Origin of the sequence: Campylobacter sp. VBCF_06 NA8, from assembly GCF_027737825.1 — a bacterium.
In the GTDB taxonomy this organism is placed as follows: Bacteria; Campylobacterota; Campylobacteria; order Campylobacterales; family Campylobacteraceae; genus Campylobacter_B.
Genome location: NZ_JAOVUB010000003.1, coordinates 173,015 through 346,172 on the forward strand (window position 1 = coordinate 173,015; position 173,158 = coordinate 346,172).

Consider the following 173,158-nt stretch of genomic DNA (forward strand, 5'->3'; position numbering starts at 1 on the left):
ACTTCTTGAAATATATGATTTTGCCTTTACTTTACTCAATAAATCTTTTATATATGGTTTCTTACAATATAAATTCCATTGTGAAAATTTACTATAATCAAAATTTAATAAACTATATTTGTTTATAAAATTATCATTTTTATCATAAATATATTCCAATAAACTATTGACAAAATTATCACTATCAGCCAAAATCCCATTTTTTACATTATCGTCAATTATAGGAAAATCTTTTATTAATCTTGCTTCTTGTTTTGCTTTTTTGGAGAATTTTGGCTCTTTTAAATAAGAAATCATATGTTTAAAAAATTCTTTTTCCAATTCAAATTTTAATTTTTCATTTTTTTTATTTGTATCGGCTAAAATAACAGACTTAATGTAATTTATAAAAAGCTCTTTACTATCTTTTGGATTTCTAATTCTAGTTCTTGCATTTTCAAAATTACTTTCAAAATATGCTACAAAAGACGGAACTTTATATCTAGCGCTATAAACTAAATGATTATAAACTTGCAATGAAGTTGGCTCTCGTGTAGTGTCTTGTGATTCGTCTTTTCCAGAATAAAATGTTTGATAAATATAAGGAACCTTAATCCTTGAAGCACCGAGCTTTCTGCCTTCTCTTTGCCACTGTGAATTTCCGACAGAAGCAGTTTCTGTATTTTCACCAGCCAAAATTACTTTTTTACTATTTATAGAATATAAAATATAATCCGATAAATCAACAAATGATTTTATTTGATTTACTTGATCAGGCAAATTCCATTTATCATACGAACCACATATTTTGATAGAGTAAAAATTTTTATTTTCGTCGCAAAAAATATATATTGGTTGATCTATCGGCTCATAAACTACACCATAAAATTTCAAATAATCATCATTTTCTGTCAATAAATTTAATAAAGATATTCCCTCTAATATATTATCGGAATATAATAAAAATTCGCAATTTGGTTTTAACTCATCAAGATCAGACATTTTTATTTGTTTACTTTTTGATATTTTAGAATTTACTAGTAGCGTTTGCATTTTATTTCTCTTTTCTAAAAATTAAAATATGTTGATGAATAAGTGATGGAATATATGCAAATGGGTAACCATATATATGCAACATTTTTGAATCATCATGCCAAATAATATCTGATTTTAATCTAAAATCTCTTATTTGCGATATTGCATTTGCCAATTCAGCAGATAAAAAATGATATTCCTTTCCACGATACATATCGCCTATAAATACAGCCATATAAGCATTTTGTTTTAAGGTTGGAGCAATATTTTCAAATATAATTCTCATTTCATCAAGCCATTCTTTTTTTGTTTGTAAATTTTCATCATTAAATTTAGATAATTTAGAAATTCGCCCAGACTTATTTGAACGAGTATGCTCCAATTTATCCATGATCCAATATGGAACATCTGTCAAAACAAAATCTATACTTTCTTTTTCTATTTTTTTTAGTTCATTTACAGCATCTCCAACTATAACAGGAAATTTTTCTATATTTTCAAGCTTACAAACTTCTTTATAAATATTAACCCATTTTTCATTAATTTCTATACCAATAGCCCTTCTATTGCAACGAGCCGCACCAAGCAATGTCCCACCGACACCACAAAGCGGGTCTAATACCAATGCTCCAGATTTTGTAAAAATTTTAATCAAATCAGCACACAAATCAGGTGGTTTTTGTCCGCCATGCTGAGAACGAAGTTTGTGTTGCAAATTCGACGGATATTGTTTATAAATTACAGTTTTAGTGGAAAACTGCCACTGAGCACCATTTAAATCATTTAGTTTATTCCTAGGATCGTATTTCGGCTCTTTTTTTTGTCGTTTTGATTTAGCTCTATAATTTTTATCTAAAACTTCACTATCAGCACTACCGCCAATGTTATCAAAAGAAAAAAGATTCATAATTACCCCGTTGATTTCATAAAGAGTTTTAATTTTACAAAATTTTTGCTTTTAAGCTTCTTTATACGATGTTATATAATCTTTTAAAATTTCCTCCCAATTTTTTACAATAAATTTTAAACAATTCATAACTTAAAAATAACCAAAATCTTAAAATTTAAAACAAAACCCAACTTTAATATGATAAAATGCAAGTGTTTTTTTAATTTTTTTATAAGGATTGCTTATGAACGCATTTTTTGTTTTAGGCGACGATGTGCGCGATGTCACAGCCAAATTTGACGGCGCTGTGGCGCTAAATATCGTCCCAGATGTGGCGAGCGAGAGCGAAATCATATCGCTTTTAGAAAAAGGCGAGATTGCACAAATCTCAAAAATGGCAATAGCCAAATTTGACGCAGTCTCAAAAAACGCAAAATGCGTAATCGTCTATGGCGCAAAAGGCTTCGATGAGGTGCTAAATTTCGGCCTTAGCAAGGATTTATCTCTGCCTGTTGTAGGGCTATACAGCGACGAGAGCAAGGCGAAAATCGCCGAGAATTTCGCCAAAAAATGTGGCGCACAAGTTTTGCGCTTCACCACAAAAGATGTCTGCGCTGATTGCCTAGGCGAGGCGCTAAAAGGCGCGAAATGCGAAATTCTAACCCCAGTGAGATTTGAAAGCACACTTTATGCCAAAGCAGCTGCAAACAAAAAATCAGTCGTCCTACCAGAAGCCGATGATGAGAGAATTTTGCGCGCTAGTGAAATTTTACTAAAAAGTGGCGCGGTAAATTTAGTCTTGCTTGGCGATGAGGCAGAAATTAAGGCAAAAGCTGGAAATTTAGGGCTAAATTTAGACGGCGTCAAAATCATAAACCCAGCAAACAACGAATTCTCTGATGAGTTTGCAAACACCCTTTACGAACTTCGCAAAGCCAAAGGCATGGAATTAGAAAAAGCGCAAAAACTAGTGCGAGATCGCACATTTTTCGGCACTATGCTAGTGTATAGTGGCAAGGCCGACGCTATGGTCAGTGGCGCTAGCACGACCACAGCTGAGACTATCCGCCCAGCACTACAAACAATCAAAACAATGCCGGGCGTAAGCACGGTGAGTGGCTCATTTATCATGTGCCTAGATAGCCAAATCGTGATTTTCGCAGATTGCGCCGTCGTGCCAAACCCAGACGCAAACGCCCTTGCAAGTATTGCGATTAGCTCGGCAAATACTGCGCGCGCATTTGGACTAGAACCACGCGTAGCCATGCTAAGCTACTCTACCAAAGGAAGTGGCTCAGGACCAAGTGTAGAAATCGTCGAAGAAGCCACCAAACTAGTTGGCGAGCTAGCCCCTGATTTAGCAGTCGATGGACCATTGCAATTCGACGCAGCGTTTGATCCTACAACCGCAAGCAAAAAAGCCCCAGGCTCAGTGGTAGCTGGCAAGGCAAATGTCTTTGTTTTCCCTGATTTAAATGCAGGAAATATCGGCTATAAAGCAGTCCAACGCACATCTGGCGCAGTGGCAATCGGCCCAATCTTGCAAGGTCTTAAAAAGCCAGTTAATGATTTAAGCAGAGGTTGCAAGGTCGAGGATATCGTAAATACAGTGCTTATTAGCGCAATTCAAGCAGGAGTAAATTAATGGAAATTTTAGTTATAAACTCAGGTAGCAGTTCAATCAAATTTAAATTCCAAGATATGGATAACAAAACTTGCCTTGCAAGTGGCGTCATCGAAGAGATTGGCTCAGAGCATTCAAAAGCCAAAATCGAGGCAGGCGAGTTTGAAAAAGAGGTCAAAGAGCCGATTAAATCGCACGAAGAGGGCATTGAGATAATGTATCGCTTGCTAAAAGAAAGTGGCACGCTAAAAGACATCAACGATATCGAGGGTATCGGACACAGAATCGTCCAAGGCGCTGATTATTTCGACAAAGCAGCCTTCGTAGATAGCGATGTGCTAGCCAAAATCGAAGAGCTTTGCCCGCTTGCCCCTCTTCACAACCCAGCAGCAGTTGCTGGAATCAAATCATGTATGAGCGCGTCAAAAACCCCAAATGTGGCTGTTTTTGACACTACATTTCACCAAAGCATGCCGAAAGAAGCATATATGTATGCGCTTCCGTATGAATTCTACGAAAAAAACAAAGTCCGCAGATACGGCGCACACGGCACTTCTCACTGGTATGTATCACGCACAGCGGCTGAATTTTTAGGCGTGGATTATGATAAATTTAACTGCATTACGCTTCACCTTGGAAATGGTTCTAGTATCACCGCTATCAAAAATGGCAAATGCGTCGATACTTCAATGGGTATGACTCCATTAGAGGGCCTTATGATGGGCACTAGGTGCGGTTCGATAGATCCTGCGATTATCGCGTATATGGAGCGCGTGGCAGGTCATGGCGCACAAGAAATGGACGCGATAATGAACAAAAAAAGCGGACTTTTGGGCGTTTGTGGCACGAGCGACTTGCGCAAAGTCGAGGAAATGATGGAAGCAGGCGACGAAAAGGCAAAACTCGCCTATGATATGCTAGTCTATCAAATCGTCAAACTCGTAGGCGCATACTACGCAGTGCTTGGCAAAATCGACGCTATCGTCTTTACTGGCGGTATCGGAGAAAACGCAAATATCTTGCGCGAGAGAGTTTGCGAGAAGCTAGCGCATTTTGGTATCGCAATCGACAAGGCTGAAAACAATGTCCGCAGGAAAATCAACCGCGATCTAAGCACGAGCGAAGCAAAAATCAAAACTCTAATTATCCCTACAAACGAAGAGTTAGCGATCGCCGAGCAAGTAGTCGAGGTGCTAAAAGCCAAAAATTTGGCATAAATTCAGTGAATTTTAGGCGAGAAATCGCCTAAAATTTGCCTATTTTTCAAAATTTACGCTACAATACGCGCTTAAATTTTAAAATTTCACTTCCACACAAAATTTAAAATTTCACCGAATTTAAGGGTTTAAAATGAGTAAAATTTATTTTATCAGCGATTTGCATTTCGGACACGAAAACATTATGAAATACAGCCCAAAATACCGAAATTTTAAGAGCGTGGCCCAAATGGACGAGTATCTAATCGCCCTGTGGAACGACACTGTGAGCGATGATGACATCGTCTATAATCTAGGCGATTTCTCATTTCACAAAGACAGCGCCAAAACAGCGCGGATTTTAGAGCGGCTAAACGGCTCGCATAGGCTGATTTTGGGCAATCACGACAAACAAATCATCGCAAACGCCGATTTGCAGGGCTATTTCGACGAAATTTGCGATTATAAATATTTCAAAGCCCCCGGCGTGAAAAAGGGCTTCGTGCTATTTCACTACCCGATTTTGGAGTGGAACGGCGCGCATTATGGCTCGGTGCATTTATACGGTCATGTGCATGACAAAACCCCGCCGCTAAAAGGGCGCGCGATTAATGTTTGCTATGATTATAACGGCAGATTTTTGGAATTTAAAGAAATTTTAAAAATGGCTGAGAAGCTGGATTTTAGTGGGTTTATACATAATACTAGCGATGATGAGAGCGAGGAAGAATAAATTTGTCGCAGGGGCTACCCTGCGCTTAAAGTTGAAATTTATTCCAAAAACTCTTTTGGGACAAGCTCTTTTAGCGTTTTTTCATCGACATAAACAAAATCATACCAAAATTTGCCGTAATATCCTTGATAGGTTAGGCTAATATCGTATTTTCCGTCATCTGTTTTTGATACTTCGACATCTTCGATATGCATCATACCTCTTGCGTTTGGTTCTAAATTTTCAAGCAATTTCTTTTCTGCCTCGCTTTGGCAAACAGCGGTTATATTTTTATCCCAAGTGATAATATTTCTAAATGAATCTTTTTCACGCTGGACTTCGTATTTATATATCCCGCCATTTTGAAGTGCTTGTTCGCAAGGGGCTGAAATCTCTTTTTTTATACCAAATTGCTCGCCGTATCTGGCAAAATAAAACTTTGTTTTCTCTCTTTGTTCATCATTAAAAAAATCGCTAATATAAGTATCTTTAAGAAATATTGGATTTTTAGGGTCTTTTATGTCATACAAATCACAAAAATGCAAATTCATCGTCCCTTGCATAGCATTATCGCTATGGCAAATTTTCAGATATTTTTTATCGCCCAAATATGCAAATTCTTGCTCATAATCCCTAACGCCATAAGTAAATTTTGGATTTTGTGCAAATTCTTTCGTAATATCAGCTATATCGTCTTTGATAGCTTGGTGAATATCTTTTTTCTTCAAACACTCTTCTACTTGATCTTCGCGAACATAGGACAAACTATGGTGGCAAAAATCCTGCTCTAATTTTTTGTTAAGCTCTTTGTTGTTTGTTTGGACTATACGGGCTTTGTATTCGACCTTGTCGTTTGCGATTTTGCCGTCGTAGTAGAATACGACTTTGGCATCAAGGGGATTATCCTCCGCTGCAAAAGCATTAAAAGACAAAATAGATAGCGCCATAAATATGGTTTTTGTTTTCATAATATCTCCTTAAATTTACTCAATCACAAGTTGCATTAGATACAAATCTTCGCCGTCGGTTACCTTTAAATCTCTGCTTTCGCATTTTGGGCAGATGAAGTTGTTTTGCTCCAAAACGCCGTTATAACCGCATTTTTCGCACTCTATAACGACATCTTGGATATGGATTTTTAGCTCGGCATTTTCGCAGACCGTGCCCTGCCTAAACACATCGTAGCAACTCTGCAAATAATGCGCCTCCACGCCACTAAGCCTGCCTACTTTGACTACGATTTCTTTGATTTCTCCGCCGCCGTTTTCGTTTAAATTTTTCTCGCAAAGCTCAACTAAGCTTTGCACTATCGACATTTCGTGCATATTTTTCCTTTTTTTAAATTTTTAAAACCATAAAATACACAACTAATCGCATTTACAAGACAAAATACGCCAAAATAAAATGACGATTGTAAAAATCCAATAAATGTGTGTTGAAAGACCGAATTTATTAATATTTCTTTGTTTTTATAAAACACAGAAATCATTTTGCCAGTATATGTCGCTTCTGACATACCTTTACCAAGCATAAAAATACCAATAAGCAACAAAATACTTTTTGAAAAAAATCGAAAATTTTCAAAAACTTTATTAGCATAATCGGTTCGCATAAATATGCCAAACATACAAAATATTGTGATTACCCACGATACACTAGTAAAAAATGCTGTGAAATTCGGCATTGTGCTAAGACTTTGATAATATTCTATATTTGGAAAAAATTGTTTCATAAAATCTACAAATTTAAGCCCACTTTCGCCACTTCCAGCATCTTTTGGCAAAATAAACGGACAAATTATATTTATCACAAATACAAACGGGATAGAGTATCCATATATTATTTCTTTTATTTTTTTATTTTTCATTTTATTTTCCTACAAGATAAAATTTGTTCGTTTTTCTAATATTTGAAATTTCTAAATTTAATTTTTCTTTTAAAAAATTTTCAATTTTAAAAAAGTCATTTTTTCTCAATAAATAGCAATTTATAACCACATTTTTATTTGATATTATTACTAAATTAGAATATAAACATAGTTTATTATTTTTATTTAGTGCAAATATGGTTTTAATCCAAAAAACTACAAATTCAGAAATTATCGCTAAAAATACTGCTACCAATATCGGAAAAATTTTGATAAACATTGGTAAATTTAAATTTTTTCCAATAACTGGGCGTATTGATTTTTCAACGCTTTTTATATCAGTAAGATTTATATAAATATCCTTTTTATCATCATAAATTTTATCATTGTAAAAGTATATTTTTTCTGGCTTTTTCAGTTTTTTTATGAGATAAATTATCGCTTTGAAATGTTCAAAAATTACAAAGAAAAATAAAAATAAAAATTTTGGATTTCTAAAATAACTAATAAAAATTTCATCGCTTGTGCTAGCTTGCCACGCTGGATTCAAAAACAAGAAAATGTAAATCAAAATGCAATCTACAAATAATAAAAGTCCAAAATTTCTAGTTATAACTTGAAAATTATTGTTAATAACAAAAAGTAGTTGTTTATTTTCCAAATTTATCCTTTTGTTTTTGCTGTTCGGTCAGTATCGTTGATACTGAATTTTAAATTTCAGCAAATCCTAGGCAAAAGCTCACCCTTTGGAAGCTCCAAAAACCGCCCTGAGCCATACACATTTTGGATTATCACCCTATTTTGCGATTTTGCCGTGCCTGTTACTTCGCCGATGATTTGCGCATTTTTATCAAATTTACGCAACACTTCCAAAGCTTTTTCTTCATCGCCGTTAGCAACGACTGCGACAAAAGTGCCTTCGTTTGCCAGTTCATAAGGTTCAAAACCAAGCAACTCGCACACGCCCACGACTTCATCGCTCAGCGCGATTTTTTCTTCGAAAACCAAAATTTCATTGCCCGAAATCTCGGCAAATTCGTTCAAAACTGCGCTCAAACCCCCACGCGTGGCATCTCTCATAGCGCGGACTTTCACGCCACTTGCTAGCAACTCCCCTACTACGCCGTTTAGCGGTTTGCAGTCGCTTTTAAGCTCACTTTCAAGCGAAAGCTCATCTCTGGCGGCCAAAATCACAGCCCCGTGTCTGCCCACATCGCCACTAAGCAAAATTTTATCGCCGATTTTGATATTTTTTGCTTTGATATTTGGTGCGAGAATTTGCCCTATTCCGCTTGTATTTATGAAAATCTTGTCGCATTTGCCGTGCGGGACGACCTTAGTATCGCCACAGACGATTTTTACGCCACACTGCTTTGCCGTGTCGGCAATGGAAGCTAAAATTCGCTCAAATTCGGCGAATTCCAGCCCTTCTTCGATGATGAAGCCCACACTGATAAAAAGCGGTTTAGCGCCGACCATACAAAGGTCGTTTATCGTGCCACAAACTGCGATTTTACCGATGTCGCCACCGCTAAAAAATATCGGCGTAACGACATACGAATCAGTCGTAAAAGCTAACTCGCCACCGAAATTTGGCAAAATCGCGCTGTCGTTGCACTCACGCAAAATTTCATTATCAAACGCCCTAAAAATCGTATCATTGATGAGCTTATTCATCTCTTCGCCACCACCACCGTGGCTAAGCAAAATCGTTTTTTTCAAATTTTATCCTTATTTTGTAAAATTTTACGCAAAATTTTATGAATTTCGTGCGTATTTGAAATACGCAGCACATGCGCCTTCACTACTTACCATGCACGAGCCTATTGGATTTTGCGGAGTGCAGACCTTGCCAAAAACCTTGCAATCATAAGGTTTCGCCTTGCCGCGCAGTATCTCGCCACAAATACAGGCTTTGCTCTCGCCCTTACTTTGGATATTTTGCAAAATTTCAGCGAATTTTACTCTCGCGTCAAATTCGGCGAATTCGGCTTTTAGCTTCATACCACTTTTTGGGATTTCCCCTAAACCACGCCACGAAAAATCACAAATTTCAAAATATTTATCTATTAAATTTAACGCAGTTTTGTTGCCGTCAGCCTTAACCACGCGGTCGTATTCGTTATAGACTTCGTGTGTGCCAGCTTCAAACTGAGTTACCAAATTTAGCACACCTGCCATGATGTCAAGCGGCTCAAATCCGCTTACGGCGATTGGTTTTTTGTATTTTGTAGCAATATTTTCGTAAATTTTGCTTCCTGTGATGACACTGACATGGCTAGGTCCCAAAAATGCGTCGATTTTGGCTTCCTTGTCTTGCAAAATGGCTTCCACAGGAGCCGGGACGGTTACATGATTTATGTGAAAAAATAGATTTTTTAGCCCCAAATTTATCGCTTTATCCACCAAAACCGCACTCATCGGCGTGGTCGTCTCAAAGCCAATCGCAAAGAAAATGACATTTTTATCCGGGTTTTCTAGGGCGATTTTTAGGGCATCGAGCGGACTATAAAGTGCGCGTATATCGGCTCCGTCCGCGCGCAGTTTTTGTAGGCTCGTGGTGCTTCCAGGCACGCGCAACATATCAGCCAAAGTGCAAAAAATCACGCCCTCACTCGACGCAAGAGCGATTGCTTCATCAATGCGAGCTCGTGGCATTACGCACACAGGACAGCCCGGACCATGCACGAAATTTATATTTTCGCCTACCAAATTTGGCAGACCAAATTTCATAATGCTGTGCGTATGACCACCGCAAATTTCCATGATATTTATAGGCTTTGTGCTTTTTTGCTTTATCGCTTCTGATAGCCCTAAAATCAGCTTTTTATCTCTAAAATCTTTTATCAAATCCATTTTTACTTCTTTGTAAGTTTATAACTTTCTTCGATTAAATCGTATGTCGTCGCCTCGTCGCAAACGCCAAACACTACGCTAATCCAATGCTTTTTGTTCATGTGATACGCCTCTATGATACTCTTGCCGTCGCGCAAAATTTCGCCCAAATTCGGCTCGATTTTCAAATTTAAAATATCAAGCGTTTTCTCGCCCACAAACGCGCCGGGTTCGACGCCCAGAGTTTTTACGCTCACGCCCTTCATCAGCACAGCAAACCATTTTTTGTTTTTTCGTGGCGAAAAACGCAAAAGCCCGGCGCACTTTTCCACAAATACTCAGGCTTTGCGCGATACCTACGCCAGATTTCTTGGATTAGTGCTTCTGCTTCCACCGCGCGCCTTATTTTAAAATTTTCGCTTTCGCTGTCATCTCGTAAATTTTAAATTCATAAATTTTAGTATGACTTAACGCACCCAAAGCCACTGTCTCGAAAGCGTCCATAAATTTCGCGCAGTATTTAGCGCTAAGAATTCGCAAAGCCTCTAATTTGGCGTTTTTGTCTGTGATTTCGTAGGCTTTTGTCTTTGCAACAACGCTTTTGTATTCGGTCGTAAAAACCCTATTTCCAAGCTCTTTTGAATTATCTTTTATCGCTTCAAATTCGGCGTCGCTCAAATTTGGCACAGCGTTGAAACTGACGCAAACCACGCTTACATAGCGTCCGCCAGTGAAAAGCTCGGCTTTGCTTCCTTTTGTCGCGCCGTGGATAAAAATGCTGTCATTTTCACGCACGATTGAAAGCGGAATCGAAAAAATCTCGCCATTATCTCTCATGCACGAAAACACGGCGTATTCGGCATTATCGATTATTTCGTAAGCCTCACTAACGCTTAAAGCTCTATCAATTCTGCGCAAAATTTAACCCTTTAAATTCGCTAGCCCCATATCGCCCTCATCTGCCGAAATTTCGCCACTATTCATCTCTTCTGCGATTTGTTCGTAAATTTTCAAGCTCTCTAAGGCGACGGCTGTGTCGATTTTTTCCATCGCAAAGCCCACATGAATTAGCACAAAATCCCCAACGCTCACAGGCTCGGAGATTAAATCCAAGCTCACGCCACGCCTCACACCAAGCGTTTCGACGGTCGCGAAATTATTTTCATCTATTGAAATTACTTTTGACGGGATTGAAAGGCACATTATCTAAATTCCTTTTTAAATTCCAAAAATTTTAGCCACTTATCCACACCCTCGCCACTCTTGCTATCTAGGGCGATTACAGCGGCTTTTGGGTTTAGTTTTCGCACCTCTTTGACCACTTCATCGACGCTAAAATCAAAATGCTCGATTAGCGAGTGTTTGGTTACCACGACCAAATCCGCTGCGCGAAACATTACAGGATATTTTGCGACCTTATCGCTTCCTTCGGTTACGCTTAGAAGCACGACATTTGCATGTGCGCCGACATCGTAGCTTGCAGGGCAGACGAGATTTCCGACATTTTCTATGAAAACCAAATCAAGCCCGTCCATGCCTAGATGATGGAGCCCCTCATGCACCATAAAAGCGTCTAGGTGGCATGCTTGACCTGTGGTGATTTGGTGTGCTTTTGCACCTGCTTTGATGATACGATCTGCGTCGCGGTTGGTCTCCAAATCGCCCTCAATGACGCCTATGTTAAATTTACCGCTTTTAATCGTAGCTTCTAGTAGCGTTGTTTTGCCACTTCCTGGGCTACTCATTAAATTTACACACAAAATTCCGTCTTCGTCGAAATGCTCTCTGATATGCGCTGCTTCGGCGTCATTTGCAGAGAGAATTTTTGTGATGACTTCAACGGTTTTTTTATCATTTAGCACAGGGTGTGCGTGGTCGCCGTGAATTTCGCCATGCTCGTGCTCATGCGCATGCCCATGAGAGTGAGCGTGAGCGTGATTATGCTCGTGAGTGTGCGTAACTCCGTCAGAGTGCGTGTGGCTGTGAGTGTGTCCTGCGATAGAACATCCGCAATCTTTACACATTTTTTATCCTTTAATTTGAGATTAAATATACAAGAAAAATTAAAACCAAAGCCCACACCACCGACCAAATAACAAATTTTTTCCAAAATTTATTGCTACTTTGCTCGTGGATTGCGACTTTGTTTTGTGAGTTTTCGTAAAAATCTTTTGCCCTCATATCCGCGCTACTTAAAACCGCGCGCCTGACATCGACGAATTCGCCATTATAGCGCATTGCCCCGTCTGGTTCGATTCTGTAAGAATCTATTTTTTTAACGCTCCATAAAACTTTATTGGTTGCGCTTTGCATTTTGATTAGGGCTGAAATTTGCCCCTCGCTATCAAGGGCGTAAAATTTTAAAATTTTATCGTATGTAGCCTTGTCGATTTGCCCCAAATCCGCTAAATAATCTAATTTTTCTTTAATACTTTTTTGGTGAAAAGTATGTAAAAACATAAAAATTCCTAATCGTAAAATAACTTACGATTTTACCTAAATTTAATTATTTAACGCTGAAATTTAGCCTTTAATATAATCGCTGGCGTTGTATGCCTTGCCCGCGTCAAAATCCCGCAGTAAGCGCACCACAATCCCACTTAAAAGCAAAATCGCAATCAGGTTTGGAATCACCATAAGGCCATTGAAAAGATCGGCTAGCTCCCAAACAAGGTCGATTTTAAGCAGTGAGCCCATAAAAACAAAGCCAATAACCAAAAGCTGTAAAAATTTCACCCCTTTTGGTCCAAGCAGATAGCGGATATTTATCTCAGCGAAATAATACCAGCCCATAATCGTAGTAAATGCGAAAAACAAAAGACAAATCGCCACGAAGCTATATCCAAGCTCCCTGCCCAAAAAATTCGACGAAAACGCCTCTTGCACGAGTGCAATCCCGCTAAATACAGCCTTGCCATCAGCCCCAAACTCCACCACGCCCGAGGTCAGTATCACAAAAACCGTGATATTTAGCACGATAAATGTATCTATAAAAACGCTCATAATGCCTAGCATGGCTTGATCGACTGGGTGAGCGACATTGGCAGCGGCGTGAGCGTGAGGGGTAGAGCCCATACCAGCTTCGTTGCTAAATAATCCCCTAGCCACGCCATATCTCATAGCCATAGCGATACTCGCTCCCGTCGCACCGCCCCACGTAGCACTTGGATCAAAGGCAGCCTTGAAAATCAGCGAAATAGCGCCAGGAAGCTCGGAGATATTAGCGCAGATTATGCTAAATCCCACCAAAATGTATAAAATCGCCATAAGCGGGACGACCTTTTCGGCTACGCGCGCGATTGCCCTGACACCGCCGATAAAGATTATCGCACAAACCACAGCCAAAATTTCGCCGATATAGACCTTATCGATATTAAAAGCCTTGCTAAATCCGTCTGAAATGGCGTTTGCTTGCACCATATTTCCCATACAACCAAGCGCTAAGATTATCGCTATGGCAAAAACCACAGCCAAAATTTTGCCAAATTTCCCGCCAATACCGCGCGAAATATAAAACGCAGGTCCGCCGATAATATGACCACTTTTATCCTTTGAGCGATAAATTTGAGCTAGACAGATTTCGGCGAAATTTGTCGCCATACCAAAAAACGCAGCCAACCACATCCAAAAAATCGCCCCAGGTCCGCCCATAATCAGCGCAGTCGAGGCTCCTACTAGATTGCCCGTGCCAACCTGCGCCGCAATCGCAGTCGAAATCGCCTGAAACGAGCTCATACCGTGTTTGCCCGCCTTTTTGCCATGGAGCGAAAAATCGCCCAAAAGTCTATTTCCGGCAAGTTTGAATTTCAAAATTTGAACGAATTTTAATCTGATTGTAAAATAGACGCCAGTTCCGCAAAGAAGGGCTATGAGAAAGTATGGCCCCCAAATAAATGAGTTTATGTCGGTTACGATTTTGATAAAATTTTCCATTTTTGTCCGCCTTAATCTGCCTCGAATTTGTTAAAAATCGATTATTTTACTTTTTTCGCGCTTAATAAAACTTAAAATTTTATAAATTTCAGTTTTAATTTATAATTGTAAGAATTTATGGCGTCAAATTTTGCTAGAATTCGCGCCGTTTTTAAAAAATTTGAAATTCATCGAGGCTAAAATGAATCTAAAAAATGAAAATATCTCCAAACTCTCAAATTTCCCGATTATGTTTTTTGCCGTAACAATGGGGCTTGGCGGGCTTAGTATCGCTTATCGCGCCATTAGCGAGGCGTATGGTGCGCCACATTTTATATTTGAAATTTTGCGATTTTTCGCCCTTGGTGTGTTTGCGCTAATTTCGGCGTTTTACACGGCAAAAATCATCAAATTTCCACGCGCTGTGCAGGCAGAATTTACCCACCCAATCAAGCTAAGTTTTTTTGCCACATTTTCGATTAGCCTACTTTTACTAGCCATTGCATTTAACGATATTAGCGCGCTTCATAGCGCATTTTACGGCGTAGCGATGATATTTCATGCGTTTTTGACGCTTTATATCATTTCGTTTTGGATACAAAAAAATATGCTCATCACTCACTCCAATCCAGCGTGGTTTATCCCGATCGTAGGCAATCTCATCGTAGTCATCGCCGCAAGCGAAAAGGGCGAATATCTGTGGTATTTTTTTAGCATTGGGATTTTCTTTTGGATTGTGCTTTTTAGCATTGTTTTTTACCGCATTATTTTTCACGACCAGCTCGCCCAAAAATTCGTCCCAACGCTTTTTATAATGATTGCGCCCCCGTCTGTGGCGTTTCTGGGCTATATCAACATCGGCGGCGAGTTTGATATGCTCGCTAAAATTTTGATAAATTTGGTGCTATTTTTCACACTTTTGATATTTTTCATGGCAAAAAGCTTTTTTGGGCTTAAATTTTTCCTATCGTGGTGGGCTTTCACTTTCCCGACAGCGGCTGGGTGCATTGCCTTTATGAAGGCGTATTTTTTAAGCGCGGAAGTGTGGTTTGCGCGCCTTGGGCTTGGTATGTTCGCGCTTTTGTGCGTTTTGATAGCAGTCGTAGGATACCACACTATAAAGGGGCTAATCAACGGCGAAATCTGCGTGCAGGAGTGAAATTTAGCGCAAATTTCGACAAATATTGCAAAATTTACACTAGCAAAAACTACCAAAAATCTTAAATTTAGTATTAAACATTAACTTGCTATAATCGCCAAATTTAAATTTTAGAAATTTTAGGAGAAAAAATGGAAGGTTTCGCAGCTACCGTTGTGGTAATTTGTGCGCTAATCGCGCTGGTTTTGAAGCTTGGTGTCAAAATCGTATCGCAATCTGAGATTATGATTATCGAGCGACTTGGTAAATTTCACAAGGTTTTAGACGGCGGATTTCATGTAATTGTGCCGTTTTTTGACAGCGTGCGCGCTAAAATGAGTGTTCGCGAACAGCTAGTAGATATCACAAAACAGCAAGTCATCACCAAAGACAATGTCAATATCATGGTCGATGGAATCGTATTTTTAAAAATCGTAAATGGCAAAATGGCGCTTTATAATGTCGAGGATTATCGCAAAGCAATATCAAATTTGGCTATGACCACACTTCGTTCAGCAATCGGCGAAATGAGCCTAGATCAGACCCTATCAAGCCGAGATCAGTTAAACTCAAAACTTCAAATCGCTCTTGGGGACGCAGCAGATAATTGGGGCGTAAAAATCATGCGTGTCGAAATTTCAGAAATTTCAGTCCCAAAAGGCATAGAGGACGCGATGAATATGCAAATGAAAGCCGAGCGCGAAAAACGGGCAATCGAGCTAAAAGCCGAAGCCGAAAAAGCCGCTCTAATTCGCACAGCCGAAGCGCAAAAACAAGAAAAAGTGCTAGAAGCTGAGGCAATCGAGCGTATGGCAGACGCGAAAAAATACGAGCAAATCGCCCTAGCTGTGGGTCAAAAACACGCTATGGATAATATCAATATGGCTATGGCGGCGTCGAAATTCGCCGCTGAATACCTGCTTGCGCAAAGTCGCGTAAATGCCTTCAACGAGCTAGCAAAAAGCGCAAGCAAGGACAAGGTCATCATACCGTATGAAACCAGCGAAATCATCGGCTCACTCTCTGTGCTAAGCGAATTTTTAGGCAAGGCTGGGGATAAAAATTTAATCACGGAAAACAATCAATGAGCCCACTTATTTTTATCATAATTGGCGTTATTTTGGTGATTATCGAGCTCTTGGTGCTTGATTTCACCTTTGTGTTTTTTGGCGCAGGATTTTTGATCGTGGGGCTATTTAGCTTCGCGCTTCCGCTATCATGGGAGGTGCAAATCCTAGCCTCTTTCGTGCTATCTTTCGCGCTTTTGCTCGCCCTAAAAAAGCCACTAAAATCCAAATTTTTCAAGCCAACCGAAGAGATTAAAGACAATTTCTTAGACGAGAGTGGCGAGGGCTATGTCAAAGAGGGTATGGTCTATTTCAAGGGCACGCTATGGCAAAGCGATGAGGTAAAAAACATGGCAGAAGGCACGAAAGTGCGCGTGCGTGGCGTCAAAGACGGACAAATCATACTAGAAAAATAAATCAAAAAGAAGGTTAAATTTGAGTAGAATTACTAAATCACAGGCATTAAATTTGATAAAAAACGCCCCGCTTCACGAGCTTGGAGCTATGGCGTATGAAAAAAAATTAGAGCTTCACCCTGATAAAATCACGACTTTTGTAGTCGATCGCAACATTAACTACACAAATATCTGCTTTGTGGATTGCAAATTTTGCGCGTTTTGTCGCAAAATCAATGAAAAAGACGCTTATATTTTGAGCTTCGATGAAATCGACGCGAAAATCGATGAGCTAATCGCAATCGGCGGGACGCAAATCCTTTTCCAAGGTGGCGTTCATCCGAAACTAAAAATCGATTGGTATGAAAATTTAGTGGCTCACATAGCGCAAAAATACCCGCAAATCACGATTCACGGCTTTTCTGCAATCGAAATTGATTATATCGCTAAGATTTCAAATTTAACGCACAAAGAAGTTTTATCTAGGCTTCAAGCAAAGGGACTTTACTCAATCCCCGGAGCTGGAGCTGAGATTTTAAGCGATAGAGTTAGGGATATAATCTCGCCCAAAAAAATCGGCGCAGATGCTTGGCTGGGTGTCCATAAATCCGCCCACGAAATAGGCATGAAAACCACAGCCACAATGATGTTTGGCACGGTCGAAACTGACGAAGAAATCATCGAACACTGGGAAAAACTGCGAAATCTGCAAGATATTACGGGCGGTTTTAGAGCTTTTATCTCGTGGAGTTTTCAATCAGCAAACACAAAACTCATCGCCGAACACCCCCAAATCAAAAAAACAAGCTCAAATCGCTATTTAAGGCTTTTAGCCGTAGCAAGGCTGTTTCTGGATAATTTTAAAAATATCCAAAGCTCGTGGGTTACGCAAGGCAGCTACATAGGGCAACTCGCATTAAAATTTGGCGCAAATGATTTGGGATCAACCATGATGGAAGAAAATGTCGTAAAAGCTGCAGGAGCAAGCTTTCGCATGAGCGCAAACGAAATGATAAGCTTAATCAAAGACATCGGCGAAATCCCAGCCAAACGCAACACAAACTATGATATTTTGGAGATTTATAAATGATAAAAAGCGAAATTTTAGCAAAAAATACCAAAGTAGATTTTCTCACACAAATCGAAAATTCCCTGCCAGTGGCGAGTTTCAAGCTCGTTTTCAAAGCCAGTGGCGCAGTGAGCGAAAAGATAAATGGCCTAGCCAAACTCACCGCAAAAATGCTAAATGAGGGCACAAAGAGCCTAGGGGTAAATAAATTTTACGAAAAGCTCGATATCTATGCGATAAATTTCGATATCGACGCAGGGTTTGAGACCTTCGTAATCGAGGTAAATTCGCTTAAAGAACACTTCGAATTTGCCCTAGAAATGCTGGATAACTTGCTAAAAGAGCCAAATTTCACAGATGAAATTTTAGATAAAATCAAAACTCAAATTTTAGGCGAAATCGATATTTTAAAGAGCGAATTTGACTATATCGCAAACCAAGGCTTGCAAAACTGCCTTTATTCGGGCACCAAACTAGCCTCCCCACTAATCGGCGACGAGGATAGTATCGCGCAAATCAGCCTTGAAAATGTCAAGGAATTTTTCGCCTCGCTTGATCTTGCAAACGCCTATGTCCTCGTAGTAGGCGACGCGCAGGGCGCAAGCGATGAGGCTAGCCTTGTGTGCAAAAACATAACCAAAATTTTAGAGAATTTCGCCGCCACAAGCGCGCGCGAACTACCCGTTTTTGCGACAAATTCTACCCCCAAATCCCAAATCATCGCCCAAAAAAGCGAGCAAGCCTATATCTATTTTGGCGCACCATTTTACGCCGAAATCGCAGAAAAATATATCGCAAATGTGGCGCTTTTTATCCTCGGTTCAAGCGGATTTGGCTCACGCCTCATGGAAAACATCCGCGTCAAACACGGACTTGCATACTCTGTGTACGCCAGAGCGAATTTCGACCTGTCTAAGCGCGATTTTTGGGGATTTTTGCAGACCAAAAACGAAAATTTAGCCAAAGCCTACGAGCTAATCAAATCCGAAATCGCAAATTTCGTCCAAAACGGCGTCAGCGAGAGCGAGCTAGAAAGTGCGAAAAAATTTATCCTAGGAAGCGCAGTTTTGCAAAAAGAGACTATGTTTAAGCGCGCAAATATCAGTGCCAACGAATACTATCAAGGCTTCGAATTTGGCGAGTTTGAGCGAAATTTAGAGCGCACAAAAAACCTAGATTTGCGAACGCTAAATGAATTTATCGCCTCGCATGCTGAAATTTTAAATTTAAGCTTTTGCGTGGTTTGCTCAGAAGTCGCAAAGTCAAATTTTAAATTATGAAATTTAGCCCCAAAGACAGCGCAACGCTCGCTAAAATCGGCGTTTTTTCACTGCTTGATTTAGCCTTGGCACTTCCAAAAAGCTATGATGATTTAAGCGTCAAAGACGAGCCAAACACCGGCGAAAACACAGTTTTGATCGAGTGCAAAACAGCAAGCCGTCGCGCCAATGGCATGCTCATCATCAGCGCATTTTGCCTAAGCTGGGAGTGCGAGATCAAAATCGTCATCTTCAACGCCAAAAGCTGGCACCACAGCGTCTTTAAAATCGGCAAGCAGATGTTTATCCATGGCAAAAGCGACAACGCTTACGGCGCGTGGCAGTTCGTAAATCCCAAAATCGTCACCAAAGTAGGCGAAATTATCCCCAAATACAAAAACGCCCTCACGGACGCCGCGACGCAAAAGCTCATTTCAAGCTATATTTCCAAGCAGGCCTTGCTTGATGAGGGGCTTGGTGAAAATGAGGCTGAATTTTTAATGCAAATTCACCAAAACGACCAAAACAGCGTGTGTTTGGTGCAAAATTTAGAAGAAAACGAAAACGGGCTTGAAATTTTAAAATTCGTTGAAATTTATAATTATTTAAGAAAATTAAAAGCCAAAAAAATGGATTTTAAGGCGCAAATTTACCCTCTAAACGACATTTCCTCGTGGCTTAGCACCCTGCCTTTCGCTCCCACAAACGACCAAATAAAGGCACTTGATGATATCAGAGCCGACCTATCTAGCCCGTTTGCAAGGCGCAGAGTGGTAATGGGCGATGTAGGTTCGGGCAAGACGCTAATAATCCTTGGCGCAGCCTTGCTGAACTACCCTCGCACCAGCTATTTAATGGTGCCAACCTCGATTTTAGCCGATCAAATTTACGCAGAAGCGGTGCGACTTTTGCCAGAGTTTATGAATATTTTGGAGGTCAAAGGTGGCGAGAAATCGCTCAATTTAGATGGCGCGCACCTAGTCATCGGCACGCACGCCCTGCTCTATCATGATTTGACGCCCTCAAATCTCATCATGGTCGATGAACAGCACCGCTTCGGCTCAAATCAGCGCGAAAAAATCAACGCCCTCACCCAGTATGGCGAGTATCGCGCGCACTTCGTGCAATTTAGCGCCACACCGATCCCGCGCACACTCTCGCTAATCCAATCCGAGCTTGTAAATTTTAGCTTTTTAAAGCAAATGCCCTACGAAAAACATATCCACACGCTAATCTTACAAAACGCCGGATTTGAGGGCTTTATGAGCCATTTAAAGCGCGAAATCGACAAAGGAAATCAAGCAATCATCGTCTATCCGCTCGTCGAACAATCCGAAAAGCTGATTTACCAAAGCGTCGAGGAAGCCGCGCCGTTTTGGCAGGCGAAATTCTCTGGCGTATATGTTACGCACGGGCGCGACAAGGAAAAAGAGGAAATTTTGCTGAAATTCCGCGACAATGGCTCACTGCTAATCACCACAACCGTCGTGGAAGTGGGCATTTCGCTACCAAGACTCAGCATAATCTTAATCGTCGGAGCCGAGCGCATGGGGCTAGCCTCGCTTCACCAATTGCGCGGTCGCGTGGGGCGAAACGGCGGCGAAGGCTGGTGCTATCTCTACACAAAATTAAAGCAAGCACCAGAAAGGCTAAAAGAATTCGCGCAAACGCTAGATGGATTTAAGGTCGCAGGAATTGATCTGAAAAACCGCCAAGGCGGGGATTTGCTCGATGGCTCGGTTCAGCACGGAGCGACATTTTTGTGGTATGATTATGAAGAGGATATAACCGAACGAGCCAAAAGCAGAGCGCAAAATTTCGCCGATACGCAAACAAGTAGCGAGATTAAATTTTAAAATCGCCATAAATTTTACTAAATTGCCGCGGCTACTGCGTCGCCTCGCAATGACAGGTTATGCAAAATTTGCCCGCTATTGTCATTGCAAGCTAGTGGAGCAAATTCGCCCTGATTTGTCATTGCGAGCGTAGCGAAGCAATCCAGAGAAATTCCCTAGCCTCTGATTTGTCATTGCGAGCTTTCCGCTACCGAAAGTTTTTAAATACTGCCCCGATTTGTCATTGCGAGCTTTCGTAGAAAGCGAAGCAATCTACGAGTTTAAAATTCTTTGCGGTGAATTTGCAAAAATACTGACCTTAAATTTTTCACTCGTAGATTGCCACGAAACGGCTTACGCCGTTTCTCGCAATGACAAATTATGCAAAATTCGCCCGCTATTGTCATTGCGAGCGTAGCGAAGCAATCCAGGGAAATTCAGATAAATTTTGATTAATTTTGAAATTCTCTCTAAATTTTACTGGATTGCTTCGAAAACTTCGTTTTCTCGCAATGACATATTTTTTTGTCATTGCGAGCGTAGCGAAAATTCCTTTGCCTCTAATTTGTCATTGCGAGGAGCGAAGCGACGAAGCAATCTACGAGTTTAAAATTCTTTGCGGTGAATTTGCAAAAATACTGGCCTTAAATTTTTCACTCGTAGATTGCCACGAAACGGCTTACGCCGTTTCTCGCAATGACAATAAAAGGCGTAAAATTTTAAATTTTGAAATTCTCTCTAAATTTTACTGGATTGCTTCGTCGCTTCGCTCCTCGCAATGACAAATTTGGGCGAACTCTCGCGGTGGGGCAAAAGTGATTAAAAATGTGATTAAGGGTTAAAGGCACTCTTTAACCTTACATTTACATTTATAGATATCGAAATTTAGGGTTTTAAATTCCTCTAAATCGTGCCACATATTGTAAGTTAGATATCCGTTAGTCATTTTGGCTAAATTCCCGCCTTTGTTTTGGGTTTTCATCCGTATTTCACTGCGAATATAAAAATCACCAAATTCTATGTAGTCTATATAGTCATATTGTTTATCTCTACTCATAAAATCTAATATTTCTTTATAAGTCACGCTATCAGAGCCAAGCAAAACGCAGTTATTAGGTTTTTGCAAAAAAATGATATTTGGCGAATTTTCTACAAAAACGATAGTATTATTCGCCCTTGCGTCATCATAGCGAGAGCTTAAAATCTCTTTTTGCGAACAACCCCAAAACAAAAGAGCCATTAAAACCAAAGCCAAATTTTTCATAAAATTCAAATTTCACCCTTTATCTTTTTAAGCCACTCATCTAGCGTTTTTTCAAATCCGATTTGTTTGCTGTGATAAAATTTCACTCGCCCACTAGTGTATTCTTGCTCCACCCAGCCACCGAAATCATGCGGATAGCGATATTGTGCGATTTCAGGCGCGGAGTTTATCAAGTAGCGAGGAGTTGGCAAAATTTCCCCCTCTCGCACGAATTTCAAAGCCTCGTTTATGGCGTTGTAAGCGGAGTTTGATTTGGGCGAGTGTGCCAAATACACCGCGCATTGTCCTAGTATTATGCGAGCTTCTGGGTAGCCGATTTTGCTGACTGCCAAAAGTGTATTAACCGCCATATTTAGGGCATTTGGATTGGCGTTGCCGATATCTTCGCTAGCTAAAATCACCATGCGCCTAGCGATGAAATCCGCGCTCTCGCCAGCCTCGATTAGGCGCGCCACATAGTATAGTGCGGCGTCCGCGTCGCTTCCACGCAGGCTTTTTATCATCGCGCTTGCTAGCTCGTAGTGCGTATCGTCCGAGCTTACCCCCTGTGCTACGGCACTCGCGCGCAGTGTTTTTAGAGTATCGAGAGAGATTTTACTATCAGCCAAAATCGCAAATTCGAGCAAATTTAAAAGACTTCGCCCGTCCCCTGCGCTAGTGTGTATGAGATACTCTCTGGCATCATCATCACACGCGAAGCCCAGCTCGCCCTGCACCCGCTCAAAAAGCTCACTCATTTCCTGTGCCCCCAAAGGCTCAAACTCGAAAATCATCGAGCGAGAGCGAATCCCAGAGCTTATGACAAACTGCGGATTTTCCGTGGTCGCGCCGATGATAATCGCTTCGTAATTTTCCATTGGGATTAAGAGGACCTCTTGCTGGGTTTTGCTTAGGCGGTGGATTTCGTCGATGAAAATCAGCGGTTTGGCTAGCACGCCAGAGTGCGTAGATAGGATTTTGCGGATATCTTCGACTTTTAGGCTCGTGGCGTCAAGCTCGTAAAAATCGTAGTTCAGCTCGCTTGCGAGCACGCGCGCCATAGTGGTTTTACCACACCCTGCCGCGCCGAAAAATATACTGTGCGGAATTTTGCCAGAGGCGATAAATTTTTTAAAAAGCTCCACGATTTTTTTCTGACCTAGAATTTCATTTAAGCTTTTGGGACGAAATTTTAGCGCTAGACTTTGCATAACCTGCCTTTGAAATTTAATGCGTGATTGTAGCGAAGTAAGGATAAATTTTAAGTTACACGCCAAATTTACGAAGCGCAAAGGCTTCGTAAGCTAGCGTTTGATGAGCTTAAAAATAAATGAAATCGCAAAAAGCACAAGAAAGACAAAAAACAGGATTTTCGCAATCCCTGCGCTTGTGCCAGCGATCCCGCCAAAGCCGAAAATTCCAGCCACGATTGCGATGATTAAGAAGATTATGGCGTATCTTAGCATTTTAGCCTCCATTAAAAATTTCGCCAAAGCGATTGGGGAAATTTTAACTCTATTTGGTAATGAAATGATAAAAATTTATGAAATTTTGACAAATTTAGGTAAATTTTAAAATTCGCTACCGCAAGCGAGGCAGTATTTTGGGCTTGCGGCAGCGTGGGATTTGAAATATAAATTTTGTAAAATTTTGCGCTAAATTTTACGCAAAATTATTTCACAGGCAAGACATCATCGACATCGATTTCTACGCCGACTAAATCCTTATCCACCTCGCCGACTATGCGGATTTTGGTATCAGGGCTCACGACTAGACCGTTCCAGTCATCATCGTCGATATCGACGGTGACAGAGGCGCCACTTTTATCCACGAATAGATATTTATCGTCGTTATTTAGGCGTTTTTTGATATTTCCCACTAGGGTTACCTTCGTATCATCGCGCAAATCTTTCGCCTCTTTGACGCTAACTACGCGGTATGATTTGGCGCCGTATTCGACGAACTCGCCCTTGCTGCTGCCATCATTTCCGACAAAACCACCCTTTGCCAAGGCAAATGCGCAAACTGCGCTAAGGATTAGAAATTTTTTTACCATAATTCGCTCCTTTTAAGAAATTTTTTGTGTGATTTTACAATATTTGAATTAAATCTAAATTTAACGAATTTTTTTAATTTTAAAATTTGAAATTTTATACATTTTCGACGCAGTGCGCTCGCTAAATTTCTCATCTACGATGACATCTGCGATTTCGCGCGCATAATCCTCGTCGAATTTCTCGCCGTGCAAATTCGCCGAGCTCGAATACATCGCGCCAAATTGTCGCAGAAATTTCGCATGCTCACAGCCTTGCACATAGCGAAGTGAAATTTGATTTGGGTAGATGAAGGTCGATTTTTTCGCCCTTCGCACGAGGTTTTTAAATTTTTCTGGCACGCGCGCTAGGGTTTTTAGCTCGTTTAAATTCGCCGTGGTTAGCACGCATGGAGTGTTTTCAGGGCGCATTTTCGCGCGGTTAATCTGCGTGAAGTCTTTGCTTAAAAATCCGGCTGTGGTGTCTGTCTGGGCTAGGTAAATCATAGCGGAGGTGAAATTTCGCCCGAAATTTGGGCGAAATTATTATTTGTAGTTTGTGATTGCGCGAGATAGGATTGCCTCGGCCTTGCTAGCGTCCTCGAAATCCTTGACCTTCACCCATTTACCCGGCTCCAACGCTTTGTAAGTTTCAAAGAAATTTTTGATTCTATCAAGGGTGATTTTTGGCAAATCGCTTAGAGATTTGATATTGTCATATCTAGGGTCGATTTTGCTAACCGGCACGGCTAGGAGTTTTTCGTCCATTCCGCTCTCATCTTCCATAACCAAAACGCCGATTAAGCGGCATGGGATAACTGAGCCTGCTTGAAGCGGGTATTCATTTAGCACCAAAATGTCGGCAGGATCGCCGTCATCTGCTAGCGTATTTGGCACGAAGCCGTAGTTTGCAGGGTAAAACATCGCCGAATACATCACGCGATCGACGCACACTGCACCGCTTTCTTTGTCGATTTCATATTTTATGTTTGAGCCGTAAGGGATTTCGATTACAGCGTTGATTTTATCAGGGTTTGAACCTACTTTAATTTTAGAAATATCCATTTTTTATCCTTTGTTTAAATTTATTTTTACCACGCACTTATAGAAAATCCAGTGAAAACTCCGCCGCCGCCGCTGTTTCCTGCTGCGGTGACGGATTTTTTGGCTTCACAACCAGCGCAAAAAACCAAAACAGCGAAAACAGCGCAAATTCTAAGGCAAAATTTCAAGCCAAATTTGGGGCTAAATTTCACAAGAATTCCCTAAATTTCACTCTTAGCCGATGATTTTTTTCGCGATTATATCGTTGATATCTTCGACGATTTCTTCGATTGTGCGTTCGCCATCGACTGAGTAAAAAATCTCTTTTTTGCCGTAAAATTCGCGGATTGCGCCGATTGGTTCGTTGAAGACTTTCATGCGGTTATAAAAGACTTGCTCGTTATCATCAGCTCCCCTTGCACGACCCAAAACACGCTCTTTGGCTGTGTTTTCGCTAACTGCAACTTCGATTACTGCGCTAAGCTCGATCTCATCGTCGCTTTTTAAAACTTCGTCAAGTTTTGTCATTTGCTCCACGCTTCGTGGGTAGCCGTCGATGATGATAAAATCTTTTGGCGAGCTTTTAATCGCAGAAGTTATCGTGCCTACAACCACTTCAAGCGGGACTAAATTTCCAGCTGAGATAAAGCTGTCGATTGTTTTGCCTAGTTCGCTACCGCTTGCTACCTCTGCGCGAAGCAAATCGCCGGTAGAGTAGTGAGCGATACTCTCGTTGTTTTGCGCAATCAAGCTAGCGTCTGTGGTTTTGCCACTGCCCGGTGCGCCGATGATTAAAAATAGATTTTTCATTTTTTATCCTTTAAATTTATTCTAAGTCCTAATTCTTGGAGCTGGTCGCTACTAACCTCGCTTGGAGCCTTTGTCATAGGGCATTGCGCTCTTTGAGTTTTAGGGAAGGCGATGACATCTCTAATGCTACTTGATTTAGTTACTAGCATCATAAGTCTATCAAAACCAATCGCGATACCGCCGTGTGGTGGCGCACCAAAGCTAAGCGCGTCAAGCAAGAAACCAAATTTTTCTCTTTGCTCGTCTGGCTCGATTTTAAGTAGTTTGAAAACCTTTTCTTGGATATCAGCTTTGTGGATTCTGATACTTCCACCACCAAGCTCGACGCCATTTAGCACGACATCGTAAGCGATAGAGGTGATTTCTTCCATATCTGGCTCATCGACATTGTTTGGCATAGTAAATGGGTGGTGCATAGCCGAGTAGCTTCCGTCGTCGTTTTGCTCGAACATTGGGAAATTTACAACCCACAAAAATTCGAGTTTGTTCTCGTCGATAATGCCAAGCTCGTTTGCAAGGAAAAGTCTAAATCTACCCATATAATCAAGCACGATTTTTTTCTTTCCAGCACCGAAAAATACGACATCGCCGACTTTTAAATCGCAGCGTTTGACTAACTCAGCCACATCTGCTTCATCGAAAAATTTAACCAAAGGTCCTTTAAGGCCATCTTCTTTGACTTGGATAAATGCTAGGCCTTGTGCGCCAAATTTACGCACATATTCTTCAAATCTTTGCATTTGGCGTTTGCTAAATTTCAAATCCCCACCCTCGACGACAAGGGCTTTTACGCGGTTTTTCTTAGTCTCTTTTGCGATATTAGCGAAAATTTCATTATTTGATCTAGCGAAAATATCAGCCACATCGATAAATGGCATACCAAAGCGAAGATCTGGTTTATCGCTACCGTAATTCTCCATAGCGTCTTTGTATTCCATTACGCGAAATGGAGTTGGAATATCGTGACCACAAGCAGCGAAAATATCTTTTAAAAATGTCTCAGCGACCTTCATTACATCGTTTTGATCACAAAAACTCATCTCGACATCGATTTGGGTAAATTCTGGCTGGCGATCTGCGCGCAAATCCTCATCGCGGAAGCATTTTGCCACTTGGAAATATCTATCAAATCCAGAGCACATTAAAAGCTGTTTGAAAAGCTGTGGGCTTTGCGGAAGCGCATAAAAGCTACCCGGATAAACGCGGCTAGGCACCAAATAATCCCTAGCACCCTCTGGCGTAGCGCGAGTTAGCACAGGGGTTTCAACCTCGACAAAACCAAGTCTATCAAGCGCATTTCGTGCCGCAATGGCCGCTTTTGAACGCATTGCAAAGCGCTCAAATTTATCGTTTGTCCTTAAATCCAAAAATCTGTATTTTAGGCGAATTTCCTCATTTACGCTCTCATCTCCGATGACAAACGGTAGCGCACGGCTCGGATTTTCGATGATTAGCTCATCGACTACGATTTCAATCTCTCCGGTTTTTAAATTTGGATTTTCCAAACCCTCGCCTCTGGCGCGCACTTTTCCGTTTGCGCGCAAAACATATTCGTTTCTGACATCGTTTGCTATTTCGTAAGCGCTTTTGCTATCTTTTGGATCGCATACTAGCTGTAAAAGTCCGCTTCTATCGCGCAAATCGATGAAAATAACGCCACCATGGTCGCGGTAAGAATTCACCCAACCACAAACGCTAACATTTTCGCCGATATTTGCTTTGCTTAGATCGGTGCAATAATGACTTCGCAATGTGTTCTCCTTAAAAAAAATAATTAAAACCAATGATTATAGTTAAATTTTGCTTTTACAAAGCTAATTTTTTATAAAATCGCGCCATGGAAAATTTAATCGCATTACAAAAAAATTTAAAATTTGTCGGAATCATCGCCAAAACAGAGGCTGGAATTTTGCCTATTATGGAGGAAATTTCTAAAATTTTGCGCTTAGGGGGCATTGAAATTTTATGCGAAAAAACCTGCGCGCAGTATTTTGGCAAAACTGGATTTAGCATAGATGAGATTTTATCTCGCACCAAGGTTTTAATCAGCCTTGGAGGGGACGGCACGCTAATTGGCGTAGCTAGAAGCGTGCTAAAAAAAGGCGCATATATAATAGGTGTAAATGCTGGCACGCTAGGCTTTCTAACAGACATTAAAAATAGCGAATTTAACGCATTTTGGCGTGAATTTATGGCTGGGAAATTTAGGCTAGATAAGTTGCCAGTTTTGAGCGTGAGCTTGGAGCGCAAAAACGGCGAAAAGCTCGAAATCAGCGCATTTAACGATATGGTTATCACGCGCTCTCATATCTCGTCAATGGCAAAAATCGACGCGTTTTTGGACGATACGCACTTCAACACATACTATGGAGACGGCGTCATAATCAGCTCGCCAGCGGGCTCGACAGCGTATAATATGAGCGCAAACGGCGCGATAATCTACCCGCTTTGCGAAGTTTTCGCTATAACGCCGATTTGCTCTCACAGCCTGACCCAACGCCCGCTAATTTTGCCACAAAGATACAAACTAGGCTTCAAAAATAGCGGAAATTCCGAGCTTTGCGTAGTCATCGACGGGCAAAATTTTTACAATATGGACGAATTCAAAAGCGTGGAAGTAAAAATTTCAAAACACAAATCCCAAATAATCCGCGCTAGCTCATACGATTATTTCGCGGTTTTGAAGGAAAAATTGCGCTGGGGACATGCTGGATGTTAGAGAGAGTGTATATCAAAAATCACCTTAGCTTCAACGAAATCGAGCTAAATTTCGCCCCAGGGCTAAGCGTATTTACCGGTGTGAGCGGTGCTGGAAAATCTGTGCTAATGAACGCTATTTTGGCTGTGTTTGGGCTAAGGGAAGCAGAAGCAAAGATCATAGAAGCCGACATTAGCCACGAATTTGGGCTTGATGAGTTTGGCATAGAAAACGAAACGCCGAATAATTTCCGCATTTTACGGGATAAATCCGTGCGGTATTTCATAAACTCGCAACTAATTTCAAAGAAAAATTTGACCAAAATCGCGGGCGAATATGTGAAATTTCTAGGCGCAAAAAATGCCGATGAGATAAACTCTGCCTCGCTTTTGGAGTTGCTTGATTTTATGATTTGCAAAAACGATAGCGCTCATGGCTCAAATTTGGCGAATTTTAGGGCTAAATTTAGCGAATTTTTAAGAGTGCAAAAAGAGCTTAGAAAAATCGAAGAAGAAGAAAACAAAATCGAAGAACTTAAAGAATTTGCCAAATTTGAAATCGAAAAAATCGAGCAAATTTCGCCTAAAATCGGCGAATACGAAGAGCTTTTGGCAGTCAAAAAAAAGCTTAGCAAAAAGGATAAAATCGAAGAACTTTGGGCGAGAGCCGAAGGGATTTTTGAATTTGAGCGAAGCGTGATAGAAGCACTAAATCTAAGCGAAATGGATAGCGCATTTTTCGAAGATAGCATGAACGAACTGCGCATAAAAATGGAAAGCTTAAACCTCGATGAGCTAGGTGAAATCGATATCGAGGCAGTGTTAAACAGACTAGAAGCGCTTTCAGGCCTAAACAAACGCTACGGCGACATTGCCGGCGCGCTTGACACGCTTGAAAGGCGCAAAATAGAGCTAGCGCATTATGAGCAAATCAGCTTCGAAAAAAGGGATTTAACCGCGAAATTTGGCGCGCTAAATGTGGAAATTTCAAATTTAGCTACTCTTATCAGCGCGAAACGAAAAGCAAGTAAAAATGCGCTAGAAAGCCTGATAAATCGCTATTTGGACGATTTGTATATGCCTAGCGTGAGGTTGGAATTTTTAGAGCAGAGCTTGGAAGCAAACGGCAGCGACGAAGTGCGCGTAATGCTAAATAATACCGAATTTAAAAATTTAAGCTCAGGCGAGACAAACCGCCTGCGCCTCGCCTTCATCGGGGCAAATTTGGAGATTACAAACCAAGGAAGCGGGATTTTAATTCTCGATGAGATTGATTCGAATTTGAGCGGAAAAGAGGCGATGAGTATCGCAACCGTGCTAGAAAAAATCTCGAAATTTTACCAAATTTTCGCTATCTCGCACCAGCCACAACTCAGCTCCAAAGCTCACTCGCACTTTTTAATCACCAAAAATGGCGAAATTTCGAGCGTAAAACTGCTAAATGAGAGCGAAAAAATCACAGAACTAGCCAGAATGATTAGCGGCGAGACGATAAGCAAGGAAGCATTAGAATTCGCCAAAAAGCTAAAAAATTAGCTAAATTTAAGCCAAAAATGAAACTAGTTTGGTATATTTAATCTTTGTTTAATTTTAATTTGGCTATTTTGGCGTAAAATGTTTTGTTTATAAATTTTTAAGTGAGTTTTATGATTATTGATACACATTGCCATTTAGATGATAGTAGCTATTTTAGCGACCTTGACGCCGTAGTTCAAAGAGCAAGCGAGCACGATGTCGGCACTATCGTCATCCCTGGTGCTAGTATGTCGGATTTAGCGCGCGCTAGGGAGATTTCTCACACTTATGCAAATGTATTCTTCGCTGTGGGCGTGCATCCTTATGAAATAGATGAATTTGACATTAATACGCTAAAAGAGTTCGCAAACGACTCAAAATGCGTGGGTGTGGGCGAGTGCGGTTTGGATTATTACCGCTTAAATGGTCTTAGCGACGAGGAAAAATCCAGCGAAAAAGCACGCCAAAAAGAGATTTTTTTGGCACAAATTGAGCTCGCCAAAGAGCTAAATTTACCACTAATCGTGCATATTAGAGACGCGAACGAAGACGCTTATCAAATTTTAAAAACTCACGCAAACGGGCTAAATGGCGGTGTTTTGCACTGCTACAATGCAAGCCCACTACTCGCAAATTTAAGCGAATTTGGATTTTATTTTGGAATCGGCGGTGTTTTGACATTTAAAAACGCAAAAAATTTAGTCGAAATTTTACCAAAACTTCCACTTGATAAAATCGTCGTTGAAACAGACGCGCCATATCTTACCCCGCACCCTCACAGAGGCGAGCGCAACGAGCCAGCCTTCACGAGCCTTGTCGTGGATAAGATAGCCGAAATTTTGGATAAAGATGTAGAATTGATTAAAAGTATCACTACGCAAAATGCTTACAGACTTTTTGCAAATCAAATTAAAGGAGATTAATGAGAGTCATTAAAATCATTTTTTTGATGCTAATTTTCGCAGGTTTTGCGCACGCTAGCCAGTCAAAAATTTCACGGGTAAATCACGACTACATTATGAACGAATTTGGCATAGAAAACAACCTTTCAAGCCAAAAAGTCGTCGCTGACATTTACCGCTCTATCGATTCTTCGGATAAAAAATTATTCAAAGACATCATCACTTCGCAAGCTCACAATGCCTTTTTGGTAAAAACCGAAATCGAAAGCATTGAAGCGCCTGAGTTTTTGCTCTACCTTGCTATGGTAGAATCTCACCTCAAAAACACCGTTACTTCGCACGCCAAAGCAGGCGGTATGTGGCAACTCATGCCTACAACTGCCAAAAATTTCGGCCTGCGCATAGATACGCATGTAGATGAGCGCAGAGATCCCGCAGCCTCGACTGACGCGGCGTTTTCGTATATTTTGCATTTAAGACAAAATTTTGGCAAATGGTACACTGCCCTCATGGCGTATAATTGTGGCGAAGGCTGTATGAATAGAGCCATAAAAGCGGCTGGAAACGATGATTTAGGCACCCTACTTTCTAGCAATGCAGTGCCAAAAGAGACCAAAAATTTCATCAAGCGCATTATCAAATTCGCCTACATCGCCCAAAGCGATAGTATGCAAAAGGTGCTAAGATTCGAAAACGAGCCGTGGGCGTTAAAACGCATTGCCGTAGCCCCAGGCACGAAGCTAAGCGCGATCGCCAAACAAATCGGCATTTCGCAAACCCAAATGAATAGCTACAATGCACACATTACAAACGGCGTATCACCTAGCAACGGCAAGTATTTTTTCTATATCCCAGAGAGCAAATATACAGAATTTGTCCTAAGCAGAGGCGATTTTCAGGCGTATGAACCAAACCTTATCAAAAATCGTCCAAAGCTAAGTTTTGCGAAATTTAAGCCTCAGCACGAGCATATAATCAAGGTCGAACAGATCGAAAAAACCGCTCCGACATTTGCCTCTAAAACTGACGAAAAAATCCGCACAGTCGCAATGGCGTTTGATCTCAAATTTTAAATTCGGAGTAAATTTTGCATTTTAAAAAATCAATAATTTTTAGCGCGCTTGTCGTGCTAATCTTTGCTGGGTGTTTTTCATCACACAGAAATTATCCGTCATCTAGTTCAGGCTCAAAAGCCCCTAAAATCGGCAAAAACTCGCCTGCAACCATGCGCCCTTACAAGATAAATGGCAAAACCTACTACCCCGAGCAGGTCAGTATCGGCGATACACAAAGTGGCATTGCTAGCTGGTATGGACCGGGCTTTAACGGCAAAAAGACAAGCAATGGCGAGATTTACGATATGAACGCCATGACTGCCGCACACAAAACCTACCCGATGAACACCATGGTCAAGGTCACCAACCGCGACACTGGCGCAAGTGCAACTGTGCGCATAAACGACCGCGGGCCATTTGTGAGCGGGCGCGTAATCGACCTTAGTAAAAGCGCAGCTAATAAAGTCGGCGTCTTCGCCAAAGGCACGGCTCCTGTGAAGCTCGAAGTCGTGGGATTTTATGGTCAAACTATCAAAAAAGGCGCGCCAAATGCGACGATTGTGGGCGGAAATTTTATGGTGCAAATCGGAGCGTTTAGAAACCAATCTGGCGCGGCACGCTTCACGCGAGAAAACGACGCTCTGCACGGATATCCTAGCGTAATGCGCGAGTTCGACCTAGACGGCGCGCCGATTTATAGGGTATTTTTAAGCGGATTTAAAAGCGAGAGCGAGGCGCGCGATTTCATCGCCAGCGGCTCACTTCAAAACGCATTTTTCGTGCGTGAGTAAAATTTATGGCTAAATTTAGGCGAAATTTCGCCTAAATTTGGTTAAATTTATCCAAATTTTGATTTCATTTTTTCACACGCTAACGCAATTTTTAAACACTGCCTCGATTCGTTTAGTCTCATAAAAAGCGGAAATTTATTACCAAAAATTATTTGCAAGGCTTGGAATTTTAAGAATCTAAAAGACAAATTACGGGCGTATTGTGGGTAAATTTAATCAATAAAGAGAGATTGATTTCGTGGTGTTTTTTTATCAAAAATAATCAAAAATGATAAAATCAACCATTATTTTAACTATTGAAATTTTAGGATTTACCACCTATCATCGCTTCAAGAGATTATTAAAAACCCATCGACCACACTTCAAAATTTTATCTCTTTAATGAAATCTAACGCATCGTATAATGTGCCCTTAAAAGTAGTATTTTTATATGCGAAAATGCAAATTTCATCCTTAAAATATTTTAATCTCTCGTAATGCCACTCATCTATGTCGCCCGTATCGCAAAAGTAGCAAAACTCGCCATTACGCCCTAGCATTTCATCGCCACCATAGCCTTTTAGCTTGATTTGCCACTTTTTATTCGGACAAGATGAAATTTTAAATTTTCTAAATTTTTTTTGATTTTTTATTTTGTATTGTTTGCGCTTTTCATCTGCTCGCAAAACACAATCGCTAAAATCGCCTTTAAAAACCTCGCCATCTTCGAAAACAAAGCTTTTTCTGACCCCGTCATCCATATACTCGCAGACATAATCGGCGTAAATATCACCTATTTCACCACCGCACCAATCAAAAATTTTTTCGCATTTTTCATCAATTGCGATTACAAAAAATAATCCATCGTCAAAAACATAAAATTTCATATTTTCACCATTATAAATATTGTTTTTTCAAAGAGAATTGATAGAATGCGAGATTTTAGCATTTTTGGCTTTGGTTTTAAAATACCTATGAAATACTAAAAATTATCTTTCAAAATTTATGCTATTTTTGTGTTTGTTTATTGCTTGTTTATTTCAACTCACACGCCCCGTGTGGGGCTAAATTTATCCGAGTGTGATTTTGATGCTCAAAGCCCTGCAAACCATATCAAAAATTTCGATATCTAAATTTGGATTATATTCATCAAGTATAGCAAAAACCTCTGCCCTCATATCCTCGCTATGTCCTGGGTGAGCCTCGTCGTAGAGAGCCCCAACCAAATCAACAAGGCTAAAATTATCTATATTTTTCTGCCTCATTGCAGTTTTTAACTGCTTTGAAATTTGCCATTTGAAATTTTGCATTTAAGCTTGCTCGCCCTCTGGTTTTGCGAACCACTGCTTAATAAAAATCCCCACATAAATCGCCAAAGCAGCCCCATAGCAGATATATTCGCTACTGATGAAATCGAAATATCTCACGCACATATTTGGCACGAGCATTAGCGGCACGACGCATAGTAGCAATACACGCTCTAAGGCGTTGCATTTTTTCACAAACCAGCCTTGAAGCACGGAACTAAACGCAAACATACCAATGAGCGCGCTAGCAAAAATAAGCGCGATTTGGGCGGGATCTGAGATCCAAGTAATGCCCTTTGGATCCATTGGGGTGGTGATTGACTCGATTAAAAGAAGTTTGTTATTGAAAAAAAACGCAAACGGCAAAATCGCTGTTCGCAAATCATAAATAAATCCCTGCACGCCCACGATTACAGGGTTTGCCTTAGCAATACCTGCGGCGGCATACGCTGCAATTCCCACAGGCGGGGTGTCATCAGCTAAAATTCCGAAATAAAACACAAACAAATGCACCGCAATCGCAGGCACAAGCAAATCATTTCTATCAGCTAAAATCAAAATCACAGGCGCAATTAGGCTAGAAACCACGATATAATTCGCCGTAGTCGGAAGCCCCATGCCTAAAATCAAGCTCATTATCGCCGTCATTAGCAAAATCAACAAAATATTATCCCCAGCCACAGCCTCGACTAGATCAGATAGCACAGCTCCTAGACCAGTTAGCGAAATGGAGCCGATGATGACACCAGCAAGAGCGGTGGCAACTGCGACTGTTACCATGTTTTTCGACGCTGCGACCATAGCCCAAAAAATATCGCTAAAACCTTGGATAAAATCTTGCCTTAAAATTTGCTCTTTGTAGATTAGTTTGCGAACTGGCTCTTGCAAAACCATTATGATAAATAGCACGCCAATCGCGTTAAACGCCGCTGCAAAGGCACTTTGCTTCAAAATCAAAAGTGTGTATAAAAGCACCATAATCGGGATTAAAAAGTGAATTCCGCTCAAAATTAGTTTCAGTTTTGAAACTCTTTTGTAGTTTGAATTTCCTTTAAGCCCTAGCTTACAGCTCTCTAAATGCACGATAAAAAATAGCCCCGCATAGCACGCAAACGCAGGAATTAGCGCGGCAATCATAATGTGCGTGTATTCCATACCCAAAAACTGCGCTATGATAAAGGCAGCCGCACCCATGATAGGTGGCATGAGTTGGCCATTTACGCCAGCTGCGACCTCGATTGCGCCTGCTTTGACTGGGCTAAGGCCTGCTTTTTTCATAAGCGGAATCGTAAAGGTTCCCACGGTAACGACATTTGCAGTCGAGCTTCCGCTAACCATGCCAGTTAGCCCACTAGCAATAACGCTAGCCTTAGCTGGTCCGCCACGAAATCTACCCAAAAGCGCAAACGCTACATTTATGAAATACTGCCCCGCACCAGCGCGCTCTAAAAGCGAACCAAAAAGCACAAATAGATAAATATAATTTGTGCTAACTCCCACAGGCACGCCAAAAACGCCCTCTGTGGTAAGAAACATGTGGCCGGCTAACTTTTCGATACTTGCGCCACGATGCGCGATGACATCTGGCATATACTGCCCAAAATAGCAATACAGCAAAAACAAAAATGCAATTATCGGAAGTGCTAGACCCATCATACGGCGCCCAGCTTCGAATAAAACAAAAATTCCTAAAAACGCAATTACCACATCTCTTTGCAAATAATCGCCTGGTCTTTGCGCAATCCCGTAAAAATCAATCGCAGGATAAAGTATCGCAAATGTCCCCACAGCCAGCAAAATATAATCATAAAATGGTATGTAAAAATGCGCCTTAGAGTGCGAACGAGCAGGAAAAAGAGCGAAAATGATAAAAATCGCAAATCCTAAGTGGATAGATCTAGCGCGCGTGCCATTTATCGGAAAATACGCGATATAAAGCTGAAAAACAGCCCACGCGAAGCACACTAGCGTCACAAGCCAAAATAGCTTTTTCGACGAAAATTCTCTACTTTTTACCTCTAATACCTGCTCGTCTTTTTTCATCTACTGCCTTATTTTAAAATTCCAGCTTCTTTAAATACCGCCTCAGCCGCTGGGTGAAGTGGTGCGCTAAGACCTTCGATCAGGGATTCTTTGCTAACCAAATTTAGCGCAGGGTGAAGCTGTTTATACTCGTCAAAATTATCTAAAATAGCCTTTACGATCGCTCTTACAGCTGTATCGCTCTCGCTCTCATCAGCGACTAGCACAGCCTTTACGCCAATCGTCGTAGTATCGTAATCAATCCCCTCATAAAGCCCTTTTGGAATCACGCCTTTTGCGAAATATGGGTATTTTTCTACGATTTTATCAGCTGTGGCATCATCAATGCTAACCAAATCAACCGGCATAGATGTCGCTACATCGATGATGTTTGCAGTCGGGTGTCCCACCATAAAGAAATATCCGTCGATTTTCTTATCTTTTAGCGCCATTGGGCACTCTTGCACGGTTAGCACGCTTCGTTGCGCCATTTTAGCTAAATCAATGCCGTATTCATTAAAAATCAAAGTACTTGTTACTTCGTTTCCGCTACCTGGATTTCCTAAATTTATCTTTTTGCCATCTATATCAGCATAAGCCTTGATTCCGCTATCGCGCGCGACTACAAACGCCAAAAGCTCAGGATAAATCGAAATAACAGAGCGAAGTTTCGGATTTGGCTCGCCCTCGAATTTGCCCTTGCCATTATATTTGTCATAAACGACATCGCTTTGAACGAAGCCGAAATTTAGCTCTTTTTTAAGGACATTATTGACATTATATGTCGATCCGCCTGTGGATTGAACTGAGCATTTAAAATTTTTATCGGTATTTACAAGGCGACAAATCGCAGTGCCCACAGGATAATAAGTCCCTGTCATTCCACCTGTGCCGATATTGATAAATTCTTTCGCACTCAAACTACCTGCAAACATCGCTAACGCAGCGACACCAACACAAATTTTTCTCATATTCCCTCCTTGTGAAATTTAAGCTGATAAGTATTGCTAAATTTGGATAAAATTCTAATAAAATTTAGCCATTTTCACAACAAAATTTTATCATAAGCCGATTTTAAATCCAGCATTTGCCTGTGTTCTTTCACATCATGCACCCTGATGATACCTGCGCCATTTTGCACTGCTAGCAAATGCAAATACAAAGACCCAGGTAATCGCTCTTCCACGCTTGATTTGTGGTAAAAATCAATCACGCTTTTTCTGCTAGCCCCCACCAAAAGCGGTTTTTCGTGGTGCAAAAAATGCTCTAAATTTTTGATTAAAATCAAATTTTGCTCGGCCGTTTTGCCAAAGCCAATCCCCACATCCAAAATCACATCTTCCACGCCAAGCTGGACGATTTGCGCCAAATTTCGCGCGAAAAACTCATCAATCTCGCCTAGCAAATCATCGTAATGTGGCGAGTTTTGCATATTTTGGGGCGAGTTTTGCATGTGCATTAGGCAGTATTTCGCGCCGTAATTTTTGATAACACTGATTAAATTTAAATTTGCGCTAATGTCGTTTATAAGGCTAAATCCGTGATCTAGCGCGAAACGGGCGCAGTATTCATCAAAGCTATCAAGGCTAAATTTGACCTTTTTATGCAAATTTTGCCTATAAATTTCGCTTATTACGCCATTTATGCGCGCAAACTCTTCCTTCCCGCCACAATACACGCTCCCTGGCTTCGAGCTAACCCCGCCAATGTCGATATAATCGGCTCCATCTTCAATCATCTTTTCGATTTTTGCGATTGCTTCGGTTAAATTTTGGGTGCGAGAAGCGGGATTGAAACTATCGAAATTTAGATTTAAAACCCCCATAATCTCGCAAATTTTGGGTTTTTTGAAATTTTGCCCCAAAAACTGCGCCAAATTTTTTAGCCCAAAATCCTGCGCCTTTTCTTTTTTTGAGAGAATTTCAACCTGCTTATCGTTTGCAATCAAAAGCGCGTCTGAGTTTGCCCCGCCTGTGATCACATGCTCAGCCGTTACGAGCTCCGCGCCTATGCTAAGGGCATCTTGCTTTAAGATATTTGCCGCAGGGGCGCGCAAATCTTTGATATAAAAAAAGTTCAGAATTGATTTTTTGCGCATGATTTTCGCACCCTCTTTTGTGCAATTAATGCGCGCGCAAAGTGCCATAAAATCGGCACTATTTGAAATTTTAAAAATTTTCATTATTTGCCTTTGATTATCAAAAATAGCGACGGCAATACAGCATGTGATTTGGCGTTGTGTTCGACGAGATAGACGAGCTTGTTTATGTGTTCTAGCTCGCTAGCGCTAAATTTAATCCCAGCTTCGAAGCACTCGATGACAAGTTGCATGACAAGCGATTTTAGGGCAAATTTATCGAGCGAGCCGACGCGTTCTTTGTTTATGCACTCGTTAATAAACGCATCAATCTGCCTCAAATCGATTTTTCGCAAATTTAGCCCCGTGCGCTCGCGCTTTTTCTCGCCAAGCAAATTTTGCACCATTAGTCTAGATCTAATCGTCGGCAGTAGCAGTGTAATCGAGGGCGCAACGAGGAAAAATATGGTATTGCGCGGTGGCTCTTCTAGGATTTTTAAAAGCGCATTTTGCGCCTCGTCGCGAAATTTAACCGCGCTAATTACGATGATTTTGTTCTCTACCTCGGCGATATAGGCTTCGTCGATTATCTTCCTAGCTTCGTCGATTTTGAGCTCATCGCTTTCGAAAAAGCGCAAATTTTTAGGGGAAAATTCAGATAGAATTTTTGCTTTAAAACCCGCATAATCGTTCGTTATAAAAATTTGATTAATGAGTTTCAAAGCACAACTTCGCCAAAAAGCACCGCGTCGATACTTTTGTTTAAAATTTTAAAGAGTTGAAGCAGTTTGATATCTAGGCTCTCATCGTTTTCGCTTAGCTGAAAGCTGTTTGGCAATGCCTCATCGATGAGCCACAAATAGCTATCCTCATGGCTTTTGGCTATTTTGGCGTAAGTATGATCGCCCCTGCCTATGTAAAAATAAATGAAGCCGTTGCTAAATGAGAGCGAGAGCATATCATTTAGCAAAGCGACCTGTTCTTGGGAGGTAATCTCTTGGTTATAAAGCGATGAAAACTCGAAAAATGGCAGAAGCGGTCTGGTGTTTTTACTATCGTTTATCTTGCTGACGATATATTCGCCAAACCACCTTCTCTCATCATCGCACATCACCACAAACGAATACCCGCTATATAGCAGACGCATTTTTGTCGCTAATAGCGGTATCCAGTGCTCTTTGCGATTTTCGAGCCACTCCATATCTCGCTCGTTTTGCAGAGTTTTAGCGCTCCAAGTGTATAAATCTTGCATTATTTATCCAAATTATATGCTTTATGCAAGGCTCTAACTGCTAGCTCGCCGTATTTTTCAGCCACAATCATCGAAATTTTAATCTCGCTAGTTGAGATCATTTGGATATTGATACCCTCGGCTGCTAGTGTGCGAAACGCTAGCGAAGCGATACCGCTGTGGCTTTTCATACCCACGCCCACGATTGAGACCTTTACGACCTCATTATCGCTTTCGATTACGCATTTTGGATTAGAAATTACTGAGCGCATGATTTCTAGGGCTGGTTCCATTTCGTTTTGTGGAATCGTAAAGCCTAAATTTGTCGCTCCGTCAATGCCGATATTTTGGACTATCATATCTACATTTATCTCTTTTTGCGCCAAAGATGAAAAAATCTCAGCCGCAACGCCCGGTCTATCATCTACGCCTCTGATTGTGATTCTTGCTTGATTTCTATCTAATGCTATTCCGCTGATTACTGCGTCTTCCATATTTTCTTCTCCTGTTATTAGTGTTCCTTGGTTGTTATTAAAACTACTTCTAGTTACCAAATTTACTTTAAGCTTTTTGGCTAACTCTACGCTACGATTTTGCAAAACCTTAGCCCCCATGCTAGCAAGCTCTAACATCTCTTCATAGCTGATTTTATCGAGTTTTTTAGCCTTTGGTTCGATGCGTGGATCTGTGGTATAGACCCCATCGACATCTGTGTAGATTTCGCATGTATCAGCATTTATCGCCCCAGCTATCGCCACAGCAGATAGATCGCTTCCACCTCTGCCAAGAGTAGTGATATCGCCCTCTTCTGTAATGCCTTGAAATCCCGCTACCACGACGATTTTGCCCTCTTTTATGGCTTTATTCATATTAGTCGGATCGATAAAGCTAATGCGAGCTTTGGTGTGCATTGTATCGGTTACGATACCAGCCTGTCTGCCAGAAAACGCCACCGCAGGGTAGCCTTTTGCATTTAGCGCAAGGGCTAAAAGCGCGCTAGTAACCCTCTCACCAGCACTTAGCATCATATCCATTTCGCGAGTGTTTAGATCTTTTGTAAAATACTCTCCATACTCGACCAATCTATTTGTAACACCACTCATCGCAGATACAACTACGACTAAATCATGGCCTTCGTTTTTAGTCTTTATCACGCGCTCGACAACCGCTTCTATGCGCTCTAATGTGCCTACGCTAGTGCCACCGTATTTTTGAACTATAAGCATTAAAGGTATCCCTCCTCTTTAAAATATTTTAAAACAAGCGCATAAATCGGCTTTTTGAAGTGATTTACATGCTTTAAAACTTGATTTGCATTTACAAATTTAAAATCATCAAATTCAGGCTTATGCGTTTTGATATCAAGCCCTTTTAGGCTTTTTAATCTTAGTAAAAAATACTTTTGCATTTGCCCGTCCCATGGGCGCATTTTTTGCGCCACAGCCTCCGGAAAATCGTAGCTGTGCCACTGCGGACACTCGGCTATGATATCGACATCATCTGTGCCTATCTCTTCTTTTAACTCGCGTAAAATCGCCATTTTTGGCGTCTCGCCCTTGTCGATACCGCCTTGGGGAAACTGCCAAGCCCCGCGTATATCACTGCGCTGGGCGATAAGCACATCACAACTAAACGGATACGAAGGCGCAAGCACGATAGCTGCGACATTTGGTCTGTAATTTTTCTCCATATTAGCTCTTTGAAAAAAATTTGCAAAATATTAGCGAAAATAGGTATAAATTTGGCTAAAATTCAAAGAATTTTTGCTAAATTTCGCCCTTTAAATTTGGCTAGGAAGAAATTTTGCATATTTATATTCATATCCCGTTTTGCACCTCAAAGTGCCCGTATTGCGCGTTTGGCTCACGCATGGACGCATTTAAATTAGCTAAAAACTACTTTGACGCGCTAGATTTCGAAATTTCAAATTTCATTAAAAAAAATAAAAATTTCAAAATTTCAACCCTTTTTATCGGCGGTGGCACGCCAAGTGCGATTTCGGCGCAGTATTACGAAAAGATTTTTGAAAAACTCTCGCCAAATTTCGCCCCAGACGCCGAGATTACAACCGAGGCAAACCCAAATTCTGCCAAGCCCAAATGGATAGAGCAAATGCGAAAATTTGGCGTAAATCGCATAAGTTTTGGCGCGCAAAGTTTCAATGATGAAAAACTCAAATTTCTAGGTCGCGCACACGGAAAAAATGAAATTTTCGAGGCCGTGGATAACGCCAAAAACGCGGGAATTTCAAATATAAATTTGGATTTGATTTATGCTAGCAAATTTGATGATAAGCAAAATTTAGAATTTGAGCTTGCGCAGTTTGCGCGCGCGAAGGTAACGCATCTAAGCGCATACGCCCTTACATTGGAGCCTGGCACGCCATTTTTTGGGCGCGCAGAGTTTGCCAGAGATGATGAAAATTTGGCTAAATTTTTCTTTAACAAAGCTAGCGAGCTTGGCTTTACGCAATACGAAATTTCAAATTTCGCCCAGCCTGGCAGGCGTTGTGCGCACAATGTGGCGTATTGGAGTGGCGAGGATTACGCTGGATTTGGGGCGCACGCTGTGGGCACGAGCGGATTTGTGCGATACAGTGGCGCAGGTAGTATCGAGGAATACATACAAAATCCGCTTGCAAAAAGCGTGGAAAATTTAAGCTTAGAGGATAAAATTTTGGAAAAAATTTTCCTTGGATTTCGCTCGTTTTTGGGCGTGAGGGGCGAAATTTTGCGCGAAAAAGAGCTTAAAAACGCCCAAATTTTAAGCGCAGAGGGCAAGCTAGATTTCAAAAACGGCGTTTTTTACAATCCAAATTTCTTGCTAGCCGACGAAATCGCCCTATTTGTGAGCGAGCATTAAATTTAAGATTAATGAAGTTTTAGCTAAAATACGCAATCTTTTTGTTTAGGAATTTTAATGTTTGGTATCAGTTTCCCTGAAATTACGATAATTTTAATCGTCGCAGTCATCGCCCTAGGCCCTGAAAAGCTCCCTAGCGCGCTAGTTGAGATTGCAAAATACTTCAAAGTCATCAAAAAATCAATCAACGACGCAAAGGCCACTTTCGACCAAGAAGTCCGCATAGCCGAACTCAAAGAGGACGCCAAAAAATACAAAGAAAGCATTAGCAAAACCACAGAAACCATGCGCAAAAAGCTTACCTTCGAGGAGCTTGACGAGATAAAAAGCGGGCTAAATTCGGTCAAAGATACGCTAAATGCGGGTCTTAGCGATATAGAAAGCTCTGTTAATACCACGCTAAATGAGGCAGAAAATTCGCTAAATTCTAAGCAAAATTCTGCGCAAAATTTAGCGCAAAATTCTACGCCAAATTCGGCGCAAGCGCAGACGCAGCCACAATCAGAGGCGCAGTCAGAAGCGCACCCGCAGGCGCAAAATTCAAATCCAACACAAAATTCAAAAGAGTAAAATATGTTTGAAGAGTTAAAACCACACCTTGCCGAGCTTCGCAAACGCCTAGTTATCTGCGTAATCACGGTAATTCTTATGTTTGTCGTATGCTTTAATTATTGGGAAATAATCTTAGATTTTATGAAAGCCCCACTCGTCAAAGTCCTCCCAGATGACGGCAAAGTCGTATTCACCCAACTTGGCGAAACCTTTTTTACAGCGATGAAGGTTTCGTTTTTTACCTCGCTTTTGCTCTCTATGCCGATAATTTTCTGGCAAGCATGGCTTTTCGTCGCCCCAGGGCTGTATGATAACGAAAAAAAATATGTAATTCCATTTGTGCTAAGCGCTAGTGTGATGTTTTTTTTAGGGGCTGCGTTTTGTTATTATTTCGTAATTCCAGTAGCTTTTAACTTTTTGATAAATTTCGGTGGCGAGGCATACTCTGCCATGCTTAAAATCGGCGAATATGTTGGGTTTTTCACAAAATTAGTTGTGGCTTTTGGCATTAGTTTTGAGCTTCCAGTAGTTACATTTTTCCTAGCCAAACTAGGGCTTATTACAAACAAAAGCTTGACTAGTTTTTTCCGTTTTGCAATCGTTATAATCTTCGTTTTTGCGGCGATTATGACACCGCCTGATGTTTTGAGCCAATTCATGCTAGCTGGTCCGCTAATCGTGCTTTACGCCCTTTCAATCCTCATCGCAAAAATGGTAAATCCATACAAAACCGACGATGATGATGAGGACGAGGCAGACGAGGACGAAGAGAGCGAGAAAAGCGCACAAGGCGCAGTAAAAGAGGCGTAATGGATTTAAATTTAGTAGACAGCTATGATTACTACCTGCCGCCAAATTTAATCGCAAACGCCCCACTAATGCCAAAAGAGAGCGCAAGGCTTTTGGTTTATGAGAGAGAAAAAAATAAAATTTCACACCTTAAATTTGGCGATTTGGCCGAAATTTTGCCACCTTGCGAGATTATCTTTAACGATACCAAGGTTATAAAAGCGCGAATTTTCGGGGCTAAATCAAGTGGTGGCAAGATTGAGCTTTTGCTAAATTCGCCGTTAAATGATAATAAATTTAGCGCATATATCAGAGGGCGAGTAAGCGTGGGTAGCGAGCTAGTTTTTGATAAAAATTTGCGCGCGCGGGTCGTAGAGTGCTGTGAAGATGGGCTTAGAGTGGTGGAGTTTAGCCGTGATAATCGAGCGCTTGGCACACACGAAATTTTTGCTCTCACCGATGAAATCGGCCATGTCCCGCTACCGCCATATATCAAGCGCGAAGACACCAAAGATGATGAGAGCTGGTATCAAAGCATTTTCGCGCGCGAGGAAGGGGCTGTGGCAGCTCCGACTGCGAGCCTGCATTTTAGCGAGGAAATGCTTAGCTCTCTTAGAGCCAATCACGGGATTTACTACATTACCCTGCATGTGGGTGCTGGGACATTTAAGCCGGTTGAGGCAAGGGATTTAAGAGAGCATAAAATGCACTCCGAATTTTACAGCATTGCGCAAGATACGGCTGGTATTTTAAAAAGCGATAAAAAAATTTTAGGTGTAGGCACTACGGTTACTAGAACTGTGGAAAATTTCGCACGAAATGGCGCGAGATGTGGGGCTTGCGAGCTGTTTTTGCACCCAAATAATCCGCCTATTAGGCAAAATTATCTACTTACAAATTTTCACTTACCAAAATCTACTTTAATTATGCTGGTTGCTAGCTTCATCGGCCTTGAAAAGACCCTTGAAATTTACCGCGAAGCAGTGGAGCAAAAGTATAGATTTTATTCTTATGGCGACGGGATGATAATACTATGATTAAAGATTACGCGTTACTTGGGATTTTAGGGCTTTTGGCATTAGTTTTGGTGTATAGAATCGTATTTCGCAAGGCACTTAGGCGCAGGGCGTATAAGGGCGATATTTTCCCTAAAAAAGAGCCGGTCGAAATAAAACCTGTAAAAAAGAAAATTATCCCGATAAATCAAGTCGATATCTTAAAACCGCTTAAATTTCAAAGCGAAATTTTATTTGAAGAGTGTAGCAGATACGATAGCTCGGTCTTTATCAAATTCCCGCCAGACGCGCCACGCTATTATGACGGATATGTGATAAATCTCTCAAATGCGATTTATCATATTTGCCTATTTTTCTTACAAAATGCCAAAGACCCTACCCTTATAAAAATCGTATTTTCCGTGCGAGATGATAAGCCAGGACTATCAAGGATGCAACTCTTAGTCGATATCAGCGTCAAAAAAGAGATTCGCACTACATATATCCACAACCTAAAAACCGCCCTCATAAGCGGTAAAGTCATAAACGACCCATACATTTCCAAAGCCAAGCAAAGCATAGGCGATGTCGGCAAAATCGCAGAGCTAAGCAACGATAATGGCGGAACCCATATCAAATTGCACGCTCAGTGCTCGTATTTGGAGCAAGAAAACAGACTTAGAAGCAAAAAATACAATTATCAAATTTTAATCGCGCACAAAGATAAAGAAATTTTCGATGATTTGAAGGATTTTTTAGATAGCACGGGTTGTAATGTAGTGCCAAACAACACCTGGGAAAATCTCAAAACACACCTAGCAGACCGCATTTACAAGGCCGATATCGTGCTAATTGATAGCGAGATTTTGCGCACAGACTCAACTGCGATTGCTTATTTAAATTTAATCGACAAAGAAGAGGCACATTTCGTATTTTTGCGCAAAAATGCAAATTCGCAAAAAGCATTAAATGATTTGAAATTTAACTTTTTCAAGCTGGATATGCCGTATTTCCACGATGAAATTTACGCTATTTTGGATCTAGTAAAACAGCTAAAAATAGATAAAGACTTTTTGAAAGTAGAGTAAAAAAGAGAAAAAAATAGGCTAGGAAAAATCCTAGCCTAAGAAAAATTATAGATTTTCAAATGGGTTTGTAACGACTTCGTTGTGATCTACGACATAAGGGATAAGAGCTGCTTGGCGAGCGCGTTTGATTGCTTTCTCAACCATCTCTTGGTATTTTTTGCTAGTGCCAGTTAGGCGTCTTGGCATGATTTTAAAACGCTCTGAAAGGCAATATTTTAGTAACCCTGTGTCTTTGTAATCGATAAATTCGATTTTAGCCTCTGTAAATCTGCAATATTTTCTGCTATATTTTCTTTTTTCTGCCATTGTTTTTCCTTAATTAAAATGGAATTGTATCGTTGCCTTCGTCATATTTGTCCGAATCAACATCATATTCTGGAATTTGGCTCTCATAGCTCTCTTTTTTCGGTGCTTCATAGTGATTTTGTGCGGTTTGGTTCGCGCCATATCCACCAGAGCTTTGGCGATTTGGGTTAGAGTAGTTTGAGTGTTGGTTGTATCCGCCACCATAACTATTACCGCTATTTGCTCCGTAATTTCCACTATTTGCGCCGTAGCTATTGTTTCCGCCATTTCCACCTTGTGGAGCACTTAGCATTTCCATAGACTCTACCACTACGCTGTGTTTTGAGCGGTTTTGACCATTTTGGTCTTGCCATTGATCGAGCTTCAAACGCCCCTCAACTAGCACTTTTGAGCCTTTTCTTAAATATTGATTTGCGATTTCTGCTGTGCGTCCCCAAAAATCAATGTCAATAAAGCAAGTCTCTTCGCGTTTTTCGCCATTTCCGCTATTAAATTTACGAGTTACAGCAATGCCAGTTTTACCGATTGCGGTGCCAGTTTGTAAATATCTAAGCTCGATATCGCGAGTTAAATTTCCAACCAAAACTACTTTATTAAACATCTAAAATCCTTTTATTCAGCGGTTTGCTCTGCTTGCTCTTTTGCCTCAGGTGCTACGCGTGGTTCGCGCTCTTTTTTAGCTGGGCTAAGTTTAATGCCTTTGCTTAATTTTTCCCATGCCAAAACCTCGCGTTTTGTCTCGTATTTCACAGTCAAAAATCTAATGATATCCTCTGTGATACGCAAATTTCTAACTAGCTCAGCGATCAAGCTTGGCTCAGCAGTAAAGTAAATGACAAAATAAACACCGCGCTCATATTTATCGATTTTATAGGCAAGTTTGCGTGCGCCCATTTCGATGACAGAAGCGATATTTCCGCCATTTTTTGTAATGATTTCTTTAACGAAATCAACTTTTGTTTTTACTTCATCATCAGTCAGCGTAGGCTTGACAATGAATAAAACCTCGTAATTTCTCATAAATTCTCCTTATGGATTTTTAGCTCGCAAATGTAATCTGCGGGCAAGGATTTTGCAAAAAATGCAACCTGTATATTACAAAATTTTGACTTAATCTTTGCTTTTTAGCCTAGTTTTTCTTTGATAAAATTCTTTGCAATTCCAAAAGTGAGGCGAGCAAATACTCATCTTTGATTAAATTTTTCTCGCTTTTTAGCGCAAATTCGAGTTTATTTAAATGTATGAAAATTTTGCGAAATAAATTTTCATTTAAACTTTGGGCGTATGTTTTTAGCTTGTTTGCGATATTTGGCGGCGGAGTGTATCCGAAAATCACCTTAAAATCGGAATTATTCGCGGTTTTTATCGAGATATGAAGCCTAAAAATTCTATGCAAAAATCTGTAAAATTGATTTATCAGCTCCATATCGTTGTATCCGCCATTTTGAGCCAATCTGTAAAAATCTTTGCGAAAATCGCTAAGGGTGAAAATTTTATCGAAAAGCTCCTCGTAGCTTATCTCGCTTAGCCCATAGACCATATCATTTACATTTTCCAAATTTAGCTCAATCCCCAAATTTGCGAATTTTTCAATCTCGGCTGCGCTTAAATTTAGGTTTTCGTTGTGAATTTGATAAATTCTATTTAGCGCGGCGCTGTTTGCGAAAATCCCTACCATTTCGCACTTTTGCGCTAGCAACCCCATGGCTTCCTTCATACTGCTTGGGCGGAAAAACCTCACCTCATTTCCGCCAAACTCCCGCACAAAATCGCTACTTGCCGCACCCTCGCTCTCGTTTAATTCGTAGATTAAATGGTTGTTTTCGTCGTTTTTGCAATACTCAATCAAACGGCGAATTTCATCTTTTTTTATGCAAGAGTTTGTTTTTATATGAAGTGTGTTGCTCTCGCCAAAAAGCGATGGCTCCAAAAAGCTCTTTGCTACGCTAAATTCATACTCGCCAAAATACAAACTCATAAAATTTTCGGCCCCATAAATTTGCTTTAATCTCCAAGCATAAAGCTCGTTTTGAAAGTCATCTACACCTCGAAGCAAGATAAAATTCGCCACATTTCCAGAAGCAATCCTAGCGTCAAAATCTCTTTTATACATTATATTTTTTTCACCACTCTTCCCATAATCACGCCACTTGCGATATTTGCGTCTGTTATTTCGACCAAAACTGGCGTTAAAATATCGGCGGTAAAATTTGTAATAAAAATTTTCGCACCCTTAAATTTATCATCGAGCTTGGCAGTTACGACATTTGCATTTTCGTCGATATAACAGCGAAATTTAGCCCCCAAATTCTCTCTCGCCCAGCGCGCAAATTTACGATCCATAAAGTCAAATGCGACCTTATCAGCCTCTCTTTCTAGCTCATTTAGCCTCTCGCAAGTCGCGTCTATGTTTAAAAGCAGGTAATTATAAAATTTCTCATCGCCCCTGCTTTGCGCCTTTAAAAGCCTATGCAAAATCAGATCCGAATACCGCCTAATCGGGCTTGTAAAATGGGTGTATGTATCAAAACCAAGCCCAAAATGGCCGCGTGAAATCGAGCCGTATTCGGCGCGTTTTTGCGCTTTGATTATGAGTTTATCGACCTCTTCTCGCATGCCAAGCGCGTCAGCTTGGGCTTGGATTTCGCCTATCATTTTTGCCAAATTTGGCTTATAAATCGCATCTATTCCAAACAGCGCCAAATCGTCCAATAAAGCGAAAATTTTCTTTAATTCAGCTGCGCCGTGATTGCGGAAAACGCCCGTTTCTATGCGCTTTGCGGCGGCTTTGTTAGCTAGAAGCATACAATCTTCTATTAGCTTGTGCGAGGGTGTATCGCTCTCAAATCTAGTCGATTTCAAAAGCCCAGCCTCATCGATACTCATGCGAAGTTCTTTTGTGCGAAAGTCAAATCCGTGCTTTAATCTTTGCGCTCTAAGTTTTTCGCAAAGCTCATTTAGCGGGAGTAGCCAGTCTAGTATTTCGCTCTCGCAACCACTTTTTGTGCGCAAAATCTCATCGACCTCATCGTAGTTAAAACGCCTTTTTGATTTGATTATGCCTGAAAACAGTTCCTCGCTAATCACGCTCAAATTTTCATCAAGGCAAATTTTAAAAACAAATGCTAATCGCGGTAAATTCGGCATTAGCGAGCAGATATTTTCGCTAAGCTCGCGCGGAAGCATTGGGACGGATTTGTGCGGGAAATATATCGAAAACCCTCTTACCTTCGCTTCTTTGTCAATCGGTGAGTATTCGCTGACATACTCGCTCACATCGGCGATTGCGACATAGACTATGCGATTTTTTTTATCATAATAAATCGCGTCGTCAAAGTCCTTGGCGTCGATTGGATCAATCGTGCAAAAGCTCAAATTTTGCAAATCCACGCGATCTGGGTAGAGCGTGGGATCGACCGATGAGCCAAAGCTAAGGGCTTGTTCCTTGCAGGCTTCGTTAAATTCGTCGTTTTTGTTATAAATCGCAAGCGAAATTTTCTCATCGACCCACGGATCGTCTAAATTCCCTAAAACTTCGCAAATTTCATTGCTTAAATTATCAATTTTCAAAAGCGTGCCAGGTGGAAGCATTTTAAGCGATTTTTGCGTGGCTTTGAGCGGGTTTGCTAGGCCTGTTTTGACATTTACGCCCAAAATTTCGCGCCCGAAATTCTTCGTATAAACCACGCTTGATGAAAAGGCAGGTTTTACGCACATTAGCACTTTGGCGTGAATTCTAGATTTTTTTGAGTTGATAATTTTTGCTAGGATTATATCGCCTAAATGCACGCCATTTAGGTATTTGTTTTCGATTATCAAATCTTTTTTGTATCTATCATCGTAGCTTTGCAAATACCCAGTCCCATCGCGCGCGATATCGAGCCTGCCAAAAACATAGCTATTATTTAGATAAATTTTGCCTTTGTGAGAGCTCAATGCGCCTAAATTTAGCAAATTTCGCACTAGCTCTTTTTGGTCAGAATTTAGATTTTTTTCCACCACTCCAAGACTAAGCGAGCTTAAAAATTCCTTCATAATCCAGCCCTTATTTTAGCTTCGAAAAACGCCTCTTGCTCCAAACCAAATTCCACTAGCAAATTTAGCGCATTATCGATACTGCGCTCATCGAAGCAGTGATAGATCCCCATTACGGTTTTGGCTACTTTTAGCATTTCGTATCGCCTCGCACTCTCAAATGGCGCTTCATCGATTAAATCAGAAAAATATATGTCTTTGGCGATTTTTTCTAGCCCAAAATGCTTAAACAAAACCTCCCCCACGCTCTCTCTACTCATACCGGTAAATCGCATTTCCACATCGGTGAAATCCTGCGGAAAAAGGCAGTTTTTGATATGCAGATAAAACTCGCTGTTTTTATCGTGCTTAGCGATATACTCGCTGATAAAAACCCTACCAAAATCCATTAAAATCACGCTAGATAGGATATCGGGCGAAATCTCTGGATAAAATTTAATCCACTCTTTTAAAAACAAATGTCTTTTTAGCGAAATTTCATTAAATCTAGCGCGATCTGTCTTATAACACTCGAAATTTAGCTCAAATTTACCCTTAAAAATGCTAAACAAAAATAGCGCCCTAACCCCCTCTCGTCCGTAAAATTTAAAGGCGTTTGGAAGGGTTTTTTCCATGCTAATTTGCGCAAAAGTGCTAAATGCGTAGTCTAGTATCCTACTCTCAAATTCCGGGTTATTCATAATCTGAAAAATAATCTCATCATCGCTACTAGCATTGTCAAATGAGCTTAAAATTTTTAAAATTTTATCGTTAAATTTAGGCATTGAAGCGATTTTTTCGCTAATAAAGCTTTGCATATCTACATTTTCCGTTCATAAATTTTGCGTTTATAATATCACAAAAAAGCTACATAAAAGCATTTTTGCGCTAAAATCACGCAAATTTTTTTTTGAAAAGGATGGCTCATGGCAATTACCGTATATTACGACAAAGACTGCGATTTAAATTTAATTCGCTCAAAAAAAGTGGCTATGATTGGCTTTGGATCACAAGGTCACGCTCACGCTGAAAATTTACGCGATAGTGGCGTAGAAGTAGTAGTCGGACTAAAAAAAGGTGGCGCAAGCTGGAAAAAGGCCGAGGACAAGGGCTTTAAAGTATTAAGCGTAGCTGATGCGACAAAAGTGGCAGATGTCATAATGATACTAACCCCAGATGAATTTCAAGCCGAAATTTACAAAAACGAAATCGAGCCAAATTTAAAGGACGGCGCAGCAATCGCGTTTGCTCACGGATTTAATATCCACTTCGGACAAATCAAAGCTCCAAAAAACATAGATGTAATCATGATAGCTCCAAAAGCCCCAGGACACACTGTGCGCAATGAATTTGTAAATGGTGGTGGAATCCCTGATCTAATCGCAGTAGAGCAAAATGCAAGTGGTAAGGCAAAAGAGATCGCTCTAAGCTATGCTAGCGCGATTGGTGGTGGCAGAAGCGGTATTATCGAGACTACATTTAAAGACGAGACCGAAACAGACCTATTTGGCGAACAAGCAGTTTTGTGCGGCGGTCTATGCTCGCTAATAAATGCTGGTTTTGAGACCCTAGTAGAGGCTGGATATGCCCCAGAAATGGCGTATTTCGAGTGCTTACACGAAATGAAACTAATCGTAGATTTGATCTATCAAGGCGGTATGGCTGATATGAGATACTCTATCTCAAACACAGCTGAATTTGGCGATTATGTCAGCGGACCACGCGTCATCAACGAACAATCAAAAGCCGAAATGAAAAAAATCCTAAAAGAGATCCAAGACGGAACTTTTGCGAAAAACTTCATTTTAGAGCGCCAAGCCGGCTATGTCAAAATGAACGCAGAGCGCAATATGACCGCAAACGCGCTGATTACCAAAACAGGCGAAAGACTTCGTGGTATGATGCCATGGATCGCAAGCGGCAAAATCATTGACAAAGATAAAAACTAATCTTGGCTAAAAAACGCACCAAAGGGCGCAAAAATGCGCCCTTATTAAATTTCAATCCAAATTTCATAAAATACATTTTAATCGCAATTTTTTGCTTTACCTGCGCCGCTCTTTCGTATGCCGTGCTAAATAAATTTTTCAAAGACGAGCCAAAAATTGCGCTTAAACTCCCACGCGATGAGAACAAAAGCGAAATTTCAAAACCCATAATTCAAAAAGATAAAAATTTGAGCATGGCAAAACCTGCACCCCAAATTTCGCCTGAGATAAAAGAGCAAAATTTAACCCAAATTTCAAAAACAAAAGACGAAATCATAAAAGAAGAATTAGCCAAAATCGCAGCCCAAAGTATAGGCGAAATCACGCCAAAATCGCAGGAAAAAACAGAGCCAAAAATTTCAGCCCCTAGCAATAAACCAGCCAAAACCCTGCCAAAAGGCTCAAAACCAAAACTAGCTATCATAATGGACGATATCTCCACAAGCGCGCAAATAACGCGTATCAAGGCTCTGCCGATAAAGGTTACGCCATCAATTTTCCCGCCAGCGAAAAATTACAAAAACACCCCGGCTCTGGCTAAGAATTTACAAAATTTCGCAATTCACCTGCCAATGGAGGCAGAGGTCTTCGCTCACGATGTAAAGGCGCTAAAAGTGGGCGATAGCTACAAAGAAATCGAAAATTTTCTAGCGCAAATCAGAGCTGATTTCCCGCACGCTAAATTTATCAACAACCACACAGGCTCGAAATTTACGGCGAATTCAGCCTCAATGCGAAATTTAATCAAAGCTATGCAAAAATACGATTTTTATTTCGTCGATTCTCGCACGAGCGCGCAGACCAAGGCACCCGACGAGCTTAAAAGGCAAAATTTGCGCTATGTTTATAGAGATGTTTTTATCGACAACACTGACGAGGTAAAAGCTGTGCGCCAAATGCTGCAAAAAGCCGTGCAAATCGCGCAGAAAAGGGGCTTTGCCATAGCTATCGGCCACCCCAAAAAATCCACCTTCACCGCACTAGCAAATAGCGCAGATATTTTAAACGGCGTCGAAGTCATCTATCTAGGCGAAATTTATGAATACTACAAATGAGCTAAATTTCAAAATCCCTGCCCTATCCAGACTGGGCAAAACAGAGCCTAAAACCCTGTATTACAAGGGAAATTTAGAGCTTTTGGATATGCCAAAAATCGCAATCGTAGGCTCTCGCAAAATGAGCATTTACACCAAAAATTTAATCACAAAATTAGCCCAAAAGCTAAGTGGCGCTGGTATTTGCGTGGTCTCAGGGGCTGCGATTGGCTGTGATATCGCAGCGCATGAGGGCGCATTTTCGCGCACGATTGCTGTTTTTGCAAACGGGCTAGATGAAATTTACCCCAAACAAAACGAGGATATGATACGCAAAATTTACAAGGACGCTCTTGCACTGAGCGAATACGAAGACGGCACGCCTGCGCGAAATTTTCAGTTTTTAGAGCGCAACCGCATAGTTGTAGCCCTCTGCCAGGCCCTAATCGTAGCCCAAGCCGAGCCAAAATCAGGCTCGCTTCAAAGCGCGCGTATCGCAAGAGAGCTTGGAATCCCTGTCTTTGTCCTGCCACACAGAATCGACGAGAGTATCGGCACAAACGAGCTTTTAGCCAAAAAAGACGCCACGCTAATTAGCGATTTGGATAAATTTGTGGCTAAATTTAGCGGAAAAGAAAAACCCAAAAATCTCTTTTCGCACAGCGACGAAATTTTGGATTTTGTCGCGCTAAATTCAAGCCTTGATGAAGCATTGCTGAAATTTGGCGAGCGCATTTACGAATACGAATTAGAGGGAAAAATCATAATCGAAGCGACGAAAATTTCGCTTGCATAACCCAAAAAAAGGATTAAATTTGATAGTAGCTTTCGATGTGGGACTTAAACGAATCGGCGTAGCAATCAGCCCAAATGGCGCACTAGCCCTTCCTAGCGAGCCTATTTTGCGCAAAAACCGCAACCAAGCCGCCAGGGAAGCTAGCGAGTTTTTGCGCGAAAGGGGAGCGCAAAAGCTCGTCGTTGGCCTTCCCAAAGGCGGTGCTAGCGAAGAAGAAATGGAGCGTCGCATAAAGCATTTTGTCTCGCTTTTAGAATTTAATGGCGAAATTTGCTACCAAGACGAGAGCTTTTCTAGTGTCGAGGCGAAGGAATTCGCGCTAAAAAGCACGAAAAAAGGCGGTGTAAATGAGAAATTTGATAGCGTCGCAGCGATGATAATTTTAGAGCGATTTTTGGCGAAAAATGGCTAAATTTAGGTAAAATACCAAAATTTCAAAAGGCAAAAAATGAGAAAAAATCTACTAAAAAACACCAAACGAATCGTCATCAAAGTAGGCACCAGCACGCTAACTCACAGTGACGGCTCGCTAAATGAGGGCTTTATCAAATCGCTCGTGGCTCAAATTTGCGAACTCAAAAAACAAGGCTTTGGGGTCGTGCTAGTAACCTCTGGCGCGGTTGGGGCTGGTATGGGCATACTAAAAATCGAGCAAAAACCAAAAGAGCTAAGCGCCAAACAAGCCCTAGCCGCCGTGGGACAGGTCGCTTTAATGCACCTGTATGAGAGGCTTTTTTGGGCGCATGATGAGATTATCGCGCAACTTTTGCTGACGCGCATTGATTTTAGCGACCGCGCGCGCTACCTAAGTGCGCGAAATGTCGCTACCGCCCTGCTTTCGCAAGGCATTATCCCTATCATCAACGAAAATGACCCAGTCAGTGGCGATGAGCTCAAAATCGGCGATAACGACACAATGAGCGCGCTAGTAACTGGGCTAATCGACGCTGATTTGCTCGTGCTTTTAAGCGATATCGACGGGCTTTATGATAAAAACCCTAGCACGAACCCTGACGCAAAACTGATAAAAATCGTAAATTTTATCGACGAAAACACCCTTAAAATGGCAGGCGATGTGGGGTCGAAATTTGGCACTGGTGGTATGGCAACGAAGCTTGGTGCTGCTAAAATGGCTACTAAAATCGGCGCAAATATGATAATCGCAAATGGAAAAGAGAATAAAATTTTAGCCAAAATCATCGCTGGCGAGGAGGTTGGAACGATTTTTTGCAAAGAGGAAAAATCCATTAGCGCGAAAAAATACTGGCTCGCTTATGGTGCCAATGTGCGTGGCGCAATCAGCCTTGATGAGGGCGCATGCAAAGCCATAAAAAACGGCAAAAGCGTGCTAGGTGTGGGGATTGTGGGCGTGAGTGGCGATTTTGAGCGGGGCGATGTCATCGAAATACTGGGCGCGGATTCACAGCGTATCGCGCGCGGTATCGCAAACTACTGCGCTTCTGAAATTTCGCTGATTATGGGGAAAAAATCAAGCGAATATGAGAAAATTTTACCTAGCGTGAGCGATGATTATATCGTGCATGCAAACAATATTGTCTTAGGATAGATTATGGAAATTTTAGAATTAGCAAAACGCGCAAAACGCGCAAGCAACGAGGTCGCAAAGCTAAGTAGCAAGCAAAAAAATCAAATTTTACTTGGCGTGACTGATGAACTAATCGCTCAAAAAGAGCTTATCAAAGAGCAAAACCAAATCGACATAAAAAACGCGCGCGAAGATGGTATCTCCGAGGCTCTCATTGATAGACTCACGCTAAATGATAGCAGGATTAGCGCAATGAGCGTGGCTTTAAAAGAGTTAGCCAATTTTCCTGATCCAATCGGACAGATCGTGGGAGGCTGGCGACACCAAAACGGCATGAGTATCGCCAAAATGCGCGTGCCTCTTGGCGTAATCGCTATGATTTATGAAAGCAGGCCAAATGTCAGCATAGATGCCGCCGCACTCGCGCTAAAAGCGGGCAATGCGATAATCTTGCGAGGCTCAGCTAGCGCTCTTGCCTCAAACATCTGCCTAAGTGAAATTTTTTGCCGTGTGGGAGAGAAATTTGGCCTGCCTAGCGGCGCAGTATCACTCATAAAATCCAAAGAGCGCGAAGATGTGCTAAAACTAATCCAGCTAAAAGAGTGGATCGATGTGCTAATCCCTCGTGGTGGCAAAAATCTCAAAGACTTCATCACGCAAAATGCGCAAATCCCAGTCATCATCACAGGGGCTGGCGTCTGCCACACCTTCGTCGATGAGAGCGCAAATTTAAGCAAGGCAGTAGAGATTATCAAAAATGCAAAAACCCAACGCCCAAGCGTCTGCAACGCCCTAGAATGCTTAGTTTTGCACGAAAATATCGCAAAGCAAATTTTACCGATTTTATTAAAGGAAATGAACGAAGTAGAATTTCGCCTAGATGAGAAAATTTACGCGAAATTTACAAATTTCGCAAACACCAAAAAAGCGGATTCTAGCGACTTTGGCACGGAGTTTTTATCGCTAATAATGGCTGTTAAAATCGTAAAAAACACCGCCGAAGCGATTGAGTTTATCAACGAAAATTCCAGCGCGCACTCAGAAGCGATTTTAAGCCAAAATTCCGCCAATATCGAAAGATTTCTAAACGAAATCAATAGCGCAGTCGTCTATGCCAACGCTTCAACCAGATTTAGCGACGGGGGCGAGTTTGGATTCGGTGGCGAGATCGGCATAAGCACACAAAAACTTCACGCGCGCGGTCCAATGGGCGTGGAAGCACTCACTACGACGAAATACATCGTGCGTGGCGAGGGACAAATCAGATAAGGAAAATGCGATGAAAATAGGATTTATAGGCGCAGGAAATATGGGCGCAGCGATGATAGAGGCACTCGTGGGGACGGAATTTGAAAAGGATAAAATTTGCGTTTATGGCAGGGAAAAAGGCGAGAAGCTCTGCGCAAAACTAGGCATAAAATCCACTAAAAACGAGGCAGTGCTTGCAAATTTTGCCGATATTATTATTTTGGCAATCAAACCTGCCGTTTATGAGAGCGTCCTAGAAAAAATAAAATATAATTTAGAAAATAAAATTTTAATCTCGCTTGCGCCAAATTTTAGCATATCACGCATTGGCGAGCTTTGCGGGGCGCAAAAAATCGTTCGCGCCATGCCAAATACTCCTGCTAAAATTTCACTTGGAAATACTGCGCTGTGTTTTAGCGGAGTTAGCGAAGAGGAAAAAGCCAAAATCATGGAAATTTTTAGCGTATTTGGGCAGACTTACGAGATTGATGAGAGCAAATTTGCGATTTTCACAGCCATTAGCGGAAGCTTGCCAGCGATGATTTTTAACCTAATCGAAGCCGCTAGCGACGGGGCTGTGCGCGGTGGGATAGCGCGTGAAATGGCGCACGATATCATCGCTAATGCCGTGCTTGGCTCAGCTAGCTTGTGCGCTCGCACCAAAGCCCACCCACGCGCACTCAAAGACGAGGTCTGCTCGCCGGGAGGCACCACCATAGAAATGGTCGCAACACTCGAAAAAATGGGCTTTGCCACCGCTATCATCGAAGCGATAAAAGCTTGCGAAGAAAAGGCAAAAGGCTAAATTTGGCTTTTTGCAAAATTTAGCTCATCGCTCAAAATTCTCAAAATTTAAAAGCATAAAAAAAGCGCATCTAGCGGGGCTAGACGCGCTTTAAGACAAAATAAAAACTGAAATTATTTATCTCTTAAACCAAGTTCTGCAACTAGTTTTGAGTATGTAGCGTAATCTTTATTTTTTAGATATTTCATCATTCTTTTTCTTTGACCTACGATTTTAAGTAGTCCAAGGCGAGATGAGAAATCTTTTGGATTTGCTTTGATATGATCTGTAAGATATGCAATTTTTGCAGAAAGTAGCGCGATTTGCACCTCTGCTGAACCTGTATCTTTCTCTTTTCTAGCGAATTTCGCAACTATTTGTGCTTTTTGAGCCGTGTCTAAAGCCATAATGACCTCCTGATCGGTGAAATAAAATAAGCGGTAATTATACTAAATTTACCTAAATTTTTGCTTTTTTTGGGTAAAATAGTCGGATTTATCAGAAAAGGAGAGAAAATGCTCTTTACAAAAGCGTCAGAATACGCCCTACTTGCGATGATTTGCATAGCTCAAAATCAAAATAGCGAGTCTGTGGATGTCGATACGATATCTGAAAAACTTCAAATTTCACGCAGTTTTTTAGCCAAAATTTTGCAAAGCCTAGCTAGAAGCAAGCTTTTAAACTCATTTAAAGGCGCCAAAGGCGGATTTAGCCTAGCCAAAAAACCTAGCGAAATCACCCTGCTTGAAATCATCACAAGCGCCGAAAAACGCAAAGCTTCGATTTTTGATTGCACACAAGAAGGCACCAAAGGCTGCCCAAACGGACGGGCTTTGTGTCGCGTAAATCTCATGTTTAACGAGCTTCAAGACAAAGTCGATGAGTATATGCAAAATGTCACCTTGCAAGATATTATCAAAAAAGAGCGTTAATGAAAATTTACCACCTAAGCCACACCGATTTAGACGGATACTCTGCCCAGCTCGTAGTCGCGCACTACCTTAGTGGCGTGGAGTTTTTTAACGCAAATTATGGCAAAGAAATCGTCGAAAAATTTGACCAAATTTTGGGCAAAATCGATGAAAATTTGCAAACTAACCCGGACGCAAAATCACTTGTTTTGATAACTGATCTAAATTTACTCCCCGCTCAGTGTGAGAAATTTCAAACACAACTAGCGCAAAAAAACGCCAAAATTTTCTTGCTCGATCATCACCAAAGTGGCGCAGAGTGCGCGCAAAAGCACCCTTGGTATCTGCTAGATAATTCTCGTTGCGCTACCAAAATCACCTATGATTTTTTCAGCGCGATTTTTGACGAGGACGAGGAGCTAGCGAAATTTGTCAAAGTCGTAAATGCAGTCGATATCTGGCTAAAAGATGAGAGCGAATTCGAGCTTGGCAAGGTTTGCCTTGGTATGGTTTCAAATGCAAAAGAGATTAACAAAATCATGTTCGAAGAGCAAAGCAGAGAATATATAAATTTCTTGCTAAATAAAATTTTTGAATTTCAAAATTTAAACGAGCCTCACATCGCCCTAGATGACGCACTTCACGCTATCAAAAAAAGCTTTTTTAACGCCGATCGAAACGACACACTAAGCAACCTAATCTCGGATTATGTCGTAACTCTTCTTGACGCGCAAAAAGAGAGATTTAGTATCGAATACGAGGGCTTTAAGGGCATTTTGACCTACAATATCGGCAATGTCAGCGTCATCGGAAATGACTTTTTGACACGCAACCCTGATATGGACTTTTTCATCGATGTAACCTCGAAAAAAACGCTAAGTTTCCGTGCAAACGGCAAAGTCGATGTGAGCGCAATGGCGAAAAATCTACTTGGCGGTGGCGGACACGCGAACGCTAGTGGCGGGATTTTCATCGGCTTTAAGGACGCGAATTCATACGAAGCAATAAAATCCCAAATCGAACAACTCATAAATTTAAAAACCCAAAAGGCAGACAATGAAATCTGAAAACGAAAATTTAAGCAACGATGATTTAATCTACGAGCTAAATATCACACTCGAAGCCATGCTAATCTACGCTGGCGTCAAGCGCGACAAACTCCAAGCCGCCGCGCAAGCCTATATCGAAAATATAGACGCCGTCCTGCAAAACTCAGACGCGCAGGGCCCAGACGAGCCAATCGCTGTGGTTGAGTTTTTGCGCGCAAACAAACCTGAATTATTTAATTAAAATTTTAAAAAATTTATTGAAGGGAGATTTTTATGAAAAAATTTTTAGTTTTAGCATTTGTAATGCTTTTTTCGACACACTCTTTCGCAGCGGATAAAAAATACCGCTTGCGCCTAGCTAGCACCTGGGAGAGCACTATGCCTGTCCTTGGCGACGCGGCTAATGAGTTTAAAAAATACGCCGAAGAGCTAAGTGGCGGACGCTTAGAAATCCGTATCGACACTCCGTCAAAGCACAAAGCCAGCTTTGGTGTTTTTGATTTCGTCAAAAGCGGTCAGTATGATTTAGGCTATACTTCGTTATATTACTACAAAGGCAAGGACGCAAAGACCATGCTATGGACTGCCGTGCCGTTTGGTATGACTACTGATGAGCAACACGCTTGGTATTATTATGGTGGCGGAAAAGAGCTAAATGATAAAATGTTTAGCGCGTATGGCATGAAAACATTTCTAATGGGCTCAACTGGCATGCAAATGGGCGGTTGGTTCAAAAAAGAGATCAACTCGTTAGCCGATTTGCAAGGCATTAAATTTAGAATTCCTGGCTTTGGTGGCGAAGTAATGAGCAAACTAGGTGCTACGATAAACACTGTCCCAACTGGCGAACTATTTATGGCGCTAGAAATGGGCACAATCGACGCTGTGGAGTGGGTAAGCCCGGTGTATGATATGCCTCTTGGCTTCCACAAAGTGGCGAACTACTACTACACAGGCTGGCAAGAACCAGCTGGTGATTGCCAAATTTTGGTGAATTTAAAGGCTTTTGAGAAGCTTCCTGCTGATTTGCAAGCTATCATCGAAGCAGCAGCTCGTATGGCTGGCGAAAACTTCCAAAACAAGGGCTTTTATGAGAATTCTAAAATTTGGGCAGAGCTTAAAGCGCAGTTTCCAAATGTGCAAGTCCGCAATTTCCCAGCCGATGTAGTCGAGAAACTAAAAAGCGCGACAAATGAAATTTTAGATGAAGAAAGCGCGAAAGATCCGCTTTTCAAAGAGATTTTGGATAGCCAAAGAGCGTTTTTAAAAATCGGTCGCGAGTGGAACAAAATCAGCACAAACGCCTATATCAACAACACTTCAAGCGATTCAAATACTTCGAATTAATTTGTAGGGCAGGTTTGCCCTACTTTTAAATTTTAATTTTGTGGCAGTTTGCAACGATTCAAAAAATAACACGCAGGACAAAATCCACTCACCCCCACGACAAACGGCACTAGCCCCACTGCGCCCCACCAGCTGTGATAAAACGCCCCGACTACCATGATTATCGCACCGATTACTATACGAATCATACGGGTTTTTATGCTTTGCATACTCTCTCCTTTTTTCTAAATTTTACGAATTTGGCGCGATTATAGCATTTTAAGAGCGCGCACATAGTGATAAAATCACCGAAAATTTGTCAAATTTAAAAATTTTTGTGGCTAAATTTGACACAAAAGTGTCTGAAATTTTGAGTAAAATCCAATCGAAATTTAAAAGAAAGGATAGAAATATGTTAAATTTAGACAAATTCCCGCTAGAAATCGGTGCTTTAAAAAGAAAACAAGGCTCAAATGCGTTTGTTAATGATAGCCGTGGAATGGCCTGCCTTATCGATACGCAAGAGAACAAGATTAGTTTTGGACTTTTCAGACCGGCAGGTGCTCATTTTGGCACATTTAGTGTCAAAGACGAAGAAGAAGCTATACAAATAATCAAAGATTTCAAAGTTGGCGATAAAAAAATTACCGATTATTCGCAATACCACGATGATAGTTTAAAAAAAAGAGTATCGGATTTAAAAAACGATATAGAATTTGTAAAAGACACAATAATCGATGTGCAAGACAACGAGCGAAATTTAGAGAAAAAAATATCAAATTTAGAAGATAAAATAGCGGTTTTAGAAAATACAATAATCGATTTAGAGCACAGACTAGACAACCTAAACGATAGGCTTGAAGCTAGTTATTTGTAAATCGCACGATAAAGCAAAATTTGCAAGACTAACTTATCTCGCCTAGATACCCCGCGATTTCCGCTTTTATCTCATCATTTAGCCAGGCTGGTTCGACGACCTTGATATGTGGCAAAAACCGATAAATCAGCGGTTTGATCTCCATAGGATTGCTAAACCCAAACTCAATCTCGATCGAGCCGTCCTCGCACTCCTTTGTAAAATCGCAGTTGATATATGGTTTGCGCCTAAAATACTTCGCGATCACTTCATCTATCCACAGCCTCGCCCTATACTTGTCTTCTAGCTCGAACCACACAGAGCGCGCCTGTTTTATGCGCTTTTGCACCTGTGCGGATGTTTTGAAAACCTCGGGCGTGATTTTTATATTTTCGATATCTTTGAAATGAAATTTCTTAAACCTATCCCCTTCGCCGCAATCGAACACAAACAAATACCAAAACCCCTCCAAAAACGCGATTTTTAGGGGTTTTGCTTTGAATTCATGCTTGCCGTAAGTGCAATTGATAATATTTTTGTTTTTTATCGCTTTTTGGACAAGGCTAAATTTTTCTATTGATTTTTTATCCAGCTTTTCGTTGCCAAAAAACGCCAAAATCTGCTCGTCCATGCCCCCAAGTAGCCCAGAAATCAGCTCGCTATTTTTGAAATAAAAATCCGATGATATGTTTTCACACAAACTTGCTATCAGGCTTAGCACCAGCCTCTCTTCGTCGCTTAAATCCCGCATTTGCGCGCTAGGGTCGTATTTCCAGCTCCACCCCTCTTTTACCACGCCATAATCCCTTAAAATCTCCATATCTCTGATTATCGTCTTTGCATTGACACCGAAAATTTGGGCTAATTCTTGCGTTTTTGCAGGGCGGGATTTGATAAATTCAAAAATTTGATTTATTCTTTTATTTTTTTTATTTTCCACTTGTTTTAGCGGTAGCATGAAAAATCCTTGAAATTTAGTAAATTTTGCCCTATTTTATCAAAATTTTTGGCATAAAATTTTAATCTAATGCGATAAAATTTACGAAAAATTTTAAAGGGAAAATTATGAAATATATCATAGGAATTTTGGTTTTTATCGGATTGATTTTCGGCGGGGTTTTCGCGCTACTTTGGAGCGATTTTGGCAACTCTATCACTAAGCCATATATCGAGCGATACCTTTCGCAAAAAACAGGCTTTGATATTAGGCTAGATAAATTCGACCTTAACTGCGATGATTTCGACATTACGGCGCTAATTAATGGCGAAATTTCGGCTCATTTGGTGGGCAAATACGACATTTTCTCCAAAAGCTTCGACACAAACTACGAGCTAAATGCAAAAGATCTAAAAAGCTTTGGCGTAGCACTTGATGGAGAGGCGATTTCGCTAAATGGTCGCGTGCTAGGAAATATGCAAAAAATCAGCGCAAACGGCGCAGGACGGGCGTTTGATAGCGATGTGAAATTTCTAGCTAATCTCACAGATTTCATGCCCACAGACCTGCAAATCGTAGCGCCAAATTTAAATGTCGCCAAAATTTTAGCCGTGGCAGGTCAGCCACTTTACGCCACTGGAAATGTCGCTATCAACTCCAATATCATCGCCACAAACGGCGCACCAGAGGGCAGTGCAACCATAAAATCACAAAATTTATTGCTAAATGAAAAGGCACTAAAAGATCTAAATATAACTATCCCAAGTGGCGTTAAAATCGCGCTAAACTCCGATATCAGCGTGAGCAAGGGTATCGCCAAAGCCACGAGCGAAATCAGCTCAAATTTGGCAAATTTAAGCGCGAAACAAAGCGTTTTTGATATGCAAAAACGCACCCTTCAAAGTGATTTTACCCTAAGCGTGCCTGAGCTTAAAAATTTAGCCAAAATCATAAACTACGAAACCTCTGGCGATTTACTCGCTAGTGGCGAGCTAATCAGCGATTTTAAGGATTTCGCGCTAAAAAACACAAACATAAACGCCTTTAAAAATGGCCTAAAAGCCGTGATAAATGGCGCGTATAATGCGCCTAGCAAAAACGGCAAAGTTAGCGCAAATTTCGCTATTAGCGACTTTACCAAACTCTCTCACATCACAGGGCAGAAATTTTCAGGCTCAGGCAAGGGCGTGGCTGATATCACGCTAAAATCGGGCAAACTAGCTAACCTAGCCCTAAATCTCGACGCGCTTGGCGGAAATTTGATAGCTAGTGGCAACCTTAGCGCGCTAAGTGTGCGCGCAAAATCGCTAAATTTGGCAGTTATAACCTCGTTTTTGGGCATGGAAGCTATCGGAAATGGCGCGATAAACGGCGAAGCCAAGCTAAATCTAGATTCTGGAATAAACGGCGAACTTAGCGCAAATATCGCTAATGGCGTGCTTTATAAAAAATACCTTGACAAACTTAGTGGCAAATCTTTCCCAAGCGATACGAAATTTAGCCTAAATTTGGGCGCAAATATCAAAAACTCGCTTGCTAATTTTACCGCCAAACTTGGCTCAGATTTGGCGAATTTCGACAAAATAACAGGGACTTATAATCTCAAAACTAGCACTCTAAACGCCGATTATAGCGTTAATGTGCCAAATTTAAGCAAGATGAAATTTCTAACTGGTATTGAGCTGTTTGGCAAATTTAATGGAAACGGCAAAATTGATTACAAGCCTAAAAATTTCGCCGTTTCGTTTGCGTCAAATATCCTTGGCGGGGCGATGAACGGCAAAATGATAAACGATGATGTCAGCGTCAAACTCACGAAATTCGCAGTCAAAGACCTGACCGATATGCTCGGTGTGCGCCACATTTACGACGGCGTTGGGGACATGGATTTTAGCTACAACACAAAGGCAAAAAAGGGCAAATTCAACTCCCTCATAAATCAAGGACGCCTCAAAAGTAGCGATTTTATGGGCGTCGTAAGCAAAATTTTAGGTCGCGATTTGGCGAGCGAAGTTTATAATAATGTAACGCTTGATGGCACAATCGTGCAAAATTTAATCACTTTTAACACAAATATGAGCGCACAAAAAAGCAAGCTAAATGTAAGTGCGGGCAAATTTGACACCCAAAGCAAGCAAATCAATATCCCGGTTAAGGCAAATATCGAAAAAACGGATATTAGCGTCCAAATCACTGGCACCACGCAAAACCCAAAATATAGCGTCGATTCTGCGTATTTAAAGGAAAAATTAAACAAAGAAATCAGCAAAGGTATCGACAAACTCTTAGGCGATAAGGGGTCTAAATCAGGGCAAAACACTGGCGCGAATTCTAACGCGCAAAACAACGCCAAAGAAAAAAGCCGTGAAGACAAGGCAAAAGAGGCTGTTAAAGGGATTTTAAAGGGGCTGTTTTAACGCAAAATTTGGCTAAATTTTAAGATTTAGCCAAATTTTAAAATTTTTAAAATTTCAAAAAATTTCGGCGCAGTATTTTGCAAGCCAAAATTTAAACAAAACGCAAAATTTCAAAATTTCAAATCTCAATCACCACGACCTTGCCCCTGCTAAGGGCGATTTTGCCTGATTTTTCCATCTCTTTTAGCACGCGCGATACCGCCTCTCTGGCACTTCCGATATGATTGGCTATATCTTCGTGTGTCGCGCACACTTCGCCGTTTGCGCCCAAATTTTCGCGCAAAAAGCCCATTATGCGCTCGCTAAGTGGCGCGAAAATCGCCTGCTCGCTAGCCATTATGACTTGCGAAAAGCGTTTGGCTACGATTTCTAGGGCGAAATTTAGCACAGCAGGGTAGCGTTCTTTTAGGATTTTAAAAATGCTTGGCGGGATTACGATAAGCTCACACTCGCTTCTAGCCTCGACGCTAAGGCGGTTTTGGGCAAGGGCGAACTTGCAAGTATCGCAGATCATACAGCTCTCGCCGTTTTGTATGCTAAAAACGGTCAGTTCCTTGCCCCCAGTGCCGATAAATGCGCGCAAAAGCCCGCTACGAAGCAAAACATAGCCCAGACAATCCTCGCTAGCATAGATTATCTGCCCCGCTCTTAGGCGCTTTTTATACGCGTTTTTGTAAATCAAGCCCAAATCATCGCCCTCAAAATCAAATTTATCGCAAAAATTTCCCTTCAAAAACTCCCAGTCTTGCGCTTCTAGCATATTTCACCCCTAAAAATTTTATAAAGCTTTCATTTTACACTTTTAAACTACCATTTACTTTAAATTACTAATATTTTGAAAATTTTTAAGGAGATACAATGAAAAGCCTAACCCTGCCACTAATCGTATCGTGCGCGCTCTGTGGCGCAAACGAGCTAGAAAAACCAAAGCAAAATTTCATCGAAATTTATCAAAACGATAGTTTTTTGACCCAAACTTTTAGCCCGGGCACTGCGAAATTTAGCGTAGAAATCCCTGCCACGCTCGATTTAAGTCTGCTTGAAATCAAAAGCGAGTGCGAGCTAGAAAACCTTGAAGACAGCGGGATTTATGAGATAAAAAGCGATGAGAGAAAACGCCTAGAAGAAGCCCTTGCAAAGGTAGTAGCGCAAAAAAAGGCAATCCAGGCTAAGATTGAATTTAGCAAAAATTTGGCTAGTTCTGGTAGCGGAAATGCAGATGAATTTTATGCAAGCACGCTAAGAGATTTTGAAAATATCGCTAAGCTGGAAGCCGATGAGAGCGCGCTAAACGAGCAAATCGCACGCACACCTAGCGCGCAAATGAGGCATGCGAATTTAAGCTTTGCATGCGCGCCAAAGAGCGTTGCATTGCGATACGCGGCGTTTTTAAACGAGGGAGCGAGCGCGAAAATCAGCGCCGATACAGCAAAGCAAAAGCTTGCTATCACGCAATCAATCCGCGTGAAAAACCCGCTAAATTCGGCTCTTGACGCGCTTAGTGTGGCGATTTATCCGTATGCATATTCTGCCCTGCTTGCCCCAAGGCCGTTTCGGGCGCAGTATATCGGTGGGCAAACTTACGAAGCAGATGGCGTGTATATGCAAAAAGCCATGTTAAATGCCACGCCAAGGGCTGCGATGAGTAATCGCGCCGTGCAGGCGACAAATGCCCAGCTCACACTATCGAACTCATACATGATTGAAAATTTAAGCATTGCGCCAAATGAGAGCGCGAAAATCGACTTCGACAGCCAAATTTTAGAGGCCAAATTTAGCGTTTTTATCGACGCATACAGCCAAAATTTAGCGTTTTTGCAGGCCAAAACAAAGCTTGAAAAGCCACTCAACCACGCCCTTACGACAATCGAAATTGATGGGGTAAATGCGGGCCAGGACTGGCGCGAGGAAATACCTGCGGGTGTGGATACTAGCGTGTTTTTAGGACAAAATCGCCTAATCAAAGTCACCAAAAAAATCGATGAGAAAAACACCAAAGAAAACTTTTTTGGCACCAAAAAAACCACGATTTCTAGCTGGAATTACGAGGTGAAAAACACAAGTGAGCGGGCTTGGGATATCGAACTACTCGCCAAAATGCCACTAAGCGCGGACGAGAAAGTTAAAATCACTGATAAAAGTGGCACAAAAGCTGATAATATCGACACTGAGGGCCGAGTAAGCTGGAAATTCAGGCTAAATAACGGCGAGGCAAAAACGATAAATTTCGGATATGAAATCAGCGACGCTAGAAGCGAGTGAGATTTGGATTTCGCGCCCAAATTTGGGCGTTGTGGCACTTTTAATAAATTCCAAGCTATGAACGCCGTGCGAATTCGCCAAAATTTGGCATTTCACACGGCAAGTAAATTTACAAAATCTCTTTTCTAAGCTCGCTAGGGGTTTTTGGCGAGATTAGCGCTGGTGCGATGTCCAAAATGCTAAATGCACCACTTTTGCCAACGATGGCTAAAATTTCGCCTTTTTTAATATCGGCTGAAACACCTTTTATAATCTCGTTATTGCCAAAACTTTTATGCAAATTTTCGATTTTTATCACTAAATTTTCCTTTTAAATTTTCAATCCGATGATTTTAACTAAATTTGCATAAATAGTGAATAAAAGCTAATTTATAGCAAATTTCACATTTATATGAAATGGTGTATGAGTTTAAAAATTTTAGAAATCATGATTTTTAAGAAGTTAGTCATATATTCTATTTAATTAAAATAGAATTTTTTCAAATTTTGTATATCAATATTTTGTATTAAAAACCATTTTCTAATTTCGCCATATTCTTTGTCGCTAACGCAAATTAGATAATTTCTTAATTTAGGATAAAAAAATCCTTTTTCTCGTATTATTTGTGGCGTGTTGGCTAAAATGGCTGGGAAAAGCGTGAAATTTTTGAAGCTATGATTTATGTTAAAAAAATAAAATAACTTCAATATAAAATTACCTACAAAAATAAAAATCATAAACAAGAAAATTCTAATATCTGTAAAATAATCGGTAATTGTAATTAAAAAATATACTATGCCGATTACAGCATTCCAAGTTCTATCATTTAAACCACTACCCCAAAATGGCTTTATAATATTTTCTTTAATTGTAGAATTGTAAATTTGTCGTTCTTGCACACCATTTCTATAAAAAACAATAGAATTTTGATAAAAGCAAATTTTGTCATCAAATGCTGAGCAATGGCTAAAAATAACTCGCATAATAACAATAAAAATAAGAGCAAAAATAATTAAAAATCCAACGCTAACTTTATCGTTATTTGGTAAAAACAATGTCGCCACAGATACAAGATAAGCAGAAATCATTACAGATAAAACACAACCGCTTCTTATAAGTATTGTAAATAATCTTTCATAATTTTTGATAATTAAAGGCTCTTTATCATAATCTCGCAAAATTTTATTTTTATTAAAAACATTATTTTTTAAATTTTTGTTTTCTACCACGAAATTCCTTTTAATCTTCGCCGTGCGAATTAGCTAAAATTCGGCATTTCGCACGGCAAGTAAATTTACAAAATCTCTTTTCTGAGCTCGCTAGGGGTTTTTGGCGAGATGAGAGCCGGTGCGATGTCAAAAATGCTAAACGCACCACTTTTGCCATCTTTATGCAGTCGGTGCGCCGCTCTTGCGTAAGCCACTAGCACGCTAGCCGTAAATTCAGGGTTTGAATCAAGTTTTAGGCTAAATTCGATTAGGTGTTTTGTCTCGCCGTGCTCTCCTGTGCTACCGCTTCTTAGCACGAAGCCACCATGCGGAATTCCGCCGTGTTCGCGTTTTAGTGTTTCAAGGTCGATAAAATGCACGGTCGTATCGTAATCAGCGAAATAATTTGGCATTGTTTTGATTTCGTTTTCGATTTTTGCTTTATCAGCGCCATCTTCTACGACCACGAAGCACTCACGCAAATGCTTTTCTCTCGTGCTTAAATTTGGATTTTCTCCGGCTCTGACACTTGCTAACGCGCTTTCTATCGGCACGGTGTATTGTCTAGCATCGACTACGCCTTTGATTCGGCGGATAGCGTCAGAATGCCCTTGGCTCACGCCTTTGCCCCAAAATGTGTAGCTCTCGCCACTTTCTAGCACGCTTTCGCCCACAAGGCGATTTAGCGAAAATAGACCCGGATCCCAGCCAATAGCGATAATGCCGACATTTCCGCCACTTTTGGCTGCGTTATCGACATTTGCGAAGTGTTCAGGGATTTTGGCGTGTGTATCGAAGCTATCGACGACGCAGAAGTTTTTGGCAAACTCTGGCGTTTGAGTTGGCAAATCAGTCGCCGAGCCACCGCAAAGCACCAAAACATCGAATTTGCCTTTGAAATTTAATATTTCATCTATGCTAAATACACTCGCGCCGCAGGTTTTCACGCTAGCTGGCTCACGGCGAGAAAATACGCCGAAAACTTCCATATCGCTTGTGTTTCGCACGGCTAGTTCGACGCCACGACCTAAATTTCCATAACCTAAAATTCCTATTTTGATTTTACTCATTTTTTATCCTTTTTATTAAATTTTATTTCTGAATTTTGCCTATTTTTGGGCTTTCACGGCACCATTTCAAATCGCCAAAATCGTTTTGAAAAACCAAAAAATATCATAAAATTTCCTATTTTTTAAACATAAAATACACAGCCAAAACTAGGAAAACAAAGCTTATAATGTGGTTTATGCGAAAAGCTTCGCTTTTGAAAATCAGCAGTGCAAACACGCTAAAAACGCTAAGCGTGATGACTTCTTGCATGACTTTTAGCTGCCAAATGTCAAATGAACCGCCGTTGCCGATGTAGCCGTATTTGTTGGCTGGTATGAGCAGACAATACTCGAAAAACGCCACGCACCAGCCAAAGAGAATAATCCCAAAAAGCCCAAGGTTGCTAAAAAACGGAATTTTGGTAAATTTCAGGTGCGCATACCACGCAATCGTCATCAAAACATTTGAAAAAATCAGTAAAATTATGGTGTAGTATGGTTTCATTTTATCTGCCTAAATTTTTAATTTTATACTCTTTCGCATTTTTCACTTCACTCCCAAATTTGCAAGTTCCCCGCAAACTTTATTAAACTGCTCTTTTGCGTTTGCTAAGCCGTTGCGATTTGTTTCGATGACGCTAGCTGGGGCAGAAGCCATAAATTTCTCATTTCCTAGCATATTTTCTAGTTTTGCAATCTCTTTTTCAAGCTTTGTTTTTTGCGAATTCAAGCGATTTATGATAGGGTTTAAATCCACGCCTTCAAGCGCAACAAAGCTTTCTAAATTCGTGCTCACATCACGCACGGCATTTGCCACAGGAGCGCTTACAAACTCGATTTCATCGCATTTGGCAAGGGTTTTGATATAATCTTTCGCCCCGCTTAAATCAAATGAGCTCAGCACAAAAGCCTTTGCGATTTTAGCATTTCCTAAATCAATCGTCGCTTTTGCACGACGAATGCTCACAATCGCTTCAATCACACGCTCAAAAAGCTTTTCGATCCCTTCGTTTTGCGCCGAAGTTTTTGGGTATCTCATCATGGTTACAGATTCTCCGCTCTCCAACGAAGTCCCGCTAAGCTCGTGATATAAATACTCGCTGATAAACGGCATAAATGGGCTAAGAAGCTTTAAGGCTTCTTTAAAAATCATACCAAGCTCAGGGATTGCAGCCTTGTTTGCTTTGCTAAGCTCAATCCCCCAGTCGCAAAATTCGTCCCAGAAAAATTTATACAAATCAGTCGCAGCGTCGTTGAAGCGATACGCGTCGAGATTTGCCCTGACCGAATTTACACACGCCTTAAAACGGCTTAGCATATACTCTCCAAGCTTCGTTTGAACCAAATTTTCGTCCAAATCATCGAATTTAGACGAATTTAAAAGCAAAAATTTACTTGCGTTGTAAAGCTTATTTACGAAATTTCGATAAATCAAAAGTTTGTCGTCCGAAAGGCGTAGGTCGCGACCTTGCACGCACAAAACAGTCAGTGTAAATCGCAAAATGTCGGCTGAATACTCATCGATTTTATCGAGCGGATCGACGATATTTTTGCTTGATTTGCTCATTTTTTTGCCGTCTTTGTCCTTAACTAGGGCGTGAAGATAGACATCTTTAAACGGCAATTTAGAAGTAGCGTTTTCGCATTGGAAAAACATTCTTGCAACCCAAAAGAAAAGTATGTCAAAGCCCGTAATCAGCATAGTATTTGGGTAAAATTCTGCTAAATCGCTCTCATGCCATTTTTCATCTTTTAGCGCGTCGCCGTTGCCCCAGCCAAGTGTCGAAATCGGCCACAAGCCGCTTGAAAACCAAGTATCAAGGACATCCGGGTCTTGCGTAAATTTCGCACTTCCGCATTTTGGGCATTTGCTTGGGCTTTCATTTTCGTCCGCCCACTCATGTCCGCACTCGCAGTAAAACACAGGAATTCGGTGTCCCCACCAAAGCTGACGGCTAATGCACCAGTCTTTTAACTCTCTCATCCACGCATTAAAGCTGTTTATCCAGTGCGACGGGAAAAACTCAGCCCCGCCGTCATTTACCATTTTTATGGCATTTTTAGCGATGTCTGATTTGACAAACCACTGCTTTGAGATATAGGGCTCGACGACATTTTTACAGCGATAGCAATACCCGACTTGATTTTCGTAATCTTCGATTTTTTCGATAAAGCCTAGCTCATCAAGCTTTGCGACGATTTTATCTCTGGCTTCAAGGCGTTCAAGTCCTGCAAATTCGCCGCAATATTCGTTTAAAATTCCTTTTTCGTCAAAGATTGTGATGAATTCCAAATTGTGGCGATTGCCGACTTCGTAGTCGTTTTGATCGTGCGCAGGTGTTACTTTTACGCAACCTGTTCCAAACGCCATATCGACATGCTCGTCGGCGATGATTTTGATTTTTCGCCCTATAATGGGGAGTTCTACAAATTTTCCGATTAAATTTTTATATCGCTCGTCGGCTGGATTTACCATTACTGCGGTATCGCCAAAGTATGTTTCAGGTCTAGTCGTAGCCACTACGACATAACGGCTCGTCTCGCAGCACGCCTGCGAAAAAACTTCACTTGAACTGCACTGCGTTGCACGCTCAGTGCAACTCATTTGTTCTTCGCTCAGTTTTTCCACATTCGCACCACGATACTTCGCCGAATTTTCTGCGGAATTTTCGCTAGAATTTGCCAAATTTTCATCACATAAATAATATCTTATATAATAAAGTTTGCCTTTATTTGCTTTATGTTCGACTTCGACATCGCTAAGGGCGCCGTCGTGAGTGCACCAATTCACCATATAATTGCCACGCACGATTAAGCCCTTTTCGTATAAATTTACAAAGGCTTTTCGCACGGCATTTTTAAGCCCGTCGTCCATGGTAAATCTCTCTCTACTCCAAGCAGGACCCACGCCAAGACGGCGAATTTGTCGAACTATCGTGCCGCCGCTTTGCTCTTTCCACTTCCAAACATGTTTTAAAAACTCATCTCTGCCGATTTCTTCTTTTTTTATGCCTTTTGCTAGAAGTTCGCGTTCTACGACATTTTGAGTGGCGATTCCTGCGTGATCGAGTCCTGGTTGATACAGTGCTTTGTATCCGTCCATGCGTTTATAACGCGTCATAATGTCTTGCAGGGTGCAAGTCAGCGAGTGTCCTATGTGCAAAACGCCCGTTACATTTGGCGGTGGCATCATAATGCAAAATGTTTTGCCTTTTTCTTGGATATTTTTGTTGCCGTCGATCTCGAAATAACCGCGTTCTTCCCAAATTTTATAAAATTTTTCTTCAACTTCTTTTGGATTGTAAAAATCTGCCATTTTAACTGCCTTTTTATTTGATTTTAAAAACTGACGATTATAGTTAAATTTCACTAAAAACCAGTTAAAATTCGAAATTTTATCGCCAAATTTGCCCTAAATTTGCGATATTTTAAGCTAAATTTTAGTAAAATCAAAGATTTAAAATTTTCCCTAGAAAGGTTGCAAATGGATTTTGCTATCGAGCTATTTTTGACGATTACTGCACTTGCAATCGTTCTAAACATAGTTTTTAAAGTCTTTGAAATCCCTAGCATTATCGGATATATCGTCGCAGGTGTGTGTTTTACGCAGATTTATAGCCTCACACGCGACGAGAGTATGTATATGTCGCAAATCGCCGAATTTGGCGTAGTTTTTCTAATGTTTAGCATAGGATTGGAGTTTAGCTTCAAGCACCTAATGAGTATGAAAAAAGATGTCTTTTTCAACGGATTTTTGCAGGTTGCAGGCACTGGGCTGATACTCACTCTCATAATAGATCAAGTTTTAAGCGAAAATATCAAAACAGCCATTATTATCGGTCTTGCGCTATCTTTAAGTTCTACTGCAATAGTGCTAAAAAGCCTAAATGACTCTGGCGAAATAAATCGCAATCACGGAAGAAAAGTGCTTGGAATTTTGCTTTTCCAAGATTTGGCTGTAATTCCGATTTTGCTGATGATTGATATTTTTGCCTCCACCGATAGCACGCCTGTAAATGAGCTGATTTTGCACACCGCCATAAGCGCGGCGATTGTGATTATATCGCTTTTTTTAATCGGCAAATTCCTGCTAAACACCCTGCTAGGCTATGTTACAAAGCTAAATTCCAAAGAAATTTTCATCGCCACGGTTTTATTCGTGGTAATCGGTGCTAGCTTTTTGGCTCATGTGTTTGGATTTAGCTACACGCTGGGCGCATTTATCGCTGGCATGCTGATTGCCGAAACCGAATACAAGCGCGAAATTGCAGCCGGCATGAGTTCGCTCAGAGATATTTTGCTTGGTCTATTTTTTATCACAATCGGAATTCAGATTAAATTTGACATTATCGCCAACCACTACGGCGTGATTTTGTTAGGAATTATCATTATAATGGCGCTAAAAGCCGGCATTGTCTATGCGATACTCATCTTATCAACTCACAAAAGAATTGCGCTCAAATCAGCCCTATCTCTGGCGCAAATCGGCGAATTTGCCCTAGCGATTTTCGCACTTTTGATATCCAAAAATTTAATAAACAAAGAAAATGCGCAAATTCTAATTGCAATCGTTGTGGCGACGATGATTTTGACACCATTTATCCTAAAAAACCTAAACCGCATCGCAAACCGCTTCGAATCAAATGTCGAAAAACTCGAAGACGAGGTGCATAAGGTCAAAATTTCACCTATGAAAAACCATTTTGTCATCGTTGGATACGGCAGAGTAGGACAAGAAATACTGCTTAGACTGCGCGATAATGGCCTGCCATATATCGTGGCTGAAAGCGATTTGGAGCTTGTGGATCTTGGCAAATCGCGCGGAGAAAATGTGCATTTTGCCAATATGATGCAAAAGGGCGTCATCGACGAATTTAGCCTGCGTCAAGCCTCTGTAATAATACTAACAATCACAAACCAAGAAAAACTCGATATCGTTACAAATATGCTAAATAAGGAAAATTTAAGCGCAAAAATCATTGTGATGTATTCAGGGCCGTATCGCAAGGTCGAATTAGAGGGCGAATTCGGCGAGAATTTTATATTTATGAAGGAAGAGCGCATGCTGGCTGGCTCGCTTTTGCAAGAGGCGTTAAGACAAAAATTGCAAAGCTAAAATTTTGAAAATTTAAGTAAAATTATGGAAAAAAATAAAGGAAATTTAGTGATAAAAATCGAAAATTTGCATAAAAGTTTCGGAAAATCCGAAATCATAAAAGGTGTCAGCGCCGAGATCAAAAAAGGCGAAATTTTCGCTATCGTGGGACAAAGTGGCGCGGGCAAAAGCACCCTACTTCGCTGTATAAATGGGCTAGAAAATTACCAAAGCGGCAGTCTAAAAGTCGCTGGCAAAGAGGTGGCGGATTTAAAAGGCGATGAAGTGCGCGAATTTCGCAAAAATATCGGTATGATTTTTCAACATTTCGCGCTAATGAGCCGAAAAACGGTCGCCGAAAATGTCGCCACACCGCTTAGGTTTTGGAAATTTGAGGAAGGCTATATCAAAGAGCGCGTGGCCGAATTGCTCGTTCTAGTCGGCCTCAAAGACAAAGCAAACGCCTATCCTAGCGAGCTTAGTGGCGGTCAGAAGCAAAGAGTAGCCATTGCTAGGGCATTGGCACTAAAACCGCAAATTTTACTTAGCGACGAGGCGACCTCAGCGCTCGATCCAAACACAACGACGCAAATTTTAAATTTGCTTAAAGAAATAAACCGCTCGCTTGGCATTACGATAGTTTTGGTAACGCACGAAATGGAGGTCGTCAAAAGCATAGCCAACCGCGCTATGCTCCTAAAACACGGCGTCGTCGTGGGCTCTGGCGATATCGTGGAGCTGTTTTTGCACCCTGATGAGCATATGAAGGAATTCCTAGGCGAAGAGGAAGTGTTACCACCAAATAATATAAATGTAAGGCTGTTTTTCCCGCCAGATGTCGCGTTTGATAGCATTATCACGCACATGGCGCACGAGCTTGGCATAAATTTCAATATCGTCTGGGGTAAGTTAGAGCGCCTGGATAAAAGCGTCGTGGGCTCGCTCGTGATAAATGTCCTACCAACCCAGCTCGAAGCCGTGGAGAAATATATCAGCGAAAAGGGCGTGATTTACGAAGTCGTGGAGAGGAAATAATTTTTCCCAAAAAATTATAATTAAAATTAAAAAATAAAATCGGCGAAGTCGTTTGAAATTTGACTTCGCCAAGTGAAAATTTGGCAAAGCCTAAGCCCTGCCAAATTTGCCAATTTTAGCGGATTACTAGTCCTTGTGGGATACCGTTTCTAATAACCCAAACTAGTACTTTTTTGCCTTTGTAGGCTTTGATATATTTGTTAAAATCATCGATATTTTCGACATCGTTTTGACCGATTTGGATAATTATATCGCCCTTTCTAAACCCATACTCGCTCGCTTTTGAATCAGCTTTTACATTTGTTACGATTGCGCCTTTTAGATCTTTATTTAGCGCATATTTTGAGCGAATTTCATCATCTAGATTTTTAAGGCTTAGCCCCTCTAATGCGCCCTCATCGACATTTGAGCTGCCGGCGTTAGATGATTTATCCATACTATCTAGTTTGAGGGTTACTTTTTGGTTTTTGCCGTCGCGCTCAAACTCGATTTCGACCTTGCTACCCGGATTCATCGAGCCGACCAAATTTTTAAGCTCGTTTGCGTTTTTGACAGGTTTGTCATCGACTTTTATAATCAAATCACCCCTTTTAATGCCCGCTTTATCCGCTGGCAAGCCCTCTTCCACGCTCGAAATCAGCGCACCTTCTTTGCTATTGTAAATCTCTTTTTGCTCTTTTGACATATCGCTAATCGTTACGCCGATATATCCGCGCTCGATTTTGCCGTCGCTAATGAGCTTTTTGGCGATATCTTTGACCATATTTGACGGGATTGCAAATCCTATACCGTTGTTTCCGCCACTTCTGCTTAAAATCGCTGAGTTTATACCAATCAGCGCGCCACGGCTATCGACTAGCGCACCGCCTGAGTTGCCCGGATTTATCGAAGCGTCTGTTTGGATAAAATTTTCGTATTGATTAAGCCCGATATTGTTTTTATTTAGCGCAGAGACGATTCCTTGCGTAATCGTGCCACCCACGCCAAATGGATTTCCGATAGCAAACACTATATCGCCCTCCACAGCCTTTGACGAATCAGCAAATTTAATCGCAGATAGCCTTTTTTCCTCGATTTTGATAATCGCCAAATCGGTTTTTGAATCCGTTCCTACGACCTTGGCTTTATACTCTTTATCATTATCGAGCAGTGTAACTACGATTTCATCGGCATTTTCGACGACATGGTTGTTTGTGACGATGTATCCGTCATCTGAGATAATCACACCTGATCCCAAAGAGCTGACCTCGCGCTCTTGTCTAGGCAGGTTAAAATCGAAAAATTGCTTAAAAAACGGATCGTTAAACATCTCCGCCATTGGGTTGTTTGCGACTTTGTGTTTTGATTTGGTCGAGATATTTACGACAGATTTTTTCGCCTCGGCAATCGAGCTGTGGTATGAGAGAACGACATCCTTGCTAAACTCAGGATTTACACGATCAAATTTCGCGCCAGCCTCGCTGATATCGATATTCGCGCCAAAAAGCGAAGCACTAAGTGCCAAAGATAGCAAAATGGTTTTTTTCATTTAAATTCCTTTTGAATAAAATTTTCGTGCAATTATAAATTTCTAGGGCTAATATTTGTTTAATGTAATTACAAGATTTATAAACAAAATATATTAAACTTGATTGACATAGACTAAACTTTTATGATATAATCAATATAAAATTTAGACAAAAAAGGAAGGTAAAATGGCAAATTCTAGCCTTTATGAGACTCTCGGCATTAGCAAATCTGCCAGTGCTGACGAGATTAAAAAAGCCTATCGCAGGCTCGCTAGAAAGTATCACCCAGATATCAACAAAGACCCCGGCGCAGAGGAAAAATTCAAAGAAATCAACGCAGCGTATGAAATTTTAAGCGATGAGAAAAAACGCGCTCAGTATGACCAATACGGCGATTCTATGTTTGGCGGTCAAAATTTCCACGATTTCGCCAAAGGTTCGGCTGGCATGGGCGATTTAAACGACATTTTAAACAGCATTTTTGGCGGATTTTCTGGCGCGAAGGGCTCACGCGGGGGCTTTGATTTTGGTGGCGGGTTTAATCCGTTTGGATTCGGTGCTGGGTTTAGCGGCGGATTTGGCGCGGATTTAGACAAACACAGCGCGATCGAAATCCCCTTTGACACCGCGATAAATGGCGGAGAAATGAGCATAAATTTAGGCGGCGAAAATGTGAAATTTAAAATCCCAGCGGGGATTAATACAGGCGAGAAACTGCGCATTAGGGGCAAAGGCAACTCAAACGGCGAGCAAAGCGGAGATTTGATTTTAGAGATTAAAATTTCGCCAAGCGCTGAGTATGAGCGCAACGGCGATGATTTGAGCAAAAAAATCGATGTCCCGCTAAAAACTGCGCTTTTTGGTGGCAAAATCGAGGTCGCCACACCCAAAAAAACAGCCACGATTAAAATCAGCAAAAACACCAAAAACGGCCAAAAATACCGCCTCAAAGGCTATGGCGTGCAAAACCGCAAAACCAAAATTTTAGGCGACCTCTACGCCGTAGTAAATATCGTCTTGCCAGATGCCGATAGCCTAAGCGACGAGGTTCGCGAGGCATTAGAAAGCTTATAAGGAGAGAATATGCACGATTATGACGAGCCGGTTTATCTAATCTCAATCGTAGCCAAAGTCCTTGATATCCACCCCCAAACCCTGCGCCAATACGAGCGCGAAGGGCTAGTCAAGCCGGGCAGGACGGACGGGAAAATGAGGCTGTATTCGGCGCGCGATATGGATAAAATCCGTATGATAGTAAATCTCACAAAGGAGCTCGGCGTGAATTTAGCGGGCGTGGATGTGATTTTTAGACTGCAAGATCAAATCAGCGAATACGAAAAAGAGATCGAAATTTTGCGCGGGAAGATTTTAGAACTCGGCGGGGAGATTTGAAAATTTAGCGAAATTTGAAATTTTGAGCTATGAGCCAAATTTACTAAATTTCGATAAATTTCGCCAAATTTCCCCTGTAATTCGATAAATTCCCCAAATTTCCCAGCGATTAATTTGACAAATTTTAAATTCCACCCAAAACTACGAAGCCTTATCTACTAATTTGCAAAAATCTTTTTCTTCAAAACGATTAAAATTTTAAGTTTTTTTTATGGGGGGGGGGGGGTAAAATAAACGAATTTTTTAAAAAAGGAGTTTAAATGGGATTAATAGCATTTAAAGAAAATAGAAAAATTGGTTTTAAAAACGAAAAAGGCGATATTGTTATTTCTTGCAAATACGACGAAATTTGGGACAATAACAAAGAAAGCATGATTAAGGTTATGGCAAATAATAAATTTGGTTTTGTCGATAAAAAAAATGAATTTTCCATACCTTGCCAATACGATGATGTTGGTATTTTTAGTTGCGATATGGTTTCTGTATGTAAAAATCAAAAATGGGGAGTTATAGACAAAAAAAGGAAAAAAATAGTAGATTTTATTTATGATTTTATTGAATATTTTAGTGAAGACTTAGCACCAGTTTGCATAAACGACAAATGGAATTATATAAATAAGTCAGGTAAAGAAGTTATCAAGCATGATTTTGATTTTGCTGGACATTTCAATAACGGTATAGCCGAAGTAAAAAAAGATGGCAAAAAGTATTTTATAGATAAAAATGGAAAGGCGATTAATCATGTTTGATCCGATGACATGGGCTATTTTTGTTTTTATAGCAAAAGGCTTAGGAGTGATATTTTCTTCTGGCGAAAAAACGATAACCAGTTCATCGGGCAAAAACATTAAAATTAAGCCAGAAGATACACCAAAAATATTGTTAGACGGCAATCAAGAAAGCGGAAAAGATACTCTAATCCATATATTGCAAGGAAAAGGTTTTAGAGACAATTATGAAGCAACTACGATAAGTAAAGATGAATGGGTTGAAGCAAACAATTCATTGTATTTAATAAAAAATGTAGCTGGTTCAAAAGCTGCTCGCATGGCAAAAGAAGAAATAAGGCAAAAAGCTTTTGAAAAAAGCAGAGAACAAGATGGCGTAGTTACTTTTGTTTATGTTTTTGATGCTTCTAAATTTTTGAGCAATAAAAAAGCAGAAAAACAAATAATAGATGAAATAGATATTTTTAAAGAAGAAATTTTTGAAGAAAATCATAAGCATAAAAGAAAGCATAAAATAAGATTAAAAATATTGGGAACTCGTGGAGATCAAATCGAAACTACAAAAATTAACAATATAGAAAATACTATAAAAATAAAATCATTAGTTGATTGCAAAGTATTTGATATGACAAAAAATCCACAAAACGCATTAATGAATTTTATTATAGGAGATTAAAAATGATTAAGATAACAATACAAGGCAAAAACCAAGAAGAAAATCAATTGGCTTGGGAAAATGGAAAAACAGTGCAAGGCGAAATGGAGCTACAAAAAAATTATTATGAAATATCACAAGTCATGGAAAAATATGATTTTGTGCGTAATGGAGTTGAAGAAGCAAAACTTACACAAAATATAAATTTAATGTATATTTTTCACCCCGAAAAAGATGATATAGGACGAGTTAGAGTTGCTATGATTATTTGGGATAATAACTCTGACCAAAATGAAATAGAACAAACAGTAAAATTGGCAGGACTTGAATATCAAAGATTTTTGCAAATTAAAACAGAGGCAAAAACTAAAAATCGAAAACAAACTGCTAAATATATATTAATTGGTGGCGGAATAGGACTATTAGTCGGTGCTGTTGCGACCGATACAGCCCTAAAAGCTATAACTTACGGTGTAATTGGCTCTATCGGAGGTTATGCTGTAAAAACTTTTACAAAATAAAGGATAAAAAATGCAAGAAAAAAATGAGCTACTTCCTATTCCTACCAAAACAGAAATTTTGGTTTTAGACGATATGACAAAAGAAAAATATAGTATAAGTCCAAAAAGATCGGAACCACTAACAAAAGGATATGAAATGATTTTGGCAGAAGATGAACGATTTAGGGATTATTTTGTCAAAAAAGAAAATAAAGTTATATGTCCTATACAAAATTTAAACGAAAATTTATATTTAGTTCATTCTGGTATTAGGAATAATTTGTATTTTCCTTTAAAAGATTTTCAAATTTTATATAGAGATGAATTAAGAACAATTTTGAGCGATATTTCAAAGAGAATGGGTATAAAAAGATATGAATTTGAATATTTTGAACAAGAGATAAATTTAGAAAAATTTAGAAAAGATTTAAATATCGGAGCTGGTGGAGAATATAAAGCGATTAAAGCTTCGGCTAAATTTTCAAAAGAAGTTTCACGGAGCAAAGAAGCAAAAGCTTATGAAGGAAAATTTATAAAAGGGGAATTTCCAAATTCTGTTGCAGTTTCAAAAGAAGAGCTGCAAAAATTTATAGATAAAGAGCAAATAAATTTATCTGCTTTACCGCCTGAATTTGCTAGTGAGGTGAAGTATTATTTGGACTATGGCGTAATAAATGCAAAAGGTGGTTCGCTAGAACAAACGGAAGAAATGGCTACTTCTTTACAAAAATGCGCAAATTCTCTGGTAAATATGTCGCTAAATGTCGGCGTGGCTGGTTTTTTAAGAGCAGGTGTTGAAGCGAATTTTATAAACGAAAGCGAGACTTCTTACTCATTTTACAGCAAAATTCGCTGGAAATTGGAGTTTTAATTAAACAAAATTTTTAAATAAAAGGAACAAAAATGATAACCCTAGCGATAATAAAAGGCTCGACACTTTTTGTGTATAACGGCTCGAAGTTGCTTTTCAGTAGAAGTGCGGTTGGCGTTACGCTTCTTGGCTTTACAGCCAGTAGCGTAACACTAGCTAGCAAAACCAGCATTTACACTTACGATGAAAAAGGCAGACAGATAAGCATGCGACCAAGATAATCGTATGATTTTGTGATAGGCAAATATGTCCCAAGTAGAAAATTTAAGAATAACCCAAATAGATATTTGATAAAACCCCCTAAAAGGATTACAAATGAAACTAGCCAAATTTTACGGATTAAGAGATGAAAAAGGAGAATTAAATGCAAGATTTTAATCTAACAAAACTAAATTTGCCAAGCGATGAAGTCGGAATTTATTTAAAAATCGATGAAGTATTAAGCGGTGACATAGATACTCAGTTTTGCGGTATTCCCGATATTTATACCACAAGAGAAAAAATAAAATCTCAAATTTTTTCAAACTGGGTTAAGCTAAATTCGCAAAGAGATAAATTTGAAAAGTTATATCCAAATTTGTTTAAATTCGAAAAATATAATGACGGATATCAAAGCGCAAATACCGAAAGCCTAACACGCTGTATAGAACGATATTTTGATGAAGGGACACAATTTAATTTGGGCTTAAAATCGAGCTTCGGTCATATACAATGGTGGGTTGATTTGGAAAACAATAATTCTTGTAAGCTCGACATAAAAGAGATTTTATCTCAATATATCCAAAAAGCAAAAACAATATGCGAATTTGTTGATACTTTAAAAAATTTAACGAAAGATGAATTTTTGTCGCTAGATAGAAAATTGCCTCTTAAAGATAAATTTAAAATTTTAATTTTAAAAAAGAATAAATATTTGCAAAATAATCAAGAGCAATTCGATTTATTGTTAGATTTAGTTTTAAAGCGCGGAAAGGATTTTTCAGGCGTTTTAAGTAACAAAAATACTATAAAACTAGAAAATGAAAGCGAGAAATTAAAGCCTTTTTATGAAGCAATAGAAGATATGTTAAAAAATTTGCCGATAAACATTTCTAGCGACGAGCTTTCAGACGATATTAAAAATAAGCTAATGCAAGAAATATTACTAGATGAGACGGATTGTAGTTTTGTGGCATTGTATCAGCATTTGCATGTGTTTGCCAACCCAAATGTATTTTATATATACACACATTTTGCGGATACTACCTTGAAATTTCGAGCACTCGTTATACAAAATATTCTTGGTTTGCTAAAATTTTTGGCGGACGATACGCCTAGCCTATTTCCGTATATTTCTACAATGATTTTGCACCCAGTTTGGTGGATGAAATTATTAACGCCTAAACCAGATCTTATGAAAATCGCATTTCATGGTTTTGATGAAGAAGCACAAATAGTAAGTCTATTTCATTATGAAAATTGGCACTATATAACAGAAGAAAAAGATAGACAACAATTAAACAAAAACATAAAGTCTATAAACACAGAAAATTTGAAGCAAATCACAGAAATTTGCAAAAAATTGACAAAAGAAGAAGTTGAATTTTTGGTATGTGCGTTTAATAAGATTGAAAAATTTTACAAGGAAGAAAAATGATAACCCTAGCTACGATAAAAGGCTTGGTGCTGGTGGTGCATTTTGCTAGACACATGACAATGAATTTAACGCATTTTAAATACGAGAAATCACGCTCAAAATCAAAGCTCGTATTGCATGAAACAAAGGCTCATAAAATTTTCTAAATTTTAAAATTTATCTAAATCAAACCGGTGCGCGGGGTGCGCACCGATAATAGAAGAATTGCTTTTAAAGGATTATCAATCCATTTGTTTGCGCAAAAATGTCGGCTCTTCTAACTCATCATAAGTTTCATCGCCGTTGAAATCGCCACTAGCTACTTTTTGTTTAGCGAAAAATGATTTTCTAGCGTAGCTTTCTATGATAGCTTGTCTGCTATCAGCGACGCTTTGTTTAGTTACTTGCTTTTTTTCAGCGGCGCTCTTTTCGAAACCAGTAGCTATCAGAGTTACCTCTACACGGTTGTTTTCGATACTATCATCTGTTGTCGTTCCAAAGATTATGTCCGCGTCCTCGCTGACAGCCTCTCTGATGATATTCATAGCGCACTCGATTTCGATAAGCGAGCAATCAGGTGAAATTTTGAAATGAACCAAAACGCCTTGTGCGCCGTTGATTGAAACATTATCAAGTAGCGGTGATTGGATAGCTGCTTTTATCGCTTCCTCTGCTGCGTCCTCGCCGTCGCATACACCTGTGCCCATTAGCGCCATACCGCGGTGTTGCATTACCTTGCGAACATCAGCGTAATCCACATTCATATCGCTATCGCCTGATTCTAAAATCACAGAAATCATACCATTTACAGCTTGTGCTAGGACATTATCGACCTTTTTGTAAGCCTCTTTGATACCTGTTTTTTTATCAATGATTTTCAATAAATTTTGATTTGGGATTACGATTACAGAATCGCACTCTTTTTTAAGCTCTTCCAGGCCCTCTTGCGCTAGGCGCATGCGTTTTTTACCCTCGAAATCAAACGGAGTTGTAACGATACCGATTGTTAGGGCCTTTTTCTCCTTAGCAGCTTTTGCTACGATTGGAGCCGCACCAGTGCCTGTGCCACCACCAAAACCAGAGCCTACAAAGACCATATCAGCGTAATCTAGGCGATCTTTTAGATCCTCATAGCTCTCCTCAGCAGCGCCACGACCCATAGTAGGATCCATACCACAACCAAGCCCTCTGGTTAAATTTGGTCCAAGTTGAATTCTAGTTTTTGCGATTGATTTTTCCAGCGCTTGAACATCTGTGTTAGCTACCATAAGCTCGACATCAGCCTTAGTAAAACCCTCTCTAATCATATGATTAATCATATTACAACCGCCGCCGCCGACGCCGATTACTTTCATTTTGGCGCCATAAACACCTTTGTTTTCTTCCACAATAAATCCTTTCATTGCAATCTCCTCTATTAAATTTAAAAGCTATTTTTAATAAATGTCATAAATTTTTCCAACATATTTGGCTTCTTTTTCTCTGGAAGCCCAATGCCAAGCCCGCCGTTATTTGCCATAGTGTTAGTGTTAGCAACACTGCTTTTTACCTCTTCTGTTTCTATCGCTTGCGTTACTTCTTTTTCATAGTATGTCGAACTCTCTCTGCTTGTAGAGATTTTTATAGTTTCGTCTTTGTAACGAAGCTCGCCGTTAGAATCAATCTCATACGGCGTAAAATCGCCAAATCCATACATACAAAGCCCAACCGCACAAGCATTAGCGCTATCATAAGAAATCTCAGAAAGCCCACTAACGCTCTTTGGTCTAGCCACTCTAACAGATATGTTATCAAAAACCATAGTGCCTAGGTCTCTGACATCATCTAGCTTAGCCATACCACCAGTGATGACTACGCCAGCGCCAAGCCTGTCTTTGTAGCCACTTTTATCGATTTTATCGGCTAAAAGATCGAATATTTCCTTAACTCTTGCTAATATTACTTGCGAAATAATTTCAAGAGAAATCAACTTACTCTCATCTTCCCTTTCACCCATTATAGGCAAATTTACCTCGCTGTCGCCCTCGTTTATCAAATCATTATATGTGATTTTTATATTTTCTGCATAAGGTAGCGGTGTGTGAAGCGCGCGAGAAAGGTCGTTAGTGATGTTATTCGAACCTAACATAACAACATCGTTATAACGCAATGAATTGCCTAGGTGAATAACCACATCGCAAGTCGCTCCGCCCATATCTATAAGCACCACGCCTAACTCTTTTTCATCTTTTGTTAGCGTAGAAATTGATGAGGCATAGCCAGATAGGACTATATTGCTAACCTTTACCCCTGCCATTTCTACTGATTTTTTCAAATTTTGGATTGAGCTTTTTGGAGCGATTATGATATGAACTGATACTTCTAGCCTCGATCCACTCATGCCAAGAGGATCTTCTATATGCTCTTGCTCGTCGATTTTGAAATCATAAGGAAGCACATGCAAAATAGCATAGTCGTTCGGGACATTGGCTTGCGCTTGGGCTACCTTCATAGCGCGATCTATCTCATGGATACCGATCTCGCGCTCCATAGTGATTACGCCACGCGATTTGACACTTTTGGCATACGAACCAGATATCGAAACCACCGCTCTATCGTAGTTGCGACCAGCACTTTTGATAGCGCCTTTTACAGCTTGTTTGATTGAGCTAGCAGCCTGCTCGATGTTAGTAATCACACCCTTTTTTATACCCAAGGTATCAGCTACACCTACTCCGCTAATGCTCAACTCGCCATCATTTTTGGCTATTAAAGCACGAATTTTGTTAGACCCGATGTCTAAGCCTAAGATATACTCACTCACTATCTCTACCTTTATAATATCTTTCGAGTTTATAACGCTTTTCAAGAAGTTTTAACAAATCGCCTTGGAGATTTGAATTTATCATACCGTCGATTTTTTGCGCTACCATAGATTTGTTTTCGTTTATGCTAGTATCATCGCCTAAGCTTTGTTCTGTGATTTTATAAACCAAAGCCTTATCGTCAAAAAGCACAACGCCCTCTTTGGCAGGTTTAGAAAACATTTCGCTGATAAATTTATAAAATTCATCATCTCTAAGCGAAGTTGTATTTTGTGAATTTAGCGTAAATTTGCCAAATTCGGTTCCTTTAAAATCTTTAAGTGCGTTTTGCGCATTTTCGCTTAAAAGCTCGCTAGCCCTAACCACGCGGTAATCAGCCGCCGCTAACTCTTTTGCCTCTTCGAAACTAAGAGGTTTTGGCTCGTCTATGCTAGCGATTTTTACGATTAAATTTCCGTCATTGTAAGCAAAAGGTTTTAAAATTTCACCAACCTTAGCCTCTCCAAGCTCACCCACAGGAAATGTGCTAGGCGTGGCGATAATAGTTTCATTAGTATCAGCTTCGCCTTTTTTGATTTCCAAATATTTTTTTAGCGCTGTTTTTTTGGCTTGATCGATGCTAAAATCCTTTATCACACTATCTTTTGCTGCGGCGAAATCTAGCACCTTATCATCGCTCCCACGATACGCCGAGCGATTTTCGTTATAAAATTTTTCTAACTCAGCGTCGCTAACCTCTGCCATGTTAGTCGGCATAAAGTATGTGCTAAGGGTGTATTTTTTCTCACTCATATAGTGATCTTTTTCGCCCTCCCAAAATTTCTTTAACTCATCGTCGCTAAAACTGACATTATCATCGGCGTAAATCATCTGCGCTTGCACGCTATCTTGCACCAAACCAGAGGCTGTGATAGCCTCGACGATATCCATATTTGGCACGACTTTTATCGCGTCGCTAAGCTTTTCTAGCGTGATTGCTTTTTGCAAATTTCGCTCAAATTCTTTTTTGGTAAGACCTGAATTTTTGACGCTGTTATCATATAAAGTCTGATTAAAAACGCCATTTTCTTGGAAGGCTGGCGCATTTACCACAAACTCGGCCACATCTTTTTCCGTAGCCCTTAGCCCCAAATCGTTAGCGAAATTTAAAAAATACGCCTCTTTAATAAGCTCGTTTGCAGCGATTTCGTCTAGGCGCATTTGATCAGCTTGTTCCCTAGTAAATCTGCCGTCACTCATGCTATAAAGACGATTGTAAAGCTCAGAATATTTCGTATTTAGTTCTTGGTTAGTAACAGAAATTTGTCCTACTTTGGCGATAGAACCAGCTCTGTTTGCGTTCATATCATACGCGCCCCAGCCCACAAAACCAGCACCGACGAAAGCTATCGTGCTAATCCAGATAGTAGGTATGAGCGACTTTTTATGCTTTTGCATCCAATTGATCATAAATTATTTCCCTTTAATCAACTAACAAAATGTGTTAGTATTATACAGATAAAAACCTTATGTAACACTGAAAAATAGGCATTTTTGTCATTTTATAACGCGTTAGTAACATTTTTTTACAAAAAAGTTAATTATGGTTTAGTAAAAGCATTTTGCAACTATTTTCCAAAACAGCGATTTTTTTCGCAAGGCTCTGTGCGCTTCTGGCATACGCAAACACGCCATATCCCCTAACCACGATGATATCACTATTTTCACTCATCATATAATTGTAAATTTCGTGCGGTGCCCTATCGTGCCAATCATCGTAATTTTTCGGATCGTAAATTTCAAGCCGTTTGATGATAGTCGCACCATAATAATCGCGCGGTATGATAAAGTCGTGTTCTAAGGTATATGCAAGCAAATACGGCGGCATAGCGTAAGCAACGAATTTGGCTTCTTTAATATTTTTATATATATTTAAATGTATATCACTATCTATACTCGCCTCTTCCCAGCGATAGTCCTTTTTGGCAAACAACGCCACAAAATCGTCCAAGCCTAGGCTGTCAAAAATGGCATTTTTTTTGTTGATAATGAATTGATTATCCTTAACTTTGGCTGAAATCGAGCCGTGAAAAATGCCAAAAAGCTCCTTTCTAAACATCGAAAGCGAAATTCTACGCAAAATTTCGTAATAATACTCGTCCATTTTTTACCTTTTACCTAAAAAATGCGCTATTATACTAAACTAGAAATTTTAAAAGGATTAAGTTTGCAAATTCCTCATATTCCAGTTTTATTTAACGAAACACTTAGCGCATTTTCGGACACCCAGGGTGGCTACATACTTGATTGCACCCTAGGATACGCAGGACATAGCCAAGGTATCTTGCAAAGCCTACCAAATGTCCATTTAATCGCATGTGATAGGGATAATGAAGCGATAAATTTTTCGAGTAAAAGGCTAGAAAATTTCAAAGATCGCGTGCAAATCCATAAGGCAAAATTTAGTGAAATTTTAAAAATTTTGCCAGATGAAAAAATCAAAAACATAAGGGGAATTTTAGCCGATATCGGCGTTTCATCGCTTCAAATCGACAAAAACGAGCGCGGTTTTGGGCTAGGAAGCGACGAGCTAGATATGCGTATGGACAGCTCTTGCTCAAAAGACGCGAAATTTATAGTAAATAATTATACAAAAGATGAACTTACACGGATTTTGCGTGAATATGGCGAACTTCCAAACGCATATCAAATCGCTGAAAAAATTATCCAAGCACGCAAACTCTCACCTATTACCAGCGCGAAAGATTTAGCGCAAATCATCGGCACTAAACCTGCCAAAAACAGAAGCGTAAGCCCCGCAATCCTCGCATTTCAGGCAATCAGAATAGAGGTAAATAACGAACTTGGCGAACTTAATGAGCTTTTAAATTTAATCGAGCAAAAAGCAAAAAATAAAGTCTTAACTAATGCAAAAATTGCTATAATCTCCTTTCACTCGCTCGAAGATCGTATCGTAAAAACGCGTTTTAAAGAGTGGGAAAAAGCGTGTATTTGCCCAGAATTTGCACTAAAATGTGAGTGTGGAGCTGACCACAATCTAGGCAAAATCATAAGCAAAAAGCCAATCACCGCTAGCAGCGAAGAGCTAGCGCAAAATTCTCGCGCAAGCAGTGCTAAGCTGAGAATTTTTCAGATAAAATAGCCAAATTTAGGCTATTTTAGTAAAATTTTATTAAAAATTATAAGCAAAATTTTATGTAAAATATTATGCTAAATTTTACTTATAATTTTTCGAATTTTGAAAATTTTAAAATTTAAATGGAGAAAATTTTGAATAACGAATATGATTTTATCATAAATAATTCCGTCCCAAACAGGACCAAATCCACGCCCAAGACGAGCGAATATATCAGCGACGAACAAAACCAAATTTTGCAAAACTACCAAACCACAAATTTCAAAGAGGTAAATTTATCCTTAAACAAACTTTTGATGACCTATTTGGTGATGATGTTCGTGTTTTTGCTAACCGTGCCGGCGATTTTTATCCGAAACGAGATTTACTACATTTCGCGCGACATCGCAGAGCTTCGCACCAAACACGAGGTATTGCTCGAAGAAAACCGCGCGCTTAAAAACAATATCGAGTTTTTGCGCTTCAAAAAAGAGATCATCGACGCCGTCAATCTCGATGACAAACCAAACTAACGCCCATTTTGGCTAACTAACGCACTAACTAACAAAAAATTTATGTGATTATTTTAAATTTATTTCGCTACCGCAAGTTTGAAACACTGCCCCGAAATTTTGATTTGCCATTTTGAGAAGCTGTTTTGCTAGGCGTGCAATCCAGAAAAATTCCATAGCCTTTAATCTGTCATTGCGAGAATTTTGCGTTAGCAAAATTCGTGGCAATCCACGAGCTAAAATCACCGAACGATAAATTCGCAAATTTTATAAAATTCCATAAATTTCAAAATTTTAGCAAACAAACTAACCCTAAATTTTACACTCGTAGATTGCACGCTCATTTCACTCGCTCGCAATGACAAATTCAACTACATTTACTATTATTATTGTGGAAATTTTGCAAAAATAAATAAAAGGCGTGGCTATAAGCCGAGTTCTGTCTGTGCGATCATTTATCTACACTGGTTTTTGCAAACCAGTTCTAGCGAATAGTATCTCATAAGACCTTACCTTCTATTCTTGCTGCGAGTTGGGTTTGCACTGCCGCCCATGTCTCCATGCGCGCGGTGGGCTCTTACCCCGCCCTTTCACCCTTACCACAGCGCGAACGCTATGGCGGTTTGCTTTCTGTTGCACTTTCCCTATGGTTTCCCACGGCGTCCGTTAGACGCAACTCTGTCTTATTGCAGCTCGGACTTTCCTCTTGTTTATCACAAGCGACCGCTCGCCACGCCGAAGCGCAATTATAGCCTTTTATGCTTAAATTTCACAAACGCCAAATTTGGGCTATGCGCATAAAATTTTAAAATTCGAAATTCTGCGAAATTTTGCCATTTGCCTGACTTTTAATTTAAACTTTGTAGATTGCCACGAATTTTGCTACGCAAAATTCTCGCAATGACACTTAGGGGCAAATTTTGTTTGATTTGTCATTGCGAGGAGCGAAGTGACGAAGCAATCTACGAATTTAAACAACCAAAAAGCAAAATTTGCAGAATTTTAAAATTCAAAAAATCTGCGAAATTCTGCCATTTGCCCGACTTTTAATTTAAACTTTGTAGATTGCCACGAATTTTGCTAAGCAAAATTCTCGCAATGACACTTAGGGGCAAATTTTGCAAATTTTAAGTAATGAGCCCAAATTTTAAAATTTCGGCGCAGTGTTTAAGGATTGCGTCAGCGAGGATTTTGAAATTTTAATTCTATTTTTTCTTCAAATTTTGCGTAGAATTTGCCGTGGCGTTTGCGTCGATATAGCCCATATCCACGAGTTTTTCAAAGATTTTTTTCACCACAGGACCTGCCGCGCTTCCGCCACCGCCTCCGTGCTCGACTAGCACCGTGACGGCGTATTTTGGGTTTTCATACGGACCGAAGCTCGTCATCCACGCATGCGAGCGGTGGAAATAATCCATTTGCGACTCTTTTAGGCGTTTGTTTGTCTTTTGCGATAGTCCTACGACCTGCGCGGTGCCTGTTTTGACCGCGAGTGGGACGACAGCGTCTTTCATGATTTTATACGCAGTTCCGCCGTTTGGGTTGTTTCCCACCTCATACATACCGCGCCTTACAAGCGGGAGTTGGTTTTTTTCAGCTGGGGTGAAAAGCTCGCCCGGCTCGAAGCTAATCTCTTCGCCATCAATGCTCTTTAAAAAATGTGGAATTATCGCCTTGCCTGTGGCGATTTGGGCTGTATTTTTGGCTACTTGCATTGGGGTTACTAGCACGTCGCCTTGACCGATCGAGGCATTTACGGTCTCGCCTTGATACCAAGGGCGTTTAAATTTTTGCAATTTCCACGCCTTATTTGGCACGGTGCCGACAAATTCATTTGGCAAATCCACGCCAGTTTTTGTGCCAAATCCCATACGATTGAGATACGATGACATATAATCAATCCCCACAATCAAAGAACCCTCATAAAAATATATATCGCAACTGCCCTTTATCGCATCAACTAGGCTAAGCCTTCCATGACCACTGCCCTTCCAACAACGAAATTTGCGCCCTCCTAGCTCCATTGCGCCACCACAAAATGCACTCCAATTCTCATTTATCTTGCCACTGTTGATAAAACTCATTCCAACAGCCATTTTAATAACCGAACCTGGTGGATACAGACCATTTACAAGCTTGTTTGTAAATGGGTGGCGCGGATCTTTGATTAGCTCGTCCCACTGAGCTTGCGAAATTCCGCCCACAAAGGTGTTTAGATTATACTCAGGGAAGCTTCCAGCACCCAGTATCGCGCCGTCTTTGAGATCAATCACAATCGCCACGCCGTCTTTGTCTTTGAAAATTTCCTCTAAATATCTTTGGAATTCCAAATCAATCGTCAGCGAAATCTCGCTACTGCTTGGCTCCTCGTATGAAATCTCCTCGACAACCTCATTTAGCGCGGTTACCTTAGTCTTGCGCTCGCCCCTTTTGCCCTGCAAAATTTCATTATAATACCCCTCCACACCGCTTCTGCCATTATATCCAGTAAGGGCTGAGAGAGGGTTGGATTTGATATCTTTTTTATTCGCGCGTCCGACATAGCCGATGATATGCGAGGCGAGATGATTGTGCGGATAGTAGCGTTGCGAAGCAGGCTCGACACGGATATTTTCGTGCAGATTCAAATTCGCAAAATGCGTGATTGTTTCGTTGTAATCCAAAAATTTAACCACTTCGATAAAATTTTGGTTATAAACCGAGTTTTCGTCCTTGTAAATTTTGCGCATTTGCGTAGTGTTTAAATCCGCGAAATATTTGCTGATATTTGCTAGCTCAGCATCCAGCGCGCTATCTTTTAAATGTGGCGCAATCAAAAGCGAAAAACCGATATTATTAATCGCTAGCGGACGGTTTTTGGCGTCTAGTATCTGCCCCCTCACAGGCGGGATATACTCGGTCGAGACGACATTGTTTTTGGCGATTTGCTCGTAAAATTCGTTTGATTTGATAGCTAGATAATACACCCTAACCAAAAGCATGGTAAAAAACGCCAAAACAAAGAAAAAGACGAATTTTAATCTCATACAAATCGCCCCTTAAAAAAGAGCAAACTAAGCAGAATATCGACCACGATATAGCTTAAATACTCGCTTCCCACACTCATAGCGTCAGCTTTTTTGATATACGAAATCGCGCCATTTACCCCCAAAATCAGCGCATAAGCAATCAGCACATACAAAGCCAGCAAAAAGTTGCGGAATTTGATATTTCGCAGGCTAAATTCGTAGATAAAAGTGTAAAAAATAATGTAAGCTAGCGCAATGCTAAATAGGTTAAATCCGTAAATTTGCTCGGCGCAAAATAGATAAAAAATCGCAAAATAGTAAGCGAAATTGTATTTTTTAAATTTGTTTTCATGCTCGAATTTCAGCACCACCAAAGTCACGAAAAAAAACCCCAAAAGTGGCGGCAGTCCCCGATACATCACGCTTAAAAGCAGATAAAACGCGACGCCAAAGCTCAGGGCAAAATCGACTATAAGGTATAAATTACCGCGACTTCGTTGCATACTGGAAACTTTTTGCAAGATATACAATCTGCCCAAATTTTTTGGGCTGGAAGCTCGTCTTTGCTGATTTCTTTAAAGCCATTTTGCTCAAAAAAATGCTTTTGATAAGTTAGCGCAAAGACATTTTTTAAGCCATAAAATTTCGCTTCGTCTAATAAAGCTTTGACGATTTTCGAGCCGATTCCTCGCCTGCGAAATTTCGGCGAGACGACAAATGAGCGAATTTCTGCAAGATCTGCATTGAAAATTTTCAAAGACGCATATCCTGCAAGCTCGGCGTTTTGTGGTTTTTGGGCGAAATACTGCGTGTAAGAGGCGCAAATTTGGGAATTTTGATTTGAAATTTCACTAGAATTTGCCCCTAAATTTGCACTATCAAATTTCGGCTCAGTGTTTTCTGGCTTGGCGCACGCCTCATCGCAGACATACGCTAGCGTGTATGAGCGGATATATGTGGCGATCTCATCGTCGCTTCTAGGCAAAATCACGCCACTTTCAACCTCGGCTTTTATCATTTCTTGCATTGCGCCTATGTCGCACAGACGCGGTTTTTCTAGCACTATCATAGTCCAAACGCCCTTTTTATGATTAATTCGCGCGCTTTGGCTATGCCAGAACCTTTTAGCGTCGAGACAAAAAGTGCGCCAGGATCGCTTTTAAGCAATTTTGCGCGCCCAGCTTGATTTAGTTTGTCGGCTTTCGTGTAAAGGCGCAAAATTTGCTGATCGCCTCGCAAAAAGCTCTCCACATACTCGCGCAAATTTCTATCAATATCCAAATCAAATTGGCGCGAATCTATCAAATGGACAAAAAGCTTGATATTTAGGCGGTTTTTGATAAATTCGTCCAAATTTTTCTGCCAGATATAGTGCATTTTTTTCGACACTTTTGCATATCCAAAACCCGGCAAATCCACAAACATAAGCGAAAAATTCTCGCCTAAATTTGCCAAAACTTCATCAAATTTTTCATTTTCGCTAAATTTTTGCCCAAATTTTACCTCGAAATAATTCACAAGTTGCGTCTTGCCCGGCGTAGAGCTTGATTTGGCTAGCCCTTTGCGCTGAGTTAGAGCGTTTATCAGGCTGGATTTGCCCACATTTGAGCGCCCCAAAAACGCCACCTCGCTCATCGCAAACTCTGGGCTATCGACAATCCCTGCGGCGGAAGTTATAAATTTCGCGTCGTTTATGTTTATCATTTTTGCTGATCTTCTACTTGAAAGATTAATCTCACAGGTTTTTTGCCAGCACCGCCATTTGGCGCGGATTTGACCTCATAGGTGCCTTTGGTGCGATTGACCACAATCTGTTCGCCAAAGACCTCTTTTTTGGTCTCAGTTTCGTGCAAATGCGCGTTTCCTTCGAGCGTGTATGTCTCAGCGCCTGGGGTGTATGTCAGCACTGCGCCCTGTCCGTCGTAGTGTTTGTCATTTACTAGCACCTTAAATTTCGCATTTCCTGTGGCGACATATTTTGTGGGTTGCTTTTTGGCGTCGAAATAAATCGTAACCTTATCCGAAGTTAGCGTATCATAAGAGCCTTTTTTTATCTTTACATTGCCCGTTAGGGTGCTGATTTGTTTGACCTCGTCAGCGAAAAAATTATCCGCCGTAACCTCGACTAGCTCAGGTGCGCCAAATGCGCTCATACAAGCCAAAAGTGATGAAAAAATCGCTAATTTGATGAATTTTTGTCCTGCGTGTAATACCATGCGTGAATTCCTTTTGAGTTTGTTTTTTTATTTTTTGTATCGTAACTGATTTTTTCGCCAGTTACTTTGTTTTCGCCCTGAGTGAGGGTGTATGGCACATCTGAGCGAACGATTTTATTTTTGAGATTGTAGGTGATTTGCTCGGATTTATAATCCATTTCGTCGCTGTTGCGGTAATGCGCCGAACCGCTAAATTTGATATTATCGCCTTTTTTAACGGCTAAATTTGAGCTAATCGTGTGATTTATATCATCTAAAATCACAGCGTCAAATTCGTAAAATTCATCGCGATCTTTGTAGCGAATCCCATTTTTCGCCCTGAATTCGCCACTGATTTTCTCGCCCACTTGATAATCTCTCACGCCTTGCATTTCGAGATTTGAGACATTTAAATTTTCCTTAAACATCTCCTCAAAATACGGAGTTTGCACGCTTAGAAACACCATAGCGACGCTAAAAATCGCGATTACGACATAGAAAATTTTTATAACCATTTAGAGTTCCAAATCTCTCGCATATTGTTTTTATCGACCAAAATTTCAATCATCTCGCGCACCGCTCCGTGCCCGCCACGCGCATTTAGCGTGTAATCTGCGCTTAGCGAATTTAGCGCGTCGCTTGGCTTGAAGCTCATGCCAACAGCATTTAGCAGTTTCGCGTCGTTTAAATCATCGCCAATCGCCGCAGCCTCGCTAAAATCGAGCCCAAGCTCCGCAAGTATTTCGCTAGCTCTGCCAAATTTGTCCTTTTCGCCCTGAAAAACAAAAGGAATTTTAAGCTCTTTTGCCCTATTTGCCACGATTTGCGAGCTTTTACCCGTGATTATAGCCACATGCAGACCGCACCTTTGCCACTCTTGGATCCCAAAGCCGTCTTTGACATCGAATCTCTTCATCGTCTCGCCACTCTCTGCGTGATACAGCGCGCCGTCAGTGAGCGAACCATCGACATCTAAAAAAATAATTTTTATCATAAATTTTCCCATAATTCGTAAATTCAAAAGCTAATGATTTTAGCCAAATTTTGCTTATAAAACAGCCATTTTAAAGTAAAATTTTAAAGCTTTGGTTAATAAATAAAAATCGAAAAAATATAAACCAAACAAAACAAAATCGGCAAGATTATCGCAAAAATGCAAAGCGAACTTTTTATGCGCCTTTTGTAATACACTCTTTGGTCGCTAAAATTCGGCGTGCGCGAAAATTTTATGATATAAAAAATCACAAAACAGAGCGAAATCAACCACAAAAGTGGCAAAAATCCAAGCAATGACCAAACAAGAATTAATTGCATTTTAATCCTTTAAATTTCGCTAAATTTTAACGCAAAATTCGCTAAATCCGTCATTGCGAGGCGTGGCAATCTACGAAATCAAAATTCCAAATTTGTAAATTCTCTGTCATTGCGAGCTTTCGCAGAAAGCGAAGCAATCCAGAAAAATTTAGAGTTAAATTCAACCTAAATTTAGCATTGAATTATTTTTTGAATTTAACCTGCGCCGTGAAATTCCGTGAAATTCTCTGTAAGGGGGAGGGCGCGCTTTTTAGGAGACGCTACCCTCCCCCTTACCAACCCCCACCCCTGTAAAACCTTAGAAGTGGCTAAATTTAGAAAAACTTCGTTTTTCTAAATTTAGCTGGTTTTATTTTTACGGAAATGCTTCGCATTTCTTTGCAATGACAGATTATGCAAAATTAGCAAATTTCAAATCTGCGATAAAATTTGCGATAAATTCTCTAAATTTACAGCGCCGATTTGGCGCAGGTTTTCTAACTCACTTCCGTTTTTAAAAAACAAAATCGCAGGCGGTCCCATAACGCCAAATTCTTTTTTAATCTCGCTCATTTGGGGGCTGTTTTGGGTCAAATCAACCTTAATGAGCGTGAAATTTGACAAAATTTCAGCCAAACTCTCATCGCCAAACGCCGCCTCACTCTCTTCGCAGTTTTTGCACCACTGCGCCCAAAAATCCACAATCACTGGCTTTTGCGAGCCCTCAATTATCGAGCGTAACTCGCCCAAATCTCGCACGAAAATAAAATTTTCCCCATTTTTCGCACTTTGCGTCATATCGCCTTTTTGCACAGCTACGCCCTTTTGCACCGAAATTTCGCTAAGTGGCTTAGTAAAATCCCTCGCCCCGCTTGCAAATCCGATTAGCAAAAGCACGCTATAAACTAGCGTTAAAAGCGCGAGTGCGCGTTTTAGTGCGTTTGCGCGCGCATCAAACAAACCCAAAACCCCAGCCATTAAAGCGCACAAAATCGCATAAAATAGCAGTGCTAAATTTTCTCCGATTATGAAGCGCACTATCCAAACCGCCATAAACAAAAGCAAAAATCCAAAGATTTTTGGCACCACTTCCATCCACTCGCCTGGACGCGGCAGCGCGCCTCCAAGCCCGATTACTACGAGCAAAACCCCGCTTCCAAGCCCCAAGGCAAAAAGCGCACTAGCCCCAAGTGCTATATTTGCGCTATTTGCGATGTATATTAGCGCAGCACTTAACGGGGCTGAAATGCAAGGGCTAACCATAAGTGATGAAATCGCCCCCATTAAAAAAACGCCCACAAATCCGCTTCTCGCGTCGCTTTTGGCACTTAGGAAATTTTGCAATCTGCCAGGAAGCCTAATCTCATAAAGCCCAAAAAGTGAAAACGCCAAAGCCACAAAAATGGCAGCCGTGATGATTAGAGCGATTTTATTTTGCAAAATCCCTTGCAAATTTTCGCCCAAAACCGCCACCCCAGCGCCCAAAACCGCATACGAACTCGCCATGCCAAGCACATAAATCACGCTTACAATCAGGCTTAATTTCACGCTTGGCTTGCTAGCTGTTTTAGCCACGATAATCGACGAGAGTATCGGTATGAGCGGATAAATGCAAGGTGTCAGAGAGAGCAAAACGCCAAAACCAAAAAACAAAATTAAGGTCATAAAAAAGCTTTTGTTTTCAAAAATTTCTAAAATTTGCGATTGGCTTAAATTTGAGCCAAAATTCCCTGAATTTTGCTCTGAATTTTGCTCTAAATTTTGCCCCGAAATACCTGCGCCGGGATTTTTCAACGCCGAAATTTCATAGCCCTCGCCACTTTTATTTAGCGCAAAGCCTCTGTTTTGTGGCTCGTAGCAAAACCCACCCACAGTGCAACCAAGAAATTTCACCAAAATTTGAAAATTTTTGTTATCTTTTGCGTTTGCAAGCACTAGCCCCATAGGCAGGGCAATGCTGAAATTTCCGTCATAAATTTGATGATTTTTATACGCTTTTGGTTGCGGAAAATTTAAAAGTGCGCCAACTTCTGCGCTATCAATGAAAATTTTTATCTCATCTTTGTAAATATAAATCTCATCTGCGACGCGAAAATTTAAGCTAATTTCGCTTTCGCTTGTGTTTGTATCGACGATGAAGGCCTCATTTGGCGCGATTACTTCGCCAAAAAGTGCAATAAAAAATAAAAAAAGAAAAGATAAAATTCTCATTATTTGCCTTAAAATTTTTTCCTAATATTATCAAAAACATATTAAATTTTAATTCTTTTAAATGTATAATCTAAGTTTTATTTTCAAAAAAGGAGAACAAAATGGCTGAACAAACAAGCGATACACAACTCAAACAAATCGCATACGAGGGCAAAAAAATCAAAAAAATGAACAAAGAATTTTACGAAAGCGAGCTTGTAAAATTTCAAATCGAACTACTCAAACTCCAACGCTATGTCAAAGATAAAGGGCTAAAAGTCCTAATCATCATGGAAGGTCGCGACGCAGCTGGCAAAGGCGGCACAATCAAACGCCTAACCGAGCACCTAAACCCACGCGGTTGCCGCATAGTCGCACTCGAAAAGCCAAGCAATGTCGAAAAAACACAATGGTATTTCCAACGCTATGTCGCGCATTTGCCAAGCGCTGGCGAGATTGTGATTTTTGATAGAAGCTGGTATAACCGCGCTATGGTCGAGCCTGTAATGGGATTTTGCTCTGACGCTGAGCATAAAGAATTTTTGCGCCAAGTGCCGAAATTCGAGGAAATGCTAGCGAATTCTGGCATTATTTTGTTTAAATTTTATTTCTCAGTTTCAAAAGAGGAGCAACAAAAACGCTTCGAGGCGCGCCGCACAGACCCTCTTAAACAATACAAACTCTCCCCAGTAGATGCCAAATCACAAGAGCTTTGGGAGCAATACACTTTGGCAAAATACTCAATGCTACTAGCCTCAAACACCGATATCGCGCCATGGATCGTGCTAGATAGTAATGATAAAAAAGCTGCAAGACTTAATGCGTTTCGCTGCATTTTAGCCAGAATTGATTATGATGAAAAAATCGATCCTAGCGAATTTAAAGTCGATGTGGATTTGGTCAGAACCGGCACAGAGGAAATCATGCTTATGGAAAATAGCCTTAGAAACGAGGGCTTGGAAAAATTAGAAACCCTAAAAAAAGCGCAAAAAGCCGAAAAACAGGTAAAACTAGGCACAGGTAAGCCAAAAGATAAAAAATAACCGAATTTAGACGCCGTTTGTGCGTCTAAATTTATCTTTTCTTAAATTTTTGATTTAATTTAACTAAATTTATATAAATTTTGATAAAATTCGCGGAAAACCAAACCACACAAAGGTAAAACATGACATATAAATTCGAAAATTTATACCAAAATTTAAGTTTCTATGCGAGCGAAAAATCTCGCCATATAGCGATTTATGACGAGGATATGGAGATTAGCTACGCAGAGCTTAAAGCCAAAGTCGATGCAATCGGCGCGTATTTGCAAAATAGCGGAATTCGCTTCGGCGATAGAGTGGCTATGTATGTGCAAAACGGCTATGAGTTTTTCACCATTTTTCTAGGTATTACCTCAATCGGCGCGGTCGCTGTGCCTATGAATACCTTCCTTAAAAACGAGGAAATTGAGTATATTTTAGACAATTCGCGCGCTCGCATGATTTTCGCTTCGACCGCCCTTAGCAAGGAGCTTAAAAGCATTAGCGCACCAGATATCAGACGCATAATTTGGGTCAAGGGCAAAAGCGATGAGCCAACCCCAAACTCAGCCCTTCCAAACGCGCAAACACAAGGCGCACTTAGTGAGCACAATGTCAGCTTTGATACTGTCCTAGCCTGTAAAACCAAGCTAGAAATAGCAAAATCTCCGACCGAAAACGATCTAAGCCATATCGTCTATACCTCAGGCACGACAGGTCGTCCAAAAGGCGCTATGATTCGCTACAAAAACATACTCTCAAACGCCGATAAAGCCACTCCTCGCTACAATGTGAGTGGTAAGGATAGATTTTTGGTATTTTTGCCGATGTTTCATAGCTTCACGCTGACTGCGACGCTGATTTTATCACTATACAACGGCGCGAGCATAATCGCTCTAAAATCAGTTTTCCCTATCACAAATGTCCTAAATACCGCCCTAAAACGCAAAGCAACGGTATTTTTGGGAATCCCGTCAGTTTATACAATGCTAGGCAAGGCAAAACTTGGCTGGAAATTCAGATGGTTTAATAAGCTTAGAGTATTTATGTCAGGCGCAGCCCCTCTTGCGCAGCAAACAATCGACGAATTTTACAAAAAATTCCCAAAAGCCCACCTTATCGAGGGTTATGGACTTAGTGAGTGCTCGCCTATCGTATCGCTAAACTATTACGACAAACAAAAAATCCTAAGCGTAGGCACACCGCTTGACGGATACGAGGTCAAAATCGTAAATGATGAAACCATGGAAGTCGCTCGTGGCGAGATTGGCGAGATTATCGTGCGCGGGGATTGCGTCATGGAAGGATATCTAAATATCCCGCCAGAAGAGACTCTCACAAACGGCTGGATTCGCACGGGAGATCTTGCGTATATGGACGATGAGGGATTTATCTATATCGTCGATCGTATCAAAGATATCATCATAGCCAAAGGCATAAATGTCTATCCGCGCGAGGTCGAGGAAATCATCTACAAAATGCCACAAGTCGAGGCCTGTGCGGTCGTGGGTATCAGAGATGAATACGCAGATGAGGAGGTCGTAGCTTTCGTGCAACTCAAAGAAAATCAAAAATTAAGCGAACGCGAAATCAAAACTTATCTGAAAAATCACCTAGCAAACTACAAAATTCCAAAGGTCGTGCATTTCGTGCCAGATCTACCACGCAACGCCACTGGCAAGGTTCTAAAACGCGCATTAAAAGAGCAGATTGCAAAAGGTAATAACGCATAAATTTCACCTTTTATCACGCTAAATTTAACCCACAATTTGTGGGTTAAATTTAGTAAATTTTATAAAAGATTTAATATATGAAAAATTTATTATGGATTTTACCTGTTATTTTCTTAGCTATTATACTAAGGATTGTAGAACTAGATAAGAAAAAATCAAATTTTGTAGTTACAGCCGATACAAATATATCTAAAAACTCAAAAATTTCAAAGTATGTCTCACAACAAGAAGTTGAAACCTTTGCATTTAGGCACTGGAATATTAATGAAGATATGGTTAAAAATAACGAAAAAATGGAAAATTTACGACTGCTTTTAAAATCAAAAGACACTGCTAAAATTCTAAACTATATGAAAGATAACAACATTAGCGTAGATGAACCACTTCATAAAGGTGTAACACCTTTGATGTATGCTAGTTTTTACGATGACATAGACACTGCGAAAGAACTTTTAAATTTAGGAGCAGACCCACATAAAAAAGATAGGCATAAGCTTAGCCCTATGGCATACGCTATGGAAAACAACTCTACAAAAGCGGTAAAGCTTTTATATGAAAACGGTGTTAAATTTGAAGAAGTTACTATGATACAAACACCACTTGGAGTTTTAGGATTAAGCGATTTTTGGGAATTTGAACCATATTTTGATGAAAATAACACAGCTCATCTTATCTGGAAAAGCTTTGATGATATGCACAGCGGAGAACATGACTATTTGAGCGAATATTTTTTCAGATCTTTGTTAAGAAATAATCAACTTGATATTTTAGAGCTTGTATTGCAAAGTGGGTATAAGCCATATTTATACCAATATCATATTGGTGATGATAATTATAAGGCTACAAGCGATATTGCAGAGATAGAAAGACAATATGTTGAATTTCCCAACAATTACGAAAACAATATAGAATTAGCTCGTTTTCGACATTCATTATATTTTCCAATATCTCAATCCCCACACCCACGACCAAAAATAGCCTTGCTTAAAAAATATAATGTCTCAATAGACGCTTGGAACCCAAGCAAGGAATTTTTGAAAAAATTATATGACGACGAGTGCTATAATGCTTGGAGAAGTGAATTTAGCCCTAGAAAAAATGGAGAGACTTATTATTTAAGAATACAAGATCGTGGAACTAAATTTTTATACGAAAATTGTTTAGATAAAAACGGAACTTTTGAAAACATAGAAGAGTATATAGTTTTTCATCAACAAATGAAAATTATAAATAAAATAACAGCAAGCGAAGAAAGGAAATTTGGCTACGGAAACAATCGTGTAGATATGAATATCACTTCCGATGAAATTAAAAAACTTCAAAGCAAATATAACAATAATTTAGAATAATAAAACTAAAACAAATTAACTTTAAGGAGAAAAAATGACAACAGAAAACATAGAAGCTAGTGAGCAAAGATTTAGCGCCGCTATAAGTGATTTTTTTGGTATTACATTTCTATCCACTGCACATGCGCGCTTTTGAGGCATTTTATACGAAGCTATTCACACGCTATAACCAATAACTAAATTTAAATAAAAATTTTAACTCAAATTGCAACTTTAAAATTTTTCACTATAATTCGCATTTTTTATCTACAAAATTTCTACAAACTCGCCAAAAACCAATGTCTATTTTGAGCTATGAGCCTGAAATTTTTATCCAAGAAGTAGAAGTAATAAATTTTGGCGCCAAATTTGACGCCAAAATTTGAAAGATTAAACTAATCTTTGTTTTTTGAAATACTCTTTTGGAGCCTTGCATAAAGGACACGCACCCGGAGCCTTTTTGCCACGATGCACATGGCCGCAAACTTCGCAAACCCAAACTTCTTCATCAAAACTCTCGAAAAATCCCTCTTCAAGCAAGATTTTTTGAAGTTCGTTGTATTCGCGTTCGTGTTCGACTTCGACCTTGCCGATAGCGTTAAATAGCCTTGCGACCTCTTTTTTGCCCTCTTCTGTGGCGATTTGAGCAAATGCTGGATACATGCTTTCATGCTCGTATCGCTCTCCTGCTGCTGCGTCGATTAGGTTTTTATCCATTTTATCTAGCGGAATTCCGGCTGCTGCGTGGTGAGCTTTGAGCTCGGCTCTTGCGTGCCATTTTTCATTTTCAGCCGCTTCGTAAAAATGCCTTGCGATAGCGTGAAAACCTGCTTCTTTGGCTAAATCGCCGTAAAGATCGTATTTGTTTCTAGCTTGTGATTCGCCGGCAAACGCCTTCATTAAATTTACCTGTGTCAAATCCTCAGTGATACATTTCATCAGCTCTCCACAGCATGTCAAAACTGCGCCCTCACCTACTTTTTGCACTTCGACTTCACAGCCGCATTTGTCGCATTTGTATGTTTCGTATTGTCTCATACTCTCTCCTTTATCAAAAATTCAAAATTTATGATAACCAAAAGCTCATTAAACTCTACTTAATAAAAATTATTATTTAGAAGTGAAATTTCAAATACAAATTTACATATAAATTTAATAATTGTTGTGTTTTGCGCCCAAATTTTATGATAAAATCGCCCTTTTTAAATTCTCATCAAAGGAAAGAAATGAAAAAATTATTTCTAACTACACTTCTTAGTGCAAGCGTTGTAAGTTTTGCCTTGGCAGAAAAATTAGTTGTCGCAGCTACTCCTGTGCCACATGCTGAAATTTTAGAGCATATCGCACCAGAGCTAAAAGCCGCTGGATACGAACTCGAAGTCAAAGTTTTCAACGACTATGTTACTCCAAATTTAGCCACAGATGACGGCAGCGTGGATGCGAACTATTTCCAACACGAGCCATATTTAGTGGAATTTAACGCCAAAAATGGCACAAAACTCAAAACAACAGTTGGCGTGCATTTAGAACCGATGGGAATTTATAGCAAAAAAATCACAGATCTAAAAGACCTAAAAGACGGCGCCAAAGTAGCCGTGCCAAACGATCCTACGAACGAATCTCGCGCGCTTGATGTGCTTGCGGATGCAGGATTAATCGAGGTTAATAAAGATGTAGAGCTCCGCACAGCCCTAGATGTAACCAAAAATCCTAAAAATATCCAAATTTTAGAGCTTGAAGGTCCAAATTTGCCTCGCACACTTGATGATGTCGATATCGCTGTAATCAACTCAAATTTCGCTTTCAACGCGGATTTAAACCCAGTTAAAGACTCACTTTTCATCGAAAAAGCAGTCGGCAACCCATACACAAACATCGTCGTCGTCAAAGAAGGCAATGAAAACCTACCAAAAATCAAAGCCCTTGATAGCGCACTTCAAAGCGAAAGTGTGAAAAAATTTATCGAGGAAAAATACAAAGGCGCGATTGTTCCGTCGTTTTAATCCAAATTTAGCCTACGAATTCGTAGGCTAAATTTCGCATTTTTTATCATATTACGCATATATTTACAATCTTTTTTTATAATGCGCGCAAAAATTTTCAAAAAAGGAAAAAAATGAAAAAATTCTTATCAATCAGTTTCGTCGCCGCTATGGCACTTTCGCTAAATGCTGGCGTGCTAGCTAGTGTCAAAGGCACAGATATCACGGTTACAGACGAGGATATCGCACCAGTTTTCGCTCAAAACCCACACGCTACCCCAAGCGATGAGGACAAAAAACAACTAATCGATCAAATGATTAAATTTAAACTTATGATTGCCGAGGCTAAAAAAAGCGGTATCGTAAATGGCGAAGAATACAAAAAACAAGTCGAACTTGCAAAAGATGAAATCGCCTTTGCTTTGTGGCAACAAGAGCAGACAAAAGATGTCAAAGTAACCGACGAAGAGGCAAAAAAAATCTATGATGACAACAAAGACAGCTTCATGCAACCAGAAAGCGTCGTAGCTAGCCACATTTTGCTAAAAGATGAAAAAGAGGCAAAAGACGCTATCGCTAAGCTAGAAAAAGTCAGCAAAGACAAATTAAAAGCCGAATTTAACAAACTTGCCAAAGAAATTTCAACAGATCCAAGCGCCAAAGAAAATGGCGGCGATTTGGGCTCATTTGGCAAAGGTATGATGGTAAGCGAGTTCGAAGAGGCTGCGTGGGCGCTAAATAAAGGCGAGATTAGCAAAACCCCTGTGAAAACTCAATTTGGCTATCATGTCATCTACAAAGAAGACCTAAAAGAAGCTGCTCCTGTGGAATTTGACAAAGTCAAAGAGATGATAAAAGCTCAAATTGCGCCAAGCAAACTAAACAAAAAAATCGACGATATCGCAAACGAGCTATTTAGCAAACAGACAGTAGAATACGCAAAATAAAAATTTTAATTTAATGCGCGGAATTTAATAAAATTTAAGTTTCGCGCAAATTCTAAATTTCAAATTTAAGGAAAAATCGTGCTTACATCAATCGTAAATTTTATCGTAGAATTCGTCGCAGCGTGGGGATATTTCGGCATTTTTGCGATGATGTTTTTAGAAAGCAGTTTTTTTCCATTTCCAAGCGAAGTTGTGATGATTCCAGCAGGATACCTCGCTAGCAAGGGCGAAATGAGCTTTGCCATAGCATTTGCATGCGGGCTAGCTGGGAGCGTGGCTGGGGCTGTGTTTAACTACTATTTGTGCTATTTTTTCGGGCGCAAATTTATCGATAAATTTGGCAAATTTATCGGCGTAACAAACGAAAAATTCGCCAAATTTGAAGCGTTTTTCAACAAACATGGCGAAATTTCTACATTTAATTGCAGACTAATCCCAGGTATCCGCCAATACATCAGCCTGCCAGCAGGGCTTGCGAAGATGAATTTAGCGCGGTTTTGCGCATTTACAGCACTTGGTGCTGGGATTTGGGTGCTGATTTTGATGCTACTTGGATATTTTATCGGCGAAAATCAAGAATTAATTAAGGAAAAATTGCATATAATCACGCTTCTTTTATTGGGATTTGTCCTACTTCTTTCTGTAATTTACATACTTCATATCAAGCGAAAAAATCGCCAAATTTAATAAAATCTTAAAATAAAACGAATAATTATAAAATTTTGAATTTAAAGTAACATTTTAACGAAAATTTAAGATTGTTTTTAGGTATTTAATAATACAATCACATAAATTCTTTCAGAAAGGACTAGTGATGGAAACTAGAAAAGAACACGATTTTATAGGTGAGCTCGAAATTCCTAACGACAAATACTATGGCGTTCAGACTTTCAGAGCTTTGGACAACTTCAAAATGACAGGTCGCAAACTTGGCGATTATCCATTTTTTGTAAAAGCATTTGCACAAATCAAAAAAGCAGCAGCACTTTCAAACAAAGAATTGGGCGTTTTAAAACCAGAGATTGCTGATGCACTTGTAGCAGCTTGCGACAAAGTTATCGCAGGCGAATTCGCGGATCAATTCGTAGTAGATATGATCCAAGGCGGCGCAGGAACTAGCACAAATATGAATGTCAATGAGGTTTTGACAAATGTCGCTCTTGAAATTCAAGGTCATGCCAAAGGCGAATATCAATTCATTCATCCAAACGATCACACAAACCTAGGCCAAAGCACAAACGATACATACCCTAGCTCAATCAAAGTCGCAGCTTACGCTAAACTTACAGATTTGCTAGCTGCTATGGAAGAGCTAAAAGGCGAATTAGAGAAAAAAGCTGAGGCTTTCAAAGATATCATCAAAATGGGTAGAACAGAGCTTGAAGACGCTGTCCCAACTACACTTGGCAACACCTTCCACGCTTTTGCAAGCTACATTAAAAGCGATATAGCAAAAATCAAAGCTGCAAGAGAGTCAATGAGCTTTTTAAATATGGGCGCAACTGCGATCGGCACAGGTATCAACTGCCACCCAGATTATAAATTTGTAGTAGAAAAACACCTAAGCCAAATCACTGGCGTTGAGTTCAAACCAGCTGAGGATTTCATCGCAGCTACACAAGATACAGGCGATTTCGTGCATGTATCTGGCGCACTAAAAACAGCTGCTGTAAGAATTAGCAAAATCATCAACGACTTACGCCTAATGAATTCAGGTCCAAGATGCGGTCTAGGCGAAATCAACCTACCACAAATGCAACCAGGTAGCTCAATCATGCCAGGTAAGGTAAATCCTGTAATTTGCGAAGTTGTAGGTGAGGCATGCTACGAAGTCATCGGCAATGATGTATCTATCATGCTATGCTCTGAAAGAGGCGATTTCGAGCTAAACGCTTTCGAACCAGGCATTGCTTATAATCTATTTAACTCAATCGTAATCTTGGAAAACGCAGTTAAAACACTAAGCGACAAAGCTATCAAAAAACTAACTGCAAATCCAGAAGCTTGCTTAAAATCAGTGCTAAACTCAGTCGGTATCGTAACTGCGTTTAACCCAATTTTAGGTTATGAAAAATCAGCAAGTATCGCAAAAGAAGCTCTCCAAACTGGTAAAGCAGTCGGCGATATCTGCTTAGAGCGCGGTTATTTAACAAAAGAAGAAATTGATAAAATTTTAGACCCTAAAAACATGCTAAATCCTGGCATGAAAAAAACAGGTAAATAAATTTTATCGTGGTAGGTCAAATTTTGACCTACCCCAAATTTAGAGTTTTGAATTTTCAAAGGAGTCTTGCATGGATATTATGCTATTTGTCCAATTAGCCGTATTGCTAGCTGGTATTTACCTAGGCGTTCGCTTAGGCGGTATGGGCGTCGGATACGCTGGCGGTTTAGGTATCGTCGTTATGGCGATTATCGGTATGAAGGTGGAATTCAAAGATATTCCAGTAGATGTTATTTTGATCATCGCATCAGTTATTTCAGCGATTGCTGCTATGCAAGTTGCAGGTGGTTTGGATTATTTGGTTCAGATTGCATCTAGAATTTTGCGCAAACACCCAAAACAAATCAATATCCTAGCTCCGACTGTTACTTATATGCTAACAATCCTAGCTGGTACTGGTCACACTGCGTTTTCTATGATCCCAGTTATCGTAGAGGTTGCTAAGGGTCAAAACATCAAACCAAGCGCACCACTAGCGCTTTCAGTTGTATCAAGCCAAGTCGCTATTACAGCTTCACCTATTTCAGCTGCGTTCGTAGCTATGACAGGTGTTGTTGAGCCACTAGGTGTAAGCTATCCAAAACTACTTTTCATTTGTATTTCAACAACCTTTGTTGCTATGATTATTACAGCAATTATTGTAAATACATTTTTTAAATTAGATCTTTCATCAGATCCAATCTATCAAGAAAGACTAGCAAAAGGTTTAGTTTCAGAGGTTAAAGTTACAGAATACGCTGAGCCAAAACCATTTGCAAAACGCTCAGTTGCGATTTTTGCTATCGGTGTTTTGATTGTCGTTGCTTACGCTCTTGCTATCTCAAAAAGCGTTGGTTTGGTCGAAAAACCAATCCTATCTCGCGACGCTGCTATTATTAGCTTTATGCTTACAATCGGCTTTTTTATCACAGTTTTGTGCAAAGTCGATACAGGCAAACTATTACAAGCAAACACTTTCCAAAGTGGTATGAGTGCTTGTATCTGCGTCGTAGGTATCGCATGGCTTGGAACTACATTTGTTAATGGCCACATCGATCTTTTCAAAGATGTAGCGAAAAATATCGTTAGCAACTATCCATTTGTTTTAGCTATCGTTTTATATTTCCTAAGCTGCTTGCTATATTCACAAGCTGCAACTACAAAAGTTATGATGCCAGCAGTTGCATTAGCACTTGGTATGACTAGCCCAGAAACAGCTGGACAAGTTTGGGTTTTGGTTGCTTCTTTTGCTGCTGTATCAGGTCTTTTCGTATTACCTACATATCCTACGACTTTGGGTGCTATCGCTATGGACGATACAGGCACAACAAGAGTTGGAAAATATGTATTCAATCACAGCTTCTTCATCCCAGGAACTATCATGGTCGCGCTATCAGTAGCGTTAGGCTTCTTAGTAGCTCCTGCCTTAATCTAATACTAATTTCTTGCAGAATTTATTCTGCAAGAAATTTTAAATTCTAAATTTTAATCTTTTTGAAAAATTTCTTCGAAATTGTAAATTTGCGATAGTATATATGAGAGCATATCTGGCGTAACATCGAGTTTGTAATCGTATTTGGAAATCAAATTTAACTCCAATGCCAAATCGCTAATTTTAAGATTATCTAAAAGCAAATCAGGCGCAAACAAATCTCCGTTAAATCTCACCACGCCACGCTCATTGTCCCCCGTGTGAATAAGTGCAAAAAGGCTTTTTAGCTCATCATATGTTTGCACGCTTTCTAGCGCTCCACTTGGCAAAAGCTCGTTATGCGAAGCATAAATCGCGAAAATTATCCTATCGCAAAGCTTGTTTAACGCCTCGCTTAGCAAAAGATGATTTAAGCTCTCGTTTTGGATACACATATCCTCGAAAAGCGACATACGAAAAATTTTAAAATTTCGGTAAAGTTTGCTAGAAATGTCTTGTTCTCGATACGCCGTGCGCTCCCTCATCGTCACTGGGATACCGGATTTTAGGGCATTATAATTTAGCAGTGCGTAAAATTTGCAAAATTCCAAAAAATCCAAATCTTCAAAATAAAAGCTCTGCCACTGCGCTTCGTAATCTAGGTAAAATCTCAAAATTTTTTTATCTGTGATGATGAGATATCTAGCCTCCTCGTGCTCGCCAAGCCTAGCAAACGCCCTTGGAATAACCAAATTTTTATCAGGGTTTGCCTCGTTTAAAATTTCGATTATCCCTATGACCTTACCAGCATCTATGATATGTGCGCCATAATCCATAAATTTCATACCCTCATCAGGCAGATATCCCAAACACGCCCCAAAAAGCCCTAGTAAATACTCATCGTTTTTGCGTATCGCGCCAGCCTTTTTGTAAAATTCACAAAACCGCTCCCACGCGATATTTAAATGAAGTCTATCAATATGGGTTTGGGCTTCGATTAAAAGATTATCGTTGTAAAGTTTCGATCTCATTTTTCTAGTCCAAAAAGTTCTCGTATGCTAACCCCATCATCTTCGCTAAGCACGCTAAATGCGCTAATACGCGAGATTAGCAATCTATCTTCTGCGATATCGGCCCTATCCTCACCTATGCTTAGCGAGGTAATCGCCGTTTTGCCAATCACCGCGCGCTCTTTATTCATACGCCTTAGTCCCCAGACATTGTGAAGCACGGCTGGCGCGCCCTCTATCTCGCCTACATAGAGCATTACATGCCCTGGCATATAAATCACGCTCGCATAAGGTTTGGCGTGTGTTTTGATCAAATTTAGCTTCTCGCTCGCACTCAAATTTGCTAGCGAAAATGTCCTTCCGCGCTTTGATTGCGCCTTTGAATTCCTTGGAAGCCAAAGCCCAAAATTTGCCAAAAAATCCTTTGTCAATAGCGAGCAATCGCGCAGCAGTTTGTATCCGCCCCAGCCATATTTTTGCCCTATCAGGCTTGCGCTGATTAGTTTTGCGTTTTCGCTATTTAGCTCGGCTGGCCAAATTCTGGCAAATTTATCCTCCACAAAATACGCTCTCACGCCCTCTTTACTAATCATCTTGCCACCATATAGCCCGCCACCAGCGAAATCATACGGCAAAATCGTCCCCGTGCGCGCTCTAAAAATTTCACGCCTATTCTCGTCAAAAATCGGCGCATTATCTTGCAAAATCGCTATAAATTTCGAATTTTTATACGCACTAGCGCCGTTTATCCCCATTTCTTGGATATCGCTAGCCCTCACCCAGCCCCACACGCCGTCATTTTGCACGAAAGCCCAGACGCCGTCTTTGCTAAAATGCGAGATAAAAAGCGGATATCCCACGCCAAGAGCCGAATTTGCCGCATAATCAAAAGGCTCGCCCTCGCCCGGCTCGCTAGGATCGCCGAAAATCGGCATATCGCTTGGGATATTTCGCAAAAGCGTGTTTTTTATGGTGATTGCTGGGATATTTACGCTACCAAGGGCTTTTTTGTTTGCATTTTCGTGCATGGCATCATACACGGCTTGCGGGTAGATGTTTCCCCCTAAATCAAAATGCCTACCCTTAGCGTAGTTTAGCCCCCAAAATGCTTCCTTTGGGCTAGCGGTGATTTTATCGCTGTCCCAAACGCGAAAATACCTTTCCTTAAAATTCTCCCCGCTTGCCACGCTTTGGGCGCTCACGGGTGGCAAAATTTCCGCACTTTGCTCAAATTCCAATGCCAAAACCTCTGGATTTTCGGGGATAAATTTGGATTTTTGTGGCGTGTGCGAGGCACAACCAGCCAAAATCCACATAAATGTTATAAATAGTAAAATTTGCCTTCTCAAAACTGCTACCTTTAAAAATTTTTGGCTATAATTTTGCCAAAAAACAGGATAAAATTTGATTAATTTCGTATCACAAAAGCTCAAATCACAAAATGTATTTATCACAGGCGGTGGCGGTGTAGGCAAAAGCTATGTCGTCAAAGGCGTCATCGAAGAGTTTCGCACTCACGGCAAAATCGTCATCGTGCTAGGCTCAACCGGCATTAGTGCCGTAGAAATCGGCGGTGTAACCTTGCATAGTTTTTTTAAATTTGGCATTAGCAAAAATTTCGAAGAACTCAAAAAATTAGACCGCTCGCAAAAAGCCAAAATAACTGAACTTAACAAAATTCTTTCGATCACCGATTTAATCGTGCTTGATGAGATTTCAATGGTCGGCGCTGATGTCTTTGAGATGATCGAATACCGCCTCGTAAAGTCCAAATTTAGCGGTCATTTGCTAGTAACGGGAGATTTTTATCAACTCCCGCCAGTCGTCAAAAAAGACGAGCTAAGTGCTAGCAAACAAGGCTCGCTTTTGCGTATGAGCGAGTATGCCTTTGGCACGCACGCATGGGAACAAATGAAGTTTTTCTACATAGAAATGCTAGGTTCTAAGCGCACGGACGATGAGAGTTTGTATGAAATTTTATCGCAAATCAGGCTTGGCAAAATCAGCGAAAATTTAGCCAAATTTTTGGCGAATTTAATCACTCCGCGTGAGAGTTTAGACGATAATGCGACCATAATCTCTGGGCGAAATGCCGAAGTCGATGCGATAAACGAAGCTAGGCTAGCCGCGCTAGATTCGAGGCTGTATCTGTGCGAGGGGCTGTGCGAAATCCACGAAAACTCTTACGATGATAATAAAATTTCAAAATGGCTAAATTCGCTAAATTTAAGCCAATCCCTGCGCCTAAAAGTCGGCGCAAAAGTGCTTTTTACGATGAATAAATCAGGTGAGTTTTACAACGGCGAAAGTGGCGTGGTAGAAAATATCGAACTAAACGGCTTTGGCGAAATTGATAGTATCGTAGTGCGCAAAAAATCAGGCGCCTTCGTGCGAGTTGAGCGCGCGGGGTATGATTACAGCGAGATTAGAGCGGACGAGGACGAGGCGAGCGATTTTTTAATCGCGCGGTATTATCAATTCCCGCTAAAACTCGCCTACGCGATCACAATCCACAAATCCCAAGGCATGAGTATCGAAAACCTAGCCTGCGATATCGATAGGATTTTTGCCAACGGCCAACTCTATGTCGCGCTCTCACGCGCCACGAGCCTAAATGGCTTAAAAATCCTCTACACGCGCAAAGAAGGTCTTTACGCCTACCTTTCGCGCATAGTCAAAATCGACAAAGCCGTGGTGAAATTTTACGAAGAAAATGAATTTTTTAAAATTTATAATCAAATCGTCTAAAATGCAAAAAATAACCAAATTTTGCATTAATTTCTCATTGCAAGAGCTTACAAGGAATTTCGTGGAAAAATATAAATTTGCAAATTTATACTTTTTCAAACGCTACTTGTTTGATTATTTTAAGCTTTTTAAGAAAATTTTCAATTTATACCTTGCGTATAACAAAATAGCAAAATTTGCGTGTAAAAAACATTTGAATTTAAATTTAAAACCCAAAAATTTATTTTTGTAAATTTGCTTTTTTATCTTTTTTAATTCATTTGAATAAGTTTTTACAAATTTTATATCGCTTTTTATGTCGTTGTTTTTTCTTGCATACAAAAGCAATAATATAAGCCTATTAGCCTTAAAATAGTATGCTTCGTCCAATAAGTCTATATCTTTGTCTTTTACATATTTTATAAATCGATCGCAAACTACCAAAAGCGTTCGGTGTCTTTCATCAAAACTAGAACGCATAACAGAAGTATCGGAAACTCTGTAATTATAAGTTTTTTTGTTTCCAAAAACGATTTTTTTTGAATTTAAAATAACCTTATAGATAAAGCTAAAATCTTCTCCAACCTTTTCATCTGGCAAATATCTTATATCTTTTAAAATATCTCTTCTAAAAAGCTTGTTACAGTTGCTCCAACCAAACCAATTCTCTTTTTCGTATAAAATATATTTAAAAGCAGAAATTGCGTCTAACTCTTTTTTGCTAAAATTTAGCCCGTCTGTTTCAAGTGGCATACAAACTATATCGATATTTTCATCGAATAAATTTAGCATATTTGCGATATGCTCTTTATCAATCATATCATCACTATCTACAAAGGTCACAAACTCGCCAGTTGCAATATCCAGCCCACTGTTTCGTGCCACACTAACACCGCCATTTTTTTGATGAAGCACCTTGATACGGCTATCTTGCAAGGCAAATTTATCGCAAATCTCAAAGCTTTTATCCATGCTTCCGTCATCGACTAAAATAATTTCTAAATTTTTATACGATTGATTTATAACAGAATTTAGGCACTCATATAAATATTGTTCGGCATTATAAACTGGGATTATCACAGAAATCACTCTATTTTCAATCATTTAAATGACCTTTTTAAATTTTGTTTTATCTCGTTTTATTAAATTATCATTTTACTTTTAAAAAACAGCACTGCAAAGTGGGCATTCTCGCCCACCACAATAGACTAAATTTAAAATTTCAATTACAAAAGCCCAGCTTGTTCTTTTAGGTGTTTGGCGTAGCGTTCGCGAATTAGCGGGGTAAATTTGCCGATTTTGCCGCCATTTATCGGCTTGCCGTCGGCTTTGATGACAGGGATTGCCATCAAAGAAGCTGCGCTGATGAAAACCTCGTCCGCGCCATAGACTTCCTCCATACTAAACGCCCTTTGCTCGACTTTTAGCCCAAGCTCGCCCGCAAAGCCCAAAATCACCTTGCGTCTAATGCCCGGCAAAATATCGTGTGATAGCGGCCTGGTAATCAAAACGCCGTCTTTTATGATAAACGCACTCGAACTCGAACACTCAGTCACCAAACCGTCTTCTACCAAAAAGCACTCGAAAGCCCCAGCCTTGTGTGCTAGGTGCTTTGAGATACACTGCGCTAGAAGCGAGATTGATTTGATATCGCGTCTATGCCAGCGAATCTCAGGCAGGCTTACGATTTCGATACCTTTGGTGCCAAGGGGATTATCGAAAATCACTTTCGAAAAGGCATAGGCAAACACAGTCGGCTTCGTATCAGTATAGTCGAAGTCCCTAAATGCCGCACCACGCGTGATTTGCGTATAAACCACGCCCTCTTTGACGCCGTTTTTGGCGATGACTTCGTTTAAAAACGCCTCATATTCTTCGTGAGTATATGGGATTTTAAGCTCGATTTGTGCGACAGAATTTTCAAATCTCTCCCAGAAATCGGCTTTATCGCAAATTTTGCCATTTACCACGGGCGCAGCCTCATAAATGCCGTCCCCTAGCATGAAACCGCGGTCAAATGGGCTTATCGCAGCGTCTTTGGCGCGCACGATTTCGCCATTGATATAGACAAAATCATCGTTATTCATATTAGCTATCTCAAACATTACGCTCTCCTTAAATTTAAAAGGTGATTTTATCTTATAAAAATTAAAATTCAGATATAATGGCGCCAAATTTGACAAGGAAAAAAGATGAATAAAAACTGCAAAGACAAAATTTTAAATATTATGTTTCATATCTCGGATAAACCTGTGCTTTTTCGCGATTTATTGGAGGCAAACGCTGAGTTTAACGACGGCATGCTAGTCGATCCCGCTAAGCTAAATTTCAGATTTAATTATGGTCGTTCGTATGCGATTTTTGGAACATTTGCCTTTGTTTTCGTGATGTTTGCCATAGGCATTACTCACCTGCTTTTTACCAAAATCGACTTTCACTTTTCCATACTTTTTACCATTTTGCTGACCTCTGCTGTCTTTATCGGATTTGACTGCTTTAAAGCATGGGGGCGCAAGGAAATCACTAAAAATTTAATCCAAAAAGCTTGGGCAAATCACTTTTTGTATTTTCCATACGAAAAATACTCCAAACCTGTCGAAAAAATCTACAACGAAGCCCTTAAAAACGATATCGCCAAACGAGATTTAGAACAATATGTCCTAAATAAAATAGTCGAAATCAACCCAGAAGAATAAAATTTTAAAATTTGAGATATTTTGATATATTGACAATTATCGAAATGTATGATAAAATCTCGCGATTTTAAAAAAGGTAAAAAATGAAAATTGATGTAATTGAAATTTGCAAAGCACTAAACAACGAAACTAGACTAAATATCCTTAACTGGCTCAAAAACCCAGACGCGAATTTCCCACCACAAGGCAGTTCGCTTGGCGAAGTAGTCGATCTAAAAGGTGGCGTGTGCGTCAGCAGTATCCAAGAAAAGGCAGGTCTGTCGCCCTCTACCGTGTCAAACTACCTCGATATGCTCCAAAGAGCTGGGCTTTTGCTCTGCGAAAGACACGGCAAATGGACATATTATCGCAGAAACGAAGAAGCGATAAAAGAGCTAGCTAGCTATATAATCAAAGAGCTGTAACCCGAATTTTATAAATTTTCAAATTTTACTTTTTTTAAATTTACATTTCTAAAATCATAAAAATATCGAATTTTAAAAATAAGGAGAAAAAATGAACTACAACGGCACAATCTACCGCCCACCAGTGGAGGCAAACACCCTTTTGCTCCCCATTACAGAGGGTTGCTCGCACAACTCTTGCTCGTATTGCAATATGTATGCAAATGTGAAATTTCGTATGCTAAGCCTTGCGCAGGTCGAGGAATTTTTAGCCGAAATCGTCAAATTTCACGGCTCATACGCGAGGGGAGCGACGCGCATTTATCTAGTCGGCGGCGATCCATTTGCGCTAGGAACGAAAAAACTTTTAGCGCGAATCGAGCTAATCAAAAAATATTTGCCAAATATCAAAACTATCACAATGTATGCTAGAATCGATAATATCGCCGCCAAAAGCGACGAGGAATTAATCGCGCTAAAAGAGGCTGGCGTAGATGATTTATACATCGGCATAGAAAGCGGTCTAAATGCCGTAATGCGAAATTTAGGCAAAGGTTACGACGCAGATGATAGCAAAACTCAGTGCCTAAGGCTAAATAAAATCGGTATTTCACATTGTGATTTGCTTATGCTTGGCACGGCTGGGCGTGGCATGGCAAGCGAGTCTGCACGGGCAATGGCGAGGTTAGAAAACGAAATCAAACCAAGCAAAATTTTACTAAACACAATGACTGCGTTTAAGAACACGAAGCTAAATGAGCAAATTTTAAACGCAGAATTTATCCCAGCTAGCGAAAAAGAAATTTTAGAAGAAGAGCGCGAGTTTATCGCAAATTTGGAGCTTGAAGGCACATATTTTTGGGCACTGCACCCGTTTGATAGCGTGAGAATTGACGGCATGCTTAACACTCACAAAGAAAAAATGCTAAGCAAACTCGACTTTGCAATCAAAACTATCGGCGAGAAAAATTTAAGCAGAGTCTCAATCAGCGGAAGTTTATAAAGGAGATAAAATGAATTTTGCAAGTGGAATAAACCGCCCACCATACGAGAGTGCAGACGGGTATTTGCAAACTACGATTGGCTGCTCGCACAACCACTGCCTGTTTTGCACATATTTTAAGGATCAAAAATTTCAAACTTCGCCACTTGGCGAAATCGAAGCCGATATCAAAGAAATCCCAAGCGTTTTTGGCGCACCAAAACGGATATTTTTGCAAGGCGCAGACGGCTTTGCGGCTAGTTACGATACGCTAATGAGAGTCGCCGAACTGCTTCACAAATATGTCCCAAGCGTGGAAAGTATCAACCGATACGCTAGAATCGATAATTTCTACGACAAAAGCACCGAGCAGATTCGAAATTTAGCCGCCGCAGGGTTTGCCGACCCATACAAAGGAAAATTTGCTAGCTTACATTAAAGAATTTATGCAAAATAGCGATGAAAAGAAGCTTAGCGAGTATCGCAAAATGATAGTTAGGGCGTTTTAAAATTTAGGCAAATTTGCGTTTTTGCAAATTTGCCACGAATTTAAATTTCAAGCTCTCTTATGCTTTGCCCCATTTTGTTGTATTTTTTCTTAAATTCCAACGGATACTCGAATTCTAGGGCTGTTGCGCCGTTTTTGCCGATACTCACAAACCTGCCAAATGGCACGCCGTTTTCATCTACCACAGAGCAAATTAAGGTTTTATTATCATCTGCGATTATGCTTTTTATGATTTTTACGATCCCGCCAGCAGGGGCAAAATACGCCGAAGTGCCAAGCAGGCTAACGACGCTTTTGCCACTATTTAGGGTATTTTGCGAGGCAGTGTTTAAATCGGCAGGCGAAATTTTAGCGTTTATCTCGTCCTTTAAAATCACCATTTCATCGTTGTGAGTGCCCACCACTGGGGCATTTAGAGCAGAAATTTTATCCCCGCTAAATTTCGCAATCTCAAATTTCAGCCTCGCGCTATCTAGTTCGCCAGCCATGCCGATAACGCGACTAGGCGCGAAATTACTTGCTTTTTGCGCGCACAAAACCATTAAATCAAGCGGATTTGTTACGATGATGATTATCGCATTAGGGGCGAATTTGGCTGTGTTCCTCGCGCACTCGCTCACGATTTTGGCGTTTGCTCTCAGCAAATCTTCCCTGCTTTGTCCCGCTTTTCGCGTAAGCCCAGCCGTGATTACGACGATACCTGCGCCATTTAAAAGCTCTGGCTCGCTTCCAGCGCACACCCTCACATCGCACTCGCACAGGCTCGCTAAATGCGCCAAATCCAGCGCCTTACCGCGCGCGATATTTTCTGCGATATCCACAAGCGCGATTTCGCTGAAAAACCCAGCTAAATTTTCATTTACAATCACATTGTTTGCGACATTTGCGCCGATATTTCCAGCTCCGATTATTGCTATTTTCATTAAATTTCCTCTATGATTTTGTTTAAAATTTTGCTTGGGCGCATGATTTTTTGCATTTTGTCAAATTCCAGCATAAAATATCCGCCAAAATCCACGCCTTTGCCCTGCCCCGCGTTTAATTCATCTAAAATTTCCGCCTCGTTTTCGCTAAATTTTGCATAAATTTGCTCGAATTTTGGCTCGAATTTTGCCAATTCTTCCGCCCAAAATTTAGCCAAAAAATAGTGGCTTGCGCGAATATCATTTTGCCCTACTTCACGGCTTGGGGATTTTGCTTCATTTAAATACCTAAAAATTGCCGCATTTAGCGCATTTGCTAGGGTTTTTGCTTTTTTGTTTTGCTCTTTTTGCGCTACAAATTCCAGCGCCTCGCACAGCGCCATAAACTCGCCCAGACTATCCCAGCTAAGGTGATTTTGCTCCCTCATCATAGACACCAAATCCGGCGCAGTCCCACCAGCACCCGTCTCAAACATCGCTCCACCCTCCAAAAGTGGCACGATTGAGAGCATTTTCGCGCTACTTCCAAGCTCCAAAATCGGGTATAAATCGGTCAAATAATCGCGCAAAATATTGCCCGTCGCGCTTATGACATTTTGCCCGCTTCGAATAATCTCGTTTGTCTTAATTACAGCTTTATACGGATCTAAAATTTCAAAATTTGCGCCCTTAAATTCGGCGTTTTGAGCGATTTGGCTTAGCAAAATTTCTTTTATATTTCTATCGTGCGCCCTAGCCTCATCTAGCCAAAAAATCAGCTTCTCGCCACTGATTTTAGCGCGCGAAAACGCCAAATTTACCCAGTTTTTAATCGCTTTTTCTTTGGTTTGCGTCATGCGAAAAATATCGCCTTTTTGCAAATCATACGCAAAAACCACCTCGCCATTTTCGTTCTCGACCTCGATACGCCCGTCATTTTCCATGATAAAGGTCTTATCGTGCGAGCCGTATTCTTCGGCTTTTTGCGCCATTAATCCCACATTTGCCACGGCTCCGATTTTAGCAGGGTCCAAAAACCCATGCGCCCTCAAATCCTCAATCATCGCCTCATAAATTTTAGCGTAGCTTCTATCAGGGATCGCCGCCATTGCTTCGCGCATTTGCCCGCCTTTGGTGCGTAGCTTCCCGCCGTTTCGTATCATCGCAGGCATTGAGGCGTCGATTATCACCAAATTTGGCATATCGAAATTTGTCGTATTTTCGTCGATATGATAAATTTCGGGCAAATTTGCAAACGCTTCGTCAAATTTAGCCTTTATTTGGGCGAAATTTGGCGAATTTTTTATTTTCTCAAAAACCGCTTTTAGCCCGTCGTTTGCATTTATGCCAAGACTTTTAAACTCGTCTTTAAATTCGGCGAAAACTCCCCCAAATAGCACACTCACAAATCGTCCGAAAATCACAGGATCGCTTACCTTCATCATCGTAGCCTTCAAATGCGCACTATACACAAGCCCGCTTTCTTTGGCTTTTTGTGCGCTAGCGGCGATAAAATTATCAAGCTCGCTCACGCTCATAAACGCGCTATCTACGACCTCGCCAGGTTCGATTTTTAGGGTTTTTAGGCAGGTTTTCTCGCCACTAGCGCAAGTGAAATTTATGCTTAAATTTGCACCATTAGCGAAAATTTTCGATTTCTCAGAAGCGTAAAAATCGCCCCCGCTCATGCTTGCTACGCAGGTTTGCTCACTCCCGCTCCACTGGGCACTCCACACAGGATTTGCCCTAGCGTAGTCTTTGACGCTTTTTGCGGCGCGTCTGTCTGAGTTGCCCTCGCGAAGGACTGGATTTACCGCGCTTCCTAACACCTTTGCATAGCGGGCTTTGATAGATTTTTCCTCGTCGCTTTGCGCGTTATCTGGGTAGTTTGGCAAAGCATAACCTCTTGCTTGAAGCTCGCTAATGCAGGCTTTTAGCTGTGGAAGCGAGGCTGAAATATTTGGTAGTTTTATGATATTTGCGTCGCTACTTTTGGTCAAATTTGCCAAAAACGCCAAATCATCGCTAGTTTTTTGCTCCTCGCTTAAATACTCGCTAAAATTCGCCAAAACCCTGCTAGCAAGCGAAATATCAGCCGTTTTCACCTCGATATTTTCTGAGCGCAAAAACGCCCCAATTATCGGTAGTAGCGAGTATGTAGCTATGGCTGGGGATTCGTCCGTGTAAGTATAATAAATCGCCATAATCTCTCCTTTTTGTTATTTTGCGCTTCGCGCAGCTCTGACATTGCGCTCGTGCTCGACCTGTGTTTTGGCAAAATCATGCAAGCCTGTTTTTTTATTTCGCATGAAATATAAAAATTCAGTGCTCGCTGGCGCAAAGACCGCTTTTATTGCATTTGGCGAGACCACGCACACAGGCTCGTGTGGCAGGCCGTCATTTAGATATGTGTTGTAGTGGCTAGTATCGGTGCGGATACGCGCTGGCGTAACCCTAGTGTGCGAGTAGAGCCCGTAATTTAGCGTGCCGTCCATTTGAAGTCGCATGCCGATTTTTAGGCGGTTTTCAATTACTGAGGCTACGATTGGCATTTCATCAGCGTTTGCGGCCTCTTTTTGTATAATCGAAGCCTTAATTAGCGCCTCTTTATAGGCTGTATCGTTGCAATCGGCGCAGTGTTTTTCTCTAAATTCGGCGTGAAATTTATTCGCACTCGCGCTTAAAATTTTAATGATATTTTTTTCGTTTTCGTTTTTATTGATTTTATAGGTCTCAGGCACCAAAAATCCCTCATAAAACGGCGCAGTTGCGTTGTATTCGCTCTCTAAAATTTCAAAACTTAACGCGCGAGATTTGGCTAAATTTTGCAAAAATACTATCGTGGTCTCGCCAGGAATTAGCTTGATTTCGTTCATCACAGGCTTTGCGTGAGCTAGCTCGTATAAAAATCTATATTTTGGTAAATTTTCGCTACTTAGCTCCAATTCACCGGTTTTTGCGCCACCATAAAGCGAGAGAAGTCTAGCGTGAGTCTTGCCAAATCTCGCCCCAATCCCCAGCGAAGATAAAATTTTTACCGCGCTTCCTTGGCCTACTGCGACGATTTTTGGGTTTTGCGCGCTTTGGTGAAAATCCCAGAAAATAACTGCTACGAAAATTAGTAAAATTTCAACTACAAAAGATAAAAAACGGATAAGCCTGCCCAAAGATTGCATAATTTTCCTTAATCAAATTTTGCGAAATTATACGAAAATAAGCCCAAATTTTGCCTAAATTTTATATTATACGCACAAATTTATTTAGCCAAAAGTTTGGAGAGCGTGTGATACGAAAGATAATCTACGGATTTTTTACCATTTTGCTTTTACTTTTTATGAGTGGAATTATCTTTATAAAAACAGGGGTAAAAATCGATAAATTTGAGAATAAATTCGTCAAAATCGAGGGATTTTTTTTAAAGCTTGAAAACAATCTAATCTTGCGCGTAAAAGATCTGCAAATCAACAAAAAAGAGCTTACAAGCGCAAATCCTACGCCAAAAACCCCAGCCGAGCTTAGGGAAAAAAACGAAAAACTCATCGAATATAGCAAGAAATTTACCCTTGCGATGAAATTTTTCGAGGAAATTAATATCCAAAATTTGCGCATTGGCGAGGATAAAATCGAGGTTTTATACCACGATGATATATTTTTTATCGACACTCGCTATTTTCGCATAAACGCAGGCCTTAGCCAGCTTAGCAACGGACTAAAAGTAAGCGTAAATGAAATCTCACTCAAAGATTTCAACGCCACGCTTAAAGGCGAGGCTAGCGCGAATTTCAAATCTAGCATTTATGATTTTAACGGCACATTTGCTTCGCATGAAATCTCAGGCAAAATTTCTGCGCTAAATATAGGCTCGAATTTGAGCTTAGAGGTTTCAAACGCCCACGCCACGAGTCTAAAACGCTTTATGGACGAGCTTGGCGCGCTCACAGGCCTTAATCCTCACGCCAAAGAGTGGATTTATGGGCTGGTCGTAGCGCAGAAATACTACATCGACACCCTAAAAATCGCCATTGATTTAGATGATCCCCACGCCGATGAGAAGCGCATTTTCGCAAGAGCCAGTGCGCAGGATTTAAATGTGAGCTTCGCTAGCACCGTTTCGCCAGTTATCGCTGATTGCGCTGATATCACGCTAGAAGATGGCACCCTAGATATCGCTATCGGCAATCCGACCTTTAATGGCATTAGCCTTGATGGCTCTGGGGTAAAAATCAAGCAAATTTTTAGCGGAGAGCCGATTGTCGCGCTTGATTTGCGCACCAAAGAAAATATCGGCAAGGATTTGATTGATATTTTAGCATTTTATGGCATAAATGAGCCAGTATATGTCAGCAAGGCCGAGCAAATCGACGCACGAGTGCTAATCGACATCGACCCAGTGCATGAAAGCGCAGCCGTAGATGCAAATGTGAGCCTAAAAAACGGCGAAATTATGATTTCAAAGGCGAAATTTAAAAGCTCGCATGCTAGCGTGCATATCACGGAGAAAAAGCTTGATATCAAAAACTCAAATCTAAGCAATGAAATTTTCAACGCCACGGCTGACGGGACTATTGATTTTACCACGCGAAAGGCTAAATTTAGTGGCGAGATAAAAAGCTTTAATATCACGGCTGGGGATAATGAAATTTTAAAATTCTCAAATGTCAAAGACAATCTCACACTCGATTTTAGCGGGACTGCGCCGATTTTGCACTCGCAGTTTTTAGGTGCGGATATGAGATTTGGCGATAAAATCGACATAAATGTAGCCGAGATAAAAGATCTAATAAATTTTTCCAAAACCCTCAAAACTATCGGAATCACGGGCGGTGATGCGCACATTAGCACGGCTGATTTTTCAAATTTCACAATTACTAGCAAAAATTTGAAATTTGACTTTGGTTTGATAGAAAAAAATGGCAGGTATTACAATAGCGACAGCCTAAATTTAAAGGTCGCAGGAAGCTCGCTAAATGGCGCTACGGGCAATGGCAAACTAAGTTTTAGTAGTGGCAAGGCTGGCACAAATATCACGCTCAAAGACCTCGATATCATGATAAATACTAGCGTCCAAACCAGCGAATTTAACTCAGGCTCGAATTCTGCGCGCTCTAAATTTAACTTTTCTGGCACAAATTCATCTGTGATTTTAACCGATATGAACAAAACTATCGACTTGGTGTCGTATTCAGGCTCGCTTTCTGGCAAGGATATGAACCTAAACGCGAAATTCAAGCAAGGCGATTTTAAGCTAATTTTCAAAAAAAGCCTATTTCAAATTTTCGCGCAAAATATCAGTGGCAGGGAGCTGAATCAAATCATCGGCTCGCAAAGCTTCGATAGCGGAAAATTCACGCTCAAAGCCAGCGGAATCGATCCGAGAAACTATCGAGGGGAGATTTTGGTCGAAAATACATTTTTGAAAGATTATATCGTCTATCAAAAACTCCTTAGCTTCCTAAACTCCGTCCCCTCTCTACTTGCCTTTAAAACGCCAGATTTTAATGACCGCGGATTTAGCGTGAAAAACGGCAAAATTTACTTCCGCCGCAGCGAGGATAAAATTTATCTAAACGCAATGCAGTTTGAGGGCACGAGCGCAGATATCGCAGGAAACGGCGAAGTAAATCTAAAATCAGGCGCGCTAAATATTGATTTAGAGCTAAAATATCTCAAAGACGCAAGCTCGATAATCTCGAAAATCCCGCTTTTAAATCAAATAATCTTGGGCGAGGATAAGACAATCTCGACTATCATCGAAATTCGTGGCACTATGAGCAAGCCGACCTACTCCACAGCCGTTACAACAGATGTTTTAAAAACCCCATATAATCTCATCAAAAACACGCTAATGTTGCCGTTTGTGATATTTAAGGACGAGAAATGAAACAACCCCTAGACGCCAAAGAAAATTTCGCCTCTTCGCTACTTTTTTGGATGGCCAAATTCGTCAGGTATAAGCTAAGCTCGCTTTCAAACAAAGAGCTTAAAAACGAGGAGCTGTTTAGCAAAACCATAATGGCACTAGCCAAAAATGTCCCAAATATAGGGGCTCTCTCAACCCTAGCCAAAGACGCTAGAAACGCGGGACTAACGGGCATTAATACATATTTCAACCCGCTTTTTAAGCTCTATAATGCGCTTTTATCCTACGAGCTAGAAAGTATGAAAAATATCGACGAAGAGCTTTTAAGCGAGGTTTTGGCCTCTATCACGGGAGGGCTTAGCGATGCGAGCAAAAAAAACTACCGAATCGCCGTGATAAACTTTTTTGGCTTCATCGACCGCCAAAACGAAACTAACGGCGCCTCGCACAACTACGGAATAGAGCTTAAAAGCTGGGGTGGCGTGAGTGGAAATCGTGGCGTGAAACTGCCTGAATTTTTAAGCGAAGATGAAATTTCGAAATTTATCGGCGCGATAAATAGCGCAGATTTTAAGAAATTTACCCATAGAAATAGATTGATTTTAAAGGTGATTATCTACACAGGGATCCGTGTGGGAGAGGCGATAAACCTGCGCCGCAAGGATATCAGCGAGGACGGGGATTTGTATGTATTGCGGATACGAGGCAAGGGAAATAAATACCGCGTCGTAATGATAAAAAAGCGCCTTATCCAGGGCGATTTGGACGCGTTGGAAACGAATTTTGCAAACAAAGATGATTATGTCTTTACCAACAAAAAAGGCTCGGCGCTCACTCAGGCTTATATCAGCAGAATCGTAGAAAAACTGCTTTTAAGCGTAGGAATTCGCAAGAAAAAAAACGGCGCGCACATGTTGCGTCACACCTTTGCGACCATGCTTTACAAGCGTGAAAAAGATTTGGTGCTAGTCCAAGAAGCCCTAGGGCATGCGAGCCTGAATACCTCGCGCATTTACACGCATTTCGATAATGAAAAACTCCGCCTAGCCGCAATGGTAGCAGAGGACTTTTCTGGTGAGTGAAATTTGGCGTGAAATTTGCGGAATTTGAGCGTGAAATTTTGAAAATTTTTTGATTTGTCATTGCGAGGAGCAAAGCGACGAAGCAATCTACGAGCCTGAAATTCCCTTGCGCTAAATTTGCTGTCATTGCGGGCGAGTATCGCCGAAGCAATCCAGGGAAATTTAAATCAATTTTTATAATTTTAAAATTCTCTCTAAATTTTACTAAATTACTTCACTCACCGTTAAAACAGCTCCTCGCAATGACACGGAATTTGCGTTTTTGCAATTTAAACTCGTAGATTGCTTCGCTTTCTACGAAAGCTCGCAATGACAAAAATTTTTAAAATTCAAGCCCAAATTTTACTTAAAATTTTGCGCAAAATTTATCATAAAATTTCACGCAAATTTCAAACAAAAAGCCAAATTTGACCCAAATTTCAGTCCAAAAGCCTGTCAAATTTGATTTTATAAATTTTATTTAGGATTGTTTGGATATCGCCAAGCGCGCTTTTGTAGCTCTCGATTTTCAAAAAATCATCATAAACGCTAAATTTCGCATACAAATCGTAAAAATTCTCGCCACTTCTATTTGTGATATTTTTCAGCGTCTCTTTGTGCTTTTCTAGCAGGGTCGAAATCTGCCCCGCAACCTCAAATTTAGAGCGTTTAATCATCTCGCTATCCAAATTTTCGTCTTTTGCTTTTTCGGCGGTTTTGGCGGTGTTTATGTTCCACTGCTGGTTTCGCACATCTACGCTCGCAACCCTTCTAGTGTGGTCAGCGTCAAGGTCGATTTTAGTCGGCGCATGGTATTCATCGACGCTGAAATCTTGGCCATTTAGCATGATATCGACGAGGCAAAACATAGTCTCTTTGTCGTTTGCGATGTGCAAAACCTCGATGAGATTGTCGCTAGCGTCGTAAGCCGAGGCATAGACGAAGTGAAACTCCACATCTTTTCGCCCGATTCTGGTTTTGGTATGGCACACGCCCTGATACAGCCTCGGAGCCTTGTCGCCGTAAAACCTAATGCGCCCCGCGCTGAATTTCAAAAATATATCGCCCACATCGCCAAAAAGCACATGGCCAGCTCTAAAAGTATCGACTTTGAGATTCGATAGCGAAATATTGTAGCGTTTGATACGATCGAAATTTTCGTTTGCCACGCACATATCGCAGATTTCTTTGTTTCTGCCTGCCCAAAATGTCAAAATATCCTCGTTTATAAACAGCTCGCTTGCAACCACGCTATCAATCATTTTCCGCCCTTTGTAAAAAAATAAAGTTTATATTGTATCCCCCCCCCCTTAAAATGGGCTAAAATTTGGAGAATTTGCGAGGAAATTTGAAAATTTTTTGATTTGAATTATTGAAATTTTGGCTTTGCTTGATTTATCATTGCAAAGAAAGGCAAAGCCTTAGCAAAGCAGTCTATGAATTTAAAATTTAAGGTTTGTGTTTTTGCAAACCGACACTTCGGAATTTTAAACTCGTAGATTGCTTCGCTTTCTACGAAAGCTCGCAATGACAAATTGGGAAAAATTGCATATTTAATTAATGATAAAATGTGTAAAATTTAAAATTTGGCTGAATGTTGGCTATTTAAATTCAGCCGCGGCAGTATCTAAAAATAAAATTTAACGAAAATTATCTAGCCAAAATTCGTCTAAAAAATGCGCGATAAAATGCGCTAAATTTTGACTCTTTTTTTGCATAAATTGCGCAAAATACGCTTTGTAAATCCATTTTTTCTTGCAATGTAATCTTATACATATTAGTCTCCTAATAATTTTTTTATTTTATGTAGCACAAAAGACGCCTCGTCGCTATCGAGCTCACACAGCATTTGACAAATCGCAGTCGCTGCCTGCGGTTTGGTCGTGCCAAGGCGCCAATCCTGGTATGTCCTCATCGACACGCCAAGCTTTTTCGCCATTACAGCGTGAGAAATCTTTTTGCCCATATTTTTTGCCTCGACGGCATTATGCAAAATATTGAATATATCGCTCGTTTCTAACATGCCAAAATTATACAAGTTTTAGGATTAATTATACATTAATCTGTATAGTTTATCTAAATTTTGTATTGTTTATAAGCAAAATTAGTAAATTTTTGCGTTATATCGTGTGAATTATACAGAATTTCTCATAAAACAAACATAAAATTTTACAAAATTTCCAAGAATTTTAAGGGGGAAATTTAGCTATGAAACCGCCGAATTTTGCACTCAAAACCAAATTTTGAAATTTCAAAATTTAGCAAATAAAGAAGTAAAGTGCTAAAATTTTTAAAAAACCTTGACATTTTGCCACTCAATGTTGTATAATATTAGCAATCAAAACGAAAGAGTGCTAATAAATGAAAACAAACAAGCGTGATTTGATACTTGATTCTATCATCGAAGCCTATTTGGACCTCAACGCTCCGATTGGCTCGTCGCAGTTAGGCGGGCGCATGGAGGTCGCTATACCAGCCTCGACGATTAGGGTGTATTTCAAAAAACTCAGCGACGAGGGCGCAATCACGCAACTTCATGTCAGTGGCGGGCGTATCCCCACAGTAGCTACCATGCAAGACTACTGGCGCGCTAAGCTCGATTTTAGCGAGATTTTATCGCTAAGGGACGGCGATGAGTTAGAGGCAATCTTAGAGGATTTTGATATTTATTGTATGATTTTTAGCGCAGAAAGCGAGTGTTTGACCGAGGTTATAAAGCACGATGAGCGTTTTATGATTTTGGTTTTCGACAAAGATGAGATTATTTTGAAATTTGATAACAGAATTTTCGAGCTTCTGTCGAATTTAATCGGAATTTCGCTCAAAGATTTGGAAGTCGCCTCTATGCAAATCGGTCTTAGGGAGCTAAACACCAAAATCCGCGAGCTGAAAAACTCGAAAATCGAGTTTATCGCAAACGAAGTCATGGCGTATAAAATTTTCAAAGATGAGAGATTTAAAATTTTGCTAAACCCCTCAATCGCCGTGAATTTTGACAAAAATTTAATCTTTGCGCCCTATTTCGAGCCTGGTTTTATGGGGATAAAATGCCCAGTAAAATTCGAAAACAAGAACGCTACGATGATTTGCGCTGGAAGTGTTTATGAGGATTATGAAAAATTTTTTAAATTTAGTAAAGGAGTAGCATGAGCCAAGAATTTGACGAAAAAACGCAAAATTCAGCAGGTGAATTTGAGGAAAAAGAGCACAAAAACTGCGGCGCTGGTTGCGGCTGCCAAAGCCCGCTAGCGGACGACGGCGATGAATTTAGCGAAGAGATACAAAGCGAGTGTGAGTGCGAAAGCGCGCAAGATGATGAAATCACTAAGCTACAAAACGAACTTAGCGAGATTACTGATAAATTTTACCGCGCTAGTGCTGATTTCGACAATATCAAAAAGCGTTTGGAGCGCGAAAAAACCACAGCCGTGGAGTATGCGGCGGAAAAATTCGCAAAAGATCTCTTGCCGATAATCGACGCACTTGAAGAGGCCGCGAAAATCGATATTGAGGGCAACGAACTAGCCGATAAAATCGAAGAAGGCGTGAAGCAATGTATAAATTTGTTTTTAAGCACATTTGAAAAATACGGCATTACGCCGATTTCGACCGATGAGGGCTACGAGAGCGAAAGCGGTAAATTTTACCCAATCCAACTCGTAGAAAAAGAGGGAGCCAAAACAAACGACATAGTCCAAGTTTTGCAAAAAGGTTACCTTTACAAAGAGCGAATTTTGCGCCCTGTAATGGTTATTTTGGCGAAGTAAATTCGCAAATTTACAAAATTTAAAGAAAACAAAATTTAATAAAAAGGATAAAACATGGGAAAAGTCATTGGAATTGATTTAGGCACAACCAACTCTTGCGTTAGCATTTTTGAACGAGGCGAGAGCAAAATCATACCAAACAAAGAGGGCAAAAACACAACTCCCTCAGTTGTCGCATTTACCGACAAAGGCGAAGTTTTAGTCGGCGATAGCGCAAAACGCCAAGCCGTAACAAACCCTGAAAAAACGATTTATTCGATTAAAAGAATTATGGGTTTGATGATGAACGAGAAAAACGCGCAAGAGGCCAAAAAACGCCTTCCGTATAAAATCGTAGATCGAAACGGTGCGTGCGCGGTCGAAATCGCGGGCAAAGTCTATACCCCACAAGAAATTTCAGCAAAAGTTTTAATCAAGCTAAAAGAGGACGCAGAGGCCTTCCTAGGCGAACCAGTAGTCGATGCAGTCATCACTGTGCCTGCGTATTTCAACGATAGCCAAAGAAAAGCGACAAAAGAAGCTGGCACAATCGCGGGGCTAAATGTCCTTCGTATCGTAAATGAGCCAACCGCGGCAGCTCTTGCATACGGATTAGACAAAAAAGAAGCCGAAAAAATCGTGGTTTATGATTTGGGTGGCGGAACATTTGATGTCACCGTGCTAGAAACCGGCGATAGCGTGGTCGAAGTGCTAGCAACTGGTGGAAATGCCTTCCTTGGTGGCGATGACTTTGATAACAAAGTAATCGACTTTTTAGCAAGCGAATTCCAAGCAGAAAACGGAATCGACCTTAAAGGCGATGTCATGGCTATGCAACGCCTAAAAGAGGCCGCAGAAAACGCTAAAAAAGAGCTTTCAAGCGCAATGGAGACAACGGTAAATTTACCTTTCATCACAGCTGATGCCACAGGCCCAAAACACCTTATGAAAACCATAACTAGGGCTAAATTTGAAAGCATGATTGATAGTTTGGTAGATGAGACAATCGACACTCTAAAACGCGTCGTTAGCGAAGCAGGTCTTGGTATGAGCGATGTCAAAGAGGTCGTCATGGTCGGTGGCTCGACTCGCGTGCCACTTGTGCAAGAAGAGGTCAAAAAAGCATTTGGCAAAGAGTTAAATAAAAGCGTCAATCCAGACGAAGTCGTCGCAATCGGCGCAAGCGTGCAAGGTGCTGTTATCAAAGGCGATGTAAAAGATGTGCTTTTGCTTGATGTTACGCCACTTAGCCTTGGTATCGAAACACTTGGCAGCGTAATGACTAAAATCATCGACAAAGGCACTACAATCCCAACCAAAAAATCGCAAGTCTTCTCGACTGCTGAGGATAACCAATCAGCCGTTACGATTAATGTCTTGCAAGGTGAGAGAGAGTTTGCCAGAGATAACAAATCGCTAGGAAATTTCAACCTAGAAGGCATTATGCCGGCCCCTCGCGGTGTGCCTCAAATCGAGGTTGAGTTTAACATCGACGCAAACGGAATTTTAACAGTTACCGCAAAAGACAAAGCCACAGGCAAGGCAACTGATATTCGCATTACTGGTTCAAGCGGTCTAAGCGACGAAGAAATCGACAAAATGGTAAAAGATGCCGAACTTCACAAAGAAGAGGACAAAAAGCGCAAAGAAAGCGTAGATGCTAGAAATCACGCTGACGCTATCGCTCACCAAACAGAAAAATCACTTGCTGAAATGGGCGAAAAAGTCCCAGGCGAGCTAAGAGCAAATATCGAAAGCGCACTAAATGATCTAAAAGAAGTTCTCAAAAACGAAAACGCGACAAAAGATCAAATTGACGCTAAGGTAAATGCCCTAAGCAAGGCGGCTGAGGATCTTTACAAAGCAGCTAGCGCCAACCAAAACCAAGGCGCAAATTCAAACAACGCTAAAAAAGACGATGATGTCATCGACGCAGAAGTCGAATAAATAAAATTTGAGCTAGCTTGCTAGCTCAAATTTCCGCCCAAATTTCAAAAATATCAAATTTTAATTTTATCCACATACATTAATATTCTATATCAATACAAAATTTGTAAGAATTCGATTATTAGCGCAAAATCGTGCTAAATTTATTTAAATTTAAAAATTATAATTTTATACATATTAGAAATTTAGGGATTTATTGCAAATTTTATTGATTTAAATCAATAAATTTGATTAATAATTTGTTATAATTTGCCTTGTGTTTCACAAATTTCTTTGAAAGAAAGGATAATTCTATGGACAGACGAGAATTTATCAAAAGTTCAGCAGCTGCTGCTGCGTGTAGTGCCGCTGGAATTTCTGCCCCAAGCCTAGCTAGTGCAGCGGATGGCGAAAAAGACTGGCGCTGGGACAAAGCGGCTTGTCGTTTTTGCGGAACCGGTTGTGGTATTATGGTTGCCACAAAGGGCGGAAAAATCGTAGCTGTAAAAGGCGATCCACTATGCCCTGTAAATCGTGGTCTTAACTGCATTAAAGGTTATTTTAATGCTAAGATTATGTATGGCGAGGACCGTATCACAAAACCTCTTTTGCGTATGAACGAAAAAGGCGAATTTGACAAAAAAGGTAAATTCGGCGAAGTTAGCTGGAAAAAAGCTTTTGATGTCATGGAAGCGCAATTCAGAAAAGCTTACGAGGAAAAAGGTCCAAGCGGTTTAGCTGTATTTGGTAGCGGTCAATACACTATCATGGAAGGTGTCGCTGCTGTCAAACTTATCAAAGCAGGTTTTAGATCTCACAATATCGACCCGAATGCTCGCCACTGTATGGCAAGTGCGGTTGTTGCGTTTATGCAAACATTTGGTATAGATGAACCGTCAGGTTGTTTCGATGATATCGAGCTAACTGATACAGTTGTTTGCTGGGGCGCGAATATGGCCGAAATGCACCCAGTGCTTTGGTCTCGTGTAAATGATGCTAAACTTAAAAATCCTGATAAATACAAAGTTGTAAATTTATCAACTTTTTCGAGCAGAACTTCAAGCATAGCTGATATTGAGATTATTTTCAAACCTCATACTGACCTTGCGATTTGGAATTTGATCGCTCACGAGATTGTATATAACCACCCAGAAGCGTTTGATGAGAAATTTGTCAAAGATCACTGCGTGTTTGCAACAGGTCCAGTTGATATCGGTTATGGTATGAGACCAAATCCAAAACACCCTAAATTTGATCCAAAAGAGGTCGATACAGTAGAAAAAGAGCTATCAAAAGTTCTTAGCGAAAACGAAGGCGTAACACTATCATACCTTGGTATGAAAGCTGGCGACACGCTAGAAAATAAAAGCAATGGCAAAGCCGACGCTCACTGGCTAATCGGTTTTGAAGATTTCAAAAAAGCCTTAGAGCCTTATACACTAGATTTCGTTGCCAAACTTGCCAAAGGCGATGACAACGAAGATTTAGAAACTTTCAAGAAAAAACTTCAAGGCTTAGTTGATTTATATGTCGAAAAAGGCAGAAAAGTAGTAAGCTTTTGGACAATGGGTATGAATCAACACCAAAGAGGAACTTGGGTAAATGAGCAAAGCTATATGGTGCATTTCTTGTTAGGCAAACAAGCAAAACCAGGCGAAGGCGCGTTCTCACTAACAGGACAACCAAGCGCTTGCGGAACTGCACGCGAGGTAGGAACTTTCTGCCACAGATTGCCAGCCGATATGGTTGTAGCAAATCCAAAACACAGAGAAATGACTGAAAAAGTATGGCAAATCCCTGCTGGCACAATCAACCCGCGCCCAGGCTTCCCTTATGTAAAACTAATGAGAGATATTGAAGACGGCGCGGTTAAATTTGCTTGGGTTCATGTAAATAACCCATGGCATAATACTGCAAATGCAAATCACTGGATCAAAGCAGCAAGAGAAATGGATAACTTCATCGTAGTAAGCGATCCATATCCGGGCGTATCTGCAAAAGTAGCGGATTTGATTTTACCAACTGCTATGATTTATGAGAAATGGGGAGCTTATGGTAATGCTGAGCGTAGAACTCAACACTGGCGACAACAAGTATTGCCAGTAGGCGAAGCGATGAGCGATACATGGCAAATTTTAGAATTCTCAAAACGCTTTAAAATTAAAGATTTCTGGGGCGAGAGAAAAATCGATGATAAGCTAACCTTGCCAGATGTTTTAGAAGAAGCGAAAAAAATGGGTTACGATCCAGAAGATACTCTATTTGATGTATTGTTCGCTAACAAACGCGCACTTGAATACAAAGCAGATGATCCAATCATCGCAGGCTTTGACTGCACCGAAGTTTTCGGCGATAGTAGAAATGTCGTAGGAAGCGACGGAGAGGTATTTAAAGGCTATGGATTCTTCGTGCATAAATATCTATTCGAAGAGTATAGAATTTTCGGCGACGGACACGGACACGATTTAGCTGATTTTGATACATATCACAGAGTTAGAGGTCTCAGATGGCCAGTTGTCGATGGTAAAGAGACTCAATGGAGATTTAATACCAAATACGACACTTACGCTAAAAAAGCTAATCCAGACGGCGATTTCGCATTTTATGGTAACCAAGGCGCACTTCCGACAGGCGATATGAAAAGCGCAACCTCAGGCGATGAGAAAACTTCGTTTAAAAACAAAGGTAAAATTTTCTTCCGCCCTTACATGGATCCATGCGAAATGCCAAGCGAAGAGTATCCGTTCTGGCTATGCACAGGACGCGTCCTAGAACACTGGCACTCAGGCTCTATGACAATGCGTGTTCCTGAGCTTTACCGCGCTGTTCCAGAAGCTCTATGCTTTATGAACAAAGCAGACGGCGATAAAATGGGCATAGCTCAAAATGATATTGTATGGGTAGAATCAAGAAGAGGAAAAGTTAAAGCAAGAGTAGATTTCAGAGGTAGAAATGTTCCGCCTGTGGGTCTTGTTTATGTTCCTTGGTTTGATGAAAATGTATTTATCAACAAAGTTTGTCTAGACGCGACCTGCCCTCTTTCAAAAGAGACAGACTATAAAAAATGCGCAGTAAAAATTTATAAGGCATAATTATGGAAAGACGCGAAGTTTTAGGTTTATTAGGACTGCTTGTAGCAGGCGGAAGTGGATTTTGTGAATTTGCCAGAGCAGAGGATAAAATCCGTCTAAGACCGCCAGGTGCCCTTGATGAAAAAGAATTTATGAGCAAATGTATTCGTTGCGGGCTGTGCGTCGAAGCATGTCCATTTGATACACTAAAACTAGCAGAATTTGGCGATAGCGGAGTGCCAAACGGAACTCCGTTTTTCCAGCCAAGACTAACTCCATGCTATATGTGCCAGGATATACCTTGCACAGTAGCGTGCCCGACTAGCGCGTTAGATAAACAAAAAGTTAGCGAAAATGACAAATTAAATATCAACAAAGCACAAATGGGCGTTGCGGTAGTAGATCAGAAAAACTGCGTTGCATATTTTGGAATTCAATGCGACGCATGTTATAGAGCCTGCCCTGTCATGGATAAGGCACTATTTATCGAATACAAACGCAACACAAGGACAGAAAAACACGCGTTTTTACTACCTGTTGTAGATAGCGATTACTGCACAGGGTGTGGAAAATGCGAAAAAGCCTGTATAACCGAAAAAGCAGCCATTACGGTGCTACCACGAAATTCGGTTTTAGGCAAGGTAAATGACAACTATGTCAAAGGTTGGATCGAGGGCGATGACGCGAAGCTAAAAGACGCTGATAGCCAAATCAACTTAAATTTGAAAAAAGGTATTGATTACTTAAACGGAGGCGAGCTATGAAATACACACTTTTAAGAAGATTAGTTCAATTCCTAATCCTTGGCCTTTTCATAGCTGGAAACTGCTATGGATTTAAAATTTTGCAAGGAAATTTAAGTTCGTCAGTGCTTTTTGGAGTTATAAATTTAAGCGATCCTTTTGCCGTGCTTCAACTATTTTTGGCAAGTTTTAGCCTAGGTGCGCTTAGCATAGTTGGCGCGTTAATCATATTTGCGTTTTACGCTTTGATTGCGCCACGAGCTTTTTGCGGTTGGGTATGTCCTATCAATATCCTAACAGATTTGGCAGCTTGGATAAGAAAAGTTTTAAATATCCAAACCAAAATATTTAGCGTCAGCAAAAACGCTAGATACTATTTGTTAGTTTTAGTCCTACTTTGTAGCGGATTGTTTAGTATAGCAGCCTTTGAGATACTAAATTTCGTCGGATTTTTCACAAGAGCGGTCGTTAGCCTTAGCGTTAGCGCATTTAGTATAGCCGCAATCATTGTGATATTTGAAATTTTCGCAGGAAATAGAATAATATGTTCCCATATATGCCCACTAGGGGGATTTTGGGCGATAGCAAGTAAATTTAGCTTAATTCGCATTTATCATAATGCAAACAAATGCACTAAATGCAACAAATGCAAGAGCGTTTGCCCTGAGGTACAGGTGCTAAAAATGGTCTCAAAAGAGAGTTTTAAAATCGATTCTGAGTGCATAAGTTGCGGTAGATGTGTCCAAATTTGCGATGATGATGCGTTAAATTTTAGCATACTAGGAGTAAAAAAATGAAAAAGAAATTTGCTTTTTTAAGCCTTGTTGCAGCTACAATTTGTTGTTTGGGTTTGAGCGGTTGCCAAGATGAAAAAGGCAAAGCGAGCTCAAATACAAACCAACCAGTAGCGCAAACACAAGCCGCCTCAGCACCTGCTGCTACTGACGAAGTAAAAGCAGAAGCGCCTAAGGCAGAGGTAGCGCCAGCTGCTGCACCACAAGAGCCAGCCGCACCAGCGCCGGTTGTCGAGAAAAAGGAAGATATACCAAATTTAGAGCTTGCGCAAAGTCCTAAATTTAGAGAGGATTACACTAACGAAAACCTAACCTTGCCTACCTATGAGGTAAAAGGTGGCGCACCAGGCGAAAATATGGTATTCGAGAGAAGCTTCGAGAACGCTCCTCCGCTAATCCCACACACTTTGGACGATATGCTACCTATCACAGCCGAAAACAACATGTGCACCACATGCCACCTTCCAGAGGCTGCACAGGCTATGCAGATCAAATCAGTCCCACAAAGCCACTTAGCTGATTTGCGTGATGAGAATCAAAAGAGCCTTGATGGCGCACTTTCTATGGCTAGATATGACTGCGTTTCTTGCCATGTTATTCAAACAAACGCAACCGAGCTAGTTCAAAACAAATTTGAAGCAGATTTTAGTCGCTTTGCAGACTCAAACACTAGCTCAAATTTGCTTGACATTTTAAATCAGGGTGCTGATATCAAATAACCATTTTGTTGTGAGTTTGGACCTCCAAACTCACACAAAATTTACGAGGTAAAAAATGAAAAAATTATTCGTTGCTTTTATCTTTTTAGCAACCTTTCTTTTTGCAAATGACAAAGTCATAGTAGATGGCAACATCGCGATTTTAAAGCAAATGGATGAAAAAATCTATGCTGGCACGGACACCGGAAAGCTTTTTAGTATAAGCGGGAGCGATGAGAACGCTACTCTTGTTTTAGCTCTTCCGCAAGTCAAAAGCTATGTCGATGGAGATATCGATTCTAAGGTCATCGATGTCGATAAACTAGGTGAAAAATTTGCCCTTTTGATAAATGGCGATTATATGCACAAAAAACTCGCCGTGTATGAAAATGGCACGCTTGACACCTTTGATTTACCGATAACTGGTATCAAAAGACTATTTTTGCTAGATAGCAATACTATCATTTTACTAGGCGTGGGAAGCGAAATTTTATACTACGACATAGCCTCAAAATCTGTGAAATTTGAGCACAAAATTTCAGATTCGCCTTTTGGTGGCGTGAGCTTTGACCGCGAAAAAAATTTATTGCTTCTTTCAAACGAAGGCGGTATGATTTACTTTTTTGACACAAAAGAGAAAAAATTCTTACGCGAAAAAAGTATCCACAAAGACAATGTCTTCAATGTAGCCTTTGTAGGCGAGAGGGTAATAACTGGCTCAAACGACAAAACCTGCTACTACGAAAACGCAAGAGAGTCTAAGCTTTTCGAAACTGGCTTTATCGTGTATAGCGTGGCACTAAGCGAGGATTTTGGCGCATTTACGACACTTGATGGCATAAATATCATAAACAAAGCCGGAAGCGTCATCAAAAAAATCCCTTATGATGGCGAAATCATAAACAACATGACATTTTATGGCGATCACTTAGTTGGCGCAGGATACGACAAAACAATTCATTTTTGGAGCTATAAATGAACATTTCAAGTGTGATAATCTACACAGATAATAAGACGAATTTGGACGAGCTTAGCGCTCTCGTGGCAAAGATAGAGTTTTGCGAAGTCGTAGCTGCACAAGATGGCAAAATCGTAGCGACTATCCAAACCGAGAGCCTAGATCAAGAGCTGGGCGCATTTAAGGCCATGCAAGCCCTAAAAGGCGTAAGCGATGTAGCTATGATATACTCATACCAAGACCTAGACGAGCAAATCGACGCCGCGAACAGCAACAATATAGAAGAGATTATGCAAAAAATCGACGAAGAACCAGAAATCAAAAAAATCAAATACGGCGGTAGTTTAAATATCTAAATTTACCTCTTTTTAAAGGCTGAATTTGGCAGAATTTGGCCTTTTTATAAATCCAAAACTTACCAAAAATTTTAAAACTTACCGATAAACTTACCTTAAAGATAGAAAAAAACGATATTTTAGCTGATTAAAATTGCGTATAGAAATGTCTTGGTGACCCATAGGGTTTGCGAAATGTTTTTAAATTTTGCCTATATATCGTATTTTGTGGAGCTGTTTTTAGAAAAGATAGTATAAAAAGATAGTGTGTAAAAAATAAAAATAGCGGTATTTTTACCGCTATAAATTTTTATAAAAAAGGAAAAACAAATGATTATTTACTTTATGGCTCGCAGTGGCTAAACGGCGTATAGGAGCACACAATTTCGCCACTGCGAAAGAAAGGAGTTGCGTATGAGACAAAACGCGCTCAATAGCAAAATTTCGGTTTTCATAAAGGAATTATTATGAAAAGTTTTCAAACTTTTTAAGGATTGCCTTGTTTAAGGGTTTTTTGCTTAATAGTATTGAAAACAATGCAATTCTAGCACATTTAACTTAAAACAAATTAAAATAAAACCATTTTTAGGTATTTTTCACCCTATTTAGCCACCCTTGCAAAAATTTAGCATACCTTGCGGGGTTGTTTTTGGCTAGCTTATGATAATACTCCACCCATGCCTGTTTATACGCCTTTTCAAACTCCAAAGGGCTAAAACCATTAAGAGTGTTTAGCGTCTTTGCGCCTACTATGCCGTCTGGGTTAGTGCCGACTATTTCTTGCGCCATAATCACGGCTTTTTTTAGCCCGCCATTTACACCAAAGCAAAAGATTAAATGCGCCTGCTCGTAAGGTATCACGCTATCTAGCTTCGCTTTATCCCAAAAATTCACCTTATAAAAAGCCTTAACCATAGAGCGCAAAGCTGGGTTGTTGTAGCAGATTTCAGAGGCTTTTTTTAGGCTGTATTTTTTCAGCACCTGCCTGATCGTGTCCCAACCGCTCCACGATTTCCAAACCCCCTCATAAATACCCATAAATGTATATCCTGCCTCGCCCGGGTTATAATGCAAAGCGTTGCTGGGATTTGAAAATTCAAGCCTAAGCATTTTTTCGTAACTTAAATCAAAATTTGCCATTATCTACCCTTTAAATTCTCTTTGATTTCTTTTGTGTGTTGTAAAATTTCGTTGATTTTTTCGCCATTAGCTGTTAGTTTTTCGCTATTGCTATGAAGCTTGATTTCGCTATCTCTAATCCCCTTGATAGCTTCGTGTAATAGCGTATTGTGTTCTTTTAGCGTATCTAAAACCTTGCCGATTACATTTGTGTTTTGCTGAATTATATTGTTCGTATCCTTTTGCAAATCCATTAAAATCCTAGTCCAGCTATTTGCGTTTTTGTTAATCACAAAAAACATTATCATTACAACTAATACCAAAAATAGTGTTACATACACCATTAAGCTTGTCGCACCCCAGTTGTTCGCACTACCTATAAAATCGCCCGTGGAAGTGGTAATTTTAGCTACCTCATCGCCAGTCATTTTTCATCCTTATTGTAAATTTGGCGTGATATTAGCTAAAATCACTCTCTTTTTTCTTAGAAATTTACACCCTTACGCTCACACTATCGCTTTTATACGCTTCGCCGTTTAAACCTATGGCATAAAGCGTAAAAGTCGTGTTATTTGGCGCGTTTTCTATGCGCCAGCTCTCGCCTGTGCTTACCTCAACCCGCACGCCGTTATATGTGATGATAGTAGCTCCCTCTTGTAATCCCTCGTCAGCCCCAGCTTCGATATTATCAGCGTTTCGATAGTTTGCGCCCCTTAGACGCACGCAGTTTCGCCAGTGTAGCGTCACAGTGCTGCCATTTCTCTCGCCCCAAACATTGCTTGGCGCGTATGCTCTTTTGGCTCGCCCTGAGTGGCTGAAATTTAGGCTCTTTGTTCCGCTCTCATTTACATAGTTATACGCCTTAAAGTGTAGCGTCGTGTTTGGCGAAATGATAGGCAGCATTACCAAATCATTTGCATCCACAGGCGCAAACCACACTTTCGCGCCCTTGCGGTGCGAGGTGATAGCCGTGCCGCTAAGTCCTCGCATTAGCGTTTTTATGCGCCATTTACCACCGCCTAAATCCTCTCTAAACTCGAAATTTATAAGCTCACTATCGATAGCGCAGGTCATTTTGAGGCGTTGAAATCCAGCGCGCGTAGCACTAACCGCCCAAAGTGGCGTGATTTCTTTGATATCAAAATACGCCTCATCGCTAAATTCAGCCCCCGCACTAAGTGGCGCGTCAAGTTCGCCAAGCTCGAAAAACTGGCAGTTTAGGCTTCGCCCTTGTGCGCCGTCTTTACAGCTAACCCCTTGCACGAAGCCACTAGGCTTAGTTACCATAGGCAAAATTCCTTGTTCTTCGCCCATTTCGATTGTAGCTTCAATCGCGCCGTAGTGCTGTATTTCGCCCACATTTAAATCTATCGGCTCATATAGACTTGGCTGTTCGCTGGTAATATGCAAATTTTGTAGCGAAAATACATCCTCGACAGCCTCTACCTCTACGCTTTGGTCATCTTCTTTATCCGCGCCCAAATTTAGCACTCTGATTTTTAAATCCTTTACGCCCAAATTTTTATGCGAAAAAAGCATTACATCGCCCACTTCTAAATTTTTAAACTCCTCAGAGCTTAGCTTAAAGGTTAGGCTCGCATACGGATAGGTTAGCTTTCGCATTAGGCGATTTAGCACTTTGCCTGCGTTTGTGGCGTTTGTGATAGCCATATACTCCACGCTCTCGCTTTTTTCATATCCTAGCGTCTCTTTTACGGCGTTGTTTATGGCTGTTACGATATCTTCTTTAAACTCATAATTGCCACGCCTAGTGTATTTCACGCTCACACGGCTAAAAGTATCGTCCCACGCCTTGCGCTTAAAGACCAAATCCTTGCATTTACTCTCATTTACCAGCCGTAAATCACTCTCTTTGAAGTCATAGCGCAGTAGTTTTAGCTTCATTTTGCCTGTGCTAGGATTTACGCAAAGCACGGCGTCGATTGTGCGTAAAATCTCTTCTATCCACTCTTTGGCTTCGTTCGCGCTACTCATCGTAAAGCTCATGCCAAATCCGTCATTATAAAGCGCGCTCGCACACGAGCTAAAACTATTATAATCAAGCTCATCTGCGCTTATGCCAATTAGCTTAGTTAGGATATAGTATAGCGCCCACGCTGGATTTATATCGCCGTTTATATTCTCATTAGAGCCTACGCCAAGGGCTGTGTTTTCTACCACGCACGAATACTCAGGCAGTGAGCTTACATTATCGCCGATAAAGCCATTTACCACAAAATAGGCTAGTTTTTTGTATGCTAGCTCATAGCCTGTTTGGCGCGTGAGATACTCATCTGGCGTAGTTTGTAAGCCATTGTAAAATTTTACCGAGCTAGATTTGTTCCCACTGCCATGACTTGGCGCGGATTTGCCTGTTTGTGCGTCAAAACTACCGCTTGTGCTTAAATTTGGTCTTGCGACAATATCGCCGTTAAATTTAAAGGCTAATAACTTACCTACTTTTTCGCACAATCCATAAGCACAACCCATAAAATAGCTATGACCTACAACAGTGCTAGACTTACCTTTTCCCATTTTTTACTCCACTATCTCTCTACTTCGCAAATCGCCATACCACAGGCAATTTCCTTTAATCTCGACCGTGCCAAATACGATAGGCACGACACGCCCATTTGAGTTAGTCGGCACACTAAACTCATCAAGGCTAGTAGCCTTTGCTCCCTCGTTGCTCGGACTTGGCGTCATCAAAACTGCTGCGACTGCGCCCACTATCGCAGCGACTAACATACCTACTGCAAACCACATATTAAAATCCTTGTGTTACGGGGTTTTTGCTTGGGATAAATGGAAAACCGCCGTAATTAATCGAATTGCCAAATTTATTTTTACACATTTTTATAGTTTTATCGCACCCTGCATATACATTTAAAACATCGCTAGTGCTTAGGTTTTTTAGCGGAAACATTAGCGTGATTTTATCCCCTGTGTGATCGCTGATATAACTATGCTGATTACTAAATCTAGCGTATCCTCCGCTAAAATAGCCGCTTGGCTTAGACGCTAGTGCTTCGCTTGTGATTTCTAGCTTATCCTCACTTATGCTGAAATTATTCGTCAAAACCACGCTAAATTTGGCTTTATCTAACCCACAGCCATCATCAAAGAGATTAAATCCACACTCCTTAGCGTATGTGCGATTTGGGATTTTAGAATTTAGCACGCCACCGATCGCGCTAAGCTTGATTGTAGCCGTGCCTTTGCTAAGCTCAAAATCCACGCTTCGCACCTTACCAGCAAAAATAAGCGCGCCATTTTCTTTTAAAATTCGCACAAAAATGCTGGTGCTTGGGTTAAATTCTTTATACAAATCAAACGGGGCTAAATCCAAATCCGCAATCAGCTTGGCTTCATCGCTTAGGCTATCACGGCTAAGTTCATTGCGATATATACTCACAGCCTTATACAGCTCGTTATTTAGCGTAAAATCGCTATCGCCTGAGGTGTAATAAAACCGCTCGTTATCCATTATGACTTGATAGAGCTCACGCATTTTCTAACGCCTCAATTCGTGCTTTTAGCGCGTTTAGTTCAGCTTGCAAAGCGTTATAATCGCTCTTTTTGACAAAATCTCTATCTATTTCAGCCTTTGTGTAAAGCTTGGTAAAATTATCATTGATTATCACGCGCCACGCCGTAACACCTAGCTCCATTGTCTCTAATCCATTTGCTAATCTAGCCATTTTAATCCTCCATTACTTCGGCAAACTCTAAGGCGATTTTATAGCCTATATTTGCCTCTTTTAGCACTTCGAAGCTATCATTATCAAAGCGCACCTTTATAAGCTCGTTTATAATCGTATCTTTGTCGATTTTAAAGCTAAAATTTCTATCCAAAACCACGATTTCGCTATCACTCACAGTATCGACGCGCACATCAATCACCCGCGCCATAAATGCGCTCTGTGGGATAGAGATATTTAAAATTTGGCTGATTACGCCAAAATTTGAGTTTTGCCTTTTGGCTGAAAAGTTGTTATTGTTCGCGCTTTCGCCTAAAATTTCAAAATCCTTTTTAAAGCTAGGCATGTAAAAGCTCTCTAATCGCCCTTTGCACGAGTTTATAAAAAAACTCTCTATATCCCTAACCCGCGCCAAATCACGCACAAAATACTCTAAACTGATCTTACGCAAACTAATACCCGGGACAAATTTAGTTATGATATTTTTACCCACTTCCTTAAAATCATTATTTAGCGTGATTTTTGGCTCGATTAGCGGGGCTAAATCAAATACAAATTTATCATTAAATTTCGCCAAATTTAGTGCCATTTTACAAAAGCTCCTTTAACTCCACGCTATACGAGCCCACAGCCCCCGTGGTAAATGCGCCTGAAACGCTTACCTTTGGTGTAACGCGCATTAATGGCATTACTAAAAAGCCCTTTTGCGCGTAGGCTGGCTTTTCTAGCGTAAATGTGGATTTATAGACCTTGCGATTTTTCTCTTTGCGACCAGTGCGCGGGTTCCAGTCTGTGAGGGTGTGCTCTTTGCGCGAAAGCCCTAAAATTTTCACAAAATCCCATTTATCGAAATCTTGCCAGATTATGGCGTATTCACCGACCTTAAACTCCGAATTTATCGTATCAGTAGTAATAAGCGTGGTAGAATTTAGCGCGTCGCTATCGATTAGCACGGCACTTAGCCACAGCGGGGCGAAAAAATACGCCTTTTGCCCGTAGCTTAATAGGTTAAAAACGCCTCTGTATTTGGCGACCTCGTCGCTAGTGATTTTAAAGCTTATATGGCGCAAAGCCCTTGAACGCATAGCACGGCGTTTTTCTGCGCCATTATGCGCTGTAAAGATATCAGTTTTAAGCTCTTTGCGCTCTGAATACGCTAGACTTGGGCGAAAGCTCCACACGATAGCGCGCACGCCTAAAATGTGGATTGTAATAACTTGATTGTCAAAAACAAAGCTTAAATCACTATCGATTTGCGCGCTGCCGTTACTATCTGTGCGAAGTGTGATCTCTACCCACTCGCTAGGGGCGAAAATTTGCCCCACGCCAACGCCGTAAATGTCGATATTATCGTTTTTACTAAAATTTATGTTTTGTAGCGTGTGGCTTTTGGTGTCGAAATTTGCTAAGCGAAATTTAACCAGCGTTTCGCCTGTAATCGTGCCAAAATCAATCTGCCTATCAAATATATAAACGCCGTTTTTATCGGTATTTATATCCCACATAGCAAAGCGAAAATCCACGCTCCTTGCCTCTTTTAGAGCATTTGGTGCGGTTTTTGGCACTGGGCTTGGCAGGATTAACTCTTTGTGCGATACTAGCGTTAGTGCCTCCCCCGCATTTGGCGTATTTGCCTCTAAAAGGGCGTTTTTACGATAAACGCTATACCCAGCTAAATCTATAAAATCACGCAACTCTCACCGCCAACCAATAGCTATAAGAATAATTTGTTTTAGGCTGACGAAACGGCTGGATAAGCATAAATTTAGCGTCGCCCAAATTTAAAATTTGTCCGTTTGTAAGCGGTGTGCCATATTGGTTTTGTTCTTTGATGACGCGGATATTTTCCACGCTTCCGGCATAGACAAATTTCCCGGCGTTGTTTTTATAATAAAACAGCGGTTTGATTAGTGTAAATAGCCCACTTAGGCTAGATTTTTGCACCTCTAATAAAGCCTTTGCTGATAGAGGGCTAAGGGCGTTAAAATCCGCGCTATTGGTGTTCGTATTAGCTGGGATTAGATTTGTCAGAATTAGCGAATTTCGCAAATCTGCGTTATAGAGATCTCTCCACGCCCCGCCAAGGCTCATTAGGGTTTTGGTATTTTTGGTAAATGGGACACTATTATACTCTGTTTGCTGTGGATAATACCCGCTATAATTTATGCGCCAAATCGAGCTATACGCCACACTGCCACCATTAAACTCATGCGATTTAGCTAAAAGCGAGTAGCTAAACACCAGCATAAATGGGTAGCTTACAGGCGGGTCTTTCTCCGAATAATGATAAACCTCTGGGAAATCCTTGCAGTTTAGGGCAAGCGTGAAATTCTCGCTATCGCCTATAAGTGTAACCTCGCCTAGCTCTTTGTTGCTATCTTGTTGAAACTCAAAATAACTAACCTCGGCTGAGCGGGGTTGCGCGTTATAAGCTAAATTCTCATCTATACTATCGCTTACATGGATCGTAGAGCGTTCGACATAGTGATACACGCCATACCCTGCCACAAATGGGATAAAATGAAAAATTATACCGCCCCCGGTGTGGTTTTTGGCATAAAGCGTCTGGCTATCTTTTTTATAGCACTCCCAGCCACACGCGCCTAAAAAGGCTTGGATTTTTTCTAGTAACTCAGATCTAGTATTTAGTATGGTTTTCTCAAATCGCATTTTTACTCCTTAGCCATTATATAACTCTCATAAGGGTTCGAAAAATCCGAGCCCTTGGCGATGACGATAAAATTTTGGTCACCAAAGCTAACTTCATCGCCACGATGGACATTTGGCGGAAGTATTACGCTATAAAGCCCGTCCATTTCGCCGAAAATATCACCCGCGCTTTGGTCTAAATAGCTATTTGTGATACGATAGCAAATTATAGGGAATCTTACTATTTCACCACTAATTGGCGCGTCGATATTGCAAATCGTAGCGTTTGCGCTCTCTTTGCTTAAAGCAGTGCTAGAAACCTGCGAAAATGCCCCGCTAAAATAGATGTAAGGGCTATTAAAATTAGCGTTCTGGGTCTCATTAAATCTCGTATCGCTTAGGTGTGTTGCCATTATGGCATTACAATCAGGCAAAGCCCATTTTCCACCATATATAATGAGCCTTCCAGCGTAGCAAATCTGCCAAGTCTCACTTGCTCTTTGCAAATTTGCGCTGATGATTAGGCGGTGGCGATTTAGATTTATGCGGTATCCTATGCTCTCATCATCGCTTAAAATATAGCCTAGTTTGGTGTTTAGTTGCTCCTCTATCGGCAAATCAGGGCTAAAACCTGTGCTTGTAGCGACCGCCAAATTTGCCCTGCCACCCACGCCTATAAACGCACATAGATTTATGATGACATTATTGCTATCATCTTTATTGCTTAGGGTTACAAATCGCTCTAAAATTTCGTTTTCACATGTGAAATTAATGTGAAAATCGTGTATCGTTCCGCTTGGTATGACTTGAAACTGAACATATTTTTTAGCCTTTACCTCCGCGCTAAACTCATAACCGCTGCTGACGCTTTCGGCGATTAGTTCGCGTGTTTGGTCAAAATCTATCCCGTAAATCGTTACACTGACACTCCCTTTGAAATTTAGCCCGCTCACACTCACAGCGCGGGGCATAATCACATTAAAACTAGCACTTGATACGCTATTACCTAGCGCGCTTATAGTGCCTGTGTAGTCGCAATGCCTAGCGTCGCGCGGTATATCATTATATGGCGTAGCTGTGTCACCCAAAACTTCCCAGCCTTGCGAAACGGCTAAATTTTTTATGACTTCAAGCAAATCAAATATGCTATTTGCCGTGCCTTGTATGTATGCCATTGATAGCCTTTGTGTTAAAATTGGCTAAGATTAGCAAATAAAAGGGCGTATTTTCTTAGAAATTTGATATAATTACGAAAATTTAAAGGGTGAAAATGGATAATTACGAATTAAGCGAATACGAGCAAAAAAAATCAGATCTACTTGGAAAATTAGCATTGAAATATTGCGATTTTACCGAATATTACGGAGTAAAAATGATTTTGCTTAGGCTTTTTGCTTTACAGGATAAAAAACCGCTCGCGTTTAAGATGTTCGGGCACGCCCTAAGCGATGATTTTAAAAAAAAGTTTCAAAAATTACCCCTAATCACCGATGAAATTGAGTTTTTGCACTGGCTTGATAAAAACATAGAGTTTAATCCTATCACCGAATAATTTCAAGCTCCACAATATATGATTTAGTAGTTTTTTGCTCTATACTTAGGACTTTGTATTTTGTATTTTTAGGTATAAGGGCTTCTTTTTCGCTCGGTATCTCCGAGAGCTCACTTATATCAAACGCTTTGCCTTTGTTTGCAACCTTAAAAATCACTATGTGAGTTTTAGTTTTATCTGTGTGGATATTAGCGATATTATACGCAGTAGTGTAGTTTTGTGAAAAACTATTAAACATCTTATCGTCTAAAACTAGATTTTTGCCAACCTTTTTTTCTATCACACTAAAAAGCTTCTCGCTCACTGCTATACCGCGGTGTAAAATCACATCGTTATCTAAATTTGAGCGGTATTTTTTGAAAATTTTGTTTATTGTTTTATAGTGTTTTAGCGCAGCGTCTTTGAGCTCTTGTATTTTTTCATCGCTCATATACTTTAACCCTAGCTGCGGATTGTTTTTTAGCTCGCTTATTGTGATATTTGGGTTATTTGCGACCACTCTTGTTACTGGATAATTATCAGTCGTATAAAACGCGATTGCCTCTTTTTCTGCTTGTGTGATTGCTGTGCCACTAAAATTTGGTTTTATTTTTGCGCTCTTTGGCGTTTTTTCGCCCTTTTGCGCCCGTGTTTCGTTGCGCAAATTTAGCCCTAAGATTTCGCCTATTGTGGCGGTTTTATACCTTTGTGGTTTGCTTTGGTTATAAAACTCCACCATAGATTTATCACTGCTTAAAAACTCCAAAGCTCTACGCTTTGAGCCTAAAATTTGCGCTTGTTTGTATGGCGCAAGTGATTTAATAAATTCTTTTTCTGCGTTTGGATTTAGCTTTGCACCCTTTGCACTCTCGCTAAATTTGGGGATTAATCTACACCTACAAAATGGGTGAAATGGTGGAAGCGGGGCTAGCTCTTTTGGGTAAATTCCACGCCCAAGTCCATATAAATCTACATTTGCATGATAGTCGCAAATATCAGCGCGCGGGTGAGTTTTACTCATTTTTACCCTTACGACTTCGATTTCATCATTATTTAAAATTTCAGTCGCTCTTTCTCGCATATACTCTATGTTTGCTTCATTTTGCGCTATGCGGTTTGCATAAAATCGCCCCTTTTCATACATTGCGATTTTTAAAGCTTTTGCCTTTGCTTCATCGCTTTTAGCTTTTAGCGCCTGCATATACGACGCCTTTAAATTTGGTGTTTTTAGCTTTTTGATTTGCGATAGCGGTGCGATTTGTTCTTTTAGATATTTTGGGAGCTTTTTTTTGATTTTTAGCGGGTCAGATTTAAAGTCATAGCCTTCGTATAATTTCAAGGCTAAATCTTTAATCGTTTTTTGCTCTTTCAAATGCGTTTTTATGATTTGTTTTGCCTCTTTTTCAACCTCTCTTAGGCGCAGATACAAATTATCGCTTAGGGTTATATCATCGTAAATATATGCGTTTTGCGTGGCTTGCAAAGGCACTTTTTCGCCTTTGATTTGGCTTTGTGTGGCGTTTAGTTCTTTTATCACAGCTTCGCCAAATTTGGCTAAATTTTCGCTTTTTAAGCCATTTGCGATAGTATCAGCTAAAAGCTCTTTGGCATGAGCGTTGATTTTAATCCCAAGCGCACCCAGCAAATCATCAATCACTAACATTTTTTGAAATTTGCCTATCTAGCCACGCCATAAATGGGTCAATCTCCAACTCTACGGCGTTGTATAAAAATGGGTCGCCTTCATAGCCCGGGTGTTTTACCTTTTTAGCAAATATAAAATCATCTCCGTCGCTCCACCTTAAAAATTTGCAATTTCTGATTTTTATTTCGTGCGGCTTTGAGCCAAAATGCACGAATTTAGCATAAGGGGCTTTTTCATCATCAAAGCCTATTTCATAATCTACCGCGCTTTTTTTGTGGATATAAAGGCTTTTTATCATTTCGCCAGTTTGCGTGTGCTCGTCTGCTAAATCATCGGCTTTTTCATAGACCATATCGGCTAGCTTCGCTATGGCTCGCACCTTAAAAAGGTCGCTAAGACGCGCAAATTTGGCGTTTATTTTATCAATCGCACCTTTTTCAATCTCTAATTTAATCATCAATCAATCTCTTTGTATTCGTCGATTTCTTGGTAAATTTCGCCCATTTCTGTATCATCTAAGCCATTTAGATCAGCGCGCGCTAACTCTTTGCGCTTAGCCCTGCTCCACGCCTCGGGCATACCAAATTCTTTTAGCGCATGCGCGTTTGCAATATCGCTAGTTAAATCTGAAATTTGGAAGTCGTTTGGATAACTCACAGAGTAGTTATACTCCGAATTTAGGTATTTAAAAACCAAATCAAATAGCTTGCGCTCCAAATCCTCCAAAGAGTTGCTTAAAAAGTTTAAATATCCATTTAGATTTTCAAATTTATACTTCAAAGCCACGCCACTATCATCGCTTTTGGTGCTTAAATTCACAGGATTTAGGCTGATTTCATCTATGATATTTTCCAAATTTTCAATATGTGTAAAATATGTGCTAGCACTATCTTGGCTAGGGCTTATAAACTCAGGCTTGTTGCCACTATACAAAAGCGCATTATCGGTGCTTACTTTTAGCTCGCTTGGCGTATTTTCGCCCTGTGGCACATGGTAAGCTAATATGCTAAATGTCTGCCCGCGCAAAATCTCGTCAAGCTCACTGCGTGCATTGTAAATGCGTTTAGCGATTTGCGCTACTTCATAGCTTAGCGTATCGCCCAAAAGCTCACTTCCAAACTGCAAAGCCACCACTGGCACAAAGCCTAGATTATGCTGCGAAGCTTCTAAAATATCGCCTGAGCTATTTCGGATTTGAAATTCATCTTTGCTCCAAAAATAGTAGCGTTTTTCGCTCACAGCTTTTGCAAACGGCTCTTTTGTTTCGATATTAAACTCAAAAATTATCCACTCTAAAACGCCATTTTTGATATAAAAATCATATAAGCTCAAAGGATTTAACTCTTTAAAATATGGAAATGCGCGCTTTTGTTTTTGGTCTGCTAGGCTATCGCCTAAGTCTTTTGGCATATCTACCAAAATAAACGCCGTGCCGTATAAAAACGCTGTTTTGAAAATGTTTTGGATAAAAATATCTAGGTTATTTCCGTTTAAATCCACATCGTCTAAAATTTGGTTTATGATTTCATTTTCGCTTAGCCTTTTTGGTTTTTTCTTAAACAAATAACCGCTAAATCTATCAATTATAGGCTTATTGTAGTTTATGTAGTAAGCCACGCTTTGGCGCATTGCAAATTTATCGCTTGTTTCTCTGGTGTATTTTTGCAAATATCCACCATTTGCAAAACCGCCCGTTTCGTTGTATGCGTTATCTAAAAACTCCCATTTGCTCTTTTGTTCGCTCAAATTTACCATTTTTTAGTCCTTATAAAACAGCGTTTATCTTAAAATCGCTACATAAAATTTTAAAATTTTTCAGCGTGTCATTGTCGCTTTGCGTGCGCTCAAACCTAATCAAACAGCTATTTTCTAGCTGGTGATTGTGGAGGCGGTTTTTTATCTCGCGCTCTAAGTCATAAAGGTATTTATAGATATTTTCTAGCCCCACTTTTTCATCAATCTTCGCACCGAAATAGACGCTAAAATAAATATCATTTTCCCAGCCGTTGCTTTGGGTCAAATCGTTTTTGTTAATCACAATTCGGATAATCGGGTAATCGCTTGGGCTGATATTTGGCTCTATGCCGATTTTAAGCGTTTTAATCCCCTCTATGCCCTCTAATTTCTCTTTGATTTTGACAATCGCGCCGTAAATGTCTGTATTCATATCCATTTTTAGCCCCTTTCCTGTGCGTCTATGATTTTTTCCACAGAGCGCAAATTTAGGGCGCATTTCTCATAAGCCTCGAATAAATCAAGCATAAATAGCGCAATCTCGTCTTGGCTCTTTGGCTCACTCTGCACGCGCACTGGCTCTATCCAAAATAGTTGCTTTGGCACGACAACCTTGCCCTCATTTATCTGCCTGCTCGCGCAGCCGTTGATACACAAAATTAACGCTATTAGCAAGATTTTCAGAGACAGGCTCTTTTGATGCCACGCCAGATTTTGCATTTTTTACAATCCTTTCACGCTGGGTTTTTAAATCATCATTTAGCCTTATTACTTCGCTGAAATTTTGCGCCGTTTCGTTTAAGGCTAAATCGTAATTTGAAATTTGACCCCTAAGGGCTGAAATCTCGCTCTGCCTTAGCTTTGAAATTTGTTCTAAATTTGAAATTTTCGCCCTTTGGTAGCTAAAAATGGCGATATTAAGCGCCATAGCCAAAACCGCCAAAATTTGCCATTTATAGCCTTTTAATATCGCTAATATCGCCATATCTGCCCCCCCTTACTCTGGTGCTACTACTTCGGCAAAGGTCGCCTCACCTGCGCCACGCAAAATTTTATCGCCATGTTTTTCAGCGTCAAAGCCATTAGCCTTGATATCAGCTAGGATGTCATCGCGCACGGCTTCGTTATCCACTTTTAATAGGCAAATTTCGCCCTTGATTTTGACGGGGTATAGTCCAAAAACATTGCCATTTTGTTTGATTACGCCCGACATATACACAGCCTGATTTGGCGCGCCACTGCCTAGAAGTGGCAGGACTTGATATGTAGTCTCACTATCGCTGATAACTTTTAAACCTGTCTCGAAGTTGAAAATTTCGCCCCCTAAATTGCTGATATATACACGCTCATCCCCAGTTCTTTTACTTAGGCACATAGGCGCATTTAGGTCTATTGTCCCCGCGCTATATTCTTTATTATTTGGTATTTTTACTTGGATTTTGCGAGATTTACCCATGAATTCGACTATATCGCGCAAAGCATTTGATTTATACGCGCCTATTAGCGCACCTGGATTTTCGCCGTCGATATAGCCTATGCCTATATAGCCTATGCTTGCTGTATCTAGCGTGAAACCTGTATCAAAATACGAAAATCCTACCGCCTTGATACCATATAGCGCGCGCGTATCATCATCACTAGGCGCTACGGCGTGAAATTTCTCCAAAACAGCCACTCTCTCTTTTAGCTCCGCGATCTCGGCTCTTAGTTCGCTGTCGTTGTAGATAGTATCGCTATCCGTGCGCGCTTCTAATGCCTCTAATCGCGCTTTTAATGCTCTATCGTCATAAGGCGTTGCATTACCCCCACCGCTATTTCTTAAATTCTCTGGTATATAGATCAGCATTTTTATTCTCCTAAATTTTTAAGTCGTTCATATTCACTCGGATTTGTTTTAAACAAAATCGCTTTTTCTGTGAGCGTCATATCTTTAAAGCTTTTTTCTGCCCTGCCCTTACTCAAATCATCTTTGACGCCATTTCCTGCGCTTCCTTGTGGTTTGATATAGTTTTGATTAGCCTTAAAAAACTCGTCCAAAAAGCTTTTTGTATCCACAGCCGAGCCGTCTTTTTCAAAATACTCTTTGCCACTATCATCGAGTTTAAGCGCATTATTTAGCTTGATTTCGACAATTTCAGCGTGGTCTTTGTTTAAATTTGGGATTGCCTCGATAATGCTTTTTAGCTTGTTTTTACGCACGGCTTCGATTTTGGCTTTTTTCTCAGTCTCAATCTCGCTTTTTAGTGCGCTAATCTCGGCTTTTAACCCGTCTAGCATAGCTTCACCGCTTTTGCCTTTTTCGCTTAGCAATGCGCTAATTTCAGCCTTTAAATTTTCGCCTTTAATGCCTAGTTCTCTTAGGCTCTCAATGCTATTTTTAAGGGCTAAATTTTGCGCTTTTAGGCTCTCATTTTCGCTTTGGGCTTTTGCTTTTGCCTCTTGCATGGCTTTATCATAGATATTTAACCCGTCGTAAATCTTAGCAAGCTCGATATTATTATCTCTTGCAAATTTCTCTAACCACTCTTTAAACATTTCACTCCTTTATTTTGAAATTTATCCCCTAGCCAAAGGGCAATTAAACGCGCTAATTCCTGCGCTATTATCGCCGTTTTGGCTCTGGGCTTGTGTCGCTAGTTTGTCGATTTTGGCTTCCTTTAACGCTTCGCTAAACTCATCTTTATAGTGCCTTAGCTTGATATCGTAAAGGTCGTTTTCTTGCGTTTGGTTTTCGATACAGCAGATTATATAGGTCTTTAAAATCGTAAGTTTTTCGATATAAAAAGGGTTAGTTAGGGCGTATTGATTAATCTCTTTAATCGCCCTGCTTTCCATGTCGTCATTGATAACGCCACCTTGCGCTAGGTATTCATCATCGTATTTATAAACCATTTTAAGCCCTTTTTTGCCAAATTTTGGGCGATATTAGCAAAAGGAAAGCGCGTTTTTCTTAGAAAATTAACTATTTAATCAAATTTGCTAAAATTTCACCAAGAATAAGGAGTGAAAATGAGAAATTTGGCTTTGGTTTTAATGGCTCTTTTGTTTTGGGGCTGTGTAGATAAACAAATCCATAGTGGCGATTATGCAAAAGCAAGTAAAGAGCATATTATTTTATCTTTTGTAAGTGGTCCAAATAAAGACCGCTTTTTAAATAAAAAAGGCAACTGCGAGTTTTTGGGGGGTGAGGCGATAAATAGTTCAGAGTTATTAAATTTTATGATTGACGATTTTAATAAAATGTTCGACTATGACGATTATATAAAATTTGGGAGTTTATATATTTCAAGCGAAATAAGAAAAAGGGCTTATCAAAAAGGCGGAAATTTCGTTAAAATTTTAAACGGCTATACTTTTTCATCTTTATGGTTTGATTTAGAGGAGTCTAAAACCCTAAAATTTGATATTTATAAATGCAAATGTGAATGGGAAAATTGCCTTTAACCCTTAATCACATTTTTTATCACTTTTGCGCCACCGCGAGAGTTCGCCCAAGCCTCCATTACGCTATTATCCACGCTATTTATGATTACGATATTTGGCTCACCAGCCCCGGCGTTAGAATTTGGCGCCTCGCTCATTTGCGCCACTTGCTTACGGCTTAAAACATATTCACCAGTTTGAAGTATCGCAGGGACTTCATCTCTTTTAAGTGGTTCGCCACCGATAAAACCGCCCGTGTGAAATTTTTGTGCTTTGATTTGCGCTACTTGCGCCATACCTTGCGCTATTGCGATTGCTGCCATTGCTGCGCCTAAATATGGATTTCCTGCACTTGCATAAGCATTAGACGCTGCGGTGTAAGTGTTGATTATAGCTTTGCCTATCATCATTGCTTGATAGGCTCTCAGGGCTGTTTTGTTTTGTCCTCCACTCATATCATAAAACGCCTTTGCTAAACTTCCCATTGCGTCAAATGCCGTGCCAGCTTGACTTGTTCGCATTGCAAAATATGCTCTATCTAATTCAGCTTGACGAGCTAATGAATTTGCTTGCGTGTTCTCTAAAAGTGCATAATGTGCGTTTATCCTAGCTTCCTCTTGGTCGTAAAAAGTGCTTATTGTGTTTAATCTATCAATAGCCGTGCCACTTGCGCCCATATCATAACCCATTGCGCTATTTAAGCTATTATAATTGCTTTTTCTCTCTTTTTCGCCATAAACCATATTTGCTACTTCTTGGTCGCTTCGCCCTTTTGCTCTTTGCTCCGCTTCTTTGATTTGTAATCTTGCAATGTGTGCCATTGCTTCGTTTTCCACAGCTTCGTAATACTCTATCTCTTTTTCTAGCCTTTCTTTTAAATCTTTTGCGTGGTTTTCTTTGTCAAGTTTTGCCAAATTTTGCGAAATTTGGAGCTCATTTAATCCCAACTCTTTAAGTTTTATGCTGTGAAGTTCGCGCTCTTTTAGCCTTTTGTTTTCTAAATCGCCTATCGCGTCGTAATATTCTACGGCTTTTTGGAGTTGTTGCTTATATAAATTTTGCGTATCCCTTAGCGTGGCTCTACTTCCACCGCCACTGCGTGAAATTTTGGGCTGTTTTACCTCTAATGCTTTTTGTGGAGTATCTGCGCTTTTTAACTCAACTTGTGGTTTAATTTCAAGTTTCGGCTTTAACTCATAGCTGTTTTTGCCTATGTCTATAAACTGCTCTTTTATGGATTTTGCTACCAAATTTGTATCCTCTACGGCTTTTGCGTAGCTTGCCTCTAATCCGCTTAAATCCATTATCCCAGCACTCACGCGCCCAAAGCTTACACTTCCACCGCCAAAAAAGCCATTTATTGCATTTACGGCACTTTCTGCTTTCTCTAAAATCGCATTAATTACAGAGTTGATTTTATCGTTCATCGCATTTATCGCATTTGCTACGGCTAGCACTGCACTTATCGCGCCCTCTTTTACGCCGTTTGCGATTAGGATTAATCCACTACCTAGCATTTGCGTGGCTTTAAATGCGTCGTTTCCAAACTCTATAATTGCGCCTTTGTTTTCACGGATTAGGTTTGTCGTATCAGATAAACCGCGCTTAAATGTTTCAAAAATCGGCTTTCCAAGCTCAGCGGTTAAGTCTTGTAACTCTGCTTTATACTGGCTTAAAACACTTTGATAGCTTCCGCCACTCATTGAGCTTAGTTCTTTAAATTTAGCCGTTTTTTCAGTAAGCAGATCTAGCACTTTGCCATTTTCGTTAGCTTGTTTTAATTCCTCGTTTGTAAGCCCTATAATACGCATAAATGCGCCCATTTCGCTACCAGCTACCACGGTGCCACTAGCAAGACTGTCAAACATCGGCACCAAATCGCCCATATTTTTGCCACTTACTTGCACGGCATACGCTACGCTCTCAAAAGCGTCTTTTATCTGCGTAATACTTCCTTGATTTGACGCAGTTGCATAAAACATAGAAAACGCATTGCTCATATCGCTTGCGCTCGTGCCAGTGGCTCTTGCTGTGGCGGTCAAATCGCTTAAAATTTGCGAAGCTTGCGCGCTTGCTATGCTCCATTTTTCCGTTATGCTTACCATTTCGCCTGTGGTGGTTATGTTTTGGGTGTTTGCGCTAATAAGTCCAGTTAATTTTAGCTCCAAACTCTCTAAATTTGCGTTTATTTCGATTGCGTTGCGCCCAAATTCAATGAAACCACTTGCTAATCTTGGGATTACTTGATTTGCTAGGATTATCAAATTTGTAAATTTTATCGAGCTTATACTATTTGCAAAACCGCTGATTTGCGTGTTTGCTTGGTTTATGTTTTGCGTGAAATTTGCGCTATCGGCTGAAATTTTAACCTTTACTTCTTGTTGCATTTTACGCCCTTTTAGAGTATTTTATTTATCAAATTTTGATAAAATCTCATAAATAAAATAAAAAAGGATTATCATGTATGCGCTTTTTATAATCATAGCTTCGCTTTTGGTCGCTACTTGGTATTTGCAAAACACAGCTGGGACTATGTTTAAAGCCTTTGTGCTTGGCGCGGTTAGTTTTTGCGTTTTGGCTGTGTTAGATTTTAGCGTTTTATTTAGCGGGATTATAGGCGTTATGGTGTATGCGATAACGCATTTTATCTTGCATAAAAAAGCCATTAAAAACGAAATAATCATAGAGTTTAAATAACTCATTTTTCAAGCCTTTTTAGCTGCTCTTTATTCACAGCGTTTAAAATCACGCTTAAAATTTCGTAAAAATCCAAAAACGGAGTTTCGTAAAATTTAGCGTATTCTTTAACCAAATCCACATTTAGCTTTAATCCAAATTCGCCATGCTCTATGCTTTTAAAAAACGCATTTATACACGCAAACTCAAAATCATCATCTAAAAATACTAAACCCCTATTTTCGTAAAACTCACGCTCTGCGGTGTTTTGCGGTTGTGGCGGCACTTCGCCATTTTTAAAAACCATAACCGCAAAATCGCAAAGCTTAGCTACTTTTTTGCTTGCGCCTCTTTAATCGCTTCGTTTATCGCTTCCCAAACTATGCGAGACGATAAGCCTTTATCTTTTAGCGTATTTTTAAATCGCTCTTTGTCGTCGCCTAAAACTAACAAATCGATTTTATACGCAAAAAGGCTTTCTAAATCATCATTTAGGCTTTTTGCGATTTCATCTGCGCTAAATTCGCCCAATTTTTTGCAAAGCTCGGTTTTTTCTTTGACTAACTTTTTATTTTCAAACAAAAGCGAAATTTTGTCTTTGATATCGCAGTTTTTAATAAGCTCTTTGTTGATTTGGATTGTTTCGTTTAGCTCATTTAGGCGCAAATTTATATCACTTTGCTCTTTCGCTTTGTTTTCTAGCTCCCTTATTTTTGCTTTTTGATTTTCGGCTTTTAGCTCTAAATCTTTGCGTTCGGTTAAATTTGGCTCTTTTACTACGAGCGAAAACATATCGCTATCAATCTCTAAGCTTATTTTATATTCTGTCTTAATCACGGTTTGCCTTTGCTATGTAAGTTAGTTTGAAGTTATCATCGCCTTGGTCTGCGATTGCTAAAAATGTGCGCTCGATGACAAAAATTCCCTCGCTATCCTCAAATTTAGGACTTTCTGATAGTTGCGCTTTTGGGATTTCTAGCTTCCACACATCTTGCCCAGCTTTATTTCTAAAAATCGCTTCAAACGCGATAGTAGAGGCGTTTTTAAAGGCGTCAAAGCCGTCATCTTGCCCCTTTTCAAGCCTGCATTTAACCGTAAGCTTTGGCGCATAGTCTGAAATGTGAAACTCATTTACATTGGTAAATTTTTCCTGTGCGATTTCGCAGCCCATGTCAAACTCAAACTCACTTAGATTGATTTGCGTTCCGTCGATACTCATAGCACCGATACAATCAATCACCAGCACTTCACCGCCATCTACATTGCCTATTTCGGTCTCTGTGATATCGCGCCCCGCATAGCTTCCTTGCACGCCAAATTCAAGGTCGATTTTATCTGCGACCTTGCCACTCATTTTGAAATTTGCCTTTGAGCCTTTGAATTTAAAAAGGCGATCTGGCAAAACCAAATCAAGGCTAGCTGTCGCTTCTGAGTGCGTGTAAGGGGTAAATTCGGTGTTGCCCTCGGCATTTGTCTCGTTTTTAAGATTACAAATCGTAAGCAGCGTATGATAAAACTCCAAATTATCGTAAAAGCAGGTTTTGATATCAGCCGAAATTCTACCCCAGCACGGGATATTTACTACCTCTTTCATACCGCCAAAATATCCGAAATTTGGAATATCCACACTATCAAACTCCACGCTTGGCGTGATAACTTCGTTTAGCTTGACGACTTCGCGCGGGGTTTTATATGTGCCTGCCTCGTCCTCTAATCCAACTCTAAGCCCAACTCTACTTAATACCTTAGCCATTGTCTTTTACCTTTTTTTTGCTAGATTTTAGGGCGGATTTTTTCTCATCCGCCATAACTTCAACTTCTTTTTTAACTTCGCTTTTAGGCTTTTCCTTTGCGCTTTTTCGCAAATTTAAAAAAGTAAGCATACCCATATTAAGCCCCTTGGATTTTAACCATTTTGATTAGTTTGTCTTGTTCCTCGATTTTCTCCCAGTTTGCGCTATCGCTTAGAGCTGTATCATCTGGGTTAAATGCGCCTTTGTAGCTTAGCCCAAATGGGTGAGTAATCCAGCCTTGGCGTGATACTAGGATTTCAAGACCGCTTAGAGCGTCTCTGTCTGTCTCTGTTGGTTGTTTTGTCGCGCAGTTTGCAAATGCAAAGCTATTTTCTGCAAAAGCGTAAGCTGTGTTTGCAGGGACATTATCATCAATGATAAGTTTTTTACCAAAGATTTCAAAATATCCTAGTTTTGGTGTATTTTCGCCGTTTGGTGTGCCGTTAAATGTAGCTACGCTAGATTGAGCGATTTTCCATGCTAGTTTTGAGTTAGCGATAATCACGCTCACACTGTTTGCTTCATCGCCTAGCACGCTATAAATGCCGTCAAGCACTGCGCCAAAATCTAACTCACCACTTGCTGTGTAAGCGTGATTTGGCAATGCGCCAAAAATGCCGTCAAGGGATTTGATAAAGCTTGCTTGAATTTCGTTTTTCCAATAAATCGCCACTTGATCTGCGATTGCTTTTAGCGGGTCGCTTCCACTTAGCATACTTGCAAAATCAGTAGCGCCCCATGCGTTTGCTCTAAAAATCTTAGTGACTTTTTCTGCACCACTTGCGATTTTTCTAATCTCTAACGGGTCGCCGTCATAACCCAAACCGCCACCTTGTGCGCCACCGCTAATTGGTTTAAATCTAGGCATTACAAATGTATCGCCTGCGTTGTTTGCAAATTTAGTAAGCCCGTCGCTGTTTTGCATGATACCGCTTGAAATAAGCGCAGATTTTTCGATGATTAAAGGATTGATATAATCGTTCCAAACCTCAGGGACTAACACATCAGCTAATCTAGTTTCAGCCATTTTAAAACTCCTTAAAATAAGTTATTTTCCAAATATAGCTTTAAAATGGTCGTTTTTTCTTAGAAAATTTGACTTTTGGATAAAATTTTAATAGCTCTTTTGTGTGAGAGTTCAAATTTGGCTTTTATCGCAGTTAAAATTTGCTCTTTATTGTAACCGCGCTTTTTAAGCTCTAAGATTTCAAGCGTGATATTTAGCGTGTTTAGTTTGGGTATGTAAAAAGTATAACCGCCCAAATCCTTTGCTAGTTTTAGTGCGCTTTCTAATCCTATGCTCTCAACTATCAAATCAAACGGGCTATTCTCGCTCATAAGCTAGCCTTTAAGGTGTGAATATTTAAATTTGGCTTTATAAAGCGTTCTAAGGCGTATCTAAGCGCGTCTATGGTGTGATTGTCTTTGTCGATTAGCTCAGGCGTGATTTCGCCGCTTAATCTATCCACTTTGTAGCTATAAAGGCTAAATTCTCTAATGGTATTTTCACATTTTGGATTTATGTAAATTCGCTCAAAACTTCTAATTAGTGCTATACCGTCTTTAACCGAGCCTTTGCCTTTGACGCTTGGGTGGATATTAAACCCAGCTTTACGCATAAAATTTATAATCTCAGGTCGCGCACTATCTGCGATGATATTATAATTCTTGCTATCTTTTACGCTTAAAAATGCTTTTGGCAGTTCGCTTATATCATATCCTATGCCGTAAAATTCGCTATCGATATATAAAAAGCGATTGTCGATAATATAGCATTTAATGAGTGCTGTGGGATCTATGAAGCCCCAGTCTGCGCCGAAATATGGCACCAAATTTGGGCTAGGATTTAGCTCTTTGATTTCCCATTTGCCGTGCATTACCTGCGCCTTGCTTGAAATGCGTGGCTGTCCTTCCCAGACATGCAGATACATATCCATATCCACAGCCTTTAAGGCTAGGCGTTCAGCGTTTAGCGTTTCGTTAAAAAACGGATTATCGCGCCAATTCACCTGCTTTATAATCGCATTATTTGGCGTATTTATAATAAACCTTTGATATGTTGCGTCGGTTTGCAAATTTGGGTTAAAACTAATCCAAATTTCGCTTTTATTTTTGCGGATTGTAGGGATTAGCACCTCCCAGCTTTTAGCACTTACGCTTTGGGCTTCCTCGACCCAGCATAGATCTATACCCTCTGTGGATTTTATCTCATCTATGCTATGATGAAGTCCTTTGAAAATAAACTCACTGCCATTGTTTGCGCTTATGCCTTTTTCGGTTATTTTAAAGTGCGACGATACGCCTAGCTCATTTATCCTATCGCTTAAAAGCTTATGGACGCTGTCTTTTATGGAGTTTTGATACTCTCTCGTGCATAGCACTCTAAGGCGTGTTTTAAGGCTCATTAGGATTAGCATTGTGGCGATATTGTAGCTTTTGCCACTACCGCGCCCGCCATAAGCCACCTTGTAGCGATATGGTTTAAAAAACTCTTTGCACCATTTTGGCAGCTTAGTTCTCATCGCTCACTACTTCCGCGTCTATAAATTCGACTTCGATTAATTTGTCTTTGTCGCCGTTTATAGTCTGCATTAAATTTATCGCTGGGGTTTTAGGAAATACGCCTAAAATATCCAAGCCGTCTTTGATACCACTCATCGCACTTTTAAAATCCCTTGCGTTTTCTACTTCGCTTAGGATTTCATCGCCTTTTTGCAAACCCTTTTGCACTAAGCTCACACAAAACTCACCAAACACGCCGTGCCTTAATGCAATATGCTCGAAACCTTTCATTAGGGCGTTTTTAGTCATAATTGTCGTTTTGTCGTTTATTTTGTCGTTAATAGTTTTGGTTTTTTCGCTTTGTAATAACTCTAATCCCTGCTCTACAATACTTACGCCGTTTTTTATATTGTCGTTTATTTTAATATTGTTTTTGCGGATATAATCATACAGCGCGGTGCGGTTGCATTTATACTTTTTAGCTAATTCGCTTATAGAGCAAAGCCCCGCTTGATACTCTGCGACAATCGGAGCATAATCGACTTTTGGAGGTCTTGGCATTTTATAAATCCACCTTTAAAAGTATTTTTACGCCACTATTTGCAGGCGTTAAATTTGTCTCTTTACGCATTGAGATATTACTGATAAATTTCTCACTATCGTCCTCGATAACCCCGTGATGAGTTAGGCAGTCTTGGAGCATTTTAAATAAAAAGCTATGATTGTCTAAATCCCTAATCGTGGAGTTTATAAAGGTCATTTCTACCCGCACGCTTACCTTGCGAGAAATTTTTGGGATATGGGTAAAAAATTTAGTTACCCGCAGTAGTTCGCGCTTGACTTGCATGCGCCTTTGCCAGCTCATATTTCCACTATAAATCGCATTTGTAGAGTATTTTTTGCCACTGATTGTCATAGGCACAAAGATTTCTATATCGTTTTGTTTCTCGTTAAACACAAAATACTCGCCCCTGCTTCCCATAAATTGTGCTAGATTATGGCTCATAATGCCTCCTTTTTAGCTTTGCTTAGGCGCGGATTATAGGCTTGGATATGATACTCATCGCCCCAAATTTCCTTTTTATGAAGGACGATTTTGCTCTCGATTATATAGTATCCATTTACAGCTGCGCTTAGAATTCTTGGGTCTTTTATGTTTTTTTCTTTTGCTACTTTAATGCACTCCATAAGAGCCAAATACATCGCCTCGTTTGTTTCGCCGTTTGAGAGTTTAAAATCTCGCAAATAGTTATAAATAATTATGATTTTTCGATAAACGCTATCATAGGTCGTTCTAAATTTTGCACTTATCGCAAATGGTGCGATAAGGCGCGCGATTTCGTGGTCTGAGCGGATACTAAGTAACTCGCTTATCTCAAAATACGCCTCTTCTAACTCCTTTTTAAATCGTGGTATGTATTTGATCTGGCAATAATCCTCTCTGACATATAAATCCTTGCCGTCTTTTAAAAAGCACTCTTTTAATGCTTCATCTTTTGCGCTTAGGGGTTGCCTTTTTTTAATTTTGTTTTTGATTAGCGACTTGCAAACCTCGATACTTTCTCTACTCACCCCCTCGAATTGGTCGCCAAACATTTCTACAAATTTCCTAACTCTGTAAAATCTCTTGCCCTCTTTTGTGATGATTTCCATTTTTATCCTTTGATTAATTTTTGAATTCGTATTTCTAGCGCATTTGTTTGCGCTCTGTTGCTTTTAAATGCCTTAGGGGTAGTCTGACCTACCCTAAGTATCTTACCGCTGTTTAAATCGCCGTGAAGTAGTTTAATTTCGATTTTTGGATTTTGACCTATTTTCTCACTGCGTCCGACGATATAGCTAGGGGTTAGATTTTTGCCCGCAAAAGCGCTATAAGCTTTGATAAATTGCGCCCTTAAAAACGGCAAAGTATCGGCTGTCGCGTGGATTAGTGCTTCAAATCCGCCGTCGAGTGAATTAATCGCGCGGTTGATTACCTCATCTGTGAAACGATAGCTATCATAAATGCTAGCCTCCATACTCGCATTTACAGCAACCTCCCAAGCGATGATTGCCTTATCATCAGCCTTGCCCTCTATTGCCTCGATAAAATCAGCGATTTTTGGCAGTTTTGCGTATTTGTGAGTGGCTAGGATAACGCCAAGAGCCTTTTTAAACTCATCTATGCTGTATTTTCTAAGCGCGCTAAAATACAAATCCGCCAAGCTCTCGCTAATCTCTACGCCGTAGTATTCACCCAGCGGATAGAAGCTTTTTATAAAATCGTTGTAGTTCATTTAATCCACTCCAAAATTTTATTTTTTATTTTTTCGTAATTGTCAGCCAATTTTATTACGCATAAAAAGTTTATACCAAAAAACGCCACAATACCGCACGAGGCATATAAGATAAATAAAAGGCATTTTGCATTTTCGCCTATCATAAAAGCGGTAAATGCAAAATCTAAAAAACTATAAAAAAACAATATCGCTAAAACAAATATAGCTTCAAACGCCATTATGCCAATAAAAATCAAAATAACGCACAAAAACATTTTTTTTATTTCTTGTCTCATTTTCGCACCTTTCTTTTGCCTTTGCTTTTTTGCGAATTTCGCTTTTTCTTTTTCTTCTGTTTGCCAAAATTTCCAGCCATACCCGTAACCAAACACGCCAAAAGAGCCATACTTTTCATTTCAAAAGCTCCGAATTTTGGTGAATATTACCGATGATTTTGCAAACACTAGCAATATAGCCAGTCAAAACGCCCTTGTTTTTTAATTCGCTACGATATATAGTTCGTAGCTTATAACGCGCTTCGTTTCCGCTATACGACACAAAAAACAAAACACCCTCAAACTCTATAATATCTCCCTCAAAAATCTCGCACCCGCTGTGGTCTTTTAAGCCTGTGTATTGCATTAGCATAGCTGTATCAAAACTCTCGGCAAAACTCTCATTGAAATTAAAAAGCGTAGTATCGCCCTTTGTCATTAGTGTATCGTTAGTAAAATCAATACTCGCAACTTCTCGCATTTCATTTAAATGCGGTAGCCACGCCCTAAACTTAATCTCTCTCATAGCACTTCTCCTTTGCTTGAATTCTCATCTGACGCCTCTTTTGGCGCACCATTTTCATCTGGTTTATCCCATTTTTTGCCCCAGTTAATCAGATTTTTAAGCGATTTTTGCCCGTTATCGCTCATTTTTGATAATGGCAAACCCGCCGCGCCTACTTCCTCGCCGTTTTCGTTTAGCTTAGGGGCTGGCTTGGTAAGCGGTGCTGGATATATCGCTTTGTATCCGCTTGCGATTGAGTGTTTTATGGCTTCATTTATGTCGTATCCTTTCTCATGAAGTTTTTTGCATGTGTCGTTGATAAGCAAATCTCTTTGCATAGCTGATAGCGGCTCTTTGCGTGAGCGTTTATACTCCTCCCACATTTCCCAAATCTCAGGATTGATAAAATCTGGTAAATTTATTTCGCTAGTTGCTAGTGGTTGATATGGCTCATTTGAAATTTGGGTTTGTGGATTTGGCTGATCGGATTTTATTTGTGAATTAGTCGAATTTTGTTTTTTGCCAAATTCTGCAATTTCATTTTCTGCAAAATTTTTTTCATTTTCGCTTTGCTTAAAATTTAAATTTTCTCTAAATAAATTATTATTATTTAGTTTTAAATTTATAATAGGATAGGGTGTGACATTTTTGTCACCCTCTGTGTGACATTTTTGTCCCAGTGTGACATTTTTGTCAGTGACATTTTTGTCTGCCTGATTCTGCAAATTTATATAAATTTTGCGGTTATTGCCTACTGAAAAAATGGTAATAATTTTCAAATCTGTTAGTTCTTTTAAAACTCTTTGGATATGCCTTCTACTTTTTTTATAAGTTCGACAAAAATACTCTGTTTTAGCAAAACAAAAATTTTCATTATTGGTTAATGCTGAAATTTCAAAGAATATAATTTTGGCAAAATCACTGAGATCTGTGCGCCTTAAAATTTCCAAATCCATTTATTTCCTTTATTTATAAAAAAGCGATAAAAAATATTAATCAAAATAATATAAAAAAATACTTAAACTTATAAATAAAATTAATAATTTTTATGCTAAAATATCAATTAAGGAGTTCGTTATGGAAATTTTGGATATTCATCAAAAGTTAAAAAAAGCGCGCAAAGACGCAGGATTATCACAAGAGCAGGTGGCAGAAAAGCTAAAATTGTTAAATATTGAAAAAACACAACCCCAAATTTCAATGTGGGAAAAAAGTCCTAGTGAAGTCGAAGAAAAAATCAAAGGCAAATCTGTAAAACCTAGTTTTGATGATTTGTGCGCGCTTGCCGAAATTTACGGCGTGGATATAGAATATTTTTCAGATAATTACAAAGGCGCAAAACCGCAAAAAATTTCATTATCTAGCGACAATATCTTAATTCCTAAACTAAACATTTTCGCAGGTGCTGGCAGTGAGGGTGTATTTGATATCACGCTGCTTGGCAATGATAAAAATATCAGCGTTAGCCGTGAGATTATCGGTGCGCTAAACCCGGCAAATCTGCGCGCGATAGAAATCATCGGCGATAGCATGGAGCCTGAGTTTTACGAGGGTGATATTGCGGTCGTGGATATGGTAAATTTCCGCTATAACTTCGTCAAAATCGCAGGTATTTACATAGTCCGCACAGGCGAAGCGATATATATCAAAAAGGTAGATTTTTTGCCTCGCGGTGGCATTAAGCTAATCTCGATTAACAAAAGTTATGGTGATATGGAGCTAGGGGCGGATGATGATTTTGAGATACTAGGCAAGGTCTGTGGCAAAATCCACTTCACAAAGGGGCTAATTTTCACCGATCAGGGCATATCATAGTTTTGTCCGCCACTCCACAAATTTGCCTTATAAATCCCCAAAATTTCGATTTTATCACTGCTTATATAAAACGGCACGACAAAGCCTTTATAAATCAAATCCCTTGTGTTTTTGTCATTTGCCATAGGGTCTAATCGGTAAGCAAAGGGCATATATGGGATTTTTGCGATTTTAGCGTAGATTTCATTATACAATTTCTCAGCTCTTGCAAATCCGTCGCGTCTGGCGATAAATTCTACAATACCTAAAATTTCGCTTTCAAATCGGCTATTATATGTGATTTTACGCATATTTTGCCTTGATTTTCGCTACTCCTTTATCCGTGCGAGCTCTCATCTCATCTGCGCTTACAAACTCCAATTCGCCCTTTTCTAGCAGTCGCAAAGTCTCTTTGAAATCCGCTTCATCTGCTTTGCTTAGGCGATAGCTTCCTTTACCTGTGTTTTTTTCTATATGGAAATTTAGGTTTGGTTGCGCTTTTAAAATCGCCTTTAAGGCGTTAAATATGTTTTGGTTGCCATTTTCGATTTGGACTGAGATTTGCATTTGCACTCCTTTTTTGTTGTGATTATACCAAAAAAATCTTACGCAATTTTTATGATAATTTTACGATTTTTTATAAAAAATTAACTAAATTAATAATATTTAAGCATATTTTTATATTTATTTTATTAATATTCAAATATCAATTTATTTTATATAAAGGAGCACACTATGACAAATTCAGACTACCACGCAAGAGCTGAAATCTCTAAAAGTGATTTAAGCCTACTTGCTAGCAAAACGCCTTATGCGCTAAAACTCAAAAAAGAGGGTTTATTGCCCTCTGAGCAAACCCCTAGCCTACTGCTTGGCTCTGTAATTCATAAGCTAGTTTTAGAGCCTTTGACTTTCTCACACGAATACGCCGTTATGCCAGAGTGCGACAAACGCACCAAAGAGGGTAAAGCGATTTTCGCAGAGTTCGAAGCCAAAAGCGCAGGCAAGACTATCATCACTCACGAAATTTTCGATAAAGCAAAGGCTATCGCAAAAAGTGTAACCACTCATAAGGCTTTTGACATTTTCGTAAATAACGGTATGGCAGAGCAAAGCTATTTTAGCGAGATAAATGGTGTCAAGGTCAAATGCAGACCTGACTTTTACAACGAAAAATTAGGGCTTTTAGTGGATTTAAAAACCGCCCAAAGCGTCAAAAAATACGACTTTACTAAATCAATCGCAAACTATGCGTATGACATGCAAGTGGCGTTTTATACCGACATTTTAGAAAGCTTAGGCAAAGCGGTTAATAGCTTTTTATTCATCGCAGTAGAGACCAAAGAGCCTTACGGCGTGGCATTTTATGAGATTAAGCGCAATAGCCCTATTTTTGAGAGTGGCAGGCAGTATTACACGAGACTACTCGCCCAGTGGAGCGAGTGCGTAGCAAATGATAGCTATCCAAACTACGAGCGCGAGATTAACGAAAACGGCGATGAAATCATAGTCCAAGAAATCACCGATTTACCGACTTATGAGCTTATCAAAAGGGGCTAGCACATGCGACCACTTAGCGAAATTGTAGCATTTACTTACAACATGGCAAAACTAGGATTTAAGGTGCGTATCAACGCTAATGGAAATTTCATCATCACACGAATAAAGGATAAATAATGAGTAACGAAGTAGCAGTTATAGAGACAGAATTTAAAAGATTTGAGTTAGAGCAACGCAGGGCAAAAGCTTTGGCGTCTAGCGTATTTTTCCCAAGCGCGCTTAGAGCAGGCGACATGGTGGCAAATGCTATCATCGTATATGAGCTAGCTAATCGCATGCAAATCAGCCCTTTTGAAGTAGCCCAAAGCGTGTTTATTATCCACAATAAACCAAGCTTTGAGACCAAATTTCTTGTAGCTCGCCTAAATCAAAGTGGCAAAATCAAAGGTAGACTGCTTACTATCCTAAACGAAGCCAAAACCGAAGCGCACTGCGAAGCCATAGACGCAAGCACAGGCGAAAAGCTAGTAGGCGCGACTATCAGCCTAGAAATCGCCAAGCGTGAGGGCTGGCTCGGCAAAGCTGGGAGCAAATGGGCGACAATGCCAGAACTTATGCTTAGATACCGCGCCCAAAGCTTTTTTATAAACGAATTCTTCCCAGAAGTCAAATTTGGTATGCCAAGCTCGGAAGAGGTCGCAGATAGTGTCGAAGTCGTATCAAGTAGAGTAAGTGCGCCAAATTTGGCACTAAATTCAGCCCCTAGCGCAGCAGATAGTATAGCCCAGCCGCTAGATCTAAACGCAATCGCTAGCGAAGCAAAAAATGAAGCAAAAAACGAAGCGATAGAAGCGCAAGTAGTAGAGAGCGAAGCGAGTGAGCCAGCACGCCAGCCAAAGTATAAAGTAACAATCAATAAAACTAGCGAAGCACAAGGGGGCGAAAATGAATAAGTATCAGCTAGAATTATTAAACGCATTAGGCAAATGGCGCAAAGACGCAGAGATAGAAGCGTATAATTTGCGCGAAGCTAGAAACAAGGCAATTACGCTCCAAATAGATGACTGCGAAGAGTGTATAGTAAGTGGCGAAATCATCGACTTTGAGATACAAGTCAGTAGTGGTTATAGAGGATACAGCGACGCAGAAAACTCAGAGTATTTTATCGTAGTGGCTCGTGTAGATGATGAAAAAACGCCTTATGATTTCACATATTATCGCATTTATGAGATAAAAGGGGCGCAAAATGTTTAATAAGGTGATTTTGGTAGGAAATCTAACCCGCGATATCGAGCTTAGATATCTACAAAGTGGCACGGCTCTTGGGAGCTGTGCTATCGCTGTCACTCGCAAATTTACAGGCTCAAACGGGCAAAAAGCGGAGGAAGTTTGCTTTGTGGATATTAGCTTTTGGGGTAAAACGGCTGAAATTGCCAAGCAGTATCTGCGCAAAGGCTCAAAGCTACTAATCGAGGGTAGATTAAAGTTAGATCAGTGGCAAAACCAAAGTGGCATTATGCAGTATAAACACAGCGTGGTCGTGGAAAATATGGAAATGCTAGGCGCGCAGGGCGTTATGCAAAATAATGCGAATAATTATGCGCCAAATTTTGCGCAAAATCCACAGCCACGCCCTAACGCAAATCAAGACGCATATCATAACGCCGTAAAACAAGTCGCAGGCAACGCACCGCAAAGCGCACAGCCAAATTTGGCGCAAAGCGCACAGCCAAATTTGGCGCAAAGCGCGCAGCCTAGCGCGCACGCACCAGCACCGAAAGCCGACAATCTAGGCTATATCACGCCTAATGATGACGGCACTATACCATTTTAAGGGGGCGAAAATGAGCGGGTATTACAACACTAGCGAATTTGTCGCGCTTATGATTTTAGCCTTTGGCACATTTGCGCTGGGGGCTATTTTTGGCTATTACACCGCCAAAGAGTGGTTTTATAGCAAGCTAGATCAAGGAGGCAAAAATGGAAAACGATGAATTCATCACCAAAAAACAAGCCATAAATGAGCTTAAAGTATCAAATCCGACATTTATTCGCATTATGAGACTTGCGCGCGATGACGGTGCGCCACTTATTCGCAGGACGAAAATTTCAGCGCGTTTGGCTTATTACTCTTTGCGCGATATTAAGGATTATAAAGCTGGCAAACTCCGCCCAGCAGATAAGACGGCTTAGCTATGTTTGTTTTAGATTTGTTTAGTGGTATCGGTGGTTTTAGTCTTGGGTTAATGGCTGCGAATTATGATGATTATGATTTCAGCCTTTACCCACACGAGCAAAAGAGCAAAAGCGATGATTATTTTAAGACAGCAGCATTTTGCGAGATAGACGCACACGCCAAAAAAGTTTTAGCTAAAAACTTTAAAGGAATTCCGATTTTTTCAGATGTTACTGCGCTAGATAAAAGGGCATTAAACGAAAAAGGAATTGATAGCATAGATATCATTACTGGTGGATTTCCTTGCCAAGATTTAAGCGTAGCAGGTAAAAGAGCGGGCTTTGAGGGCGAGAGAAGTATTTTATTCAAAGAGATTTTAAGGATTGCAGATGAAACAAAAGCAAAATATATCTTGTTTGAAAACTCCGAGCAGCTTATTACTAACAAGCGATTATTCTCAGTTTTCGCGCAAGAGCTTAGGGCGTATGGATACGGATACCGAGCTTTTTTATTTAGAGCCAGTGATTTCGGATATCCGCACCAAAGAAAAAGAGCGTTCGTTATTGCCTACTCCACTAGCCAAAGACGGGCTATTTGGGATAAAGCGGATTTCTCAAAATTCGCAATTAAAAACCAATTTAAAGGGCAGAAATGTGCCTTGCTTAATGGCGTATGTGAGCGAGTATCTAACCTACGAAAAAAAGGAAGTATCACCCCGTGTGATATCCGAGATATACGAGGCGATAATGGGATATCCGAAGCAGTGGAACGAGTTAAACAATACGGAAATAGCCTAATCCCGGCTATCCCGTGCTATTTAGGGAAAATCATTAAAAGCGTAGAGCGGGCGATTTCTTAACCGCCTTTTTATTTGAAAAATAGTAGAATTTAGGGTTTCAAGAGCAGGAGAAAAAATGGAAAAAGAAAACTTAATAAAGCAAACTTGCAAAGAGCTAAATTTGACTTATAAACAGCTTGGCGAGGCGATAGGATTAAGCGAAGGACGAGTTAAACAGCTCGCAATTAGTGAAGTTGGCGAACAAGCAGAAAAAGCTTGTTTAATGCTTATTAAGATTAATAAGCTCGAAGCTGAATTAAACGAACAAAAACAACTAAAAACGCTACTTAAAAATTTTATTTCTTAACCGCCTAACTTTTAAGGCGGTTAAAATCACTAAAAAATATAAAAATATAACCAAAAATTTAAAAATATTTCGTTTTTTACACCTTTACTCTTGACATTAGTTAGTATTTATGCTATAATTCGTGCATAAAGGTTATAAAACATAACCTTTAAATAAAAGAAAGGAGTAAAGCGATGAATACTTTAAATCTAGTTTTAGATTTGGTGATTGTCCTCGCTAAAATCTACTTGATTATTTTGCTTTTAAAAAAGGCAAAGTAACGAAATCCTAAGGGGGCAGGTTGCCCCATACTTTAAGGATTTAACTAGGTTTTACATCGCTTTACTCTTAGAATTATAGCGTAAAGGAGTAAATATGCAGATTTTACAGATTGTAAATTTGGCTTTGGATTTGGTTATTATCGCTATTTTGGCGTATATAGTTTTTAAAAAGGATAAAAAATGAGTGCGATTATAAACAATGTTTGCGTAAATTTCGAAGTGGTAGAAAACCAAATTTTTACCAACTCTTTGCAGATCGCCGAAGTTTTTGAAAAACGCCACGACAATATACTTCAAATGGTAGATAAACTGCCAAACGACGATTTTAAAGGCTCAAATTTTATCAAAGGCGAATATATCGACAAAAAAGGCGAAATTCGCCCACTTTACAACCTCACCAAAGACGGCTTTATGCTTTTGGTAATGGGCTTTACAGGGACTAAGGCGTATAAGTTTAAAGTCGCTTTTATAAACGCCTTTAACGAAATGCAAAAAGAGTTAGAACGCCTAAGAGAGCGTGAGCGAGTGGATAAAATCGCAAATTTAGAAATGGTGCAAATTTCGCAAAATAAGCATTTCCAAAATGTGATTAACGGCTATAAAAGTCAAATCGCGCGCAAAAATCAAATCATCAAAGAGCAAGAGCACGGACTTAGGGATTTAGATATGATAGCGCAGGATAAATTTATGAAAGGTTTTATAGAGTATGCGAGCACCAAGAAAAAGAAGCTAAATTTCATCGCTGGGGCGTTGCAATTTTTGCAACACTTCAATTATCGCTTTATGGAGCATTTGCAAATTTACGCGCTAGATAATGGCGATGATAGATCGCGCATAAACGAAATGATGGGAAGTTGCGGGTGATGATTTGCCCGCATTAAACCCCTTTTTTCAAAAACTCCGTATAATCATACAACCCTTGCAGATAATCCGCCCACCACTGCCACATTTTAGCCTTGCTGGCTTCAAATTTGGCGTGATTATAGGCGTCTTTGACCTTGTCTGTCTCGCTATGCGCTAGGCAAAATTCGATTATATCAGGGCTTATGCCGTGCAAATCTCGCCTTTCGTTGCAAATCGTGCTGAACATTGCCCTAAATCCGTGCGGGGTAAGCTCATCGTTGCTATAACCTAGATTACGCAGCATTGCGCGCAGAGTGTTTTCAGATAAGGGCATATTTAGCGAGCGAAAGCTAGGAAATACAAACTCGCTTTTTGGCGCTATGCTTTGCCAAATTTGCAAAATCTCAGCACTTTGGCGCGAGAGCGTGAGTGCGAAAGCCTTGCGATTTTTCATATTTTCGGCTTTGATTTTCCACGATTTGTTTGTTAGATCTATTTCGCACCATTTTGCGTTTTTAAAATTTACGCTTCTAAGCGCGGTTAAAATTCCAATCAGCGCACAAATCCTAACCTCCAAATTTCCATTATATTCACAGATATTTTTCAGCAAATTTGCCACTTGCGCCTCATCTGTAAGCGTGGCTCTGTGCTTTACATGGCGTTTTGGCATAAGGGCTTTTGCGTCGATATCTGCGATGATATTATGCTCGACATAGCCAAAGGTCAGCGCGTATTTAAACAGCGCATTTAGCACGCCTATGCACTTTTTCACACTCTCGTGATTTGCGCCTAAAATATATGGCTTGATTGCGTCTAAAACCATAAAGCGCGTGATTTCTTTAATCTCTAAATTGCCAAATTTGGGCGAAAAATACCGCCTAAAATAAAAATCAATCCTTGCTTTATACTTTGGGGTGATAGAGCTCATCTTTTGCGCCATAAAATCGGCAAAAACAGCGTTAAATTCGCCCTTTTTTGTCCCTGTGGCAAGATAGGTTTTAAACTCATTTGTCTTAGCTCTTTCCTCGCTTAGGCTAATTACGCCATATTCGCCTATTTTTTGGCGTTTTGTTTTGAGCGTGGCTTTGTCTTTGTATTCATAGAAAAAGACTTTTTTACCGCTTGGATACACAGCCACGAGCAAATTCCCGCCTACGCTTTTATAATACCTTGATTTTTTGGGCTTTAAAGCCTTGACCGCGCTATCGCTTAAATAATTCATTTTTGCCCCCTTTTAAATTTGCTTTTGAAAAATTTTTCAAATGCTTTTTTATTCGATATTTAGGGCATTTTGCCTCAAATATCCTTTTTAAAATCTCTAAATTTGCTCGAAATTTGCCGTTTTTAAAATCTCGTTTGAAAAATTTTTCGATTGACTTTTTCGCAAAAATATATTATGCGAAATTTCACCCATGCGCGCAACTGTTCGGAAATTCCGAACAACTCGCACCGCCTGCGCTATTTATGCGATAAAATTCATCGCGCCCATATCTGCGCCACTCACTCACTGCGCCAGTTATTGCAAATTTTGCAACAACTCGCACCGTTCGCATTTTGCCCACACACCACGACGGCCGCGCGAAGTATTGCAAAATTTGCAACACTTCACCCACTATCGCAAACAGAGCCGACACGCTCGCCAAATTTGCGTCACGCAACCCACACGCACAAACTGCGCTACTTGACCGCTCTTGCACTTATTTAGCTTTTAAACGCTCACACCGCCACGCAACCTGTCAATTTTTCCGACAGCTTGCCATGCTACGCAAACACTAGCACAACCCATACGCGCCAAATTTCAAAAAACACTATCTTTATTTTTCGCAGTCAGTTAAAAAGATAGTAAAAAATTATTAATATTATTTTATTTTAATTTTCTTTAATTTAGTTTATTTTGCGCTGTAAGCTCGATTTTAAGGGGGTTTATTTTAGTTTAATTTTGGATTTTTTCATTTATTTTTAAAAGAACTGGTGACCCATAGGAGACTCGAACTCCTGTTACCGGCGTGAGAGGCCAGTGTCCTAACCGCTAGACGAATGGGCCACAAAAAATAAGAAATATTATTTTACCCAAAGGATTATAAATTTAAGATAAAATTGAAAGCAAATTTGCGCTAAATTTCAAATTTTAAGTTAAATAGCTAAAATTTAAATCAAATTTTGAAAATTGGCGCGGAAATGAACAGCGTGTGAAAACAGCGTGTGAAAACAGCGTGTGAAAACAGCGTGTGAAAACAGCGTGTGAAAACAGCGTGTGAAAACAGCGTGTGAAAACAGCGTGTGAAAACAGCGTGTGAAAACAGCGTGTGAAAACAGTGTGTGAAAACAGCGTGTGAAAACAGCGAAAATTTCTCTCAAATCAACCTAAATTTGCGCACAAATTCAAATTCAATGAGCAAATTTTAAATGCAAATTCTGCGGGCAAATTTAGTACAATTTCAAATTCACAATTTCAAATTCACAATTTCAAATTCACAATTTCAAATTCACAATTTCAAATTCACAATTTCAAATTCACAATTTCAAATTCACAATTTCAAATTCACAATTTCAAATTCACAATTTCAAATTCA

Annotated in this window: 193 protein-coding genes, 1 tRNA gene, 1 other RNA gene and 1 pseudogene (1 of these 196 only partly in view); 83 read left to right on the plus strand and 113 right to left on the minus strand. The window is 40.2% G+C overall.

Annotation, left to right across the window (positions count from 1 at the left end; genetic code table 11):
* On the minus strand, positions 1 to 1,032 hold the 5' portion of the coding sequence (locus tag OFO10_RS05190; protein ID WP_270866346.1) for a hypothetical protein. The gene continues 999 nt to the left of window position 1, outside the view; only the first 1,032 of its 2,031 coding nucleotides appear in the window; its start codon is at positions 1,030 to 1,032; its stop codon lies off the left edge, out of view.
* A gap of 1 nt (position 1,033) precedes the next feature.
* Entirely contained in the window at positions 1,034 to 1,921 is an 888-nt protein-coding gene (locus OFO10_RS05195) for a DNA methyltransferase (protein ID WP_270866347.1), read from the minus strand.
* 226 nt (positions 1,922 to 2,147) lie between these two features.
* Here OFO10_RS05195 and pta point away from each other — a divergent pair, with 226 nt between their 5' ends.
* The 3 genes from pta to OFO10_RS05210 all read left to right on the plus strand — a co-directional run bounded on the left by pta (position 2,148) and on the right by OFO10_RS05210 (position 5,456).
* Complete coding sequence (gene pta / locus OFO10_RS05200) at positions 2,148 to 3,548, plus strand: phosphate acetyltransferase (protein ID WP_270866348.1); 1,401 nt, start codon at positions 2,148 to 2,150, stop codon at positions 3,546 to 3,548.
* A complete protein-coding gene (locus tag OFO10_RS05205; RefSeq protein WP_270866349.1) occupies positions 3,548 to 4,744 on the plus strand; it encodes an acetate kinase in 1,197 nt (398 codons plus the stop codon). The genes pta and OFO10_RS05205 overlap by 1 nt, the downstream gene beginning before the upstream one ends.
* Before the next feature lie 133 nt (positions 4,745 to 4,877).
* Positions 4,878 to 5,456 (plus strand): metallophosphoesterase, encoded by a 579-nt coding sequence (locus OFO10_RS05210; RefSeq protein ID WP_270866350.1) that lies wholly within the window; start codon positions 4,878 to 4,880, stop codon positions 5,454 to 5,456.
* Between the two features lie 38 nt (positions 5,457 to 5,494).
* On the opposite strand, the gene OFO10_RS05215 is transcribed toward OFO10_RS05210, so the two are convergent.
* The 12 genes from OFO10_RS05215 to OFO10_RS05270 form a co-directional block, all read right to left on the minus strand.
* Entirely contained in the window at positions 5,495 to 6,403 is a 909-nt protein-coding gene (locus OFO10_RS05215; RefSeq protein WP_270866351.1) for a hypothetical protein, read from the minus strand.
* A gap of 15 nt (positions 6,404 to 6,418) precedes the next feature.
* Positions 6,419 to 6,760, minus strand: a complete 342-nt coding sequence (gene hypA / locus OFO10_RS05220) for a hydrogenase maturation nickel metallochaperone HypA (RefSeq protein ID WP_270866352.1) — start codon at positions 6,758 to 6,760, stop codon at positions 6,419 to 6,421.
* Complete coding sequence (locus OFO10_RS05225) at positions 6,742 to 7,302, minus strand: hypothetical protein (protein ID WP_270866353.1); 561 nt, start codon at positions 7,300 to 7,302, stop codon at positions 6,742 to 6,744. Before OFO10_RS05225 ends, hypA begins: the two co-directional genes overlap by 19 nt.
* 1 nt (position 7,303) lies before the next feature.
* A complete protein-coding gene (locus OFO10_RS05230; protein ID WP_270866354.1) occupies positions 7,304 to 7,963 on the minus strand; it encodes a hypothetical protein in 660 nt (219 codons plus the stop codon).
* A gap of 56 nt (positions 7,964 to 8,019) precedes the next feature.
* Positions 8,020 to 9,024 carry a hydrogenase expression/formation protein HypE gene (gene hypE, locus OFO10_RS05235; RefSeq protein WP_442867993.1) on the minus strand — a complete coding sequence of 335 codons (1,005 nt, stop codon included), beginning with the start codon at positions 9,022 to 9,024 and terminating at the stop codon, positions 8,020 to 8,022.
* Positions 9,025 to 9,060: 36 nt separating this feature from the next.
* On the minus strand, positions 9,061 to 10,158 hold the full coding sequence (gene hypD, locus OFO10_RS05240; protein ID WP_270866355.1) for a hydrogenase formation protein HypD: 1,098 nt from the start codon (positions 10,156 to 10,158) through the stop codon (positions 9,061 to 9,063).
* 2 nt (positions 10,159 to 10,160) lie between these two features.
* Complete coding sequence (locus tag OFO10_RS05245; RefSeq protein WP_270866356.1) at positions 10,161 to 10,469, minus strand: MmcQ/YjbR family DNA-binding protein; 309 nt, start codon at positions 10,467 to 10,469, stop codon at positions 10,161 to 10,163.
* A gap of 70 nt (positions 10,470 to 10,539) precedes the next feature.
* The gene (locus OFO10_RS05250) at positions 10,540 to 11,055 is read right to left on the minus strand and encodes a pyridoxamine 5'-phosphate oxidase family protein (RefSeq protein WP_270866357.1); all 516 of its coding nucleotides are present in this window, start codon (positions 11,053 to 11,055) and stop codon (positions 10,540 to 10,542) included.
* 3 nt (positions 11,056 to 11,058) lie between these two features.
* Positions 11,059 to 11,340, minus strand: a complete 282-nt coding sequence (locus tag OFO10_RS05255) for a HypC/HybG/HupF family hydrogenase formation chaperone (RefSeq protein ID WP_270864969.1) — start codon at positions 11,338 to 11,340, stop codon at positions 11,059 to 11,061.
* Entirely contained in the window at positions 11,340 to 12,161 is an 822-nt protein-coding gene (gene hypB / locus OFO10_RS05260; RefSeq protein ID WP_270866358.1) for a hydrogenase nickel incorporation protein HypB, read from the minus strand. The genes OFO10_RS05255 and hypB overlap by 1 nt, the downstream gene beginning before the upstream one ends.
* Positions 12,162 to 12,171: 10 nt before the next feature.
* Complete coding sequence (locus OFO10_RS05265; RefSeq protein ID WP_270866359.1) at positions 12,172 to 12,597, minus strand: hypothetical protein; 426 nt, start codon at positions 12,595 to 12,597, stop codon at positions 12,172 to 12,174.
* A gap of 63 nt (positions 12,598 to 12,660) precedes the next feature.
* Positions 12,661 to 14,070 carry an alanine/glycine:cation symporter family protein gene (locus OFO10_RS05270; protein WP_270866360.1) on the minus strand — a complete coding sequence of 470 codons (1,410 nt, stop codon included), beginning with the start codon at positions 14,068 to 14,070 and terminating at the stop codon, positions 12,661 to 12,663.
* A gap of 130 nt (positions 14,071 to 14,200) precedes the next feature.
* Between OFO10_RS05270 and OFO10_RS05275 the strand changes: the two genes are divergently transcribed.
* The 6 genes from OFO10_RS05275 (at position 14,201) to recG (ending at position 20,833) form a co-directional block, all read left to right on the plus strand.
* Positions 14,201 to 15,208 (plus strand): SLAC1 anion channel family protein, encoded by a 1,008-nt coding sequence (locus OFO10_RS05275; RefSeq protein WP_270866361.1) that lies wholly within the window; start codon positions 14,201 to 14,203, stop codon positions 15,206 to 15,208.
* A 131-nt stretch (positions 15,209 to 15,339) separates the two neighbouring features.
* Entirely contained in the window at positions 15,340 to 16,275 is a 936-nt protein-coding gene (locus OFO10_RS05280) for an SPFH domain-containing protein (protein WP_270866362.1), read from the plus strand.
* Positions 16,272 to 16,670 carry an NfeD family protein gene (locus OFO10_RS05285; protein WP_270858836.1) on the plus strand — a complete coding sequence of 133 codons (399 nt, stop codon included), beginning with the start codon at positions 16,272 to 16,274 and terminating at the stop codon, positions 16,668 to 16,670. Before OFO10_RS05280 ends, OFO10_RS05285 begins: the two co-directional genes overlap by 4 nt.
* A gap of 19 nt (positions 16,671 to 16,689) precedes the next feature.
* A complete protein-coding gene (locus tag OFO10_RS05290) occupies positions 16,690 to 17,739 on the plus strand; it encodes a dehypoxanthine futalosine cyclase (protein WP_270866363.1) in 1,050 nt (349 codons plus the stop codon).
* A complete protein-coding gene (locus OFO10_RS05295; RefSeq protein ID WP_270866364.1) occupies positions 17,736 to 18,998 on the plus strand; it encodes a M16 family metallopeptidase in 1,263 nt (420 codons plus the stop codon). The genes OFO10_RS05290 and OFO10_RS05295 overlap by 4 nt, the downstream gene beginning before the upstream one ends.
* Complete coding sequence (recG, locus tag OFO10_RS05300) at positions 18,995 to 20,833, plus strand: ATP-dependent DNA helicase RecG (RefSeq protein ID WP_270866365.1); 1,839 nt, start codon at positions 18,995 to 18,997, stop codon at positions 20,831 to 20,833. The genes OFO10_RS05295 and recG overlap by 4 nt, the downstream gene beginning before the upstream one ends.
* Positions 20,834 to 21,650: 817 nt before the next feature.
* Here recG and OFO10_RS05305 read toward each other — a convergent pair.
* The 9 genes from OFO10_RS05305 to aspS all read right to left on the minus strand — a co-directional run bounded on the left by OFO10_RS05305 (position 21,651) and on the right by aspS (position 27,692).
* Complete coding sequence (locus tag OFO10_RS05305) at positions 21,651 to 22,085, minus strand: hypothetical protein (RefSeq protein WP_270866366.1); 435 nt, start codon at positions 22,083 to 22,085, stop codon at positions 21,651 to 21,653.
* Positions 22,082 to 23,266: a replication-associated recombination protein A gene (locus OFO10_RS05310; protein ID WP_270866367.1), complete on the minus strand. Its 1,185-nt coding sequence runs from the start codon at positions 23,264 to 23,266 to the stop codon at positions 22,082 to 22,084. Before OFO10_RS05310 ends, OFO10_RS05305 begins: the two co-directional genes overlap by 4 nt.
* 93 nt (positions 23,267 to 23,359) lie before the next feature.
* Positions 23,360 to 23,533: a DUF1328 domain-containing protein gene (locus OFO10_RS05315; RefSeq protein WP_442867994.1), complete on the minus strand. Its 174-nt coding sequence runs from the start codon at positions 23,531 to 23,533 to the stop codon at positions 23,360 to 23,362.
* 194 nt (positions 23,534 to 23,727) lie between these two features.
* Complete coding sequence (locus tag OFO10_RS05320) at positions 23,728 to 24,111, minus strand: YgiW/YdeI family stress tolerance OB fold protein (RefSeq protein WP_270866368.1); 384 nt, start codon at positions 24,109 to 24,111, stop codon at positions 23,728 to 23,730.
* 60 nt (positions 24,112 to 24,171) lie between these two features.
* Complete coding sequence (locus OFO10_RS05325) at positions 24,172 to 24,594, minus strand: Sua5 YciO YrdC YwlC family protein (RefSeq protein WP_270866369.1); 423 nt, start codon at positions 24,592 to 24,594, stop codon at positions 24,172 to 24,174.
* A gap of 39 nt (positions 24,595 to 24,633) precedes the next feature.
* The gene (gene ppa, locus OFO10_RS05330; protein WP_270858808.1) at positions 24,634 to 25,152 is read right to left on the minus strand and encodes an inorganic diphosphatase; all 519 of its coding nucleotides are present in this window, start codon (positions 25,150 to 25,152) and stop codon (positions 24,634 to 24,636) included.
* Between the two features lie 26 nt (positions 25,153 to 25,178).
* Complete coding sequence (locus OFO10_RS05335; RefSeq protein WP_270866370.1) at positions 25,179 to 25,343, minus strand: hypothetical protein; 165 nt, start codon at positions 25,341 to 25,343, stop codon at positions 25,179 to 25,181.
* A gap of 22 nt (positions 25,344 to 25,365) precedes the next feature.
* On the minus strand, positions 25,366 to 25,941 hold the full coding sequence (locus OFO10_RS05340) for an adenylate kinase (protein WP_270858806.1): 576 nt from the start codon (positions 25,939 to 25,941) through the stop codon (positions 25,366 to 25,368).
* Complete coding sequence (gene aspS, locus OFO10_RS05345) at positions 25,938 to 27,692, minus strand: aspartate--tRNA ligase (RefSeq protein ID WP_270866371.1); 1,755 nt, start codon at positions 27,690 to 27,692, stop codon at positions 25,938 to 25,940. The genes OFO10_RS05340 and aspS overlap by 4 nt, the downstream gene beginning before the upstream one ends.
* A gap of 86 nt (positions 27,693 to 27,778) precedes the next feature.
* Here aspS and OFO10_RS05350 point away from each other — a divergent pair, with 86 nt between their 5' ends.
* From OFO10_RS05350 to OFO10_RS05370, 5 genes are all read left to right on the plus strand, one after another.
* Positions 27,779 to 28,660 (plus strand): NAD(+) kinase, encoded by an 882-nt coding sequence (locus OFO10_RS05350; protein WP_270866372.1) that lies wholly within the window; start codon positions 27,779 to 27,781, stop codon positions 28,658 to 28,660.
* Positions 28,654 to 30,174 (plus strand): AAA family ATPase, encoded by a 1,521-nt coding sequence (locus OFO10_RS05355; RefSeq protein ID WP_270866373.1) that lies wholly within the window; start codon positions 28,654 to 28,656, stop codon positions 30,172 to 30,174. Before OFO10_RS05350 ends, OFO10_RS05355 begins: the two co-directional genes overlap by 7 nt.
* A 110-nt stretch (positions 30,175 to 30,284) precedes the next feature.
* Complete coding sequence (locus OFO10_RS05360; protein ID WP_270862475.1) at positions 30,285 to 31,076, plus strand: TatD family hydrolase; 792 nt, start codon at positions 30,285 to 30,287, stop codon at positions 31,074 to 31,076.
* Positions 31,076 to 32,128: a lytic transglycosylase domain-containing protein gene (locus OFO10_RS05365; protein WP_270866374.1), complete on the plus strand. Its 1,053-nt coding sequence runs from the start codon at positions 31,076 to 31,078 to the stop codon at positions 32,126 to 32,128. The genes OFO10_RS05360 and OFO10_RS05365 overlap by 1 nt, the downstream gene beginning before the upstream one ends.
* A gap of 14 nt (positions 32,129 to 32,142) precedes the next feature.
* On the plus strand, positions 32,143 to 32,901 hold the full coding sequence (locus OFO10_RS05370; RefSeq protein WP_270866375.1) for a septal ring lytic transglycosylase RlpA family protein: 759 nt from the start codon (positions 32,143 to 32,145) through the stop codon (positions 32,899 to 32,901).
* Between the two features lie 362 nt (positions 32,902 to 33,263).
* On the opposite strand, the gene OFO10_RS05375 is transcribed toward OFO10_RS05370, so the two are convergent.
* From OFO10_RS05375 to OFO10_RS05415, 9 genes are all read right to left on the minus strand, one after another.
* Positions 33,264 to 33,767 (minus strand): hypothetical protein, encoded by a 504-nt coding sequence (locus tag OFO10_RS05375; protein ID WP_270866376.1) that lies wholly within the window; start codon positions 33,765 to 33,767, stop codon positions 33,264 to 33,266.
* Positions 33,768 to 33,950: 183 nt separating this feature from the next.
* Positions 33,951 to 34,190: a hypothetical protein gene (locus OFO10_RS05380; protein WP_270866377.1), complete on the minus strand. Its 240-nt coding sequence runs from the start codon at positions 34,188 to 34,190 to the stop codon at positions 33,951 to 33,953.
* Positions 34,191 to 36,230, minus strand: a complete 2,040-nt coding sequence (locus OFO10_RS05385) for a TRAP transporter permease (RefSeq protein WP_270866378.1) — start codon at positions 36,228 to 36,230, stop codon at positions 34,191 to 34,193.
* Between the two features lie 8 nt (positions 36,231 to 36,238).
* Complete coding sequence (locus OFO10_RS05390; protein WP_270866379.1) at positions 36,239 to 37,180, minus strand: TAXI family TRAP transporter solute-binding subunit; 942 nt, start codon at positions 37,178 to 37,180, stop codon at positions 36,239 to 36,241.
* A gap of 74 nt (positions 37,181 to 37,254) precedes the next feature.
* Positions 37,255 to 38,391 carry a dihydropteroate synthase gene (gene folP / locus OFO10_RS05395; protein ID WP_270866380.1) on the minus strand — a complete coding sequence of 379 codons (1,137 nt, stop codon included), beginning with the start codon at positions 38,389 to 38,391 and terminating at the stop codon, positions 37,255 to 37,257.
* Positions 38,391 to 39,008 carry a DNA polymerase III subunit delta' gene (locus OFO10_RS05400; protein ID WP_270866381.1) on the minus strand — a complete coding sequence of 206 codons (618 nt, stop codon included), beginning with the start codon at positions 39,006 to 39,008 and terminating at the stop codon, positions 38,391 to 38,393. The genes folP and OFO10_RS05400 overlap by 1 nt, the downstream gene beginning before the upstream one ends.
* Positions 39,005 to 39,538, minus strand: coding sequence for a HobA family DNA replication regulator (locus tag OFO10_RS05405; protein ID WP_270861889.1), 534 nt, complete (start codon positions 39,536 to 39,538; stop codon positions 39,005 to 39,007). Before OFO10_RS05405 ends, OFO10_RS05400 begins: the two co-directional genes overlap by 4 nt.
* Positions 39,538 to 40,743, minus strand: coding sequence for an aspartate kinase (locus OFO10_RS05410; RefSeq protein WP_270861890.1), 1,206 nt, complete (start codon positions 40,741 to 40,743; stop codon positions 39,538 to 39,540). Before OFO10_RS05410 ends, OFO10_RS05405 begins: the two co-directional genes overlap by 1 nt.
* On the minus strand, positions 40,743 to 41,207 hold the full coding sequence (locus OFO10_RS05415; RefSeq protein ID WP_270859098.1) for an RNA pyrophosphohydrolase: 465 nt from the start codon (positions 41,205 to 41,207) through the stop codon (positions 40,743 to 40,745). The genes OFO10_RS05410 and OFO10_RS05415 overlap by 1 nt, the downstream gene beginning before the upstream one ends.
* 113 nt (positions 41,208 to 41,320) lie before the next feature.
* Between OFO10_RS05415 and hemW the strand changes: the two genes are divergently transcribed.
* The 5 genes from hemW to OFO10_RS05440 are packed head-to-tail and all read left to right on the plus strand — an operon-like array spanning position 41,321 to position 45,803.
* Positions 41,321 to 42,379 carry a radical SAM family heme chaperone HemW gene (hemW, locus tag OFO10_RS05420; protein WP_270866382.1) on the plus strand — a complete coding sequence of 353 codons (1,059 nt, stop codon included), beginning with the start codon at positions 41,321 to 41,323 and terminating at the stop codon, positions 42,377 to 42,379.
* 57 nt (positions 42,380 to 42,436) lie between these two features.
* The gene (gene tatB, locus OFO10_RS05425; protein ID WP_270866383.1) at positions 42,437 to 42,949 is read left to right on the plus strand and encodes a Sec-independent protein translocase protein TatB; all 513 of its coding nucleotides are present in this window, start codon (positions 42,437 to 42,439) and stop codon (positions 42,947 to 42,949) included.
* Between the two features lie 3 nt (positions 42,950 to 42,952).
* Positions 42,953 to 43,741 (plus strand): twin-arginine translocase subunit TatC, encoded by a 789-nt coding sequence (tatC, locus tag OFO10_RS05430; protein ID WP_270866384.1) that lies wholly within the window; start codon positions 42,953 to 42,955, stop codon positions 43,739 to 43,741.
* Positions 43,741 to 44,757 carry a tRNA preQ1(34) S-adenosylmethionine ribosyltransferase-isomerase QueA gene (gene queA / locus OFO10_RS05435; RefSeq protein ID WP_270866385.1) on the plus strand — a complete coding sequence of 339 codons (1,017 nt, stop codon included), beginning with the start codon at positions 43,741 to 43,743 and terminating at the stop codon, positions 44,755 to 44,757. The genes tatC and queA overlap by 1 nt, the downstream gene beginning before the upstream one ends.
* The gene (locus OFO10_RS05440; protein WP_270866386.1) at positions 44,754 to 45,803 is read left to right on the plus strand and encodes a hypothetical protein; all 1,050 of its coding nucleotides are present in this window, start codon (positions 44,754 to 44,756) and stop codon (positions 45,801 to 45,803) included. Before queA ends, OFO10_RS05440 begins: the two co-directional genes overlap by 4 nt.
* 45 nt (positions 45,804 to 45,848) lie before the next feature.
* On the opposite strand, the gene rpsR is transcribed toward OFO10_RS05440, so the two are convergent.
* The 6 genes from rpsR to OFO10_RS05470 all read right to left on the minus strand — a co-directional run bounded on the left by rpsR (position 45,849) and on the right by OFO10_RS05470 (position 50,941).
* Entirely contained in the window at positions 45,849 to 46,109 is a 261-nt protein-coding gene (gene rpsR, locus OFO10_RS05445) for a 30S ribosomal protein S18 (RefSeq protein WP_270859103.1), read from the minus strand.
* A gap of 13 nt (positions 46,110 to 46,122) precedes the next feature.
* The gene (locus OFO10_RS05450) at positions 46,123 to 46,710 is read right to left on the minus strand and encodes a single-stranded DNA-binding protein (RefSeq protein ID WP_270861896.1); all 588 of its coding nucleotides are present in this window, start codon (positions 46,708 to 46,710) and stop codon (positions 46,123 to 46,125) included.
* Positions 46,711 to 46,721: 11 nt separating this feature from the next.
* Positions 46,722 to 47,129 carry a 30S ribosomal protein S6 gene (gene rpsF / locus OFO10_RS05455; protein WP_270859105.1) on the minus strand — a complete coding sequence of 136 codons (408 nt, stop codon included), beginning with the start codon at positions 47,127 to 47,129 and terminating at the stop codon, positions 46,722 to 46,724.
* 109 nt (positions 47,130 to 47,238) lie between these two features.
* Entirely contained in the window at positions 47,239 to 48,222 is a 984-nt protein-coding gene (locus tag OFO10_RS05460; RefSeq protein ID WP_270866387.1) for a DNA polymerase III subunit delta, read from the minus strand.
* Positions 48,222 to 50,144, minus strand: a complete 1,923-nt coding sequence (locus tag OFO10_RS05465) for an RNB domain-containing ribonuclease (RefSeq protein ID WP_270866388.1) — start codon at positions 50,142 to 50,144, stop codon at positions 48,222 to 48,224. Before OFO10_RS05465 ends, OFO10_RS05460 begins: the two co-directional genes overlap by 1 nt.
* On the minus strand, positions 50,141 to 50,941 hold the full coding sequence (locus OFO10_RS05470; protein ID WP_270866389.1) for a hypothetical protein: 801 nt from the start codon (positions 50,939 to 50,941) through the stop codon (positions 50,141 to 50,143). The genes OFO10_RS05465 and OFO10_RS05470 overlap by 4 nt, the downstream gene beginning before the upstream one ends.
* A 108-nt stretch (positions 50,942 to 51,049) precedes the next feature.
* On the opposite strand from OFO10_RS05470, the gene ilvC reads away from it, so the two are divergent.
* Genes ilvC through proC form a run of 7 tightly spaced genes read left to right on the plus strand, consistent with a single transcriptional unit; the run spans position 51,050 to position 57,540 of the window.
* Positions 51,050 to 52,072 (plus strand): ketol-acid reductoisomerase, encoded by a 1,023-nt coding sequence (ilvC, locus tag OFO10_RS05475; protein WP_270861900.1) that lies wholly within the window; start codon positions 51,050 to 51,052, stop codon positions 52,070 to 52,072.
* Positions 52,073 to 52,074: 2 nt separating this feature from the next.
* Positions 52,075 to 53,166: a divergent polysaccharide deacetylase family protein gene (locus tag OFO10_RS05480; RefSeq protein ID WP_270866390.1), complete on the plus strand. Its 1,092-nt coding sequence runs from the start codon at positions 52,075 to 52,077 to the stop codon at positions 53,164 to 53,166.
* Positions 53,150 to 53,941: a DNA-processing protein DprA gene (locus OFO10_RS05485; protein ID WP_270866391.1), complete on the plus strand. Its 792-nt coding sequence runs from the start codon at positions 53,150 to 53,152 to the stop codon at positions 53,939 to 53,941. The genes OFO10_RS05480 and OFO10_RS05485 overlap by 17 nt, the downstream gene beginning before the upstream one ends.
* Before the next feature lie 19 nt (positions 53,942 to 53,960).
* Positions 53,961 to 54,353: a Holliday junction resolvase RuvX gene (ruvX, locus tag OFO10_RS05490; protein WP_270859112.1), complete on the plus strand. Its 393-nt coding sequence runs from the start codon at positions 53,961 to 53,963 to the stop codon at positions 54,351 to 54,353.
* A 36-nt stretch (positions 54,354 to 54,389) separates the two neighbouring features.
* A complete protein-coding gene (gene proB, locus OFO10_RS05495; RefSeq protein ID WP_270866392.1) occupies positions 54,390 to 55,508 on the plus strand; it encodes a glutamate 5-kinase in 1,119 nt (372 codons plus the stop codon).
* Positions 55,509 to 56,756, plus strand: coding sequence for a glutamate-5-semialdehyde dehydrogenase (locus tag OFO10_RS05500; protein WP_270866511.1), 1,248 nt, complete (start codon positions 55,509 to 55,511; stop codon positions 56,754 to 56,756).
* Positions 56,757 to 56,766: 10 nt separating this feature from the next.
* Positions 56,767 to 57,540, plus strand: coding sequence for a pyrroline-5-carboxylate reductase (gene proC, locus OFO10_RS05505; protein ID WP_270866393.1), 774 nt, complete (start codon positions 56,767 to 56,769; stop codon positions 57,538 to 57,540).
* A gap of 113 nt (positions 57,541 to 57,653) precedes the next feature.
* Here the strand turns inward: proC and rpsO are convergent, their stop codons facing one another.
* A complete protein-coding gene (gene rpsO / locus OFO10_RS05510; protein ID WP_270858995.1) occupies positions 57,654 to 57,926 on the minus strand; it encodes a 30S ribosomal protein S15 in 273 nt (90 codons plus the stop codon).
* Positions 57,927 to 58,034: 108 nt separating this feature from the next.
* Between rpsO and OFO10_RS05515 the strand changes: the two genes are divergently transcribed.
* Genes OFO10_RS05515 through OFO10_RS05530 form a run of 4 tightly spaced genes read left to right on the plus strand, consistent with a single transcriptional unit; the run spans position 58,035 to position 60,826 of the window.
* Positions 58,035 to 58,451: an Rrf2 family transcriptional regulator gene (locus tag OFO10_RS05515; RefSeq protein ID WP_270858996.1), complete on the plus strand. Its 417-nt coding sequence runs from the start codon at positions 58,035 to 58,037 to the stop codon at positions 58,449 to 58,451.
* Positions 58,451 to 59,497: a DHH family phosphoesterase gene (locus tag OFO10_RS05520; protein ID WP_270866394.1), complete on the plus strand. Its 1,047-nt coding sequence runs from the start codon at positions 58,451 to 58,453 to the stop codon at positions 59,495 to 59,497. The genes OFO10_RS05515 and OFO10_RS05520 overlap by 1 nt, the downstream gene beginning before the upstream one ends.
* A complete protein-coding gene (locus tag OFO10_RS05525) occupies positions 59,487 to 59,720 on the plus strand; it encodes a hypothetical protein (RefSeq protein WP_270866395.1) in 234 nt (77 codons plus the stop codon). Before OFO10_RS05520 ends, OFO10_RS05525 begins: the two co-directional genes overlap by 11 nt.
* A gap of 32 nt (positions 59,721 to 59,752) precedes the next feature.
* Positions 59,753 to 60,826 carry a TRAP transporter substrate-binding protein gene (locus OFO10_RS05530; RefSeq protein WP_270866396.1) on the plus strand — a complete coding sequence of 358 codons (1,074 nt, stop codon included), beginning with the start codon at positions 59,753 to 59,755 and terminating at the stop codon, positions 60,824 to 60,826.
* A 32-nt stretch (positions 60,827 to 60,858) separates the two neighbouring features.
* On the opposite strand, the gene OFO10_RS05535 is transcribed toward OFO10_RS05530, so the two are convergent.
* Positions 60,859 to 61,035, minus strand: coding sequence for a YgaP family membrane protein (locus tag OFO10_RS05535; RefSeq protein ID WP_270864919.1), 177 nt, complete (start codon positions 61,033 to 61,035; stop codon positions 60,859 to 60,861).
* A gap of 182 nt (positions 61,036 to 61,217) precedes the next feature.
* On the opposite strand from OFO10_RS05535, the gene OFO10_RS05540 reads away from it, so the two are divergent.
* Positions 61,218 to 61,682: a hypothetical protein gene (locus tag OFO10_RS05540; RefSeq protein WP_270866397.1), complete on the plus strand. Its 465-nt coding sequence runs from the start codon at positions 61,218 to 61,220 to the stop codon at positions 61,680 to 61,682.
* A 28-nt stretch (positions 61,683 to 61,710) separates the two neighbouring features.
* On the opposite strand, the gene OFO10_RS05545 is transcribed toward OFO10_RS05540, so the two are convergent.
* The gene (locus OFO10_RS05545) at positions 61,711 to 62,619 is read right to left on the minus strand and encodes a helix-turn-helix transcriptional regulator (protein WP_270866398.1); all 909 of its coding nucleotides are present in this window, start codon (positions 62,617 to 62,619) and stop codon (positions 61,711 to 61,713) included.
* Positions 62,620 to 62,726: 107 nt separating this feature from the next.
* On the opposite strand from OFO10_RS05545, the gene OFO10_RS05550 reads away from it, so the two are divergent.
* Positions 62,727 to 65,015 (plus strand): hypothetical protein, encoded by a 2,289-nt coding sequence (locus tag OFO10_RS05550; RefSeq protein ID WP_270866399.1) that lies wholly within the window; start codon positions 62,727 to 62,729, stop codon positions 65,013 to 65,015.
* Between the two features lie 118 nt (positions 65,016 to 65,133).
* On the opposite strand, the gene OFO10_RS05555 is transcribed toward OFO10_RS05550, so the two are convergent.
* A complete protein-coding gene (locus OFO10_RS05555) occupies positions 65,134 to 65,775 on the minus strand; it encodes a Crp/Fnr family transcriptional regulator (protein WP_270864916.1) in 642 nt (213 codons plus the stop codon).
* 98 nt (positions 65,776 to 65,873) lie between these two features.
* On the opposite strand from OFO10_RS05555, the gene OFO10_RS05560 reads away from it, so the two are divergent.
* Entirely contained in the window at positions 65,874 to 67,277 is a 1,404-nt protein-coding gene (locus OFO10_RS05560; RefSeq protein ID WP_270866400.1) for a DUF4139 domain-containing protein, read from the plus strand.
* Positions 67,278 to 67,461: 184 nt separating this feature from the next.
* Here the strand turns inward: OFO10_RS05560 and OFO10_RS08250 are convergent.
* The 5 genes and pseudogenes from OFO10_RS08250 to OFO10_RS05585 all read right to left on the minus strand — a co-directional run.
* Positions 67,462 to 67,575, minus strand: a pseudogene (locus tag OFO10_RS08250) (peptide ABC transporter ATP-binding protein); the annotation flags it as partial.
* A 161-nt stretch (positions 67,576 to 67,736) separates the two neighbouring features.
* Positions 67,737 to 68,486 carry a hypothetical protein gene (locus OFO10_RS05570; protein ID WP_270866402.1) on the minus strand — a complete coding sequence of 250 codons (750 nt, stop codon included), beginning with the start codon at positions 68,484 to 68,486 and terminating at the stop codon, positions 67,737 to 67,739.
* A 65-nt stretch (positions 68,487 to 68,551) separates the two neighbouring features.
* Positions 68,552 to 69,535 carry a diaminopimelate dehydrogenase gene (locus OFO10_RS05575; RefSeq protein ID WP_270866403.1) on the minus strand — a complete coding sequence of 328 codons (984 nt, stop codon included), beginning with the start codon at positions 69,533 to 69,535 and terminating at the stop codon, positions 68,552 to 68,554.
* Between the two features lie 115 nt (positions 69,536 to 69,650).
* The gene (locus OFO10_RS05580) at positions 69,651 to 70,019 is read right to left on the minus strand and encodes a DMT family protein (protein ID WP_270859445.1); all 369 of its coding nucleotides are present in this window, start codon (positions 70,017 to 70,019) and stop codon (positions 69,651 to 69,653) included.
* A gap of 42 nt (positions 70,020 to 70,061) precedes the next feature.
* On the minus strand, positions 70,062 to 72,830 hold the full coding sequence (locus OFO10_RS05585; RefSeq protein WP_270866404.1) for a valine--tRNA ligase: 2,769 nt from the start codon (positions 72,828 to 72,830) through the stop codon (positions 70,062 to 70,064).
* Between the two features lie 168 nt (positions 72,831 to 72,998).
* Here OFO10_RS05585 and OFO10_RS05590 point away from each other — a divergent pair, with 168 nt between their 5' ends.
* Positions 72,999 to 74,630 carry a cation:proton antiporter domain-containing protein gene (locus OFO10_RS05590; protein ID WP_270866405.1) on the plus strand — a complete coding sequence of 544 codons (1,632 nt, stop codon included), beginning with the start codon at positions 72,999 to 73,001 and terminating at the stop codon, positions 74,628 to 74,630.
* Positions 74,631 to 74,678: 48 nt separating this feature from the next.
* Positions 74,679 to 75,644, plus strand: coding sequence for a methionine ABC transporter ATP-binding protein (locus OFO10_RS05595; protein ID WP_270866406.1), 966 nt, complete (start codon positions 74,679 to 74,681; stop codon positions 75,642 to 75,644).
* Positions 75,645 to 75,759: 115 nt separating this feature from the next.
* Here the strand turns inward: OFO10_RS05595 and OFO10_RS05600 are convergent, their stop codons facing one another.
* Positions 75,760 to 77,172, minus strand: a complete 1,413-nt coding sequence (locus OFO10_RS05600) for a DegQ family serine endoprotease (protein ID WP_270862406.1) — start codon at positions 77,170 to 77,172, stop codon at positions 75,760 to 75,762.
* A gap of 166 nt (positions 77,173 to 77,338) precedes the next feature.
* Here OFO10_RS05600 and OFO10_RS05605 point away from each other — a divergent pair, with 166 nt between their 5' ends.
* The 9 genes from OFO10_RS05605 to OFO10_RS05645 all read left to right on the plus strand — a co-directional run bounded on the left by OFO10_RS05605 (position 77,339) and on the right by OFO10_RS05645 (position 83,080).
* Positions 77,339 to 78,226: a DnaJ C-terminal domain-containing protein gene (locus OFO10_RS05605; RefSeq protein WP_270866407.1), complete on the plus strand. Its 888-nt coding sequence runs from the start codon at positions 77,339 to 77,341 to the stop codon at positions 78,224 to 78,226.
* 9 nt (positions 78,227 to 78,235) lie between these two features.
* Positions 78,236 to 78,544: a heat shock protein transcriptional repressor HspR gene (locus tag OFO10_RS05610; protein WP_270866408.1), complete on the plus strand. Its 309-nt coding sequence runs from the start codon at positions 78,236 to 78,238 to the stop codon at positions 78,542 to 78,544.
* 260 nt (positions 78,545 to 78,804) lie between these two features.
* A complete protein-coding gene (locus tag OFO10_RS05615) occupies positions 78,805 to 79,293 on the plus strand; it encodes a WG repeat-containing protein (protein WP_270866409.1) in 489 nt (162 codons plus the stop codon).
* Positions 79,286 to 79,948 (plus strand): hypothetical protein, encoded by a 663-nt coding sequence (locus OFO10_RS05620; RefSeq protein WP_270866410.1) that lies wholly within the window; start codon positions 79,286 to 79,288, stop codon positions 79,946 to 79,948. Before OFO10_RS05615 ends, OFO10_RS05620 begins: the two co-directional genes overlap by 8 nt.
* Before the next feature lie 2 nt (positions 79,949 to 79,950).
* The gene (locus tag OFO10_RS05625; protein WP_270866411.1) at positions 79,951 to 80,448 is read left to right on the plus strand and encodes a hypothetical protein; all 498 of its coding nucleotides are present in this window, start codon (positions 79,951 to 79,953) and stop codon (positions 80,446 to 80,448) included.
* A 10-nt stretch (positions 80,449 to 80,458) separates the two neighbouring features.
* Positions 80,459 to 81,298, plus strand: coding sequence for a hypothetical protein (locus tag OFO10_RS05630; RefSeq protein WP_270866412.1), 840 nt, complete (start codon positions 80,459 to 80,461; stop codon positions 81,296 to 81,298).
* A gap of 32 nt (positions 81,299 to 81,330) precedes the next feature.
* The gene (locus OFO10_RS05635; RefSeq protein ID WP_270866413.1) at positions 81,331 to 81,519 is read left to right on the plus strand and encodes a hypothetical protein; all 189 of its coding nucleotides are present in this window, start codon (positions 81,331 to 81,333) and stop codon (positions 81,517 to 81,519) included.
* Between the two features lie 143 nt (positions 81,520 to 81,662).
* A complete protein-coding gene (locus OFO10_RS05640) occupies positions 81,663 to 82,934 on the plus strand; it encodes a hypothetical protein (protein WP_270866414.1) in 1,272 nt (423 codons plus the stop codon).
* Positions 82,931 to 83,080: a hypothetical protein gene (locus tag OFO10_RS05645; RefSeq protein WP_270866415.1), complete on the plus strand. Its 150-nt coding sequence runs from the start codon at positions 82,931 to 82,933 to the stop codon at positions 83,078 to 83,080. Before OFO10_RS05640 ends, OFO10_RS05645 begins: the two co-directional genes overlap by 4 nt.
* Positions 83,081 to 83,155: 75 nt before the next feature.
* Here OFO10_RS05645 and ftsZ read toward each other — a convergent pair whose 3' ends face one another.
* The 4 genes from ftsZ to OFO10_RS05665 form a co-directional block, all read right to left on the minus strand.
* Positions 83,156 to 84,316, minus strand: a complete 1,161-nt coding sequence (gene ftsZ / locus OFO10_RS05650) for a cell division protein FtsZ (RefSeq protein WP_270866416.1) — start codon at positions 84,314 to 84,316, stop codon at positions 83,156 to 83,158.
* Positions 84,317 to 84,336: 20 nt separating this feature from the next.
* The gene (gene ftsA, locus OFO10_RS05655) at positions 84,337 to 85,716 is read right to left on the minus strand and encodes a cell division protein FtsA (protein WP_270866417.1); all 1,380 of its coding nucleotides are present in this window, start codon (positions 85,714 to 85,716) and stop codon (positions 84,337 to 84,339) included.
* Positions 85,709 to 87,166 (minus strand): peptidylprolyl isomerase, encoded by a 1,458-nt coding sequence (locus tag OFO10_RS05660; RefSeq protein ID WP_270866418.1) that lies wholly within the window; start codon positions 87,164 to 87,166, stop codon positions 85,709 to 85,711. The genes ftsA and OFO10_RS05660 overlap by 8 nt, the downstream gene beginning before the upstream one ends.
* Positions 87,167 to 87,293: 127 nt before the next feature.
* Entirely contained in the window at positions 87,294 to 87,860 is a 567-nt protein-coding gene (locus OFO10_RS05665) for a class II aldolase and adducin N-terminal domain-containing protein (RefSeq protein WP_270859434.1), read from the minus strand.
* Between the two features lie 63 nt (positions 87,861 to 87,923).
* Here OFO10_RS05665 and rsmH point away from each other — a divergent pair, with 63 nt between their 5' ends.
* Both rsmH and OFO10_RS05675 read left to right on the plus strand, forming a co-directional pair.
* Positions 87,924 to 88,859: a 16S rRNA (cytosine(1402)-N(4))-methyltransferase RsmH gene (rsmH, locus tag OFO10_RS05670; protein ID WP_270866419.1), complete on the plus strand. Its 936-nt coding sequence runs from the start codon at positions 87,924 to 87,926 to the stop codon at positions 88,857 to 88,859.
* Positions 88,860 to 88,987: 128 nt separating this feature from the next.
* On the plus strand, positions 88,988 to 89,365 hold the full coding sequence (locus OFO10_RS05675; protein WP_270866420.1) for a hypothetical protein: 378 nt from the start codon (positions 88,988 to 88,990) through the stop codon (positions 89,363 to 89,365).
* A 391-nt stretch (positions 89,366 to 89,756) separates the two neighbouring features.
* Here OFO10_RS05675 and rnpB read toward each other — a convergent pair.
* From rnpB to dsbD, 10 genes are all read right to left on the minus strand, one after another.
* Positions 89,757 to 90,083, minus strand: an RNA gene (gene rnpB / locus OFO10_RS05680) — RNase P RNA component class A.
* 466 nt (positions 90,084 to 90,549) lie between these two features.
* A complete protein-coding gene (gene mrdA, locus OFO10_RS05685) occupies positions 90,550 to 92,370 on the minus strand; it encodes a penicillin-binding protein 2 (RefSeq protein WP_270866421.1) in 1,821 nt (606 codons plus the stop codon).
* The gene (locus OFO10_RS05690; protein ID WP_270866422.1) at positions 92,367 to 92,855 is read right to left on the minus strand and encodes a hypothetical protein; all 489 of its coding nucleotides are present in this window, start codon (positions 92,853 to 92,855) and stop codon (positions 92,367 to 92,369) included. Before OFO10_RS05690 ends, mrdA begins: the two co-directional genes overlap by 4 nt.
* Positions 92,822 to 93,421, minus strand: a complete 600-nt coding sequence (locus OFO10_RS05695) for a GNAT family N-acetyltransferase (RefSeq protein ID WP_270866423.1) — start codon at positions 93,419 to 93,421, stop codon at positions 92,822 to 92,824. The genes OFO10_RS05690 and OFO10_RS05695 overlap by 34 nt, the downstream gene beginning before the upstream one ends.
* The gene (locus OFO10_RS05700; protein ID WP_270866424.1) at positions 93,418 to 94,056 is read right to left on the minus strand and encodes a GTP-binding protein; all 639 of its coding nucleotides are present in this window, start codon (positions 94,054 to 94,056) and stop codon (positions 93,418 to 93,420) included. The genes OFO10_RS05695 and OFO10_RS05700 overlap by 4 nt, the downstream gene beginning before the upstream one ends.
* Positions 94,053 to 94,568, minus strand: coding sequence for a lipopolysaccharide transport periplasmic protein LptA (gene lptA / locus OFO10_RS05705; protein WP_442867878.1), 516 nt, complete (start codon positions 94,566 to 94,568; stop codon positions 94,053 to 94,055). The genes OFO10_RS05700 and lptA overlap by 4 nt, the downstream gene beginning before the upstream one ends.
* A complete protein-coding gene (gene lptC, locus OFO10_RS05710; RefSeq protein ID WP_270866425.1) occupies positions 94,532 to 95,062 on the minus strand; it encodes an LPS export ABC transporter periplasmic protein LptC in 531 nt (176 codons plus the stop codon). Before lptC ends, lptA begins: the two co-directional genes overlap by 37 nt.
* The gene (locus tag OFO10_RS05715) at positions 95,053 to 95,541 is read right to left on the minus strand and encodes a KdsC family phosphatase (protein WP_270866426.1); all 489 of its coding nucleotides are present in this window, start codon (positions 95,539 to 95,541) and stop codon (positions 95,053 to 95,055) included. Before OFO10_RS05715 ends, lptC begins: the two co-directional genes overlap by 10 nt.
* Positions 95,542 to 95,636: 95 nt before the next feature.
* Positions 95,637 to 95,861, minus strand: a complete 225-nt coding sequence (locus tag OFO10_RS05720) for a hypothetical protein (RefSeq protein WP_270866427.1) — start codon at positions 95,859 to 95,861, stop codon at positions 95,637 to 95,639.
* A gap of 411 nt (positions 95,862 to 96,272) precedes the next feature.
* Complete coding sequence (dsbD, locus tag OFO10_RS05725) at positions 96,273 to 98,051, minus strand: protein-disulfide reductase DsbD (protein ID WP_270866428.1); 1,779 nt, start codon at positions 98,049 to 98,051, stop codon at positions 96,273 to 96,275.
* A gap of 101 nt (positions 98,052 to 98,152) precedes the next feature.
* Here dsbD and ppk2 point away from each other — a divergent pair, with 101 nt between their 5' ends.
* The 3 genes from ppk2 (at position 98,153) to OFO10_RS05740 (ending at position 102,134) form a co-directional block, all read left to right on the plus strand.
* Positions 98,153 to 99,073, plus strand: coding sequence for a polyphosphate kinase 2 (gene ppk2, locus OFO10_RS05730; protein ID WP_442867996.1), 921 nt, complete (start codon positions 98,153 to 98,155; stop codon positions 99,071 to 99,073).
* A 122-nt stretch (positions 99,074 to 99,195) separates the two neighbouring features.
* Entirely contained in the window at positions 99,196 to 100,785 is a 1,590-nt protein-coding gene (locus tag OFO10_RS05735; protein ID WP_270866429.1) for a long-chain-fatty-acid--CoA ligase, read from the plus strand.
* 77 nt (positions 100,786 to 100,862) lie between these two features.
* On the plus strand, positions 100,863 to 102,134 hold the full coding sequence (locus OFO10_RS05740) for an ankyrin repeat domain-containing protein (RefSeq protein WP_270866430.1): 1,272 nt from the start codon (positions 100,863 to 100,865) through the stop codon (positions 102,132 to 102,134).
* Positions 102,135 to 102,503: 369 nt separating this feature from the next.
* On the opposite strand, the gene OFO10_RS05745 is transcribed toward OFO10_RS05740, so the two are convergent.
* A complete protein-coding gene (locus OFO10_RS05745) occupies positions 102,504 to 103,151 on the minus strand; it encodes a ferritin family protein (protein WP_270866431.1) in 648 nt (215 codons plus the stop codon).
* 188 nt (positions 103,152 to 103,339) lie between these two features.
* Here OFO10_RS05745 and OFO10_RS05750 point away from each other — a divergent pair, with 188 nt between their 5' ends.
* From OFO10_RS05750 to OFO10_RS05770, 5 genes are all read left to right on the plus strand, one after another.
* Entirely contained in the window at positions 103,340 to 104,116 is a 777-nt protein-coding gene (locus tag OFO10_RS05750; RefSeq protein ID WP_270866432.1) for a MetQ/NlpA family ABC transporter substrate-binding protein, read from the plus strand.
* 113 nt (positions 104,117 to 104,229) lie between these two features.
* The gene (locus OFO10_RS05755) at positions 104,230 to 105,042 is read left to right on the plus strand and encodes a peptidylprolyl isomerase (RefSeq protein ID WP_270866433.1); all 813 of its coding nucleotides are present in this window, start codon (positions 104,230 to 104,232) and stop codon (positions 105,040 to 105,042) included.
* Positions 105,043 to 105,120: 78 nt separating this feature from the next.
* Positions 105,121 to 105,729, plus strand: coding sequence for a DedA family protein (locus OFO10_RS05760; protein WP_270866434.1), 609 nt, complete (start codon positions 105,121 to 105,123; stop codon positions 105,727 to 105,729).
* Between the two features lie 127 nt (positions 105,730 to 105,856).
* Positions 105,857 to 107,266, plus strand: a complete 1,410-nt coding sequence (locus OFO10_RS05765; RefSeq protein WP_270858973.1) for an aspartate ammonia-lyase — start codon at positions 105,857 to 105,859, stop codon at positions 107,264 to 107,266.
* A 70-nt stretch (positions 107,267 to 107,336) separates the two neighbouring features.
* Complete coding sequence (locus OFO10_RS05770; RefSeq protein WP_270866435.1) at positions 107,337 to 108,680, plus strand: anaerobic C4-dicarboxylate transporter; 1,344 nt, start codon at positions 107,337 to 107,339, stop codon at positions 108,678 to 108,680.
* Positions 108,681 to 108,730: 50 nt separating this feature from the next.
* On the opposite strand, the gene OFO10_RS05775 is transcribed toward OFO10_RS05770, so the two are convergent.
* The gene (locus OFO10_RS05775; RefSeq protein WP_270866436.1) at positions 108,731 to 109,687 is read right to left on the minus strand and encodes a hypothetical protein; all 957 of its coding nucleotides are present in this window, start codon (positions 109,685 to 109,687) and stop codon (positions 108,731 to 108,733) included.
* The gene (locus OFO10_RS05780) at positions 109,684 to 111,015 is read right to left on the minus strand and encodes an SH3 domain-containing C40 family peptidase (RefSeq protein ID WP_270866437.1); all 1,332 of its coding nucleotides are present in this window, start codon (positions 111,013 to 111,015) and stop codon (positions 109,684 to 109,686) included. The genes OFO10_RS05775 and OFO10_RS05780 overlap by 4 nt, the downstream gene beginning before the upstream one ends.
* Before the next feature lie 55 nt (positions 111,016 to 111,070).
* Here OFO10_RS05780 and OFO10_RS05785 point away from each other — a divergent pair, with 55 nt between their 5' ends.
* Positions 111,071 to 112,414, plus strand: a complete 1,344-nt coding sequence (locus OFO10_RS05785) for an ATP-dependent DNA helicase (RefSeq protein WP_270866438.1) — start codon at positions 111,071 to 111,073, stop codon at positions 112,412 to 112,414.
* Positions 112,415 to 112,528: 114 nt separating this feature from the next.
* On the opposite strand, the gene OFO10_RS05790 is transcribed toward OFO10_RS05785, so the two are convergent.
* Complete coding sequence (locus OFO10_RS05790; RefSeq protein ID WP_270866439.1) at positions 112,529 to 113,497, minus strand: glycosyltransferase family 2 protein; 969 nt, start codon at positions 113,495 to 113,497, stop codon at positions 112,529 to 112,531.
* 122 nt (positions 113,498 to 113,619) lie between these two features.
* Positions 113,620 to 114,498: an aminotransferase class IV gene (locus OFO10_RS05795; RefSeq protein WP_270861801.1), complete on the minus strand. Its 879-nt coding sequence runs from the start codon at positions 114,496 to 114,498 to the stop codon at positions 113,620 to 113,622.
* A gap of 87 nt (positions 114,499 to 114,585) precedes the next feature.
* Here OFO10_RS05795 and OFO10_RS05800 point away from each other — a divergent pair, with 87 nt between their 5' ends.
* The 4 genes from OFO10_RS05800 to OFO10_RS05815 all read left to right on the plus strand — a co-directional run bounded on the left by OFO10_RS05800 (position 114,586) and on the right by OFO10_RS05815 (position 116,893).
* Positions 114,586 to 115,089: a hypothetical protein gene (locus OFO10_RS05800; protein WP_270858980.1), complete on the plus strand. Its 504-nt coding sequence runs from the start codon at positions 114,586 to 114,588 to the stop codon at positions 115,087 to 115,089.
* 83 nt (positions 115,090 to 115,172) lie between these two features.
* Positions 115,173 to 115,493 carry an ArsR/SmtB family transcription factor gene (locus tag OFO10_RS05805; RefSeq protein WP_270858981.1) on the plus strand — a complete coding sequence of 107 codons (321 nt, stop codon included), beginning with the start codon at positions 115,173 to 115,175 and terminating at the stop codon, positions 115,491 to 115,493.
* Positions 115,494 to 115,584: 91 nt separating this feature from the next.
* Positions 115,585 to 116,475, plus strand: a complete 891-nt coding sequence (locus tag OFO10_RS05810) for a radical SAM protein (protein WP_270866440.1) — start codon at positions 115,585 to 115,587, stop codon at positions 116,473 to 116,475.
* Positions 116,476 to 116,485: 10 nt separating this feature from the next.
* Entirely contained in the window at positions 116,486 to 116,893 is a 408-nt protein-coding gene (locus tag OFO10_RS05815) for a hypothetical protein (protein ID WP_270866441.1), read from the plus strand.
* Between the two features lie 110 nt (positions 116,894 to 117,003).
* Here OFO10_RS05815 and OFO10_RS05820 read toward each other — a convergent pair whose 3' ends face one another.
* From OFO10_RS05820 to mltG, 3 genes are read right to left on the minus strand one after another with little or no spacing between them, the layout of a single operon-like run.
* A complete protein-coding gene (locus OFO10_RS05820) occupies positions 117,004 to 117,885 on the minus strand; it encodes a lactate/malate family dehydrogenase (RefSeq protein ID WP_270866442.1) in 882 nt (293 codons plus the stop codon).
* Positions 117,885 to 120,068, minus strand: a complete 2,184-nt coding sequence (locus OFO10_RS05825) for an NADP-dependent isocitrate dehydrogenase (protein WP_270866443.1) — start codon at positions 120,066 to 120,068, stop codon at positions 117,885 to 117,887. Before OFO10_RS05825 ends, OFO10_RS05820 begins: the two co-directional genes overlap by 1 nt.
* Before the next feature lie 15 nt (positions 120,069 to 120,083).
* Positions 120,084 to 121,040 carry an endolytic transglycosylase MltG gene (mltG, locus tag OFO10_RS05830; protein ID WP_270866444.1) on the minus strand — a complete coding sequence of 319 codons (957 nt, stop codon included), beginning with the start codon at positions 121,038 to 121,040 and terminating at the stop codon, positions 120,084 to 120,086.
* A 107-nt stretch (positions 121,041 to 121,147) separates the two neighbouring features.
* On the opposite strand from mltG, the gene OFO10_RS05835 reads away from it, so the two are divergent.
* Complete coding sequence (locus OFO10_RS05835; protein ID WP_270866445.1) at positions 121,148 to 123,745, plus strand: YhdP family protein; 2,598 nt, start codon at positions 121,148 to 121,150, stop codon at positions 123,743 to 123,745.
* Positions 123,742 to 124,806: a tyrosine-type recombinase/integrase gene (locus OFO10_RS05840; protein WP_270866446.1), complete on the plus strand. Its 1,065-nt coding sequence runs from the start codon at positions 123,742 to 123,744 to the stop codon at positions 124,804 to 124,806. Before OFO10_RS05835 ends, OFO10_RS05840 begins: the two co-directional genes overlap by 4 nt.
* A 419-nt stretch (positions 124,807 to 125,225) precedes the next feature.
* Here the strand turns inward: OFO10_RS05840 and OFO10_RS05845 are convergent, their stop codons facing one another.
* From OFO10_RS05845 to OFO10_RS05855, 3 genes are all read right to left on the minus strand, one after another.
* A complete protein-coding gene (locus OFO10_RS05845) occupies positions 125,226 to 126,047 on the minus strand; it encodes a hypothetical protein (RefSeq protein ID WP_270861811.1) in 822 nt (273 codons plus the stop codon).
* 388 nt (positions 126,048 to 126,435) lie between these two features.
* Entirely contained in the window at positions 126,436 to 126,561 is a 126-nt protein-coding gene (locus OFO10_RS05850) for a hypothetical protein (RefSeq protein ID WP_270859421.1), read from the minus strand.
* A gap of 1 nt (position 126,562) precedes the next feature.
* Positions 126,563 to 126,808: an XRE family transcriptional regulator gene (locus OFO10_RS05855; RefSeq protein WP_270859471.1), complete on the minus strand. Its 246-nt coding sequence runs from the start codon at positions 126,806 to 126,808 to the stop codon at positions 126,563 to 126,565.
* A gap of 338 nt (positions 126,809 to 127,146) precedes the next feature.
* On the opposite strand from OFO10_RS05855, the gene OFO10_RS05860 reads away from it, so the two are divergent.
* From OFO10_RS05860 to OFO10_RS05900, 9 genes are all read left to right on the plus strand, one after another.
* Positions 127,147 to 127,935 (plus strand): HrcA family transcriptional regulator, encoded by a 789-nt coding sequence (locus OFO10_RS05860; RefSeq protein WP_270866447.1) that lies wholly within the window; start codon positions 127,147 to 127,149, stop codon positions 127,933 to 127,935.
* Positions 127,932 to 128,552 carry a nucleotide exchange factor GrpE gene (locus OFO10_RS05865; protein ID WP_270866448.1) on the plus strand — a complete coding sequence of 207 codons (621 nt, stop codon included), beginning with the start codon at positions 127,932 to 127,934 and terminating at the stop codon, positions 128,550 to 128,552. Before OFO10_RS05860 ends, OFO10_RS05865 begins: the two co-directional genes overlap by 4 nt.
* A 54-nt stretch (positions 128,553 to 128,606) precedes the next feature.
* Positions 128,607 to 130,478, plus strand: coding sequence for a molecular chaperone DnaK (gene dnaK, locus OFO10_RS05870; protein ID WP_270866449.1), 1,872 nt, complete (start codon positions 128,607 to 128,609; stop codon positions 130,476 to 130,478).
* Positions 130,479 to 130,771: 293 nt separating this feature from the next.
* Entirely contained in the window at positions 130,772 to 133,549 is a 2,778-nt protein-coding gene (gene napA, locus OFO10_RS05875) for a nitrate reductase catalytic subunit NapA (RefSeq protein WP_270866450.1), read from the plus strand.
* Between the two features lie 2 nt (positions 133,550 to 133,551).
* Positions 133,552 to 134,292 (plus strand): ferredoxin-type protein NapG, encoded by a 741-nt coding sequence (napG, locus tag OFO10_RS05880; RefSeq protein ID WP_270866451.1) that lies wholly within the window; start codon positions 133,552 to 133,554, stop codon positions 134,290 to 134,292.
* Positions 134,289 to 135,068: a quinol dehydrogenase ferredoxin subunit NapH gene (napH, locus tag OFO10_RS05885; RefSeq protein WP_270866452.1), complete on the plus strand. Its 780-nt coding sequence runs from the start codon at positions 134,289 to 134,291 to the stop codon at positions 135,066 to 135,068. Before napG ends, napH begins: the two co-directional genes overlap by 4 nt.
* Entirely contained in the window at positions 135,065 to 135,784 is a 720-nt protein-coding gene (locus OFO10_RS05890) for a nitrate reductase cytochrome c-type subunit (protein ID WP_270866453.1), read from the plus strand. The genes napH and OFO10_RS05890 overlap by 4 nt, the downstream gene beginning before the upstream one ends.
* 55 nt (positions 135,785 to 135,839) lie before the next feature.
* Positions 135,840 to 136,742: a WD40 repeat domain-containing protein gene (locus OFO10_RS05895; RefSeq protein ID WP_270866454.1), complete on the plus strand. Its 903-nt coding sequence runs from the start codon at positions 135,840 to 135,842 to the stop codon at positions 136,740 to 136,742.
* Positions 136,739 to 137,077, plus strand: coding sequence for a chaperone NapD (locus OFO10_RS05900; protein WP_270859412.1), 339 nt, complete (start codon positions 136,739 to 136,741; stop codon positions 137,075 to 137,077). Before OFO10_RS05895 ends, OFO10_RS05900 begins: the two co-directional genes overlap by 4 nt.
* A 564-nt stretch (positions 137,078 to 137,641) precedes the next feature.
* Here OFO10_RS05900 and OFO10_RS05905 read toward each other — a convergent pair.
* The 10 genes from OFO10_RS05905 to OFO10_RS05950 form a co-directional block, all read right to left on the minus strand.
* Positions 137,642 to 138,196 (minus strand): putative peptidoglycan-binding domain-containing protein, encoded by a 555-nt coding sequence (locus OFO10_RS05905; RefSeq protein WP_270866455.1) that lies wholly within the window; start codon positions 138,194 to 138,196, stop codon positions 137,642 to 137,644.
* The gene (locus tag OFO10_RS05910; protein WP_270866456.1) at positions 138,196 to 138,603 is read right to left on the minus strand and encodes a hypothetical protein; all 408 of its coding nucleotides are present in this window, start codon (positions 138,601 to 138,603) and stop codon (positions 138,196 to 138,198) included. Before OFO10_RS05910 ends, OFO10_RS05905 begins: the two co-directional genes overlap by 1 nt.
* Positions 138,604 to 138,667: 64 nt before the next feature.
* The gene (locus OFO10_RS05915) at positions 138,668 to 140,710 is read right to left on the minus strand and encodes a phage tail protein (protein ID WP_270866457.1); all 2,043 of its coding nucleotides are present in this window, start codon (positions 140,708 to 140,710) and stop codon (positions 138,668 to 138,670) included.
* Positions 140,711 to 140,713: 3 nt separating this feature from the next.
* Positions 140,714 to 140,941 carry a hypothetical protein gene (locus OFO10_RS05920; protein WP_270866458.1) on the minus strand — a complete coding sequence of 76 codons (228 nt, stop codon included), beginning with the start codon at positions 140,939 to 140,941 and terminating at the stop codon, positions 140,714 to 140,716.
* A 1-nt stretch (position 140,942) separates the two neighbouring features.
* Positions 140,943 to 141,686: a DUF2163 domain-containing protein gene (locus OFO10_RS05925; RefSeq protein WP_270866459.1), complete on the minus strand. Its 744-nt coding sequence runs from the start codon at positions 141,684 to 141,686 to the stop codon at positions 140,943 to 140,945.
* Complete coding sequence (locus tag OFO10_RS05930) at positions 141,679 to 141,876, minus strand: hypothetical protein (RefSeq protein WP_270866460.1); 198 nt, start codon at positions 141,874 to 141,876, stop codon at positions 141,679 to 141,681. The genes OFO10_RS05925 and OFO10_RS05930 overlap by 8 nt, the downstream gene beginning before the upstream one ends.
* Before the next feature lies 1 nt (position 141,877).
* Positions 141,878 to 142,465 (minus strand): hypothetical protein, encoded by a 588-nt coding sequence (locus OFO10_RS05935; protein WP_270866461.1) that lies wholly within the window; start codon positions 142,463 to 142,465, stop codon positions 141,878 to 141,880.
* A 1-nt stretch (position 142,466) separates the two neighbouring features.
* A complete protein-coding gene (locus OFO10_RS05940; RefSeq protein WP_270866462.1) occupies positions 142,467 to 143,570 on the minus strand; it encodes a hypothetical protein in 1,104 nt (367 codons plus the stop codon).
* Positions 143,563 to 144,546: a hypothetical protein gene (locus tag OFO10_RS05945; protein WP_270866463.1), complete on the minus strand. Its 984-nt coding sequence runs from the start codon at positions 144,544 to 144,546 to the stop codon at positions 143,563 to 143,565. The genes OFO10_RS05940 and OFO10_RS05945 overlap by 8 nt, the downstream gene beginning before the upstream one ends.
* 2 nt (positions 144,547 to 144,548) lie before the next feature.
* On the minus strand, positions 144,549 to 145,700 hold the full coding sequence (locus OFO10_RS05950; RefSeq protein WP_270866464.1) for a hypothetical protein: 1,152 nt from the start codon (positions 145,698 to 145,700) through the stop codon (positions 144,549 to 144,551).
* A 95-nt stretch (positions 145,701 to 145,795) separates the two neighbouring features.
* On the opposite strand from OFO10_RS05950, the gene OFO10_RS05955 reads away from it, so the two are divergent.
* Complete coding sequence (locus tag OFO10_RS05955) at positions 145,796 to 146,077, plus strand: hypothetical protein (RefSeq protein ID WP_270866465.1); 282 nt, start codon at positions 145,796 to 145,798, stop codon at positions 146,075 to 146,077.
* On the opposite strand, the gene OFO10_RS05960 is transcribed toward OFO10_RS05955, so the two are convergent.
* Genes OFO10_RS05960 through OFO10_RS06000 form a run of 9 tightly spaced genes read right to left on the minus strand, consistent with a single transcriptional unit; the run spans position 146,067 to position 152,327 of the window.
* Positions 146,067 to 147,719, minus strand: coding sequence for an ADP-ribosyltransferase (locus tag OFO10_RS05960; RefSeq protein ID WP_270866466.1), 1,653 nt, complete (start codon positions 147,717 to 147,719; stop codon positions 146,067 to 146,069). The two genes, OFO10_RS05955 and OFO10_RS05960, sit on opposite strands and share 11 nt — an antisense overlap.
* Entirely contained in the window at positions 147,706 to 148,161 is a 456-nt protein-coding gene (locus OFO10_RS05965; RefSeq protein WP_270866467.1) for a hypothetical protein, read from the minus strand. Before OFO10_RS05965 ends, OFO10_RS05960 begins: the two co-directional genes overlap by 14 nt.
* Positions 148,158 to 149,456 carry a phage portal protein gene (locus OFO10_RS05970; protein ID WP_270866468.1) on the minus strand — a complete coding sequence of 433 codons (1,299 nt, stop codon included), beginning with the start codon at positions 149,454 to 149,456 and terminating at the stop codon, positions 148,158 to 148,160. The genes OFO10_RS05965 and OFO10_RS05970 overlap by 4 nt, the downstream gene beginning before the upstream one ends.
* A gap of 10 nt (positions 149,457 to 149,466) precedes the next feature.
* Positions 149,467 to 149,874, minus strand: a complete 408-nt coding sequence (locus OFO10_RS05975) for a hypothetical protein (protein WP_270866469.1) — start codon at positions 149,872 to 149,874, stop codon at positions 149,467 to 149,469.
* Positions 149,875 to 149,876: 2 nt separating this feature from the next.
* A complete protein-coding gene (locus OFO10_RS05980) occupies positions 149,877 to 150,092 on the minus strand; it encodes a hypothetical protein (protein ID WP_270866470.1) in 216 nt (71 codons plus the stop codon).
* Complete coding sequence (locus OFO10_RS05985) at positions 150,055 to 150,420, minus strand: hypothetical protein (RefSeq protein ID WP_270866471.1); 366 nt, start codon at positions 150,418 to 150,420, stop codon at positions 150,055 to 150,057. The genes OFO10_RS05980 and OFO10_RS05985 overlap by 38 nt, the downstream gene beginning before the upstream one ends.
* Before the next feature lie 12 nt (positions 150,421 to 150,432).
* Positions 150,433 to 151,281 carry a hypothetical protein gene (locus tag OFO10_RS05990; RefSeq protein ID WP_270866472.1) on the minus strand — a complete coding sequence of 283 codons (849 nt, stop codon included), beginning with the start codon at positions 151,279 to 151,281 and terminating at the stop codon, positions 150,433 to 150,435.
* A gap of 2 nt (positions 151,282 to 151,283) precedes the next feature.
* The gene (locus OFO10_RS05995; protein WP_270866473.1) at positions 151,284 to 151,970 is read right to left on the minus strand and encodes a hypothetical protein; all 687 of its coding nucleotides are present in this window, start codon (positions 151,968 to 151,970) and stop codon (positions 151,284 to 151,286) included.
* Positions 151,971 to 151,991: 21 nt separating this feature from the next.
* Complete coding sequence (locus tag OFO10_RS06000; RefSeq protein WP_270866474.1) at positions 151,992 to 152,327, minus strand: hypothetical protein; 336 nt, start codon at positions 152,325 to 152,327, stop codon at positions 151,992 to 151,994.
* A 117-nt stretch (positions 152,328 to 152,444) separates the two neighbouring features.
* Here OFO10_RS06000 and OFO10_RS06005 point away from each other — a divergent pair, with 117 nt between their 5' ends.
* Positions 152,445 to 152,879: a hypothetical protein gene (locus OFO10_RS06005; protein WP_270866475.1), complete on the plus strand. Its 435-nt coding sequence runs from the start codon at positions 152,445 to 152,447 to the stop codon at positions 152,877 to 152,879.
* Here the strand turns inward: OFO10_RS06005 and OFO10_RS06010 are convergent.
* Entirely contained in the window at positions 152,876 to 155,245 is a 2,370-nt protein-coding gene (locus tag OFO10_RS06010; RefSeq protein ID WP_270866476.1) for a hypothetical protein, read from the minus strand. The two genes, OFO10_RS06005 and OFO10_RS06010, sit on opposite strands and share 4 nt — an antisense overlap.
* A 73-nt stretch (positions 155,246 to 155,318) precedes the next feature.
* On the opposite strand from OFO10_RS06010, the gene OFO10_RS06015 reads away from it, so the two are divergent.
* Positions 155,319 to 155,555 carry a hypothetical protein gene (locus tag OFO10_RS06015; protein ID WP_270866477.1) on the plus strand — a complete coding sequence of 79 codons (237 nt, stop codon included), beginning with the start codon at positions 155,319 to 155,321 and terminating at the stop codon, positions 155,553 to 155,555.
* 1 nt (position 155,556) lies between these two features.
* On the opposite strand, the gene OFO10_RS06020 is transcribed toward OFO10_RS06015, so the two are convergent.
* Genes OFO10_RS06020 through OFO10_RS06090 form a run of 15 tightly spaced genes read right to left on the minus strand, consistent with a single transcriptional unit; the run spans position 155,557 to position 163,823 of the window.
* On the minus strand, positions 155,557 to 155,841 hold the full coding sequence (locus OFO10_RS06020; protein WP_270866478.1) for a hypothetical protein: 285 nt from the start codon (positions 155,839 to 155,841) through the stop codon (positions 155,557 to 155,559).
* 23 nt (positions 155,842 to 155,864) lie between these two features.
* Positions 155,865 to 156,371: a hypothetical protein gene (locus tag OFO10_RS06025; RefSeq protein WP_270866479.1), complete on the minus strand. Its 507-nt coding sequence runs from the start codon at positions 156,369 to 156,371 to the stop codon at positions 155,865 to 155,867.
* Positions 156,364 to 157,287 carry a hypothetical protein gene (locus tag OFO10_RS06030; RefSeq protein ID WP_270866480.1) on the minus strand — a complete coding sequence of 308 codons (924 nt, stop codon included), beginning with the start codon at positions 157,285 to 157,287 and terminating at the stop codon, positions 156,364 to 156,366. Before OFO10_RS06030 ends, OFO10_RS06025 begins: the two co-directional genes overlap by 8 nt.
* Complete coding sequence (locus OFO10_RS06035) at positions 157,280 to 157,423, minus strand: hypothetical protein (RefSeq protein ID WP_270866481.1); 144 nt, start codon at positions 157,421 to 157,423, stop codon at positions 157,280 to 157,282. Before OFO10_RS06035 ends, OFO10_RS06030 begins: the two co-directional genes overlap by 8 nt.
* 1 nt (position 157,424) lies before the next feature.
* The gene (locus OFO10_RS06040) at positions 157,425 to 158,354 is read right to left on the minus strand and encodes a hypothetical protein (RefSeq protein WP_270866482.1); all 930 of its coding nucleotides are present in this window, start codon (positions 158,352 to 158,354) and stop codon (positions 157,425 to 157,427) included.
* Between the two features lie 59 nt (positions 158,355 to 158,413).
* Positions 158,414 to 158,665: a hypothetical protein gene (locus OFO10_RS06045; RefSeq protein WP_270866483.1), complete on the minus strand. Its 252-nt coding sequence runs from the start codon at positions 158,663 to 158,665 to the stop codon at positions 158,414 to 158,416.
* Positions 158,662 to 159,849: a PBSX family phage terminase large subunit gene (locus tag OFO10_RS06050; RefSeq protein ID WP_270866484.1), complete on the minus strand. Its 1,188-nt coding sequence runs from the start codon at positions 159,847 to 159,849 to the stop codon at positions 158,662 to 158,664. Before OFO10_RS06050 ends, OFO10_RS06045 begins: the two co-directional genes overlap by 4 nt.
* On the minus strand, positions 159,839 to 160,390 hold the full coding sequence (locus tag OFO10_RS06055) for a hypothetical protein (RefSeq protein ID WP_270866485.1): 552 nt from the start codon (positions 160,388 to 160,390) through the stop codon (positions 159,839 to 159,841). Before OFO10_RS06055 ends, OFO10_RS06050 begins: the two co-directional genes overlap by 11 nt.
* 1 nt (position 160,391) lies before the next feature.
* On the minus strand, positions 160,392 to 160,835 hold the full coding sequence (locus OFO10_RS06060; RefSeq protein ID WP_270866486.1) for a hypothetical protein: 444 nt from the start codon (positions 160,833 to 160,835) through the stop codon (positions 160,392 to 160,394).
* Positions 160,832 to 161,482: a hypothetical protein gene (locus tag OFO10_RS06065; protein ID WP_270866487.1), complete on the minus strand. Its 651-nt coding sequence runs from the start codon at positions 161,480 to 161,482 to the stop codon at positions 160,832 to 160,834. Before OFO10_RS06065 ends, OFO10_RS06060 begins: the two co-directional genes overlap by 4 nt.
* A gap of 2 nt (positions 161,483 to 161,484) precedes the next feature.
* Positions 161,485 to 162,105, minus strand: coding sequence for a hypothetical protein (locus OFO10_RS06070; RefSeq protein WP_270866488.1), 621 nt, complete (start codon positions 162,103 to 162,105; stop codon positions 161,485 to 161,487).
* The gene (locus OFO10_RS06075; protein WP_270866489.1) at positions 162,102 to 162,383 is read right to left on the minus strand and encodes a hypothetical protein; all 282 of its coding nucleotides are present in this window, start codon (positions 162,381 to 162,383) and stop codon (positions 162,102 to 162,104) included. Before OFO10_RS06075 ends, OFO10_RS06070 begins: the two co-directional genes overlap by 4 nt.
* On the minus strand, positions 162,380 to 162,502 hold the full coding sequence (locus OFO10_RS06080) for a hypothetical protein (protein WP_270866490.1): 123 nt from the start codon (positions 162,500 to 162,502) through the stop codon (positions 162,380 to 162,382). The genes OFO10_RS06075 and OFO10_RS06080 overlap by 4 nt, the downstream gene beginning before the upstream one ends.
* Entirely contained in the window at positions 162,499 to 162,888 is a 390-nt protein-coding gene (locus OFO10_RS06085) for a YopX family protein (protein WP_270866491.1), read from the minus strand. Before OFO10_RS06085 ends, OFO10_RS06080 begins: the two co-directional genes overlap by 4 nt.
* Entirely contained in the window at positions 162,885 to 163,823 is a 939-nt protein-coding gene (locus OFO10_RS06090; RefSeq protein WP_270866492.1) for a helix-turn-helix domain-containing protein, read from the minus strand. The genes OFO10_RS06085 and OFO10_RS06090 overlap by 4 nt, the downstream gene beginning before the upstream one ends.
* A gap of 121 nt (positions 163,824 to 163,944) precedes the next feature.
* On the opposite strand from OFO10_RS06090, the gene OFO10_RS06095 reads away from it, so the two are divergent.
* A complete protein-coding gene (locus OFO10_RS06095; protein WP_270866493.1) occupies positions 163,945 to 164,682 on the plus strand; it encodes an XRE family transcriptional regulator in 738 nt (245 codons plus the stop codon).
* Here the strand turns inward: OFO10_RS06095 and OFO10_RS06100 are convergent.
* Positions 164,667 to 164,972: a type II toxin-antitoxin system RelE/ParE family toxin gene (locus tag OFO10_RS06100; RefSeq protein ID WP_270866494.1), complete on the minus strand. Its 306-nt coding sequence runs from the start codon at positions 164,970 to 164,972 to the stop codon at positions 164,667 to 164,669. The two genes, OFO10_RS06095 and OFO10_RS06100, sit on opposite strands and share 16 nt — an antisense overlap.
* Positions 164,965 to 165,228 carry a hypothetical protein gene (locus tag OFO10_RS06105; protein WP_270866495.1) on the minus strand — a complete coding sequence of 88 codons (264 nt, stop codon included), beginning with the start codon at positions 165,226 to 165,228 and terminating at the stop codon, positions 164,965 to 164,967. Before OFO10_RS06105 ends, OFO10_RS06100 begins: the two co-directional genes overlap by 8 nt.
* Before the next feature lie 168 nt (positions 165,229 to 165,396).
* Here OFO10_RS06105 and OFO10_RS06110 point away from each other — a divergent pair, with 168 nt between their 5' ends.
* The 9 genes from OFO10_RS06110 (at position 165,397) to OFO10_RS06150 (ending at position 170,606) form a co-directional block, all read left to right on the plus strand.
* Positions 165,397 to 166,221, plus strand: coding sequence for a PD-(D/E)XK nuclease-like domain-containing protein (locus tag OFO10_RS06110; RefSeq protein WP_270866496.1), 825 nt, complete (start codon positions 165,397 to 165,399; stop codon positions 166,219 to 166,221).
* A gap of 116 nt (positions 166,222 to 166,337) precedes the next feature.
* Positions 166,338 to 167,114, plus strand: a complete 777-nt coding sequence (locus OFO10_RS06115) for a hypothetical protein (RefSeq protein WP_270866497.1) — start codon at positions 166,338 to 166,340, stop codon at positions 167,112 to 167,114.
* Positions 167,107 to 167,415, plus strand: coding sequence for a hypothetical protein (locus OFO10_RS06120; protein WP_270866498.1), 309 nt, complete (start codon positions 167,107 to 167,109; stop codon positions 167,413 to 167,415). The genes OFO10_RS06115 and OFO10_RS06120 overlap by 8 nt, the downstream gene beginning before the upstream one ends.
* Positions 167,408 to 167,995, plus strand: a complete 588-nt coding sequence (gene ssb / locus OFO10_RS06125) for a single-stranded DNA-binding protein (RefSeq protein ID WP_442867998.1) — start codon at positions 167,408 to 167,410, stop codon at positions 167,993 to 167,995. The genes OFO10_RS06120 and ssb overlap by 8 nt, the downstream gene beginning before the upstream one ends.
* A gap of 10 nt (positions 167,996 to 168,005) precedes the next feature.
* Complete coding sequence (locus OFO10_RS06130; RefSeq protein ID WP_270866499.1) at positions 168,006 to 168,155, plus strand: hypothetical protein; 150 nt, start codon at positions 168,006 to 168,008, stop codon at positions 168,153 to 168,155.
* The gene (locus tag OFO10_RS06135) at positions 168,142 to 168,354 is read left to right on the plus strand and encodes a hypothetical protein (RefSeq protein WP_270866500.1); all 213 of its coding nucleotides are present in this window, start codon (positions 168,142 to 168,144) and stop codon (positions 168,352 to 168,354) included. The genes OFO10_RS06130 and OFO10_RS06135 overlap by 14 nt, the downstream gene beginning before the upstream one ends.
* A 2-nt stretch (positions 168,355 to 168,356) precedes the next feature.
* Positions 168,357 to 169,196, plus strand: a complete 840-nt coding sequence (dcm, locus tag OFO10_RS06140) for a DNA (cytosine-5-)-methyltransferase (RefSeq protein ID WP_270866501.1) — start codon at positions 168,357 to 168,359, stop codon at positions 169,194 to 169,196.
* 55 nt (positions 169,197 to 169,251) lie between these two features.
* The gene (locus tag OFO10_RS06145) at positions 169,252 to 169,482 is read left to right on the plus strand and encodes an XRE family transcriptional regulator (RefSeq protein ID WP_270866502.1); all 231 of its coding nucleotides are present in this window, start codon (positions 169,252 to 169,254) and stop codon (positions 169,480 to 169,482) included.
* 440 nt (positions 169,483 to 169,922) lie between these two features.
* Positions 169,923 to 170,606 carry a Rha family transcriptional regulator gene (locus tag OFO10_RS06150; protein ID WP_270866503.1) on the plus strand — a complete coding sequence of 228 codons (684 nt, stop codon included), beginning with the start codon at positions 169,923 to 169,925 and terminating at the stop codon, positions 170,604 to 170,606.
* 13 nt (positions 170,607 to 170,619) lie between these two features.
* On the opposite strand, the gene OFO10_RS06155 is transcribed toward OFO10_RS06150, so the two are convergent.
* The 3 genes from OFO10_RS06155 to OFO10_RS06165 form a co-directional block, all read right to left on the minus strand.
* A complete protein-coding gene (locus OFO10_RS06155) occupies positions 170,620 to 171,807 on the minus strand; it encodes a tyrosine-type recombinase/integrase (RefSeq protein WP_270866504.1) in 1,188 nt (395 codons plus the stop codon).
* A gap of 184 nt (positions 171,808 to 171,991) precedes the next feature.
* The gene (locus OFO10_RS06160) at positions 171,992 to 172,282 is read right to left on the minus strand and encodes a hypothetical protein (RefSeq protein WP_270866505.1); all 291 of its coding nucleotides are present in this window, start codon (positions 172,280 to 172,282) and stop codon (positions 171,992 to 171,994) included.
* Between the two features lie 272 nt (positions 172,283 to 172,554).
* Positions 172,555 to 172,629 (minus strand) — tRNA-Glu (locus OFO10_RS06165).
* Positions 172,630 to 173,158 lie beyond the last annotated feature (529 nt).

What these genes read in the sequence shown, in the direction of transcription:
- napH (WP_270866452.1), top strand. Translation starts at nt 134,289, where the DNA reads ATGAAATACACACTTTTAAGAAGATTAGTTCAATTCCTAATCCTTGGC.
- ppk2 (WP_442867996.1), top strand. Translation starts at nt 98,153, where the DNA reads ATGGCTGAACAAACAAGCGATACACAACTCAAACAAATCGCATACGAG.
- OFO10_RS05735 (WP_270866429.1), top strand. Translation starts at nt 99,196, where the DNA reads ATGACATATAAATTCGAAAATTTATACCAAAATTTAAGTTTCTATGCG.
- OFO10_RS05610 (WP_270866408.1), top strand. Translation starts at nt 78,236, where the DNA reads ATGCACGATTATGACGAGCCGGTTTATCTAATCTCAATCGTAGCCAAA.
- OFO10_RS05720 (WP_270866427.1), bottom strand. Translation starts at nt 95,861, where the DNA reads ATGCAATTAATTCTTGTTTGGTCATTGCTTGGATTTTTGCCACTTTTG.
- OFO10_RS06135 (WP_270866500.1), top strand. Translation starts at nt 168,142, where the DNA reads ATGGAAAACGATGAATTCATCACCAAAAAACAAGCCATAAATGAGCTT.
- OFO10_RS05825 (WP_270866443.1), bottom strand. Translation starts at nt 120,068, where the DNA reads ATGGCGATTTATTATACTTACACGGACGAATCCCCAGCCATAGCTACA.
- OFO10_RS05440 (WP_270866386.1), top strand. Translation starts at nt 44,754, where the DNA reads ATGATTAAAGATTACGCGTTACTTGGGATTTTAGGGCTTTTGGCATTA.
- OFO10_RS05740 (WP_270866430.1), top strand. Translation starts at nt 100,863, where the DNA reads ATGAAAAATTTATTATGGATTTTACCTGTTATTTTCTTAGCTATTATA.
- OFO10_RS06130 (WP_270866499.1), top strand. Translation starts at nt 168,006, where the DNA reads ATGAGCGGGTATTACAACACTAGCGAATTTGTCGCGCTTATGATTTTA.
- OFO10_RS06015 (WP_270866477.1), top strand. Translation starts at nt 155,319, where the DNA reads ATGTATGCGCTTTTTATAATCATAGCTTCGCTTTTGGTCGCTACTTGG.
- mltG (WP_270866444.1), bottom strand. Translation starts at nt 121,040, where the DNA reads ATGCAATCTTTGGGCAGGCTTATCCGTTTTTTATCTTTTGTAGTTGAA.
- OFO10_RS05865 (WP_270866448.1), top strand. Translation starts at nt 127,932, where the DNA reads ATGAGCCAAGAATTTGACGAAAAAACGCAAAATTCAGCAGGTGAATTT.
- ppa (WP_270858808.1), bottom strand. Translation starts at nt 25,152, where the DNA reads ATGGATATTTCTAAAATTAAAGTAGGTTCAAACCCTGATAAAATCAAC.
- OFO10_RS06060 (WP_270866486.1), bottom strand. Translation starts at nt 160,835, where the DNA reads ATGAGCCATAATCTAGCACAATTTATGGGAAGCAGGGGCGAGTATTTT.
- OFO10_RS05815 (WP_270866441.1), top strand. Translation starts at nt 116,486, where the DNA reads ATGAATTTTGCAAGTGGAATAAACCGCCCACCATACGAGAGTGCAGAC.
- ilvC (WP_270861900.1), top strand. Translation starts at nt 51,050, where the DNA reads ATGGCAATTACCGTATATTACGACAAAGACTGCGATTTAAATTTAATT.
- mrdA (WP_270866421.1), bottom strand. Translation starts at nt 92,370, where the DNA reads ATGAGATTAAAATTCGTCTTTTTCTTTGTTTTGGCGTTTTTTACCATG.
- OFO10_RS06030 (WP_270866480.1), bottom strand. Translation starts at nt 157,287, where the DNA reads ATGGCTAAGGTATTAAGTAGAGTTGGGCTTAGAGTTGGATTAGAGGAC.
- OFO10_RS05855 (WP_270859471.1), bottom strand. Translation starts at nt 126,808, where the DNA reads ATGTTAGAAACGAGCGATATATTCAATATTTTGCATAATGCCGTCGAG.
- OFO10_RS06115 (WP_270866497.1), top strand. Translation starts at nt 166,338, where the DNA reads ATGAGTAACGAAGTAGCAGTTATAGAGACAGAATTTAAAAGATTTGAG.
- OFO10_RS05415 (WP_270859098.1), bottom strand. Translation starts at nt 41,207, where the DNA reads ATGGAGAAAAATTACAGACCAAATGTCGCAGCTATCGTGCTTGCGCCT.
- OFO10_RS05945 (WP_270866463.1), bottom strand. Translation starts at nt 144,546, where the DNA reads ATGCGATTTGAGAAAACCATACTAAATACTAGATCTGAGTTACTAGAA.
- OFO10_RS05895 (WP_270866454.1), top strand. Translation starts at nt 135,840, where the DNA reads ATGAAAAAATTATTCGTTGCTTTTATCTTTTTAGCAACCTTTCTTTTT.
- OFO10_RS05525 (WP_270866395.1), top strand. Translation starts at nt 59,487, where the DNA reads ATGAAATCTGAAAACGAAAATTTAAGCAACGATGATTTAATCTACGAG.
- OFO10_RS05590 (WP_270866405.1), top strand. Translation starts at nt 72,999, where the DNA reads ATGGATTTTGCTATCGAGCTATTTTTGACGATTACTGCACTTGCAATC.
- OFO10_RS06050 (WP_270866484.1), bottom strand. Translation starts at nt 159,849, where the DNA reads ATGAGAACTAAGCTGCCAAAATGGTGCAAAGAGTTTTTTAAACCATAT.
- OFO10_RS05225 (WP_270866353.1), bottom strand. Translation starts at nt 7,302, where the DNA reads ATGAAAAATAAAAAAATAAAAGAAATAATATATGGATACTCTATCCCG.
- OFO10_RS05575 (WP_270866403.1), bottom strand. Translation starts at nt 69,535, where the DNA reads ATGAGTAAAATCAAAATAGGAATTTTAGGTTATGGAAATTTAGGTCGT.
- OFO10_RS06065 (WP_270866487.1), bottom strand. Translation starts at nt 161,482, where the DNA reads ATGGAAATCATCACAAAAGAGGGCAAGAGATTTTACAGAGTTAGGAAA.
- OFO10_RS05640 (WP_270866414.1), top strand. Translation starts at nt 81,663, where the DNA reads ATGCAAGATTTTAATCTAACAAAACTAAATTTGCCAAGCGATGAAGTC.
- pta (WP_270866348.1), top strand. Translation starts at nt 2,148, where the DNA reads ATGAACGCATTTTTTGTTTTAGGCGACGATGTGCGCGATGTCACAGCC.
- OFO10_RS05845 (WP_270861811.1), bottom strand. Translation starts at nt 126,047, where the DNA reads ATGATTGATAGCGTGGTTGCAAGCGAGCTGTTTATAAACGAGGATATT.
- OFO10_RS05540 (WP_270866397.1), top strand. Translation starts at nt 61,218, where the DNA reads ATGTTAAATTTAGACAAATTCCCGCTAGAAATCGGTGCTTTAAAAAGA.
- OFO10_RS05985 (WP_270866471.1), bottom strand. Translation starts at nt 150,420, where the DNA reads ATGGCGATATTAGCGATATTAAAAGGCTATAAATGGCAAATTTTGGCG.
- OFO10_RS06100 (WP_270866494.1), bottom strand. Translation starts at nt 164,972, where the DNA reads ATGCGTAAAATCACATATAATAGCCGATTTGAAAGCGAAATTTTAGGT.
- OFO10_RS05350 (WP_270866372.1), top strand. Translation starts at nt 27,779, where the DNA reads ATGGAAAATTTAATCGCATTACAAAAAAATTTAAAATTTGTCGGAATC.
- OFO10_RS05380 (WP_270866377.1), bottom strand. Translation starts at nt 34,190, where the DNA reads ATGCAAAATTTCAAATGGCAAATTTCAAAGCAGTTAAAAACTGCAATG.
- OFO10_RS05295 (WP_270866364.1), top strand. Translation starts at nt 17,736, where the DNA reads ATGATAAAAAGCGAAATTTTAGCAAAAAATACCAAAGTAGATTTTCTC.
- OFO10_RS05795 (WP_270861801.1), bottom strand. Translation starts at nt 114,498, where the DNA reads ATGTTTGAGATAGCTAATATGAATAACGATGATTTTGTCTATATCAAT.
- OFO10_RS05470 (WP_270866389.1), bottom strand. Translation starts at nt 50,941, where the DNA reads ATGCAAAGCTTTATTAGCGAAAAAATCGCTTCAATGCCTAAATTTAAC.
- rpsR (WP_270859103.1), bottom strand. Translation starts at nt 46,109, where the DNA reads ATGGCAGAAAAAAGAAAATATAGCAGAAAATATTGCAGATTTACAGAG.
- OFO10_RS05270 (WP_270866360.1), bottom strand. Translation starts at nt 14,070, where the DNA reads ATGGAAAATTTTATCAAAATCGTAACCGACATAAACTCATTTATTTGG.
- OFO10_RS05205 (WP_270866349.1), top strand. Translation starts at nt 3,548, where the DNA reads ATGGAAATTTTAGTTATAAACTCAGGTAGCAGTTCAATCAAATTTAAA.
- OFO10_RS05265 (WP_270866359.1), bottom strand. Translation starts at nt 12,597, where the DNA reads ATGTTTTTACATACTTTTCACCAAAAAAGTATTAAAGAAAAATTAGAT.
- OFO10_RS05535 (WP_270864919.1), bottom strand. Translation starts at nt 61,035, where the DNA reads ATGCAAAGCATAAAAACCCGTATGATTCGTATAGTAATCGGTGCGATA.
- OFO10_RS05695 (WP_270866423.1), bottom strand. Translation starts at nt 93,421, where the DNA reads ATGATAGTGCTAGAAAAACCGCGTCTGTGCGACATAGGCGCAATGCAA.
- dsbD (WP_270866428.1), bottom strand. Translation starts at nt 98,051, where the DNA reads ATGAGAATTTTATCTTTTCTTTTTTTATTTTTTATTGCACTTTTTGGC.
- hypB (WP_270866358.1), bottom strand. Translation starts at nt 12,161, where the DNA reads ATGTGTAAAGATTGCGGATGTTCTATCGCAGGACACACTCACAGCCAC.
- proB (WP_270866392.1), top strand. Translation starts at nt 54,390, where the DNA reads ATGAGAAAAAATCTACTAAAAAACACCAAACGAATCGTCATCAAAGTA.
- OFO10_RS06035 (WP_270866481.1), bottom strand. Translation starts at nt 157,423, where the DNA reads ATGGGTATGCTTACTTTTTTAAATTTGCGAAAAAGCGCAAAGGAAAAG.
- OFO10_RS06070 (WP_270866488.1), bottom strand. Translation starts at nt 162,105, where the DNA reads ATGAACTACAACGATTTTATAAAAAGCTTCTATCCGCTGGGTGAATAC.
- OFO10_RS05930 (WP_270866460.1), bottom strand. Translation starts at nt 141,876, where the DNA reads ATGGCTAGATTAGCAAATGGATTAGAGACAATGGAGCTAGGTGTTACG.
- OFO10_RS05550 (WP_270866399.1), top strand. Translation starts at nt 62,727, where the DNA reads ATGAAATATATCATAGGAATTTTGGTTTTTATCGGATTGATTTTCGGC.
- OFO10_RS05310 (WP_270866367.1), bottom strand. Translation starts at nt 23,266, where the DNA reads ATGCAAAGTCTAGCGCTAAAATTTCGTCCCAAAAGCTTAAATGAAATT.
- OFO10_RS05995 (WP_270866473.1), bottom strand. Translation starts at nt 151,970, where the DNA reads ATGTTTAAAGAGTGGTTAGAGAAATTTGCAAGAGATAATAATATCGAG.
- OFO10_RS05700 (WP_270866424.1), bottom strand. Translation starts at nt 94,056, where the DNA reads ATGATAAACATAAACGACGCGAAATTTATAACTTCCGCCGCAGGGATT.
- OFO10_RS05915 (WP_270866457.1), bottom strand. Translation starts at nt 140,710, where the DNA reads ATGGGAAAAGGTAAGTCTAGCACTGTTGTAGGTCATAGCTATTTTATG.
- recG (WP_270866365.1), top strand. Translation starts at nt 18,995, where the DNA reads ATGAAATTTAGCCCCAAAGACAGCGCAACGCTCGCTAAAATCGGCGTT.
- OFO10_RS05765 (WP_270858973.1), top strand. Translation starts at nt 105,857, where the DNA reads ATGGAAACTAGAAAAGAACACGATTTTATAGGTGAGCTCGAAATTCCT.
- rpsF (WP_270859105.1), bottom strand. Translation starts at nt 47,129, where the DNA reads ATGAGAAATTACGAGGTTTTATTCATTGTCAAGCCTACGCTGACTGAT.
- OFO10_RS05890 (WP_270866453.1), top strand. Translation starts at nt 135,065, where the DNA reads ATGAAAAAGAAATTTGCTTTTTTAAGCCTTGTTGCAGCTACAATTTGT.
- dcm (WP_270866501.1), top strand. Translation starts at nt 168,357, where the DNA reads ATGTTTGTTTTAGATTTGTTTAGTGGTATCGGTGGTTTTAGTCTTGGG.
- OFO10_RS06080 (WP_270866490.1), bottom strand. Translation starts at nt 162,502, where the DNA reads ATGAAAAGTATGGCTCTTTTGGCGTGTTTGGTTACGGGTATGGCTGGA.
- OFO10_RS05215 (WP_270866351.1), bottom strand. Translation starts at nt 6,403, where the DNA reads ATGAAAACAAAAACCATATTTATGGCGCTATCTATTTTGTCTTTTAAT.
- lptC (WP_270866425.1), bottom strand. Translation starts at nt 95,062, where the DNA reads ATGGTTATAAAAATTTTCTATGTCGTAATCGCGATTTTTAGCGTCGCT.
- OFO10_RS05450 (WP_270861896.1), bottom strand. Translation starts at nt 46,710, where the DNA reads ATGTTTAATAAAGTAGTTTTGGTTGGAAATTTAACTCGCGATATCGAG.
- napA (WP_270866450.1), top strand. Translation starts at nt 130,772, where the DNA reads ATGGACAGACGAGAATTTATCAAAAGTTCAGCAGCTGCTGCTGCGTGT.
- OFO10_RS05615 (WP_270866409.1), top strand. Translation starts at nt 78,805, where the DNA reads ATGGGATTAATAGCATTTAAAGAAAATAGAAAAATTGGTTTTAAAAAC.
- OFO10_RS05935 (WP_270866461.1), bottom strand. Translation starts at nt 142,465, where the DNA reads ATGGCACTAAATTTGGCGAAATTTAATGATAAATTTGTATTTGATTTA.
- OFO10_RS05375 (WP_270866376.1), bottom strand. Translation starts at nt 33,767, where the DNA reads ATGAAATTTTATGTTTTTGACGATGGATTATTTTTTGTAATCGCAATT.
- OFO10_RS06020 (WP_270866478.1), bottom strand. Translation starts at nt 155,841, where the DNA reads ATGGTTTTTAAAAATGGCGAAGTGCCGCCACAACCGCAAAACACCGCA.
- OFO10_RS06085 (WP_270866491.1), bottom strand. Translation starts at nt 162,888, where the DNA reads ATGAGAGAGATTAAGTTTAGGGCGTGGCTACCGCATTTAAATGAAATG.
- OFO10_RS06150 (WP_270866503.1), top strand. Translation starts at nt 169,923, where the DNA reads ATGAGTGCGATTATAAACAATGTTTGCGTAAATTTCGAAGTGGTAGAA.
- OFO10_RS05515 (WP_270858996.1), top strand. Translation starts at nt 58,035, where the DNA reads ATGCTCTTTACAAAAGCGTCAGAATACGCCCTACTTGCGATGATTTGC.
- OFO10_RS05860 (WP_270866447.1), top strand. Translation starts at nt 127,147, where the DNA reads ATGAAAACAAACAAGCGTGATTTGATACTTGATTCTATCATCGAAGCC.
- hypA (WP_270866352.1), bottom strand. Translation starts at nt 6,760, where the DNA reads ATGCACGAAATGTCGATAGTGCAAAGCTTAGTTGAGCTTTGCGAGAAA.
- OFO10_RS06120 (WP_270866498.1), top strand. Translation starts at nt 167,107, where the DNA reads ATGAATAAGTATCAGCTAGAATTATTAAACGCATTAGGCAAATGGCGC.
- OFO10_RS06090 (WP_270866492.1), bottom strand. Translation starts at nt 163,823, where the DNA reads ATGGATTTGGAAATTTTAAGGCGCACAGATCTCAGTGATTTTGCCAAA.
- OFO10_RS06155 (WP_270866504.1), bottom strand. Translation starts at nt 171,807, where the DNA reads ATGAATTATTTAAGCGATAGCGCGGTCAAGGCTTTAAAGCCCAAAAAA.
- OFO10_RS05690 (WP_270866422.1), bottom strand. Translation starts at nt 92,855, where the DNA reads ATGCAACGAAGTCGCGGTAATTTATACCTTATAGTCGATTTTGCCCTG.
- OFO10_RS06055 (WP_270866485.1), bottom strand. Translation starts at nt 160,390, where the DNA reads ATGCCAAGACCTCCAAAAGTCGATTATGCTCCGATTGTCGCAGAGTAT.
- OFO10_RS06110 (WP_270866496.1), top strand. Translation starts at nt 165,397, where the DNA reads ATGACAAATTCAGACTACCACGCAAGAGCTGAAATCTCTAAAAGTGAT.
- OFO10_RS05530 (WP_270866396.1), top strand. Translation starts at nt 59,753, where the DNA reads ATGAAAAAATTTTTAGTTTTAGCATTTGTAATGCTTTTTTCGACACAC.
- ssb (WP_442867998.1), top strand. Translation starts at nt 167,408, where the DNA reads ATGTTTAATAAGGTGATTTTGGTAGGAAATCTAACCCGCGATATCGAG.
- OFO10_RS05195 (WP_270866347.1), bottom strand. Translation starts at nt 1,921, where the DNA reads ATGAATCTTTTTTCTTTTGATAACATTGGCGGTAGTGCTGATAGTGAA.
- OFO10_RS05600 (WP_270862406.1), bottom strand. Translation starts at nt 77,172, where the DNA reads ATGAAAAAAACCATTTTGCTATCTTTGGCACTTAGTGCTTCGCTTTTT.
- OFO10_RS05620 (WP_270866410.1), top strand. Translation starts at nt 79,286, where the DNA reads ATGTTTGATCCGATGACATGGGCTATTTTTGTTTTTATAGCAAAAGGC.
- OFO10_RS05485 (WP_270866391.1), top strand. Translation starts at nt 53,150, where the DNA reads ATGAATACTACAAATGAGCTAAATTTCAAAATCCCTGCCCTATCCAGA.
- OFO10_RS05665 (WP_270859434.1), bottom strand. Translation starts at nt 87,860, where the DNA reads ATGGACGAGTATTATTACGAAATTTTGCGTAGAATTTCGCTTTCGATG.
- OFO10_RS05910 (WP_270866456.1), bottom strand. Translation starts at nt 138,603, where the DNA reads ATGACTGGCGATGAGGTAGCTAAAATTACCACTTCCACGGGCGATTTT.
- OFO10_RS06145 (WP_270866502.1), top strand. Translation starts at nt 169,252, where the DNA reads ATGGAAAAAGAAAACTTAATAAAGCAAACTTGCAAAGAGCTAAATTTG.
- dnaK (WP_270866449.1), top strand. Translation starts at nt 128,607, where the DNA reads ATGGGAAAAGTCATTGGAATTGATTTAGGCACAACCAACTCTTGCGTT.
- OFO10_RS06000 (WP_270866474.1), bottom strand. Translation starts at nt 152,327, where the DNA reads ATGGTTTATAAATACGATGATGAATACCTAGCGCAAGGTGGCGTTATC.
- OFO10_RS05560 (WP_270866400.1), top strand. Translation starts at nt 65,874, where the DNA reads ATGAAAAGCCTAACCCTGCCACTAATCGTATCGTGCGCGCTCTGTGGC.
- tatB (WP_270866383.1), top strand. Translation starts at nt 42,437, where the DNA reads ATGTTTGGTATCAGTTTCCCTGAAATTACGATAATTTTAATCGTCGCA.
- OFO10_RS05770 (WP_270866435.1), top strand. Translation starts at nt 107,337, where the DNA reads ATGGATATTATGCTATTTGTCCAATTAGCCGTATTGCTAGCTGGTATT.
- OFO10_RS05810 (WP_270866440.1), top strand. Translation starts at nt 115,585, where the DNA reads ATGAACTACAACGGCACAATCTACCGCCCACCAGTGGAGGCAAACACC.
- OFO10_RS05625 (WP_270866411.1), top strand. Translation starts at nt 79,951, where the DNA reads ATGATTAAGATAACAATACAAGGCAAAAACCAAGAAGAAAATCAATTG.
- OFO10_RS06075 (WP_270866489.1), bottom strand. Translation starts at nt 162,383, where the DNA reads ATGAGACAAGAAATAAAAAAAATGTTTTTGTGCGTTATTTTGATTTTT.
- OFO10_RS06010 (WP_270866476.1), bottom strand. Translation starts at nt 155,245, where the DNA reads ATGCAACAAGAAGTAAAGGTTAAAATTTCAGCCGATAGCGCAAATTTC.
- OFO10_RS05900 (WP_270859412.1), top strand. Translation starts at nt 136,739, where the DNA reads ATGAACATTTCAAGTGTGATAATCTACACAGATAATAAGACGAATTTG.
- hypD (WP_270866355.1), bottom strand. Translation starts at nt 10,158, where the DNA reads ATGGATTTGATAAAAGATTTTAGAGATAAAAAGCTGATTTTAGGGCTA.
- OFO10_RS05790 (WP_270866439.1), bottom strand. Translation starts at nt 113,497, where the DNA reads ATGATTGAAAATAGAGTGATTTCTGTGATAATCCCAGTTTATAATGCC.
- OFO10_RS05850 (WP_270859421.1), bottom strand. Translation starts at nt 126,561, where the DNA reads ATGTATAAGATTACATTGCAAGAAAAAATGGATTTACAAAGCGTATTT.
- OFO10_RS05255 (WP_270864969.1), bottom strand. Translation starts at nt 11,340, where the DNA reads ATGTGCCTTTCAATCCCGTCAAAAGTAATTTCAATAGATGAAAATAAT.
- OFO10_RS05645 (WP_270866415.1), top strand. Translation starts at nt 82,931, where the DNA reads ATGATAACCCTAGCTACGATAAAAGGCTTGGTGCTGGTGGTGCATTTT.
- OFO10_RS05805 (WP_270858981.1), top strand. Translation starts at nt 115,173, where the DNA reads ATGAAAATTGATGTAATTGAAATTTGCAAAGCACTAAACAACGAAACT.
- OFO10_RS06005 (WP_270866475.1), top strand. Translation starts at nt 152,445, where the DNA reads ATGAGAAATTTGGCTTTGGTTTTAATGGCTCTTTTGTTTTGGGGCTGT.
- lptA (WP_442867878.1), bottom strand. Translation starts at nt 94,568, where the DNA reads ATGGTATTACACGCAGGACAAAAATTCATCAAATTAGCGATTTTTTCA.
- ftsZ (WP_270866416.1), bottom strand. Translation starts at nt 84,316, where the DNA reads ATGAAAGGATTTATTGTGGAAGAAAACAAAGGTGTTTATGGCGCCAAA.
- OFO10_RS05755 (WP_270866433.1), top strand. Translation starts at nt 104,230, where the DNA reads ATGAAAAAATTCTTATCAATCAGTTTCGTCGCCGCTATGGCACTTTCG.
- OFO10_RS05800 (WP_270858980.1), top strand. Translation starts at nt 114,586, where the DNA reads ATGAATAAAAACTGCAAAGACAAAATTTTAAATATTATGTTTCATATC.
- OFO10_RS05635 (WP_270866413.1), top strand. Translation starts at nt 81,331, where the DNA reads ATGATAACCCTAGCGATAATAAAAGGCTCGACACTTTTTGTGTATAAC.
- OFO10_RS05580 (WP_270859445.1), bottom strand. Translation starts at nt 70,019, where the DNA reads ATGAAACCATACTACACCATAATTTTACTGATTTTTTCAAATGTTTTG.
- OFO10_RS05950 (WP_270866464.1), bottom strand. Translation starts at nt 145,700, where the DNA reads ATGGCATACATACAAGGCACGGCAAATAGCATATTTGATTTGCTTGAA.
- OFO10_RS05285 (WP_270858836.1), top strand. Translation starts at nt 16,272, where the DNA reads ATGAGCCCACTTATTTTTATCATAATTGGCGTTATTTTGGTGATTATC.
- OFO10_RS05745 (WP_270866431.1), bottom strand. Translation starts at nt 103,151, where the DNA reads ATGAGACAATACGAAACATACAAATGCGACAAATGCGGCTGTGAAGTC.
- folP (WP_270866380.1), bottom strand. Translation starts at nt 38,391, where the DNA reads ATGAAAATTTTTAAAATTTCAAATAGTGCCGATTTTATGGCACTTTGC.
- OFO10_RS05925 (WP_270866459.1), bottom strand. Translation starts at nt 141,686, where the DNA reads ATGCGTGAGCTCTATCAAGTCATAATGGATAACGAGCGGTTTTATTAC.
- OFO10_RS05970 (WP_270866468.1), bottom strand. Translation starts at nt 149,456, where the DNA reads ATGGTAAATTTGAGCGAACAAAAGAGCAAATGGGAGTTTTTAGATAAC.
- OFO10_RS05385 (WP_270866378.1), bottom strand. Translation starts at nt 36,230, where the DNA reads ATGAAAAAAGACGAGCAGGTATTAGAGGTAAAAAGTAGAGAATTTTCG.
- OFO10_RS05775 (WP_270866436.1), bottom strand. Translation starts at nt 109,687, where the DNA reads ATGAGATCGAAACTTTACAACGATAATCTTTTAATCGAAGCCCAAACC.
- OFO10_RS05605 (WP_270866407.1), top strand. Translation starts at nt 77,339, where the DNA reads ATGGCAAATTCTAGCCTTTATGAGACTCTCGGCATTAGCAAATCTGCC.
- OFO10_RS05545 (WP_270866398.1), bottom strand. Translation starts at nt 62,619, where the DNA reads ATGCTACCGCTAAAACAAGTGGAAAATAAAAAAAATAAAAGAATAAAT.
- proC (WP_270866393.1), top strand. Translation starts at nt 56,767, where the DNA reads ATGAAAATAGGATTTATAGGCGCAGGAAATATGGGCGCAGCGATGATA.
- OFO10_RS05820 (WP_270866442.1), bottom strand. Translation starts at nt 117,885, where the DNA reads ATGAAAATAGCAATAATCGGAGCTGGAAATATCGGCGCAAATGTCGCA.
- OFO10_RS05390 (WP_270866379.1), bottom strand. Translation starts at nt 37,180, where the DNA reads ATGAGAAAAATTTGTGTTGGTGTCGCTGCGTTAGCGATGTTTGCAGGT.
- OFO10_RS05975 (WP_270866469.1), bottom strand. Translation starts at nt 149,874, where the DNA reads ATGGATATGAATACAGACATTTACGGCGCGATTGTCAAAATCAAAGAG.
- OFO10_RS05320 (WP_270866368.1), bottom strand. Translation starts at nt 24,111, where the DNA reads ATGGTAAAAAAATTTCTAATCCTTAGCGCAGTTTGCGCATTTGCCTTG.
- OFO10_RS06045 (WP_270866483.1), bottom strand. Translation starts at nt 158,665, where the DNA reads ATGAGCGAGAATAGCCCGTTTGATTTGATAGTTGAGAGCATAGGATTA.
- OFO10_RS05960 (WP_270866466.1), bottom strand. Translation starts at nt 147,719, where the DNA reads ATGTTAGTGATTGATGATTTGCTGGGTGCGCTTGGGATTAAAATCAAC.
- OFO10_RS05325 (WP_270866369.1), bottom strand. Translation starts at nt 24,594, where the DNA reads ATGATTTACCTAGCCCAGACAGACACCACAGCCGGATTTTTAAGCAAA.
- tatC (WP_270866384.1), top strand. Translation starts at nt 42,953, where the DNA reads ATGTTTGAAGAGTTAAAACCACACCTTGCCGAGCTTCGCAAACGCCTA.
- OFO10_RS05340 (WP_270858806.1), bottom strand. Translation starts at nt 25,941, where the DNA reads ATGAAAAATCTATTTTTAATCATCGGCGCACCGGGCAGTGGCAAAACC.
- rpsO (WP_270858995.1), bottom strand. Translation starts at nt 57,926, where the DNA reads ATGGCTTTAGACACGGCTCAAAAAGCACAAATAGTTGCGAAATTCGCT.
- OFO10_RS06040 (WP_270866482.1), bottom strand. Translation starts at nt 158,354, where the DNA reads ATGGCTGAAACTAGATTAGCTGATGTGTTAGTCCCTGAGGTTTGGAAC.
- OFO10_RS05955 (WP_270866465.1), top strand. Translation starts at nt 145,796, where the DNA reads ATGGATAATTACGAATTAAGCGAATACGAGCAAAAAAAATCAGATCTA.
- OFO10_RS05210 (WP_270866350.1), top strand. Translation starts at nt 4,878, where the DNA reads ATGAGTAAAATTTATTTTATCAGCGATTTGCATTTCGGACACGAAAAC.
- OFO10_RS05715 (WP_270866426.1), bottom strand. Translation starts at nt 95,541, where the DNA reads ATGATAAAAATTATTTTTTTAGATGTCGATGGTTCGCTCACTGACGGC.
- queA (WP_270866385.1), top strand. Translation starts at nt 43,741, where the DNA reads ATGGATTTAAATTTAGTAGACAGCTATGATTACTACCTGCCGCCAAAT.
- OFO10_RS05410 (WP_270861890.1), bottom strand. Translation starts at nt 40,743, where the DNA reads ATGCTTATAGTTCAAAAATACGGTGGCACTAGCGTAGGCACATTAGAG.
- napG (WP_270866451.1), top strand. Translation starts at nt 133,552, where the DNA reads ATGGAAAGACGCGAAGTTTTAGGTTTATTAGGACTGCTTGTAGCAGGC.
- OFO10_RS05405 (WP_270861889.1), bottom strand. Translation starts at nt 39,538, where the DNA reads ATGCAAGATTTATACACTTGGAGCGCTAAAACTCTGCAAAACGAGCGA.
- OFO10_RS05920 (WP_270866458.1), bottom strand. Translation starts at nt 140,941, where the DNA reads ATGTGGTTTGCAGTAGGTATGTTAGTCGCTGCGATAGTGGGCGCAGTC.
- OFO10_RS05905 (WP_270866455.1), bottom strand. Translation starts at nt 138,196, where the DNA reads ATGGCAAATTTTGATTTAAGTTACGAAAAAATGCTTAGGCTTGAATTT.
- OFO10_RS05555 (WP_270864916.1), bottom strand. Translation starts at nt 65,775, where the DNA reads ATGCTAGAAGCGCAAGACTGGGAGTTTTTGAAGGGAAATTTTTGCGAT.
- OFO10_RS06095 (WP_270866493.1), top strand. Translation starts at nt 163,945, where the DNA reads ATGGAAATTTTGGATATTCATCAAAAGTTAAAAAAAGCGCGCAAAGAC.
- OFO10_RS05585 (WP_270866404.1), bottom strand. Translation starts at nt 72,830, where the DNA reads ATGGCAGATTTTTACAATCCAAAAGAAGTTGAAGAAAAATTTTATAAA.
- OFO10_RS05520 (WP_270866394.1), top strand. Translation starts at nt 58,451, where the DNA reads ATGAAAATTTACCACCTAAGCCACACCGATTTAGACGGATACTCTGCC.
- OFO10_RS05840 (WP_270866446.1), top strand. Translation starts at nt 123,742, where the DNA reads ATGAAACAACCCCTAGACGCCAAAGAAAATTTCGCCTCTTCGCTACTT.
- OFO10_RS06105 (WP_270866495.1), bottom strand. Translation starts at nt 165,228, where the DNA reads ATGCAAATCTCAGTCCAAATCGAAAATGGCAACCAAAACATATTTAAC.
- OFO10_RS05315 (WP_442867994.1), bottom strand. Translation starts at nt 23,533, where the DNA reads ATGGAGGCTAAAATGCTAAGATACGCCATAATCTTCTTAATCATCGCA.
- OFO10_RS05365 (WP_270866374.1), top strand. Translation starts at nt 31,076, where the DNA reads ATGAGAGTCATTAAAATCATTTTTTTGATGCTAATTTTCGCAGGTTTT.
- OFO10_RS05660 (WP_270866418.1), bottom strand. Translation starts at nt 87,166, where the DNA reads ATGATCAATTGGATGCAAAAGCATAAAAAGTCGCTCATACCTACTATC.
- OFO10_RS05460 (WP_270866387.1), bottom strand. Translation starts at nt 48,222, where the DNA reads ATGTATAAAAGAGATTTTGACGCTAGGATTGCTTCTGGAAATGTGGCG.
- OFO10_RS05750 (WP_270866432.1), top strand. Translation starts at nt 103,340, where the DNA reads ATGAAAAAATTATTTCTAACTACACTTCTTAGTGCAAGCGTTGTAAGT.
- OFO10_RS05990 (WP_270866472.1), bottom strand. Translation starts at nt 151,281, where the DNA reads ATGCTGATCTATATACCAGAGAATTTAAGAAATAGCGGTGGGGGTAAT.
- OFO10_RS05630 (WP_270866412.1), top strand. Translation starts at nt 80,459, where the DNA reads ATGCAAGAAAAAAATGAGCTACTTCCTATTCCTACCAAAACAGAAATT.
- OFO10_RS05465 (WP_270866388.1), bottom strand. Translation starts at nt 50,144, where the DNA reads ATGAAGGAATTTTTAAGCTCGCTTAGTCTTGGAGTGGTGGAAAAAAAT.
- OFO10_RS05355 (WP_270866373.1), top strand. Translation starts at nt 28,654, where the DNA reads ATGTTAGAGAGAGTGTATATCAAAAATCACCTTAGCTTCAACGAAATC.
- OFO10_RS05280 (WP_270866362.1), top strand. Translation starts at nt 15,340, where the DNA reads ATGGAAGGTTTCGCAGCTACCGTTGTGGTAATTTGTGCGCTAATCGCG.
- OFO10_RS05360 (WP_270862475.1), top strand. Translation starts at nt 30,285, where the DNA reads ATGATTATTGATACACATTGCCATTTAGATGATAGTAGCTATTTTAGC.